The sequence below is a fragment of the Qipengyuania sp. NPDC077410 genome, from assembly GCF_044543405.1.
Lineage (GTDB): Bacteria > Pseudomonadota > Alphaproteobacteria > Sphingomonadales > Sphingomonadaceae > Qipengyuania > Qipengyuania pacifica.
On record NZ_JBITWB010000002.1, the window covers coordinates 832635 to 1063320 of the forward strand.

203 protein-coding genes, 7 tRNA genes, 1 pseudogene and 1 CRISPR repeat array (1 of these 212 running past the window's edge) are annotated in these 230686 nt (G+C 58.3%); of the genes and pseudogenes, 114 read left to right on the top strand and 97 right to left on the bottom strand.

Features of this window, described 5'->3' with window-relative positions; genetic code table 11:
- Window positions 1-110: 110 nt before the first annotated feature.
- Complete coding sequence (locus ACIGGE_RS12090; protein ID WP_397490529.1) at window positions 111-629, bottom strand: hypothetical protein; 519 nt, start codon at window positions 627-629, stop codon at window positions 111-113.
- 32 nt (window positions 630-661) lie between these two features.
- On the opposite strand from ACIGGE_RS12090, the gene ACIGGE_RS12095 reads away from it, so the two are divergent.
- Entirely contained in the window at window positions 662-1852 is a 1191-nt protein-coding gene (locus tag ACIGGE_RS12095; RefSeq protein WP_397490530.1) for a tyrosine-type recombinase/integrase, read from the top strand.
- Here the strand turns inward: ACIGGE_RS12095 and ACIGGE_RS12100 are convergent.
- Window positions 1849-2178, bottom strand: a complete 330-nt coding sequence (locus tag ACIGGE_RS12100; RefSeq protein WP_397490531.1) for a hypothetical protein — start codon at window positions 2176-2178, stop codon at window positions 1849-1851. The two genes, ACIGGE_RS12095 and ACIGGE_RS12100, sit on opposite strands and share 4 nt — an antisense overlap.
- 149 nt (window positions 2179-2327) lie before the next feature.
- Between ACIGGE_RS12100 and ACIGGE_RS12105 the strand changes: the two genes are divergently transcribed.
- Entirely contained in the window at window positions 2328-3167 is an 840-nt protein-coding gene (locus tag ACIGGE_RS12105; RefSeq protein WP_397490764.1) for a DNA adenine methylase, read from the top strand.
- Between the two features lie 168 nt (window positions 3168-3335).
- Here ACIGGE_RS12105 and ACIGGE_RS12110 read toward each other — a convergent pair whose 3' ends face one another.
- The 4 genes from ACIGGE_RS12110 to ACIGGE_RS12125 all read right to left on the bottom strand — a co-directional run bounded on the left by ACIGGE_RS12110 (window position 3336) and on the right by ACIGGE_RS12125 (window position 6537).
- Window positions 3336-4148: a hypothetical protein gene (locus ACIGGE_RS12110; protein ID WP_397490532.1), complete on the bottom strand. Its 813-nt coding sequence runs from the start codon at window positions 4146-4148 to the stop codon at window positions 3336-3338.
- Between the two features lie 19 nt (window positions 4149-4167).
- Window positions 4168-5424: a tyrosine-type recombinase/integrase gene (locus tag ACIGGE_RS12115; protein ID WP_397490533.1), complete on the bottom strand. Its 1257-nt coding sequence runs from the start codon at window positions 5422-5424 to the stop codon at window positions 4168-4170.
- Between the two features lie 158 nt (window positions 5425-5582).
- A tRNA-Asn gene (locus ACIGGE_RS12120) sits at window positions 5583-5657 on the bottom strand.
- Window positions 5658-5754: 97 nt separating this feature from the next.
- Window positions 5755-6537, bottom strand: a complete 783-nt coding sequence (locus tag ACIGGE_RS12125) for an NAD kinase (RefSeq protein ID WP_196846304.1) — start codon at window positions 6535-6537, stop codon at window positions 5755-5757.
- A gap of 131 nt (window positions 6538-6668) precedes the next feature.
- On the opposite strand from ACIGGE_RS12125, the gene ACIGGE_RS12130 reads away from it, so the two are divergent.
- Window positions 6669-7991, top strand: a complete 1323-nt coding sequence (locus tag ACIGGE_RS12130; protein WP_301642706.1) for a bifunctional diguanylate cyclase/phosphodiesterase — start codon at window positions 6669-6671, stop codon at window positions 7989-7991.
- Here the strand turns inward: ACIGGE_RS12130 and mfd are convergent.
- Together mfd and ACIGGE_RS12140 are read right to left on the bottom strand one after the other, a co-directional pair.
- Complete coding sequence (mfd, locus tag ACIGGE_RS12135; protein ID WP_397490534.1) at window positions 7988-11479, bottom strand: transcription-repair coupling factor; 3492 nt, start codon at window positions 11477-11479, stop codon at window positions 7988-7990. The genes ACIGGE_RS12130 and mfd overlap by 4 nt on opposite strands.
- A 121-nt stretch (window positions 11480-11600) precedes the next feature.
- A complete protein-coding gene (locus ACIGGE_RS12140; RefSeq protein WP_103023321.1) occupies window positions 11601-11879 on the bottom strand; it encodes a succinate dehydrogenase assembly factor 2 in 279 nt (92 codons plus the stop codon).
- A 54-nt stretch (window positions 11880-11933) separates the two neighbouring features.
- Here ACIGGE_RS12140 and recG point away from each other — a divergent pair, with 54 nt between their 5' ends.
- The gene (gene recG / locus ACIGGE_RS12145) at window positions 11934-13997 is read left to right on the top strand and encodes an ATP-dependent DNA helicase RecG (protein WP_397490535.1); all 2064 of its coding nucleotides are present in this window, start codon (window positions 11934-11936) and stop codon (window positions 13995-13997) included.
- On the opposite strand, the gene ACIGGE_RS12150 is transcribed toward recG, so the two are convergent.
- From ACIGGE_RS12150 to acs, 4 genes and pseudogenes are all read right to left on the bottom strand, one after another.
- Complete coding sequence (locus ACIGGE_RS12150) at window positions 13994-14800, bottom strand: fructosamine kinase family protein (RefSeq protein ID WP_397490536.1); 807 nt, start codon at window positions 14798-14800, stop codon at window positions 13994-13996. The two genes, recG and ACIGGE_RS12150, sit on opposite strands and share 4 nt — an antisense overlap.
- Complete coding sequence (locus tag ACIGGE_RS12155; protein ID WP_221597515.1) at window positions 14787-15260, bottom strand: low molecular weight protein-tyrosine-phosphatase; 474 nt, start codon at window positions 15258-15260, stop codon at window positions 14787-14789. The genes ACIGGE_RS12150 and ACIGGE_RS12155 overlap by 14 nt, the downstream gene beginning before the upstream one ends.
- A gap of 39 nt (window positions 15261-15299) precedes the next feature.
- Entirely contained in the window at window positions 15300-16535 is a 1236-nt protein-coding gene (locus ACIGGE_RS12160; RefSeq protein WP_397490537.1) for a diguanylate cyclase domain-containing protein, read from the bottom strand.
- Between the two features lie 28 nt (window positions 16536-16563).
- A pseudogene (gene acs / locus ACIGGE_RS12165) lies at window positions 16564-18511 on the bottom strand (acetate--CoA ligase).
- 103 nt (window positions 18512-18614) lie between these two features.
- On the opposite strand from acs, the gene ACIGGE_RS12170 reads away from it, so the two are divergent.
- Window positions 18615-20624, top strand: coding sequence for a TonB-dependent receptor plug domain-containing protein (locus ACIGGE_RS12170; RefSeq protein WP_397490538.1), 2010 nt, complete (start codon window positions 18615-18617; stop codon window positions 20622-20624).
- Window positions 20625-20628: 4 nt separating this feature from the next.
- Here ACIGGE_RS12170 and ACIGGE_RS12175 read toward each other — a convergent pair whose 3' ends face one another.
- A complete protein-coding gene (locus ACIGGE_RS12175; RefSeq protein ID WP_255407927.1) occupies window positions 20629-20751 on the bottom strand; it encodes a hypothetical protein in 123 nt (40 codons plus the stop codon).
- Between the two features lie 338 nt (window positions 20752-21089).
- On the opposite strand from ACIGGE_RS12175, the gene ACIGGE_RS12180 reads away from it, so the two are divergent.
- Window positions 21090-22085: an AI-2E family transporter gene (locus ACIGGE_RS12180; RefSeq protein ID WP_397490539.1), complete on the top strand. Its 996-nt coding sequence runs from the start codon at window positions 21090-21092 to the stop codon at window positions 22083-22085.
- A gap of 192 nt (window positions 22086-22277) precedes the next feature.
- Here the strand turns inward: ACIGGE_RS12180 and ACIGGE_RS12185 are convergent, their stop codons facing one another.
- Window positions 22278-23798, bottom strand: coding sequence for a diguanylate cyclase (locus tag ACIGGE_RS12185; protein WP_397490540.1), 1521 nt, complete (start codon window positions 23796-23798; stop codon window positions 22278-22280).
- 822 nt (window positions 23799-24620) lie between these two features.
- Between ACIGGE_RS12185 and ACIGGE_RS12190 the strand changes: the two genes are divergently transcribed.
- The 6 genes from ACIGGE_RS12190 (at window position 24621) to ACIGGE_RS12215 (ending at window position 30997) form a co-directional block, all read left to right on the top strand.
- Window positions 24621-24773, top strand: coding sequence for a hypothetical protein (locus ACIGGE_RS12190; RefSeq protein ID WP_397490541.1), 153 nt, complete (start codon window positions 24621-24623; stop codon window positions 24771-24773).
- 505 nt (window positions 24774-25278) lie between these two features.
- The gene (locus ACIGGE_RS12195; RefSeq protein WP_397490542.1) at window positions 25279-25887 is read left to right on the top strand and encodes a hypothetical protein; all 609 of its coding nucleotides are present in this window, start codon (window positions 25279-25281) and stop codon (window positions 25885-25887) included.
- Between the two features lie 149 nt (window positions 25888-26036).
- Complete coding sequence (locus ACIGGE_RS12200; protein ID WP_397490543.1) at window positions 26037-26657, top strand: hypothetical protein; 621 nt, start codon at window positions 26037-26039, stop codon at window positions 26655-26657.
- A gap of 68 nt (window positions 26658-26725) precedes the next feature.
- The gene (locus ACIGGE_RS12205) at window positions 26726-27502 is read left to right on the top strand and encodes a molecular chaperone (protein ID WP_397490544.1); all 777 of its coding nucleotides are present in this window, start codon (window positions 26726-26728) and stop codon (window positions 27500-27502) included.
- On the top strand, window positions 27495-30035 hold the full coding sequence (locus ACIGGE_RS12210; protein WP_397490545.1) for a fimbrial biogenesis outer membrane usher protein: 2541 nt from the start codon (window positions 27495-27497) through the stop codon (window positions 30033-30035). The genes ACIGGE_RS12205 and ACIGGE_RS12210 overlap by 8 nt, the downstream gene beginning before the upstream one ends.
- Complete coding sequence (locus ACIGGE_RS12215; protein WP_397490546.1) at window positions 30032-30997, top strand: hypothetical protein; 966 nt, start codon at window positions 30032-30034, stop codon at window positions 30995-30997. Before ACIGGE_RS12210 ends, ACIGGE_RS12215 begins: the two co-directional genes overlap by 4 nt.
- An 8-nt stretch (window positions 30998-31005) precedes the next feature.
- On the opposite strand, the gene ACIGGE_RS12220 is transcribed toward ACIGGE_RS12215, so the two are convergent.
- Window positions 31006-31431 carry a hypothetical protein gene (locus ACIGGE_RS12220; RefSeq protein WP_397490547.1) on the bottom strand — a complete coding sequence of 142 codons (426 nt, stop codon included), beginning with the start codon at window positions 31429-31431 and terminating at the stop codon, window positions 31006-31008.
- 450 nt (window positions 31432-31881) lie between these two features.
- Here ACIGGE_RS12220 and ACIGGE_RS12225 point away from each other — a divergent pair, with 450 nt between their 5' ends.
- The 4 genes from ACIGGE_RS12225 to ACIGGE_RS12240 all read left to right on the top strand — a co-directional run bounded on the left by ACIGGE_RS12225 (window position 31882) and on the right by ACIGGE_RS12240 (window position 37603).
- Window positions 31882-34767: a M16 family metallopeptidase gene (locus ACIGGE_RS12225; RefSeq protein WP_397490548.1), complete on the top strand. Its 2886-nt coding sequence runs from the start codon at window positions 31882-31884 to the stop codon at window positions 34765-34767.
- Window positions 34768-34883: 116 nt separating this feature from the next.
- Window positions 34884-35108 (top strand): hypothetical protein, encoded by a 225-nt coding sequence (locus ACIGGE_RS12230; protein ID WP_397490549.1) that lies wholly within the window; start codon window positions 34884-34886, stop codon window positions 35106-35108.
- Window positions 35109-35909: 801 nt separating this feature from the next.
- The gene (locus ACIGGE_RS12235) at window positions 35910-36599 is read left to right on the top strand and encodes a hypothetical protein (RefSeq protein ID WP_397490550.1); all 690 of its coding nucleotides are present in this window, start codon (window positions 35910-35912) and stop codon (window positions 36597-36599) included.
- Entirely contained in the window at window positions 36599-37603 is a 1005-nt protein-coding gene (locus ACIGGE_RS12240) for a hypothetical protein (RefSeq protein ID WP_397490551.1), read from the top strand. The genes ACIGGE_RS12235 and ACIGGE_RS12240 overlap by 1 nt, the downstream gene beginning before the upstream one ends.
- Before the next feature lie 138 nt (window positions 37604-37741).
- Here ACIGGE_RS12240 and ACIGGE_RS12245 read toward each other — a convergent pair whose 3' ends face one another.
- From ACIGGE_RS12245 to ACIGGE_RS12260, 4 genes are all read right to left on the bottom strand, one after another.
- Entirely contained in the window at window positions 37742-38782 is a 1041-nt protein-coding gene (locus ACIGGE_RS12245) for a hypothetical protein (protein ID WP_397490552.1), read from the bottom strand.
- A gap of 71 nt (window positions 38783-38853) precedes the next feature.
- Window positions 38854-40983 carry a GumC family protein gene (locus ACIGGE_RS12250; RefSeq protein WP_397490553.1) on the bottom strand — a complete coding sequence of 710 codons (2130 nt, stop codon included), beginning with the start codon at window positions 40981-40983 and terminating at the stop codon, window positions 38854-38856.
- Between the two features lie 57 nt (window positions 40984-41040).
- Window positions 41041-41745, bottom strand: a complete 705-nt coding sequence (locus ACIGGE_RS12255; RefSeq protein WP_397490554.1) for a polysaccharide biosynthesis/export family protein — start codon at window positions 41743-41745, stop codon at window positions 41041-41043.
- Between the two features lie 52 nt (window positions 41746-41797).
- Window positions 41798-43132, bottom strand: coding sequence for an O-antigen ligase family protein (locus tag ACIGGE_RS12260; RefSeq protein WP_397490555.1), 1335 nt, complete (start codon window positions 43130-43132; stop codon window positions 41798-41800).
- 474 nt (window positions 43133-43606) lie between these two features.
- On the opposite strand from ACIGGE_RS12260, the gene ACIGGE_RS12265 reads away from it, so the two are divergent.
- From ACIGGE_RS12265 to ACIGGE_RS12335, 15 genes are all read left to right on the top strand, one after another.
- Window positions 43607-44932, top strand: a complete 1326-nt coding sequence (locus tag ACIGGE_RS12265; RefSeq protein WP_397490556.1) for a sugar transferase — start codon at window positions 43607-43609, stop codon at window positions 44930-44932.
- 170 nt (window positions 44933-45102) lie between these two features.
- Entirely contained in the window at window positions 45103-45594 is a 492-nt protein-coding gene (locus tag ACIGGE_RS12270; RefSeq protein ID WP_397490557.1) for a transcription termination/antitermination protein NusG, read from the top strand.
- A 156-nt stretch (window positions 45595-45750) separates the two neighbouring features.
- Window positions 45751-46119 carry a MarR family EPS-associated transcriptional regulator gene (locus tag ACIGGE_RS12275; protein ID WP_397490559.1) on the top strand — a complete coding sequence of 123 codons (369 nt, stop codon included), beginning with the start codon at window positions 45751-45753 and terminating at the stop codon, window positions 46117-46119.
- Between the two features lie 258 nt (window positions 46120-46377).
- Entirely contained in the window at window positions 46378-47514 is a 1137-nt protein-coding gene (gene wecB / locus ACIGGE_RS12280) for a non-hydrolyzing UDP-N-acetylglucosamine 2-epimerase (RefSeq protein WP_397490560.1), read from the top strand.
- A gap of 12 nt (window positions 47515-47526) precedes the next feature.
- A complete protein-coding gene (wecC, locus tag ACIGGE_RS12285) occupies window positions 47527-48798 on the top strand; it encodes a UDP-N-acetyl-D-mannosamine dehydrogenase (RefSeq protein ID WP_397490561.1) in 1272 nt (423 codons plus the stop codon).
- 50 nt (window positions 48799-48848) lie between these two features.
- Window positions 48849-50114 (top strand): lipopolysaccharide biosynthesis protein, encoded by a 1266-nt coding sequence (locus tag ACIGGE_RS12290; RefSeq protein ID WP_397490562.1) that lies wholly within the window; start codon window positions 48849-48851, stop codon window positions 50112-50114.
- Entirely contained in the window at window positions 50111-51412 is a 1302-nt protein-coding gene (locus tag ACIGGE_RS12295) for a glycosyltransferase (RefSeq protein WP_397490563.1), read from the top strand. Before ACIGGE_RS12290 ends, ACIGGE_RS12295 begins: the two co-directional genes overlap by 4 nt.
- Window positions 51413-51495: 83 nt before the next feature.
- A complete protein-coding gene (locus ACIGGE_RS12300) occupies window positions 51496-52656 on the top strand; it encodes a hypothetical protein (RefSeq protein WP_397490564.1) in 1161 nt (386 codons plus the stop codon).
- Window positions 52657-52718: 62 nt separating this feature from the next.
- Entirely contained in the window at window positions 52719-53867 is a 1149-nt protein-coding gene (locus ACIGGE_RS12305) for a glycosyltransferase (RefSeq protein ID WP_397490565.1), read from the top strand.
- Window positions 53868-54133: 266 nt separating this feature from the next.
- Entirely contained in the window at window positions 54134-54340 is a 207-nt protein-coding gene (locus ACIGGE_RS12310; protein ID WP_397490566.1) for a DapH/DapD/GlmU-related protein, read from the top strand.
- Between the two features lie 178 nt (window positions 54341-54518).
- Window positions 54519-56651: a bi-domain-containing oxidoreductase gene (locus tag ACIGGE_RS12315; RefSeq protein ID WP_397490567.1), complete on the top strand. Its 2133-nt coding sequence runs from the start codon at window positions 54519-54521 to the stop codon at window positions 56649-56651.
- Window positions 56651-57493, top strand: coding sequence for a class I SAM-dependent methyltransferase (locus ACIGGE_RS12320; protein ID WP_397490568.1), 843 nt, complete (start codon window positions 56651-56653; stop codon window positions 57491-57493). The genes ACIGGE_RS12315 and ACIGGE_RS12320 overlap by 1 nt, the downstream gene beginning before the upstream one ends.
- Before the next feature lie 319 nt (window positions 57494-57812).
- On the top strand, window positions 57813-59324 hold the full coding sequence (locus ACIGGE_RS12325) for a heparinase II/III family protein (RefSeq protein ID WP_397490569.1): 1512 nt from the start codon (window positions 57813-57815) through the stop codon (window positions 59322-59324).
- A gap of 13 nt (window positions 59325-59337) precedes the next feature.
- Window positions 59338-60564: a glycosyltransferase family 4 protein gene (locus ACIGGE_RS12330; RefSeq protein WP_397490570.1), complete on the top strand. Its 1227-nt coding sequence runs from the start codon at window positions 59338-59340 to the stop codon at window positions 60562-60564.
- Window positions 60565-60758: 194 nt separating this feature from the next.
- Window positions 60759-60935: a hypothetical protein gene (locus tag ACIGGE_RS12335; RefSeq protein ID WP_397490571.1), complete on the top strand. Its 177-nt coding sequence runs from the start codon at window positions 60759-60761 to the stop codon at window positions 60933-60935.
- A 354-nt stretch (window positions 60936-61289) separates the two neighbouring features.
- On the opposite strand, the gene ACIGGE_RS12340 is transcribed toward ACIGGE_RS12335, so the two are convergent.
- Entirely contained in the window at window positions 61290-62255 is a 966-nt protein-coding gene (locus tag ACIGGE_RS12340) for a tyrosine-type recombinase/integrase (RefSeq protein WP_397490572.1), read from the bottom strand.
- A gap of 295 nt (window positions 62256-62550) precedes the next feature.
- Here ACIGGE_RS12340 and ACIGGE_RS12345 point away from each other — a divergent pair, with 295 nt between their 5' ends.
- The gene (locus ACIGGE_RS12345) at window positions 62551-62904 is read left to right on the top strand and encodes a VanZ family protein (protein WP_397490573.1); all 354 of its coding nucleotides are present in this window, start codon (window positions 62551-62553) and stop codon (window positions 62902-62904) included.
- A gap of 94 nt (window positions 62905-62998) precedes the next feature.
- Here the strand turns inward: ACIGGE_RS12345 and ACIGGE_RS12350 are convergent, their stop codons facing one another.
- A complete protein-coding gene (locus ACIGGE_RS12350; RefSeq protein WP_397490574.1) occupies window positions 62999-63235 on the bottom strand; it encodes an HGGxSTG domain-containing protein in 237 nt (78 codons plus the stop codon).
- Window positions 63236-63379: 144 nt separating this feature from the next.
- Window positions 63380-63871 (bottom strand): hypothetical protein, encoded by a 492-nt coding sequence (locus ACIGGE_RS12355; protein ID WP_397490575.1) that lies wholly within the window; start codon window positions 63869-63871, stop codon window positions 63380-63382.
- Window positions 63872-64399: 528 nt separating this feature from the next.
- Here ACIGGE_RS12355 and ACIGGE_RS12360 point away from each other — a divergent pair.
- The 11 genes from ACIGGE_RS12360 to ACIGGE_RS12410 all read left to right on the top strand — a co-directional run bounded on the left by ACIGGE_RS12360 (window position 64400) and on the right by ACIGGE_RS12410 (window position 74993).
- On the top strand, window positions 64400-64609 hold the full coding sequence (locus tag ACIGGE_RS12360; protein WP_397490576.1) for a hypothetical protein: 210 nt from the start codon (window positions 64400-64402) through the stop codon (window positions 64607-64609).
- Between the two features lie 828 nt (window positions 64610-65437).
- Window positions 65438-66283, top strand: a complete 846-nt coding sequence (locus ACIGGE_RS12365) for a hypothetical protein (protein WP_397490577.1) — start codon at window positions 65438-65440, stop codon at window positions 66281-66283.
- Window positions 66280-66426, top strand: a complete 147-nt coding sequence (locus ACIGGE_RS12370) for a hypothetical protein (protein ID WP_397490578.1) — start codon at window positions 66280-66282, stop codon at window positions 66424-66426. The genes ACIGGE_RS12365 and ACIGGE_RS12370 overlap by 4 nt, the downstream gene beginning before the upstream one ends.
- On the top strand, window positions 66423-66908 hold the full coding sequence (locus ACIGGE_RS12375) for a hypothetical protein (RefSeq protein ID WP_397490579.1): 486 nt from the start codon (window positions 66423-66425) through the stop codon (window positions 66906-66908). Before ACIGGE_RS12370 ends, ACIGGE_RS12375 begins: the two co-directional genes overlap by 4 nt.
- Complete coding sequence (locus ACIGGE_RS12380) at window positions 66905-69625, top strand: hypothetical protein (protein WP_397490580.1); 2721 nt, start codon at window positions 66905-66907, stop codon at window positions 69623-69625. Before ACIGGE_RS12375 ends, ACIGGE_RS12380 begins: the two co-directional genes overlap by 4 nt.
- A 312-nt stretch (window positions 69626-69937) precedes the next feature.
- Window positions 69938-70588 (top strand): hypothetical protein, encoded by a 651-nt coding sequence (locus ACIGGE_RS12385; protein WP_397490581.1) that lies wholly within the window; start codon window positions 69938-69940, stop codon window positions 70586-70588.
- A 212-nt stretch (window positions 70589-70800) separates the two neighbouring features.
- Complete coding sequence (locus ACIGGE_RS12390) at window positions 70801-71694, top strand: 3'-5' exonuclease (protein WP_397490582.1); 894 nt, start codon at window positions 70801-70803, stop codon at window positions 71692-71694.
- A gap of 97 nt (window positions 71695-71791) precedes the next feature.
- Window positions 71792-72700: a hypothetical protein gene (locus tag ACIGGE_RS12395; protein ID WP_397490583.1), complete on the top strand. Its 909-nt coding sequence runs from the start codon at window positions 71792-71794 to the stop codon at window positions 72698-72700.
- Entirely contained in the window at window positions 72697-73275 is a 579-nt protein-coding gene (locus tag ACIGGE_RS12400; protein WP_397490584.1) for a hypothetical protein, read from the top strand. The genes ACIGGE_RS12395 and ACIGGE_RS12400 overlap by 4 nt, the downstream gene beginning before the upstream one ends.
- A gap of 217 nt (window positions 73276-73492) precedes the next feature.
- Window positions 73493-74206, top strand: coding sequence for a hypothetical protein (locus ACIGGE_RS12405; protein ID WP_397490585.1), 714 nt, complete (start codon window positions 73493-73495; stop codon window positions 74204-74206).
- Complete coding sequence (locus ACIGGE_RS12410; RefSeq protein ID WP_397490586.1) at window positions 74193-74993, top strand: hypothetical protein; 801 nt, start codon at window positions 74193-74195, stop codon at window positions 74991-74993. The genes ACIGGE_RS12405 and ACIGGE_RS12410 overlap by 14 nt, the downstream gene beginning before the upstream one ends.
- A 59-nt stretch (window positions 74994-75052) precedes the next feature.
- Here the strand turns inward: ACIGGE_RS12410 and ACIGGE_RS12415 are convergent, their stop codons facing one another.
- Entirely contained in the window at window positions 75053-75760 is a 708-nt protein-coding gene (locus ACIGGE_RS12415; RefSeq protein WP_397490587.1) for a hypothetical protein, read from the bottom strand.
- A 393-nt stretch (window positions 75761-76153) separates the two neighbouring features.
- On the opposite strand from ACIGGE_RS12415, the gene ACIGGE_RS12420 reads away from it, so the two are divergent.
- From ACIGGE_RS12420 to ACIGGE_RS12430, 3 genes are all read left to right on the top strand, one after another.
- Window positions 76154-76987, top strand: a complete 834-nt coding sequence (locus ACIGGE_RS12420) for a hypothetical protein (RefSeq protein WP_397490588.1) — start codon at window positions 76154-76156, stop codon at window positions 76985-76987.
- Between the two features lie 242 nt (window positions 76988-77229).
- The gene (locus ACIGGE_RS12425) at window positions 77230-77577 is read left to right on the top strand and encodes a thermonuclease family protein (RefSeq protein ID WP_397490589.1); all 348 of its coding nucleotides are present in this window, start codon (window positions 77230-77232) and stop codon (window positions 77575-77577) included.
- Window positions 77578-77682: 105 nt separating this feature from the next.
- Entirely contained in the window at window positions 77683-77883 is a 201-nt protein-coding gene (locus tag ACIGGE_RS12430; protein ID WP_397490591.1) for a DUF6961 family protein, read from the top strand.
- A 206-nt stretch (window positions 77884-78089) separates the two neighbouring features.
- Here ACIGGE_RS12430 and ACIGGE_RS12435 read toward each other — a convergent pair whose 3' ends face one another.
- Together ACIGGE_RS12435 and ACIGGE_RS12440 are read right to left on the bottom strand one after the other, a co-directional pair.
- Window positions 78090-79610, bottom strand: a complete 1521-nt coding sequence (locus ACIGGE_RS12435; protein ID WP_397490592.1) for a GGDEF domain-containing protein — start codon at window positions 79608-79610, stop codon at window positions 78090-78092.
- A gap of 572 nt (window positions 79611-80182) precedes the next feature.
- Entirely contained in the window at window positions 80183-80401 is a 219-nt protein-coding gene (locus tag ACIGGE_RS12440) for a hypothetical protein (RefSeq protein WP_397490593.1), read from the bottom strand.
- 292 nt (window positions 80402-80693) lie between these two features.
- Between ACIGGE_RS12440 and ACIGGE_RS12445 the strand changes: the two genes are divergently transcribed.
- Window positions 80694-82793 carry a S8 family peptidase gene (locus ACIGGE_RS12445; RefSeq protein ID WP_397490594.1) on the top strand — a complete coding sequence of 700 codons (2100 nt, stop codon included), beginning with the start codon at window positions 80694-80696 and terminating at the stop codon, window positions 82791-82793.
- 707 nt (window positions 82794-83500) lie between these two features.
- Here the strand turns inward: ACIGGE_RS12445 and ACIGGE_RS12450 are convergent.
- Window positions 83501-83959, bottom strand: coding sequence for a MucR family transcriptional regulator (locus ACIGGE_RS12450; RefSeq protein ID WP_397490765.1), 459 nt, complete (start codon window positions 83957-83959; stop codon window positions 83501-83503).
- Between the two features lie 404 nt (window positions 83960-84363).
- On the opposite strand from ACIGGE_RS12450, the gene ACIGGE_RS12455 reads away from it, so the two are divergent.
- The 3 genes from ACIGGE_RS12455 (at window position 84364) to ACIGGE_RS12465 (ending at window position 92440) form a co-directional block, all read left to right on the top strand.
- Entirely contained in the window at window positions 84364-84984 is a 621-nt protein-coding gene (locus ACIGGE_RS12455) for a hypothetical protein (RefSeq protein ID WP_397490595.1), read from the top strand.
- 348 nt (window positions 84985-85332) lie between these two features.
- Window positions 85333-85857: a hypothetical protein gene (locus tag ACIGGE_RS12460; RefSeq protein WP_397490596.1), complete on the top strand. Its 525-nt coding sequence runs from the start codon at window positions 85333-85335 to the stop codon at window positions 85855-85857.
- A 643-nt stretch (window positions 85858-86500) separates the two neighbouring features.
- The gene (locus ACIGGE_RS12465; RefSeq protein ID WP_397490597.1) at window positions 86501-92440 is read left to right on the top strand and encodes an autotransporter domain-containing protein; all 5940 of its coding nucleotides are present in this window, start codon (window positions 86501-86503) and stop codon (window positions 92438-92440) included.
- Window positions 92441-92665: 225 nt separating this feature from the next.
- Here ACIGGE_RS12465 and ACIGGE_RS12470 read toward each other — a convergent pair whose 3' ends face one another.
- Window positions 92666-94306 carry a ShlB/FhaC/HecB family hemolysin secretion/activation protein gene (locus ACIGGE_RS12470; RefSeq protein WP_397490598.1) on the bottom strand — a complete coding sequence of 547 codons (1641 nt, stop codon included), beginning with the start codon at window positions 94304-94306 and terminating at the stop codon, window positions 92666-92668.
- A 232-nt stretch (window positions 94307-94538) separates the two neighbouring features.
- On the opposite strand from ACIGGE_RS12470, the gene ACIGGE_RS12475 reads away from it, so the two are divergent.
- Both ACIGGE_RS12475 and ACIGGE_RS12480 read left to right on the top strand, forming a co-directional pair.
- Window positions 94539-96023: a FecR domain-containing protein gene (locus ACIGGE_RS12475; RefSeq protein ID WP_397490766.1), complete on the top strand. Its 1485-nt coding sequence runs from the start codon at window positions 94539-94541 to the stop codon at window positions 96021-96023.
- 61 nt (window positions 96024-96084) lie between these two features.
- On the top strand, window positions 96085-98358 hold the full coding sequence (locus tag ACIGGE_RS12480) for a putative bifunctional diguanylate cyclase/phosphodiesterase (RefSeq protein ID WP_397490599.1): 2274 nt from the start codon (window positions 96085-96087) through the stop codon (window positions 98356-98358).
- Between the two features lie 342 nt (window positions 98359-98700).
- Here the strand turns inward: ACIGGE_RS12480 and ACIGGE_RS12485 are convergent, their stop codons facing one another.
- From ACIGGE_RS12485 to ACIGGE_RS12505, 5 genes are all read right to left on the bottom strand, one after another.
- Window positions 98701-99270 (bottom strand): TadE/TadG family type IV pilus assembly protein, encoded by a 570-nt coding sequence (locus ACIGGE_RS12485; RefSeq protein ID WP_397490600.1) that lies wholly within the window; start codon window positions 99268-99270, stop codon window positions 98701-98703.
- Between the two features lie 43 nt (window positions 99271-99313).
- Window positions 99314-99925, bottom strand: a complete 612-nt coding sequence (locus ACIGGE_RS12490; protein WP_397490601.1) for a TadE/TadG family type IV pilus assembly protein — start codon at window positions 99923-99925, stop codon at window positions 99314-99316.
- A 13-nt stretch (window positions 99926-99938) separates the two neighbouring features.
- Window positions 99939-101504, bottom strand: coding sequence for a pilus assembly protein TadG-related protein (locus ACIGGE_RS12495; RefSeq protein WP_397490602.1), 1566 nt, complete (start codon window positions 101502-101504; stop codon window positions 99939-99941).
- 669 nt (window positions 101505-102173) lie between these two features.
- On the bottom strand, window positions 102174-104240 hold the full coding sequence (locus tag ACIGGE_RS12500) for a hypothetical protein (RefSeq protein ID WP_397490603.1): 2067 nt from the start codon (window positions 104238-104240) through the stop codon (window positions 102174-102176).
- A 108-nt stretch (window positions 104241-104348) separates the two neighbouring features.
- A tRNA-Pro gene (locus ACIGGE_RS12505) sits at window positions 104349-104425 on the bottom strand.
- 131 nt (window positions 104426-104556) lie between these two features.
- On the opposite strand from ACIGGE_RS12505, the gene thyA reads away from it, so the two are divergent.
- The 5 genes from thyA to ACIGGE_RS12530 all read left to right on the top strand — a co-directional run bounded on the left by thyA (window position 104557) and on the right by ACIGGE_RS12530 (window position 109683).
- Complete coding sequence (gene thyA, locus ACIGGE_RS12510) at window positions 104557-105483, top strand: thymidylate synthase (protein WP_397490604.1); 927 nt, start codon at window positions 104557-104559, stop codon at window positions 105481-105483.
- Window positions 105484-105562: 79 nt separating this feature from the next.
- The gene (locus ACIGGE_RS12515; RefSeq protein WP_397490605.1) at window positions 105563-106864 is read left to right on the top strand and encodes a 3-methyl-2-oxobutanoate dehydrogenase (2-methylpropanoyl-transferring) subunit alpha; all 1302 of its coding nucleotides are present in this window, start codon (window positions 105563-105565) and stop codon (window positions 106862-106864) included.
- A 59-nt stretch (window positions 106865-106923) separates the two neighbouring features.
- Window positions 106924-107922 carry an alpha-ketoacid dehydrogenase subunit beta gene (locus ACIGGE_RS12520; RefSeq protein ID WP_397490606.1) on the top strand — a complete coding sequence of 333 codons (999 nt, stop codon included), beginning with the start codon at window positions 106924-106926 and terminating at the stop codon, window positions 107920-107922.
- Window positions 107923-107926: 4 nt separating this feature from the next.
- Window positions 107927-109234 (top strand): dihydrolipoamide acetyltransferase family protein, encoded by a 1308-nt coding sequence (locus tag ACIGGE_RS12525; RefSeq protein WP_397490607.1) that lies wholly within the window; start codon window positions 107927-107929, stop codon window positions 109232-109234.
- 372 nt (window positions 109235-109606) lie between these two features.
- A tRNA-Asp gene (locus ACIGGE_RS12530) sits at window positions 109607-109683 on the top strand.
- Window positions 109684-109801: 118 nt separating this feature from the next.
- On the opposite strand, the gene ACIGGE_RS12535 is transcribed toward ACIGGE_RS12530, so the two are convergent.
- From ACIGGE_RS12535 to ACIGGE_RS12550, 4 genes are all read right to left on the bottom strand, one after another.
- Window positions 109802-110017 carry a DUF2842 domain-containing protein gene (locus ACIGGE_RS12535; RefSeq protein WP_221597502.1) on the bottom strand — a complete coding sequence of 72 codons (216 nt, stop codon included), beginning with the start codon at window positions 110015-110017 and terminating at the stop codon, window positions 109802-109804.
- A complete protein-coding gene (locus ACIGGE_RS12540) occupies window positions 110014-110586 on the bottom strand; it encodes a 5-formyltetrahydrofolate cyclo-ligase (protein ID WP_397490608.1) in 573 nt (190 codons plus the stop codon). The genes ACIGGE_RS12535 and ACIGGE_RS12540 overlap by 4 nt, the downstream gene beginning before the upstream one ends.
- 246 nt (window positions 110587-110832) lie before the next feature.
- Window positions 110833-111156, bottom strand: a complete 324-nt coding sequence (locus ACIGGE_RS12545; RefSeq protein ID WP_397490609.1) for a cell division protein ZapA — start codon at window positions 111154-111156, stop codon at window positions 110833-110835.
- The gene (locus tag ACIGGE_RS12550; protein WP_234003115.1) at window positions 111153-111332 is read right to left on the bottom strand and encodes a hypothetical protein; all 180 of its coding nucleotides are present in this window, start codon (window positions 111330-111332) and stop codon (window positions 111153-111155) included. The genes ACIGGE_RS12545 and ACIGGE_RS12550 overlap by 4 nt, the downstream gene beginning before the upstream one ends.
- 205 nt (window positions 111333-111537) lie before the next feature.
- On the opposite strand from ACIGGE_RS12550, the gene tkt reads away from it, so the two are divergent.
- The 4 genes from tkt to ACIGGE_RS12570 are packed head-to-tail and all read left to right on the top strand — an operon-like array spanning window position 111538 to window position 116243.
- Window positions 111538-113529 (top strand): transketolase, encoded by a 1992-nt coding sequence (tkt, locus tag ACIGGE_RS12555; protein ID WP_397490610.1) that lies wholly within the window; start codon window positions 111538-111540, stop codon window positions 113527-113529.
- A gap of 16 nt (window positions 113530-113545) precedes the next feature.
- Window positions 113546-114553, top strand: coding sequence for a type I glyceraldehyde-3-phosphate dehydrogenase (gap, locus tag ACIGGE_RS12560; protein WP_103023337.1), 1008 nt, complete (start codon window positions 113546-113548; stop codon window positions 114551-114553).
- 10 nt (window positions 114554-114563) lie between these two features.
- Window positions 114564-115763, top strand: coding sequence for a phosphoglycerate kinase (locus ACIGGE_RS12565; protein WP_397490611.1), 1200 nt, complete (start codon window positions 114564-114566; stop codon window positions 115761-115763).
- A 12-nt stretch (window positions 115764-115775) separates the two neighbouring features.
- Complete coding sequence (locus ACIGGE_RS12570) at window positions 115776-116243, top strand: PaaI family thioesterase (RefSeq protein ID WP_397490612.1); 468 nt, start codon at window positions 115776-115778, stop codon at window positions 116241-116243.
- Here the strand turns inward: ACIGGE_RS12570 and ACIGGE_RS12575 are convergent, their stop codons facing one another.
- Window positions 116244-117002 carry a flavodoxin family protein gene (locus ACIGGE_RS12575; protein WP_397490613.1) on the bottom strand — a complete coding sequence of 253 codons (759 nt, stop codon included), beginning with the start codon at window positions 117000-117002 and terminating at the stop codon, window positions 116244-116246.
- A 135-nt stretch (window positions 117003-117137) separates the two neighbouring features.
- On the opposite strand from ACIGGE_RS12575, the gene ACIGGE_RS12580 reads away from it, so the two are divergent.
- Window positions 117138-118025, top strand: a complete 888-nt coding sequence (locus ACIGGE_RS12580) for a fructose bisphosphate aldolase (RefSeq protein WP_397490614.1) — start codon at window positions 117138-117140, stop codon at window positions 118023-118025.
- A 10-nt stretch (window positions 118026-118035) separates the two neighbouring features.
- Here ACIGGE_RS12580 and ACIGGE_RS12585 read toward each other — a convergent pair whose 3' ends face one another.
- Window positions 118036-118425, bottom strand: a complete 390-nt coding sequence (locus ACIGGE_RS12585) for a hypothetical protein (RefSeq protein ID WP_397490615.1) — start codon at window positions 118423-118425, stop codon at window positions 118036-118038.
- 81 nt (window positions 118426-118506) lie between these two features.
- On the opposite strand from ACIGGE_RS12585, the gene thiE reads away from it, so the two are divergent.
- The 3 genes from thiE to ACIGGE_RS12600 are packed head-to-tail and all read left to right on the top strand — an operon-like array spanning window position 118507 to window position 121067.
- The gene (thiE, locus tag ACIGGE_RS12590; protein ID WP_397490616.1) at window positions 118507-119130 is read left to right on the top strand and encodes a thiamine phosphate synthase; all 624 of its coding nucleotides are present in this window, start codon (window positions 118507-118509) and stop codon (window positions 119128-119130) included.
- Between the two features lie 60 nt (window positions 119131-119190).
- Window positions 119191-120393: a L,D-transpeptidase family protein gene (locus tag ACIGGE_RS12595; RefSeq protein ID WP_397490767.1), complete on the top strand. Its 1203-nt coding sequence runs from the start codon at window positions 119191-119193 to the stop codon at window positions 120391-120393.
- Between the two features lie 17 nt (window positions 120394-120410).
- On the top strand, window positions 120411-121067 hold the full coding sequence (locus ACIGGE_RS12600) for a M23 family metallopeptidase (protein WP_103023343.1): 657 nt from the start codon (window positions 120411-120413) through the stop codon (window positions 121065-121067).
- On the opposite strand, the gene ACIGGE_RS12605 is transcribed toward ACIGGE_RS12600, so the two are convergent.
- Complete coding sequence (locus ACIGGE_RS12605) at window positions 121068-121436, bottom strand: hypothetical protein (RefSeq protein ID WP_248284254.1); 369 nt, start codon at window positions 121434-121436, stop codon at window positions 121068-121070.
- Window positions 121437-121577: 141 nt separating this feature from the next.
- On the opposite strand from ACIGGE_RS12605, the gene efp reads away from it, so the two are divergent.
- From efp to ACIGGE_RS12630, 5 genes are all read left to right on the top strand, one after another.
- Window positions 121578-122141, top strand: a complete 564-nt coding sequence (gene efp / locus ACIGGE_RS12610; protein WP_103023344.1) for an elongation factor P — start codon at window positions 121578-121580, stop codon at window positions 122139-122141.
- Between the two features lie 120 nt (window positions 122142-122261).
- Window positions 122262-123083: an inositol monophosphatase family protein gene (locus ACIGGE_RS12615; RefSeq protein WP_397490617.1), complete on the top strand. Its 822-nt coding sequence runs from the start codon at window positions 122262-122264 to the stop codon at window positions 123081-123083.
- A gap of 478 nt (window positions 123084-123561) precedes the next feature.
- Window positions 123562-123646: transfer RNA gene (locus ACIGGE_RS12620), tRNA-Leu, on the top strand.
- Window positions 123647-123693: 47 nt separating this feature from the next.
- Entirely contained in the window at window positions 123694-125493 is a 1800-nt protein-coding gene (locus ACIGGE_RS12625) for an SLC13 family permease (RefSeq protein WP_397490618.1), read from the top strand.
- Between the two features lie 105 nt (window positions 125494-125598).
- Window positions 125599-126930, top strand: a complete 1332-nt coding sequence (locus ACIGGE_RS12630; protein ID WP_397490620.1) for an amidohydrolase — start codon at window positions 125599-125601, stop codon at window positions 126928-126930.
- A gap of 81 nt (window positions 126931-127011) precedes the next feature.
- On the opposite strand, the gene ACIGGE_RS12635 is transcribed toward ACIGGE_RS12630, so the two are convergent.
- Entirely contained in the window at window positions 127012-127203 is a 192-nt protein-coding gene (locus tag ACIGGE_RS12635; protein ID WP_369828415.1) for a hypothetical protein, read from the bottom strand.
- Between the two features lie 11 nt (window positions 127204-127214).
- On the bottom strand, window positions 127215-128813 hold the full coding sequence (locus ACIGGE_RS12640; protein ID WP_397490621.1) for an isocitrate lyase: 1599 nt from the start codon (window positions 128811-128813) through the stop codon (window positions 127215-127217).
- A gap of 148 nt (window positions 128814-128961) precedes the next feature.
- Here ACIGGE_RS12640 and ACIGGE_RS12645 point away from each other — a divergent pair, with 148 nt between their 5' ends.
- The 7 genes from ACIGGE_RS12645 (at window position 128962) to ACIGGE_RS12675 (ending at window position 138470) form a co-directional block, all read left to right on the top strand.
- Window positions 128962-130350 carry a short-chain fatty acyl-CoA regulator family protein gene (locus ACIGGE_RS12645; protein ID WP_397490622.1) on the top strand — a complete coding sequence of 463 codons (1389 nt, stop codon included), beginning with the start codon at window positions 128962-128964 and terminating at the stop codon, window positions 130348-130350.
- A gap of 75 nt (window positions 130351-130425) precedes the next feature.
- Window positions 130426-130719 (top strand): hypothetical protein, encoded by a 294-nt coding sequence (locus ACIGGE_RS12650; RefSeq protein WP_397490624.1) that lies wholly within the window; start codon window positions 130426-130428, stop codon window positions 130717-130719.
- Window positions 130720-130837: 118 nt separating this feature from the next.
- The gene (locus ACIGGE_RS12655) at window positions 130838-132223 is read left to right on the top strand and encodes a TIGR03013 family XrtA/PEP-CTERM system glycosyltransferase (RefSeq protein ID WP_397490625.1); all 1386 of its coding nucleotides are present in this window, start codon (window positions 130838-130840) and stop codon (window positions 132221-132223) included.
- A complete protein-coding gene (prsK, locus tag ACIGGE_RS12660) occupies window positions 132220-134325 on the top strand; it encodes an XrtA/PEP-CTERM system histidine kinase PrsK (protein ID WP_397490626.1) in 2106 nt (701 codons plus the stop codon). The genes ACIGGE_RS12655 and prsK overlap by 4 nt, the downstream gene beginning before the upstream one ends.
- Window positions 134325-135692, top strand: a complete 1368-nt coding sequence (prsR, locus tag ACIGGE_RS12665; RefSeq protein WP_397490768.1) for a PEP-CTERM-box response regulator transcription factor — start codon at window positions 134325-134327, stop codon at window positions 135690-135692. Before prsK ends, prsR begins: the two co-directional genes overlap by 1 nt.
- 100 nt (window positions 135693-135792) lie before the next feature.
- On the top strand, window positions 135793-137424 hold the full coding sequence (locus tag ACIGGE_RS12670) for a tetratricopeptide repeat protein (protein ID WP_397490627.1): 1632 nt from the start codon (window positions 135793-135795) through the stop codon (window positions 137422-137424).
- A gap of 41 nt (window positions 137425-137465) precedes the next feature.
- The gene (locus ACIGGE_RS12675) at window positions 137466-138470 is read left to right on the top strand and encodes a bile acid:sodium symporter family protein (protein WP_397490628.1); all 1005 of its coding nucleotides are present in this window, start codon (window positions 137466-137468) and stop codon (window positions 138468-138470) included.
- On the opposite strand, the gene ACIGGE_RS12680 is transcribed toward ACIGGE_RS12675, so the two are convergent.
- Both ACIGGE_RS12680 and panB read right to left on the bottom strand, forming a co-directional pair.
- Window positions 138400-139470, bottom strand: coding sequence for a DUF475 domain-containing protein (locus ACIGGE_RS12680; protein ID WP_103023353.1), 1071 nt, complete (start codon window positions 139468-139470; stop codon window positions 138400-138402). The two genes, ACIGGE_RS12675 and ACIGGE_RS12680, sit on opposite strands and share 71 nt — an antisense overlap.
- Before the next feature lie 17 nt (window positions 139471-139487).
- Window positions 139488-140360, bottom strand: coding sequence for a 3-methyl-2-oxobutanoate hydroxymethyltransferase (panB, locus tag ACIGGE_RS12685; protein ID WP_103023354.1), 873 nt, complete (start codon window positions 140358-140360; stop codon window positions 139488-139490).
- Window positions 140361-140488: 128 nt separating this feature from the next.
- On the opposite strand from panB, the gene ACIGGE_RS12690 reads away from it, so the two are divergent.
- Together ACIGGE_RS12690 and ACIGGE_RS12695 are read left to right on the top strand one after the other, a co-directional pair.
- Window positions 140489-141919: a sodium-dependent transporter gene (locus ACIGGE_RS12690; protein WP_397490629.1), complete on the top strand. Its 1431-nt coding sequence runs from the start codon at window positions 140489-140491 to the stop codon at window positions 141917-141919.
- Window positions 141920-142022: 103 nt separating this feature from the next.
- Window positions 142023-143603, top strand: a complete 1581-nt coding sequence (locus tag ACIGGE_RS12695) for an amino acid permease (protein ID WP_397490630.1) — start codon at window positions 142023-142025, stop codon at window positions 143601-143603.
- 54 nt (window positions 143604-143657) lie between these two features.
- Here the strand turns inward: ACIGGE_RS12695 and ACIGGE_RS12700 are convergent, their stop codons facing one another.
- A complete protein-coding gene (locus ACIGGE_RS12700) occupies window positions 143658-144143 on the bottom strand; it encodes a pyridoxamine 5'-phosphate oxidase family protein (protein ID WP_196846261.1) in 486 nt (161 codons plus the stop codon).
- A 144-nt stretch (window positions 144144-144287) separates the two neighbouring features.
- Here ACIGGE_RS12700 and ACIGGE_RS12705 point away from each other — a divergent pair, with 144 nt between their 5' ends.
- From ACIGGE_RS12705 to ACIGGE_RS12715, 3 genes are all read left to right on the top strand, one after another.
- On the top strand, window positions 144288-145532 hold the full coding sequence (locus ACIGGE_RS12705; protein WP_397490631.1) for a putative DNA modification/repair radical SAM protein: 1245 nt from the start codon (window positions 144288-144290) through the stop codon (window positions 145530-145532).
- Window positions 145529-146974, top strand: coding sequence for a UdgX family uracil-DNA binding protein (locus ACIGGE_RS12710; protein WP_397490632.1), 1446 nt, complete (start codon window positions 145529-145531; stop codon window positions 146972-146974). Before ACIGGE_RS12705 ends, ACIGGE_RS12710 begins: the two co-directional genes overlap by 4 nt.
- A gap of 127 nt (window positions 146975-147101) precedes the next feature.
- Window positions 147102-147830 (top strand): extensin family protein, encoded by a 729-nt coding sequence (locus ACIGGE_RS12715; protein ID WP_397490633.1) that lies wholly within the window; start codon window positions 147102-147104, stop codon window positions 147828-147830.
- A gap of 4 nt (window positions 147831-147834) precedes the next feature.
- Here ACIGGE_RS12715 and phoB read toward each other — a convergent pair whose 3' ends face one another.
- From phoB to recJ, 11 genes are all read right to left on the bottom strand, one after another.
- The gene (phoB, locus tag ACIGGE_RS12720; RefSeq protein WP_103023483.1) at window positions 147835-148521 is read right to left on the bottom strand and encodes a phosphate regulon transcriptional regulator PhoB; all 687 of its coding nucleotides are present in this window, start codon (window positions 148519-148521) and stop codon (window positions 147835-147837) included.
- A 70-nt stretch (window positions 148522-148591) separates the two neighbouring features.
- Window positions 148592-149263 carry a phosphate signaling complex protein PhoU gene (phoU, locus tag ACIGGE_RS12725; protein ID WP_103023361.1) on the bottom strand — a complete coding sequence of 224 codons (672 nt, stop codon included), beginning with the start codon at window positions 149261-149263 and terminating at the stop codon, window positions 148592-148594.
- A 13-nt stretch (window positions 149264-149276) separates the two neighbouring features.
- On the bottom strand, window positions 149277-150023 hold the full coding sequence (gene pstB, locus ACIGGE_RS12730; RefSeq protein ID WP_221598073.1) for a phosphate ABC transporter ATP-binding protein PstB: 747 nt from the start codon (window positions 150021-150023) through the stop codon (window positions 149277-149279).
- 38 nt (window positions 150024-150061) lie between these two features.
- The gene (pstA, locus tag ACIGGE_RS12735) at window positions 150062-151312 is read right to left on the bottom strand and encodes a phosphate ABC transporter permease PstA (protein ID WP_103023363.1); all 1251 of its coding nucleotides are present in this window, start codon (window positions 151310-151312) and stop codon (window positions 150062-150064) included.
- Entirely contained in the window at window positions 151305-152690 is a 1386-nt protein-coding gene (gene pstC, locus ACIGGE_RS12740; protein ID WP_301642740.1) for a phosphate ABC transporter permease subunit PstC, read from the bottom strand. The genes pstA and pstC overlap by 8 nt, the downstream gene beginning before the upstream one ends.
- Before the next feature lie 15 nt (window positions 152691-152705).
- Window positions 152706-153746, bottom strand: a complete 1041-nt coding sequence (locus ACIGGE_RS12745) for a substrate-binding domain-containing protein (protein WP_375245569.1) — start codon at window positions 153744-153746, stop codon at window positions 152706-152708.
- A 92-nt stretch (window positions 153747-153838) separates the two neighbouring features.
- Window positions 153839-155143 (bottom strand): OprO/OprP family phosphate-selective porin, encoded by a 1305-nt coding sequence (locus ACIGGE_RS12750; RefSeq protein WP_397490634.1) that lies wholly within the window; start codon window positions 155141-155143, stop codon window positions 153839-153841.
- A 122-nt stretch (window positions 155144-155265) separates the two neighbouring features.
- Window positions 155266-156453 (bottom strand): sensor histidine kinase, encoded by a 1188-nt coding sequence (locus tag ACIGGE_RS12755; protein ID WP_397490635.1) that lies wholly within the window; start codon window positions 156451-156453, stop codon window positions 155266-155268.
- A 65-nt stretch (window positions 156454-156518) separates the two neighbouring features.
- Window positions 156519-156593, bottom strand: a tRNA-Glu gene (locus ACIGGE_RS12760).
- A 46-nt stretch (window positions 156594-156639) separates the two neighbouring features.
- Window positions 156640-156714 (bottom strand) — tRNA-Glu (locus tag ACIGGE_RS12765).
- 81 nt (window positions 156715-156795) lie between these two features.
- Window positions 156796-158577: a single-stranded-DNA-specific exonuclease RecJ gene (gene recJ / locus ACIGGE_RS12770; RefSeq protein ID WP_397490636.1), complete on the bottom strand. Its 1782-nt coding sequence runs from the start codon at window positions 158575-158577 to the stop codon at window positions 156796-156798.
- Window positions 158578-158656: 79 nt separating this feature from the next.
- Here recJ and ACIGGE_RS12775 point away from each other — a divergent pair, with 79 nt between their 5' ends.
- Window positions 158657-159142: a flavodoxin family protein gene (locus ACIGGE_RS12775; RefSeq protein ID WP_397490637.1), complete on the top strand. Its 486-nt coding sequence runs from the start codon at window positions 158657-158659 to the stop codon at window positions 159140-159142.
- A 25-nt stretch (window positions 159143-159167) separates the two neighbouring features.
- Entirely contained in the window at window positions 159168-159965 is a 798-nt protein-coding gene (locus ACIGGE_RS12780) for a hypothetical protein (protein WP_397490638.1), read from the top strand.
- Here the strand turns inward: ACIGGE_RS12780 and ACIGGE_RS12785 are convergent.
- Window positions 159962-160930 (bottom strand): nitronate monooxygenase family protein, encoded by a 969-nt coding sequence (locus ACIGGE_RS12785; protein ID WP_196846250.1) that lies wholly within the window; start codon window positions 160928-160930, stop codon window positions 159962-159964. The genes ACIGGE_RS12780 and ACIGGE_RS12785 overlap by 4 nt on opposite strands.
- Window positions 160931-161010: 80 nt before the next feature.
- Complete coding sequence (locus ACIGGE_RS12790) at window positions 161011-162060, bottom strand: amidohydrolase family protein (protein WP_397490640.1); 1050 nt, start codon at window positions 162058-162060, stop codon at window positions 161011-161013.
- Between the two features lie 216 nt (window positions 162061-162276).
- On the opposite strand from ACIGGE_RS12790, the gene ACIGGE_RS12795 reads away from it, so the two are divergent.
- Window positions 162277-164091 (top strand): diguanylate cyclase, encoded by a 1815-nt coding sequence (locus ACIGGE_RS12795; RefSeq protein WP_397490641.1) that lies wholly within the window; start codon window positions 162277-162279, stop codon window positions 164089-164091.
- Here the strand turns inward: ACIGGE_RS12795 and leuA are convergent.
- On the bottom strand, window positions 164088-165770 hold the full coding sequence (gene leuA / locus ACIGGE_RS12800) for a 2-isopropylmalate synthase (RefSeq protein ID WP_397490642.1): 1683 nt from the start codon (window positions 165768-165770) through the stop codon (window positions 164088-164090). The two genes, ACIGGE_RS12795 and leuA, sit on opposite strands and share 4 nt — an antisense overlap.
- Before the next feature lie 228 nt (window positions 165771-165998).
- On the opposite strand from leuA, the gene ACIGGE_RS12805 reads away from it, so the two are divergent.
- Complete coding sequence (locus ACIGGE_RS12805; RefSeq protein WP_397490643.1) at window positions 165999-166421, top strand: PaaI family thioesterase; 423 nt, start codon at window positions 165999-166001, stop codon at window positions 166419-166421.
- Here ACIGGE_RS12805 and ACIGGE_RS12810 read toward each other — a convergent pair.
- The 7 genes from ACIGGE_RS12810 to miaA form a co-directional block, all read right to left on the bottom strand.
- On the bottom strand, window positions 166418-167566 hold the full coding sequence (locus ACIGGE_RS12810; RefSeq protein ID WP_397490644.1) for an alpha-hydroxy acid oxidase: 1149 nt from the start codon (window positions 167564-167566) through the stop codon (window positions 166418-166420). The genes ACIGGE_RS12805 and ACIGGE_RS12810 overlap by 4 nt on opposite strands.
- A gap of 76 nt (window positions 167567-167642) precedes the next feature.
- A complete protein-coding gene (locus ACIGGE_RS12815) occupies window positions 167643-168299 on the bottom strand; it encodes a YceI family protein (protein ID WP_301642753.1) in 657 nt (218 codons plus the stop codon).
- Window positions 168300-168408: 109 nt separating this feature from the next.
- Entirely contained in the window at window positions 168409-169443 is a 1035-nt protein-coding gene (gene ilvC / locus ACIGGE_RS12820) for a ketol-acid reductoisomerase (protein ID WP_103023378.1), read from the bottom strand.
- A 25-nt stretch (window positions 169444-169468) separates the two neighbouring features.
- Window positions 169469-169984 carry an acetolactate synthase small subunit gene (ilvN, locus tag ACIGGE_RS12825; RefSeq protein ID WP_103023379.1) on the bottom strand — a complete coding sequence of 172 codons (516 nt, stop codon included), beginning with the start codon at window positions 169982-169984 and terminating at the stop codon, window positions 169469-169471.
- Window positions 169981-170280, bottom strand: a complete 300-nt coding sequence (locus tag ACIGGE_RS12830; protein WP_103023380.1) for a hypothetical protein — start codon at window positions 170278-170280, stop codon at window positions 169981-169983. The genes ilvN and ACIGGE_RS12830 overlap by 4 nt, the downstream gene beginning before the upstream one ends.
- Window positions 170280-172031 (bottom strand): biosynthetic-type acetolactate synthase large subunit, encoded by a 1752-nt coding sequence (gene ilvB, locus ACIGGE_RS12835; RefSeq protein WP_397490646.1) that lies wholly within the window; start codon window positions 172029-172031, stop codon window positions 170280-170282. The genes ACIGGE_RS12830 and ilvB overlap by 1 nt, the downstream gene beginning before the upstream one ends.
- A 116-nt stretch (window positions 172032-172147) precedes the next feature.
- Window positions 172148-173092, bottom strand: coding sequence for a tRNA (adenosine(37)-N6)-dimethylallyltransferase MiaA (miaA, locus tag ACIGGE_RS12840; RefSeq protein WP_397490647.1), 945 nt, complete (start codon window positions 173090-173092; stop codon window positions 172148-172150).
- On the opposite strand from miaA, the gene serB reads away from it, so the two are divergent.
- Window positions 173085-173981, top strand: coding sequence for a phosphoserine phosphatase SerB (serB, locus tag ACIGGE_RS12845; protein ID WP_397490769.1), 897 nt, complete (start codon window positions 173085-173087; stop codon window positions 173979-173981). The two genes, miaA and serB, sit on opposite strands and share 8 nt — an antisense overlap.
- A gap of 68 nt (window positions 173982-174049) precedes the next feature.
- Window positions 174050-174883 carry a Coq4 family protein gene (locus tag ACIGGE_RS12850; RefSeq protein ID WP_397490648.1) on the top strand — a complete coding sequence of 278 codons (834 nt, stop codon included), beginning with the start codon at window positions 174050-174052 and terminating at the stop codon, window positions 174881-174883.
- Between the two features lie 39 nt (window positions 174884-174922).
- Here ACIGGE_RS12850 and ACIGGE_RS12855 read toward each other — a convergent pair whose 3' ends face one another.
- From ACIGGE_RS12855 to ACIGGE_RS12870, 4 genes are read right to left on the bottom strand one after another with little or no spacing between them, the layout of a single operon-like run.
- Window positions 174923-175672 carry a DUF72 domain-containing protein gene (locus tag ACIGGE_RS12855; RefSeq protein ID WP_397490649.1) on the bottom strand — a complete coding sequence of 250 codons (750 nt, stop codon included), beginning with the start codon at window positions 175670-175672 and terminating at the stop codon, window positions 174923-174925.
- On the bottom strand, window positions 175657-177903 hold the full coding sequence (gene purL, locus ACIGGE_RS12860; RefSeq protein WP_397490650.1) for a phosphoribosylformylglycinamidine synthase subunit PurL: 2247 nt from the start codon (window positions 177901-177903) through the stop codon (window positions 175657-175659). The genes ACIGGE_RS12855 and purL overlap by 16 nt, the downstream gene beginning before the upstream one ends.
- A 10-nt stretch (window positions 177904-177913) precedes the next feature.
- Window positions 177914-178594, bottom strand: a complete 681-nt coding sequence (locus tag ACIGGE_RS12865) for a hypothetical protein (RefSeq protein ID WP_196846238.1) — start codon at window positions 178592-178594, stop codon at window positions 177914-177916.
- A gap of 4 nt (window positions 178595-178598) precedes the next feature.
- A complete protein-coding gene (locus tag ACIGGE_RS12870; protein WP_397490651.1) occupies window positions 178599-178994 on the bottom strand; it encodes a DUF2177 family protein in 396 nt (131 codons plus the stop codon).
- A 64-nt stretch (window positions 178995-179058) separates the two neighbouring features.
- Between ACIGGE_RS12870 and ACIGGE_RS12875 the strand changes: the two genes are divergently transcribed.
- The 5 genes from ACIGGE_RS12875 (at window position 179059) to queA (ending at window position 182629) form a co-directional block, all read left to right on the top strand.
- Window positions 179059-179316 carry an exodeoxyribonuclease VII small subunit gene (locus tag ACIGGE_RS12875; RefSeq protein WP_103023388.1) on the top strand — a complete coding sequence of 86 codons (258 nt, stop codon included), beginning with the start codon at window positions 179059-179061 and terminating at the stop codon, window positions 179314-179316.
- Between the two features lie 14 nt (window positions 179317-179330).
- Complete coding sequence (locus ACIGGE_RS12880) at window positions 179331-180221, top strand: polyprenyl synthetase family protein (protein WP_196848095.1); 891 nt, start codon at window positions 179331-179333, stop codon at window positions 180219-180221.
- A complete protein-coding gene (gene coaD / locus ACIGGE_RS12885; RefSeq protein WP_103023389.1) occupies window positions 180218-180730 on the top strand; it encodes a pantetheine-phosphate adenylyltransferase in 513 nt (170 codons plus the stop codon). Before ACIGGE_RS12880 ends, coaD begins: the two co-directional genes overlap by 4 nt.
- A gap of 83 nt (window positions 180731-180813) precedes the next feature.
- A complete protein-coding gene (locus ACIGGE_RS12890) occupies window positions 180814-181563 on the top strand; it encodes a peptidylprolyl isomerase (RefSeq protein ID WP_397490652.1) in 750 nt (249 codons plus the stop codon).
- Window positions 181564-181600: 37 nt separating this feature from the next.
- Complete coding sequence (gene queA / locus ACIGGE_RS12895; protein ID WP_397490653.1) at window positions 181601-182629, top strand: tRNA preQ1(34) S-adenosylmethionine ribosyltransferase-isomerase QueA; 1029 nt, start codon at window positions 181601-181603, stop codon at window positions 182627-182629.
- On the opposite strand, the gene ACIGGE_RS12900 is transcribed toward queA, so the two are convergent.
- Complete coding sequence (locus ACIGGE_RS12900) at window positions 182599-183195, bottom strand: TetR/AcrR family transcriptional regulator (protein ID WP_397490654.1); 597 nt, start codon at window positions 183193-183195, stop codon at window positions 182599-182601. The genes queA and ACIGGE_RS12900 overlap by 31 nt on opposite strands.
- 45 nt (window positions 183196-183240) lie before the next feature.
- Here ACIGGE_RS12900 and ACIGGE_RS12905 point away from each other — a divergent pair, with 45 nt between their 5' ends.
- The 6 genes from ACIGGE_RS12905 to ACIGGE_RS12930 all read left to right on the top strand — a co-directional run bounded on the left by ACIGGE_RS12905 (window position 183241) and on the right by ACIGGE_RS12930 (window position 189317).
- The gene (locus ACIGGE_RS12905; protein WP_397490655.1) at window positions 183241-184671 is read left to right on the top strand and encodes a carotenoid oxygenase family protein; all 1431 of its coding nucleotides are present in this window, start codon (window positions 183241-183243) and stop codon (window positions 184669-184671) included.
- Between the two features lie 6 nt (window positions 184672-184677).
- Complete coding sequence (locus tag ACIGGE_RS12910; protein WP_397490656.1) at window positions 184678-185619, top strand: ABC transporter ATP-binding protein; 942 nt, start codon at window positions 184678-184680, stop codon at window positions 185617-185619.
- Window positions 185616-186380: an ABC transporter permease gene (locus ACIGGE_RS12915; RefSeq protein WP_397490658.1), complete on the top strand. Its 765-nt coding sequence runs from the start codon at window positions 185616-185618 to the stop codon at window positions 186378-186380. Before ACIGGE_RS12910 ends, ACIGGE_RS12915 begins: the two co-directional genes overlap by 4 nt.
- A gap of 155 nt (window positions 186381-186535) precedes the next feature.
- On the top strand, window positions 186536-187396 hold the full coding sequence (locus ACIGGE_RS12920) for a YdiY family protein (RefSeq protein ID WP_247714438.1): 861 nt from the start codon (window positions 186536-186538) through the stop codon (window positions 187394-187396).
- A 9-nt stretch (window positions 187397-187405) separates the two neighbouring features.
- Complete coding sequence (tgt, locus tag ACIGGE_RS12925) at window positions 187406-188530, top strand: tRNA guanosine(34) transglycosylase Tgt (RefSeq protein ID WP_397490660.1); 1125 nt, start codon at window positions 187406-187408, stop codon at window positions 188528-188530.
- 25 nt (window positions 188531-188555) lie between these two features.
- The gene (locus ACIGGE_RS12930; protein WP_397490661.1) at window positions 188556-189317 is read left to right on the top strand and encodes a M50 family metallopeptidase; all 762 of its coding nucleotides are present in this window, start codon (window positions 188556-188558) and stop codon (window positions 189315-189317) included.
- Window positions 189318-189321: 4 nt separating this feature from the next.
- Here the strand turns inward: ACIGGE_RS12930 and ACIGGE_RS12935 are convergent, their stop codons facing one another.
- On the bottom strand, window positions 189322-189516 hold the full coding sequence (locus tag ACIGGE_RS12935; protein ID WP_397490662.1) for a hypothetical protein: 195 nt from the start codon (window positions 189514-189516) through the stop codon (window positions 189322-189324).
- Window positions 189517-189612: 96 nt separating this feature from the next.
- Window positions 189613-190227 carry a 30S ribosomal protein S4 gene (gene rpsD / locus ACIGGE_RS12940; RefSeq protein WP_103023398.1) on the bottom strand — a complete coding sequence of 205 codons (615 nt, stop codon included), beginning with the start codon at window positions 190225-190227 and terminating at the stop codon, window positions 189613-189615.
- 206 nt (window positions 190228-190433) lie between these two features.
- Here rpsD and ACIGGE_RS12945 point away from each other — a divergent pair, with 206 nt between their 5' ends.
- Window positions 190434-190745, top strand: coding sequence for a chorismate mutase (locus ACIGGE_RS12945; RefSeq protein ID WP_397490663.1), 312 nt, complete (start codon window positions 190434-190436; stop codon window positions 190743-190745).
- Here the strand turns inward: ACIGGE_RS12945 and ACIGGE_RS12950 are convergent.
- The 11 genes from ACIGGE_RS12950 to ACIGGE_RS13000 form a co-directional block, all read right to left on the bottom strand.
- Window positions 190735-191463, bottom strand: a complete 729-nt coding sequence (locus ACIGGE_RS12950; protein ID WP_397490664.1) for an RNA methyltransferase — start codon at window positions 191461-191463, stop codon at window positions 190735-190737. The two genes, ACIGGE_RS12945 and ACIGGE_RS12950, sit on opposite strands and share 11 nt — an antisense overlap.
- Window positions 191450-191920 (bottom strand): transcriptional regulator NrdR, encoded by a 471-nt coding sequence (gene nrdR / locus ACIGGE_RS12955; RefSeq protein WP_103023401.1) that lies wholly within the window; start codon window positions 191918-191920, stop codon window positions 191450-191452. The genes ACIGGE_RS12950 and nrdR overlap by 14 nt, the downstream gene beginning before the upstream one ends.
- Window positions 191921-192145, bottom strand: a complete 225-nt coding sequence (locus tag ACIGGE_RS12960; RefSeq protein ID WP_196848094.1) for a hypothetical protein — start codon at window positions 192143-192145, stop codon at window positions 191921-191923. It abuts the gene before it with no gap.
- An 11-nt stretch (window positions 192146-192156) separates the two neighbouring features.
- A complete protein-coding gene (gene glyA / locus ACIGGE_RS12965) occupies window positions 192157-193434 on the bottom strand; it encodes a serine hydroxymethyltransferase (RefSeq protein WP_397490770.1) in 1278 nt (425 codons plus the stop codon).
- A gap of 37 nt (window positions 193435-193471) precedes the next feature.
- The gene (gene rpiB, locus ACIGGE_RS12970; protein ID WP_397490771.1) at window positions 193472-193909 is read right to left on the bottom strand and encodes a ribose 5-phosphate isomerase B; all 438 of its coding nucleotides are present in this window, start codon (window positions 193907-193909) and stop codon (window positions 193472-193474) included.
- Between the two features lie 99 nt (window positions 193910-194008).
- A complete protein-coding gene (locus tag ACIGGE_RS12975) occupies window positions 194009-194368 on the bottom strand; it encodes a response regulator (RefSeq protein ID WP_397490665.1) in 360 nt (119 codons plus the stop codon).
- A gap of 2 nt (window positions 194369-194370) precedes the next feature.
- Window positions 194371-195786 (bottom strand): sensor histidine kinase, encoded by a 1416-nt coding sequence (locus ACIGGE_RS12980; protein ID WP_397490666.1) that lies wholly within the window; start codon window positions 195784-195786, stop codon window positions 194371-194373.
- Between the two features lie 166 nt (window positions 195787-195952).
- A complete protein-coding gene (gene rpoD, locus ACIGGE_RS12985; RefSeq protein ID WP_196846222.1) occupies window positions 195953-197974 on the bottom strand; it encodes an RNA polymerase sigma factor RpoD in 2022 nt (673 codons plus the stop codon).
- Window positions 197975-198026: 52 nt separating this feature from the next.
- Window positions 198027-199883 carry a DNA primase gene (dnaG, locus tag ACIGGE_RS12990; protein ID WP_397490667.1) on the bottom strand — a complete coding sequence of 619 codons (1857 nt, stop codon included), beginning with the start codon at window positions 199881-199883 and terminating at the stop codon, window positions 198027-198029.
- A gap of 36 nt (window positions 199884-199919) precedes the next feature.
- Window positions 199920-200612, bottom strand: a complete 693-nt coding sequence (locus tag ACIGGE_RS12995) for a hypothetical protein (protein ID WP_397490668.1) — start codon at window positions 200610-200612, stop codon at window positions 199920-199922.
- A complete protein-coding gene (locus ACIGGE_RS13000) occupies window positions 200609-201061 on the bottom strand; it encodes a GatB/YqeY domain-containing protein (RefSeq protein ID WP_103023409.1) in 453 nt (150 codons plus the stop codon). Before ACIGGE_RS13000 ends, ACIGGE_RS12995 begins: the two co-directional genes overlap by 4 nt.
- Before the next feature lie 149 nt (window positions 201062-201210).
- On the opposite strand from ACIGGE_RS13000, the gene carA reads away from it, so the two are divergent.
- The 3 genes from carA to greA all read left to right on the top strand — a co-directional run bounded on the left by carA (window position 201211) and on the right by greA (window position 206387).
- Entirely contained in the window at window positions 201211-202389 is a 1179-nt protein-coding gene (carA, locus tag ACIGGE_RS13005) for a glutamine-hydrolyzing carbamoyl-phosphate synthase small subunit (RefSeq protein ID WP_397490669.1), read from the top strand.
- A 94-nt stretch (window positions 202390-202483) separates the two neighbouring features.
- Entirely contained in the window at window positions 202484-205807 is a 3324-nt protein-coding gene (gene carB / locus ACIGGE_RS13010; protein ID WP_103023411.1) for a carbamoyl-phosphate synthase large subunit, read from the top strand.
- A 112-nt stretch (window positions 205808-205919) separates the two neighbouring features.
- Complete coding sequence (greA, locus tag ACIGGE_RS13015) at window positions 205920-206387, top strand: transcription elongation factor GreA (RefSeq protein ID WP_103023412.1); 468 nt, start codon at window positions 205920-205922, stop codon at window positions 206385-206387.
- Between the two features lie 138 nt (window positions 206388-206525).
- Here the strand turns inward: greA and ACIGGE_RS13020 are convergent, their stop codons facing one another.
- The 5 genes from ACIGGE_RS13020 to ACIGGE_RS13040 all read right to left on the bottom strand — a co-directional run bounded on the left by ACIGGE_RS13020 (window position 206526) and on the right by ACIGGE_RS13040 (window position 208731).
- The gene (locus tag ACIGGE_RS13020) at window positions 206526-206756 is read right to left on the bottom strand and encodes a DUF4170 domain-containing protein (RefSeq protein WP_103023413.1); all 231 of its coding nucleotides are present in this window, start codon (window positions 206754-206756) and stop codon (window positions 206526-206528) included.
- Between the two features lie 112 nt (window positions 206757-206868).
- The gene (locus ACIGGE_RS13025; protein ID WP_397490670.1) at window positions 206869-207399 is read right to left on the bottom strand and encodes a hypothetical protein; all 531 of its coding nucleotides are present in this window, start codon (window positions 207397-207399) and stop codon (window positions 206869-206871) included.
- 48 nt (window positions 207400-207447) lie between these two features.
- Entirely contained in the window at window positions 207448-207771 is a 324-nt protein-coding gene (locus ACIGGE_RS13030; protein WP_222827411.1) for a hypothetical protein, read from the bottom strand.
- Entirely contained in the window at window positions 207768-208199 is a 432-nt protein-coding gene (locus tag ACIGGE_RS13035; protein ID WP_397490671.1) for a phage holin family protein, read from the bottom strand. The genes ACIGGE_RS13030 and ACIGGE_RS13035 overlap by 4 nt, the downstream gene beginning before the upstream one ends.
- A gap of 22 nt (window positions 208200-208221) precedes the next feature.
- Window positions 208222-208731 carry a hypothetical protein gene (locus ACIGGE_RS13040; RefSeq protein WP_397490672.1) on the bottom strand — a complete coding sequence of 170 codons (510 nt, stop codon included), beginning with the start codon at window positions 208729-208731 and terminating at the stop codon, window positions 208222-208224.
- 13 nt (window positions 208732-208744) lie between these two features.
- Between ACIGGE_RS13040 and ACIGGE_RS13045 the strand changes: the two genes are divergently transcribed.
- From ACIGGE_RS13045 to ACIGGE_RS13060, 4 genes are all read left to right on the top strand, one after another.
- Complete coding sequence (locus ACIGGE_RS13045) at window positions 208745-208963, top strand: hypothetical protein (RefSeq protein ID WP_397490673.1); 219 nt, start codon at window positions 208745-208747, stop codon at window positions 208961-208963.
- Between the two features lie 70 nt (window positions 208964-209033).
- Window positions 209034-210323 carry a phosphopyruvate hydratase gene (gene eno / locus ACIGGE_RS13050; protein WP_397490674.1) on the top strand — a complete coding sequence of 430 codons (1290 nt, stop codon included), beginning with the start codon at window positions 209034-209036 and terminating at the stop codon, window positions 210321-210323.
- Between the two features lie 134 nt (window positions 210324-210457).
- Window positions 210458-211507 (top strand): phosphotransferase family protein, encoded by a 1050-nt coding sequence (locus ACIGGE_RS13055; RefSeq protein ID WP_397490675.1) that lies wholly within the window; start codon window positions 210458-210460, stop codon window positions 211505-211507.
- Window positions 211507-212598 carry a hypothetical protein gene (locus ACIGGE_RS13060; protein ID WP_397490676.1) on the top strand — a complete coding sequence of 364 codons (1092 nt, stop codon included), beginning with the start codon at window positions 211507-211509 and terminating at the stop codon, window positions 212596-212598. The genes ACIGGE_RS13055 and ACIGGE_RS13060 overlap by 1 nt, the downstream gene beginning before the upstream one ends.
- Here ACIGGE_RS13060 and ribH read toward each other — a convergent pair.
- Both ribH and ribB read right to left on the bottom strand, forming a co-directional pair.
- Entirely contained in the window at window positions 212595-213017 is a 423-nt protein-coding gene (gene ribH / locus ACIGGE_RS13065; protein WP_196846212.1) for a 6,7-dimethyl-8-ribityllumazine synthase, read from the bottom strand. The genes ACIGGE_RS13060 and ribH overlap by 4 nt on opposite strands.
- A 5-nt stretch (window positions 213018-213022) precedes the next feature.
- A complete protein-coding gene (gene ribB / locus ACIGGE_RS13070; RefSeq protein ID WP_301642785.1) occupies window positions 213023-214264 on the bottom strand; it encodes a 3,4-dihydroxy-2-butanone-4-phosphate synthase in 1242 nt (413 codons plus the stop codon).
- A 305-nt stretch (window positions 214265-214569) separates the two neighbouring features.
- Here ribB and ACIGGE_RS13075 point away from each other — a divergent pair, with 305 nt between their 5' ends.
- Entirely contained in the window at window positions 214570-215790 is a 1221-nt protein-coding gene (locus tag ACIGGE_RS13075; protein WP_397490677.1) for a tyrosine-type recombinase/integrase, read from the top strand.
- A gap of 668 nt (window positions 215791-216458) precedes the next feature.
- Window positions 216459-216890: a CRISPR direct-repeat array (repeat unit 36 nt; unit sequence GTTGCAGCTGGACCGCGATTTCTGAACTGCTATCCT).
- Between the two features lie 321 nt (window positions 216891-217211).
- Window positions 217212-217409 carry a hypothetical protein gene (locus ACIGGE_RS13080; protein WP_397490678.1) on the top strand — a complete coding sequence of 66 codons (198 nt, stop codon included), beginning with the start codon at window positions 217212-217214 and terminating at the stop codon, window positions 217407-217409.
- Between the two features lie 181 nt (window positions 217410-217590).
- Here the strand turns inward: ACIGGE_RS13080 and cas9 are convergent, their stop codons facing one another.
- From cas9 to ACIGGE_RS13095, 3 genes are all read right to left on the bottom strand, one after another.
- Window positions 217591-220776 (bottom strand): type II CRISPR RNA-guided endonuclease Cas9, encoded by a 3186-nt coding sequence (cas9, locus tag ACIGGE_RS13085; protein ID WP_397490679.1) that lies wholly within the window; start codon window positions 220774-220776, stop codon window positions 217591-217593.
- Between the two features lie 337 nt (window positions 220777-221113).
- The gene (locus ACIGGE_RS13090; protein WP_397490680.1) at window positions 221114-221281 is read right to left on the bottom strand and encodes a hypothetical protein; all 168 of its coding nucleotides are present in this window, start codon (window positions 221279-221281) and stop codon (window positions 221114-221116) included.
- Window positions 221278-221532: a helix-turn-helix domain-containing protein gene (locus ACIGGE_RS13095; protein WP_397490681.1), complete on the bottom strand. Its 255-nt coding sequence runs from the start codon at window positions 221530-221532 to the stop codon at window positions 221278-221280. The genes ACIGGE_RS13090 and ACIGGE_RS13095 overlap by 4 nt, the downstream gene beginning before the upstream one ends.
- 497 nt (window positions 221533-222029) lie before the next feature.
- Between ACIGGE_RS13095 and tnpA the strand changes: the two genes are divergently transcribed.
- The 5 genes from tnpA (at window position 222030) to ACIGGE_RS13120 (ending at window position 226682) form a co-directional block, all read left to right on the top strand.
- Entirely contained in the window at window positions 222030-222788 is a 759-nt protein-coding gene (gene tnpA / locus ACIGGE_RS13100) for an IS66 family insertion sequence element accessory protein TnpA (RefSeq protein ID WP_202086592.1), read from the top strand.
- Window positions 222785-223138 carry an IS66 family insertion sequence element accessory protein TnpB gene (gene tnpB, locus ACIGGE_RS13105; protein ID WP_202086595.1) on the top strand — a complete coding sequence of 118 codons (354 nt, stop codon included), beginning with the start codon at window positions 222785-222787 and terminating at the stop codon, window positions 223136-223138. Before tnpA ends, tnpB begins: the two co-directional genes overlap by 4 nt.
- A gap of 72 nt (window positions 223139-223210) precedes the next feature.
- Window positions 223211-224746 carry an IS66 family transposase gene (tnpC, locus tag ACIGGE_RS13110; protein ID WP_202086598.1) on the top strand — a complete coding sequence of 512 codons (1536 nt, stop codon included), beginning with the start codon at window positions 223211-223213 and terminating at the stop codon, window positions 224744-224746.
- Between the two features lie 1046 nt (window positions 224747-225792).
- The gene (locus ACIGGE_RS13115) at window positions 225793-226056 is read left to right on the top strand and encodes a DUF5063 domain-containing protein (RefSeq protein ID WP_397490682.1); all 264 of its coding nucleotides are present in this window, start codon (window positions 225793-225795) and stop codon (window positions 226054-226056) included.
- 431 nt (window positions 226057-226487) lie between these two features.
- Complete coding sequence (locus ACIGGE_RS13120) at window positions 226488-226682, top strand: hypothetical protein (RefSeq protein WP_397490683.1); 195 nt, start codon at window positions 226488-226490, stop codon at window positions 226680-226682.
- 492 nt (window positions 226683-227174) lie between these two features.
- On the opposite strand, the gene ACIGGE_RS13125 is transcribed toward ACIGGE_RS13120, so the two are convergent.
- The 4 genes from ACIGGE_RS13125 to mrdA all read right to left on the bottom strand — a co-directional run.
- A complete protein-coding gene (locus ACIGGE_RS13125) occupies window positions 227175-228113 on the bottom strand; it encodes a nucleotidyltransferase and HEPN domain-containing protein (RefSeq protein ID WP_397490684.1) in 939 nt (312 codons plus the stop codon).
- A 398-nt stretch (window positions 228114-228511) separates the two neighbouring features.
- Window positions 228512-228587: transfer RNA gene (locus tag ACIGGE_RS13130), tRNA-Lys, on the bottom strand.
- 205 nt (window positions 228588-228792) lie between these two features.
- Window positions 228793-229911: a rod shape-determining protein RodA gene (gene rodA, locus ACIGGE_RS13135; RefSeq protein WP_196846204.1), complete on the bottom strand. Its 1119-nt coding sequence runs from the start codon at window positions 229909-229911 to the stop codon at window positions 228793-228795.
- Window positions 229908-230686, bottom strand: the final stretch of a protein-coding gene (gene mrdA, locus ACIGGE_RS13140) for a penicillin-binding protein 2 (protein WP_103025076.1). 1279 nt of this gene lie beyond the right edge of the window; 779 of the gene's 2058 nt are visible here — the last part of the coding sequence; the start codon falls outside the window, past its right edge; it ends in the stop codon at window positions 229908-229910. Before mrdA ends, rodA begins: the two co-directional genes overlap by 4 nt.

Below are 230686 nucleotides of genomic sequence, written 5' to 3' on the forward strand. Positions count from 1 at the left end.
TGGGGGTACAGGAGGGGGTATGATGGTGGAGAAAATTAGCTCTACCCCGCGGAATACCTAGACTTCAGCAGCTAAGCAGGGCGGAGGGATTATCCGCCGAGGTCAATAAGCTAAATCCCAAAAACATCCTTAGACGTTCGAATTACTGACAGTTTGGCCATCTCCTGCTGAATGCGATCATCGCCTGCAACATCTTCAAGCCACTCGCTAACGCCTGCAACAATGTCTCGGCAAAAAACGTCGACTTGCACCTGTAATTGAGAGTCGAATTGATTGAGGTGAAAAAAGCTGCCGTTTGTAGGTGGCTCGACGAATATGAAACGATTGAGGGTTTGATTGACCTTCTGTTTGGAAAGATCTTCCGAGCCGTTGTGAAGGTACGCGCATCTCAGCGCATAACAATCGTCCCCGCTCATGAAAACGTGCTCGATTTTTTTCGCACCTATTTGGGAGCGGTACGCCGAACCAACGTACTTATCCCACCAGTTCGCGTATTTCTGTCCGTTGGTTTTGCCGTTCTCGCTAGCAAGGCTCGCGCAGATATCCGGCATGGATAACGCCGTCGTAAGTCCAGCGATCCAAATCTGATCGTCGATCGCCCTTTCAGTTGCATCGATGAAGTTATGCATCTGATCATCCCATAACAATTTCGGACAGTTATATGCTCACCAACGCTGCGGCGAAAGCCGCTGGCGCGAAAAGTCGCGCCTACAAGATGCATGACCAGGGCGGGCTACACCTCCTCGTTCGTCCGACCGGAACGAAGAGCTGGCAGCAAAAGTATCGTTGGCGCGGCCGCGAGAAGCTGCTCACGCTTGGCCAGTACCCAGAGGTGCGCGTCGAGCGCGCGCGGATCCTCCAGGGGGAAGCCAAAGAGCTTCTCGAGGAGGGTATGGATCCTGCCCGCCAACGGGCTAAGGTCGATACGCTCGAACGGCTCGGCCGCGCCTGGTACCGGGCAAACCTGCCGGCATGGTCACCGGCGCACGCGGCCGACGTCCTCGGCAGTTTGGAGCGCGATATTTTCCCTGAACTGGGGGAGTGCGCGGCCGGCGATGTCCGATCGCGCGAGCTGCTCGATGCCATCCGCACGATCGAAGCACGCGGCTGCAGCACTACCGCGCATCGCGTGCGCCAACGGCTGACGGAAATCTTCGCATTCGGCAAAGCCGAAGGGCTTGTCGACGACAATCCGGCGACCGATCTGGGATCGGCCATGCTATCGCCGCCGCCCGCCAATCCTCATCCTGCGCTGACCTCGATCAACGACTGCCGGCAGCTACTTTCTGCATGCGAGGCCGATCAAGCACGATCGGCGACGATCATGGCATCGCGGTTCCTTGCGCTAACCGGCGTGCGTCTGGCTGCTGTGCGCTTGATGCGCTGGTCGGAGGTCGACCTCGCTGCCAAGCTCTGGACCGTGCCTGCCGCGCATATGAAGCTGAGCCGCGCGAAGAAGGGCGATGCGCGCTTCGATCACCTCGTACCCCTCAGCGATGCGGCCCTGTTCGTACTTCGCGGGATGCACCCAAAGAATGGTTATATGCATTCGGACGATGCAAATTTGCACGGCCTGGTCTTTCCCGGCCGAAGTGGTGGGTCGATCGGCGAGGGGGCAATTCGCGATCTCTATATTCGCGCCGGCTATGCACGTCGGCATGTACCGCATGGCTGGCGCGCCAGTTTCTCGACCATCCTCAACGAGGACATGGGTCCGGATTGGCGCTTCGACATCGACGCCGCGCTCGGACACGCTGGGAAAGGCAAAGTCGAGGCTGCTTACAACAGATCGGTCCAAATCGATCGACGTCGCGTGGTCATGGAGCGTTGGTCTTCGTTGCTTGCGAATTAGGCCGGGACCTTGGGCAGGCCTTTGCGCTCGTGGAAGCTCATTTTGTTGAATATGCGCTTCGCCTCTCGGCGGGCTTCAAGTCGTTCGCGAAGAGCTGCCTGTAGTTTCGCCGCAGATGGAAAGTCCGGCGCGTACCAGCGAGGGCCATCCATGAGTTCGCCTAGCGGTGGAGCTGGCTCGCTCTCGATATCGGAAAAGCACGTCGCTTCAGGAAAGCGCTCCATGCTTTCTGCGAACCGATACAATGTTCCCGCTAGCTTTGTAACTTCGAGATCCGCGTCAGCGATCCGTGTGAGAGCAGCGGCATAATCCAACGACAACGACATTGAATTCCCTCCCTTCCGTAGCGGGAGCGGGGGTTGCCTGGTTGCACCCAGGCGAACCGACGGAATAGAGCTCCGCCGCGACACAGTTGGCCGACTGGCCGCCCCGCACCCGCGCATACGGGCGGGGTTCTTGGAGCATTTTTAAAGACATGGAGTCAATTCAACACGTTAAGCCCGTACGCCCTGCAGCCGGTTATATCGGGGGAAAACGAAACCTTGCGCGCCGAATCTGCGCGCTTATCGATTCGATCGACCATGATGGCTATGCCGAGCCTTTCGTCGGCATGGGCGGGATCTTCCTGCGCCGATCCACGCGACCGCGCGCAGAAGTGATCAATGATATCAGCGGAGACGTCGTCACCTTCTTCCGCGTGCTGCAGGAGCATTACCCATATTTCATCGACATGTTGCGCTTTCGTTTGGCCAGCCGGCACGAGTTCGAGCGTCTGGTCGGCCTCGATCCGGAGCGGTTGACCGATCTTCAGCGCGCAGCGCGCTTCCTCTATCTCCAGAAGCTCGCCTTCGGAGGTAAGGTCGCTGGTCGTCATTTCGGAGTGGACAGTCGACAAGGTGCCCGATTCAATGTGACGAAGCTGGAGCCGGTCCTGGACGATCTGCATGATCGCCTTTCCGGCGTGACGATCGAGCAGCTTTCCTTCGCCGATTTCGTTCGCCGCTACGATCGGCCGGGCATGCTCTTCTATTGCGATCCACCATACTTCGGTTGCGAGGATGACTACGGCGCGGAGGTTTTCTCTCGTGCTGATTTCGCCGAGCTGGCCGCCGCGGCCAAATCCGCGCGCGGCAAGATGATTATCTCCATCAATGACACGCCGGAAGTTCGCGAGATTTTCGGAGACCTGGTGCAGCAGCCGGTGGAGACAACGTACTCTTTGGCGACGAAGGCAACTGGTAGCGGAAAACGTGTCGGCGAGCTGATCATCAGCAATTTCGCTCTCGACGAGGTTGCCTATCGGCAAGCCGCCTGAAGAGGGCGATTGGCACGCCCCTTGCGCTTGGCCCATCGCCAAGCATGAGGCGGCGCAGCCGCCGACCTCCGCCGGTGCGGAAGGTGGTCGCTTTATACTTTCGGTACCGTTGCGGGGGCGGTGACCGGGTCAGAACGCGTGGCCTGACCCTATGTCAGGCCACTCCTTCTATGGAATAGGAACTATTCCCCCGGTTTCTCCGCGTCTGTCGGATTCGCGTTCATGCTGTTCATCGACCAGTCGAGCGAGATCAGAAAGAAGCGGGCCCAGCAGGGGATCGCGGCTTCGGAAGTCGCGATCGAATTCCTTGGCAGAGAGGGTTGCGAGCATTGCGGCGAAGTCAGCCCGGTCGGCGGACTGACGATCGACCTCGCATGCCGGCGTAGGTCGCTTGTTGAACGTCCGGTCCCACCATCCCTGAAGCTTCTCTGGAATGAGAAGCGCATACGCGTTGGTTATCTGCTCCACCTGCGGCCCGAAGCCGGACGCATCTTCCCGCGGCCTGCTGCGCCGTATCCAGTCGATGAACCCTGCCGCCTGAAGGCGTCGAAGGGCAGAATGCACTGCGGAGTATGAGCGGCCGATCCGTTCGGCGATCGTAGCGATAGCAGGTTCGAGCCTGCCCTTCATGAAGTCCACCAGGTCGACCATGGTCTGCAGAACTTCCAACCCGATCACGCCCAGCTTACCGTTCTGGCAGCCCTTGTCCGTCTCACGACGCTTGGCGCGCGATTCCAACTCAACGCGACGAGCGGCGGCCATGAGTGCGCCGGTAAAGCGGCGGCCGTCACGTTTGGTGCCGTTGCCGATCCGCTTCCAGATGCGATGCTCGATCGTGCCTTCATAGTAGCTATTGCGCCATACGGGCTGGCCTGATCGCGGATTGTCGCCGCGTTCGAGAAGCGCGCGCGTCTGGCGGCTGAGTGTGTTGCCGGCAATGCCGGCCGCAATCGAACCGAATGCTTTTGCCGAGGTGCTCATGCTGCACCTCGCGCGAACGCTATCGCATTGGTTGATACTTGCGCAGTCCCCCGACCAGCGCTTCCGCATGGGGCAGGGATTCGCAGAGCAAGTCCGCCCATTCCTGGGCGAGTTCTCGACGTCGACGCATGTATGCGGCTCGATTGTAGATTCCGCGCACACCGGGGATTTTGTGCGCCAGCATCAGCTCGATCACTTCGCTGTCGCCTTGTCGATCGAGATCGATCGCACGCTCGTTCATGATCGTGCTGAATGCGCTCCGCCAACCATGCGGAACGTGTCTGCCTTCGAAGCCCGGGACGCGGCGATAATTCGTATTGAGACCGTTCTCGCTGATCGGACGATGTGAATGCCTGCTCGACGGGAATAGATATCTGCGACGACCAGCAAACTCGATCGCAGCCTGCACCGCTTCGTCCGCTTGACGCGATAAAGGAATGACGAAGTCGTATGCCTCCTGCTCGCTTGCTGCGAGCTCGAGCTTCATCTTTGCAGCCGGGATGCGCCATTGCGCGTCTGCGGTCCCAAGTCCCTCGAACTCGTCCCGCTGCGCAAGCCTGATCGGGCCCGGTCGAGCGGCCGTGAGAGCAAGCAACCGAGAGGCCAGCTTCGTTGCCGGCTGGCATGGCTGCTCTTCCATCGTACGCAAAAACGCGCGCGCCTGCCGTAAATCGATCAGAGCGGGGAAGGGCTTCGAGCGCTTCGGCTTCAGCGCCTTGCCAATCGAAGCGGCCGGATTTGTTTCGACCCAGTCCAGCGCGATCGCGCAATCGTAGATCGAACTGGCATAGTTGCGTAGACGGTGCGCCACCTCGATCGCGCCGCGCTCCTGGACTGCATCGAGCAGCTTCAGGATGTCCCGCGGCCGTATCGCGTCCAGCGCGATCGGCCCGAGTACCGGCAACAGATCCGCCTCGATGCGATCTTCGACCGTCGCCGCGTGTTTCGGCTTCCAGCCTTCCTTCTGCAGATCCAGCCACTTGGCAGTGGCATTTGCGAAGGTTCGCGCTGTTTCCGATTCGGCAATGGGCGAGGCGGGGTCCACCCCACGACGCAGTTGGGCCCTCGCTTCGAACATAAGATCCCGCGCGGCCCCCAATTTGACCTCCGGATAGGGGCCCAGGCTCAGCTTCCGTTCCTTGCCGCCGAAGCGATATTTCAACTTCCAGCTGCGATAGCCGCTCGGTTGCACTTGCAAGTACAGGCCGTGCTGATCGAAAAGCTTGTAGGGTTTGGCTGCCGCAGTAGCCGTGCGACACTTCGCGTCTGTCAGCATGCGGGGCCCCCATCGCTGAATAGCCGGGCCCCCGCGAGGCCCCCACCATGGGTGGGAACGCTTGGGAACAACCGGGCTTCGATGGGGTGGGTCTGTCGTCTAAAGGCTGCGGAAACAAGGCCTTTTGGGAACAACTAGGACCCCTTGAGAATGAATAGTGGCTCCCCGAGTTGGATTCGAACCAACGACCAAGTGATTAACAGTCACCTACTCTACCGCTGAGCTATCGGGGAGCAGCCCGCTGGGCAGGGGTGCGCCTATATGGGGGGCTTTGCGGTTTGGCAAGCGGGCAAATCGCAAAAATTCACACTGCTTACCTGCTTTTGCAATTTACACGACGAACTGCTCGGCGACGATGCGTTCGTCGAGCGCATGGCCGGGATCGAACAGCAGCGTCAGTTGGCTGTCGCGCGCGATTTCAAGGTCAACCTGGGCGACATCGCGGAGCTCCCGCTGGTCTGCGACGACCGAAACGGGACGCTTGTGTTCTTCGAGCACGCGCAGCGAGACTCTGCTTCGATCAGGGAGGATCGCCCCATGCCAGCGACGCGGACGGAACGGACTGATCGGCGTGAGTGCGAGCAGGTTCGAATCGAGTGGCAGGATCGGTCCATCGGCTGAAAGGTTGTAGGCAGTCGAACCCGCCGGCGTTGCGAGCAGGACACCGTCGCAAACCAACTCCGGGATGCGCACCTTGTCGTCGACCGTCACTTCGAGCTTCGCGGTCTGCCGCGTTTCGCGCAGCAGGCTGACCTCGTTGATCGCGCAGAAGGTGTGAGTTTCACCGTCCTGAGTCCGTGCCCGCATGCGCAGCGGTGCGATATGATGGAGTTTGGCCTTTCCGATGCGCTTGATGAGCGTCTCGGGGTTCCGGTTGCGATTCATCAGGAAGCCGACCGTGCCGAGATTAAGACCGTAGGCCGGGATTATCCGCTCGCTATCGAGCATCGCATGAAGCGTCTGCAGCATGAAACCATCGCCGCCGAGAACGACGACCGCCTCGGCTTCGGATAGCGGCACCCAATCGGCTATTTCGCGGAAACCCTTGTCGGCAGCTTCCTGCGCAAGCGGAGCATCGGAAACAAGCAGAGCCAAACGGCTGAAATCGGGCATTGCCCCAGCATCCTCCTGTCCGGGATAACCATTGCCCGGGATTGCAGCGTACCTATGGATGCACGTCCCATTTGGCAACATGGGTGAAAAAGTGGCATACGCTTCTGCGGGGCGCGCTAAGGACGGCCGATATGGCAAGCATGCCCCACGAAATTAACGGCGAAACGCGCGACACGCTCACTGGCCTCGCTGATCAGGCGCAGGCTCGTGGCACGATTACGCGCTGGCAGCGGGACTGGCCCGACAAGACCATTTCCTGTCCCATGCATGCAATGCTCATCACGCTGGGGCGTATCGATACGCTGAATGTCGCTTTCGGTGAGAGTGCAGGCGACGGCGCGCTGGTCGAAGTGGCGCAGCGTATCAAGCATTTCGCTTCGGACGAGCTGGAAAGCAGCAGTGCTTGGATCGCCGCGCGCATGGGAGGCGGTAGCTTCCTTCTCATCGCGCGTCAGGAATGTAGCCGCGAGCGGTGGCAATGGCTGGCCGAAGCGCTTGCCGACGCCATTGCTATGCCCATCGCCAATCCCGAAGGCGGGGCCAGCCTCAGGTTGTGGCCTCGACTCGCCCTCATGCGGGTCACCGACAATGACAATGCCGATAGCGTGCTTGACCGGCTGTCCGAAGTCGCTGCTCGCATGCGTGACAGCAATCGCCGCCGTATCGACTGGTCTGCGGGCGCTGTGGCGCGTTCAGGGCGTTCGAACCAGCAACTTGAGGCGGATTTACTCGCCGCAATTGACCGTGACGAAATCGAGATCCTGTTTCAGCCGCAATTCGCGCTGGACGACGACACGCTGATCGGGGCCGAGGCCCTGGCTCGCTGGGAACACCCCCTGATAGGGCGGATTGGCGCCGGGACGCTGTTCCAGATAGCCGAGCGTGCAGACCATGTTGCCCACCTTTCCCGGCACATCGCGAAACGTGCTCTCGAACAGGCGCTCGAATGGCCGGATCACTTGCGGCTATCACTGAACATTACGCCCGTTGATCTCGCTGCCGATAATTTCGCCATCGACTTTGCACGCATGGCGGAAAGGGTCGGCTTTTCGTTGGGGCGGATCACGCTCGAGATTATCGAGCAGGTACTGCTCGCAGATCTCGACAGGGTCAGCCGGGTACTCGATCAGTTGAAGCTGTTCGGAATACGCATCGCGCTGGACGATTTCGGCGCGGGTTTCTGCAATTTCCGATATCTGAAGGTCTTGCCGATCGACTGCCTGAAACTCGATCGCACGATGCTGGACGGGGTCCTCGACGACGAACGGGACCTGGCGGTGTTCAGGGCTATCCTCGCCATGGCCGAGGCGCTCGACCTGAAGGTGCTGGTCGAAGGTGTCGAAAACGCGGATCAGCGGGATCTGGCCCGCAAGGAAGGATGCCAGTCCTACCAAGGCTTCCTTCGTGCAGAACCGATGAGCGCGCCCGATTTCCTCAAACTGGCAGGATCCTAGGCGGCAACCTTCTCACCTTTTCGCGATTTCCGGGCGATGCCCGACAACCCCTTGGTGAGCTGGAAGAGACCGTTGAGCCTGCTTTCCGGTGAATTCCAGGCTCTGCTAATGACAAGCTTCATATCGGGCCTCAGCTTCGCTGTGCCCTTGAGCCGATCGACATAGCCGAGCAGACCCATCGGATCGGGGAAGTCGTCATTGTGGAAAGTGACCAGCGTTCCCTGAGCGCCCACATCGACCTTGGCAATGTTCGCTTCGATGGCCTGATGCTTGATTTCGATGAGTCGGACGAGATTGGCCGTGGCGGATGGCAACTCGCCGAATCTGTCGATCATTTCTGCGGCAAGTGCCTCTATCTCGGCCTTGTCGGCGGCATCGTTAAGGCGGCGGTATAGCGCCATGCGCACAGCAAGGTCGGGCACATAATCTTCCGGGATCATGATCGGTGCATCGACCGTGATCTGCGGACTGACACGTTCAGGCTTCGCCTCGAGCCCCAGTTCCCCCGCCTTGGCCGCGAGTATCGCATCCTCCAGCATCGACTGGTACAGTTCGAACCCGACTTCGCGGATATGACCGGACTGTTCGTCACCCAGCAGATTGCCTGCTCCCCGAATGTCGAGATCGTGACTGGCAAGCTGAAAGCCTGCGCCCAGGCTGTCGAGATCGCCGAGAACCTTCAGGCGCTTTTCAGCGACTTCCGAAAGCTGCGTGTCCTGCGCATAAGTCAGATAGGCGTAAGCGCGCAGCTTGGACCGGCCGACACGCCCTCGCAGCTGATAAAGCTGCGCCAGTCCGAAGATGTCGGCCCGGTGGATGATGATGGTGTTGGCGCTAGGGAGATCGAGCCCGCTTTCGACGATCGTTGTCGCAAGCAGGACTTCGTACTTGCCTTCGTAGAACGCGCTCATCCGCTCCTCGATTTCGCCGGCCGACATCTGGCCGTGGGCGGAGACGAATTTTATCTCTGGCACGTTTTCGTGAAGCCAGTCGGAAATCTGCTCCATGTCGGAGATACGCGGGACGACGATGAAGCTCTGCCCGCCGCGATGATGTTCGCGAAGCAAGGCTTCGCGCATCACCATGTCGTCCCACTCCATCACATAAGTGCGCACGGCAAGCCGATCGACAGGCGGGGTCTGGATGGTGGAAAGCTCTCGCAAGCCCGTCATGGCCATCTGCAACGTGCGGGGAATGGGAGTGGCCGTCAGCGTGAGCATGTGCACATCTGCACGGAGCTGCTTGAGTTTCTCTTTGTGCGTGACGCCGAAGCGCTGCTCTTCATCGACGATGACAAGGCCAAGGTTCTTGAATTTCGTCTGTTTCGACAGGATCGCATGCGTTCCGACGACGATATCGACCTGTCCGTTCTCGAGCTCTTCGCGCGTTTCCTTCAATTCGCGAGCCGGCACCAATCGGGACAATCGACCCACCTTGAGCGGGAAACCGTTGAAGCGCGCCGCGAAATTTTCGAAGTGCTGGCGGGCGAGGAGCGTGGTGGGAGCCACCACAGCGACCTGCTGGCCATTCATCGCCGCCACGAAAGCCGCTCGCAAGGCGACCTCGGTCTTGCCGAAGCCGACGTCGCCGCAGACAAGCCGGTCCATCGGCTTGCCGCTTTCCAAATCGCCCAGAACGTCCTCGATGGCGCGTTCTTGATCATCCGTTTCGTCATATTGGAAACGGTCAAGGAACTGATTGAAGGGACCTTCGTCGATTTCGAAGACCGGGGCTTTCCTGAGCGCGCGTTGCGCCGCGACCTGCATAAGCTCGCCCGCAATCTCGTTGATGCGTTCTTTCAGGCGTGCACGGCGCTTCTGCCACGCTTCGCCTCCGAGCCGGTCGAGCATGACCGCTTCCTCGCTGCTGCCATAGCGGCTGAGCACATCGATATTTTCGACCGGGATGAAGAGCTTGTCGCCGCCCTTGTATTCGAGCTGCACGCAATCGTGTTTGGATTTGCCGACAGCAATCGGTTCGAGGCCGAGATACTTGCCGATGCCATGTTCGGTATGAACAATCAGATCGCCCACGCTGAGCGCTTGCAACTCGGCGAGGAATGCGTCGGAATCCTTGCGCTTCTTTTTGCGGCGAACAAGCCTGTCGCCGAGGATGTCCTGCTCGGTGAGCAGTTCCATTTCGTCGTTGGCGAAACTTGCTTCCACAGGCAGGATCATGGCCGCAGGCTTGCCCTTGGCCGACAGACCCAGCGCTTCCTGCCAGGTTTCCGCCATCTGTACTGGCGTGCCAGCCTCTTCGAGGATGGACGCTATGCGTGAGCGGCTTCCCTTGGAATAGGCTGCGAGGAGCGGGCGTTTGCCAGCCTTGGCAAGTGATTTCAGATGATCTGCGAGAACGGGATAGACATTGTCCCCTCGCGCGCGCTCCGGTGCAAAGTCGCGGCCGGAGCGGAACCCGAAACCAACCACCTTGTCGCTTTCGGGTTCGTCGAAAGGCGTGGTCCGGTGCGCGGGCGCTGCCTGCAGCGCTTTCTTCAGTTCTTCGCCGGTCAGATAAAGCGCGTCTGGCTTCAGCGGCCGGTAATTACCCTTTGCCTGCCCCGTGATGGCCGTGCGCTGATCGTAATAGTCCGAGATGTCCTTGACCCGCTCGTCAGCGGCAGCGATCGAAGCCTGATCGATGACGATCAAATCGTCCTTGCCCAGATGATCGAACAGCGTCGCCAGCTTCTCCTCGAACAACGGCAGCCAGTGCTCCATCCCGGCGAGACGGCGACCATCGCTGACAGCTTCGTACAGTGGATCCTGCGTCGCATTGGCGCCGAACATTTCCCGGTAGCGGCTCCGGAAACGCTTGATGCTGTCCTCGTCGAGGAGCGCTTCACTGGCGGGGAGCAGCAGGTGCGAATCCAGTCGACCGGTGCTCATCTGGGTATTGGGATCGAAAGTGCGCAGCGATTCAAGTTCATCGCCGAAGAAGTCCAGCCGCAATGCTTCGTCCATGCCGCTGGGGAAGATATCGACAATCGACCCGCGCACGGCATATTCGCCCTTGTCGATGACCGTGTCGGTGCGGCCATACCCCTGTTTCTGCAGCAGCAGCCCCAGGCTTTCGCGGCCGATTTCCATGCCCGGTTTGAACTCTCGCACACTTTCGCGAATGCGGAAGGGGCTCAGCACGCGTTGCAATACTGCATTGGCTGTGGTGACGACGAGCTGCGCCTTGGCCTTGCCGGCCTGCAGGCGAAACAATGCCGACAGCCTTCTGGCGCTGATCGAGAGCGCGGGGCTGGCGCGGTCGTACGGCAACGAGTCCCAGGCGGGAAATTCGATGACCTCGAGCTCGGGCGCGAAAAACGCGGCAGCATCGACGATCGCGCGCATCGCCGAATCGTCCGGCGCAATGAAAACTGCGCGGCCCGTACTCGCTCGGGCGAGATCGGCCATGACAAGCGGCTGAGCACCGCGCGCGACCTGCGCCAGCGTGAGGGGAGTATCGGCTTTCAGGATGCGGGAAAGGTCGGGCATCGGGGTCCTGGCGTTTGGGGGCGCGGCGGGTCGCACACGCAAGACTGCCCCCTGCCCGGATTTGGGGAGGGGGCGCATGGGAAAATTCGTCAGTGGCGAGATAGTGCCCGAGGGCCGTCCGTCAACGCGGAATATCCACGTAGTCGAGCTGTTGCATCGCCTCGATCAGCTTGCCCTGGAAGCGGGGCGGCGTCGGCTGGGTTTTCAACGCCCAGGCCATGACATCGACGTCGTCTTCTTCCAGCAGCGCTTCGAACCAGGCCAGTTCTTCTTCGGCCCAGTCGGCATGGTACCGGTCGAAGAACCCCCCGATCATGAAATCCGCCTCGCGCGTGCCGCGGTGCCATGCGCGAAATTTGGCGCGCTGTTTGCGGCCTTCGAATGTGAGAAGATCGGGCATTCGTCGCGGGTAGGGCACTCGCCAAAGCCGCGCAAGCGGCTATAGCATTCCGCAATGCGTCCCGATATTCTCAATCCCCTCTTCGCCGAGACAGAAACTCTCGATGGCGTTGGACCCAAGCTGAAAAAACCACTGGACCGGCTTGGCCTTACGCGTGTGCGCGATCTCGATTACCACCTTCCCGAAAGGTTTGTGACGCGCCGCGCGGTGCAGAATGTCGACGATGCGGGCGAAGGCGAGCAGATCGTGGTGAAACTGTCGGTCACAGAGCATCGCAGCGGCCGTTCCCCGCGGGCCCCCTATCGCGTGCTGGCGCAGGATGGCATCGGCAACGTGATCGCGCTGACCTATTTCGGGCGCGCGTCCTATAATGCGAAAAAGCAGTTGCCGGTGGGCGAAACGCGGTGGGTCGCGGGCAAGCTGGAACGCTTCGGCGACATGCTGCAGATCGTTCATCCCGATCATGTGGTGGAGGAAGACGGCGAGACCCTGCAGCGGCTGTGCGAGCCGGTCTATCGCCTGTCGGAAGGGCTGACCCAGCCCAAGATTGCAGGGCTGGTCGACCAGTCGTTGTCCCGCACACCCAAGCTGCCCGAATGGATCGACAGTTCGCAGGTGAACAAGGAAGACTGGCCCACCTGGCGCGATGCGCTGGTCCTGGCCCACAAGGGCGAAAATGCCCCGGCGCGCGATCGACTGGCGTATGACGAACTGCTCGCCAACAGCCTGGCGCTGATGCTGGTTCGGGCCGACAATCGCAAGCGCAAGGGCCAGCCCCTGCAGGGCAACGGCACCTACCGCGGAAAGCTGGCCCTGCCGTTTCCGCTGACGGGGGCGCAGCGGCGCTCCATCGCCGAAATCGAAGGCGACATGGCGCAGGAAGCACCGATGCTGCGGCTTCTCCAGGGCGATGTCGGTGCAGGCAAGACCATCGTGGCTCTCGAAGCCATGCTAATCGCGGTGGAGGCGGGCGCCCAGGCAGCGCTGCTCGCCCCGACCGAAATCCTGGCCCGCCAGCATTACGAGAGCCTTCGTCGCATGGCGGAACCCGCCGGCGCGTGCGTCGCGCTGCTGACCGGGCGCGACAAGGGGAAGGCGCGCGAAGCTACGCTGATGGGGCTGCTGGATGGCAGCATCGACCTCGTCGTGGGTACCCACGCGATTTTCCAAGATGCGGTCAGCTATCGCAATCTCGCGATGGTTGTGATCGACGAACAACACCGTTTCGGGGTGGGCCAGCGCCTTATGCTGGCCAGCAAGGGCAGGCGCGCGCCGCATGTCCTCGCGATGACGGCGACGCCGATCCCCCGCACTCTGACATTGGCGCAATATGGCGAACTGGATGTCAGCAAGCTCGACGAATTGCCGCCCGGACGCCAAGCGATCGACACGGTTGTCATGGGGCAGGCCCGGATTGGTGCGCTGGTCGATCGGCTCGCCGCGCAGATCGCCGAAGGACGGCAGGCCTATTGGGTCTGCCCGATGGTTCGGGAAATGGACGGCCCGGAAGAAATCGCCGCTGCGGAAGCGCGCTATGCAGCGCTGAAAGAGCGTTTCGGCGACGACGTGGTGATGGTCCACGGGCAGCTCGGGGCAGAGCTCAAGGACGCGGCGATGGAACGCTTCGCCCGCGGCGACGCCAAATTACTCGTGGCAACGACAGTGATCGAGGTCGGTGTCGATGTGTCCAATGCCACTTTGATGGTCATCGAACAGGCCGAACGCTTCGGCCTTGCCCAGCTTCACCAGCTCCGGGGCCGGGTGGGGCGGGGCAGCGAGAAATCCTTCTGCGTTTTGCTCCATGGCGAAACACTGTCCGAATCCGCTCAGAAACGCCTGGCCCTGATGCGCGAATCCCAGGACGGTTTCTTCCTTGCAGAAGAAGATCTGCGTCTTCGCGGTGGTGGCGAACTGCTGGGCACTCGGCAATCGGGCGATACGCCGTTCGCCGTGGCCAGCCTCGAGCAGATCACGGAACTGTTGCCCAAGGCCTATGACGATGCGCGCCTGTTGATGGAACGCGACGGCGGTCTTGAAGGAAAACGGGGCGAGGCCGCACGCGTGCTGCTGTATCTTTTCGAACGCGATTTTGGCGTGAAGACCCTCCGCGGCGGCTAGAAGCCCAGCTGGTCGAGATCCCGTTCCGCAGCCGCCCGGTAACCGGAACCGAACAGTCGCACATGGATCAGCCACATCCACAACCGGTAAACCGGCAGTCGCTTCTGCCACCCCGGCGCCAGGTCCAGCTGTTCGAAGAATTGCGGAGGAGGTGTGTCGAAAACCGTCAGCGCGGCAACATCGACTTCGCGGTCGCCATGACAGGCGCAAGGATCGATCAGCCACGCAGTGGCCCCGTCCCACACGATATTGCCGCCCCACAGATCGCCATGGACGAGTGACACGGGGGGTCTTTCCGGGATTAGATCTTCCAGTCTTTCCGCCAGTGCAGTGACTCTTCGCCCCAGATCGGGATCGAGTTCGGGGACATGGCAAAGAAGGCGATTATCGCGCCAGAATTCCACCCAGCTTTCTCGCGGTTGGTTCTGAACGACGATATGGCGCAGGCCGTAATCTTCCTTCCAGCCGTATTTCCGACCTGCGGCCGCGCCGTGCAAAGGGGCCATCGTTTCGGCAAGCGCTGACCAGGTGGCTGATGAAAATGGTCGAGGTTGCCCAAGATCCTGGAGGAACAGCCAATCATCGACTGTTCCCACCACTGCGGCTGACGGCGCATCCAGTCGCTGAAAAGCTTCCAGCATTCGCGCCTCGCGATCGATCAATGGACCCTGCTTGGCAACGCAGGAAAAACCGTCGGCAAACGCGATCCTGCTGGCACCGGATATGTCCCCGCCAGCCAGAGTTTCTATCGCCGTCGGGCTGGCACCGAATATTGCTTTTGCCACATCTTCAAGCGCGGTCATCGGTCATTTTCGCGACCAGTACCTTGGCGGCCATCGACACATCGTCCCATGTCGCACGGAAATTGTCTTCGCCGCCATACCAGGGGTCGGCGACTTCGCGGCCTTCCTGTCCGGGCACGATATCCATGAGCATGAATACCTGTGCTTTGCCGTCGCCCGGATCTACATTGGAGATGTTCGTCATGTTCGATCGGTCCATACCCAGGATCCAGTCGAACTCATGGAAATCAGCCGGCTTCAGTTGTCGGCCGCGATAGCTGGAAATATCGATGCCATGGCGCTGCGCTTCCTCGATACTGCGGGGGTCGGGCATTTCATCGACATGATAATCCGCTGTGCCGGCGCTATCGACCTCGGCGTCCAGTCCGGCTTCGCTCGCAGCTTTGCGAAAAGCCGCTTCGGCGAGGGGAGAGCGGCAGATATTGCCGAGGCAGACGAAGAGCACGCGCTGTTTGGTCATCGCCACTGCCTACGCGGCTATCGCACCCGCGTGCAAGTGTCAGGCGGCCAGGCGAACCTGGTTCCTGCCGCCGACTTTCGCTTCGTAAAGGGCGGTGTCTGCCCGCACCATGATGTGGTCGATATCGTCGCCGGTGCGAAATTCCGCCACACCGAAACTGGCTGTGAACGGGATGATCCCATTGTCCCACGTAACCGGCCGCCCGGCGATGGCTGCGCGCATCCGCTCGCAAACCAGATGCGCCTTTTCCAGATCTGCACCGGGCAGTAGAACGGCAAATTCTTCGCCGCTGATCCGTCCGACGAAATCCTGCTCCCGCAGGGCCTGCATCGCCCGGCTGCCCACTTCCCTGATGACTTCATCACCGGCCTCATGGCCACAGCGGTCGTTGATGCGCTTGAAATGATCGACATCGAATCTCGCCAGGGCGAATTTTTGTTTGGGATTGGTTTCGGCCACCGAAATGGCGCGGGTGAGCGCATCGGTAAATTTCTGTCGATTGGGGAGGGAGGTGAGGGCGTCCGTCGCAGACACCCGCTCCAATTCGTTTTCCAGTCCGCGTCCCTTGGCAAGCGAGCGGCGCAGAAACAGGATCGTCACGGCTGTAAGTAGCAGGAACAGCACCCCGATGCTCGCCAGCACATACTGAAGGCGCTCGTTCGATACCGCTCGCAAGTCGGCGAGTTCGCCGCGCTCGAGCAGCAGCGCCCGTTCGGCATCCACGAGCGCGTCGATTTCCTGCAAGACCGCTTCGAGCGCATCCTTGTCGTTTCCGCGCTGAATGTAGAAGATTGCATCTTCGCGCCGTCCGCTTTTCTGCTGCGCGATCATGGCGTCGAGAACCGAGTTGAATGCGCCGAACTCGTTGCGCATATCCAGCAGCCTCTGCTGCTGTTCCGGATTGTCGGCTGTCAGTTCGATCAGGCGGGCAAAGCTCGTGCCCGCCGCATCGCGACCTTCGACAAAGGGATCGAGTAAACTTGCATCACCAGTAAGCAGAAACCCGCGTTCGCCGCGCACCTGCTGAAGTACCGCCATCCGCAGTTCGTCTGCCGCCAGCAGAACGTCGAACGAATGAACCTGTCGCTCGCGCACGGCGGACAGATCCTGTGATGAACGATGCGCGTTAAAGCTTGCACCGGTTAGCAGGACGGCCAGCAGAATGGCGCAGCCGAACAGAAAATAGCTGCGCCATTCGAACTGGCGGGAAGGGCGCGCCAGAAGTCTCGCTATCCACATCTGGCGGCGTTCCTGTGCATCCGCCTTCAATGCCATCGCGTGGTTAACTTAGAGCTAAGGTCTGCTAACGGTTCTTTCTTCCCTCGATAAGTTCATCGACTACGCCGGGATCAGCCAGTGTCGATGTGTCGCCGAGTGATGTGAAATCGTTTTCGGCAATCTTGCGAAGAATGCGCCGCATGATCTTCCCGCTCCGCGTCTTGGGAAGGGCTGGGGTGAAGTGGATGTGATCCGGGGTCGCAATTGGGCCGATTTCTTCGCGGACATGCGTGCGCAATTCTGCCGACAGTTCGTCAGCCGGCTCTTCTCCGGCGTTGAGCGTGACATAACAATAGATGCCCTGGCCTTTGATATCGTGCGGGAAGCCGACCACGGCTGCCTCGCTGACCTTCGGATGCAGAACCAGCGCGCTTTCAACTTCGGCCGTACCCATGCGATGGCCGGATACGTTGATGACATCGTCGACGCGGCCTGTGATCCAGTAATATCCGTCCTCGTCGCGGCGGCAGCCGTCACCCGTGAAATATTTGCCCTTGTAGGTGCTGAAATAGGTCTGGATGAAGCGTTCGTGATCGCCGTAGACCGTCCGCGCCTGACCGGGCCAGCTTCTGGTGATGCACAGATTCCCCTCTGTCGCACCGTCGAGAACATGGCCTTCATTGTCGACCAGCTGCGGGCAAACACCGAAGAAAGGCCTTCCCGCGCTGCCCGGTTTCATGTCGTGCGCGCCGGGCAGAGTAGTGATCATGCAGCCGCCGGTTTCGGTCTGCCACCAGGTGTCTACGATCGGCAGTTTCCCCCCGCCGACAGTCTCGTAATACCAGCGCCATGCCTCGGGATTGATCGGCTCGCCCACGCTGCCCAGCAAACGGAGCGATGACAGGTGGTGCTTCGTTACATGAGTGTCGCCCTCGCGCATCAGCGCGCGGATCGCGGTTGGAGCAGTGTAGAAGATGTTGACCTTGTGCTTTTCGCATACGGCCCAGAAGCGGTCGTGATCTGGATAGTTCGGAACGCCTTCGAATATCAGGGCGGTCGCCCCATTCAGCAGCGGACCGTAGACGATGTAGCTGTGCCCGGTGACCCACCCGATATCTGCAGTGCACCAGAAAACCTCACCTTCGCGATAATCGAAGATGTAACGGAAGGTGGTTTCGGTCCAGACGGCATATCCGCCGGTGGTATGCAGAACGCCCTTTGGTTTGCCTGTCGAACCTGACGTATAGAGAATGAACAGTGGATCTTCCGCATTCATCGGCTCGCATGGACATTCATCCGCCACATCGGCCGAAAGCTCGTGGTACCAGTGATCGCGGCCTTCCGTCATGCTCACCGAACCGCCCGTGTGTCTGATGACCAGAACACCCCTGTTCGGCACCTTTTCAAACGCTCGATCGACATTGCTTTTCAGTGGAATCCGCTTGCCGCCGCGCAGTCCTTCGTCTGCGGTGATCATCCAGTCGCTCGCACAATCCTCGACCCGGCCCGCGATCGCGTCGGGGGAAGCCGCCGAAAATCACCGAATGGATCGCCCCGATCCGCGCGCATGCCAGCATGGCAAAAGCGCCTTCGGGCACCATGGGCATATAGATGGTTACACGGTCGCCTTTGGAAACACCCATCTTTTTCAAGGTGTTGGCCATTCGAACAACCTCTGCCTGAAGTTCGGCGAAGGTAATCCGGCGCACCTCTCCATCGGGAGCATCGGGCTCGAAAATCAATGCGATGCGCTCGCCATTGCCCGCCTCGACATGCCGGTCGACGGCATTGTGACAGATGTTGAGAACACCGTCCTCGAACCACTTGATGGAAACCGGATCGAAGGACCAGTTGCCAATGACCTCGGGCTTGCTGAACCAATCGATCCGCTCCGCCTGCCCGCGCCAGAAAGCACCCGTATCCTCGATGCTTCGCGCATAGAGTGACTGGTATTCTTCCAGCGTACAATTCGCGCCTTCGGTGGCAGTAGCGGGGCGCTTGACCCATTCAGATTTCTTGCCAGCTTCCGTCATGCATCAGGTCTCCTCTTCGACATATCTCTAGGCATTCGTTTGCTCAGTGCAAACGCCTTGCAGACACTCGCAATTCCCAAGACCTGGCGTTAGGGCGAGCGCGATGGTCATTTTTCGATATTCGCTGGCTGCCAGCCTGATCGCGGTCGCCGCCGCGGCCCCCACATTCGCGCAGACCGATGAGCCTGTAATCATTGTGACCGGCACGGGGCTGGAAGCCACACCTGCTGCACCAGCTTACGACACGCAGGAAATCGATCGCGACCAGTTGCTTTCCGTGCCGTCGGGGCGGATCGAGGATGCCCTTTCGTCTGTTGCGGGGTTCCAGCAGTTCCGCCGTTCGGACAGTCGTTCCGCGAATGCGTCCGCCCAAGGCGCGACACTGCGTGCTCTGGGCGGCAATGCGACCAGTCGGGCGCTCGTCCTGCTCGACGGTGTGCCCATGAGCGATCCCTTTTTCGGCTATGTTCCTTTCAGCGCGCTTGCGCCGGAGCGTCTTGCGCAGATCCGCGTCACGCGGGGCGGGGGATCGGGGCCCTTCGGTGCAGGGGCGCTTGCGGGAACGATCGAACTGGAAAGCGCCGGGATCGTGGCACTGGACGGCGTCGCCGGTCAAATACTGGTCAATGATCGCGGGGAGACGGAAAGCTCTGCGAGCATCGGTTCGCGCTTGGGCGCTGGGTTTGCCGTGGTGTCGGGCCGCTGGGATCGTGGGAAGGGCTTCTTCACAACGCCCGCAGATGATCGTGTGCCGCAATCGGCGCGCGCTGCCTTCGATAGCTGGTCGACCCAATTGCGCGGCGTTGCGCCCCTCACAAACGATGTTGAGCTTCAATTTCGCGGGCTTGCTTACCGTGATGCTCGGACGTTGCGATTTGAAGGCGCCGACAGCACGATCGAAGGCCAGGATGCGAGCCTCCGGCTGATCGGTCGCGGCCGATGGCAATTCGATGCGCTGGCTTATGTCCAGGCACGCAATTTCACGAATGTCGTGATCAGCTCGAGCAGCGTCACTCCGGTACTGGATCAGCGAAATACTCCGTCGATCGGCCTCGGCGGAAAATTCGAACTGCGCCCGCCGACCGGAGAAGACCATGTGCTGCGGCTGGGTGTCGACTATCGTCGATCGGATGGCGAATTGTTCGAAACGGCGATCAGCGCGTTTTCCGGCGCGGTCACGGCGCGGCGTAATGCTGGCGGCACAAACAGCGATCTAGGCCTCTTCATCGAGAATGACTGGACGCTCGGTACCCTGACCCTGACTGGCGGCGCGAGGCTTGATCGCTGGTCGATCCGCGATGGTTTCTTCACCGAGCGCGACGCCAATGGACTGCCCGTCGCCGCCGAAACCTTCGCTGACAGGGCCGGATGGGATGCCTCTTTTCGAGGGGGTTTACTCCTCCGGCCATCCAACACACTAGCCCTCCGGGCCGCAGCATACTCCGGCCTGCGTCTGCCTACGCTTAATGAGCTTTACCGCCCGTTCGTCGTCTTCCCCGTCGTCACCCAGGCCAACGCCGGTTTGCGGAATGAGAGACTGGAAGGGTTCGAGGCCGGATTGGACGTCACGCCGACCGAAACCCTGTCGCTATCCCTCACTGCGTTCGACAACCGCGTAAAGAACGCGATAGCCAATGTGACGATTGATACTAACCTGCGCGAACGTCAGAATATTGATGCGATCCGTGCTCGCGGTATCGAGGCCGGAGCGAAGGCAGATCTGGGTAAGCTCAGTCTGAATACCTCTATCTCATGGACGGACGCCGAAACTCGCGGGTCGGGCTTTGCCGCAGCACTCGATGGTAACCGACCTGCCCAGACACCCCGCTTTGCGGGGCGCGCGACGCTTGCATACCACCCCGCGATCGACTGGATCCTGTCGGCAACCGTTGGTCACGTTAGCGCCCAGTTCGAAGACGATCTGGAAATGGATACATTACCTGCTGCAACGACGCTCGACGCCTTTGCGCAGGTGCCGATCATGGGCAAGCTAAGCCTGGTTCTCCGCGGAGAAAACCTTACGGGCGAAACAGTCGTGACTCGCAACCAGGGCGGTTCGATCGACCTGAGCGCCCCACGCACGATATGGGGCGGTCTCCGCTACGGCTTTTGAGCGATCAGGTGGCGTCGTCGACCGTGTTGGCGACCGATTTCAAATCATCGCCCACCCCGCGAACAGTGTTGCAGCCACCCAGAACGATGGTGGCCATGAAAAGAGCAGCAATGGTTGCGCGGCGCATTTAAGGAAATCCCGATATAGTTTTCAGACCGGTCGCAAAAGGCGACAACCTCCTATCGCGCAAGCAGGCTTGCTGCGCAATGAAGGGTTGGGATGAAGTGCTAGACTGGCCGCGGCCAAAGTCGAACAGCGGCAAATTGAATTGAAAGCGCTTCAACGGCCCTTCGTATTTCATCGAAGCGTCAATGCTGCGAAAGCCAGAGGGGGACAAGCGCCCTAGGAATAATCCATTTAGTAGGGACCTGGCGTTGCGCCTATTGGTTCATGCTTCCGGGCGGCCGATCGGAGCTCGTCCTGGGAGTTAATGAAAATGCCCTTCGACTGTCTCGTGAGCTTCCCGTGACCGGCAGCCTTGCGCAGTTTTCCCTCCGCGTCTTAATAGCCATAGCATCGGTAGTTTGCGCTCTGCTGATCTGGCAGTTGCAAAGTGTTCTTCTGCTAATCTTCGCAGCGGTAGTGGTTGCCGTTGTGCTCGACGCCTCTGGAAACGCGCTGCGGAAGCTGGCACCCGTGCCGGAAGGCGTTTCGCGTCTGCTGGCCGGTATTCTGATTGCGTCGATGCTTATTGGCGCGGCGTTGTTGTTCGGTCGCCAGATATCCGCCCAATTGTCCCAACTCGGCGACACGCTTCCCCCAGCTTGGGAGAATTTTGTCGACTGGGCAGGCCCCGAGCGGGTTGAAAGCGTCATCGACGATTTCGCGCCTGACGGCACAAGCCTGGCCTCAATGGTTCAAACCATGTTCGGGGCACTGACAGACGCGCTATCCGGTTTGGTGGTGGCGGTATTGGGCGGGGTCTATATCGCCATCAATCCCAAAACCTATCATAAAGGCGCCATCAGGCTCCTTCCGCAACGTGCGCGCGATCGTGTGGATGCAGCCAGCCGCAAAACGGGAAAGGCCTTACGCGACTGGTTGCTGGCCCAGCTCATTTCCATGCTTGCAACCTTCCTGGTCGTCTATCTCGGACTGACCCTGCTTGGCGTGCCGTCCGCACTGGCGCTGGCTATCTTGGCCGGGTTGTTCGAGTTCGTGCCGCTGCTGGGGCCGGTCTTGGGCGCGATACCCGCAGTGCTGATAGCCGGCACCGTTGGTATCGATACAGCGTTGTGGACCATCGGCTTCTTTATCGTTTGGCAGCAGATCGAGGGCAACGCTGTCGCTCCTCTGGCCATGAAATTTGCAGTCGAGATCCCGCCAGCGGTCACATTATTTTGCTTGCTGATTTTCGGGGTTTTGTTCGGTTTGCCTGGCCTCTTGCTGGGTGGCCCATTGACCGTGGTATTATGGATGACGATCAAGACGCTATGGGTCGAACCCCGAGCGTCCGGATAAGCGGAGTCTTTTTACAGTGAATGGTATCGACGATTCGACTGGTCAAAAGGGAGAAGGCTCCGCAGCGAATTAGAGCAACAAGTACGTCTGCAATGTAGTCAAAAGACCGGTTAGGAAATTTCCATTCTAACAGCACTCATTGCCGGGCAATTCTGACGGACTGGAAACCTTCTCCTGGTAAGTCCCCCTTAATCACATGCGGACGCGATCATGCCCGGACACCTTCAGGGCTACGATCTCCTGGAGTCTAGCAGAGCTGATATCAGCGATGATTACGCGGTTTCGGCCCGCGTGCTTGGCGGCATAGAGTGCGTCGTCGGCTTGTCTGTAAAGCGTGTCGAACGGCCCATCCGCTATGCCTTGCGCGATCCCAATGCTGGTGGTGATCCGGAGAGCGGGTGCAATTGCATCAAAATTGCATTGCGCCAATTCGGATTTTACCGCTTCGCCAAGCCGACAAAGGTCTTGGCCAGCAAGCCCACTCACGCCCACGACGAACTCTTCTCCGCCAAGCCTGCCAACATGGCAGGCATATCGCGCTTCAAACGTCTGCAATTTGCGACTTATAGCTATTAGGACCTCATCTCCTGTCTGATGCCCAAACTCATCATTGACCAACTTGAACCTATCCAGATCGATTACGAGCAAGCCGAACGGGACTTTCACGAGCCCGCCAAAATCTTCTGAGCATCGGGCAAGGAACCCCCTGCGGTTCAACAATCCCGTCATCGGATCCCGTTCGGCGAGTTCCACCATTCTCAAACCAGTTTCGATCGCGACGTCGCGCTCCACTCGCAGGGATCCTAAGCGTGCCGCTGCAAAGCCCGTCAAGCAGATAACCTGCAAGGCGGAAGCAAACAGCATCACAATCCTGTCGCCGCCGCCCCATAACACCCCGCCGAGATCGACTATCTGAGTAATGGCCAACGTTGCCATGGGAATGGCCCAGCTAATCGCAAGATAACGGCCTTCCACATGACGATCCTTCCAGGCTTTTGCGATGCAGGCCGTTGCTAGTGCCACGCAAGATAGGGTCCCGATCCCCAGTATTATGGCAAACCGTCCAATGTTGGCGCCGGGCAGGCCGCTTACCGTACCCAAGGCGAAAACTACGGCGCCGAGCGCGACGAGCAGGCGGCGCGCGCGTTTCGGCGTGGCTTGCCGTAGCGCCGCTGCCGTTGCGAGAGACGCCAACAGAATTGCAAGACAGGCCAGAATAGTCGCGAGGCGGTTCGATGTGGTGCCCGCCATCTCTGGAATTATCGTCAGTCCAATCTGAGACCAAACAAGGCCCCAGATCATGACTGTCGCCGCCCAGCCACCATGCCAAAGAAAAAAGCTTTGCCGTAAGCCCATAGCGAGACCGAAGTTGAACAACGCAGCTATACCTAGAAGAGCCAATGCGGCTCCGATCGCGAATGCGGTCAGCTGGAACTGGCGTTGTGCGGCCGGCTGAGAAACCATTCGCAGCTCAAGCAGATCATAACTCTGCAGGCCCTCTATTCGTAGCCATGCCGCGCTAGCTTGATTGTCAACATCGGTGTCGAGAGCGATCTGACCACCGACTTGCCAATTACTGCCGTAGGCGCCTCGGCCGACCGACCCCGCTTTTTGTATGCCGTTTCTATATTCGAAGTAGACATCGAGGCGTTCGAACCGGGTGGATTGAATGGCGAGCGATGCATCTTGCGAAAGCGCTGGCGCGATCGGCACACGCAGCCAAAGGACACGGCTGCTGTAACTGCGTGGTCTCCCCGAGCATTGCAGATCGGATCTATCGGGAGCGATAACAGAGCGCGAAACGGCAAAGCACGTGTCGGTAGGTGGGGCCGCGAACAGCCCAGGGCCGATGAGTCCAGCGCAGATTATCACAACCGTTTGAAGGAGCGACCGCCACGTGAACCACAGCAAACTCATGTTTGACTTCGAGACCCCTTAGCGAACTGCGCTTCGCTCGCGCTTATCCAATTAGCTATTTCGTTCTTTAACTTAGGTACATTTCATTAAATTCTCTTCAATGCCAGCAGTTAGCAGCAGGACAGACCTCCATACGCATGGCATTTCAACGCTGACTTGCGTCCGTGACAGTCGAACGTTCGCCTCTTACGTAGGTGTCACAAGTAATCAGAATAACGGAATCGCGCTTTCGGCACGTGCCAACACGAAAAGCATCGGGGCTGCTCTGGGAAGGTCGTTCAAGCGTTCGTTGCAGGCAGCACAAATTGCCGAACTCGAAGCTGCCTCTGGGAGGAAGACGACCTCGAAACGTCCCGACAGAATTGCAGCTCGCTTCGCGCAGCGCTCGGGTCAGCCGTCTGAAGCGCGAACAGTAGAGGCCGAGAGATAATATTTCGGACATGGATACGGCGCCGGACGACATATCTCGCGCCGCGACGCGTAAGATGAGCAATACAAATGCTCGGTCTGACCTTTCCGCATCTGTATCGCTTATTTGCTTCAACGGTGTGCGCAGCGGTGCGATGACCCATGTTAAAGGCTCAAAAGCATGCCACGACCGCCGCATAGGATACGTACATGGACCTTGCATCCTGGCGTGACGCGGCAGCGTGCCTCGCGGTTCCACAGATCGAAGTCGAAGCCTTTTTCTTTAGCTATCCGCTGAAGGTCGGCGAACCCTATTCTTACACGTATCGCAATGCCGGTGCACCTCGACGCCGCTGTCGATGAGAGTCCTGACGTCTTTCGTCCAGCCCCGTCGAATTGGAATGACTCTACCGATAGCCGCCGTATCCGCCCGCTTCCGGACCCAAGCAAGAACGTAAGTGGGGCGACGGGCGCGTCCATGATGCGCTGGGACTATTGAGACACAACACTCGATCAGCCGCCGTTCCGCGCGCCGCGCTATCTCTTTGCGACCCATTCAAGCTGGGTGCGCCTAATTTGCAAACAGGATGGAATCGTCATGCTGTATGATGGGCCCGGACAATTACGCCCTATACAAGGCTGTATGATGGGCCCGGACAATTACGCCCTATACAAGACTGCCAATTGCAAACGTGCCGAATTGGGACGCGCGCGGCATTCTCTTTCTCGCAGATCGGAAAACCATTTAGCGGGCGATTCGCCAATCGTTAGGAAATCGCTGTGGCGGTGTCCTCAGGTCCGCAAATGCCGCGATGAGTCGCTTACGATTTTTCATTTGCGAAGCTGGGTTTAAAAAGGGGGGGGCGCGATGATTGCAAGACTGCGATGCATGACGTGCGCGCCTGCGCTCAATGCGATTAAAGCGGCTCTCAAATTAACGTTCGCCAGTCTAATCTTGTCCGCGTCGCCGGCGTTCGGCCAAGCCGATGCAATAACTATTGACGTTAATGCCGATATAGCGCCTCGCTGCGGTTTTATCGGTGCTAGCCCACTTTCGGCTACGGCTCCAAGAGATCTTGAGAGCGCCGCACAGTTGAGCTTTCGGCTCAAGCTGGATTGCAACACGCCCTTTTCTTTCGGCGTCACGGCCGCGAACGGCGCTTTGTTAAACCAAGATGCTTTGAATGATGGCTCAGGCTTCGCCTTTGCGAAAACTTATTACCTGAGCGTCGGTATCGATACTGATCGCGGTGCCATAGCTTCCGAGCGCTGCGCCTCATCCGAATTAGTTACCGGAGGAACTTGTAGCTTCGCTTCGACTGTAACGGGAGAGGGGCTGAGCTCGCGTAACGGAATAGCGATTGATCGTGATGCCACGCTGCAAGTCGAATGGCCGGATCAACGCGAGTTGACGCGCAGACTCGCTCCGGGCCGGTATCGGGATACGTTAATTTTAATAGTGGGTCCGCGAACATGACCCGGCGCACCAAACCTTTTGAAATTTGCAGTCATTCGACCGCAAGTAATGATGGAGTGAATTGGAAATCCATCACTCCCTTCGGATCCGAGAAAAGGACCGGGGGATCTTACTTAATAATAATGCCGTCAATCTAATAGGAGTTGAGAATGAAAAAGTTAGTAAGTGCTGCAACAGCTGTCGCTCTCTCGATCGGTTTTGCAGGTGCGGCTTCGGCCCAGGTGGTCAACCAGCAGGTTGATATCAACGCGAACGTCGCTAGCAAGTGCGGCATTTCGGCTCAGCAGACCTCGATTACTCTTGGCGACCTGACCGATGCCAATGCGAAGGTTCGTAGCGCCGTGACCCAGGAAATCGCTACCGCCCTTAATAACGCTCGCATTATCGGTTTTTGCAACGCGCCGAATAGCCAGGTCGAGGTTGAGCGCGCTGTGCTCGCTCGCGTAGGTGCGACGGGCTCGGGCCTGACCGATGGCGGTTTCAGCCAGTTCGTCCGTTATAACCTTGACGCATCCATCGATGGTTTGGCTCTTGATTCGACCTCGACTGAAGGTCCGTCAACTGTTGCCAACCGTTTCGGCGGTCATATCAGTCTGAGCAGCACCGCGACCCACCTGCAGTTCGCCCAAGCGGCTTCGAACGGTCTAGCCGTTGCCAGCTCGAGTGGCTCGACACCGACCGCAACTAACTGGACGGCGCGGACGGATCGCCGTCTTGCTGCGGGTAACTACACGGGCTTCGTTAACGTCATTCTGACGCCGGGCGCGTAATCTAAGTGAGTTCATGGGCCGGGGCGTGAGAACGCCCCGGCCTTTTTGATAATTGGGACACCCCCCGCATGCCATCGTTGTTTAGGATTCCATTGGTTCGCTTTCTGGCGATTGCCGCATCCTTCCAATTCTTGCTCGCTTCGGTGCATGCTAGCGCGCTGAACGTCCAGCCCGTTATTATCGACTTGGAGTCCTCGGGTCGTCAGGCCTCCGCAGTTATCACGCTCCAAAATGCGTTTGCCGAAACTGCACCTGTCGAGGTCGTTGTTCATCCGGTGCGCATCGTAGACGGCGAACTGGTTGAGTTCGAGAACGAGGAAGCTGAGAATCTTCTCGTGTTTCCATCGCAGGCTACCGTCGATCCAGGTGCGACGCAGGCATTCCGCGTTCAGTGGATAGGCGACCCTGAGCCTCGGAACAGCGAACATTACTACGTGACTATCGCGCAGCTACCGGTGGCCTTTGCTCCCAACCAGAATGCTATTCAGGTTCTTCATCGTTTCCGTGTTCTTGTTAGTGTTGACCGTCCCGACGGCGATGCGAAGCTGAGCATCATTTCCAGCACTCTGCGCCAAGGCGAGAACGGAATTTCGCAACCGGTAATTCAGGTGCAAAACACTGGTGATAACTACGGCTACGTGGGCTCAAATCGGCTCACCGTTACTCAGCGCGATGGCACTGGCAGCGTGGTTTACCGAGAAGTGTTTCAACCGGAAGATATCCAACACAAAATGGGCTTAGGCCTCGTTCCCTCAGGGGCTACCCGCACCTTGCCAATCGGACTTGATCTGCCGAGCAGCGAAGGGCCGGTCAGTGTAGAAATGGCGAAACAGGAAAGTGATTAGCCTAGCCAGCGTTCTGCTTCCCGCTTCGAGTTCAATCATCGGTTTGCATGTCCTCGACCTCTCGGCGAACTCGCATGTAACAGATCGCTTCATCGCCCAAGAAATACAATCTCCTGCGGAAGAGCAATCGGCATCGTCGAATTTTGTCCGGGGTACCGACTTGTCTGGTTCGCTGGCGGATGAGCTCAAAGCGATAAATACTACCGGGCGGAATATCCCGCTCGGCGGTCCGTTGATCGACAATGGCTTTGTCCTAGGACAAATCGATTATCTGCTGCGCGCTGACGGGGAAATCGAATTTGAATCCGAACAGCTTCTTGGGCTGATCATTTCGCGTTTGAGACCTGATTTTGCCAGTCGTTTGGCCCAGAACTTGGCAAATAGGCCAACTGTTAGCGCGAGCGAACTGCGCGCTTTGGGGCTTCCGCTGTCCTACAACCCCCAGACATTCGCGATTGAACTAACCCTCTCGGTCGAGCAGCGTCCGCGACAGCAAATAAGCGTATCCGGCGCGCCTCCTCTCGCCATATCCGAGATCACGCCGCCGGCAGGCGTGTCGGGATACGTGACGATCCTTGGCAATCTCGATTACGTTCACAAAGGTTTCGATCCAGGCTTCCAAAACCCGAATGTGCTGATCGATAGCGCTGTGCGTTTCAATAACTTCGTTCTGGAGAACGAGGCGACACTTCAGGATGCCTTCACGCGCGAGAACACCAGACTGGTATACGACGAGTTAAGTCGTTCTATGCGGTTTGCCGGCGGGGATCTGCGTCCGGTTTCACGCGGGTTTTCGGGAGCGGCTCCGATTGCGGGAATTTCGGCCGAAAGGATCTACGCTGATTTGGATCCTCAACGGAATATTCAACCGCGCGGTCAGCGTAGCTTTACGATTACCCAGAGTTCCACGGTGGAAACTTTCGTAAATGGGGTATCCGTTCAACAAACTAGACTACAACCCGGCACTTACGACATCGGCGATTTTCCCTTTGCTCAAGGAGCGAACGATGTCCGTTTGGTAGTGCGAACCGACAGCGGGAGAGAAAGCGTTGTCAGTTTCTCAATTGCTTTTGATCGCAATCTTCTCGACAAAGGGTTGTCTGAATTCGGCGTTTACGCAGGCGTCGCCACTCCCTTCAGTGGACGTGGGAGGGATTATACCAGTTCTCCTGCCGCTTCTGGATTCTACCGTCGTGGGATCAGCGAGACCGTAACAGCTGGAGGAAACTTTCAGGTCGGCGAGCGAGGAGGCGTAGCCGGTGCCGAAGTGGTTTGGGCGTCTCCAATCGGCACTCTCGGATTTGATCTCGCTGCATCGCGTGTCGATTCAGTGGGCACAGGTTATGCGCTCAATCTGGGGTTCGAACGTGAATTTGGCACAGCAAATACGAGGCGCCGGTCACTAATAGCCACTTACCAATTTGTGAGCGAGAATTTCGCTACTGCCGATGCTCGGACTGCAGTTAATCTATATAGCCACGAGATCGGCGGCACTTTTTCGATGGGGATTGCTCGCGATCACTACGTTAGCGCAGATGGATTTTACTCAGTCGGTCGAGCGCGTCCTGACCAGTACACCGCACGAACCACATATGGCTGGAGAGTAAACGCGCGCATGCTTTTCACTGCAGAGGCCAGCTATCAAGATCGTGGTTCCAACCGAGAATACGGTGTCCGCGCAGCTCTGACCCTCCGGTTGGGTGCTCGGTCGACAGCTACGGCAGAACTGGATACAAGACGGGAGGGTGGACGCCTCTCGTATCAAACCTCTAGCGGCCGCGGTGTCGGATCGTTTAACGCACAGACAACGGTAGAATATTTCGACGAGCAGTTGGCAGCAAACGGAAATATCACCGCCTTGTTAAACCGCGCGGAGGTAGGAGCGGCTCATAGTACGTCATACTCGACCGATTCTCGGTCAATCGTCGATCAGCGAACGTCCTTACGGCTGGGCACCTCTATTGCATTTGCCGATGGTGAAATGGCTCTAAGCCGACCAATCTTTGATAGCTTTGCGATTTTTGCACCCCACCGCACTCTTGATGACGCGCCGGTGTATCTACAGCCCAATGACGACGAATATACTGCGCGTTCCGGGATGTTTGGAGGAGCAGTTGCGACAGATCTATCCGCTTACGCGCCTCAACTGCTGACCTATGATGTTCCTGATGCCCCCCTCGGTTACGACTTAGGTGCAGGCTTAGCAGCCATCCTGCCGCCGTATCGTTCGGGGTATATTGTTAACGTTGGGTCTGATTATTCCATTACTTTCACAGGCGCCCTGCTGAAGTCGAATGGCGAACCTCTCTCGTTGACCGCGGCCCTCGTTTACGAAGTGGATGCTCCGAACCGGCCGCCTGTCCAAGCTTTCACGAACCGATTTGGCAAATTTGTTGCTGCTGGTTTGCGGCCTGGGCGATGGCGAGCGGAGGCGGGGTTCGGAGATAAATTGCAAACCTATACTTTCGAGATACCAGCCGGTGCTGAAGGACTGGTACGGTCAGAACCACTCCAACCTGGAGACGAGCAATGAGGTCACTACTGGGGTTCCTTCTGGCGATTGCGTCACCGGTTTTTGCAACCTCTGCTCACGCACAAGGTCGGTGCGCAGAATTTTCTGCGACCGCGACCGACCTTCGGATCACCTACGATCCATTTCTTCCTGCGATGGTGGATCGTTTCTTCAATGTTCAAATTCGCCAGACTGATCCCAAGATTTCTGGGGTGCGTATTTTATTGGCGGATCCCGATCCGTCTGGCCCTGACCCGCTTCTCGGCGTCAATGGTGTGGCGCGCTACGACGTCGTATGGTCACGCGATCCTAGCAGAAATGTCTTCGCGATGGGTGCCGAGCAGCCAAACTCAACCAACGGGGCGCTGATTGAGTTTTCCGGCAGGGGCGTGCAGAAGGTAAGGAGTGAAAGCTTTCGCCTCCGCATTCCAGCGGGTCAGGATGTCAGTGCAGGCAATTACTATCAACCGTTAGAAGTTCGCTATCAATGTCTATCGGGCGAAGCAGATGTCGGGGTACCGGTAGTTCATTCTGGCGCGCAGTTGGCGATCGACCTCCGTGTCCCAGAGAAAATCAGCACCTTCATCGGATCTGCTGGCGTACAACGCGGCAGGCTTGATTTTGGAAAGGTTGACGCGAACGGTGGCGCGATATCGCGGAGCCTGTCGATTACCGCACAGTCCACAATGCCTTACGAAATCGACGTTCTGTCTGAGAACGGTGCGCTGAAAAGATTTGCCGGCGACGACCGTAAAATTGATTATTCTTTATGGCTGTCCGGCATTCCTTTGACATCGGGTTCGAGAGTTGCCTGTAACAGGGGCATCGCCCCAATGGGCAACACTCATCGGCTACGGGCCGAGATTGATGGGCGAGAAGCAAAAGCCGCAGCTGCTGGCAGCTATAAAGATACGATAACGCTAACCTTCTCGCCCCGCGCAGGGCTAACTGGCGGTACGGAGTGCACTCTCGTTAGTCGGTGATCGAGGAACTAGAATACCATTCCTTTTGGTTCTGCATACAAGACAAACGGAAATCGCTCGGAGATAGGCTCAGGTAGGTACAAGGCTAAATGTCTTTGTCTATAGGCCGGTTGAGTGGAATCGACGAGAACTGTCACGTCGCTTGACTTTTCAACATCGATAGGGATGCCATCGAGTAGCCAATACGCGCCCTGCGACATTTCGGAATGCTTTACCACAAGCCGATAACCTTCGACGCTGTTGCAAAGTTCTATCAGCTCTCCAACTCTGTTCAGCCCTTTTTCGAACATTGCAAACGGTGCAGCCGTTATTTCAGCGGTACAGACAGTTCTAACGCGGGCACTAATCGATATTGAACCGCCTTCTGCATGTGCCGCAGTGCTTGCTGTTAAAACAGTGGCCAAAATCATGGAGAGGCGCAACGTCCGCGTCATCTTACTGCTCCTTCGGGCCTCGATTTAATTCAAGTCACTAAATAATTTCCTAACGCACACCGCAGGCAACGTCCGTAACGGCGCTGCCATATCTCTTGGGCTCGAATAGAGTTTTGTGCTCTCTGAAAAGATGGACGCTCGGTACAATTACGGAATGTCACCGTTAGGGGATTGGCCTTAATCTGGCTGATCATATTGCCTGCGCACATTAAATGACTGCTGTGGAGGTTCTCACAAAGTACTGTAAATGCCGAAAATATCAGGCTGCGTTGGAGAAGGCGAATGGGCCGATTGCGCTAAGTCCACTCGTTGCCGCTTTGGAGAGGGAAGCAGCCATTCAAATCGCAACCTCGTTCCAGTTATTCCAAAGAGCAGATTTGCGTTTCGAGGTTTCTCGCGGCTAGAGAGGCATTTGAATTTTCGAAAAATTATCTTCGGGGGAGAACATAAATGGGTCGCGCATCGCAAACCGTATGGCGCACTGCGTCCGTGCTCGCGCTTGGTATCAGTCTCACGATCGGTCAGACTTCGATCGCTGCGGCGCAGGATGGGGCCAATGCACAAGCTGCGAGTGCAAATGCCGTAATGGGCGTTCCGGCATGGGACATCGCGAGCCCCGATATCGCGCCCGATCCTGACATCATTTTCGGCGTTCTGCCGAACGGAATGCGATATGCTCTTCAGCGTAACACCAATCCGGTTGGAGAGGCAGCGATACGCTTCACTGTCGAAGTCGGGAGCCGCGAGGAGACCGATGCCGAGAACGGTGCGGCCCACTTCGTCGAACACATGGCTTTCAACGGATCCACCAATATCGCGGAGGGCGAGTTGTTGCCGATGCTTGAGCGGCTCGGCCTCGCCTTCGGCGCCGATACGAACGCCGAAACATCGCTGGATTATACCACTTACAAGCTCGCTCTGCCGAATACCGAGGACGAGACGGTCGAGACGGCGCTGACGGTGATCCGCGAAATGGCGGGCGAGCTGACATTCGATTCCGAGGCCGTCGAGCGCGAACGCGGCGTACTGTTGAGCGAGGCACAGCTTCGCAATGATCCCAACCGTCGCCGGATCACCGATTATCTTCAGGCCGCGCTGCCGAATTCGCGTCTGGGCGAACGCGTGCGCGCCGATGTCGAGCGCATTCGCGGAATCTCCGCTGCCGATCTGCATTCGTTCTACGATGCTTATTATCGCCCCGAGCGTGCCACCTTGGCCATTGTGGGCGATTTCGACGTCGCCGAAATGGAGCAGCGCATCAAAGCGGAGTTTGGCGACTGGCAGGGCGAAGGCGACGCGCGCGAAATCTACCAGGGCCCTGTGCCACAGAACGACGCACCCGCGATCGCCAATTTCGTCGATCCGGCGATCCCCGAGATCATCGAGCTCCAGCGCATCACCGCGTGGGAACCGGCAGCGAACACAGTCGCGGATATGCGTGCGCAGTTTCTTCGCGCCATCGCCGGTATCGCGCTTTCGAACCGCATCTCGGCCCTTTCGCGCGCCGCCGATTCTCCAACACTCGGAGCGCAGGCACTTGAACAGCCGCTTTTTCGTAGTGTCGAATCCTACGGTCTTCTGATCGTATCGAAAGACGGCCAATGGCGCGACACGCTCGCTTTGGCGGAGCGCGAATTGCGCCGCGCGAACCAATACGGCTTTACAGCCGCTGAAATTGCCGAGGCGAAGGCTAACATCGAAACGGCGCTCGGCAATGCCGTTGCGCAGGCCGCGGGTCGCCCAAGCGCGGGTCTCGCTGATGCGCTTGTCGCGGCCAGCCTCGCCGACAGCGTGCCGACAGCCCCGGCTGCCGATCTCGCTTTGTATCAGGCGATCGAGCCGACGGTCACGGCCGAAACCGTCAGCGACGCATTCCGGGCGGCCTGGCAGGGCGGGCCGAGTATCGTCCACGTTTCGACCAAGCAGCCTATCGAAGGTGGCGACCAGGCCATCGCGGCTGCGCTGGGCGAGAGCGCAGAAATTGCCGTAACCGCTCCCGAAGAGGCGGCGGCGGTCGATTTCGCCTATTCCGATTGGGGCGCGCCGGGCACTGTCGTGTCCGACGAGACGATAGACGATCTGGGTATCCGCACAGTTCGTTTTGCGAACGGACTGCAGCTCAACCTCAAGACGACGGATTTCGAACCGGGCAAGGTCGCATTCTCTTTGCGCACCGGAACAGGCGCCAGTTCCTTCCCGAGCGATAAAGCCGGTCTCAAGGACTTGCTGCCGATTGCAATCAGCGTCGACGGGCTGGAAGCGCACGATCCTGACGAGCTGCGGCGTATCGTGGCGGGTCGGACAGTCAGCGACAGTCTCGCCGTGGCGAACGGCGCACTGGTTGCTTCGGGGAGCACCACGCAGGCCGATCTCGAACTCCAGCTTGACCTTCTTGCTGCGCGGCTGACTGCGACCGCCTGGCGGCCGGAAACGCAAGCTCAACTGGCGGGTATTGAGCCGATCGTGGCCAAGAACATCCGTTCCGCTCCGACGCAGGTCTTTGGGAGTGCTCTCAACGCCGTCCTGTCCGGCGGCGATGCGCGTTTAGGACTCGTTGACGCAAACACTCTTACCGAAGTGTCGTTGGACGAGCTGCGCGGGCTTGTCGCACCGCAACTCGCGCAAGGCTCTCTTGCGATCGGCTTGGTGGGTGATCTTGATCAGGATGCAGCGATCAAGGCTGTCGGCGCAACGCTCGGCGCTTTGCCCGAACGCGCGCTCCGCGATGAGCATGGTGCGGCACCCGCGCCGGTTTCGTTCGTGGCCGACAAAACGCCAAAAATCCTCACCCACACGGGACAGGCCGATCAGGGCGTCCTGTCGCTGAGCTGGCAGACCGACGACGGCGAGAATCTCCGCGACGATATCGCCCGCGACCTGCTTGCTGCAACCATCGGCCTGCGTCTGATAGAAACGCTCCGCGAAGAATTGGGTGCGAGTTATTCGCCGCAGGCTTTCAGCTTCTCGCAGCGGACCTTCGATGGGTTCGGCCATATCACAGCCTTCGCGACTGTCCCACCCGAAGCAATGGACGATACTTCGAATGTACTTCGCGAAATCGCGGCCGAGATGACCGACCAGGAGGTTGCCGCCGATCTTCTCGAAAGAGCACGCAATCCGATCCGCGCCAATTATGAACGTGCGGAGAGCCAGAACACCGCATGGCTCGACCTTGTCGCCATGGCGCAAAGCGATCCGGCTTTGCTCGATCGCAGGCGGGAGCGATTGGATATCCTCAATTCGATCACACCCGCCGACATTCGGCAAGCCGCTCGGACCTACCTGTCCGACGATCGAGCGGTCGAAATCCGCGTCGTTCCGGAAAGCGGCGAATAGTTTCGCGGTCTGTCGACAAATCCATCAACATAGTTCTGCCGATGAAAATCACCGTACCGGCAGAATCATGCATTCTGCAGCCATGCATTTGTCCGCGTGCGTATTAGGGGAAGCGCTTGCAAAACGATCGCAACGAAAGCGTCGCGCTCGAACTGCGCGATTTGAGCAAGACCTACGGGCGCGGCGCGAAGGCGAAGCGTGCGGTCAGTGATGTGTCGCTCAGGGATGCGGCACATGGATACGACCTTCCCGCATGTGCATCCGCTATGTGTGTCGGTTGTGTGTCCAACACGGTGCGGAAACGCATGCTAAAAGGCGGAAAACCCTCATTTTTACGATAAAGTGGTCGGGGAGAGAGGATTCGAACCCAGAACAGCTCTCAGCCGCAACCGCAGATTTCCGCGGGTTTCAAACAACTGTGTGCGTCTTGTGCAGTGCTTATGTGTATGTGTCCAGTACACATTTTGAGCGCTCTAAAACACAAGCTCTTCAAGGGCGCGCTGGCGATGCACGCAAGCCGAAAAGGTTCCTGTGAGGGGCGCTAGACCACGATGAAGAGGTCAAATGTGGTCCGACTGGGCCAAAATCTGAGTCACATCGAATTTGAGAGATGCGCCAAGCTGCTGAATGCACAGAATTTTACCGAGTTCGACTACCGTGCCTAGGCGCATGCCAACTCGCGCATTAGAGTTTCTGCTCGGAAAGAAAGCGAACTGTCTGATCGCACAGCAAAAAAGAGTCCCTCTTGCTCTTCGTCACCTTTCGCCTGGGCGAGCTCGCTTCAAAGGAAATTTTTAGCCACATGACCCGACGGACGTTGTTTCAACCAGTCTGTGCGATGCGGCATGCCGCATGTCTCGAAACACAAGCCGCCGGACTTCTAGATTGCCGTTATCGCCCCGGCATGAACGGCGATATCTCGTTAGGCCCTGAGCCTGACGCATTTCGCTTCGTTGCGAGTGGGATCCTAATACGGCCATCAAAACACATGGTGTCAGCACCCAGGCCAGAGCCTGTGTCAAGAGAGCGCGTTAGTCGTGTGCATGGAGTGAACAGTCTGAAATTTCTCGTCCCAATTCACGCCCTGCCTTGCCATTGCGATCAGCAGCAGAAAACTCCACCCGACCGACAAGTAGATTGTAATGAAAGCTAAGAAGCTGTTTGACCGTATTTTCTTCGGGCGAAAGTTCGAAATTTGGGCGGAGGAACAAACTTCAATTTCCGCTAGGGTTCTCAATCAGGCGGCAGCTGATATTCTGCGCATTGTGGATACCGAAATAGCGAAGGCCACCTGGCGGGACGGCTTCGATACTGCGCGTTTCCTTCGCAGCAAGGTCGTTCCCGTCACGCGGGAAGTCACCGAGCCACTGGCGGTCATGTTGATCGAGGATGCGAATACGTCACTAGCAGAGCTTGTGGATCTCAAACTGCAATGGTCCCGAACGATCGATCTCGAACCTGAAAATGGCAGTATTTTTGACGGTGTGGGAGATGTCGCCGCCGCTGCCGTGCCGATCGGTATCGGTGCCGCAACTGCGGCAGGCCTTCCATTCATGGCGGTTAGCACCACGGCGGTATTGTTCGGCTTTGTCACTGTCACGACAGTCAGCTGGCCGGTCGTCGCAGCTGGCTCTGCCGTGGCCGCACTTGGCGTTGCGACCGGAGCAATCCAAACGAGCAAGCTGTGGTCGCGAATGCAGGCGCGGATACGGAAAAAGTCCAAAGCCTTCGTCGTTGCTGTGTTGCTCAAGGGTAGGGGAGACCAGCCTTCGCTGCTGGAAAGCCTTACGAGCGAATTTGAAAACGCTGCGCAAACAGCCAAGGAAATATAATGATTGCTTCCAACATACTGCTTCGGAGCATTCCAGAGCATCTGCTTTCCGGAGTGTCTAGCGGCCAATTGGAAGTGCTCGGTTCGATTATCAGGTCGACATCGACAGGGAAGGTCGTAGCGCACCTGCAAGAAGCAGCGCCGCTGGCAAATCTACTAGCGCGGAGCCCACTAGATCTGGTCACGGCGCCCCTCGATCTCGCAGCGCAGGCCATCCAGATTGGGCAAAACGAGCAGATCAAAGCCGGCATTGCTGCTCTGCGTGAACTCCAGACAGCCGGCCTTGTTTTGAATGCTGCATCGATCGGTATTTCAGTGGCAGGCTTTGCCATGCTCAATCGCAAAATCGATGCACTGCAAGCGGATATCGGAGCAGTACACTCAGCACTGGACGGCATCGACACCAAGCTTGACGCGCTTTGTAAAGAGCCATGGGAGAGGGATCGTCAGAGCCTTATGACCTTGGCCGAGAAGCTGGACGAAAGCTGGTTTATGACCGATGGTCGAGGCGAGCTTGCAGATATCGCGAACGAAGCGCATTTCTTAGCTAATCAATTTCATCGGGATGCCGAGCAGGCGCTGGAGCGCGAGGCACTGTTCCTCGTGGCAGTTCCCACGATCGAAGCTTTTGCGTTGGCATCCTCGATCCGCGTTACAGCGCGTCTTGCAATGGACGAGAATAAGGCAGCGCTTGAGGCGTCATTTGCCAGCACCGAGAAATTGTCTGCCTTAGTTGGCAGTATGAAGCCAACAAAAGCGATAATGCTGGAGCTCCAATCTCAGTCCGGGTTGTTCGGAACGCCTGACTGGACTGCCATGCTCGAGGAGCAGAGAAGACGTTTGATCATGCCTGCTATGCGCCTTCGTTCTATCGAAACCTCACATGCAGCGTGCGGCGTGACAGTTGAGAGCTTAATCGAACACGGGATTTCTGGTCGAGCCTGGCTCGAAGCTGCAGGAACGGAAGAGAATGCGCCTCTTTTGATCTGGGAGGTAGGTGACTAGTCAAACTTCCTGACAGGCTATTCTAAGTTTAATCCTGCGCAATTATTCAACAATAATGCTATGCTTGCGTTGATTATGGGAGATCGTTCTAACTAAATTTGTCACTTGGCCGACCAACGTTCAAATGGCTGTTTTGTGTTATCGTTCGATCGGTCGAAAAGTTGGTTGCTTTATAATAGCCCGGAATGGCACCGAACTGTTCCAAGCTGAACCATTTAACACCACCCACCAAATAGGACAGGTAGTGGCGCCAACCTGCACCCGTACTGGCAAATCTTCCAGTGCAACAGTTTTTGAAGCCTGCGGCTCATCAGGTGCGGCACACTTCAAATCAAGCGAAAGATCTCCATCGCCCCGTTGCTCTTCTATGCTTGCTGCAATCTCATATGAGCCCGGCTCCAAGTTATGGAGTTGACGACCAAGCTCGCCGCCCGCACCGGGCTGAATATATGCGGCGATAGTCTTATCAAGGCGCATATCTGCCGAAACTTGCCCTCCGGTTTTAAGTTGCCATGCAAGAGATTGGACACCTTTCGATACCGATCGATTGGGTATTCGCTTTTGAAAAGCGAAGGCGTCTGGGAAGCGAGACTCAGCTATCAATGCGCGCAGCAAAGCGGTATCCGCTTCTTCGGTGGTTCGAGGCGAGCGCTCACGCATTCGTAGATTGTAGAATGCCGCCAACTGAGGCTCGGGAGGCACTTTTCGCCAAAACGCTTCTTCCCACACAGGATTTTGCGAGAGGGCATGTTCAATCACGGAGTAGGATACGGGATCGTTCAGGGTTGCCGACAAAGCACCGATGATATCATTTGTGGCTCTGGGATTGATGCGAGCAAACGTGTCGACGAGCTCGAGCATCTTCGGCGTGTCCTCGTTCTCCGCAGCGCGTTGAAGAAGAACAGCCGCGACCGCCTGGTTGCGCTTGTCCAACTCCCGCGACTTTTCAAGGATAGCATTTGATCTTTCTGCGCTCGCAATACCAAGAACGGCAATTGCATCGCTCGCCAAGGGTTCCCGCGAATAGGCGTCTGAAGCCTTCGTTCTTGCTTGTTGTGGAACGCGAAGAACAACCTCTCCATTTTGCTCAACCGCGGTGAGCGTGTCCAGGGTTTCTTCGGCAACACGAAATCCGTTCCAATCCGACGCCCATGATGGGACTTCACCGCCGCTCGCCAATTGGGCATGAACAGCGAGGCTCAGCCCACCAATCAGAGCTGCAGAGGCGCAAGCAAGGCGGATAGTTGCTTTCAGCTTTTACCGCCTTCCAAGGGTTCTGCATCCGACCCATAACTGTGGCCGTAGCCGTACCCATAGCCATAACCATAAGAGGTGTTGCGGTTGTCCAATTTCGTAACGACACCGCCGAAAATCTTGCCGCCGCCTGCTTCCAGTCGGTCAAGCGCCTGGCCAGTCATGCGAAGCTTGCCGGAGTTAGCCTCGATTACCATTACAACACCATCCACCGCTCCGGCAATCAGTGGAGCATCGGCCAGACCAAGAACGGGCGGCGCGTCGATCACGATGTGGTCGTAATGATCTTTGAGGTATTCAACAAGTTTAGCAAATCGATCGCCGGCGAGCAGTTCCCCGGCGTTCGGTGGCTTCCTGCCTGATGCCAGAAGATCGAAGGAGAAGGGGGCGGCAGGACGAACGAGACGTTGCCAGTCATCTTCACCACGAAGAACGTTGCTCAGACCTTCAGTCAATGGTGACTTCAAATATCTCGAAATTCCGGAGTTACGCATGTCGGCATCCACGATCAGGATGCGATCTCCGCGCTCAGCCAGAATTTTCGCAAGAGCAACACTGGAAAGGCTTTTACCCTCCGCCGGCCTGGTGCTGCACACCATAATCACTTTGGGAACGCCAGCTTCAGACAAGAACCCGAGATTGGTGACGAGAGCGAGATACGCTTCGTAGAGTTCGGAACTTTTGACCTGGAGATCTTCCGCTAGATCGGATTCTTCGCTTCGCGGAATGCTACCCAGAAGCGGAATGCCAAGGACTTCAGCAACCTGGCTGGGGTCGCGCACGCTTTGATCGAGTTTTTCGCGAAGCAGGATTATGCCCCCCGATACCGCACCCCCGAGCAACAGTGATAGCAGAAGGTTGCGGAACAGATTTGGCTCAACCGGGATTCTCGGGACCTCTGCTGTGTCAACAATGGCAATGTTGTTTTCGCCCACACCGGCGACGCCGATTTCGCGATATCGCTGCAGAAGCGAATTATAGAGCGCGCGGTTCGTATCAACTTCACGCTGCAGAATATTGTATTGAACGCTGTCCCGGCGTTGTCCGACGAACTCGTCGCGCAATGCGTCGACGCGCTCCCTGAGCTGGGCTTCGGTCGCGGCGGCTTCGCGATAGCGCGCTTGGATGGCGCCGCCGGATTCGCTGCGCGTCCGGCGAATTTCTGCATCGAGCTGCTCGATCTGCTCAGTCAATGCAACGACAGTTGGATATTGCTCACCTGCGGTAGCACGTAGACGCGCGCGTTCGGCCGCCAATTCGGCGCGTTGCTGCTGGAGAGGCTGTACAGCAGCGGCATCAGCCGGCTGCAGGGACGAGCCCGCAGCGTTCACAGCACTTTGAGCAGCGATGCGTGCGGTGGTGGCCTGCGCCAACGCCTCGTTTAGAGCTTGGAGATCGCGGGCGACGAGTGTCTGGGAAGCAGTTTCTTCACTGTCCCCATCGGGCGATGATTGAAGCGCAAAGAGATTGCGGTTTGCAGCATATGTAATGAGTTCGCGCTCTGCATCCTCCAGCCGTTCTCGCAACTGCGCAAGACGGGTTTCCAGAAATTGGCGCGCTTCGTTTGTCGCGCCGAAGCGCCTTGCAAGATTCGATGCGATGTAGGCGTTGGCCCATTCATTGGCGATCTTTGCCGAAAGAGCCGCGGCTGGGCTTTTGAACTGAATGTCGACGAGGTTGGACGTGCCGACCGGCGCTATGTTGACATTGGTCAGAAGGTTTTGGACGACCTGCTCTTCGAAATTGTCGTCATTTGGATCTAGATCGAATGCTTCTGCGAATTCAGGGGTGGTGAGAAGATTTGCATCGCGCGTAACCTGTTCCGCTAAAGATCGTGCTTGTAGCAGTTCGTATTGTGTTTCGTAGTACTGGGCGTCGAGAACCTGGTCCTGGGTTTCTACGCCTTCAACAGCGGTTACGTTGCTTTCGACGCGGCTAATCTCGATTCGCGTGGATGCGAGGTATTTTGGCGTTATTAATAGCGTGGCTAACACACCCAAGAGCAAGCTGGCTGCCAACACGCTAGCGATGAGTATCTTATTATTCTTGACGGTTTGCCAAACACGCTCGGCGGCAGGCACGGCCATGTCGCGAAGGGATGCACCTTCATCGTCCTCGTAATACATTTCGTAAGGAGCCGGCATAGTGGCGGGCGCAGATTGATGGCGTCTTATCGCAGTCATTTATCGCAAGGCCCGTTCGAGCAAAATAAGGGGGGTCGTTACCAAAGGAGCCACTGACGCTATCAATTGAATACGCCGAAGGGCCGGGGAGTCGCCGACTTGTACAATGTCGCCAGCATAAATGAGGGGATCCGAGTAGTTCCCCCGTTGGATAGCTTTTAGATCATAGACACCGATGTACTTTTCGTCGGCTACGGCCCGAAAGACCAGCACTTCAGTCAACTCGGCAGTGTCGCTCGTTCCACCAGCCGACGCAACGGCTTCTAACAGAGTAGTTGGACCCACGGCGTCAAACCGGCCCGGGGAGTTAACCTCCCCGCCTACGGTGAACAAGCGGCCAGGTTGCTCGACGACATCTATTATTACCTGTGGATCGACAACGTATCTACCGCGGAGACGATCACTGATGTCATTTGAAATCTCGTTTGGCGATCGACCAGCCGCATTAACGGTTCCGATGAGAGGGAACTGGAATTGACCCGACTGTCCTACAACAAGTTCTCGGCTAAGATCTGGGAAGCCGAGAACAGTCACAGTGATTTTATCGAGCGTCCGTATCTGCGATAAGGTGGCTCCGTCAGGGGGAGGCAACTCGGACAGGTTCGCAACCTGTATACTGGGTTCTGTACCAATGGGGCCCGGTGTGGAACAGCCAGTCACCATTACGCAGGCCAGCAGGGCCGCTAATTGAACGTGTCTTTTCATGTACGTATGTCGAACCCTGCTTGCGCCGAAAAGGTCGGTTTTGCTCCAGCACCTAGCCAGACAAAGCGGGAGCGTCTTCGCGGAAACCAGCAAAAAACGCAAGCGCCACGATTGCCAAAACCTCTATCGTGGGAACGCGAACGGGATAATCGACCAGGCTTGCAACCGATAAGATAAGAAGAATGGACGCGCCAAGCCATGGCAGCTTACTGGTGTTTCTGACGGTCTTTCGAGATCTTAACTGGAAGACACGACACGCGCCCAAACCTAGCGCTATCGTCATCAGAATGATCCCTGGCAGTCCGGCTTCTATCGGAAACTGTAGCCAATCGTTATGCGCCTCATTTACATAGGAAGGCATTAACAGATTGGTCGGTTCGAATAGCCTGTATGCGTGTTCATAAGATCCAAGACCCGACCCCCAAGGGAAAAATTCCTTAAGCATGCTCAGGGATATTGGATTTAATTCGCTTCGAAGGTCGGTCAGCGATGGATTTTCAAGAACCCGGGACAAGGCAGGCACGCGATTTGCAAAGATAAATAGCGCCAAGACACCGATGCCCACACCACCGATTACGAATAGCGGCATCCAGGCAGTCCGGCCCCGCATCTTCGTCGAAAATTGCAGGACAGTACAAATCACCGCAGCCATGCCAAGCGCAAGTAATCCAGCGCGCGAGGGATTTGTTAAAATGCAAAGGGCAAAAAAGGCCGCAAGATAAGGCAGCGCTGGTCTGATTTTCAGGTGAAGCTCACGGTATAGAAAGATCGCTATGACACTGCAGCAGGCAAGAAGCACCGCGGCGTGATTGCGATTGGCGAACAGTCCTACAGGGCCATTGCTCGTGATATCGTAGAAAAACAGGCCACTACGCGGATCGGCGAATAGCTGCAGCAATCCAAGAGAGGCAGAAATCACGCCAACCCCTACCAATGTCAGAAGGGCAGTCGTGCGACTTTGCGAGATGGCAAGCCACATCAACACTGCCGCGGGCACCAGCAGTGAACCAAGCGTATTCACCGTGGCGCTTGGGGAAAGAGTCATAGGGCGCCAGAAGAAGTTGCCGAGTAGTTGATCCATTTCACGGACCGTTTCGCGCGGGCCATTCTGTGGAAAAAAAGCGGGCGGAAGGGGAAGGAGTTGAATAAGGCACAGAGCGCCGATTGCCCCCAACAATGCCAAGGGCCATTTTATCGTCGCCAACTGCTTCTGCGTAATGATCAAGCAAGCAGCAGCAATCGCCAATGCGGCAGTTGCTCGCAGGTACGGAAGTGAAGCGATGTCTGCGCGCGATCCTCCTCCGATTAAGGCAGCGAGGCAGATTAGAAAGATGAGCACAAAAGAAGCATATTCTTGCAGCGCTTCCCGAAGGAAGGAGACGGACATCGCCTTTCGTAGAGGGCCAATCGAACCGCCTCGCGAATGCCGAGCACGTTTTTTTAGGTTGGAAGCCAAAACTGTTCCTCATACTTGGAGGGCGGGCATTAGATGCAGGTCGATTTTATATCAACGCGCCAGCTGTTCTTGAGAAGATCAACCTTACCGCGCTTATTGATGCTCGATCCGTACCTTCCTGCAAGTGACTGTATCGTCTGCGCAATCATTCCGTCCCGGAAGGGCACAGAATGTCCAGGAGATGTTCTGGCGCTTGATCGCTAGGTTGGAATTCGTTAACGACCTGTGTGCCTTCGGGCCACACATGCTCTTTGCATCAATGATTTGGTCGCTTAGTTTCTGAAACTGCCGACAACTCGTAAATGTGAAGGGCACCCGCCTTGGAGGGGTGCTCGCTATCATCCAATTTAATGGGTGAAATGCGTGCGGCCTGATCTGGCCTTTCGGGTGCATTGAGAGTCGCGCGTGTTACAGAAAAGAACGCCCACTAATATCGGCGAGGTGAGCTTTGTACATCGATTGAGGTTTGAGCTCCTCTTCGTTGTCACGCTTGGAGTGGTCCTTCCGGTGTTTATCGGTCTCCTTTGGCAACCCCAATTAGCTTGGACGTCGTTCGAACTAGATCGTGCGAATCTGTCTGGTCTGCGTGCCGAACCCGCCTTCAATTCTTTCCTAGGCGCGCTAATCGCAGCATTCGGTGCAACGATTGTTCTTAGGCGGTTTCGGGATTATCCAGGAACAGCGGTCGCAGAATCTGTTCTTCCCTTGATCACGTCGTTTTACGGCTCATTTGCCGCCGTCGTAATTTTCTTCCGGATCGAGTACTCGATCAAAATTTCTGCGCTTTGTTTTTTTGCCACGGTTCTCGCCAGGTTTGCGATCGAGACGCTACAGTTTCGGTTGCCGGGCAAAGTCTACTGCTTAGTGCCGGGTGGTAAGATACACCGCGCGCGCGCGTTGCAGCGCCCTCTACTCATTGATTTGCCAGAAGATCCTTCAGCAGTCATCGACGTGCCCAGAGGCGCTGTAATCGCGGACTTGCATGCAGATTTGAAGCCCGAATGGGAGAGGTTTTTAGCCGAAGCGGCGATTTCTGGACGGCCGGTATATCACTACAAGCAGGTCGTAGAAGCGGAGACGGGCCGGGTTCGAATGAACCATCTTAGCGAGAACGAATTCGGCTCTCTCGTGCCAAGTCTTGTATATCAAAAGCTCAAGCGTAGCGTAGATGTCCTCGCTTGCCTGATCCTTTTGCCGATTGTCGTACCGGTGATCGTCGGGACCGCCGTTCTGATTAGACTGGACAGCCCCGGGCCAATCTTTTTTCGCCAGCGTCGCATGGGCTTTCGCGGCAAGCCGTTCTGGATGATCAAGTTCCGAACGATGACAGTCACCAATGACGGTGGCGATCGAGAGAGCTCGATTACGCATGAATTGGATCTGCGGGTCACGCGCCTCGGTCGTTTTCTTCGTCCGACGAGGCTCGATGAACTTCCGCAGCTTATCAATATTCTTCGGGGAGAAATGAGCTGGATTGGACCTCGCCCAGAAGCGGTAAGTCTTTCCGAATGGTACGAGCAAGAAATCCCTTTTTACCGCTACCGCCATATCGTTCGTCCGGGCATAACCGGTTGGGCTCAAGTTAATCAGGGCCATGTCGCGTCGGTCGAAGAGGTAAACCATAAGCTGCAATATGACTTCTACTATATTAAGCATCTGTCGTACTGGCTTGATATCGTAATAGCCTTACGCACTTTGCGAGTGGTCCTTTCGGGCTTCGGTGCACGGTAATTTGCGATGAATACTCGTTTTCTCAAAAACATTTGGTTCGAGCCGCAATCGTTCGCTCTGTCGGCGGTGCTTTGCGCTTCAGCAATTGAGCAGCTTCCAACCGTCGAAATTGTCGCACATTCTTATTGTTCGCTGCTGTCGTGGTAGGCATCGAATTGAAGGAGGCTGTCATGCGCCGCTGGTATGTCGCGCAGGTAAAGCCCCGTCAGGAAAAGCTGGCGATCGCACATCTTGAGCGCCAGGGGTTCGAAACGCATTGCCCTTTAGTCGCGCGTTCTAAGATGGTGGCGAAACGGCCAGTAGTAGTGAGCGAAGCGCTATTTCCCGGATATGTTTTCGTTCAGTTTGCCGGTAAATCACGTTGGCGCTCAATTAACGGCACAGTCGGAGTTCTGCGCTTGGTAACTTTTGGTAATGATCCCGCGCCTGTACCGAATGGCTTCGTCGAGCGCCTACAAGAAACTGTAGACGAATTCGGCAATGTTATGTTCGAAGAAGATTTTCAGATTGGCGATGCTGTGCGCGTCATAGGCGGTCCTTTCGATGATCTGCGCGGCTCGCTTGCAAGTGCTCCAGGGTCTGAACGTGTGGTGGTTCTTCTTCGCCTGCTTTCGGGCGACACCAGAGTCACGCTTCCGCGCGCGCAACTCATAGCTGCCTGAGAATATAGTCGTCTAATTTTCCTCAAAAATTCATGCCGCCGATTGACCATCGAGATCTTCGGGCCTAGCCAGCCGTTCAAATTTGAACAGGGCTTTTGCCCCAGTTGCAAACCGAATTGGCACTGTGCAGGACGATTCCTGCGCAGTGCGGTAGCCGTGCAGACCGATCCTCACCCTTCTACGCAGCCTGTGCTCTCCGCGCGTGAGGCGCTCGACTGCGAAATCCTATATTTGCTCGAACACGAACCTGGGATTACGCAGCGCGAAATCGCCCAGCGCATGGGTGTAAGCTTGGGCCGCGCGAATTATTGTCTGCGAGCGCTTGCGGGCAAGGGCTGGCTAAAGCTTGACCGTTTCCGGCAGTCGGAAAACAAGGCGCGCTACGTGTATGTTTTAACGCCCGGCGGGCTTGCTGAGCGTGCGCGGCTGGCAGGTGGGTTTCTGGCACGCAAGCGCGCGGAGTACGATTATCTCCAAGCGCAGATTGCGCGGCTCGAGCGGCAGGTCGCTGGGGACGCCATATGACCTGGACTCACAGTCGGTGTTATCGCGCGAGAGCCTCCGTTGGAAGCACTGCGCCCTTCCTCTTTCGGAAAATTGAGGGTCAATTTGAGATCATGGGCCTGCCCTTGTCCGGCGGTTCGGTAAGTCCGGCCATGGTTACATTCGCGCCTATTTTGATCGACCGAAGCTCGCTGAGAAGTGTCTGGAGATCCTTCGAACCCCGCAGTCGTGGGGGCGCGCATTCATCCATGGTACTAAGACGGACAGGGAGTAGTTTCGTTGACCGATAAGTTGAAGGTGTTGTTTGTCTTTGGCACACGACCAGAGGCCATTAAGATGGCGCCCGTTGTAAAAGCGTTACAGGCTACGCCGGAGATTGATGTTCGTGTTTGCGTTACAGCGCAGCATCGAGAAATGCTCGATCAGGTCTTGAAACTGTTCGAAATTTTGCCCGATTATGACCTCGATCTGATGAAGCCTAGCCAAGGCCTCTTCGAGATTACGACCCGCGTTCTGACAGGTTTGAAAGATGTCCTGATCGCCGCCTCGCCCGATCTTGTGCTGGTCCACGGAGATACTACGACGACGCTAGCAGCCTCCCTCGCCGCCTATTACCAGCGCGTTCCAGTAGGCCATGTCGAGGCAGGGCTTCGCACAGGAGACATCTATTCGCCTTGGCCTGAGGAAATTAACCGAAAGATTGCCGGCACGATCAGCCAGCTGCACTTCGCGCCAACAGAAACATCGAAAAAAAATCTGATGGCCGAAAACGTGCCTGAAGAACAGATTTTCGTCACGGGCAACACGGTCATCGACGCCCTTTTTGACGTGGTCGGAAAACTCGATTGCGATTCCGAGACTACCTCTAAGTTCGATGAAGCCTTCGCCATCGATACGGATCGGCGCATCGTCCTCGTCACAGGGCACCGGCGCGAGAGTTTCGGGGACGGCTTTCACCGGATCTGCGATGCGCTGGCCCGTCTTGCCGAGCGCGACGACATCCAGATCGTCTATCCAGTTCATCTCAACCCGAACGTGAGGGGCCCAGTTGTAGAGCGGTTGGGCGCGCTGGATCGCGTCAGCCTCATTCCTCCGCAGGACTACCTCCCTTTCGTCCATCTGATGCGCCGGGCCGATCTCATTTTGACCGACTCAGGCGGAGTGCAGGAGGAAGCCCCTTCGCTCGGCAAGCCGGTGCTCGTCATGCGCGACACGACTGAACGTCCTGAGGCGATCGACGCGGGAACTGTCAAGCTCGTTGGTACCGACCCCGATTTGATGATTGCCGAAGTCTCCACCTTGCTGGACGACAAGGAAGCCTACGAAGACATGTCCCGTGCGCACAACCCTTATGGCGATGGTTTGGCCTCGAACCGGATCAGGACCGCAATTCTCGAATGGGCACGTTCAAAGTAATCGAGGGATAAATTGGAAAACAAATTCAAGCGAATCTCTGTGATTGGCCTCGGCTATATTGGTCTGCCGACAGCTGCGATGTTTGCTTCACGCAAAATTGAAGTTATCGGAGTAGACGTCAATGAGGCTGCCGTGGATACGATCAATCGCGGTGAAATCCACATAATCGAACCGGATCTCGACATGGTGGTACACGCGGCCGTTCACGAGGGCTATCTGCGCGCGGCGATTAAACCAGAGTCAGCTGATGCATTCTTGATTGCCGTGCCGACCCCATTCAAGGGAAACAATAATGAGCCGGACCTCTCGTATATTCAGGCCGCATCGGATGCCATCGCGCCCGTGCTTCAGAGGGGAAATTTGGTAATTCTGGAGTCGACGTCCCCAGTCGGAGCAACGGAGACAATGGCTAAATGGCTCGCTTCGGCGAGACCAGATCTCACCTTTCCGCAAGATGCCGGCGGAGGTTCAGATATCCGGATCGCTCATTGTCCTGAACGAGTTCTGCCTGGGAAGGTTATGCAAGAGCTGATTTCGAATGACCGAGTGATAGGAGGTATGACACCGCAATGCTCAGAGCTAGCAGCGTCTCTCTACAGGGTTTTTGTGACTGGCGAATGCGTTTTGGCATCCGGTCCACGTGTCGCAGAGATGGCCAAGTTGACCGAGAATAGCTTTCGAGACGTGAACATTGCTTTCGCTAATGAGCTTTCTTTGATTTGTGATGAGCTGGCAATGGATGTTTGGGAGCTAATTTCGCTGGCCAACCGTCACCCCCGCGTAAATATACTGCAGCCAGGCCCTGGAGTCGGTGGGCATTGCATCGCGGTAGATCCTTGGTTCATCGTGAACTCAGCTCCGCAGCACGCTCGCCTAATTCATATGGCGCGCCAAGTTAATGACAGCAAACCCGATTGGGTCGTCGCCAAAGTTAGGGAGGCGATAGGATCATACCTGTTGGATAACCCAAACAAGTCGGCGCGCGACGTGTCGATAGCAATATATGGTCTAACGTTTAAGCCCGACATCGACGATCTTCGCGAAAGCCCCGCTCTCACAATTGCTCGCAAACTGGTTGAGGGAGACTACGGAAATATTTCGATTGTCGAGCCCAATATCGATAGCATTAGCGGCCTCTTTGAGCGCAGTGACGTTTTGCTCAATCAAAGAGAAAAAGATAGGGTGGCCGACATTGGCGTAGTCTTGGTGGCGCATAGAAATCTAGATCTTGAGAAGAGTAAGCATTCATATTTGGTCGATGCATGCGGCGCAATAAAGGCATAAAGATTGTTGACCCCTTAAAGTCGGCGTAATAGCACAAGGCAGGCGTTGCATTGCGCAAGATTACAGTACTTCTAAGCTCAAACGCTGTAGCAGCTGCATTAATCGCAGTGGGTACACTGCTGTTAAGCAGAATTGTCGATCCAGCGACATTCGGCTCCTATTCGTATGCGGCACAAATTGCTGTCGCCATCTATCCAGTTCTTACCTTGAGGTTTGAGCAAGCGCTTCCCTTACTTGGCAAATGCCAGACGGCAATGCTTCAAATGCTTTTGGGCATTGTATGGCTTGCGCTCTTGGCATCACTTTTGTTCTATCTCGCAGGCATTGTTGCATTGTATTTCCTATCCACCCCTTTTTCCCTCAGCGCGGCTCAAGCCCAGCTCTTTCCGATTATAGTCCTAACTTCTCTAGCGCTGGCACTGGTGAGCATTTATCAATCAGCATCGTTGGCACTTGGCAACCTCAACGGAATGGCCATTGCCAGAGTTATGCGGGCGATAGCCCTTGTTGGCGGGCAACTGTCACTTGCGATGCTCATTGGGGGCGGAGCGGTTTGGCTTCTAGTTGCCGACCTCGGAGCAAGCCTTTTACAAGCTCTTTTGCTTGCGTACGGGGTGAGTGCGGCAGCCCTTTTGCAGGTTCTTCGACGCCCCATCCGCCGTCAACTAACGCACCTCTGGATACTCGCCCGGAGACATCGCGTGTTCCCACTCATAACACTCCCTCACCTTTTGGTTCACTCGGCTCTCGTTTTATTGATGACCACAACCATCGGCGCTTTCTACGGGGCGGCTATTTTGGGGCAGTACTTTTTGATGAGGAAACTGGTATTTGGAATATTGGCCCTTTTTGGAACTGCAGTTTATCAGCACGCAATTTCGGAAGCAGCTAGTGTGGGAAGGTCTGAAGTGTATTTGGTCGCAAAGCGCGCTCTTATCGTTATAGGTACCGTAACCGCAATAAGTTCTTTGGCTTTATTACTAGTTGGTGAACAATTATTTCTGCTTGCCGCTGGGGCAGAGTGGGCTTTGGCAGGACAGATGGCAATTGCGATTTTACCTGTAATCTTGATGGAGCCGATCACGAGTACTTTTGCTTTTGTCCCTGTCTTCCTCGGCCTTCAGAGAACTGCGTTCATCGCTGCGATCATTCAAGGAGCTGTTGGCGTAGGCGTTATGGCTCTCGCCGGAGCGGTGGGCTGGGGAGTGCTTGCGGCCCTTTTTGCTACTTCGCTTTCAATGTCATTCATCATGGCGGCGTATGTCGGTTGGCTTGTGCTGCAAGCGAGACGCGCCGCAAGGGGCCAGTTTTCTTGACCAATAGAACTGATGCCGAAATACTGTTGGTGACTAGCCATTATCCATTTGGACTTGTCCAGGAAAATTGGATCGCTCCAGAGCTTGAAGAGTTCTCGCGAAGCTTTTCCAAAGTGCACGTTTTGCCTGTTAAAGAGCTCGATGGCAGGCGCGAACTGCCAGAAGGAGTTGAGCTTTGGGATCCAATTGCGCGACTTAACCGAAAGGCGTTCTTTGCGCGGGAATGTATGAGGCCCTCAACTTGGAGGCACTTCTGGGGCTCAGCCAAAGAATGCCACGTCAAATCCAAACTCAACCTCAAACGTCTCATTCTATGCCTCAAATTTGCGTGTTATCGTTCTGCGTTCGAAAAGCTTCCTCGGCTGTCTGAATTCTTGGCGTCTCCAAACCCGAAAATAGTCTACGCCTATTGGGGGCACATTCCAGCGTTATCCATACCGATAGCCAAGGCGAGCGGTTCGGCAACATGCGTGCGCTACCATGCAGCAGACCTCTATTTGCATCGTCCAGAAACGGGAGGTTTTTACCCTTGGCGAGAGCTAGTTCACTCGGCTGCTGATCTTTTGGTCTTTATCTCTGACCATGGCTTAGAATACTTCAAGCGCCGTTATGGGCGACAGTCGAATCCGCGCGCAGAAGTGTTCCGATTGGGATGCCGTGATTTTGGCCCGGCAAGGCAACGAGCCGTCATGGATCCAGATAGGCCGGTAGTAATGGCAAGTGCGAGTTGGCTGGCTCCAGTTAAGCGAGTCGAGGAAATAGCAACATTGGCAGGCGAACTTGCCAACAGGCGGCCGATTGTTTGGCATCACTTCGGTGGTGGACATTCAGATCTCGTCCAAGAAGCCGCGGACAATGCAAGAACAAAGGGCGCAAAAGTTATATTCCATGGAATTGTACCGGTCGAGAAGTTGCAGCGCTTTTATCGTACGACTGATATAGATTTTTTTGTCAACTTGAGCCGTGACGAAGGGGTTCCAGTTTCAATTATGGAAGCGATGAACGCAGACATACCCATAGTTGCCACCAATGTCGGAGGGACATGCGAGGCGGTAATTGAAGGAAGGTCTGGCTTGCTTTTAGATCCGACGCTCCAGGGGCGCCATGCTGAAGTTTCAGAGGAGATTCTTGAGCATTTGTCTGCGGGTGGTATTCTTGGCGCCTCGACGCCGCGGCAAACATGGGAAGAGCTTTACAATGCCGAGCAATTGGCAAAAGTTTTTGTTGAGAGGCTCCTTAATGAAGCCACTCAGGCCTCATGCAAAAAACGCACGTTTGCCTTAAGAGCAAAAGATTGATGCGAGCCCACTCACAAGAGGGGACGCTATCAGCTAAGGCTAGTGGACTATCGCTCAAACCATCAGTTTGGGTGTTAACGGCCTTGTTTTTCCTGGCCGCAACTCCGTTTGAGCTAAATCAGAGCGGCTTTGTTTATCTAATAAAAGCGATCGCTCTAGGAGGGATCATCGTTTATGCGACTCTCATAAGGGATGCGAGAGCGAGTACATTTAGTCCCTTAATTGCTATAGCCTTCTTACTCTTTCTTGTTACTAATTTAACGGCGTGGTCAGATCGTGTGGCGATAGCATTACCGCTTATCCTGTTCGGCGCTGTGCTTGGCCAAGTTCGAGGGACAAAATGGGATAGGGATTTTTATTCTGTCGTTTTCCTCTTCATTGCGGTTCACGTGGCTGCACTCATTTTCGCGACTTTATTATACTATACGACGTCGACAGTTTTAGACATTCATGGATTAGTTTTCCCTGAAGCCTCTAGGGCTATGGCAATTGGAGATATTGGGCGCCTTTCCGGCTTTCATACTGAGCCAGGAACTTACAGCCAGTGGACCCTTGCCGCGTTACTCCTGCTTGCTTTGATCCGAGGCGTACTTTCTACACAATGGCATGCTGTGGTTATTGGCTCTGTGCTAATGACATTGTCGCTTTGGGGCGTATTAGCGTCCGGATTATTTGCGTTGGCGTTTTTGGTTGAAGCGGTGCTCGTGAGGGACCTCTCAAGCAAATCGAGGCGTCTCTTGATAGTGGCATCATTCGCATTGATCGGTATTGGATTAAGTTATCTAATCTCCCCTGAAATTCGGCAAGCTGCGATAGATTTCTTGAGTTTGAAGGCATCATTTTCAACTCAAAGCGGACTAGACAAATTGCGAGCCGCGCATTTTTTGAGCGAAAATTACACCAAAGCACTTTTATTGGGCTTGCCCATTGATCCTGGCTTTTGCCCAACATGCATTTCACCTCAAGATTCAGGTCTCGCATTGACTGGTAGTTTCTATTTGGGCTTCGCTTTTTCTGGGTTCTTGGCAGCCGTTATCGCAGTGCGATTGGGAACTCTCTGGAACTGGGGTTTTGTTTTTGCGATCTTGCCGCTTTTTGTATGGAAAGCTCATGTCTACGAGCCGCTGCTGTGGATCATCGTTGGCTATATCCTCGCTGGGCCCTCGCGAGCTTGCACCGATCCGACCAGATACGCTGGAAGAGCGCGAAGGCCCCGCTCCCGGATTGCGGGACATGCCCAATAATTTGCTAAAATCTTAGGAATTTAGCCCTGTGACTTGTCCAAGTTCAAACTGGTGAACTGTGAATGATAAAAGTAGCCGTTTCTTATCGCGTGATGCAATCTTGGCGGGTTCCTGTGTTCTCTAGACTGTCCAAATGCGATGGGATTGATCTCTGTGTATTTCATGGGGAAGACTTTGAGGGGTCCAAAGTGGTCAACTTTAGTGGCCCCTTGGATTTTAAGACGAAGGAATTTCGCTCATTAAAGTTTTCTTTCAGTACGTTAAATGGACCTGCTCATTTGCCATTTCATTTTGGGCTTTGGTCCGCTCTCAAAGCGTTTGATCCGGATGTGATCATCACAGAGGGCGCCTCAAACGCCCTGAACAATCTGATCTGCTTCGCCTTTGCTCGGAGAAACGGTCGAAAAATCGTACAATGGGGCTTGGGGAAGCTCAGGGGTAGAAAACCGTCAATTGCGCGCCGTGCATTAGACGCGGCTTTTTTTAGGAAAATTGAGAGCAATTCCGACGCTGCAATCGCATATAGTTCATTGGGCGCCAAATACTATTCAGAGGCAGGAATTTCGCCGCACCGAATATATACAGCCGTTAATACTGTTGATACTGTCGGTCGACAGGCGAAAGCCAAGATCTGCGCTCTCGGATCCGGCATGCCTTGGCCGTCCGAGCCGCCCGAAGAATTCAATATTCTTTTTGTTGGAGCCTTAACTTATAACAAAAATGTTGAGTTACTGTTAAAAGTCTTCGCTCGACTTGTTGAAGAGATTGACGACGCGTTTTTGACCATTGTGGGAGATGGGATTTTACGCGCTGATCTCGAGGCTATCGCTTCTGAATTAGGAATTGACAAGAAAGTTTGTTTTACCGGTCATTTAGGGGACGAAATCACCCCCTATTTTCTTAATGCCACAGTAATGGTTTTGCCGGGGCTTGGGGGATTGGCAGTATCAGATGCGCTATGTCACGGCGTCCCAGTGATTTGTGGCATAGGTGATGGCTCTGAGGCTGATTTAGTGACTACCGAGAATGGCGAAATTCTAGATCCCTTGACGGAAAATACACTGTTCGATGCGCTAAAAAGATTGCACCGCAGTCCTGTCAAACAACGAACATGGCGGGCAAACTCCATTAAGGTGATTGAGGAAAAATATAATATTGAATCCTATGTCTTTGAGTTGGAGCGTTGCGTGAGAGAGGTCGTCAAGTGCTGAAGCCCTTATTTTGGAGCTTACGCCTCGGGTGGTTGCGTATTGCAATGCGGTTTAGGCGCCCGGCACTTCTTCTCCCACGAAATGCTAAAATCGGCCCAAGCCCAAGATTTGGTAAGGGACGCCGAATTGTTATTGGAGAAGACTTTTTTTGCGGACCGAAGTGTCATTTTGCTGCGCATGCAGTAATAGGAAGACGCGTCATGTTCGGACCGTGTGTGGCTTTGGTTGGTGGCGACCACAAGATTGACGGCGTAGGGCCAATTCTCATGGATACCGGCCGTGACGAATTTCGTGTCATAGAGATCGGAGATGGAGCCTGGATAGGCTACGGTGCGATCTTATTGCACGGTGTTTCTATAGGCACAGGTGCTGTGATTGCCGCGGGCTCTGTGGTGACCAAAGATGTGCCGCCTTTTGCAATCTTTGGGGGTAATCCCGCTAAGCTCATTCGTTACCGCGAAGGCGTTAATTAAAACTAGATCTGCAGTTTCCAACGAGTGGGGCGAAAATCTTTCAAAATCTTCCATAAACCACACGTAGCAGTCTGGACCATCTCTTACTTCGCCTTCTTCTCGCAATTTGTCGAATTCTTATCGCATTCGGCAGCATCAATTTGAAGACCCACCAAGTCTGAGGACTTAGAAGCAGAATATGAAACAACTCCTTCAGTCGCTTAAAGATGGCGCCACGCACCTTGAAGAGGTGCCGATTCCGCGCGCCGCAAATGGGCAGCTACTGATTCGTACTGACACCACGTTGGTGTCTGCCGGGACCGAGCGGATGCTAGTGAAGTTCGGCAAGTCAAATTGGATTTCCAAAGCGCGCCAACAGCCCGACAAGGTCAAAATGGTACTCGACAAGGCCCGCTCAGACGGGATTGCGGCCACTTATGACGCGGTAAAGAGCAAGCTCGATCAGCCGCTGGCTTTAGGATATTGCAACGTCGGCCGAGTTGCCGAAATCGGCCACGAAGTAGATGGCTTCGCACCCGGCGATCGCGTTGTTTCGAACGGGAAGCACGCGGAATATGTTAATGTCCCGAAAAATCTCTGCGCGAAAATCCCGGATGGAGTTCCTGCGGAAGAGGCTAGCTTTACCGTCCTCGGTGCGATCGGTCTGCAAGGTATCCGACTCGCCAATCCAACACTTGGTGAATGTGTCGTTGTGACCGGGCTTGGTGTGATCGGATTGATGGCGGTGCAAATGCTTCGCGCACAAGGTTGCCGGGTGCTTGGGATCGACTTTGACGAAGAACGTCTGACGCTCGCTCGACAATTCGGTGCGGAAACAGTCAATCCGGGCGCGGGTGACGACGTGCTGTGTTCGGCCGCCGCGTTTTCGCGCGGAAACGGCGTTGACGCGGTGATCATCACTGCCGCGACCGACAGCGATGAGCCTATGCATCAAGCGGCGCAAATGAGCCGCAAGCGCGGGCGCATCGTGCTGGTCGGCGTGGTTGGTCTAAACCTGATGCGCGATGATTTTTATGAAAAAGAACTCACCTTTCAGGTCAGCTGCTCTTACGGTCCAGGCCGCTACGATCCAGAATATGAGGATAGCGGGCAGGATTACCCGATCGGCTTCGTGCGGTGGACCGAACAACGCAATTTTGAGGCTGTGCTAGACCTGATGGCGTCCGGCGCGCTTGACGTGAAGCCGCTCATCACGCACCGTTTCGATGTTGAGCGAGGCGCGGACGCGATGTCTCTGCTGACTTCGGGCGAGCCCTCGCTCGGTATCTTGCTCGACTACCCGCAGGCGCAGGCGGACAAGGCGCCCATCAGGAAGGTCCGCCTCGACGCTGTCGAGGGGAGGACCGCCCCGGCACTGGGAGCAGTCAGCGTGGGTTTCCTCGGGGCGGGCAATTATGCCAGCCGTGCGCTTATGCCGGCCTTCGCAGCATCGGGCGCGAAGCTGCACACCGTGGTGAGCAGCGGCGGTGTCAGCGCGGTGCATTTCGGAAAGAAGTTCGCGTTCGAACAGGCCGCCAGCGACGCGATTGAGGTCTACGATGACCCTGCGATCGACACAGTGGTGATCGCGACGCGGCATAATGCCCACGCCCAGCAGGTGATAACTTCGCTGCGGGCGGGAAAGCATGTCTTCTGCGAGAAGCCACTCTGCCTGAACCACGCAGAACTGATCGAGATCCAGCAGGAGATCGCAGGACGCCCCGAACAGCGACTGCTTGTCGGCTTCAACCGCCGTTTCGCGCCCCAAGTGATCAAGATGAAGGCACTGCTCGATGGCGTAAACCAGCCGAAACACATCCTCATTACCGTCAATGCCGGGGAAATTCCGCCGGACCACTGGACGCAGGATCGAGATGTCGGCGGCCGGCGGATCGTGGGCGAGGCCTGCCATTTCATCGATCTCGCACGGCATCTGGCCGGCCATCCGATTATCGGCCACGGCGCAACGATGTTAGGGCGCCATCCGGCCATCGCGATCCGTGACGATAAGGTGAGGCTGACGTTAGAATTCGCCGACGGTTCGTTGGCGACGATCCTCTATCTCGCCAACGGCCACAAGGCTTTTCCGAAAGAACGTGTTGAGGTGTTCGTCGCGGGGCGCGTGCTCCTGCTCGACAACTTCCTCAAGCTCAGGGCATGGGGCTGGCCGGGCTTCACAAAGATGAACCAGCTGAAGCAGGACAAGGGTGCCGATGCGATCGTAGCGCGATTCATCCGAAGCATTCGCGAAGGCACAGCCCAGCCGATCCCGAAGGAGGAGATTATTGAGGTGTCGCGGGTGGCGATCGATCTTGCCGAGGAGTGTTGCTGATGGGGCTCGTGCAGACGATCGACCGCCGCTTCTACCCACAGTTCGAACGGAACTGGGACGATGTCCTCTTCCGCGAGAAGCTACTTGCTTTCATTCATCCGAAAGCGACGGTGCTCGATCTGGGGGCAGGTGCCGGCATCGTCGAGGCGATGAATTTTCGCGGCCTGGCCGGGCGGGTGTGCGGCGTCGATCTCGACCCACGTGTGGCCCAAAACCCCTATCTCGACGAAGGCCTCGTCGCCGATGCAGGCAAGATTCCATACCCCGATGAAACCTTCGATCTCGTCTTCGCTGACAACGTAATGGAACACATCGACGAGCCCTCCCAAGTCTTTGCTGAAATTGCGAGGGTTTTGCGGCCCGGTGGGAAACTGCTGTTCAAGACTCCGAACAAAACTCACTACATGCCCCTAATCGCGCGGCTGACACCTCATCGTTTTCATCAATGGGTAAACAGAAAGCGTGGCCGCGACGAAACTGACACTTTCCCTACACGCTATAAGTGCAATTCTCCGGCGGATATCCGGGCTATTGCTGGCCAGGTGGGACTAGATGTGGAAGGGTTCGAGCTGATCGAGGGTCGGCCCGAATATCTCCGCGTCAGCGCGCCGAGCTACCTTATCGGGTGGGGTTACGAACGGCTGGTGAACGCTACCGAGTTGTTGGCGCGATTCCGAATCCTGATGATCGCGACCCTGTCTAAGCCCAAAGTGCCTGAGTCTATCGTTCGCGCCGAAGACCGGACGCTTGTGGCGGAGGGTTCGCCATCTGAAGTGGCAGAAGGTCACCGGCCACGCGAAATTTCGACTGCTACGCGAAACGATAGAACGCCCAGGAACTAACAAAACGAATGCCAACTAACTCACGAGCGTCGAACCGACTGCATTTGCCCTTAACCGCTAACCCCTTGGTCGCAATATATGGGAAAACCGGCTCCATCGCTCAGTTGTGGGACGGCAAAACCGCTCCCCGCATCATCAGCGCGCATGAGCAACTAGCGCGTCAATGAGCTCACGAGGTATTTCTGTGCTAGGCCGCTACTGGGAAACCGTGCGGCATCTAAGACCGCAACAGGTCTATGGTCGCATCGCGTTTCGGCTCGGGCGTCCCGCGCCTGACGCCCGCTCCGCCCCGCCGGTGCGCCCTCGATATGGTTCATGGATGATGCCGGCGCGGCGAAGAGCGTCGCTCACAGGCCCAGACAGTTTTTCGTTCCTGAACGAAGACGGATCTCTCGCAATCGATGGGTGGGACAATCCTAAGCGGGAGAAGCTCTGGCGTTACAATCAACACTATTTTGACGATTTGAATGCTATCGGCGCAGCCAGTCGTCGAGATTGGCACGCGACTCTGATTGCGGCATGGCTTACGGACAATCCCGCGGGGAGCGGCTCGGGCTTCGAGCCTTATCCGACATCGCTTCGCATCGTGAACTGGGTAAAATGGCTTCTGGGTGGCGGCAACCCGCCGAGGGGCATGCTGGATAGCCTGGCCCTGCAAACCCGCTGGCTTTGCAAACGACTTGAGTATCACCTGCTTGGCAATCATCTTTTCGCCAATGCCAAGGCGCTCATCTTTTCAGGCATGTTCTTTGATGGCGCGGAATCTGCGCACTGGCTTAAGCTTGGCCTCGCTATTTTGCAGCGCGAGTTTGATGAGCAGATACTTTCTGACGGCGGACATTTCGAACTCAGCCCGATGTATCATGCGCTCGGACTGGAAGACGTGCTCGACCTCATCAATCTGACTTGCGCAATGTCTGGGGCGCTTGAACCTGCTCAAAGCGATCAAGTAGCGCATTGGCGTCGACGCGTGCCTCAAATGGTTGCCTGGCTAAGAGCGATGTCGCATCCAGATGGCGAGATCGCATTCTTCAACGACGCAGCTCTCGCAATCGCCCCCGAAAACGACGAGTTGTTTGAATACGCTCGCCGCCTCGACCTTGAAGTGCCGCATAATTCAAATGCGATTCTTTGGCTCGAGCAGAGTGGGTATGTTCGACTCGAAAACGAGACTTCGGTGGTTATCGCGGACATGGCTCGCATCGGTCCAGATTACCTGCCGGGCCACGCGCACGCCGATACGCTGAGCTTTGAATGGTCGCTCTTCAGTGAGCGCGTCATCGTGAACTCCGGAACATCGCTTTATGGCCTCGGCGAAGAGCGTCTGCGCCAGCGTGGAACGCCCGCTCATAGCACGGTTACCATCGCTAGACAAAACTCGTCAGACGTTTGGAGCGGCTTTCGGGTCGGAGCACGGGCGCGGCCTATCGGGCCGAGCTCCAGCGTGGATGGCGAAACTCTGATCGCAGAGTGTTCACATGACGGTTATCGATCCCTTCCAGGTCGTCCGATACACCATCGCCGATGGGAGCTTCGTCCCGGCGCGCTGAAGATATTTGATACAGCCTGCCCAAGCGATCATTCGGCTGAAGCCAGATTTCACTTCCATCCTGATGTCTGCATCGAGCAACGCGGCCTCTATGAAGGAGAGCTCATTCTTGCAGGTGGCGGCCGCGTTTCTTGGCGTGCTGAAGGTGGCCCGCTCCGATCAGAGAGAAGTACTTGGCATCCGGAATTCGGGAGAAGTTTACGCAGTACCTGCTTGGTTCTTCGGCTACTCAATGGCTCATCAATTTTCGAGCTGACCTGGTCCGGAAGATTTCCAAAATAGGGCGTTTTCTTTAATGCACATATTGTTCATCACAGATAACTTCCCTCCGGAAGTAAACGCGCCGGCAAGCCGCACTTATGAGCACGCTCGTCAGTGGGTAGAGACCGGGTGTGAAGTCACAGTGATTACCTGCGCTCCTAATTTCCCTAAGGGCCAGGTCTATTCTGGCTACAGGAACAAGCTGATCCAGAGCGAGGTCATGAACGGGATCCGCGTCGTGCGGGTCTGGACCTACATCACGGCCAATGAAGGCTTTTACAAGCGCACACTCGACTACCTGAGTTTTGCGGTGGCCGCCACGATCGCATCCGCGGGCATGAGGCGCCCTGATGTCATAGTCGCGACCTCTCCGCAGTTTTTCTCCGCCTGCGCCGGCTTTTGTATCAGTCTCCTTAAGCGGCGTCCGTGGATCTTTGAATTGCGTGACATCTGGCCGGAATCGATCAAGAGCGTGGGGGCCATTAAGGAAGGCTTGGTTCTCAAATGCCTCGAAGCTCTGGAGGCCTTTCTCTACAAGCGAGCAAATCGAATTATCGCTGTTACTCACTCTTTCAAAAGGACGCTGGTCGAGCGTGGTGTTGATACTGGGAAGATCGACGTCGTGACCAATGGCGCCGATCTTTCCCGCTTCTCGCCGCGCGATCGGCCGGCCGAGCTAGCGAAGCGTCACGGTCTCAACGGTTTCTTCTTGGCAGGTTATGTCGGAACTCACGGCCTTGCACATGGACTCGACACAATCCTGGATGCGGCTCAGATTCTGGACCGCGATCCGCAAGCCGCCTCGATCCGTATATTGATGCTGGGACATGGTGCCCGTAAGGCGGCCTTGATGGAGCGGGCGGAGGGGATGAGGCTGTCCAACGTTGTATTTCTCGACAGCGTATCAAAGGATCAGGTAGCTGATTATTGGGCGCTGCTGGATGCCTCTATAATACATCTGAAGAAGGATCCGCTCTTCCAGACTGTAATTCCCTCGAAGTTATTCGAATGTATGGCGATGGGCCTGCCCGTGCTGCACGGTGTCGCGGGCGAGTCAGCGGAAATCGTTTTGCGGGAAAGCGTTGGAGAGACTTTCGAACCCGAGAACGGAACTGCGCTCGCCGACGCCATACTGCGCATGGCAAATGACAAGAAAGCTCTAGCGCGGTATAGAGAAAGATGCCTCACGGCGGCTCCTAAATATGATCGGAACAAACAGGCCGCGCTAATGCTCGAAGCCTTAAGAGCGGCTGCAGCATAATACCGGAGGCCCCGCCCTGGGAGACTCAGGAAGTTAGCCTCGCTACTGGAATTGGCGCAGCTGGTGGCCAAGGTTACTTGTTTAAGAGGCCAGATAGTTACCAATACCTCCAAGCCCGATCGAACTATGCGCAAGCTTATGAACGTCAGCAGGCATGATAACATGCGTTGGCGCGCCAGCATCGGACTGCGGCTGTGGCTCTCGAGCTAGATGATACCTACGACGAAGAAACAGTCCGGAAGGCAGCCGGCGACGGTTCTATCGAAGAGATGCTCGTTTGGCCCGATGCCAAGGCAGAGGATTTCTTCTACGTGCCGGCGGGCACGATTCACGCCATTGGTCCGGGATCGGTGCTCCTTGAGCTTCAATAAAATACTGATATTATGTTCCGTTTGTACGACTACGGCCGGCCGCGCGAACTACATCTCGATAGGCGATGCGGTTTGCGAAGCTTGAGCCTTACTCCGAAGTTCCGCGAAACGTTTTTGACCCATGTGCGATCGAGCCACTGCTCGAAGCCCAAGCGCTTCGGGTAGATGTTCTAAGCGACCAAAACGTCCTGACTGTCGAGGAGTCGACGTTGGTCATTCCTCTCGCGGGGGAGATCGAGGCGGGCTCGGAAATCTTAGTGAACGGAGGTTGCGGCCTCATAATGCTTGGCCAAACCCTTCGCTCCGAGATCGATTCTCGTATTGTCGTCGCTATATGCGGTAATCCAAATTTCGTTAGCAAGAATGCGGCATAGGCAGCCTCGACTTTGACATCTCTAAAAGCCGCTGCCATCTGCGTTGATGAAGCCTCGAGCTAGCAGCATTCTCAACGTACCGGGCTAGAACGTTTTTGCTCTTCCATCCGCCAGCCTGCATGATCCCGAGGGTATCGATGCCCACCACCATCATGTCCTGAGCTGCACCGATCCGCATTGAATGACCTGAGAGGGATTTTACCTCAACATCATTTAGACCTGCCCTCACGCCGGCTCGTTTCACAATCCTGCGTATGGACGGAGTTGTCAGAGCACGTTCACTGATCTTGCCTGTGTGTAATCCGCAAAAAAGCGGTCCCTCTTCAATTTTCGCTTGAGCTAACCAGTGCTCCAAATGCGCGGTCGTTTCTTTTGACAGATAGGCAATCCGTCCTTCACCGTGCGGATCTGACTTAGACCGAGGTACCAACACCGAGGATCGGCAAGAGCTCACGTGCTCCACGGTCAACAGGGCAAGTTCGCTGCTACGACAAAGCGTATCGTAGCCGACGCAGAGGAGGGCCGCATCACGCCGTCCTAACAGTGTATCCGGACACGCATCTAACATCTTTCCCAAGATATCGCTTGTAAGACCGAGGGCTTGTTTCTGGCGGACCGACTTTTTGCGCCTAGCGCGGCGCACCGCCAACCGAACCTCGCTGTGATCAGTGGGGCAGGGTAGGTCTGCCATCACGTGAGCGAAGCGTAAGGCATCGAGCCGATGCTTAATCGTCGCGATGGCCTTGGTCTCCACCTCATCATCGACATATGCTGCGATTGTGGCCGGTTCGGCCGGAAACCACTCATTCTCATTGGCTGCGCACCACTTTTGAAATTGAAGCAGATCATTGCGGTAGCCACGCAATGTGTTTTGTGAGTATGCCCCAGCGCAACGCACGAGTAGTTTCTCGATGCGATCACTGGATACGGATACAGGACGGTTCATATGAGCTATAATAGCTCACAAGAAGGGGGCTATCAACCCTCATCTTTGCAAATTCGAGCCGCTCGAGCGCTTTTAGGCATCACCTCGCAGGAGCTATCTGCGCTGTCCGGTGTGGGTTGGGCTACCATCCGCCGATTTGAAGAAGCAGAGGGAGTTCCTGCCAGCCGAAGCGGCACGCTTGATCGTGTGCGCAATGCCCTGGAGGAGGCTTCGATAGAATTCCTCGGGGATCCCGTCGCATCGCCGGGCGTCCGCCTTAAGCGCCGACCAGCCTCCTAAGACAATCGAACTGTAAATGAACCGGTTCTTTCTCTTCGCCCTTGGCGCGACCGCCTTCGCTGTGCTGCTTCTCGCCAATATCCCTGTCTTCGTCACCCCAGGCAATCCCGACGACAAGTTACTGCACTTTGCAGCCTTTGCCGTACTCGCGATATTCGCGGCTGGAGCGCTTCCAAAGGTGCCGATCCGCCGGCTTTGGCTCGGTCTGACTGCCTTTGCTGCTGCGATAGAGCTGGTCCAGTTTCTTCTGGCTCTGGGCCGCGAGGCGGACTGGATCGATTTCCTCGCTGGAGTAGCGGGCACTGCGGCCGCGCTATTGATCGCGTATCTGGTGCGCCGAGGTAAAAGCGCTTCTGACCATGCGCGATAACACCATCTGTCGCTCGCGCCGTCACCGTGGAGCGACAGCCCGGGGTAGGTGGAGGTACATTCAAAGGCCGGATAAGGCGACGGCCTTGGCGGGCTTACTTAAATTCGTCCAATGTTTCCCGGCACGCACTCAGCAGCTTGCGAAGATCACGGCGCTCATCGATTGCCTCACGCGTGAAGAAGCCATGCTTGATCGCATTTCGGTTGCTCTTCGGTGCGCCAGATCCCTTGGCACCGCCATGCATCCGGCACCGCATTTTTCCAGATACCGCAGGAGACCGGCATGGTGCGCCGGCGCGAGTCTTTGCTCCGCAACGGGCGCTTGTCAGCATCGGTCCCAACCTCCGTTGGTGAAGGCCTGACCTGGCCGTCACTCGTCCGCTTCCTTTGGTGCAGAGCTAATTCCATCTGACACCTGCATCTTGTCGATAGCGAGAGGGTCCGCTTCACCAGCGAAAGAGCCGTTGGAGACCGCGCTAGGCGTCGACTCTTCGATTGCCCTCTTCGATGGCTTTAGCGAGGGACCAGTTTTCTGTAGATTGGACCGTACTCTTACGGACCGCAGCGACCCGCTCACGTGCCTCCCTTCCCTTGGAGAGGGTCAACGTGGCCATATTCGCGAAGTTAAGGCTGAACTCCCGGTGCCGTTCCGAGTGATCGTCATCGAAGGCGCGCGAAAGCTGCTGATCGGTCGCATCGTCTAAGACTGCCATCCGGAGAACCACCTTGGCGTCGAGAGGCGAGCAAGCGGCTTCGTCGATCAACAGCCTTGTCACAAACCTGATCTGGCGATCGAGGCTGGCCGCCGACGGGGCTTTTCGGTTGAGGCGCGACAGCGCCGCCTCGGCGACGATCAAGAGCAAGACCTCTCGGGAGAACCCGTCGGGCAGTGCAGGAGAAAGCTCATCAAAAATAGCCTCGGTTCTCGCGTAGGCATCGTCGTACGAGAGGATTTCCTGGTCAGCCATGGTGCCCTCCTTCCAATGGTTCGGGAGCACGAAGCTAAACGAGCAGCAGGCGACTTCGAATTATTGGGTTAAGCCTTTGTAGGGGAAGGGGAATCCAAGGCCGGGGAGGCCCTAACATCCGCATTCATTTCGATGTCCAGGAAGGACTCGCCATCTCGCTGCCCACGTGGCCGGCTTGCCGGGAAAACCTACTGTGCATGGGGTTGATTTGCGCTTTGATCGTTTTGCTCGAAAATGGCCTCGCGCGATAACACCCATTATGAGTCCCCGTTGGCGTACCGCCTGCGGTCACCTGGCGCGGAGGGAGCTCCAGCAGCTGCTAAGAGTGCTGTTTGCCAGCAGACAAGCTAGCGGCGCATCAGGGCGGAAGGCGAGGATGAACGCGGAACCCTTATCGAGGTCATACGCTTGGCTAAGCAATACTTGTTTCACGATTTTACCCTATACATCTGGTTCGAAAGTCCAGATGGGCCCTTGATACCTTTAGGAAGCTTTGTTAGAAGCTTTGGAAATTACAGGAGTTTCTTAATGCGCAAATCGTCAATTTTCTCGCTGCTAGCAGCCTTTTCGCTCGTTCTCGGCGGCGTAGGTTACGCCGATTCGGCTAGAGCGCAGACTGGTGCGGAAGAAGCTGGTCCCTCGGTTTTTGCCATTGCTGCTATCGGAGCTGGCGCTCTTCTGGTCGGCATCCTGGCTGCTACCGGCGGCGACGACGACGACTCCCCGGTTAGCGCTTAAGCTTCTCGCTTTGTAAACGTTTCCGAAAAGGCCCGGTTTAGCCGGGCCTTTTTTGTGTCCTGTTCGATTATGCATTAAAGAGTTGCTGCTTTGCGCGGAAACCGTCCATGTCACTGATGCGCCATGACGGCCACTATTTAGCCCGACTTTGCCCTTAGGAACTGCAATGATACAAGCGGGGTTGGGCGATCTCGGGAACGATGGCCTCGCGTCGGCCACTCTCCTTTAAGATCGTCATTTCAGACGAAAACAGCGGACAATTTACGAAGGACTTCAGTGGCAACGTCTTTGCCTTTCGCATTGCCGTCCGCGGACTGGATTGGATCCTTCGCTTTTCCTGGGCTTGGCTCGCAAGGCGGCATACCAGTCCCAACCCTTCCGCATCGTGATGATTGATGGCTTTACAGGCTTCGTCAGCAGCGACCGGGGCGCAGTATTGAAAACCACCGCACTAGAGTTTTGAGATGGAAGGATCTCCGCTCTGTACATCGAACGAAATCCCGACAAGCTTCGGCACATCAACGCAATATTAGCCCAGGACCGTCTTGATACGAAAGCGAACTGAAGACGGATCGTCTGCTTTTGTCTGGTTGAGGCAATATGGCGGACGGTCAGGGTGCCGGCCCATATCCGTCACGGCATTGTATTTGCGATGAGGCCATAATCGACGAATGATCTTGCCGCAAGAGCGACAAAGTCGATCACATTCAATTACAGTTTGAGAAATCCAGTCGTCGTTTCTTGGAATACCTGTCACGAAGCAGACCAATTTGGCTATACGAGAAAAAATTCCTAAAACCCTTCGTATCATCAACGGAGGCATGAGAAATGGACAGAGTAGATAAGGGCCCTGATTACTTAGCAGAAGCTGAGCAGGAGGAAGACGAGACAGAGGGGGCTGAAGGTAAGCTCAAAACTCCCAAAAAAAGTCAAAAGACGCGCAAAGCGCTGCCCAAGGGCGAGCGCGAGCGTCGCCAAAAAATGCGGCTCGCCAACCAGTTTCCGAACGGGCCGGAAGCGAGGGAATTGAAGGACATGGCGAAACCCATGCCCACCAGCCTGCGTGAGAAGATCCGCAAAGGCGGCAAGTACGAACTGTGGTCGGAAGCGTTCGGCTGGTTGGCCGCCGACCTGCAGCGCAAGGCCCGCAACGGCACGCAGTTCTATCCAAAGCTAGTGGTCAAGAAGCTGCGGGCTGCCTACCCGGATCTCCACCTGCACGGTGACGAAGTCAGCTGGCTTGAAGGGTGGATCGACTATCTCGGTAAGTTCAGGACCAATCTACGGTCCGGCGGAAGCTATGGCCCTGGCATCGACCTTCTCGTCGCGCTCGATGTGGAGCGCGACGTCTATGGTGAAATCGACAGCCTAGATATCGTCCCAGATGGCGGAAAGAAGCAGAAGGCGCCGGCCCCCGAGTTAACGATGCCGTCCATCGACGATCTGCCGCCCATTCCTCGCGAGCCCCCTTTCAGATTTATGGAGCTCAAATCCGCGAAAGCGAAGACCTTCTGGCGCGCTTATTGGAAATCCAACGATATAGACGCCATCCGAGAGGCCGGCTTTGTACTCTCATCGGACCGGGAGGCCCGAAACGAAATGGAAAGGCTCGGCGAAAAGGCCGAGACCTTCTTCATTCAAACGATGGCGAAGCTCGGGATACCCCTTTCATGAGAACCTCCAGCGAAAGGGGTGTAGCTGTTAAGCAGGATGGGGGCGGTATGACCGCCCCGGCCAACATCGTGTCGCTGCGCTTCGTGACGTTGGTTTTTGGCGCCGCCCTCGGGCGCGCGGCCAGCGCGGAGCGCGTAGGATGAGCAAGAAGGAGAAGAAAGATAAGCGCGAACGCGCCATCTTGAGCGTGTGTTGCGAGAGTGAGGAGCAAAAGCGGAGAATCGAGCGCGCGGCGGGCGGAAACACATCGCGATATGTGCTCGAACGCGTTCTGTATGAGGACGGATATGCAGACCCTCGCCACGACATCGCGGCGCGAGTGATGCGTGTGGCCGACGAACTGTCAGACGAACTGCACCGGATTGGGGATCTAGTGCGCGCGACCACCGGTCTGCGGGAGGCACTAGGGCGCTCACCGGTGTCCACTCGAGATGCTAGCATTCGACACGCTGTCGAAAACAACAACTTCGTCATTTCTCAGCTTTTGGAGAGCCACGAACAAAGGGTGCATCTGTCCCATGAGCTGATCAGAGCGATCGCCGACTACACGAAGGCCTGCGCCGAGTGGGATCTGCGGCAGGAGCGAAAGGCAACCATTCAGCAGCGTCGAGCGCGCTCATCATGATCATCAAGATCTGGCGATACAAGGTCCGGCAGCAGAATGGGACCCGTCCCCGAACCTCGCAAAAGAACGCGTTCGACATCGCCTTTGGATGCGCAAGCTACATTGCCGGATTAAAGATCGAACCCGAGTGCGTGGAAGCGTTCGAGAATGCCCTGATTGTTACGGACGGTTCGTCAGATGCGCGACGGGCGGGTGATTACATCGTGCGCCAGGACGATCATGACGTCACGGGAACCAAGGGTTATGGGCTGGGCGACGGAGGCATCGTCGAACAGATCCAGATGATGGCCGTTGCTGCCGCATCGGCGGGTCTGGAGTATTTCTATCATTACACATGGTCACACCGTGACGGCGAAATGTTCGCACCTCACCAGCTGGCTAGGCAGAACAGGACCATTCGTCACGTACTTGAAGCGTCCGGTTGCCCTTCCTTGGAAGCGTATCATCGCGAGGAGCGTCGAGGAAAGCCTCAGATCCATGGCCACGGCAATCTGCTCTCGGTCGATCAAAGCGGCAAAGGCAAGCCGCTGGCGCATTCCTGGTACAGGGAGGCAGCGCATTTGGCTATCGCCGTGGTGGAACGGGACGATGGTCTGCGCCCCGAACCGATGCGACGCTACATCGCCACCAGCGAAGGCGTATTCGGGCTGTTTACAGGGATCCGGATAGCCGACCGCAGCGGACGGATCGTGCGCGCACGTGATCCGGCAAAGGTCGACCGCGAAGGCGAGCCGCTTCCCGATGGTGGACTGATGGCGCGCGCCCGCCAGCAGCATGATACGATGATCGAGGGGAACGAGGCCCCGGACGGTTACGAGCCTGGCGCCCAATGGCCTCTCGAACGATTTGCGAAAATCGTGATCGCTCCCCGGATCCAGGCCGCCCGCAATTGGCAGGAGGTGCATCGCAACCTCGCGCCGCTCGGAATACGATACGTTATGGTCGGTAATACGGGCCGCCTCCTTGTCATCGGCGAGAACGGGGAACCGAGCGGGGGATGGGTCGGTGCAGGCGCCGCCTACGCCAACGCGTCCCCGCATAGGCTGAGCAAGCGGTTCGGAGCCAAGAAATTCGAGCCCCCACAAGGTGAGCTTGATCTGCGTCCGCTTGTCATGCCGGTATTCAACCGGCCAGAGGATACGTCGGAAGAGCGTGCCGAGAAAAAAGAACTGGCCAAGCAAGAGGCCGTCCAACTCAAGCCGGAGATCGAAGCCATTGGACGGCATCTGGCCGACCAGGGCAGACGTCGACGCAAGGAGATACAGCAAGCCAAGCTCGGAAAGGACCATAACCGGGCCATTGCCGAGGAGGCTACCCTCCGACGCCAGGAGGAGGAGACCGTACGTGAGTTCGCAATCGCGAAAGGCGCGCGGCGATCACGCAGGACCGCGGCGACCAAGCCGAAGCTGACTCAGCGCATTGGCGGTTGGCGACCGATCAGCCTGATCATCTGGGGCGCACTCCGGAAGCGCAGGAAAAAGGCTCCGGCCAACCGGCGTTCCGATCTCGATCAGCGCTACGACATTAGATCCGAGGAAGGCCGTGTCGAATACTGGCTGCGCGGCCCTGCGGGCGACGCCACGCTCGCCTTCGTCGAATCCGAAAACCTCATTACGGTCAGGCATACCGCGCGCCGCGTTAATATCGACGCGCTCGAGATTGCCAGCGAGAAGTATGAACGCATCCGGATCGCAGGCACGCAGCGCGCGATAGCGGATAGCGTAAAGATCGCCGCCGAGCTCGACATGATGCTTGAGGACGACCAGGCCAACACCGGACAGGAGCATCGAACAGCCGTTGCAGCGCGCAGGACCGGCAGCATTCTCGAAGCGTCTCAGCGGTTCCACACAACAACCGACGTTCGTAAGCGCGCACGGAAGGCGGCCATACAGGATGGGAAAGATCGTGACCTTTTAAGGAATGCCGCACGCGGCAATGGCAATGGTTCGCTGAAGGCGATGATCGCCGCATATCTGAACGATAATCAGCGCACGCTAGCTCATGCCGACGATGCCGAGATCATCGAAGCACGGCGACGATTGGACCAAGATATCGAGCACGACCGCTTGTTCCTTGCGTCATCGCGCTATCACTTCCGTTACGAAGGGCTACCTTTCCGCTTCCTGGACGATGGCGCATTAAGAAAGGCGTTCAGCAAGGCGCCGGAGCTCCTCGTCGACCGCGAACTGCAAGACAGGCTGCAGGCTATTGAGGCCATTCAGTTGGACAAGCGACGCATCATCGCAGCAGCTATCGTCGCCGGTGTCGCTTCGATAAGCGATGGAGAGCTTCGCATGGACGGACCGCACGCCGCTTGGGCGCAAGGTTTTTGGAAGGCACAGCGGGCCGATCCGACGTTCCTGCGCCTCATCGCCGTGGCGCGGGCCCGACCGGATAGATTCGTGTACGATGAGAACGAGCGACCTGGCCATCTGGGCCGCACTCTGGCGCTCGCCCGGAAAGACAATCGACTCGCCAAGCTCATCGTGCGGCAAATGGCCGAATACGAGAGCGAAGATTCCATCGCCGTTGAAAGAGAACGAACACCACATACACGAGATGTCACGCCGTCGAATGATATCGTTCCGAAAAACCCAGCGGTTACGCATTCCGGGACGGCAACCTCGGTCCCCTGTCCGACCGACGGCAAGGATCGGAATACCCCCGAAGGATTGCGATATCCTGCTCATCCAAACCCGGATGGTTTCGAACGTTGACCGCGATCATTCTCCTCATCCTCGGAATCCACCTTGTCGTAAAATACTACGATCGAGTCCGCACGATTATCGCGCGTGCCCGCTTCGCTTCCTATTGCTACAGGCTCGCACCCATCCTCGTGACACCACATGATCGACGGTGCGCAATTCGCTGCTTTCGCTGCAAAACCAGCTCTCAAACGAGTGAGGAAACTGCCGATCTTTCCCGATAAGCGCTGGCCGGAGCGAGTTCTCGGCTGACCGACGATATCAATCAGCGAACCCAGCGACATTCGCTGCCATCGCTGGAGCGGACAGGAAAGATACAAAATCATGCGAAAGAAAGAAGACTGGAAGACCCAGGCCGATGTCGATGCGATCGCCAATCGTTTTTTGAAAGAGAACGGAGGCGATCTGGACCAGGTCCATGGCAACGCCGTGGCAACAGCACTTGGTATGCCGAAAGGCAATCAATCGATTTACGCAAAGGTAGACGATTGGAAGAAGCGCATGGAAGCGCACGGCTTACGGCACGTAAGGCACGCGCCAGCCAGCTTGCGAGAAGAACTTGAAAAGCGGTTGCAAGCCGGTGTCGAAGACATTGTCCAGATCGCTCTCGGGCTCACCGGAAAAACTATCGACCGGGAGCGTCAGCGCAGCGATCAGACCGAGACTGCGCTGTGCGACAAGATCGCTTCCCTCGAAAGCGAGCTCCGCCGCGAACGCGAGGCTCGTGTGATCGCGGACGCAAAGGCCGAGGCGTTAGCGCAGGACTTTGCTGAACTCGCGCGGGAGGCGGCAGCCGAAAAGGCGCGTGCGGATCTCGCCGAGGCACGGCTCGACGAAATTCGGAAACAGCACGATGTTCTGCTCGGCAGGTTGAACTTAGCGTCCGTTCAAACCGAGGTGATGACGGCAGCGCACACATCCGATGAGGCCGAAGAATTCTCCATCGACATGTCGCGGTACGACTACGAGGAGTAGCACATTCTTGCGGAAGACTGGCATTGGGGCGGCCGAGAGGCCGCCCTTTTTTGTTGCCGCAGGAGGAAAACATGACCGCCTGCACAGCGTCATTTGAACGATGAATAGCCTTGATGAAGACCTGCCGGGTGAACCGGCAAGGTGAGAGGAAAAGAGTGTGAAAGCTCGGCTCCCGCCTCGCCGGTTCGAATACGAACCGAAAGGCAGATTACATGAATACATATCATATCAATCCCGAGTTCGAGGAAGCCGCGCAGCGCCTCGAAACCGACCCGCAATTTCGCGTGCTGCGCGCAGTGCCAGAGCCGTTCAGCAGCATGCCAAACAATGGCGCTCCGCCTGATGGAAGTTGCGTTTGCATCATCGACCTCGAAACGTCCGGTCTGGACCCCGAACGCGATGCCATCATCGAGCTTGCATTGATGATGGTTTTTGTAAGCGAGGACGGCGCCGTGTTGGGCCACTTCGGTCCGCTGTCGTGGAAGGAGGATCCGGTCATTCCTTTGGAGCCGGAAATCACCATGCTGACAGGGCTCTGTAATCATCACCTGACCGGTCATACAATCGATGACGCTGCTGTCATGGGAATGCTCGATCGCGCAGACCTTCTCGTCGCGCATAATTGCGCCTTCGAAATCGATTGGCTGGAACGCCGCTATCCGGCGCTGGCTGGCAAGCCCTGGGCATGCTCGATGCGTGATGTGCCATGGCTGCAATTGGGCCTTGATGGCAAAGCGCAAACGGCGCTACTCAACCAGCATGGCTGGTTCTCTTCGGCACACCGTGCGGCAGCCGATGTCTGGTCGTTGTTCGTCCTTTTGCGCGAGAGCCGGAATGGATGGCTGAAAGGTCCGCCGCAAACCCATCTTCAGCGCCTGCTGACAGCAGCCGACCGGACCACTGCAATGATCGAAGCGCGGGGTGCTCCCTTCTCTGCAAAAGATCGCCTGAGGGCCCGCGGCTATCGCTGGCAGCCTTCGCCGCAGAAAGTCTGGGCGAAAGAGATCGAGCAGGTCGCGCTCGAGCATGAGCAGACCTGGTTCCAGATCGAGGGGCTTCCAACGCCACGCGTAAGACCGATCACCGCCTGCGAGCGTCACCGCTGATTGCAGCGGCAGCTCAGCACACGTCCAACCATTTTTCGAACACCGCCAAGGCCCGCCATCGAGCGGGCCTTGGCGCATTCAGCATATGAGAAAACCAATGACCGATAACACCACTGTGACTGCAGGTGATCTGCAGGCCCTTGAGCGTTCGCTCGAACGCCAGGCGCAGGCCATCATCGATGCCCGAACCAATGACCAAGCTAGAGGCCTTTCTGCCCGCACATTTATCGTGTGCGATTTCGAGTATCGTTTTCGCCGTTCGGCGCACGAGGCCTGGGCCTATGGCCGTGAGCCCGAATATGATGATCGCGGCAACGTCAAGCCGCCCAAACTTCGCTGGCCGTTTCACGATATCGCCGCCGCTTCCTGGATCGTCCTGCGGTTCACAAACGGAAGCGATGTTCCCGAGATCGAAGCACCGCAGGTCTGGAGTCTTGAAGAAAGCGATGAGACGCCGATCGTTCAAGCCTTCTTCGAGGCGATTGAAGACGCGGGGAGTACGGCGCAATTGGTAACCTGGGGCGGGGAGGTGAGGGACCTTGCCGTCCTTCGCTACCAGGCATGCCGGTTGGGGCTACGTCTGCCGCTCCAGTTGCGCAGCACTTCCCCGCATGCGCGCGAGCGGATCGATCTGTGTCGTAGCGTTGCAGTACAGGCAGATGCCGTTCACCTCGATGAGTATGCAGCAGGAGCCGGTATTCCTGCAAAGCCATCGCCGCCGCGCTCGATCGGCAAGCTGGTCGAACAAGGCCAGTGGGAGGCGGTTGCCGACCATGTCCTGGCCGACGTTCTGACGAGCGCGGTTATAGCCCTCCGCTGGCTGGCAGCGACAGGCGAAATAGAATGCAATGTGGAGGCAAGCGAGATGGCGATTGCAAGCGCTGCGCTGGCCGCCTTTCCACAAAGCCCTTTTCTCCAGCGCGACTTCACGATCTGGGCGCGGGATCGCCTGCGTGCAGCAGGTATGGGCGGGACGATCTACCGCATGGCGGAGACCGTATCATGAAGAGCGAAGCGATACGCCATCCCACAAGCCTTTGCGTCATTGCAATCCGGCGAAATCTGGCAGCGCAGAGACATGGTTCTTTCATCGAAGGCGCGGCCGTTTTCAGCGTGGTCAAATGCCGCGATTGGGGCGCGCGGTTTTCGCTGGAAGCGCGCTCCTTCGATGAGACTCATTCGCGCGCGCAGATTATCGACGGGATCGTGCAACGCATGGCACTGGGAGCGACGGTTCTTTCGTCGGCCCAATTACACCCCGATTACCCGGTTCACCGCGTTGACGGATCGAGCCCGCCAGCAGCCGCAAACGAACTGACGCTCATCGAGCGCGCACGGCCCGATATCGAGATGCTTTGGATGCCCTATTCACCGCGCGAGATGGCCTATGTCACAGCCGCCTACGACATCGGCTCGCCAATGGGCGCCCGCATAAGGCCGCCAGGGAGCCAGGCCGGCCTCGAGGCGCAGGCCTTGTGGCTCTACTTTCTTTGGACCCGGTGCCGACCGAAGGAGCGCAACTGGCTGGCCTCTGGCTGGGAGGCCTGGCGCGCCATCGAGCGCGCAAGGGCGCTGGTGTAACTTTGCCTGCGCGAAGGAGCGTCTTCGTCATACGGAAGATGAAGACATTAGGAAGGAGGAAAAGATGATCAGACCCTGACACAGGTGGGTAGGCGCTGGCACGCGTTACTCGCCCAATCCTTAGTGCCATCACGCTGCGTGTCACGCGCAGACCATTCTGCAAGCCGCTCGTCCACTCCGGATGGCGGCTTTTTTGATATCAGAAGGAATTTCGAACATGCCTCGTACGAAAACATCCGGCCGAGCGATCGTGCCGGTCGAACGCACCACCAATCTGCCGGTCTTGCCGGAACGTGTCGCCATCGGCGGCAAAGAAGTGCGCCCGCTGCAATTTTTCACCAACCCCCACCGTCATCCGGGCGGACCTGGGCCGTGGGAATACGAGCCTGACAAACTTGCATGGATTGACGCGCCGACAGGCAAGCACTGCATTCTCCTGCGCCAGATCGCTGGCGAGTGGGCCGGCTTTGTCGGCGTCGATCCCGATCACCCGCTTTGGGGCTTCCACGTCGATGCCATTCCCGCCGCGTGTAATCTGCGGGTGCACGGGGCCATCGACTACGCGCAAGACTGCCAGAACGACGAACGGCCCGAGATCAGCGTTTGCCATCTACCAAGTGAGGCTGATCGGCTGAGAGCCACGCGTCCGTCGCGCCGATCGTCGTTTTGCGATGAACGGCATGCCGATATGTGGTGGCTCGGCTTCACCGCAAACCAACTGGGCGATCTGCTTCCCAACAGGGTCCGCACGCTCGAGCCCGAGGAGGGCGGCGTCTACCGCGACATCGATTACATGTACGGCGAGGTTATACGGCTTGCCGCGCAACTCCATGCGCTGGAAAGTTCGTCCATAGGAGCACTCTGTGCCGGTCGACTTGCTGTGCCTTCTTCTACGGTCGCGAAGGAAGGAGTGGGCGATGTTCAAGGCTGAACCTTATGGCGACAATCGCAATCCCGAGCTGCACTGGGGATACTGGCTTGCCGTCAACGACGAAGAACGGCCGCCACTGCTGGACGAGCATGGGAACGGGTGGAGCAGCGTGCGCGAGTATCTCTGGGTCGATCGACTGGGGATGGCCAGCGGATCGCCCCACGACCAGGAATGCGCGCTCGAAGTGCTGCTGTCCGTTCTCGTCGCTCTCGATCGCCAGGTCATTTCCATCGAGGAAAAGGTCATCGACCTGTTTGCGGACTCCTGGCATCTGGCGCGCCAGTTTTTCGGGCTGTGGTTGGAGGGTCAGGGCCTCGTCGAAGATGGGCTGGCACGCGGCCTGACAAGCGAGGGAAGGGCTGTCCTTAAAATGCTCGCGAGCACGCGGTCGAGAGGTGCAGCGCCAATTCCGATCGGCCTTCCGGTGTTCAAGGCCTTGAATGGTCCCGACTTAAACGAAGATCCAGCCCTGCGCGAAGCGATCATGGAGCAGTACGATACCTTTGCCGCCATTCTTCCATGTCGCTTTGTGCGCAAAGATGTGGCGGGAAGGGTGGCGATTAGTCTTACCGGACCTCCGAGTGGAAACAACATCCCGTTGGCGCGCACGCTTTGGTCGCTGTCCTTCCCCCATGATTATGAGCGCGATCGGTTCTACCGGTGGCTGGTCGATCGGATGGATCGCTGGGAAGACTGGTCGGACCGCGCACGTCATTATGGCGCACAAGCGCTTAGCGAGCATCTTCTCCGTCTGCGCTTCGCAGACGAGGCTGACACTAGCGACTGACATCGGGGCGTCTCTCCGGAGGCGCCCCCTTATTTGTCACCACATTCGCCTCTGCTGAGTTAGCCGGGCCGGATCTGAGGGCTCGGGTGCTGTCGAATGTAGAGCACCTGCTTCCCGGTCTCGCGTTTGAAACCGCCAATTTCCGCAACGTAATCCAGAACCGGGTGAGTGAACCAGGCCAATGTTTGCTGGCCAAAATCTCGAACACCATCGTAGTGTTTTACTTCGACATGGCGTCCACCCTTGAAGTGTCCACGAGTAAGGCGCGAAAGTTGAGAATAGGAAATTCCGGTGTGATCGGAAAGCTCGCGCAGGGTTAGTTTCATTGTCCTACGTCCCGCCTCGAGGGCCTTGCCAAGCTCGTAAAAAACCTCAGGGTAATAAGGCAGGGGTGGCTTTGAGTTGCCACTTTTTGTGGCCACATCACTCAGTTCCATGCCGAGTAGATCGAGGTAGCGTTCGAGCGTACCAAGACTAGGCCAACTGCTGTCGTTATCGATCCGGCTCAAAGTTTCTCGGCTGACAACAAGTACACCTGCAAATTGCTTCGGCGGCATCGAACCGTACTCGCAAGAATTCTTTCGCGCCGTGCGAAGGTAGTCGCCCAGATCTTCGCGAAGCGCTGAAATTCCTTCCGGTAAACGGTAGCGAAGAGGTTTTCTCGGCGTGCGCCCGGTCGTTTTGTGACGTTGTTGCATATTGCCATTTATGATTTCCATAAGCTGGGGATGCAACAGAAAAACACATGCCCGCCCGAACTCGATCACACCGATTGGACCAAAAAAACTTCCAAGCGGTCCGGAGTGTGCGTTCGCCGACTTACCAAATCATCTTCACGGCGCGGCAAATCGAGCAAATCGTTTCACAAAGCTCGGACACGCGATCAGTTTTATACCCGCGACGACGTCGCTGCAATGCTCGTGGAACTGGCTCGCCAAGAATGCCCCAAGCACCATCCCTGGGGCTTGGACCACTTTCGAATAATCGAGCCTAGCGCCGGTACCGGAGCGTTTCTAGCGCATCTGCCGTCTCACACCTTGGCATACGACTTGGAGCCGAAGGGACCAGGGATCATACCAGCGGATTTTTTAAAGCTGCGGCTATTCGCGCGCACACCCACTGCCATTATTGGCAACCCGCCATTTGGGAGGAATGGCAGTTTGGCAGTAAAGTTCTTTAATCATGCAGCCCTCTTTGGCGATGTCATCGCTATGGTTTTTCCGCTGTCATTTCAAAAAGTATCGGTACAAAACAGGCTCGATCTAAATTTTCATCTCGTCGAAGAAATAATCCTTCCGAAGAACGCGTTCATTTTCGATGGCAAGCCGAAACACGTGCCGACCGTTTTTCAGATATGGGTGAAAAAAGATGTCCCTCGTGAAAAGATTAAACTTGCAACTTCGCATGATGATTTAGACTTCACGACCTGGGACCACGCCAATATCGCCATTTCGCGAGTGGGGAGCAAAGCTGGTTGCCTACATTGGGACTTTGACAAAAGTTCGCAGACCACCTTCTTCATTCGGGCCAGTCCGAAGGTCATCAAAATCCTCATGTCGCTCGATCTACGCACGCCTGCCATGAGGACCACTGGTCAGCGCAGCCTGGCGAAAACCGAGCTGATAGCTTTGTATGTCCAGCGCAAACGGGAACTGGCCAGACAGTCTTTGTGCGAGCTGGATGTCATTGGCACTTTGAACCAGGCGCATCGATGGGCAGCGGCCATCTGCCTAAAAAATTTCAGCTCCTCCTTTGGAGTGCGTTGGTTGTCTCCGTCCTGTTACCAACGAACCGTTGCCGCACCTGCGGCAGCACACGTCCAAACTTATCGGGCTGCTATGGATGATACTCCGGGGCCGCATCGAACGTCCTTCGAGCCACATTCAGAGCATCTCAGCCGCGTTTCGACGGAGGCGATTTGCCGCGACCATTGTTTACGATTGCAGAGCAGGACCAATTCGGTTGGATCCAGCACAGCGACCCTGCCGCATTGACGACAGTCAATCCGCAGATTGTAACCATGACGCCGAAAATCTCCGACGTCATCTAACCGTTTGCTGCTCACGGCTTGCGCCTCACTGACCAGATTACGGTCGAGCAGGCCGTAAGGAAGATCGCAGCGGCAGCAACGATGGGGGCGTCTAAAACGATCATAGCACTCTCCGAATCAAGTGCGGACATGTTCCACATTTGTTCCGGTGTAGGAAAATGATTTCGAACGAGCTATGATTTTGCCATGCTGATCCTTGCTGCTGCCCTTGCTATTTGCGCATCCGGACCTCGGGATCACTGCGTCCACGACGGCGACACGGTCTGGATCGAAGGGGAGAAGATCCGCCTCGCCGACATCGATACGCCAGAATTGAACGGTAAATGTGCATCGGAGCGGGCATTGGCGCTTCGTGCTCGCAGCCGCTTAGTTCGGATCCTGAATGCTGGGCCGTATGTAATCAACCGTTCGGGGACAGATCGCTATGGCAGAACGCTCGCAATTCTTCACAGATCAGGGCGATCGGTCGGTGACCAGCTTATCACCGAAGGGCTCGCCTGTACCTGGTCAAGCAGGCGCGAACCGTGGTGCTAGGTTTGCGAAGATGAAGCGCAGAAGGATCATCGTCGATATCGAGTTTGGGCTCCTGCTGTTACTTCACATTGCAATGCTGGCCTTAATGTTACGATGGCTTTGGTAATGGCTGTGACAAGAGAGCAGGAGCTTTGGGCAATGGCGTTGTGGGTTGATCGCGAACACGGGGACGATGGCGAGCGGTTCATCGCAGAGCGGGTGCTTCACTTCGAAGCTAAGGGGAACGCGGCAGGAAAGGGCCTCTGGATGGAAGTGGCCCGCCGGTATGTCGAGCTGAGAAAATCTATAGAAGATGCCCCGAATTGATAGACTTGGGTGCGAAGTGCGGACGATCTGCCGCTAGCTGCTTAGGTAGATAGAATGTTACGACAAAAGCAAAACATCCAACAGGCAACCATGTCGATTTGGTGGCCTTTGCTTCGCGCGATCCTATCGTGTGCCTGAGCGCGGTCTGCTTATCGAACTGCATTGACGTGAAGCAGCGAAACAAGTCATTAGAACGTATTTTCTGATTAGACGCCCAAGCGTTCAATCTCGGCCTCGTAACTCACTGTTGGATCGCGTCGTCCTGCAGATGCTCTGTCAAAACTGACCACGCTATTTCTGCCCGCATGTTTGGCAGCATAAAGCGCCTTGTCGGCTTGTGGGTATAGTTTTTCGAACGGGCCATCGGCGACGCCCTCTGCGATCCCTATACTGGCAGTGATGTGAAGGGCAGGCGCAATGGCGCTAAAGTCGCAGTCCGCCAGTTCAACTTTTAGCGCCTCTCCCAGTCCATACAGTTCAGCGCCGGCAAGCCCACTTACCCCTACGACAAACTCTTCGCCGCCCAGCCTACCCACGCGGCAGGGATATCGATGCTCGAGCGTCAGCAACTTGCGGGCCAATATAATCAGGCTGTCATCGCCCGCCTGGTGTCCGAATCGATCATTGACCAACTTGAACCTGTCCAAATCAATCAGCAGCAAACCAAAGGGGACGTTCACTAGCTCGCCATAATCTTCTGAGCATCGAGCAAGGAAGCCACGGCGGTTTAGCAACCCTGTCAGAGGATCACGTTCGGCTAGTTTGGCCAGTTTTGCTCCGGTTTCGATAGCGATGTCGCGTTCTATGCGTAGATATCCTAACCGTGCTGCTGCCAAGGCTGTCAGACCCACAACCTGAAGGGCGGATGCGGATAGCATTACGATCCTGTCGCCGCCGCCCCATAAGACCCCACTAAGATCAACGATTTGCGTTACGGCAAGCGTTGTCATGGGAATGGTCCAGCTAATGGCTAGGTCTCGGCCCTCGGGATGACCGCTCCTCCATGCCGAAACGATGCAAACCGACGCCCATGCCAAACATGCCAGAGTCCCAATGCCCAGTACGATGGCGAACCGACTAATGTTGGCCCCGGGCAAGCAGCTCAAAATGCCCAAAAAGAAAACAAGAATACCAAGTCCGATCAGCAGCTGGCGTGCCCATCTCGGCGATGCACGGCGCAGAGCAGCTGCCGTGGCAAGTGTTGCTAACAGTATGGCGAGACAAGCCAAACCGGTTGCTAGACGGTTCGAGGTCGTGCCTGCGAGCTCGGGAAAAACCGTGAGTCCGACCTGCGACCACACTATGCCCCAAACCATTATCGTGGCAGCCCAGCCACCATGCCAGAGAAAGAAACTTTGCCGCAACCCAATAGAAAGACCGAAGTTGAATAGGGCCGCAACTCCAAGAAGAGCCAATGCGGCACCGATAGCGAACGCGGTCAACTCGAACTGGTGTCGTGCCGCCGGCTGCGAGACTAGCCGCAGCTCAAGCAACTCGTAGCTGCTTAGTCCCTCTATCCTTAGCCATACCGCGCTGGCGTGGCTCTCCAGCGACGTACTGAATGCTATCTGGCCGCCAACACGCCAATTGCGGCCGAAGGAGCCTCGGGCAACCGAGCCCGCCTTTTGTAAACCGTTTGGATGTTCAAAATAGACGTCGAGCCGCTCGAAGCGAGTGGTTTGGATGGCGAGCAATGCACCTTGCGATAACGCCGGTGATATCGGCATTCGCAACCATAGTGCCGTTCGTCTGTAACCAGTTGGCCTTCCAGCGCAGCGTAGATCAAATTGATCGGGAGCGACAAAGGACGACGAAACGGCAAAACATGTATTGGCGGGAGGGGATGCGGACAGGTCCTGGCCGATCAGCCCGGCATAGATTATTACAATCGATTGGAGCAACGACCGCCACGTGAACCAATGCGAAAACATGTTTAGCGTCAAGACTCCTGAGCGAACTCCGCCTCGGTTGAGCGTGTCCGATTCCGTATTCCGTTCATTGGTTTAGCTACATTCCACTAAATTCCGTTCAAAGCCAGCAGCTAACCCGGGATTTGCTATGCTGGAAGTCGATTGCCCCTGGCGACGCAGAGCTTCTCTCAGCGCTGCAACTGAACATATTTCGCCTCCGAGACTCGTCGAAAGTCGCAAACTTTGACGCGGTGAGACCCGATAACAGCGTGGCATGTCATCATTGACGCCAAGTTTTGATGACAGTGGCCAAGATCAATGAAGTTCTATTTGTAACGTCTCTCTTCCCCTGCGACAGAACTGAAGACATGGGCCTCGCTGATCATCGATCAAAAAAGATTTTCGTGGAGATGCACCGGAAACACGTGTGCGCCTTTGATATTATCGTAATAATTACAAGGATAAGCAGCGTCCAGTTTATATCGCTGGGGGTCGTTAAGCTTGTCGTACACATCACGCAGAATACCGTTAAAGGCTTTTTTGTTGGGAGCAGCGACTTCCGCGCTAGCGGCTTGTGGAGGAGGAGGTAGCCAATTGTCACCACTCACCTCGGCTCCTCCTCCCTTGTCTGCGCCCGATCCAGCGCCGTCGCCGTCGCCAGCACCGGCACCTGCGCCAGCGCCAGCGCCAGCACCATCGCCAAACCCGACGCCTACTCCGGCTCCAACTCCGACACCGACGCCTGCTCCGGCTCCAACTCCGACACCGACGCCTGCTCCCACTCCGACACCGACGCCTACTCCGGCTCCCACTCCGACACCGGCGCCCACTCCGACACCGAAGCCGACACCTCCGTCATGCGAGCCGAACTGCACCCCGGTCCCTCCGCCCGCAGGCTATGTGATTACGCCCAGTGATCAGCAGCCGCAGCGCTCGGTCCAGGACGACGCAGAGTATCGTCGAAATTACACCGCAGCCGAATACATCAACGCGCTCTACGCGCTCGATAATGGCTGGACAGGCAAGGGCGTTCTCGTCGGCGTCATCGATGACGGCATCCATGAGATTCCGGAACTCGAAGGCCAAGTCGATCGTGCGCTGAGCCGCGACTTTGGGGGAACCGTGGTCAACGGCCAACTTCAGCCGCGCGAAGGCGGCTCGAACAGCGGCGACATCAACTCGACGCACGGCACACCGGTCGCCGCGATCATCGGTGCACGGAATAATGGCGTTGGCATTCAGGGCCTCGCTCCTGACGTGACACTGGTTTCGCTGCGCGTGGACGCCACGGTGAATGGAAACCATATCACCGGGTTCCGGTCGAACGAGGCCATCGAATACGCCATGGCGAACGACATCAAGCTGCTGAACATGTCGCTGTCGCGCCTGGATCCGACCACGGTATCGACCATCATGCAGGATGTGCTGACCGAGTATCGCGAGTTCGGCGGCTTGCTGGTCAACAGTGCCGGCAACAACGTGCAGGGTAACCCCGGCAACTATCTCGACGTGACCGAGGCGAACGCCGAAGCACTGCTGTTCGTCGTCGCTGTGTCACCATCGCCGACCGAATATACGATCGCAGGGTATTCCAATCACTGCGGTCAGGCCATGGATCGCTGCGTCGCCGCGGTCGGAAGCAATGTCACGCATGATGTGAACGGCGAAGCCATCGCCTTCGGCGGCACCAGCTCGGCTGCACCGCAGGTGACTGCGCTCGCCGCGATGATCCTGTCGAAATGGCCCCAGCTCTCAGGCGTTGACGCGGGCAACGTAATTCTCAACACGGCTCGCGACATCGGCGACGCGGGCGTTGATGAGATCTATGGACACGGCCTGATCGACGTCAAGGCTGCGCTTTCGCCCGTCGACCCAATGCTCTCCAACGGCAAGACCTCGAGCTCGATCGACAATTCTGTCATGGTCGTGGGCGGTGCTTTCGGTGGCGGATACGGTCCGTCCTCGATCGAATCCATCTACAGCGATGTGACCGTGCTCGATGCCTACGGACGCGACTACGACGGCGATATATCGGGCTTGGTCATCCGCCCGGGCAAGGCGAACGCCAACTGGTTGCAGCGACGGATGCAGGCACAGACGAACGCTGGCTCGACTGGCTTCGTGAGTCCGAAGGCTTCGGCCTCGATCGGCTACACGGCCTTCGAGACGCAGTTCCGGGACTCGAGCGGCGATCCGATCCTCCAGAACCACCTGTCGAATGCAGCGTTCGCATTCCGCATGAACGAGGACACCACCGTGACCGCGGGCTACAACAGCGGCGACAACGTCATGGATGACATAATGGGCCTCGCGCCCAGTTCGGATGCGATGTTCGCCTACTCGCCACTCGCGCAGACCAGCATGGGTGTGAGCCACAAGCTGGGCGAGGGTCGTCTCGCTGTCTCGGCATTTGTCGGACGCCAAGAAGACACCGCTACCAACGGCCTGACGGTCCAGTGGCAGCAGGGCCCGTCCTCGCTGAAGCTCGGACTGGTCAACGAGACTGGCACCGTCTTCGGCACTCCAGTGGGTGCGGGCGCGATGCGCTTCGGCGACGGCTCGAACACGCTCTTCGTCGAAGCCGCGAGCGGCTTCGATCTCGGTCGCTGGCAATTCGACGGCTACGCAAGCCTTGGTGCGACGCGCCTGAAGCTGGCCGATGACATGCTGCTGACCGATGTAGATACCATCACCAGCGGACGTTTTGGTTTCACGGCCAGCCGCGAGGCACTCGGCGGCCTCGTAAGCTTCGGGGTCGCACAGCGTCTGGTTGCGCTCTCGGGCAATGCAACCTTCACCGTGGGCAATGGTTACGATCTCGGCATCCGGGGTCTGACCTTCGCGGATCGCACTGTCGATTTGCGCGGACGGATGACGCCGCAGCTAACTTTCGGATTTGAGAAAACCGCTGAACGTTCAGCTCTTCGGTTTGGTATAGCTGGCGACGTGCAAGGCCGCGACCTGCGCGCGGTTGGTACATGGCATCTGACGCTTAATTAATTGAGGCTACCCGTAACGCCAAGGTCGTCATATTGTTCGCCAAGCTGAGCTGCGAAAGGCAGCGCGGTCTGCTTGGATCACGACTGTCCGAGCTACAATTCGCATAGAGAGCCCCTAGGCCATCAATGGCGGCTCGTCTGACAAAGCTGTTGTCCCTTCCGTATTTACAAGAGATTTAGGCTGTAACTGTTAGATGCAGTGAACCTGAAATTACAAGTGCCACAGTTATTTGATCGAATCGCATCGCTCCTGACCGTAGAACTAGGCTGATGCCATCGAAGCAAATTGGCCGGGACTTGCCATTAAAATACCCAAAAAGCATTTTGCAGGTGCATGTGCCGAGCGGAGTGGCACTCAGTATCCATCGCTAGGTTCTCACAGCGACAACGCGCGCGGGGTTCAGAGCCTGTTCGCTGGACGATTTAAATGCGAGGGGGCTCACATAACCCTCAACAGGGGGAGATCTGCGAGACCACACCAACAAAAACTAGGCGGATCGCTACGCGATCCGCCTGACGGTGAAATGTAACAGTCAGGTGAGGCGTTTACACAACTTGATCTGTTAAACCCTGCAAAATCTGGCGACACCCTTCCTGCTGACTATATGCAACGCAAGATGTGAAGAGCGCACGATTTTATTTCTCTGAGGATCATGGCCACCGTGTTTGGCCAACGAAGCGATCAGTGCAAAACCTGAAATCGTTGATTTACGCCTTTTTCTTGCGACCGCGTTTTATATGTGGCTGTCGCCCAAGACCGATTTTTTTTGCTAGATCGCGCCGGGTTTCCGCATACTCTGACGCTACCATGGGATAATCGGACGGCAAATTCCAACGTTCACGATACTCATCCGGTGTCAAATCATGCTCGGTGGTCAGATGGCGCTTGAGCATTTTCATGCGTTTGCCACATTCAAGGCAGGCAATTCGATCTTTCTTTACAGACGCCCTAACCGAAACGGCAGGTTCAGGCATTTCCTCTTTAGAATTTATTTTGTCGCTAGCATTAGATAATGATGAGTAAACATTGGAAATTAGTTCTGCGACTGATCCAACCTCGACGTCGTTATTACTCACATGCGCAGCAACGATGTCAGCCGTTAGAGTTATTAGCAAATCTCTTTGGATTGGCACTTCGACATTGGTTTGCGTATCACTATTTTGCATTAAAATTCTCGCAATAAACAGCATTTTTATGTTTAAGATCTGGCGGGGCACTAGATTTCTAGTGTTTTCATTTAGCATCGATATTTTCAGTTAGATTAATATATCTAAGTGAATAGGCATTCCATCAACAAGCCTGTACGTGCGTAAACTATAAAATGGCAGTGATGTCAAACTAACTTGGCATTATTTATCAGGTCAGGAATTAATGACGGGCCGCGCTAAATATATAAGATGAAGTTCGTTGCAGGCATTTTCCCAACCTTTACGCATCGTCGATGCCAGGGCTTCGCGGAGAGAGTATAGAACCTCATTTAAATAGTAATACATAATTAACATCGATGATAATGATTAAATTCAATGACCGCCCCTATCAATGCATCCGTAGTTCAAATGGGGAGTAAATTATGATTAAAAGGGTCGTATTGGTGGGAGTGGTGTTAGCTTCAGCGGTGACTTCGCCGGTCCACGCACAAAATAATGTGCGTTGGTCATCGCCATCAGCTTTCACGGGTGCAAAGTATTACATGCCATCGGGGACCGTTATACGGCTGCGCACTACTAGTCAGATAAACACGAAAGACAACAAAGCTGGGAACCGCGTCTATTTGGAGGTTGCTGAGCCCATCACCTTCCGAGGTCAGGTGATCGTGCCGGTAGGGGCTCCTGTGGTCGGAGAAGTCTCTCGGGTTCAGCGAAATGGCCATTTTGGAAAGAGGGGTGAAGTTGAGATACGCCTTCGCTATATGCAAACTCCTAGTGGACCCGTTCGGCTGAGCGGAACCGGCTATGACGAGGGCAAAAGCGGTACCGCCGCCTCCGTGGCTACAATTGCGCTCGTTTCAGGTTTGGGTTTTTTGATACGCGGAACAAGCGGATATCTTGAACCAGGTACTGTGGTTGAAGGCAGGCTGGCCGAGGCGCTGCGTTTTCAGTGGAATGGAGAGACTGAAACTCTAGCTGGGATTGAAGTGCAGCCCGATGGAGCTCCAGCGCCAACGCCAGGCTTTGTGAGCCTAGAACGGTAAGCCTCGAATGGCAAAGAGCCAAGCGGAAGATAGCGCTATAACGCGGCGGTTTCCGCTTGGCTGTTTGTCGAAGTTTCCAAATCATAGCTGCAGATAGCATGTTGCTCGCTAGCGAACCAAAGACTGCATTAGCCGGTTTTCAGAAAGAGAATGTCTATGGCTCGAAGTTGAATGCGCTGAAAATTATTTTTCGCTTTCCGAGTGTATTCGCTTAAATCGAGAATTTTTCTTCATCCGTCCCTGTATTCGTTTTTTATGAAATAAGAAAACCGATTATAAAAAAAGTAGGTCTGAGATTGTTATTTTTTAAGGTCGTTGAGCTCGCCCATAAGTCCAGGCAAAGCATTGGTGGCTGAAGTTTGGATAGGCTTGGACGTCTATGGCCCTCAATCGGAAATCGAGCGTTTCCGGAAGATATGTCTAGCTCCTGCCCGCTACGGGGCTAACGTCAAAGGTGTGTTAGATATCGTCCGGGTAGCTCGTGAGTACGCCCCCAATGAGCGAAGTTCCAGCGCAATTACGCTCTGCGGAGAGGCTTGGAATTTGAGGGAGGAAGCGCAAAAACATTCGGGTACGTTTGGATTTAAATTCGATATGGCCGAGTTCCACGAGGAACTGTTCGAAAGTCTTGTCCGAGCATTTCCTGCTCTTGCATTCTACTGTGGTTGCATCGGAAGCGGTGATGAGTTCATGGGTTATGGTTGGTTCAACGGGCCCGCGACCGGAAATGCATTCGGCTATTTTGATGTGCCGGAAGACTATTGGTCCTCGACCTCACAAGACCGAGATCCTCTAGATCGTCTACTTCATGAGCGTCGAGTAGCAGCGATACAAGGGAAGGCCCTGTTGGCATCGTTGGCGAAACTGCGGTAGATTCTCGAGGATCAGAAAAACAGAAACGCAAAGTCGTCCGCCGAACGCGCACGAAACTACGTGAGATAGGATTTCGTCATCCGACCGTTGCTCTGTGATTACGGATTTCGGATTTCGCAAATTTGATGGGTAGCGCTACTTTCCTTTTGCATCGTCGTTATGGCGCAAATGATCCATTGGCCAAACGGTCGCCGATATCGAATGGCCTACACCGTTCTACGCGGTGATCTCGGCTTGAAGTTAACCACTTCTCTAAGAATCCTGCAGTGACCTGTCCTAATTAAACCAACCCGTAAGCGAATAGATTGATCGGCGAGTAACGGCTTTGGATAATGAGGATCACCTCATTTTAAATGCGGGCACCCTCTCGTCATGGCGCTCACTTGTGGGTGCATCGGCATCAAACGTGGAAACTCTGCCGTGCATTCTCCCCCATGCGATACTGATACCAAAACTTTCGAACTCTGTGCACATGCGCAATTTATGGATTTCTAAACATCAGTTTAGAACCCCGGATAAGCCGTGCCTGTCTTTGAAACTACCCAAAATAATTTAGGATATTCGGCAGCGCGGCGCCTCCACTACGCCGGGAGAGAAACAGGGGCGCCCGCCGCACGCGGTCGCGTAAACTCAAGGGGGTTTCATGCAATTGTCCGTCAAGACCGGTCTTTTCGTTTCTACCGCAATCATCGCGACCGCTACGGCTTCGACCGCGTCGGCACAGGCTGTCTTTGGCATCCATATCGACACGCCGGAAAAGATGGTCGTTGTTGTGGGGGATGGCGAAACCATCGAAGGTGATGTGACCGGGATTTATGCCGACAATGGCGCGGTCGATCTGAGCGTCGAGGTAGGCGGCACCGTTCGGGGGAACGGCACCGATCCGGGCGGAACCGACCGGCGCCCCGACGCGGGTGTCGTGATCGCGCAGCCAAATTCCACAGTCTTGAACGCCGGAACCATCTCAGGAGCGGCGCATGGCTTGGCGACTAGCCTCTTCTTCACTGAAGATGACGCTGGGAATGCCCTCCCGCCCCAAACGCTGGCGACCAACACCCAGGTCACCAATCTGACGACGGGTCGCATTGAAGGCTCGCGCGGCCACGGCGTGGTGATGGTCGGCGGAGGCTCGCTCGCCAATGCCGGGATCATTGCGGGAAGTGGCTTACAATCAAGCGCCACGATCTTACCCGGCTCGGCAGGCGTGTTCATGGCCGGATTCGAAGGACAGGTTCCAGTAGATGGTGGGATCGGCAGCATCGTTAATGAAGCTGGTGGAACGATCCAAGGCCAGTCGTATGGCATCGTGCTGAATGGCGGTGGGCGCATTGAGAACGATGGAACGATCGACACCCTGCTGACGCCTCAGGGTGGACCCTCGGGGATCGGCGTGATCCTTAACGCCAATCAGGGTGAGGATGGTCGAATCGCAACCCTCAACAACACTGGCGGTATTTCGGGGTTCATTGGAGTTGTCGGCTCGGGCAATCTCTCGGAAGCCAACATCGAGAATTCGGGCAGCTTGATAGGATCGGCGTTTGGCATCTTTGGGAATTTGGCGACCGGAGGGAGGGTCACAGTTGAGAATCGGGAAGGGGGAACGATTTCTGGGCTGACTAGTGGCGTTCGATCGTCGCTCGGCACGCTGATCGTCAACAACGCCGAGGGCGGGACGATCACAAGCAATAATACTGCAATCGAAACATACACGCCCGGCACCATCGTCAACAATGCAGGGGTCATCGATGGGACATTTTACGGCATCAACTCTCGTCTGACGGTCAATCCAGAGACGGGAATTTCCGAAGCGCTGGCCGCTGGAGTCCAGATCAATAATTCAGGTAGGATTCAAGGCCGAAACAACGACGCTATAAGACTTGAAGGTGGCGGCAGCGTCGTCAATTCAGGGACAATCCAGGGCATGTTCGGCCAGAGCAGCCCACTCGGGAACCAGAGCGACGGGATATCCATGTTTCCCGGCCCTGTGCAGCCTAACCAGGCCTATACGGCTGAAGTATTTAACCAAGACGAAGGTTGGATCGAAGGCGACCGCTTCGGCGTGATCCTGAGCGGCGGCGGCACGGTTCAAAACGCAGGTGAAATCGCAGGCGGCGTGGGAGGCGTGTTGATACAGGGCATCGCGCTCAATAGCGATCAAGCCGAAGATCGTGCAGGATTGAACGGGATGATCGTTAATTCTGGCACGATCGAAGGCGGCGGAAACGAGGGGCCGTTTTCAGGGTATGGCGTGAGTTTCGGCAGCGATCTGGGCATAGCAACACTGGAAAACGGCGGGACGATCCGCAGCGTCTACGGCATCGGCGTCTATCAGGGGTCGTCGGCCGATCTGACTATCCGCAATCTTGAGGGCGCTCTCATCACGGGGGCGACGCAAGGCATCTTCGGCGCTACCGAAGGGACTATTACAATCGAGAACGCTGGTACTATCAGAGGGGACGGCGTGGGAGATCCGCTCGATTCTCCGTCCGGTGCTGCAGTTAACATCGCCACAGCCGCTTCCAGCGTGACCAATAGCGGAACGATTTCAGGCGCAGGCTTCGGCATCACCACCAATTATGCGAGCAGCGACCCGGTTACCGGCCAGCGGATCGGTATCGCGATCGGCACTGTCGTCACTAACAGCGGAATTATCAGCGGCGAAAGCAATGACGGCGTGCGGCTGATCGGGGGCGGCACGGTGACCAATAGCGGGGCGATCAGCGGTGTCGGAAGTACATTCGCAGATGGCATTTCCATGTTTCGCTTCGATAATCAGGAAGCTCAAGGTTACACCGCCCTGGTCATGAATGCGACCGGCGGGGAGGTCTCCGGCGAGCGTTTTGGCGCAATCCTGAGCGGCGGCGGAGTGATCGAAAATGCGGGATCTTTGACCGGGGGCCTCGGCGGCGTTCAGATCCAAAGCCAGGGTCCAGCAGAAGGGCAGGCGGGCTCACTTGCCAACAGTGGCTCGATCCTTGGGCAACAGGGTGACGGTGTGGTTTTCGCAGGGGATCTCGACAGCGTCGATGTGGAGAACTCCGGCTCCATTGAAGGTGCTCTGAACGGTATTATCGTTTCTGTTCGCGGCTCCGGAACGGTCATTAACAGCGGCTCCGTGGTCGGTCTGACAGCGCAAGGCATTGTGGTCGAAGCACCTGGCGTCATGGCGGTCCGGAACAAAGCAGAGGCCACAATTACGGGCGGGACGATCGGCTTCCTCGCATATGCGGGCGATCCGGCAACCAGCTCAGTTACGCTCGAAAATGCAGGTGTCATCCGCGGCGAAGGAACCGACGACCTCTTCGATGCGCCTACGGGGGCAGGGGTCAACCTCATCTCCGCCAATTCCACCGTGACCAACAGCGGCTCGATTTCCGGCGCAGGCTTCGGCATTACGACGAATTACGCCTACACGCCGGAACAAACCTTTTTCGTTATCGTCAACGGCCAATCGGTCGAGGTGACCGAACCTGAGCGTCGCGAGCTTCTGGCAATCGGTACCGCGGTCGCCAATAGCGGCGCCATCAGCGGCGAGGCGAATGACGGTGTCCGCTTGATCGGCGGCGGCTCGGTCGTCAACAACGGCACAATCAGTGGCACAGGGTCCACCTTCGCGGACGGTGTTTCGATGTTCCGCGGTGATGGACAGGACATGGTGGGATACGCCGCCAGTGTCGTGAACTCAGAAGGTGCCAGTATCTTGGGCGAACGCTTTGCCGTGATTCTGTCAGGTGGCGGATCCATCGAGAACGCCGGAGCGCTTACTGGCGGGCTGGGGGCGCTCATCCAAAGCCAGGAAGACGGAGAAGGCCAGATGGCCTCGCTGGTCAATACCGGAACTATCACGGCTACAGATGGCTATGCTTTCGGACTGGCGGGCACTCTCGATGGCGCGATCATCACGAATGCAGGTATAATCCAAGGCATTGATGGGGGTGTTTCAGGGGGAATTCGCGGCTTAACTAATCTGACAAACAGCGGAAGCATCCTCGGCGGGAGTAGCACCGCTGTTAACTTCGGCACCCAGGCTGTCCTTGTCAATTCGGGCATTCTGACGGGTGGCAGCGGCATTGCGGTCGTTATCAGTGACCAGGACGATACTGTCACGCTCCTGACCGGCAGCGCGATCACCGGAAGTATTGAGGCGGGTGAAGGTATCGATACGCTGACCCTCGACGGTAGCGTCCTCGAACTAACCGAAGCTCAGGTGATTGGCGAGGCCAACGGCTTCGAAAGTCTAACCGTCGCTCGCGGTTACTGGAATACGACGGGCGTCGTTGGCGATTTCACAGCCGTTACAATCGACGAAGGCGCCTCCTTGCAGGTTAACGAAATCAGTCTCGGCGCAAGTGAAGGCTTTTCATCGCCTATCGAAACGACAGCTGTTACCGCCAATGGCCTCCTCGTCTTGAACTTTAGCCAAGACGACGTGGTATCTGCGCTCGACGATGGGTTGACAATCGACGGCACGGGCGGGCTTCAATTGATCGGAGAAGCGGTGTTTACCGTCGATACCGATACCCTCACCTACACTGGAGGGACCACCGTGTCGAACGGTGGCCTGGTGCTCACGGGGACACTTGCTGGCGATGTTATCACCGAAGGCGATGGATTTTTCCAGCTTGGCTCGGGGGGAACGGAAGGCAGTTTCAGCGGCAATCTCGTCAACGATGGGCATTTCGTGTTCAATCGGTCCGACGATTACGATTTCGGCGGTGATTTTTCCGGTGTGGGAGTGCTCGACAAATACGGCGCCGGAGTGCTCACCTTTATGGGTGATTACAGCTTCCAGGGGGTCACAAACATCTTCGGCGGGCTCGTCAGAATAGGCGGCGCTATCAACCCGGAAACTGACTTCAGCCTGGGCGCAGGCGGTAGTCTCGACATAACTGGTGCCGATCAGACCATCGGTGGGCTTTCGGGCGAACAAGGTTCTCAGGTTGAACTGGGCGCTCAAACACTGACGATCGAGCAGGACGAGAACACCGAGTTTGCCGGCTCCATTACGGGAACTGGCGGGATCGTAAAAGACGGCTTTGGCATCCTAAACCTGTCAGGGAACAGCACGTATACCGGCCTAACCCAGATCAATGGCGGCACGCTCGCAGTAAACGGTTCGATCGTGTCGAGCGTATCAGTCAATGCCGGTGGAAGATTGGGTGGCAACGGAGCTGTGGGCTCCACCAACGTCGGAAGCGCCGGCACACTCGCTCCAGGTAACTCGATTGGCCGGCTGACGGTAAATGGCGATCTCATCTTCACTGGCGGGGCGATCTACGAAGTCGAGGCAAATGCTGCGGGCGAAGCAGACCGGGTCGATGCGACCGGAGCAGTATCGATCTCCAGCACGGCGACCGTCACAGTCCTTGCTGAAGATGGCATTTATGCCCCCCGCACCGATTATGTAATCCTAACCGGGGAAGGCGGTGTGGCAGGCGAGTTTGGGTCGGTCACGACTGACTTGGCATTCCTGGATCCACTGCTGCGGTACGATGCCAACGCAGTGACACTCTCGCTCTACAGAAACGATATCAATTTCGCCGACGTTGCCCGCAACGCCAACCAGGCGGGGGTCGCGGCTGCCGTGCAGGCTTTAGGTTTCGACAACCCTCTGTTCGAGGCGGTGCTCGTACAAAACGCTTCGGCTGCCCAGGCAACCTTCGGTGACCTATCGGGCGAAATCCTTGCGAGTACAATCACTGGCCTAACCGACGACAGCCATCATCTGCGCAATGCATTGATCGGCATGAAGCCCCCTCGTGATGCGGGCCTGTTCGTTTGGGGTTCGACTTTCGGTGGCTGGGGTAAATTCGATAGCACAGCTAGCAACTTCGGCATGACTACAGATCACACTGGTTTCGTCACAGGTCTTGGGTTCGGACGCTCGAATTTCAGTGCCGCAGTATCGTTCGGAATCGGTGGATCTGACTTCGACCTTAAAAACCGCAACGATACCGCGGACGTCGATAGCAAATATTTGGCGGCTCATGCCACCTTCGGTGGCGATGCTGGCCTAACGGGTGCGCTTGGTATCAGCTATGCGTGGCACGATATCGATACGACCCGTTCAATCTCAGGAGCCCCGCTCGCGCAAACGCTAGTGTCCCAGCGCGACGCAAACACCCTGCAGATATTCGGTAACATTAGCTACAAGCTGATGGCGGGAACCACTGCTGTGGCTCCCTTCGTGCGTGTGGCAACCGTGAATACCGAAAGTGATGCAGTCGCCGAACGCGGTGGAAGCGCTGCGCTGATTATCGGCAGAGCTGATCGAACAACGACCTATCTGAGTCTGGGTGCGAAGGCTGTGTTGAATGCGGCTGGCGATGGGCTCCAGCCCTTTGCCTCCGCTGCGTGGAACCGCGCAATCGGCGATCGCTCGACCCAGCTCCTATCGCGTTTCGATGCCGGGGGCCCGAGCTTTGCAGTAACAGGACAACGCATTCCCAGAGATTCTGCAGAGCTTGAAGCCGGCTTGAACTATACGTCGGGCGGGCTCACAATTGGCGCTGCATACTCAGGAACACTCGCGAGCGACCGGAGCAGTCATGGCGCTCGAGCCACCGCTAGGCTGACCTTCTAAGTCTCTTCAGATTAGGAACCCTGTTCAGTTCGGCTGAACGGGGTTTCCATACCGTCAAAATTCACTGCTGCGCCGTCAGGTGTATTTCACAGCTTTCGGGCTCAAATTTACATTTCTTAGAAATGGCTCAACGAGTATAAGGGTGCCCGGGCTAGGGGCACCTTGCGGATACGGAGCTGCGTCCATCTTACGCCGTTTTATGATAGCCTCGCTGTAATGCGCGGTTTAGAAGGCTTTCGTTAGCTGAAAGCGGATGCGCGCCGAGCTATCTCCCGTATCGTAGCGCTCGCCCGATAGTGGCACAGCAACTTCCAATCCGCCCGTGAGGCTTTTGCCGACGTCAGCTCTAAAGCCGCCCCCAGAAGAAAAGAGGCTTCCACCGCCGAAGCCCTCATCAAGATTATATGCCTTACCACCATCCACGAACCCGTAGAATTCCAGCTCAGCTAGTGGTCCCGGAAGACTGTCCCAGGAATAGTTGAGTTCCCCGTAGGCCAGAAGGGCCTGATCGCCTGTCCGTTCACTGTAGTCGTAACCGCGCACGAAGTTAGCACCCCCAAGTCCTGTCTCTTCGGAGATGAGCAACGGCTGCAAGGCCAACTGCGAGCGAACCGCGACATTAATTCCCAAGTCGGCGACCACATTCTTTCGCCAGCCGATATCGAACGTGGCTGTCGTGAAAGTTCCATCGGCATCCTGGCGGGAGGATAATGGATCTCCGAGCCGCGTTGCGTCGAAAAGATCCAGGCCCTGCTTAATCTGCGCATTGGCGCGCAACCATCCACCCGCGAGACGTGAATAGCCGTAGATGCCAGCTGATACGGTGGTCAGTCGATCCTGGCGTGCGAGGGCTCCGTCACGACTTTGCTCAATTTGGCGATGGGAAGCGTCCGCGCGTATCCAGATACTCGAATTTTGTCGCCGGAGCGCTGGATGCAAAAGCCCCAGCGATACTGTCCAACTCTCTCCACGAATATTGAACGGTTCGAGATATGCCCCGGGCGCACTGCGCGAAAAAGACCCGGTAGCCGAGATTTCAGTTCCTTCGCGACTAACCCGTTTGCCGTATCGTACCTGCCCAAAAACAAGCTCTTCGACCTCGAGCACAGTGTCGAGAATAAATAGCTGCAAGGTGTCGTCTTGGGCAAAGAGGCCATTAAATCTAACGTGTCCGTAGAGTTCGAGCGGCCCGAGCGGCTTCGATCCGTCATTGCCGAATGTCACGCTTCCACCGACACGCTCATAGGTGCCGTTTACCAAAAGGATATTTCTGTTCTCTTCGCGCATGACACGGACGTTGCCCAGGGTTACCCCGTCGATATCTCCGGCCACGAGAAGGCTTCGCTCGAGATCCGCTGCCGTAACCGGTTGTCCCGATGCCAATTCTGAGAGCGCCGCGACGACCGACCGGTTTTGCGCCCCCTCGATCCTAATCTCGTCGATTGCGCCTTCGTCGATGGTGACCTGAAGCACACCGGCAGTGATTTTTTGTGGCTCGACATAGACGCTTGCCAAGGGGAATTTCGCTTTCACCCGGTTTGCGAGCCGCTCGACTAGTTCGGTCAATTCGGATCCGCTCAGCGTGCGGCCGATGTAATTTTCGACAATATCCGAGAAATCGCCGCGCGCCATGACCTGCAGCCCATCAATAGCGATCGCGCCGACGAATATGTCATCCTGAGTTTGAAACGCAGTCGAAGTTTCTAAGACTTGTTGATCGTTTGATGTTGGAATTTCTTCACGTTCATTCGTCACGCGTTCTTCTGCGCGACCCGGATCGACACGGTCGAGCGCGACCTGTCCATAGCAGGGCACGGCAAGCAAACTGAATGTTAACGAGGCGATGGCGAGGTAATTGCGACCCACGAGATCCTCTAAATATCCGATTAAGTTCTCGCGGCACTGCACCTTAAAGATTTAGAAATCATAAAATTTGATCCCTGAGAAACCCTGTTCCTCAACCGTTGCCCCAAGCCTCTCCGTTATATCTGGCAAATTCAATGGAGTCGCACGCATGATCAAATCCCTCACCCGAAGTGTAACGGCTGCGCTGCTTATTTGCGCAAGCTCACAAGCGATTGCGCAGTCCTCTGGCTGGATGGTGAGCGAGGTCAGCGGGCCTGTATTCGTCGATCGGGATGGAAAGCGTGTCGCTGCACGGCGCGGTGCCGCCGTGGAGGTAGGCGACACGATTGCGACTGGGGCAAGAGCCCGAGCGGTCCTCGTGCATCAGAATGACTTTGTGACTGTGGCTTCGAATAGTCGGGTTCGCATTCCGGAAGAGTCCAAAAACTCTTCGATAACTCAATTCTTCCAAGAAATCGGGAACGCTATTTTTCGTGTCGAAAAGAAGGGAACCCCGCATTTCAAAGTTGATACGCCTTACCTCGCTGCTGTCGTGAAGGGCACAACCTTTTCGGTTACGGTGGGCGCAGAGGGCTCTTCGCTGCAAGTCACCGAAGGACTCGTCGAAGTATCTACGCTTGATGGCGGCGCGCGCGATCTTGTTCGGCCCGGCGACGTCGCGATGATTTCAGCTGGCGATAAGTTTCGCCTGTCGATTTCGGGCGATCAGTCAATCGTGATCGATTCCCCTGCACGTCCTGCGGCTCAAAACGAAGAGAAGGAGCAGGTTGAGGTAGAGCCCGTCACCATTCAGGCGCCAGCGTCTCGCGACGTCGAAAAACAGGATCAAGCAGACCTTCGCTCAACCAGCACACCTGTGAAGAGCGGCGGCGGTCCTACGGGGTCGGCGCTGCCTTTTATCGCTTCAGCGATTGTAAGTAAGCCTGCGGATATGGGTAAGGCGACTTCAGGAGTAGTATCTGGTCCGGCCCCTGTCGCACTCGTTGCGGAAGTGGCTGCAAGCTCCCGGTCCGTTTCGGTAGGCAAGGCTCCGCTCGACAAGAGCGCGAACGGTCCGGATCAACCGAGCCACGGCGAAAATCCCGGGAAGGATAACAAGCCTGGTCTGCCCGGCACGGATGATCGGCCCGACAAAGGCAAGGATGACAAGCCTGGCAAGGACGACAAGCCTGATAAGGACGACAAACCTGGCAAGGACGACAAGCCCGGCAAGGACGACAAGCCAGGCAAGGACGACAAGCCTGGTAAGGACGACAAGCCTGGCAAGGACGACAAACCTGGCAAGGACGACAAACCTGGCAAGGACGACAAACCTGGCAAGGACGACAAGCCCGGCAAGGACGACAAACCTGGCAAGGACGACAAACCTGGCAAGGACGACAAGCCTGGTAAGGACGACAAGCCCGGCAAGGACGACAAACCTGGCAAGGACGACAAACCTGGCAAGGACGACAAGCCTGGTAAGGACGACAAGCCTGGCAAGGACGACAAACCCGGCAAGGACGACAAGCCTGGCAAGGACGACAAACCTGGCAAGGATGACAAGCCTGGCAAGGACGACAAGCCTGGCAAGGACGACAAGCCTGGCAAGGACGACAAGCCTGGCAAGGACGACAAACCCGGCAAGGACGACAAGCCCGGCAAGGACGACAAGCCTGGCAAGGACGACAAGCCTGGCGGTCCGGGCAAGGACGGCGGCCCCGGCAAGGGTGACTAGTCGTGCTAATCGTTAACGCCTTGGATGCCTTTCGACATCTCGCAATGCGCGGTCGATTGTTATGAGCGCCACTATCGGCCGACTGCTGATCTGCGTACTATCGCTGGCAGCTGCGATGTTACTGTGGGGCTCGGGGTTTTTGCAGGGTGCTGAAGATGCCTTGCGCAATTCCCTGTTCGGCATCCATTCCCGGGAAGCCAGCGGCCAGCTTCACGTCGTCGAGATGGATGCGGCAAGCCTGGCAGAGATAGACCGGTGGCCCTGGGACCGGCGCCACTATGGTGCACTTGTCAATCGGCTGTCGGATGCGGGGGTGCGGAGCATTATCTTCGACGTCGATTTTTCCGCTCCATCTGATACAGAGCAGGATCTCGCTTTCGCCGCGGCGCTGGCCGAGGCCAAGCCAACGATCGTCCTGCCGACATTTGCGCAAAGAGCATCTCGGCACGACACGAGGATGCTAGACGCCCTGCCGATCCCGGCCTTGAGGGATCATGCGATCCTGGGATCGGTCTCCATCGCAGCAGACGGCGACGGATTTGTGCGGCGAATGCCATTGGGCACTCTAACGCAAGGCATTCCCCGCCCATCATTGTCCGCGCAGATTGCGGGCCGACCCGGGACGGTCGATCAGCCTTTTCCATTAGATCTGTCGATCGACCCTCTGACCATACCCCGCCACAGCTTCTCTGATATCGAGCACGGTAGGTTTGCCGAAGCCGATCTTCGTGGAAAAGATGTGCTGGTCGGGGCCACGGCAATAGAAATGGGCGACAGGTACGCTGTTCCTAAGCATGGCGTAATTCCCGGCGTCATTGTTCAAGCGATTGCAACTGAAACTCTCTTTGCGTCTTTGCCTGCCAGCGCAGGCCCGTTTGTCCTTATGGCAATAGCCTGCGCATGCTTCGCCTGGTTGCTACGGGCGACAACAATGCGCCAGGCCGCAACGCGCAGCGTAGTAGCGCTGGGCACAGTTGTGAGTGCCTACGGCGTTTCTTGGTTCGCATTTTACACGATGCTCGAAGCTGCACCCGCCGCAGTCGCGGTATTGTTTGCAGGCGCTGCACAGTTGCTGACAATTCTTAAAAAGGATTTGGAGCATAAGCGCATCCATGATGCCGACACAGGGCTTCCGAACCGACTGTCGATGGAACGAGAGATTGATCCGGAGTCGGCTGCATGCATTACGGCAATCATTGGTAATTTCGCAGCGCTCTCGAGTGTTTTGGGCGATCACAATGCGAAAGAACTGGTCAAGCGCGTTGCCGAGCGGCTCCTCGTAGGGAACTTCGGCACCACAGTTTATCGAATAGAGGAACGCACGCTCGCCTGGCATTCTTCTCTTGAAGCCGGAGAGATGGAGGCAATGCTTAAGGCGTTGCATGTACTGATGCGCCGTCCCATCGAGGTCGGAGGGCGAAGCGTTGATGTCCAGATCGCATTTGGCGTTGCCGCACCTCAAGCCCTAGCAGAGGCGGCGTTGTCCGCTGCAACGGCTCTGAGAAATGCCGAACCTTGGCACATTCATCTGGCGGATGAGCAAACCGAAGTGGAACGGCAGATCTCCCTCATGGGAGAGCTCGATGTGGCAATCGATTTGGGTGAGCTTGAGGTTGTCTATCAGCCGAAGCTTGATTTGAAGAGTGATCGTATCACCAGCGTCGAAGCGCTCGTACGTTGGAATCATCCGCAACGCGGTCCGTTACGACCCGACCTGTTCATTCCGATGGCCGAAGATGCGAACCGCATATGCGACCTTACCTTGTATGTCCTGCAAAAAACTATCGATGATCTGGCAACTTGGTGCCAACATGGTCTTGTCGTCAGCGCTGCTGTCAATATTTCCGCAAAGCTGGTCTACTCAAACGAATTCATCGACAAGGCGAAGCGGATCCTAACGGAGACAGGAATTCCGCGGAATCGTTTGATCTTCGAAGTGACTGAATCAGCAACAATCGATGATCCCGGCACCGCTGTCGCCGCGCTTCAGCACTTTCGCGATCTCGGCATCGCAATCTCGATGGATGATTATGGCACAGGCCAGTCGACATTGACTTATCTCAAGCAGCTGCCCTTGTCCGAACTTAAGATCGACCGGAGCTTTGTTCAGCACGCCCATGTGGACGCAAACGATGCGCTTCTTGTGCAATCGACCATCGACCTTGCGCATCGGCTTGGTCTGCGAGTTGTTGCAGAAGGAGTGGAGGATCGAAGCTGTCTCACCTTTCTTCGGGACGCGGGCTGCGATCTTGCTCAGGGCTATTACATTGGAAGACCGACCAGCCCAGAAAAAATAGTAGTCATGCTTTCATCGCCCGCGTCGCTTGCCGCCTGAAGGTGAATAACGAAAATATCTCCCGGCTGATGTGATCGGCTAGCAGTGCACTACCTGTCGGATCGCTTAGGAGAGGTGCTCCGTCGTCGCCAATCGCAGAGACATACAAGCCAATTCAATTGCTTGGCCCGACTTGCTAAGATTAAATATGGGTGAAGCCCCGCATCAAGGCTCGAATTTGGCTGTCACGAACTCAGCCCCTGCTCTTAGGAGCGCCAAAAATCAGAGCATAATTGCCAATGAAGGCCTTGGCGCCCCTGTTTTTTGAGAGTGGTCGTTGACCCCGACTAATTACTTTTTGCAAAAGACTTTGTCGTGTCGACCCCATGCGTCCCTTATCTATCAACATTTCAATATCGATTTGGAAGGAAGTTTGGTCACATTTCCAATGTCAAGATCATTGCGGTCACGCACAATAAAGGCGGTTTCATATTGGAACGTCCGTTCACCGAAATAGGCATCGGTGATTAGGGGCTTATGTTTGTAGCTTATTTCCGCGACCATAAGCGCCGTGCCTGGGGGGGGGCGCATGTTGGGATCATTGCGTAAGCCTTTCAAACTGGAATCATTCTTACCAGTGTCCTCCTTTCCGTAGTTTGAATTGTATTGCTGCTGTCCAATGCAGCGTTGCCATCTGATCCAGTCTCCCTTGTTTGTGGGATTTCTCTGGAAAGAAGAGATAATCAGACGTCCTCTGTCTTCAAATTCAAGATTTGCGCCATTCAGGCGCGCAGCTGTCATGATCTCGTGGATATCGGTTTCATCGATAGCGCCGCGAACCCTGGCGGCGTTATCAGCAGTGCTGGCGGCGATCTTCTGAATGCGCTGCCGGCTTATAGCTTCCCAAGCCAGCTCCATTCCGCCCATGACAGCGAATATGAATATCGGCAATGCTAGGGCAAACTCGATCATGGCCACGCCTGACTGACATCTGATCATTTTCCTGATCATGTGCTCAGCCCTCGCAAGTCACAGGATTGCCGGGGGCAGCAGAAACACAGCAAGTCTGCTGCTGTTGGTCGTTATTCCCAGTGAAGGGTTCGTTTCTAAGCGTGGTTTGCGCCGTGACACTCATTGATTTCTTCCCAGTGATGACATTCGTAACCAAAGGAAAAAGCGAATTGTAAGTGACTTCTACTTTATAATCGATAATGTCATCTCCGCTTCCAATACCGATACGGGAAGGGTCTTTGTCCCAGCGCTGATTACCGTTGATGTCCACAAAGCAATAAGGAGCCTCGGTAGCGTTGCTAAGGCGTTTCTCTGGTTGCCGAACTTGGCTAAACTGATCGTAATAGACTTTTGTAATGTCGACGTCCGTGCTTTTGGTGAAGCTCAATCGCTCTGTGACAAACGCATCGATCAGCTCACCTTTTTCGCCAGTTCTAGTTTTATCGCCCGTTACCGCCATACGGGCAGCGTCTCGTAAAACACTTTCGGCTGAAGCTTTGAAATAGACTTGGAGCCCGATTTCGAGCGATCCCATAATGAGGACAAACAAAGGGATGGAGAGTAGCGCGAATTCGACCGCCGCAATGCCGCGGTTATCGCGAATGAGTTCCTTCATTCCTATTCTCCGATTATCTCGACAGTCGCAGTGCACCGATATTTCGGCCAATCTCTGCAAACTTTGTGATCAGATCACTTGAATTGTCAGCGGTGAAGGCTTGATCCTCGTTGCTTGCGCAGCGGGTCAGGGAATCAACTTTTCCGGTGCCGAACGAAATCGTCCACACAGAAATGTTTTTTGCCTTCGCGGCATTGCAGGCCATCGAGAAGCGTTTCGTGTGACGTCCATTGTTATCATTAAGGTCATTTCCGCCAACTCGTTTGTCGTAATATTCGATGCCGTAGCCTGAGTAAGCACTGGAGTGATCTTCAGTAGAGGGTGAGCAGTAGATCCAGATTCTTCTTGCGCAGCTGTCGACGGGCGCGCTCATCTCGCCATCAGTCATGTAGATGATATGGCGATTGACTGGTCTACCGTTGTAGGTCGTCGGATTGTTTCCTCCGAATACGCCAGCTCCAGAGATTAGGCGCGTTCCCCAGATCATGCCGACATCATGATAAGTGGATCCCTGGGGATCGAGCGCACCAACAATCCGATCGATATCCGAGCTATTCAGTTCTGCAAGGAGAGTTACCTCGCTTGGGCAATATAGGTTCTGATTGCCATTAAGAGGATCAAAGACATAGGGCTGCCACTGTGTTTTCTTGTCCCAGCTTGGAAGCATATCGATATCGAGATCGTTTGCTCCAGTCGGAGCAGCATTTCGAGAGTCGTTTGCTGTGATGGTCGAAACGGTTGAGCGTTCTTCTACACAGCCTTTCCAGCGAACGTTGGAGTTCGTGTTATGCCCATTGGGACTGCCGAAAGTGCCATTGTTGACGTAGTTTGTTAGGTTGTAGGTCCGCTTTTCAAAATACCAGTTGTCGCGGTTGTTCTGCCGGCGATTATTCCAGTGATAGTATTCCGGGTCTTCCTTGCGAATGCTAAGCGGGTTGGCTGCATTGAGCTGCTTTCCAACATTGACCGTGCTCGAGTAGGGCACAACGCCGATGCGAAGTCGCAGGTTTTGAGCTTTCAACTGCGTCTGTGCCGGCTTCAACTCATTGTAGAGACCTTTGACCGCTTGTTGGAGGGCTTCAATTTTTCTCTGGCCGCCAAGGTTTTCATCCATTGAGCCGGTCGTGTCGAGGACAAGCATGATATCGACATTGTCGAGGTTTTGTGTCGCTTCGCCCTCTGCAACGATAGGAAGATCGGTAAGGCCGACCAGAGCCAACAGCGTAGTGTTGATCTTTGTTTCTGCACGCACCCGCACGACCCCGACGTCAGGCTTGCTCAAGATCAGCTTGAGATCTTCTGTACCGTAAGTCTGGTCCGGATAATTGAAGCGCATGAATGCTTCGACATGCGGTCTGGCAGTTTCAATGTTGTCCTGGCTCATCACCCGGCGACCGGCGAGCGCGGCACTGTCGACAGCCTCCTGCAGTTTTGCCTTGGCTAGACTTGCCCTGGCATAATCAACACCGCCGCCGATAACTACCAAAATGGGAATGAGAGCCGCTGCCAATAATGGCAATACATTTCCATCCTCGCTCCGCCTCAAGCGCGCAAGCAGACCCTTTATAAATTTCACCATTGTACTTTTTCATAGTCCGGACACCGTCGCTGGTGCCTCAACCATGGCTCCCCCATTTCTAGATATTTAAGATTATTTTTTCACCAAATGCCGTCTGGCCTCGCAGGGTTTTTCGATGGTCCATTTCCTCGAGGTGATCGATCGCTTTACGGTTCTCCCCGGCAAAACATGCTGCGGCATTAAGATCGAATATCATGCGCCCACCAATGGAGCGTCGGCTTGTGACCATGTCATCCTTCAAGCTACGGACGGGTGAGCCGATTTGATCAGTCCCCGCGTTTTTCGAACACGATCCCATGTCTGCTCTTATCGGAGACAAAGGATGCATTGTCGTTATCGTGCAGCTGAAAAAGCTACGCATTTCTACGTGTTATGCTTGCCGCTTTCGTAAGATCGGCACGGTTTGATGCTCGGGCAGCGTGCTGAGAGTTCTAGCTCAGCAACCGAGCTGCCTGAGATCCTCGCGGCTACTAGCGCGAACAGCCGGGTCGGATGTTGCGACGGGGTAATCAACGCGGGGACAAGGGCTTCGATTGTCTGCTTAAAACCCTGCCTGAAACACATTCGAGCAAGTAGTTGGGACAGCGGAGAACGCCCTGACTGTGCAATTAAAATCGTTGACGCGTCTGAGTGTTTAACTGCTCGTGCGCTGGTTTGACGGGTATGAACTCAGCTCGCGCTTTTCGGAATGCCAAAATCAGATCTAATGCGCCGATGACGGCCTGACCCGACCCTCGAACGTTCTTCAATCGGAAGCAGGCGAATGGGGGAAGGGGCGAGATGCGATGTGATCGTCGGGACATATCTTCCAATAAATTCCAGACGCTCGCGTAGCACGACCTCAAGTCCCTCAGTCTTGATCCTCTTTGAATAGTGCTTCGCATTGGTGCCCGACCGCGCATGTCCCATTATGTCGGCGCGCATGATTTCGTTGACCCCGTCGACTTCATAGAACGATGAGCCGAGGGCGCGAATGGAATGAATATCGGGCCCTTTCCCCTTTTCATTCACCTCGACGTCCATCCGGTCGGTAATCCACTGAACCATATACCGCCAGGCGCGATCATAGAATTGAGCGCCGCCGCGTTTGCTGTCGAACAGGTAAAGCTCGGGGAAGAGCGCGATGTGGCCTTCAGCTTTGATTGCGGCCACGTATTCAAGGAAACCGAGCCGAATGATCTCGCCGTGAAGAGGTAATTTGCGCCGACGCGCGGTCCGTTTTTCGCCGGCCTTCTCGCCATCCCTCCCGCGCGTGAAATTTTCGCGGATGACGATGTGGGGAACGGGGTGGTCAACAAAGACGTCGGCGACTTCGAGACCGCAAATCTCTTCCCGGCACGCATGGGTGTAATACCAGATCAGCGGAGCCCAGTAAGCCGCATCGTGCCACACTCGCGGAGTGACGCTGCCAGCCTTCAACCGGTTCTTGCCGGCTCCTCCCCCTTGATAGAGCGGAGAGCGAAACAGGCATTCCAACTCCTCCTTTTTCCATGGGGGGCGTAACTCGGTATTATTGTTTTCCTGTATTGCGACCGTCGCACCAGCGAAATCCATGATCAGGGTGTTATGGATACGCGGCTTCCACGAAGTAAGTGCCAGATGCTTGGCGACCGTGCTCATGGTGCTGAGGTCCCGATTGACCGTTTTCAGGTTTCTTGCGGTGGCCGGAGTTATGGGATCGATTTCGTCGATCACTTCCGCGAAGGGCCTGGACATGGCCCCCTTGACCGGATTTCCGAACCGAAATGTGGCAGGAAGGCGCTTCAGCCCGTTTTTGAAGTGGGCGACGTCGCGATGATCATAGGAGCCGAGCTCGCGGTCGCCGGTAATCCAGGCGAAGGACTGCATGATCCGGCGCTGCTGTTTAAGGTCGCCTTTCCAGATCCTGTCCTGCTTGAGCTCAACAAGGACGTCTTCGATGATCTCGCTGAACCGGCGATTGTCGTAGATCGCGAACGGGCATTCCTGTTGCGAGGCAGGCGAGGGCGGGTTTGTTTGTGCCCCCGGAAGATCGACGCAGTCGGCCTTGACCAACAGGGCCTTCACTTCAGGAGAAATGTCGCCAAGATCCGCCGTCATCGCCTGCATGGGATCGGCGGCATCGAGGACATCGTCGTCGAACACCCGACGCGCCCGGGCACATGCGGCGGCGCCAGCGCGGATCAGGTGTGTTCGCGCAGCAGCGATGTTGGCTTGGCTGGGCGCGGCGCCAGTGGCTTCGAGCGCCGAGGTTACGTACTCGTCGGTAAGTGCAGAACGAATTTGATCGACCAGCGGCTGCGCCCATTCCGGCGTCGCGTCATCTTCGGTCGACACCCGATGGGCGGCGTCGAGCTTGGCCAGCTCGAATTTGTCCATATCATGGCGCGGATCAGGCAGGCGTAGCTGACGGTAGGCGTCTTCGTGGCGCTTGGCCTCTTCTTTGACGCTCGACGACCAGGGGGCATTCTCATAGGCATCCGACAGCCAGGAGCCGAGCTGCTGTTCGAGCTCCCTGCGGAAGATTGCCTCTATTTCGGGCCCGGTCAGATTGCGCTGGCCTTCCAGCATGGTTTTTACATCCGCTTTCACAATTACGAACCGCGCCGACAGGATCGCTGCGCGCTGACGCGCTGCGCCCGGGTCGGCAGTCTGCAATGCCCAGCTTAGGGGCTTGGAGATAATATTTCGGAAATGAACCCGGCGGCGAAACGCATAGCGGCCTTTGATGCGGATCGTAAAAGGGATGCGGCACATGGATACGACCTTCCCGCATGTGCATCCGTTATGTGTGTCGGTTATGTGCCGAACACGGGGCGGAGGCGCATGCTAAAAGGCGGAAATCTGCGGCTTTTCGCGATAAAGTGGTCGGGGAGAGAGGATTCGAACCTCCGGCCCCTGCCTCCCGAAGACAGTGCTCTACCAGGCTGAGCTACTCCCCGACCGGATGCTTGCGGGGCGAACCCCGCGAGGCAGAGGCGGGCCTATAGGTGTGGATTGCCATGCGTGCAAGCGGGCAATTTGCACATTCTCGCGCTAGCGTTAAAGCCTTGCTCAAAACGAAGTCGGAACAATGTCGGACATCCATTACGAACAACAATATCTCGACCTGATGCGCCGCATATGGTCTGATGGTGATGAGCGCGAGGATCGCACTGGTGTTGGCACACGTTCCATATTCGGCGCGACTTTGAGGTTCGACCTCTCGGCAAATGCCATGCCGCTTATCACTACCAAGCGCATGTACTGGAAGACGGCCACGCGTGAGATGTTGTGGTTCCTCACCGGCGAAACCAATATTCGTCCGCTCGTACGGCAAGGGGTGAAGATCTGGAACGAGTGGCCCCACGCCCGATATGTGAAGGAAACGGGCGACAACATCACGTTGGACGATTTTGTCGAGTGCATCGCCGATGATGCGGCGTTTGCGGAACGCTGGGGTGATCTCGGTCCCGTGTACGGGAAGCAGTGGGTCGATTGGCCGACTTATCGCGAACGCGACGATGGGCTTTATGAGACCGGTCCGGGAATAAATCAGATTGCTGACCTGGTGGATTCGCTCAAGACGAACCCGGGCAGTCGCCGCCATATCATTGAGGGTTGGAACGTGGCCGAGATCGACGAGATGGCACTTCCGCCCTGTCACAAGACCTATCAGTTTCATGTCGCGGGTGGGCGGCTGAACTGCTGTCTTTACCAGCGTAGCTGCGATGTTGCGCTTGGCCTGCCGTTCAATCTCTGGTCCGCTGCTTTGCTCACCAGAATGCTGGGCCAGCAAGTAGATCTCGATCCGGGGGAACTGGTTTGGATGGGCGGCGATACGCATCTCTATCTCAATCACAACGATCTCATAGAAGAGCAATTGTCACGGGAACCGCAAGGGAACCCAACGCTTGAGATAGTGCGGCGTCCGGCTACGATATTCGATTACAGCATCGAAGATTTCGCAGTTCATGATTATACGCCGCACGGGCCCATCAACGCGCCCGTCGCGGTGTGATCCGGCGCTGACTTGACCGCATCCCGCTCGTGAAATAAAATAACGCGAAAGCGTAAGATTGCGTCTGGGAGACGATTCTATGGCCGAACGGCCCGAGGGTAGTGCAGCGGAGGGTGATAATCGCCCGAAACTTTCGTTGCATGTTCCCGAACCTAAATTCCGGCCCGGAGATGCGGTCGACTTCTCGCACATAAATGTACCCGAAGCGGGAAGCATGGCACGTCCCGACGAGACCTGCGACCCGAGCGAGATGCGCGATATGGCGTTTGGCCTGGTGCGCGTGCTCGGCGAAGACAATCAGGCACATGGGGCGTGGAACCCCAAACTCGATCCTGATACGCTGCGAAAGATGCTCGGTCACATGGCAATGACGCGCGCTTTTGACGAGCGCATGTTCCGAGGTCAGCGGCAGGGCAAAACCAGCTTCTACATGAAATGCACGGGTGAAGAGGCGACGAGCGTCTCGGCCAGCATGGCCTTGGCTGCGGACGATATGGTCTTTCCGAGCTATCGCCAGCAGGGAATCCTGATCCAGCGCGGCTACCCGATGATCGAGATGATCAACCAGATCTATTCGAACAAGGGCGACAAGCTGAAGGGCCGGCAGCTGCCGATCATGTATTCGAGCCGCGAGCACAGCTTCTTTACTATCAGCGGCAATCTGGCCACGCAGACGCCGCAGGCGGTAGGCTGGGCAATGGCAAGCGCAATGAAGGGTGACAGCCGGATTGCGGCCACCTGGGTGGGTGAGGGCAGTACCGCAGAAGGCGACTTCCATTCTGCCTGCACCTTTGCGACCGTGTATAATGCACCGGTTATCCTCAACATTATCAACAACCAGTGGGCCATCTCCAGCTTCAGCGGTTTTGCTGGTGCCGAACGGACCACCTTTGCTGCCCGTGCGCTCGGCTATGGCCTCGCCGGCTTGCGCGTCGACGGAAATGATGCGCTGGCGTGTTACGCGGCGGAGAGGTGGGCGGCCAACCGGGCGCGGGCGAACGCCGGGCCGACGCTGATCGAGTTCTTTACCTACCGTGCGGAGGGGCACTCCACCTCGGACGATCCGACCGGTTATCGCAGTGCGCAGGAGCGCACCGAATGGCCGCTGGGCGACCCCGTGACACGCCTCAAGGATCATTTGATCGCGATTGGCGAATGGGACGAGGATCGGCAGGAAAAGATGGATCTGGAGGCGGCGGAACACGTCAAGAAGGTCACCAAGGAAGCCGAAGCAAACGGCATCCTTGGGCATGGTCTCCACCACCCGTTCCGGACCATGTTCGAGGACGTGTTCGAAGAGCTTCCCTGGCATCTCAAGGAGCAGAGCAAGCAGGCGATCCGCGAGCGCGAGATCAAGTTTCCGGGAGGGCTCGACCAGTGAGCGCCGACGCGAACACATGTCAATCAAACGTTTCATCCGGCACCGAACGCCGGCTGAACATGATCGAAGCGATCAATGAAGCGCTCGATGTATCGATGCAACGCGATGACGACGTTGTCGTCATGGGCGAAGACGTCGGCTATTTCGGCGGGGTGTTTCGCTGCACCGCGGGTCTGCAGGAGAAATACGGCAAGACCCGTGTCTTCGACACGCCGATCAATGAATGCGGCATCATCGCGGTAGCGGTGGGGATGGGGGCCTATGGCCTGCGCCCGGTGCCTGAGATCCAGTTCGCCGATTACATTTATCCCGGTCTCGACCAGCTGATCAGCGAAGCGGCCCGGCTACGGTATCGCTCGGCCGCGGAATATATCGCTCCGATGACGGTGCGCAGCCCGTTCGGCGGCGGCATCTTTGGCGGACAGACGCACAGCCAGAGCCCTGAGGCGATCTTTACGCACGTGTCGGGCCTGAAGACGGTTATTCCGGCGACGCCTTACGATGCCAAGGGGCTGCTGATTTCCTGCATCGAGGATAACGATCCGGTGATCTTCTTCGAGCCGAAGCGGATCTACAACGGTCCGTTTTCCGGTTATTACGACAAGCCGGTGCAGCCCTGGAAGAAGTTCGACGCGAGCGTGGTGCCCGAAGGTTACTACAAGATCCCGCTGGGCAAGGCGCGTCAGGTTACCGAAGGCGAGCAGCTCACGGTTCTGGCTTACGGAACCATGGTCCACGTGGTCGAAGCCGTGTGCAAGGAGAAGGGCGTCGAAGCCGACATCCTCGATCTGCGCACGCTGGTGCCGCTGGACATCGAGGCGATCGAAGCATCGGTCGAGCGTACCGGCCGGTGCCTGATCGTCCATGAGGCGACCCGCACGAGCGGCTTTGGCGCCGAACTTTCCGCATTGGTGACGGAGCGCTGCTTCTATCACCTCGAAGCCCCGGTCGAACGCGTTACCGGCTTCGACACACCCTATCCCCACAGCCTCGAATGGGCCTATTTTCCCGGCCCGGTCCGCATCGGCGAGGCCATCGACAAGATCCTCAAGGACTGATCCCATGGCGAAATTCACCTTCAACATGCCCGATATCGGCGAAGGCATCGCCGAGGCCGAAATCGTGCAGTGGCACAAGCAGGTCGGCGATACGATCACTGAAGACGAGGAATTCGTCGACATGATGACCGACAAGGCCACCGTGCCCATGGAAAGCCCGGTGACCGGCAAGATTCTCGAAATCGCGGGCGGCGAGGGCGACATGGTGTCGATCGGCTCCATGCTCGTTGTAATCGAAGTCGAAGGCGAAGTGCCCGACGAGGTGATCGAGGAAAACGAGGCCGCGGCCGATGCAGCGCCAGCGCCGAAGGACGACGAGGTAGAAGAGCGGATCGAGGTCGAAAATCCCGATCCATCTGATGCCGACGATGCGATGGCTGCCGATCCGAGCCCGCCGCCAGCACCCTCCCCGACGCCTGCCCCTGCACCGGCGCAGAAAGCCGACACACCGGTTCTGGCAACGCCTGCCGTGCGCAAGCGGGCACGCGATCTCGGTGTCGATCTGGCACAGGTGAAGCCGGCCGAAGATGGCCGCGTTCGTCATGGCGATCTGGACCAGTTCCTGTCTTACACGTCGGGTTATGGCGCTGCTGCCAAGACCCGCGAGGACGAGGAGAAGAAGGTCATCGGCATGCGCCGCCGCATTGCCGAGAACATGGCCGCGTCGAAGCGCAACATCCCGCACTTTTCCTACGTGGAAGAATGCGATGTGACTGCGCTGGAAGAACTGCGTGGACAGCTCAATTCCAACCGCGGCGATAAGCCCAAGCTGACGCTGCTTCCGCTGCTGATCACCGCGATCTGCAAGACATTGCCCGATTTCCCGATGATCAACGCACGGTACGACGATGAAGCGGGCGTGGTGACGCGGTATGGCGCGGTGCATCTTGGCATGGCCGCACAGACCGATGCCGGTCTAATGGTGCCCGTCATCAAGAATGCTCAGGCCAAGAACCTGTGGCAGTTGGCCAATGAAATTACGCGTCTGGCCGAGGCAGCCCGAAATGGCACCGCCAAATCGGAAGAGCTGCAAGGCGGGACACTGACGGTGACATCGCTCGGACCGCTTGGCGGGGTAGCGACGACACCGGTCATCAATCGTCCGGAAGTTGCCATCATCGGTCCGAACCGCATCATCGAACGCCCGATGTATGTTACTGGCACGGATGGCGTTGAGCGCATCGAAAAGCGCAAGTTGATGAATATCTCGATCAGTTGCGATCATCGCGTTGTCGATGGTTGGGATGCGGCAAGCTTCATACAGCAGCTGAAGAATTTGCTCGAAAAGCCTGCTCTGATCCTGGTGGACTGACGCGATCCGCTGGCCTTACAGGCTGGCGAGCGCACAGTCGCAAACCGTCTGATAAAATATGCCCGGTGCGTGGGTTGCGATTTAGCAGCCCCGCACCGGGCGCCTGCGTTTGTCCAAAATAGTTTGTAAAATCCCGGCAGCCCCATTTATGTCGGGCAACCCTTTCGGAAATAACGATAAATTCCGGTCCGCGACGATGGGATGCATGATATCGGCATAGGACATTGGCTGAATTAGGCCGCGATCCAACGCGCCGAATTGTGGTAAAACTGGAGGTCGAAAAATGCCCGCACAAAAAGAGCAAAAAAGCGTCACATCGGCCATTGACAGGAATCGGACCCGCCCGTAGATGCGCGGCTCCCAAGTGGCTGCGCGGGTGTAGCTCAGTTGGTTAGAGTGTCGGCCTGTCACGCCGAAGGTCGCGGGTTCGAGTCCCGTCACTCGCGCCACTTGGGAATTTTCTCTACAATTCGACTATCGTCAAAGCGCCTTGTTTGAAGGTGTGCCGACGACCTATCGCGCGCTCTTCCCGAACGGCGTTACATGGCGCTCGACATGCGCCGGGGATCAACCCCAGCGGCCGGTTTCCATCCAGATGAGAAAGCGCCTGAGCGGCAGCAGCCAAATCAGGCCCAGAATGATGTAAATGAGCGTCTGGACCAGCGTAGGCCAATCGCCGATCACACCGGGGGCATAACGCGCGATGACAATCCCGTAGATCGCCAGCACCACCAGCAGGCCGAGAATGCCGACGGGAATGCGCCAGGTCGGTTCTTTCCTCATGCGAAAGGTCCGTACATGCGCGTGGGTGTTACGACCGCCCCGAGGGGTATGTCGTGCGGCTCCGTGGGCAGTGTGTCGACGAGCTGACAGTCCCAGGCGAGCCCGATCGTTGTCGTACCGGGATGCGCAGCAAGCCAGCGATCATAGTGGCCGCCACCCTGACCGACGCGACCGCCGGCTTCGGTAAAGCCGACCAACGGTACGAACAGGACGTCGGGGACGATTTCTTCCGTCGCAGTCGTCGGCTGCTTGATGCCGAAGGGCCCCGTTTCAAGATCGCTTTCATCGTGAGGATCCACGAAGCGGCGGAATTGCATCCGCGTATTCATGGCCGAAAAATGCGGCAACGAGATTTCGTGCCCCTGTTCGAAAAAATAGCGCGCGTAGGCCGCTGTCGGCGCTTCGGAAGAGCCGGCGTGATAAAGCCCGATGGTCGCATCGTTCGGTATCATTTCCATGAGGGGTGCAGGGGGGCGCATGAACACGAGCGTGCGCATGCTATCGGGAAGGGCGGCCACGTGTTCACGCCGTTTGGCGCGAAGCTGCTTTCTGAGATCGTTCTTGGTCACACACAGGTCCTTATCGGCAGATCACTCCGGCGTCCAAGGGATCAACGATGGGGAGGGATGGTGAGTGGCGGAACCACCATGGGTCGTTTCCGGCGAAATCCTCTGACGCGAAAACGTCAGGTGGGTACCGTTTGCCCCAATCCCACGGCCGAACCGGTGGACCAGGGCAGGGACAGCTCCCATGGATTGCTTATAGCCTCAGGGATATTCATGCGGCTCGTGCCGGGCAGTCCCGCCATGCCCTATTTAGGAGGTACTGCCGCTACCCTCAAGGGTGGAAGCGGCATTCTCGAGCGCGATGGCCATGCGTTCGAGCTGATTGCCCAGACGATCCGTGTCGAAACCAGGTTCTGTGGCCGGTAAAGGCCTGTCCCGTGCTTCTTCCACTTCGTCGGCAAGTATGAGCGCGGCGAACAGCAGGTTCTTGGCATCGTTACTGGACAGATTATTGCCCATCGCACTCAGTTTGCCATCGATCACGCCGGCAAGGTGCCGAACATGATCTTCCTGCCCATCGGCACAAGAGACGGTATAGTTGCGGCCACCGATCGAAAGGGTGACGTCGCTCATCGCTTCAGACCTTCGATGAGATCGTCGAGTTGCGAAATGCTGCCCGACACCCGTTTGCGCAGCGTTTCATAGCGTTCGGCCAGTTCGGCATCGCCCGCATCTGTCGCTGCAGTCGAATGGGAGGCCAAGGCGGCCTGCGTTTCGATCCGCGCAAGGGCGCGATCGATGCGGTCCATGGCATTTTTGATGCGGTCGGAACTCATAAGGCGTGCAGAATACCGATTTTGCCGCGGCGAGGCAAAGGTTTGCAGCCGCCTGTTGATAAGTGAAGTGAAGGGGGCGGTAGCTGTGAATGCCCACCTGCGCGGGTTGACCTTGCGCGCGCGCTCCGCGAAGGCTTCGCGCGCGTCGAATCGGCCCCTTTTTCCGGAGAAATTTCCCATGAGTCTCGCCACATCTCGCATGGTCCCGATGGCCAACGCCATCAGGGCGCTTTCGATGGATGCGGTACAGGCTGCAAACTCAGGGCATCCGGGAATGCCGATGGGTATGGCCGATGTGGCGACCGTGTTGTGGAGCGAGTATCTCAAGCATGATCCCAAGGCCCCCGGCTGGGCCGATCGGGACCGCTTCGTGCTGTCGGCCGGACACGGTTCGATGCTGATTTATTCGCTTCTTCATCTGTCGGGATACGAACGTCCGACGATGGAAGACATCCGCAATTTCCGCCAGATCGGCAGCCCTTGCGCGGGGCATCCGGAAAACTTCCTTCTCGACGGCGTGGAAAGCACGACCGGTCCGCTGGGCCAGGGCCTGGCGATGTCCGTCGGAATGGCCATGGCCGAACGTCATCTCAATGCGACGTTTGGTGACGAGATCGTCGATCATCGCACTTGGGTGATTGCCGGTGACGGTTGCCTGATGGAAGGCATCAATCACGAAGCGATCGGCCTTGCCGGACACCTCAAGCTGGGCCGTCTGACGGTGTTCTGGGACGACAACAACATCACTATCGACGGGACGACCGACCTTTCGACAAGCGAAAACATCAAGGCGCGTTACGAAGCGACCGGATGGCATGTTGTTAGCTGCGACGGCCACGATTTCGACGATATCCGGCGGGCGATCGACGAAGCGGTTGCCGACGAACGCCCGTCGCTCATCGCCTGCAAAACGGTGATCGGAAAGGGAGCGCCCAACAAGCAGGGAACCAGCGCAACGCACGGCGCACCACTGGGCGATGACGAAATAACCGCGGCGCGCGGTGTACTGGGCTGGGAAGCGGCACCGTTCGAAATTCCCGAAGAAGTGCTGTCGGACTGGCGCGGCACGGCGGACGACGGCGCGCGGGCGCACAGCGAATGGCAGATGCGCCTCGACGGGTATGCGCAGAAGGCGGAGTTCCAGCGCCGGATGGCGGGCGAGCTGCCCAAGGACTTCAGTCTCGACAAATATATCAAGGGGTTGATCGATCAACCTCAGAAGGTTGCGACGCGCAAGGCCAGCGAAATGGCCTTGGCGGAAATCAACACCGGCCTTCCCGAAACGATCGGCGGTAGCGCCGACCTTACCGGTTCGAACAACACCAAGGCGGGCGGTATCGGCCCGTTCACGGCCGATGATTACAGCGGCCGCTATGTCTATTACGGTATTCGCGAATTCGGCATGGCCGCAGCGATGAACGGCATGGCACTGCACGGCGGCGTCATTCCTTATGGCGGTACGTTCCTAGTGTTCACCGATTATTGCCGCGCGGCCATCCGGTTGTCGGCCCTGCAGCAGGCGCGGGTCGTTTATGTCATGACGCATGACAGCATCGGATTGGGGGAAGACGGCCCGACCCATCAGCCCATCGAGCATGTCCAGTCGCTGCGCATGATGCCCAATCTGCTGGTCATGCGCCCCGCCGATGCAGTCGAAACCGCGGAATGCTGGGACATCGCGCTGCGCCAGCCCGATCGTCCGACGGTGCTCGCGCTGAGCCGCCAGAACCTGCCGCAGATGCGGACGCACCAGCTTTCCGAAAACATGACCGGGCGCGGTGGTTACCGGCTCAAGGCGGCGCAGGCTGCGCGGCGTGTCATCCTGATTGCGACCGGATCAGAGCTGCATGTGGCGATGGAATGCGCAGAAAAGCTGGAAGCGGACGGTATCGGTGCCGATGTCGTATCGATGGTGTGCACGCAGCTTTTCGACGAGCAAGACGATGCCTATCGCGCCGACATTCTGCCCGACGTTTCGCCCGACGAAGTTTTGCGGGTGAGCATCGAAGCGGGCACCACCTTCGGGTGGGATCGCTATACGATGACCAATGGCTTGCGCATCGGGATCGATCGGTTCGGGGCAAGCGCGCCAGCCGAAGATCTGTTTGAAAAATTCGGCCTCACTGCGGACGCGATCGTTCCGCAAATCATGAATAAACTGAACGCTTAAGCAGGAGTTCTTTCCAATGGCGACCAAGGTTGCAATCAACGGTTTCGGACGTATCGGCCGCCTCGTGGCGCGCGCCATTCTCGAGCGCGACGACCATGATCTGGATCTCGTCAGCATCAACGATCTGGCGGATACGAAATCGAACGCGATCCTGTTTCAGTACGATTCGACGCACGGGCGCTTCCCCGGCACTGTCGAAGTGGGCGACAACGCGATCATCGTAAACGGCAAGTCGATCGCCGTGACCAGCGAGCGCGAGCCCGGCAAACTGCCGCATGGTGAGCAGGGCGTGGACATTGTGCTGGAATGCACCGGTTTCTTCCAGTCGGACGAGGCGTGCCGCCCGCATCTCGATGCAGGTGCCAAGCGTGTGCTGATCTCAGCCCCGGCAAAGGGTGTTTCCGCGACGATCGTCTTCGGCGTCAATGACGAGACCCTGACAGCGGAAGACGTGATCGTCTCCAACGCCAGCTGCACGACTAACTGCCTCTCGCCGATGGCCAAGGTGCTGCACGAAACCGTCGGTATCGAGCGTGGTTTCATGACCACGATCCACAGCTACACTAACGACCAGCGCATGCTCGATCAGATGCATGGCGACATGCGCCGCGCACGCGGCGGGGCGCAGAACATGATCCCGACAACGACCGGCGCTGCCCGCGCGGTCGGCCTCGTACTGCCCGAACTGGCAGGTAAGCTCGACGGGTCGAGCGTGCGTGTGCCGACGCCGAATGTCAGCCTTGTCGATCTCGTCTTCACCCCCGGCCGCGACACCAGCGCCGAGGAACTGAACGCGGCATTGAAGGCCGCGGCGGAAGGCAAGATGAAGGGTGTGCTCGATTACACCGACCAGCCACTCGTCTCTTCGGACTTCAATCACTATCCTGCCAGCTCGACGATCGACAGCCTCGAAACCAGCGTGATGGAGGGCAAGCTTGCCCGCGTCGTGAGCTGGTACGACAACGAATGGGGCTTCTCCAACCGCATGATCGACACCGCCGGCGTGATGGCGAAGTTCCTCTAAGGACATTGGCATGAGCAGCTTCAGGACCCTGGACGACCTTGGCGAGATCACCGGCAAGGTTGCGCTGGTGCGCGTCGATCTCAATCTTCCGATGCAGGAAGGCCGGGCATCGGACGTCACCCGTGTCGAGGTTGTCAAACCGACCATCCTCGAACTGGCCGATAAAGGCGCCAAGGTCTTGTTGCTTGCCCATTTCGGCCGACCGAAGGGTCAGCGCCATTCGACCATGAGCACCAGCATGGTTCAGGGCGACATCGAGCGCGTGCTCGACCGTGAAATCATGTTCATTCCCGAAGTCATGGGGCCGGTCGTCGAACAGTCGATCGGAATTCTGCGCGATGGTGATATCGGGCTGCTCGACAATGTCCGCTTCTGGCCCGGCGAAGAAGCCAACGATCCGGAGTTCGCCAAGGGTATCGCGGCGAACGGCGATTTCTATGTGAACGATGCGTTTTCTGCCGCGCATCGCGCGCATGCGTCGACCGAAGGGTTGGCGCGTCTTCTCCCGGCATATGCAGGCCGCGCCATGGAGGCCGAACTAAAAGCGCTGGATGCGGCGCTAGGCAATCCCGAGGCGCCGGTAGCGGCTGTCGTCGGGGGAGCAAAGGTTTCGACCAAGCTCGACGTGCTCCACAATCTGGTCGGTAAGGTCCAGCACCTCATCATCGGCGGGGGCATGGCCAACACCTTCCTGGCGGCGAAGGGAGTGGATGTTGGCAAATCGCTGTGCGAGCACGATCTGACCGACACTGCCAACCGCATAATGGACGAGGCGGACCATGCAGGATGCACTGTGCATCTGCCTTACGATGTGGTGGTTGCAAAAGAATTCGCCGCGAATCCGCCGAGCATGCGGACCTGCAATGTGCATGAAGTCGCCGCCGACGAAATGATCCTCGACGTAGGTCCGCTCGCGGTCGAAGCGCTTGCCGACGTGCTCAAGACATGCCGGACGCTGGTGTGGAACGGGCCGCTCGGCGCGTTCGAAACCCAGCCGTTTGATGCGGCGACGGTTGCGCTTGCCAAGACGGCTGCAGCGCTCACGCAGGATGGTTCGCTGACATCGGTTGCCGGCGGCGGCGATACGGTCGCAGCGCTGGCGCATGCCGGTGTGAAGGACGAATTCACTTTCGTTTCCACGGCCGGCGGGGCTTTCCTGGAGTGGATGGAAGGCAAGCCCTTGCCCGGCGTTGCCGCACTGTCGGCTTAGGAGCACGCGGATATGACCGAGATCGTCGAGCCCAGCCACGGTCCAATCGCGATCACCGAAGGCGAATGGTCGGGGTGGTCCACCTGGAAATCTGACGCGTTCGAGCAGACGGCGGGACCGTTCTACGAAAAGCAGGACACGAACGGCGACTGGATTTGTGCCTTCGTCGCCGAGCAACGTCACATGAATGGTGCAGGCTTCATGCACGGCGGTTGCCTGATGACCTTTGCAGATGCTGCGCTGTTCACCATCGCCCGCAACGAGATGCGTGACAGCTACGGCGTGACGATGAACCTTGCAGGCGATTTCCTGGCCGCGGGCAAGGCCGGACAGCGCATCGAGGGCAGGGGGGAAGTGACGCGCGGCGGCGGTAAAACCGTGTTCGTACGCGGCATAGTGACGGGCGATGGAACGCCGCTGCTCAGCTTTTCCGGCATTATCCGCAAAACCGGCAAGCGAGCCGACAGGATTGGCGACTGATCACCGATATTCGGGATTTGGCGCATCGAACCGGCGCCCATCGTTCCACAGACCGACCGAATTCCCGTGGGCAGGAATGCCCCCAGCATCCTTGAGCATGCGTGCCATGTGCATCAGGTTCCAGGTCATGAACGTGGTGTTGCGACGGGTGAAGTCGTTGTCGAAGCCGACATATCCCTCACCATCTTCCCTGGCATCGCCATAGCTCGGCCCCGGTCCGGCTTCGCCTACCCAGCCGGCATCAGCTTGTGGAGGAATGGTGTAACCGACATGCTGTAGCGAGTAGAGCACGCCCATACCCACGTGCTTGATGCCGTCTTCATTGCCGGTCACGATGCAGCCACCGACCTTGCCATAGAAAACGTACTGGCCCTTCTCGTTGGTCTGACCCGAGTGGGCGTAGAGCCGCTCGATCAAGCGCTGGCAGACGCTGGATTTCTCGCCAAGCCAGATGGGCGTACCGACCACGAGAATATCGGCGGCCTTTACCTTCTCCCAGATATTCGGCCAATCATCTTGGTCGGCGCCGTGTTCGGTCATGTCGGGGAACACGCCCGGGGCGATGTTGTGATCGACCAAGCGAACTTGTTCGATCGCTACGCCATTCCGCGCGAGAATGGCTTCGGCAATACCGAGTAGCTTGTCGGTGTGCGAGCCTTCAGGGCTGAGCTTGAGGGTACAGTTGATTGTCAGCGCTTTCAGATCAGAGAAATCGGTCTGATCGCTGCTGGTATGCGGATCGTTCTTGTCGTTCGGCATGTCGTCTCCTTCGCTCAATACGAAATACGATCGGCTTGGCGATAAGTTACCGATCGGCTGTTGCAGGTGCGAAAGCGCCTTTGTATGTGCGGCGCATACGAATGCATGAACACAATCGAGTGACGGGGTTCCGAGATGACTTTCGATGAAATGAAGGCGCGTATCGCACAGGGCCGAGGCTTTATTGCAGCACTTGACCAGTCCGGCGGGTCGACCCCCAAGGCACTCAAGGGTTACGGCGTCGAAGACGGTGCGTGGACGAGCGAAGAAGAGATGTTCGGCCTGATCCACGAAATGCGTCAGCGCATTATCGAAGCCCCTTGCTTCGGCAACGGCAAGGTCATCGGCGCAATCCTTTTCGAAAAAACCATGGAGGGCGAAAGCGCCGGCAAGAGCGTTCCGGAACGCCTGAAAGAGCGCGGCATCGTGCCGTTTCTCAAGGTCGACAAGGGTCTCGAGGACGAACGCGACGGCGCCCAACTGATGAAGCCCAACCCCGGCCTTGAAGACATGTGCAACCGCGCGCGAGAACTGGGGGTATTCGGCACCAAGATGCGTAGCGTCATCAAGTCGGCGGACCCGGTCGGAATCAAGGCAGCCGTTCGCCAGCAGTTTGCCGAAGGCGCAAGGATCTTGAGCTGCGGTCTGATCCCGATGCTGGAACCGGAGTATGACATCACTGCGGCCGACCGCGCCGAGGGTGAGACAATCATGCTGGAGGCGATCGAGGAGGGTCTTGAGGCACTGCCCGCAGGTCAGCAGGTCATGTTGAAACTCTCGATCCCCAAGGAAGCCGGATTATATGCAACGCTCGCAAAACACCCCAAGGTGTTGCGCGTCGTCGCACTTTCGGGTGGTTATTCGACAGAAGACGCTTGCCGCGAACTTGCAAAGAATCCGGGAATGATCGCAAGTTTCAGCCGAGGCCTCTTGCAGGACCTGCGAGCCTCGCAAAGCGACGAGGAATTCGACGGCGCCTTGTCGAGTGCCATCGACCAGATCCACGCTGCCAGCGTCGCCTGATTCTCTGGCGTCAGCGCTGCTCGAATACGAAGCGATATTCGCCGACCGGGATTTCCCGGTCGGTCGTCTTTTCAGGTGTAGCCGAAACAAGCACGTACGTCCGCCCGAGTATCTCGTAAGGTTCGCCCAGGGTCAGAGGGGCTGTCTGCTTCCAGTGCGTGGCGGCGATCCGCGTCGACACAGTGAGCTTTCCGGCCCAAACGCAGCGCGCATTCATAGGGCAGCGGCTGTCTTCCGCGACGGCCAGGGGCGTCAGGATCGTATCGCCGGTCCAGACAGGCTGATTGATCCCGACTGCAGTGCCTCGCGAGGCCGCATCTCCGTTCGACATGGGTGTGTCCGGGATAATTGCGCAGGCAGATAGCGGCGCGAGGATGGCGGCAGCGAATAGGGCTTTCATACGACCCGATAAACGATCGTCACGCTTTCGGAGTTCTGAACGCGTGACGAAATGAGAGGATCGCATTACAGAACGCGGTCTATGACAGATTGCCAGCTTTACCTCATTTCGCCGCTCGATGTTTCGGGTGATTTCCCCCAGCGACTGGAACGAGCGCTCGATGCGGGAACCGGGATTGCGACCGCGTTCCAGTTTCGCGTGAAGGGCATCGACCAGCACGAAGCCGCGAAGCTGGCGGAGCCCCTGCAGGCGATCTGCGCTGCACGTGACGTGGCCTTCATCGTGAACGACGATGTTGCTTTGGCAAAGCGGCTGAACGCGGATGGCGTGCATCTGGGGCAGGGCGACGGAGAACCGAAAGAGGCCAGGGAAGAACTTGGCCGCGACATCCAGATCGGGGTTACCTGTCACGCATCGAAGCATCTGGCGATGGAAGCCGGTGAGGCCGGCGCGGATTACGTCGCGTTCGGTGCATTCTTCGACAGCACGACGAAGGCGAGCGAGCACCGTCCTGATCTGGAAATTCTCGAATGGTGGAGCACGCTGTTCGAAATCCCGTGCGTCGCCATTGGTGGCATAACGCCCGAAAACTGCAAGCCGCTGATCGACGCAGGGGCCGATTTCCTCGCTATCTCAGGTTCGGTCTGGAACGGCGACGAAGTCGCGGCGATCAAAGCCTTTGCGGAGCAAATCGGGACGGCATGAGTTTGCTATCCTGAAGGGGCGGGCCACGTCCCGGTTCAGGAGACTTCCCCCGTGCGTTCAATGATTTTCGTCGCTGTGTCCTCACTCGCTCTGGCCGGGTGTGGCATGCAGGGGCAGGACAACGACAGCGAAACCGACACAGCTGTTGCTGCGAAAGGTAGCACAGATCTAGGTTACGACACCTATGGCGCTGACAATCTGGCCGACACGATGGCGTCGAACGACGATGCGCATCTCAACGGCTCCGATGCCGATCGTAACGCGGTTGCCGTTGCAGAAGAAGAACGCCCCATCATGCAGGCTCAGGTGGTTCTCGATCGGGTTGGCTTTGGTCCTGGCGTGATCGACGGAAAGATGGGCATGAGCACGGAGAATGCCTTGCGTGGTTTTCAGGAGGCCAATGACCTCGAAACCACCGGCGAGCTCGACGATCCGACCAGGGCTGCCCTCTCGAAATGGGAAAAGATTCCCGCGACACGCGTGGTGACCATTCCTTCCAACTGGTCGAGCGCGCAGTATTCCGAAATTCCCGACGATCCCGCCGATTTGGCGAAGCTGAAGAAGCTGGGATATACATCGCTGGATGAGCGATTGGCCGAGCGGTTCCATACCACTGTGGATGTTCTCAAGCAGTTGAACCCGAAGGTCGGCACCTCACGCACGCAAGGGGCGGCTCAACCACGTTCGGTCGCGTCCGGCTCGCCAGAGACGCCTCAGTCCCAGGACTATTTTACTGCGGGACAGGAAATCCGTGTGCCGAACATCGGGGCAGATCGAATCAAGCCCGGATCGGTAAACAATAGCGATTGGCAAAAGACGCTGGCCTCCCTGGGCGTAGGGTCAGAGCAGCCAGAAGTGGGCCGCATCGTAGTGAGCAAGGCGGGAAAGACGCTGAAGGCCTATCAAGGCGACAAGCTGGTCGCCTTGTTCACCGTCAGTTCCGGGTCGAGCCAGTACCCGCTGCCGCTGGGAGAATGGGACATCGTCGGCGAAGCCTACAACCCGACATATAGTTACGACCCCGAGGTGCTGGGCAAGAACGGGTCAGACGATGGTACACACGAATTTGCGCCGGGCCCGAATTCACCCGTGGGCGTGGTGTGGATCGATCTCAGCAAGGATCACTATGGCATCCATGGAACGCCCGACCCCGAAACTATCGGCCGTGCGCAGAGCAGTGGCTGTGTCCGCCTGACCAATTGGGACGCTGCGCGGCTTGCAGGTATGGTCTCGCAATCAACTCAAGTGATTTTCGAAGCGTAAGCCGCTAGTCTCGTCTGATGAAGATCGTCGACCGGATTTTGACCATTGTGATCACCGCCACACTGACCAGCGCAGTATGGATCGTGGCGGGTGGCAGCCTCATCGAAAATGCCAACAGTTCCAGCCAGATCAAGGTGACCCGGCCAGCGGCCGCTGCACCTAGCCCTTCGCCGAGTGAAACCGCGGGCGCCGAACCGCTGGATACTCCGGTGGCGGAATCGACTGTCACCGTACAGCCAAACCAGTTGCTGATTCCGGTGCAGAACATCCGCCCGAGCGATCTTAGCGATACCTATAGCGATTCGCGCGATGGCGGTTCGCGTCTTCACGAGGCGCTCGACATTATGGCCCCCAAGGGGACCAGCGTACTATCAGCGACGCCGGGCGTAATCGAACGGCTGTTTCAGTCCGATGCGGGCGGGAAGACGATTTATGTCCGCTCGGTCGATGGCGAGACGATCTATTACTATGCGCATCTCGATGATTATGCGCAGGGTCTGAAAGAAGGTCAGCGGGTCCGCCGTGGTCAGCGGATCGGAACGGTGGGAAGTTCTGGTAACGCCTCGGAAGATGCGCCGCATCTGCACTTCGCGATACTACAGACGACCAAAGACGCAGAATGGTGGGAACCGGCGACTGCGATCAATCCGTTTCCGCTACTAAGCAACAGGTGATCAGTTTTTCACCGGACCCGAACGATGGCAGCGCAGGCGCCCGAGTTTGCCATCGCTTCCGACCTCTTGAAGAATGCCGGAACCTAGCCGCATGAATTTCATGCCGCGCATGGGGCCCCGAGTGAAGGTCACTTGCTTACCTTCCATGAGATAGGTCCCGGCACTGTTGCCCGAGCGATAGCTTGAGCCGCCAATGATGGTAAAGTCGCGGGCATCCTGTTCGAGCCAGGCCGAACCGGCGGCATCGCCCGGCAAGGCGCAGATATATTCGCCTTGGTCTAGCAGAGCCAAGCGGCCTTGCGCGGAAGCCGGTGCAGTCGTTGCAGTTGCAAGCGCGGCGAGCAGGATGAATCTGTTGGTCTGTTTCATGTCCGGTATCCGAATAACGATATAGCGATGTTCGCCCCGTTTTTCCACTCGCTTGCCCGCACGGGTTTGCTCGGCTAAGGCGCGCGGCATAGTCCCGCCTGTGGGCGGACATGCTCTTTTATAAGTTGAAGGTAGCTTCCCATGAAGATCAGCGGCGTGGACATTCGTCCGGGCAATATCATCGAGTACGAAGGCGGCATCTGGAAAGTCGCCAAGATCCAGCACACGCAGCCTGGCAAGGGTGGCGCCTACATGCAGGTCGAAATGAAAAACCTGCAGGATGGCCGCAAGACCAATGTGCGCTTCCGCAGCGCCGACACGGTCGAAAAAGTCCGCCTCGATACCAAGGACTACCAGTTCCTCTATGAAGATGGCGACATGCTGGTCTTCATGGATCAGGAAAGCTACGAACAGATCAACCTGCCGAGCGACCTGTTGGGCGATGCGCGCCCCTTCCTGCAGGACGGCATGCAGGTGAAGCTCGAACTGTGGGAAGAAAAGCCCATCTCGGTCGAGCTGCCGGCGCAGATCGAAGCCGAGATCGTCGAGGCCGACGCCGTGGTGAAGGGGCAAACCGCTTCGTCGAGCTACAAGCCGGCCGTGTTGGATAATGGTGTACGCATCATGGTCCCGCCGCATATCGAAAGCGGAACGCGGATCATCGTCGACGTTTATGAACAAAGCTACGTCGGCAAAGCCGGATAGGCAATATTTCGCCGTCCAGTCCCTGAATACCGACGGCACAAAGTTCGACCGAAGTTGAGATCGGGCAAACCGATCTCGTAGCCGGTTCCACCGAAGTGCTGACCGAATAAGAGAGTTCCCATGGCCGTTTTATCGGGTGTCATCCGCGTAATGGAAAAGGCAGCGCGCAAGGCGGGTGGCCGCCTGCGTCGCGACTTCGGAGAGGTCGAGCACCTTCAGGTCAGCCATAAGGGGCCGGCAGACTTCGTATCGAAGGCGGATCGGATCGCCGAACGCACCATCTACGACGAACTTCTCGCCGCACGGCCGGATTGGGGATTCGTGCTGGAAGAAGCCGGTGTGATCGAAGGGGACGAGAACAAGCCCCGGTGGATTGTCGATCCGCTCGACGGCACCAGCAACTTCCTGCATGGCATTCCGCATTTCGCTATCAGCATCGCCGTCCAGGAACCGAAGCTCGGCGGTGGAGGCTGGGGCGATGTCACGGCTGCAGTCGTCTACAACCCCGTCACCGACGAAACCTTCTGGGCCGAAAAGAGCCGCGGCGCCTGGCTGCATGATGGACGGTTACGGGTGTCTGCGCGTCGCAGTCTTTCCGAAGCCCTGATCGCGACCGGCATCCCCTTTCAAGGTCATGGCAACTTCGGCGAATGGACCAAGATCTTCGGCGCGATCGGTCCTCAGGTTGCAGGTATCCGGCGCTACGGCGCGGCATCGCTTGACCTCGCATGGCTCGCGGCCGGCCGCTTCGACGGCTTCTGGGAAAGCGATCTCAACGACTGGGATACTGCCGCTGGTTGCCTTATCGTTCGTGAAGCAGGCGGCTTCGTTTCCGATTTTCGTGGCCGGTCGGAGCCCATCCATGCGGCTCAGGTTCTCGCCGCTAATGACACATTGCATTCCAAGCTGCACAAGCTCCTCGTAAACGCTCTCAAGGCTTAGAATCACAGGGCGAGCAAGGCGGGGAACCAACCCTGCTAGGCAACGTCTCTTGAGTAACGAAACTCAAGAGGTCGCACATGTTGAAAGTGTTGGGTGTTGCCATGGTTTTTGCAGTGTGTCCCGCACCTGCAATGGCGCAACCTGCCGCTTCGGGAATGCCACGCGGGCCTGCGTTGCATCCTCACGATTTCAATCTGGCCGACTTGGCATCACCCGCCTCGCTGAATCAAGTCAAAGTCACGCCGATGCAGCCCGTTCTGCCTCGCAATGTGGATCTACGCGATTTCAATCCGCCAGCGGTGCAAGTTGAGCTGGCAGACCGCGGGCCGGTACTTTCCGTCGGGGCAATCGGAGCCAGGTTCAAAGATGCCCCGCGACTTGCCCACATCGCCATCGGTATGGATTTCTGATCAGCAATTGTAACGCGGCGCTTGAACAGGCTGCAACTGCAAGCTATCCGCCGCGCTCCCGACCCAGTGCCCCTGTGGCGGAATTGGTAGACGCGCTCGACTCAAAATCGAGTTTCTTCTGAAGTGCCGGTTCGAGTCCGGCCAGGGGTACCAAACTATTCCTTGCTACTCAGAGGATAGTTTGGAAGGCAGGTTATTGGATGATCGGGGTTCCTTCCTACCACGCAATTGCTGCATTGGCCGTGACGACCGCGATGTTCGTGGCTTTCGCGCGTGGCCGGATGTCGGTCGAGATCATCTCTTTGCTCACGATCGCGGTAATCGCGGTTGGACTGTATTTCTTTCCTCTACCTGACACGCAACCTATCGATGGTCTCGGCTTGGCATTTTCCGGCTTCGGCCATTACGCCCTGATTACCATCTGTGCGCTCATGATCATGGGGAGAGGGTTGGTTGTTACCGGCGCTCTCGAACCTGCCGCCAGGTTTCTGGAGCGGCTGTTCAAGGTCAATCTACAACTCGGCCTGCTGTTCTCGCTCGTCGTCACATTCCTGCTGTCGATGGGCATCAATAACACTCCTGTGCTTGTGCTCCTGATGCCGATCTTTGTTCACCTCGCCATGCGGGGTGCGATGGCTGCGTCGAAAACGCTCATCCCACTCAATGCAGCATCGCTTATAGGCGGAATGGCGACGACGATCGGTACATCGACCAACATCCTGGTCGTATCGATCGCGGTGGATCTCGGCATGCCGGAAATGGGTGTCTTCCATTTCACCCCGATCGTGCTGATCGCCGCTGTGGTTGCGCTGCCATTCATATGGATTGTTATGCCGCGCATGCTGGGCGACAACCGTATCGAGACGGTTCATGCCCAGCGCCTGTTCGAAGCCAGACTTCGTGTGACTGAAAATTCCGTGCTCAATGGCCGCGAGCTATCCGAACTGAGTACTCGCTTGCCGGCGGGGATCGAGTTCCACGACGTTCCAGTGGGCCTGCTTCGCCCCCAGCACCGCCTCCGCATGACCGGCACGCACGAAGCGATCGAAGAAGCGATGGCAACCTTGCGCGGAGATGCTGCGCCAAGCTGGGTGATCGATCGTATCCGCCGCAGGTCGGATGAAACCGGGACCGACATCGCCGTGGGCGAAATGATCGTCACGGCGGATTCGCGGCTCATCGGTCGGACGCTTCCGAGCTCGGGTATTGCCGATCTCTATGGGGTCGCGGTCATCGGCACTCATCGCCCTGATCGTCTGGTGGGTGAAAAGGAGCAGTTCTCAGAAGGCGGCGATCTTCGTTTTGCCGAAGGGGACGTGCTGCTGGTCATGGGGCTGGCCGACGACATGCAGCATTTCGCGCGGTCGGACAGTCTGCTCCAGCTCGAGGGGATGCGAGAACTGCCGCGTCGTTCGAAGGCAGTGCTCGCCGCGGGGATAATGGGTGGGTCGATCACGCTGGCGTCGATCGGGCTTGTTCCAATTGCCATTGCATCGCTGGCGGGCGCGATACTCATGTTCGTTACCGGCTGCGTGAAGTTTGATCGGGTGGGGCGCGGGCTATCAGGTAGCGTAATCGTTCTAGTGGCGGCCAGTATTGCGTTGGGCAGGATCATTCTCGAGAGTGGTGCAGCCGACTGGATCGGCGGGGTCATGGCGGCGGGGCTCGATTACCTTTCCCCGGGGGCGGCGCTGGCCGCCATCATGCTGGCAATGACGTTCCTGACCAATTTTGCGTCGAATGCCACGGCGGCCACCGTGGGCACTCCAATAGCTTTTGCTATCGCCAGCAAGCTGGATCTTCCGCCCGAACCCTTGGTGCTGGCTGTGCTGTTCGGGTGCAATTTGTGTTATGCGACGCCTATCGCGTATCAGACCAATATGTTGATCATGGCCGAGGGATCTTATGAATTCAGAGATTACGTGCGCACGGGGGTGCCGCTAGTCCTCATCATGGTTACCGTATTGTCGCTCGCGCTTGTCGTGACCTACGGCCTGTAGAGCGCCCGCTGACCGTTGGTCTTCGGTAATCGTCACTGGACCGGATCAATTGCACTACAGCCCGCGAAACGCGCGCGAGCAAATCGATTGGGGAGAATAAAGGGTATGTCGAAATCAATTTCCACCGGCCTTGCTGCAATTGCAGTGATGCTCGCTTCGCCAGTGAGCGCAAATGATCTGAGAGCAGATCTTGAAGGCGACATGCCCGAACTGATGGAGCTTTACCGGGATCTTCACGCCAACCCGGAACTGAGTTTCGAAGAGCATGAAACAGCGGCCAAGCTGGCCAAGCGTATGCGCGCACTGGGTTTCGAGGTTACCGAGAACGTCGGGAAAACGGGTGTCGTATCGGTAATGAAGAACGGCGAAGGCCCGACTGTCCTCTTACGCGCGGACATGGATGGTCTTCCCGTGGTCGAACAGACGGGTCTGCCGTTTGCTTCCAAAGTAACGGCAACTCCAGCAAGCGGAGTGACCACAGGGGTCATGCATGCGTGTGGGCATGACACGCATATGGCGGGTTTTATCGGCGCTGCGCAGCTGCTGGTGAAGCATAAGGATGAGTGGCAGGGTACTCTCGTCATGGTGTTGCAGCCGGCAGAAGAGATCGGACTTGGCGCGCTCGCGATGATCGAAGACGGCCTGTACACGCGCTTTCCGAAACCTGATTATGCGCTGGCATTCCATGACGCCGCAGCACCTGCCCCTGCCGGCATGATCGGTTATACTCCCGGTTACGCCCTGGCCAATGTGGATAGTGTCGACATCGACGTGAAGGGCGTGGGGGGGCACGGCGCCTATCCGCATACAACGAAGGATCCGATTGTGCTGGCCAGCGCGATTGTCATGAAGTTGCAGACTGTGGTCAGCCGTGACTCTTCACCGCTGGACCCGGCCGTGATCACGGTCGGAAGCTTTCATTCGGGCGCAAAGCACAACATCATAAGTGACGAAGCCAAATTGCAACTGACCGTGCGTAGTTATTCCGATGAAAGCCGTCAGTTGTTGCTGGATGGCATCCGCCGGGTCGCGCGAGGGGAGGCCATTGCAGCCGGTGTGCCTGAGGAATTGATGCCGGAAGTGACCGTGGAAGATCCCTACACCCCCTCCACTTTCAATGATCCCGAGTTCACTGCCGTAGTGGCAAGCAAGTTCACACAAAGGTTCGGCGAAGACCGCGTCATGGAATGGCCCGCAGTCATGGGAGGCGAAGATTTCAGCCAGTTTCGGCGCGCTGCCCCGGAAGATGTCGATTCGATGATCTTCTGGATTAGCGGAACGACCCAGTCGATGCTCGATGCGCTGGAGAGCGAGGGAAAGCCGCTTCCTTCTTTACATTCGCCATTCTGGGCCCCTGACGCTGAGAAAGTGATCGAAACCGGGGCCGAGGCCTTGGCCAGCGCCGCGATCGAACTGATGCCGCGCGCAGGCGCCTGATTTACCCAAAAGTGTGGCCGCCGGAGCGTTGGGGCGCTCCGACGGCCGTATTCTCCTCCCCAGGAGAAAGCGTGTCAGTCTTTAGCCGTCTGAAGGAACATAGGTCCCCAGCCGGTGATGCAGGGCGTTGATCTTCGCCAATTCTTCCCGGTCTTCAGTCTGGCGGGCGTAATGCGTCAGGGCAGTACGCAGGAGGCGAAAATCTGCGGTGGAGAACAGCGCGCGGGCGCGGCCGGGCTCGGTCTTGGGAGTGTCGTCTGTCATGGTCGTCATCCTCTCTCTCCTTACGCTGCAGCGAACTGGTTCATTGTGTTGTCTTCGCCGCCAGCCTTGAGGGCTGCTTCACCGGCAAAGTACTCCTTGTGATCGTCCCCGATGTCGGAGCCGGCCATATTCTGGTGTTTCACACAAGCGATACCCTGGCGGATTTCCTCACGTTGCACGTTCTTGACGTAACCGAGCATCGCCTGTTCACCGAAGTATTCGCGAGCGAGGTTATCAGTGCTGAGAGCCGCTGTGTGATAGGTCGGCAGTGTGATGAGGTGGTGGAAAATACCTGCACGCTTCGCGGCATCTGCCTGGAAGGTGCGTATCTTCTCGTCTGCTTCAGCCGCGAGCTCGGTGCCGTCGTAATCTACACTCATCAGTTTGGCGCGATCGAACGCCGAAACGTCCTTTCCAGCTTCTGCCCACGCATCGTAGACCTGCTGACGGAAATTCAGTGTCCAATTGAAGCTGGGCGAATTGTTATAAACCAGCTTGGCGTTAGGAACGACCTCGCGGACACGATCCACCATACCAGCAATCTGCTCGACATGCGGCTTTTCCGTTTCGATCCATAACAGGTCGGCCCCGTTCTGAAGCGCCGTGATGCAATCGAGCACGCAGCGATCCTCACCCGTGCCCGACAGGAATCGGTACAGGTTCGAGGGCAGGCGTTTGGGCGCCAATAGCTTGCCGTCGCGGCTGATGAAGACCTGGCCATTGGTAATGCTTGCCGGATCGACCTCGTCGCAATCGAGAAAGCTGTTGTACTGATCGCCAATGTCGCCGGGTTCGGTCGAATAGGCGATTTGCTTGGTCAGACCGGCACCGAGGCTGTCCGTACGGGCGACAATGATGCCATCGGGAACGCCGAGTTCCAGAAATGCGTAGCGAATGGCGCGGATTTTCTGAAGGAAATCCTCGTGCGGCACAGTCACCTTGCCGTCCTGGTGGCCACACTGTTTTTCATCCGAAACCTGATTTTCGATCTGGAGAGCGCAGGCACCGGCCTCGATCATCTTCTTCGCAAGAAGGTAGGTTGCCTCGGCATTGCCGAACCCCGCGTCGATATCGGCGATGATCGGGACGACATGCGTCTGATGCTCGTCGATCGCTTTCAGAAGGCGATGGGTGTTGACCGCATCTCCTGCTTCCTTCGCCGCGTCGAGTTCGCGGAACAGACCGCCGAGTTCGCGTGCATCCGCCTGTTTCAAGAAGGTGTAGAGTTCTTCGATCAGCGCAGGGACGCTGGTCTTTTCGTGCATCGATTGATCTGGAAGCGGTCCGAATTCGCTACGCAGCGCGGCGACCATCCACCCGGACAGGTAGAGGTAACGGCGTTTAGTGCTGCCGAAGTGCTTCTTGATCGAAATCATCTTCTGCTGAGCGATGAAGCCGTGCCACGTGCCGAGCGACTGCGTGTAGTTCGCAGGATCCTGATCATACGCATCCATGTCTTCGCGCATGATCCGCGCAGTGTAGCGCGCAATGTCGAGCCCGGTGCGGAAACGGTTTTGAACGACCATGCGCGCAGCGCTTTGAGCATCGATCGCAGCCCATGGCGCACCGTTTGCTGCGATGGTTTCGTTCATTTCATTGATCCGGGCCGAGTAGGTCACGGGAGTGCTCCTTGTCGCTATAGGCTTGATCGCCTGTCGATGCTTCTGGCTGGCCGTAGCGGTGAACGATAGGGAAATTTACAGAATAACTTGTCATATCGCGCCGTGGATCGCTAGTCTGTATGTAAATATGTGAAGAAAGTTACAGATGGTTGAAGCAGCTCTTTTCGCCGGTCCCGCCCTTCGCAGGCTTCGCAAGCGGGAAAGCCTGACCCAAGCCGCAGCCGCCGCACGCCTGGGCATTTCCCCTAGCTACCTGAACTTGATCGAGCGCAACCAGCGCCCGATCAGCGCGCGCGTTATGGTGCAACTGGTCGAGCAATTCGACTTCGACCCAAGGTCACTTCGCGAAGATGAAGCTATTGGCGGAATCGAAGGACTGGCTCGCCGCCTTGCCGATGAACGTTTCGCCGATCTAGGAATAGACCGGGAAGAGGCGCATGAATTCCTCGCCTCGGCCCCTCAAGTCGCTGCCGCTTTCGCTCGCCTGTACGACAGCGCAGGACCGATCGGATCAGTCGCGAACGATCCTCTGGCAGCATCGCGACGCGAGGTGGAGCGGTGGCGCAATCATTTTTCAGACCTCGATACGGCGGCAGAGGAGCTGGCGGATGAACTGCGCTTGTCGCGGGGGGATATCGGTGTGGCTCTCACCGAACGTTTGCGCGAGCGCCATCAGCTTTCTGTCAGGATCCTACCCCGCGATGTGATGCCCGACAGCCTCCGCCGCCTCGATCTCCACGCACGGCAGGTTCAGCTGTCGGAAATGCTGAGTATTCCTTCCCGAAACTTTCAGCTCGCTCTGCAAATCGCCAATCTTGAATTTGCCGATTTGGTCGACTCCGTTGCCAAGGGTGCCAAGTTTGAAGAGGAAACCGCACGTGCGTTGTTCGCGCGCCATCTCAACGGGTACTTCGCCGCAGCTTTGCTGATGCCCTACAGTCGGTTCCTGCGCGCTTGCGAGGCGACCGGATATGACCTTACTCTTCTTGAAAGGCGCTTTGGCGTCAGCTTCGAGCAGCTCGCCCATCGGCTGACCACGCTTCAGCGGGTTGGGCAACGTGGCCTGCCTTTCTTCATGGTGCGGCTCGACCGTGCTGGGCAGTTTTCCAAGACCTTTGCGGGGGCCAGTACTGCGCGCTTCATCGATTCTGCCGTAAGCTGCCCCCTGTGGCATGCGCATCGGGCTTTCAATCGAGCGGGCGAATTGCAAGTCCAGCTGGTGGCCCCCGATAATACCGGTGACCGTGATGGTGGCTGGCTGACCATGGCCCGAACGGTTGAGGGAAGCGGAGCGCCCGGCGATGCACAATTTGTCGTTGCGATCGGGGTGGAGGCTGTACTGGCCGAAGACCTGGCGCAAGCTCGCGGAGTTTCGCTGCGGTCCGATAATGCACAGCCCATTGGCCCGGGTTGCGCTGCATGCCATCGCATCCGCTGCAGTCAGCGCTCGCTTCCTCCCGTTGGGCGCAAGCTTATCTTCGACAGATCGAGGCGAGGTATCACACCATTCGAGCTAGAAGACGTTAACCAATAATCGTTCGCCTCGGCGGAACTCAGGCCCGAGAGGGCGCGTTTTCGGTGCATAGATAGATCTGAGGGAAATATGGCTATGACCGAAGAACGCATTACGGAAACCACCGATTCAGCCGGCAATACCCATACCACGCATACGGTTGTATCCGACGGGGCCAATCGCAGCAGTGGCACGAATTGGGCCATTATCCTGTTAGTGCTAGTCGTGGCGATCGTCGGCATTTTCTTCCTGTCGCAAATGAATAACGCCGAGGTCGCAAAGGACAATGCGATTGCCGGTGCTGCCGATCAGGTCGGTAATGCCGCTGGGCAAGTGGGGGAAGCTGCGCAAAATGCCGGAAATGCGGTTGAGGACGCGGTGGCTAACTGAAGCCATTTCAGTGCGCTTGATAGCGCCACGCTTATTGCCAGTGTAAAATTTACCGACGGTTCACTCTATGTTTGCTAGTCAGGAATTCCGACACTAGCCAATTGCGAGCCGGCCCCGGATGATCCGCCTGTTCAAACACTACATTTCATACAATGTTGTGTTGCTATCAGTAATAGATCTGGTTTTGCTCTTCATAGCAGGCGAAGGTGCATGGCGGCTGCGCGTAACGCAGATATCTGTCGATGCCGGGCTGCTCGCAGAGCGCATTCCGGAACTGGTAGGCTTTGCCGGTGTGGTATGGCTGGCCATGATTGCGGTCGGGACCTACGGCCCGGAAGCGCTACGCTCCATACGCTTTGCCACTGCACGTTTGCTCGTCGCCGTCAGCCTTGGCGTGCTCGCGATCGCGTTGATGAACTTCGTTCTGCCAGGGTCGGCACTTTGGCGCTCGGTCCTGTTGTATGCCATGGGCATCGCTATACTGCTGCTTGTTGCCAATCGCATATTGGCTGGCCGCATGTTGGGTGCCGACGCTTTCCGTCGAACGATCCTCGTGCTGGGTTCGGGCAAGCGAGCGGAACGGCTGCTGCGCCTCTCGCAGAGGCAGGACAGCGGGTTTGCTGTTGGTGCATTCGTGGCAATGGGCGATAGCGCCAGCACGATCGAAACCGCGGTCCCGCGTGAATCCATATCCGATCTCGGAAAATTCATTCGTCGGGTCGGTGCGACCGAAGTAGTGCTCGCGCTGGAAGAGCGGCGCAATTCCCTGCCGCTCAAGGACTTGTTGCGGGTCAAGACCAACGGTGTCTACGTAAACGATTTCTCGAGCTTTCTCGAACGAGAACTGGGCCGCGTCGACCTGGACACGCTTAATCCAAGTTGGCTGATTTTCTCGGATGGATTCTCCGCTGGCCAGAGGCTTTCCAGCATTGGGAAGCGCTTTTTCGACATCGTCGTCAGCCTGATGATACTTACGATCGGCGTTCCCTTGATCGCTATCTTTTCCGTTCTGATAAAACTTGAAACGAAGGGGCCTGCGTTTTTTCGCCAGACCCGTGTCGGTCTTTACGGCCAGAATTTCACACTCGTTAAATTGCGTTCGATGCGTACCGATGCGGAAGCGGCAGGGGCGAAGTGGGCCGAGAAGGATGATTCACGCATAACCCGCATCGGACGTCTCATCCGCAAGGTTCGCATCGATGAACTGCCGCAGGTATGGAGTGTGCTCAAAGGGGAGATGAGCTTCGTCGGGCCTCGGCCCGAAGTGCCCGCATTCGTAAGCGATCTGGAACGTGAGCTTCCCTATTACGCCGAACGACATGTTGTAAAACCTGGGATAACCGGGTGGGCGCAGATCAATTATCCTTACGGTGCAAGCATCGAAGATGCGCGGCATAAGCTTGAATACGATCTCTACTACGCCAAGAACTACACGCCTTTTCTCGATCTCCTCATCCTCTTGCAGACAGCTCGTGTAATCCTGTGGCCGGATGGCGCCAGATGACCACCTGGATCGCAAGTCTGGCCTATGTCGGATATACGGTGGGCGCGATAAGCTGCGCTCTCTCGGCGCTGTGGATTGGCAGCAGGGGCGATGCACGCCGAACTGATCGCACACCCGCTGTCGTGGCCTTGGCGTTGACTGCCAACTGGTGCTTTGCAGCAGCAAGCTTTGGACCAACTCGGCCGATCGTGGAATTGAGCGAGGTCGCGCGTAATCTGGCGTGGCTGTTCATGTTATACCGGCTTTTCGCCAATGATGGCCGCGATGAAACGCTGCGATTGGTGCGCCCGACAGCAATCGCGCTCGTACTCGTCGAAATTTTGCAAATAGCATTGCTCTTGATCGCTCGACAGAATGTGCCCGGCACTGACCTTGTTGCGATCTTCGACACCGCGTCCCTGTTTCGCATTCTGGTTTGCGTTGGCGCGTTGGTATTGCTCCATAATCTCTATGTTGGCGCCGCAATATCCTCTCGGCAAATCCTGCGCTGGAATGTGGCGTCACTCGCGTGGTTTTGGGTTTTCGATCTCAACTATTTCACGATCGCTTATGTGACGGGCGCTGTGCCACTCGAACTGGATGCACTCCGCGGATTGGCCGCTGCAATTTGTGCAGTTCCCTTTGCGATGGGGTTCAATCGCAATGCATCCGGCTTGGAATTCCGACCATCACGGGCAGTCACCTTCCGGTTTCTCTCTCTCATGGTGATCGCTGCCTATCTGATCGTGATGGTCGCGCTTGCACGATCTTTCGATATTTTTACGGGCGATCTCGCCCGTATGACGCAAGTGGGGCTCATTATAGCAGCCGGCGCACTCGCACTGATCTGGCTGCCGTCTGCCCGGCTGCGTGGATGGTTGAGAGTGACCGCGGTCAAGCATCTGTTCAAGCATCGGTACGATTATCGCACAGAGTGGATCAGGTTCACGCATACGATTGGTGCGACCGGCGTCGATAATTCGACACTGCAAGAGCGTTTGATCAAGGCTCTTGCAGACATCACCGACAGTCAAGCCGGCATTCTGCTCACCCCGGATGATGACGGTACACTACAACTTGCCGCGAACTGGCAATGGTCCGAGATCAAGCTGCCGGTACAAGCTGCTCCTGCCGAGCTTGGTGAACTTCTCGAACGAAATGAGCTGATTGTCGCGCTGGATGAGCTGCGCGAAAATGTCGACCATTGTGGCGAACAGGTTCTGATACCGGAGTGGTTGCGCGAGGATAGGCAAGCTTGGGCAATCGTCCCACTGCTCCATTTCGATCGCCTCGTTGGACTCGCGATATTGTCCCGACCATTGGTAGAGCGAAAGCTCGACTGGGAGGATTTCGATCTGCTCAAGGTCGTGGGCCGGCAGCTTGCCAGCTATCTTGCCGAACAATCCGGTCAGGCTGCATTGCTGGAGGCGGGGAGGTTCGACGAATTCAACCGACGCATTGCTTTCGTCATGCACGACATCAAGAATTTATCGAGCCAGATGGCGCTGCTTTTGCGAAACGCCGAAAAACACGCCGAAAATCCTGAATTCCGAAAAGATATGCTCGTCACCTTGCGGAGTAGTGCGGACAAACTCAATGCGTTGCTCGCCAGGTTGGGGAAATACACCCGACCCGAAACCGGCGCGAGCGAGGTTCTGGAACTTTCCAAAACTGTAGAGCGGCTCGCCGATCAATTCGGGCAGATCCATCCCGTAACAGTACTTCGGTCGGAAACCGCTAGGGTCGAAGGTAATTCGAAGGCTCTGGAGCAGGCTCTCAACCACCTGATCCAGAATGCGATCGAGGCCAGTGATACCGATGCCCCGATCATGCTGGCTGCATACTCCGATGGAATCGCGGGCTTGATCCTTATTGCAGACAACGGTCACGGTATGTCGCCAAATTTTCTCCGCAGCGGCCTTTTCAAGCCGTTCGTTTCGTCAAAAGCCGGGGGCTTCGGAATTGGTGCCTTCGAAGCACGCGAACTTGTTCGTGCCATGGGAGGCCGATTGGATGTGGAATCCCGCGAGGGCCTAGGCACGCGCTTTACAATAAGTCTGCCGCTTCTTTCTGCGGCGAAATTATTCGATCGCGCCGATGTTCGCGAACGCGAGGTGGCATGATGGCGCAGTCCAAGCCCAAACTTCTGATCGTCGAGGACGATGAAGGACTTCAGGCCCAACTCAAATGGGCATACGAAGATTTCGATGTTGTCATTGTCGGTACGCGCGAAGCGGCGATCGACGCGCTGAGGACGGAAGAGCCAGCAGTAGTGACTCTCGATCTCGGGTTGCCGCCGGATGCAGACGGCACAAGCGAGGGCTTTGCCGTCCTCGAGGCGATCATGGCGTTGAAGCCGGACACTAAAGTCATCGTTGCGTCGGGGCATGGGGCGCGTGAAAGCGCTCTGCGCGCTGTCGATCGAGGGGCTTATGACTTCTATCAGAAGCCCGTAGACATCGACACGCTGGGGCTGATCGTCCAGCGCGCATACCGCTTGTATCAGCTTGAGACCGAGAACCGGCGACTGGCTCAACAGGTTGGCGAAGACCGGACGGTACTGGGGGCTATGGTTACTGCAGCCCCGGAGATGGCCAAAGTCGCACGGACGATAGAGCGGGTCGCACCCACCAATGTTTCGGTCATGCTCCTTGGCGCCAGTGGTACGGGCAAAGAGCTTCTGGCGAGGGGCGTGCATGATTGCAGCGAGCGCCGACATGGCGCGTTCGTCGCAATCAATTGCGCCGCCATCCCGGAAACCCTTTTGGAAAGCGAGTTGTTCGGCCATGAAAAGGGCGCGTTCACCGGGGCAGTCAAGACCACTGAAGGCAAGATCGAGCTTGCTCACGGTGGCACGCTGTTCCTCGACGAGGTCGGCGATATCCCGCTGCCTCTTCAGGTGAAGTTGTTACGGTTTCTGCAGGAGCGGAACATCGAACGTCTTGGTGGTCGAAAAACGATCCCCGTCGACACGAGGATCGTGTGTGCCACCCACCAGAACCTTGAAACCATGATTTCGGATGGAACATTCCGAGAAGACTTGTTCTACCGCCTTGCGGAGATGGTGATCAAGGTGCCCACGCTTGCAGAGCGGACGGGCGATGCCATCCTGCTGGCCAAATATTTCCTGGCCCGGTTTGCCGACGAGATGAACCTCAAGGTCAAGGGCTTTGCGCCGGATGCACTTGCGGCAATCGACAATTGGAGCTGGCCTGGAAACGTCCGCGAGCTCGAGAACCGCGTTAAGCGGGCGGTGATCATGGCCGATGCCAAATTGGTATCAGTCGAGGATCTGGATCTGGACCAGGCCGGTAATGATGGCGCAGACATCACCCTCAATATCAAAGCCGCGCGCGAGCAGGCGGATCGTCGGCTGATCCGGCAAGCGCTCGCGCGGAGCGAGGGGAATATTTCCAGCACCGCAAAGTTGCTCGGTATCAGCCGCCCGACGCTGTACGACCTGCTCAAGCAGTATGACCTGCAGACTTAGCCTCAGGGCTTTCTCGCTGTTAGCGTTGACCTGTCTTGAGCTGGGAGCTTGCGGGCAACCGCAGGATACCCAGTCAGAGGTCGATAAAGCGCGGGTGGAATTGGCCAACGGCAACCCTGGCATCGCCAGAATTCACCTCGACCATGCGCTCGCTGCCGGTGTTCCCCGGCGAGAGGTTTCGCTCGACTTTGCGGAAGCTGCATTGGGGGAAGGAGACTTCGCGGGCGCGCGAAACTGGCTTGAAGGGGAGGATTTTCCCGCAGGGGCCGCCGCAGAGCGCCATTTGCTGCTGGGACGCATCGAGATGGCCGAGGGCAATTTAGCCGCGGCAGCGCGAGCATTCGACAGTTCCTACGAGGCAGACCCGGCGAATGCTGAACTTTGGGTCGAAATCGGGCGGCTGCGCTATCGTCGCGGCGAGCAGGTGCAGGCTTCACAGGCGGTAGAGCGCGCATTGGAACTGGATCCCGAGAACGGCGGAGCGCTACGATTTCGTGGCCAGCTGATCCGCGATGCCCGAGGTATGCGATCGGGCGTTCGCTTCCTGCGCGATGCCGTCGAGCGGCAGCCTGACGACGTTACTTTGCGCGTCGAGCTTGCGGCTACTCTTGGGGATGTGGGGGAAGCGGCAGAGGCGCTTCGAGTTCTGCGCGGGGGCGACGGCAGCGCGGTTGGTACAGCGCAGGGGCTTTTCATCCAGGCAGTCATCGCGGCGCGGGGCGGAAATTTCCGATTGGCGCGCGACCTTCTTGGACGGTCCAGCCTCGTCGAAAGGAGGGTCCCGTCAGCGCAAATCCTATCGGCCATCATCGATTTGCAGGAGGAGAACTATGCGAGTGCGGTGAGGGCTCTGGATCGAATTTATGGCGGGGGGCAGGCGGATAACCGGAGGGTTCGGGATTTGCTGGCTTACGCGCTGTCGCGCAGTGGCGGGGAGCAGGAGCTGGTTTCGCGGTTTGCGGAGACTGCTGCGGGGAACGGCGGGTCTGCGTATCTGCGGACGCTGATCGGGCGGGCCTACGAAGCGCTGGGCGACCGGGATACGGCCGCCGAATTCCTTGATCTGGCGGCGGTATCGCAAGGCGGCATGGTGGTACTTCCTGCTGTAAATACAAACAGTTCGAACGAGGGAGGCGGGGTCGAGACGCGCAATTTCGTGCGGACGGCGATTGCTCGTGGAGACCCGGCGGCGGGTGTGGCGAAGGCGCGGGATTTCGCGCGCCGGTTTCCCGGTTCGGCCGATGCGTTTTCGATCCTGGGCGACGCGGAACTGGCATCGGGTAATCGGGCGGCTGCGCGCACGGCCTATGAGCGATCTGCCGAAATCAGACGCGGATGGGTGCTGATCATACGTTTGATCGGGGTACAGAACACCCCGGCAGATGCTCGGCGTATGATCGAGACATATGTGCAGGGTAACCCGATGAACGGTGAGGCCGCCGCCATGCTGGCCGATGCCCTGGCAGCGGAAGGGAAATGGGCGAGGGCGGTGCCGCTGCTGGATCATGCCATGCAATCCGGCATGGGGCGCGTGCCCTGGGTGCTGGCCGCGCGCAGTGTGGCGGCGCGGGAACTGGGCGATCAGGAAGAGGCACTGGCCTTCGCCCTGGCAGCGCACGAATTGCAGCCGATGAACCCCTATGCAATTTCCGCGCTCATCGCGGTTCTGCCAGAGAACGACCCGAAGCGAATTGAACTTGAAGCGAAGTTGAGGTCCGTGACAGCGATCTGAACCTCTCGACACCCGCCCCACGGCGCGGCAGAGGGCGGTCCATGAGTTTCAGAACAGTCCTGTCGGACCCCATGCTGCGCATGCTGGTCACCGCCATTGCGCTTGCCGCCCTGCTGCCTGCGACAGGCGACGCCCGGGGAGTAGCCCAGGCGGTGGCGAATGCCGCGATCTTCGTCCTGTTTCTGCTGAACGGAATGCGGATAGCACGCGGCGACATCGTGGCCGGTGTCGCCAACTGGCGGTTCCTGCTGCCCCTGATCTTGTGGGTCTTCGGCGCGATGGCGGTGATCGGACTGGCACTGTCTTCGCTAGCGAGTGCCTGGCTCGCGCCATCCGTGGCGCTGGGTTTCCTGTATCTGGGCGTACTGCCGTCCACCGTCCAGTCAGCGACATCCTATAGCTCGCTGGCAGGGGGCAATGTCGCGCTGTCGGTGGTGGCCGCGGCGCTGCTCAACATCCTTGGTGTGTTCGTGACGGTCCCTGTCTTTCTCGCGCTGGGCGGGAGCGGCAGCGGGGATGTGGGGATCGACGCTTTCGTCAAGATCATGCTGCTGCTGGTGCTGCCCTTCGCCATCGGGCAGTTACTGCAAAGCCGGACGGTCGCGTTCACCAACAGGCACAAGGGAAAGATCGTGTGGGTCGATCGCTTCGTGATTTCGGCAGCGATCTACGTGGCGTTTTCGGGTGCGGTAGAGCAGGGTATCTGGACGCGGGTAGATGCGCTCGACTGGCTGGGTATCGCAGGGCTGGTCGCAACGTTTCTGTTCGTCGCGAACATCGGGGCATGGCTGACGGGCAAAGCTCTTGGCCTTGCGCGCCCGGATAGCATTTCATTCCTGTTTGCCGGCGCGCAGAAGAGCGCTGCAGTGGGCGCGCCATTGGCCACCATTCTGTTCCCTGCCGACCAGGCGGGATTCATCGTGGTGGCGCTGCTGCTCTATCACCTGTTCCAGCTGGTGGTGGCAGCGCCGATCGCTAGTCGGCTGGCGGCGTCATCGCATCTTCGGGATGGCGGCGATTGTGCCGCACCGACCACGCGAAGCTGAGCCCGATAAGAACGGCGCCCAGCAGTCCGGTGATCGTTTCCGGAATATGGTAGCGGGCCGACAGCAGCATGATGATCCCGAGCACGATGATCGCCCAGAACGCGCCGTGTTCAAGGTAGCGATATTGGGCCAGCGTGCCGGTGCGCACCAGATGGATCGTCATCGAACGGACGAACATTGCCCCGACAGACAGGCCCAGAGCGATGATGATCATGTTGTTCGACAGTGCGAAGGCGCCGATCACGCCGTCGAAGCTGAAGCTGGCGTCGAGGACTTCCAGATAGAGGAAACCGCCGAGGCCTGATTTGACGATTTCGCCCGTGGCCTTCTTGGCCGCTTCGCGTTCCTCGATCAGGGCCGCGATGGCGTGCACGGCAATGAAGGTCACGAGACCGAGGATGGCAGCGGTGAGGAAGGTAATGGCATCGGCCGGCGCGAGCATGGTCGAGACCGTGTAGACCAGCACGAGCACGAGCCCGATTTCGATCGCGGGAACATTGGAGAATTTGTTGATCGTTTTTTCGACCGCCGCGATCCAGTGCACTTCCTTGTCGTTGTCGAAGAAGAAGGTCATCCCCACCATCGCCAGGAAGGCGCCGCCGAAACCGGCAATGCCGATGTGCGCATCGGACACGATGCGTTCGTATTCGGCGGGATTGTTGAGGGACAGGGAAACCGCCTCGAGAGGTCCGACCTTTGCCGCGATGGCGACGATCGCAATGGGAAAGACGATGCGCATGCCGAAGACCGCGATCAGGATCCCGATGGTCAGGAAGCGCTGCTGCCAGACCGGATCCATATCGCGCAGCACGGTGGCATTGACGACAGCATTATCGAAGCTGAGCGAAACTTCGAGGATCGAGAGGACAAGGACGATCCACAGAATGCCGAGGGTGGCGGTGATCGATCCGGTGCTCGCCCAGCCATACCATGCAGCCAGCGCAAAGCAGACCGCGGTAAAGGCGAAGGAGAACGCGTAGTATTTGCGCATGGTTTCCATGGGAGATGCTCGGTTGGTCAGCCTTTAGGCTGATAGGTTTGATCGGAGGTCGGGAAACTGCGCGCACGCACTTCTTCGGCGTATTTCACCACCGTGCGTTCGATGACGCCGGCGATGTCTTCATACTTCTTCACGAAGCGGGGGACGCGATCGAACATGCCCAGCATGTCTTCGGTCACGAGGACCTGCCCATCGCATTGGGCAGAAGCGCCGATGCCGATGGTAGGGCAGGAGACCGTCTTCGTCGCTTCTATCGCGATCGGTTCGAGCACGCCTTCCAGAACGATGGCGAAGGCCCCTGCCTTGTCGAGCGCCTGGGCATCGCCAACGATCTTCGTCGCTTCCGCATCGTCGCGGCCGCGCGCGCCGTAGCCACCGAGCACATTGACCGCCTGTGGGGTGAGGCCGACATGGCCCATGACGGGAATTCCCCGCTGATTGAGGAAGGCCACGGTTTCGGCCATCTGTTCGCCGCCTTCGAGCTTGACCGCGGCTGCGCCGGACTGCTTGAGCAGGAATGTGGCGCTTTCGAACGCCTGCTGGGGCGACTGTTCGTACGAGCCGAATGGCATGTCGACCACGACAACCGAATGATAGCTGCCCCGCACGACGGCCGCGGCATGATTGGCCATCATGTCGAGCGTGACGGGGATGGTGGTGGGCAGGCCGTAGATGACCTGCGCCAGAGAATCGCCCACCAGCAGGATATCGCAATGCGCATCAAGCAGTTGCGCCTGGCGCGCGGTGTAGGCCGTGAGCATCACCAGCGGTTCACGCGTTTCCCCGTCCGCCTTGTGCGCCCGGATCTTGGGCACGGTAAGCCGTTTCATCGGCTGCGGTGTGGGATTGGCACGGCTGGTGCTGGTATCGAGCTGGAAGGTTGTAGACATGGTCGCTCCAGTAGCAATCGCGTGGACGATGGCAAAGCGAAGCTTGGAATTCCACGGTATTCCGTGTCTAAGGGCGCAAATTTCATGCGCGCGGCAGCAATAGTCGCGATCCGGGAGGTGTAAAAACGATGGTCGCAACCACCACTTCGACAAGCGAAGGCTGGTCCTCGCGTTCGGCATTCATCCTTGCTGCGGTAGGGGCTGCAGTGGGGTTGGGGAACATCTGGCGCTTCCCCACACTTGCCGGGGAAAGTGGCGGCGGCGCCTTCGTAATCTTCTATATCGCCTGCGTGTTCCTGCTGGGTCTGCCGCTGGTCCTGTCCGAAGTCTTCATCGGCAAGGCGGGACAGACGGACGCCGTGGGATCGATCCGGCGCGTTGCCGCACAGTCCAAAGCATCGCCAAGCTGGGCGATTTTCGGCGGCGTGGGCGCGCTGGCGGCGTTCCTGATCGTTTCGTTTTATTCCGTGGTGGCGGGCTGGGTGCTCTATTACGCGGGCATCATGGGCGGCGATCTGGTCCAGGCCATTCTGGCCGGTGACCCCTTCAGAGGCGCGCTGGCCGGTGAAAGCCAGGATCAGATTCAGCAGCGGCTGAGCGACATGTTCGCCAGCCCCGGTCTGCTGCTGGGCGTCCACTTCGTCTTCATGGGACTGACGCTCTATATCGTCGCGCGCGGTGTGAGTTCGGGTATCGAGAAGGCGGCGACCTATCTGATGCCCATGTTCTTCGTCCTGCTGGTCGGGCTGGTGCTGTATGGCGCCATCGAAGGCGACATCGGCCAGGCCGCTGCATTCCTGTTCACGCCGGACTGGTCGAAGCTGACCCCGCAGGTCATGAATTCCGCCCTGGGGCAGGCCCTGTTCTCGCTGTCGCTGGGGGTTGCCGGGCTGATAACCTACGGATCTTATATCAAGGAAGGCAGTGGCCTTGGCCCGACATCGGCCCTGATCGCGGTTGCCGATACCTGCGTGGCTCTGCTGGCCGGCCTGATGATCTTCCCGATCGTGTTCGCTGTGGGCCTCGATCCCGCAGCGGGGCCGACGCTGGTGTTCCAGACTTTGCCCTTCGCATTCCAGACCATGCCGGGCGGCGCCCTGTTCGGTTTCCTGTTTTTCGTCCTCATCCTGGTGGCGGCGGTAACCAGTTCGATTTCGCTGCTGGAAGTGCCGACGGCCTGGGGCATCGGCGAGCGTGGCTGGAGCCGCCCGAAATCGGCGCTAATCTTCGGCGGCGGTGCCTTCCTGATGGGGATAGCCTGCCTGCTGGGTTACAATGTGTGGGCCGATGTGCGCCCGCTGGGCTTCTGGAGCCTGTTCGCGGATACCGATATCCTGGACACGGTCGATGGGTTTACCGGCAAGGTGATGCTGCCGGTCGGCGCGCTGCTGACATCGATCTTCATCGGGTGGAAAGCGGACAAGAACCTGCTGCTGACCACGACGGGACTGACCCCGCTGGCCTTCGGCATTTGGCGTTTCCTGATCGCGTGGCTGTGCCCGCTCGCGGTCGCCATCATCCTTGCAACCGGCCTGTTTCCCTCAATTCTGGGTACTTGATACGAATTCGGCTTTTCGGGCGAGGAATTAGCATTTAATTGCCGTAGTCCGGCTGGCGGAGCAGGGTAGTCCTGCGGCGGGCCTGTGGGGGGCCATAGGCCGCATGATTTTCGACAGAGTAAAACCGCTCGACGCCATTCTGGCCGCAGCGGAGAAGAAGTCGCTGAGCCGGTCGCTTGGCTGGTTCCAGCTCACCCTGATGGGCATCGGTTGCGTTATCGGCACAGGCATTTTCGTGCTGACCGCCGTCGGGGCACAAAAGGCCGGGCCCGGCCTGATGATCGCCTTCGCCATAGCCGGCGGCGTCTGCATCGTCGCCGCGCTCTGCTATGCCGAAATTGCCGCGATGATACCGGTCGCCGGATCGGCCTATACCTACAGTTACGCCACCATAGGTGAATTCTTCGCCTGGACGGTGGGCTGGGCGCTGATCATGGAATACGCCATCGCCGCATCGGCGGTGTCGGTAGGCTGGTCGGGCTATTTCTCGGGGACCGTGCTGGGCGGACTGGGGATTCATCTGCCCGCCTGGTTGAGCGCAGGGCCGCTGGCTCTGGGCGGGGCCGCAGGCGGGTTCATCAACCTTCCTGCGCTGGTGATCGCGCTGCTGGTGACGGGCCTGCTGGTCATCGGCACGAGCGAAAGCGCCAAGGTCAATGCCGTCCTCGTCATCGTGAAGGTTACGGCGCTGACCGCGTTCGTGGCGATAACGCTGACGAGTTCGGAATTCGAAGCGTCGCATTTCAACCCGTTCCTGCCGGCCGGAGTCTTCGGCGGTTGGGGCACCGGGGTGGGCGCAGTCGGTGCGGCGGCGACCATGTTCTTCGCCTATGTCGGTTTCGATGCGGTTTCGACCGCAGCGGAGGAAACCAAGAACCCGCAGCGCAACGTGCCCATCGGACTGGTCGGATCGCTGCTGTTCTGCACGATCTTCTACATCCTCGTCGCCGCAGGTGCCATCGGGACTATCGGCGGGCAGCCAATCATGGATGCGATGGGCATTCCGCTGGAAGCGGGATCGCCCGAACTGGCGCGCCAGTGTGCGATGCCGCAATATGCCGATGCGCTGGTCTGTTCGAACGAACCGCTGGCCCATGTGCTCAAGATGCTGGGCTTTTCCGGCTTCGGCAATGCGATCGGGCTGGCAGCCTTCCTGGCGCTGCCTTCGGTCATCCTGGTGCTGATTTTCGGGCAGACGCGCATCTTCTTCGTGATGAGCCGGGACGGACTGCTGCCCGAACGGCTGAGCCGGGTGCACCCACGGTTCAAGACGCCGCATGTCGTGACCATCATCACCGGTCTTGCCGTGGCCATCGGGGCGGCATTCTTCCCGGTCGGTCAGCTGGCGGATATCTCGAACGCGGGTACGCTCTATGCCTTCCTGATGGTGGCAGTGGCCGTGATGGTGCTGCGCGTGAGGGATCCGGGGCGCAAGCGGCACTTCAAGGTGCCCATGGTGTGGGTCATCGCGCCGCTGACGATCATCGGCTGCGTGCTGCTGTTCTTCAACCTGCCGAGTGCCGCCATGCTGTTCCTGCCGGGGTGGGGGATTATCGGCGTGGTGATCTATGTGCTCTATTCGCGCAGGCGCAGCCATCTGGGGCAGGGCATCGTCGAAGTGGTTGACGATGTTGCCGGAGACGAGACGATGGTGCCGATCGAGCCTGGCAGGAAGAACGACTGATACAGGAAGGGGCGCCCGATGAGGCGCCCCTTTTCGATTCGAGAGACGGTCGGATCAGATATCGACCGTGTCGACGTGGCGTTTTTCCGCTTCGTCGTGGACCGTCATGCCCAATGCCATCTTCGCGGTATTCAGGAGGCCGATGTCGCCGTCCCAGATTTCGGCATCGCCCAGATCCATGCGCAGGAACAGGATATCGGGATCGGTCTTGCCGCCATCGTACCAGGCTTCGATGAAATTATTCCAGAACTGGTCGAACCGCTCCTGACTGGTTTCCTTCACCAGCGTGCCGTTGAAGCGGGCAAACATGTCGTGGCCCTTTCCTTCGAAGGTCGCGGTGGCGGAACCCAGTTTCGCAAAGTCGCTCTTGGTGTGGGTGAAGAACCAGATCGAACTGTTGGCATCCTTGTCGAGCTGCGGGCTCATCGGCACCGCAGTGGAGCTGTCGTTCGTGAGCTGGAGGAACAGAAATGGGCTGTCTGCCAGCGACTTCCAGAACTTCTTCTTGAGGTCTTCCGGATTTCCTTCGGCGTGTTTCATTGATCGACTCCTCGTGAGATTTGTCTTCATGCAATGATCGACACGTCTGTTCGGTCCCGCGGGTGAATGCAGCGAAAACGGAGAGGGGGGCGAATTATATCAAACGATATTTGCAACGGGATGTGTTGAACATATATAGAACAAATGGCCTCTGCCTCCACCCTTCAGAAGCTCGAAATTCTCGCGGATGCGGCGAAATACGATGCATCCTGCGCATCTTCGGGAACGTCGAAACGCAATTCGGTCGGCGGGAAGGGGATCGGGTCGACGGAGGGGATGGGCATTTGTCACGCCTACGCGCCGGACGGCCGCTGCATCAGTCTGCTGAAAATCCTGCTGACCAATTACTGCGTGTTCGATTGCCATTACTGTATCAATCGCAAGAGTTCGAACGTCGCGCGCGCCCGGTTCACGCCGCAGGAAGTGGTGGATCTGACACTGGCGTTCTATCGGCGTAATTATATCGAGGGGCTGTTTCTTTCGTCAGGCATCGTCAAAAGCTCCAATCATACGATGGAGCAGCTGGTCGAAGTGGCGCGCATCCTTCGCGAAGAACATGATTTTCGCGGTTATATCCATCTCAAGACCATCCCCGAAGCAGATGCGGAAATCGTGCATCAGGCCGGGCTGTATGCCGATCGCGTCTCGATCAATGTGGAACTGCCGACCGATAGCGGCTTGACCCGCCTCGCGCCGGACAAGAATTCCGGACAGATCGAAGGGGCGATGGGCAAGGTGACCAGCGACATCGCCGAGCTGAAAGATGCGCGCAAGAAATTCAAACATGCGCCGCGTTTTGCCCCCGCGGGGCAATCCACGCAGATGATCGTTGGCGCGGACACGGCGACGGACAGCGATATCGTGGGTAAGGCGAGCCGACTCTACGACAGTTTCAAACTGCGTCGCGTATATTACAGTGCGTTTTCTCCCATTCCCGATGCGAGCGCGGTTCTCCCGTTGAAGCGGCCGCCATTGATCCGCGAACACAGGCTATATCAATCGGACTGGTTGATGCGGTTTTACGGCTACAAGCCGGCCGAGGTGATGCAGGCGACAGAAGCAGACGGAAACCTGCCGCTGGATATCGATCCCAAGCTTGCCTGGGCGCTCAAGTTTCGGGAGCAGTTCCCCGTAGATGTAAATCGCGCCACGAAGGAGCAATTGCTGCGCGTGCCTGGCCTGGGCGTAAAAGCGGTTCACAAGATCCTTGCCAGTCGCAGACACCGGACATTGCGGCTCGACGATGTGGCGCGGCTCACGCTGTCCATCACCAAGGTTCGACCGTTCATCTGCACCGTGGATTGGCGTCCTTTAATGCTGACGGACCGGGCAGACCTGCGCACGATGCTCGCGCCCAAGACCGAACAGCTGGAGCTGTTTTCGGCATGACCATGCTCCAGGCCGCGCACGCAGACAGTTTCCATGTGGTGCATCTGCCGGCAGCGGATGATTTCGATTTCTGGCGCGATTGTGCGCGAGCACTGATCCAGGCTCGGGTTCCGCCCGATCGTATTTCCTGGATCGAACCAGGAGGGAGCGGCGACCTTTTCGCGCAAGGTGAGCATGGTGTTCCTGCGCCGACTTCAGGTGCTCCGCCTGTACGCGCCAACCGTCGGTTCGTGAATCTGGCAAGAAATGCCGCGCTTCATTCCGATCCGGAGCGGTTCGCGCTGATGTACCGGCTGTTATGGCGGTTGCAGGCAAATCCCGGGATGATGGAGGACAAGGCTGACGACGATGTCCGCAAGGTCGAGGAGCTCGACAAGAATGTTCGGCGCGACAGTCACAAGATGCATGCATTTGTGCGGTTTCGCCTAGTCGAAGCGGGTGAGGCAGAAGGCGGTGATCGATACGTCGCCTGGTTCGAGCCTGACCATCATATTCTGCGCGCCAATGCGGGTTTCTTCATGCGCAGGTTTGCCAATATGCGCTGGTCCATCCTTACGCCTCGCGGAAGCCTTCACTGGGACGGCGAAACCATGACCGAGGGGCCGGCGGCAGAGCGCTCCGATGCTCCGCAAGGCGATCCCATGGAGGATTTATGGCGCACTTATTACGCGTCCATCTTCAATCCGGCGCGTCTCAAGATCGGCGCGATGCTGAAAGAAATGCCGAAGAAATACTGGAAGAACATGCCTGAAGCGGCGCTAATTCCCGAGCTCGTCGCAGGGGCCCAATCCCGTGAGGCGAAAATGGTCGAGAAGGGAGCGCTGGAATTCGACGAGCGGCCGGAGACTTTAGCCGCGATCGACAAGGCTATATCAGCCTGTCGCAAATGCCCGATCGGATTGCTGGATAATCACGCCGTCATGGGCGAAGGGCCGCAGGACGCTGCCTTGATGATTGTGGGCGAACAGCCGGGCGATCAGGAGGATATCAAAGGCCGACCTTTCGTCGGCCCAGCGGGACAATTGCTCGACGATCATCTGCAAACGGCGGGGATCGATCGCAACGCGGCTTACGTCACCAACGCCGTAAAGCATTTCAAATATGTTCAGCGCGGAAAACGGCGCATTCACCAGAGCCCGGCGGCAAAGGAAATCGATACGTGTCGGTGGTGGATGGAAAGCGAAAGAGCGATCGTTCAGCCGAAACTGGTGCTGGCGATGGGGGCCAGTGCAGCACGGGGCATGCTCGGTAAAACGGTCAGTATTTCCAAGGCTCGGGGCGCACCGATCCAGCTAGAGGACGGCAGTGAGTTGTGGGTGACAGCGCACCCATCCTATCTGCTGCGTCTTGATGGGGCCGCCAGGGATGAACAGGTGCGCTTGTTCGACAACGACCTGCGGGCGGTGCGACAACGTCTCGAGGAAATCGCTCAGCGAGCGTGACCCGCATCCACCACGCCGGTTCTGTGCAAGCATCGTTAGGTGAGGAACAATTTGCCGCGACCACAGCTACTTAGAAACATAGGTAGCAGCCGAGTACCATCGGGAAGGGCGACGTGTTGGAATATCGATGGTAAAGGCGCATTTTTCCAAACGCATCGGCAAGTTCACCGGTGACCGCCGGGTTCTGGTATTCCTGATCTTGGCCAGCCTGCTGATAGCTGGCCGCGTGTGGCTAGCCGAACATCCCGAGCATGACCCCTGGGCGCCACTGGACCTACGCGATCCTGTGGGGTGGGCGACGGAAGCCAAGTTGCAATCTCTGCGTGAGGATGTGGCCGAATGCCGGGGCGTTCTCGACCGAAGCGATGTGGTCCATGAAATACTCGAGCCGGCGGGCGAAGGTGCTTGCAGGCGGGAAGACCGTACCGTCCTTACCGGGCTCCCGTTGTCGCCGAATAGTCCGCCTGTGACATGTTCGGCATCGATTGCGCTGCTGTTGTGGGAACGCGAGGCAGTGGCACCGCTAGCCGAAGAAATCTTCGGTTCGGAAATTCAGCGTATAGAGCATCTTGGAGCGTATTCCTGCCGCCGTCTCTACGGGCGTGATTCCGGTCCTTGGAGTGAACACGCGACTGCCAACGCGATAGATATTGCGGGGTTCGTCCTTGCGGATGGCACGCGGATCAGCGTGCTGAACGACTGGTCGGGAGAAAGCGATAAAGCCCAATTCCTGCGAAGGGTGCGCGATGATGCCTGCGACAGTTTTTCGACTGTCCTGTCACCCGATTACAACGCGGCCCATGCCGATCATTTCCATCTCGACATGAGCCCTCGCTGGCGCAGCGTCTGCCGATAGGTCGCTACGCTTCCAGCGAGTAACCTGCGCTGCGGACGGTACGAACCGGATCCTTTGCGCCTTCGATCTCGATCGCCTTGCGCAAACGGCGAATATGTACGTCGACCGTTCGCAGTTCGATTTCGCTTTCGGTACCCCACACGCCGTCGAGCAATTGCCCACGGCTGAAGACCCGACCCGGGCTTTCCATGAAGAATTTCAGCAGCCGGTATTCGGTCGGTCCGAGTTGCAGCGTGCGGCCACGGCGGGTGACCTTGTGCGCTACGGGATCGAGCAGGATATCGCCGACTTCGATGCTTTCCCCCGCCAGGGCAGGGCGGATGCGCCGCATGACAGCGGCAACCCGCGCGAGAAGTTCGCGTGGCGAAAAGGGTTTGGTGAGGTAATCGTCCGCGCCGGTATCGAGACCGCGGATACGATCATCCTCTGCCTCGCGCGCGGTAAGCATGATGATCGGAACATGCGCGGTATCCTTGTCCCGCCGCAAGCGGCGGCAGACTTCGATCCCGCTGGTACCTTCGATCATCCAGTCCAGGATAACCAGGTCCGGCACGTCTTCCGATGCGAGAAGCAGGGCTTCATCGCCATCCGACGTCGTGCGTACGTTGTAGCCTTCATTGGTGAAGCGATATTCGAGCAGTTCGGAGAGGGCCGGATCGTCCTCTACCAGCAATAGTTTGGCCGCGTGCAAATCCTTGCCTTTCCGGGAGTTCTCTATCTCGGTCGGCATGGCTTTATGACCTTTGAACTACAGTTTTGTGTCAACTGTCCTCGTCGGGCGGATAGTTTCCGGTTGCGGCGAAATGCACCATTTCAGCAACATTCGTAGCATGATCGCCCACACGTTCGAGATTGCGCGCGATGAAGAGCATCTGCGCCGCGCTCGAGATCGTGGAAGGGTTTTCCACCATGTGACTGACGAGGTTGCGGAAAATCGAGTTGTAGAAAGCGTCGACCTTCTCATCCGTCGCGATGACTTCGCGGGCAAGTTCGGCATCGCGTGCGGCATAGGCGGTCAACACATCGTGAACCATTTCCGCGGCGACTTCGGCCATCGCGGGGAGCAGCGTGAGCGGTTCGAACTGCTTGCGGTTGGGGCCGATCTGCTTGCTCGCCTTGGCGATGTTCTTCGAATAATCGCCGATCCGTTCGACGACGCCGGCAATCTTGAGAGCGGCGATCACTTCGCGCAGATCGTCGGCCATTGGCGCGCGGAGGGCGATGATACGGACCGCGAGCTTGTCGATCTCGGTTTCGAGCGCGTCGATCTTCTTGTCGCCCTTGATGACCAGGTCGGCAAGTTCGTCGTCGCCCTTGACCAAGGCCTCGAGCGAACGCTCGACAGCCGCTTCGGCGAGCCCGCCCATTTCGGCGATAAGGCCGCGCAGCCGCGTAATATCTTCGTCGAAGGCCTTTACAGTGTGTTCTTGCATCGAATTCATGGCCTTATCCGTAGCGTCCAGTGATGTAATCCTGGGTGCGCTGTTCGTGCGGATTGGTAAATATGTCAGAAGTACGACCATATTCCACCATTTTTCCCAAGTGGAAGAAGGCGGTACGCTGACTGACACGTGCGGCTTGCTGCATGGAATGGGTAACGATCACGATGGCATAACGGCCATTGAGTTCGGCAATCAATTCCTCGATCTTGGCAGTCGCGATCGGATCGAGGGCCGAGCAGGGTTCGTCCATCAGGATCACTTCCGGATCAACCGCGATAGCGCGGGCGATACAAAGACGTTGTTGTTGCCCCCCTGACAGGGCGGTTCCGCTATCCTGAAGGCGATCCTTCACTTCTTCCCACAGGCCCGCGCGCCTGAGCGATTTTTCGACGATGGCATCGAGTTCGTCCTTGCCCTCGGCCAGGCCGTGGATCTTCGGGCCGTAGGCGATGTTTTCGTAGATCGATTTGGGGAATGGATTGGGTTTCTGGAAAACCATGCCCACCCGTGCGCGCAATTGCACCACATCCATGCCGGAGCGGTATATGTCCCGGCCATCCAGTTCGATCTCACCTTCGACGCGGGCCGAAGGGATCGTGTCGTTCATACGGTTGAGCGTGCGCAGGAAGGTCGACTTGCCGCAACCGGATGGACCGATGAACGCCGTCACATACTGGGTCGGAATATCGATCGAGACCTCGTCGATAGCCTTCTTGTCGCCATAGAAGACGGAAACCGCCTTGGCGCTCATCTTGGCTTCGGTCTTCTCGAGGTTGTCGTGGACTACGGTCACCAGGTTTTCTCGAATTTGTTACGCAGGTAGATGGCGAGCCCGTTCATGACGAGCAGGAACAACAATAATACGATGATTGCCGCACTCGTGCGTTCCACGAAGCCGCGGTCGATTTCGTCCGACCAGAGGAAAATCTGCATTGGCAAGACGGTTGCCGGCGATGTAAATCCATCGGGCGGGGTCGCGACGAAAGCGCGCATGCCGATCATCAGCAGTGGTGCCGTTTCGCCCAGAGCGCGGGCCATGCCGATAATGGTACCGGTAAGTATGCCGGGAAGGGCGAGCGGCAGGACATGGTGGAAGACCACCTGTACGGGCGATGCGCCGACGGCCAGCGCACCGTCGCGAATGCTGGGCGGTACGGCCTTGATCGCGTTGCGTCCGGCGATGACGATAACGGGCATCGTCATCAACGCCAGCGTCATGCCGCCGATGATCGGCGCGGATCGCAGGTTCGGAAATAGGGTCAGAAATACGGCAAGGCCAAGCAGACCGAAGATGATCGATGGAACCGCCGCCAGATTGTTGATCGACAGTTCGATCACGTCCGTCCACCGGTTTTTGGGTGCATACTCTTCCAAGTAGAGCGCAGCGAGGACACCGATCGGGAAGGCCAGCGCAAGGGTGATGAGCATGGTCAGGATCGAGCCCTTCAGCGCGCCCCAGATACCCACCTGCTGTGGGTTGGTGGCGTCCGAACGGGTCAGGAACCCGGCATCGAACCGTTTTGCGATCTGCCCGCGTTCGGAAAGCTGCGCGGCCAGCGCCCGCATTTCAGGCGAACCTTCGCCCTGATAACCAGAAGCGAGACTCGCAGATGCCGGTAGCCAGAAACTTGCCTGGGTCTGCAGGACGGAAGGATTGCCGATGATTTCGTCGGCAACATCGCGCCAGGCCTGACCGCCAAGCTGAGAAGCCGCTTCTTCGCCGAGATTTTCCTGCGCGAAATACTGAACGACGTCGCGCAGCCCTTGCGCTTCGAGGGTTTGGATTGCGCCCGGTTGATCCATGGTTGCGGGATCTGCCGCGATGCCGGCCTGTGTGAAGTCGATCGGAACTTCGAGCTCGACGCGCTGGAAACCGCCGATGCCGTTGAGCGTCATCGTCCCGAGCAGGAACAGCAACACGGCGACCGAGAACAGGATCGCGCCAAGGCCAAATGCCTTGAAGCGACGTTCCGCAGCGTAGCGTTTCTTCAGGCGAGCTTCGAAAGCGGCCTGGCGCGTGGGATCGAGACGCTCAGTCATAAGCTTCGCGGTACCTCTTGACGACGCGGAGTGCGATAAAGTTGAGGCCCAAGGTGACCATGAACAGGACAAACCCTAGCGCAAAGGCGCTCAGAGTGGCGGGATGATCGAAACTTCCTTCGCCTGTAAGCATGGCCACGATCTGCACAGTGACCGTGGTCATCGATTCGAGTGGGTTGGCAGTGAGATTGGCGGCAGTCGATGCGGCCATCACCACGATCATCGTTTCACCGATCGCACGGCTGACAGCGAGCATGATACCGGCAACGATGCCGGGCAGGGCCGCGGGTACGAGGACGCGGCGGATGGTTTCGTTCGTCGTCGCCCCCATGGCGAGACTTCCGTCACGCATGGATTGGGGCACCGCGGCAATGCTGTCGTCAGCCATGGACGAAACGAAGGGAATGATCATCACGCCCATCACCAGGCCTGCGGCAAGCGCACTTTCGCTGGACGGGTTCGTCGCGCCTAGAGAGATGGCGATGTTGCGGATGGCCGGAGCAATGGTCAGCGCGGCGAAATAACCGTAAACCACGGTCGGCACACCGGCGAGGATTTCAAGCGCAGGCTTGATCCATTTGCGCAGGGCCGGGTCGGCATATTGCGTCAGATAGATCGCGCTCATCAAGCCGAGGGGGATGGCCACGATCATTGCGATGATCGCGCCGATGAACAACGTCCCCCAGAAGAGGGGCACCGCGCCGTAGCGACTGCTGTCGGGGTTGGCGGCATTGGCCATGGGGTCTGGGCCCCAGTGCGTACCGAACAGAAAATCGATCGGCGAGACCATCCCGAAGAAGCGGATGGTTTCGAATATCAGGCTGGCGAGAATGCCGAGCGTGGTGAGGATCGCGACCAACGAAGCGCCCAACAGGATCGCCATCACGATTCTCTCGACCTTCGAACGGGCCGCAAAATCGGGCTTGAGGCGCAGGAATGCCCAGACGCCCCCCAGGAACGCGATCAGCAGTGTTACGACGACGCCGATCAGATTATAGTGGGACAAGGCATCGCGAAACGGTTCGACCAGACCGGCGGCCTGCGGATTGAACACGCCGGGTGCTGCACCGGTAGCCACGGCCCGCGCTTCGTTGAGGATCGTCTGGCGCTGGAACCCGAAGGAAGGAAGCTCCGCCGCTGCGGGGCTGGCGAGCACGGACTGGCTGACCAGACCGGGCGCGATCGCGCTCCACAAGGCAACGAATGCCAGAACCGGTAGAACCACCCACAGGGCGACATACCAGGCATGATAGTTCGGGAGGCTGGCAATGCGGCCATCGGCGCTGGACCGGCGGAAGGTCCACGCACGCGCACGGGCCGCCAGCCATCCGGCAAGCCCGAGCCCGAGGGCCAGGAGAAGCAGAATGGCGGGCGACATAAGTGTATTCAGACCTTACTTGAGCTGCGCGCCGTCGAGCGTGGTGAACTCTGTGGCTGCTTTCTGGTTGGCCGCCATAACGTCGTCAGGCGAGGCGACAAGACCAATCTTGGCCAGATCGCCATCCTTTGCCCACATCTTCGTCCACTCGGCGAGATATTGCTTCAGGCCAGGAATCGCATCGAGATGCGCTTTCTTGACGTAGACATACAGCGGGCGGGCGCCCGGATATTCGAAGCTCGAGATGTTTTCGTACGTCGGGGCTACGCCGTTCATGTGGAGGCCCTGAACCTTGTTCGAATTTTCTTCGAGGTAGCTGTAGCCGAAGATCCCGACGGCATTGGGATTGCCTTCGATCTTCTGGACGATCAGGTTGTCCTGCTCGCCCTGATCGACATATGCGCCGTCCGACCGGACTTCGGTGCAGAGCTGGCCGAAACGATCCTTGTCGGTTTCCTTCAGCGCTTCCATGTTCGGATCGGTTTCACAGCCTGCTTCCAAAACCAGTTCTTTCAGCGCGTCGCGTGTGCCGGAGGTGGAAGGCGGGCCGTACACCAGGATCGGCAGGTCCGGCAGCGAGGGATCCACATCGGACCAGGTCTTGGCGGTTTGCGGTTTGCCATAGGGCGACGCTGCCAGAGCTTCGTAAACGATTTTCGGTGTCAGGTTCATGGTGATGCCGTTCTTCGCCGAAGCGAAGGCGATGCCGTCGAGGCCCACCTGAACTTCGATGATGTCGGTCACACCATTGGCCTGACAACCTGCGAATTCGCTGGCTTTCATGCGGCGCGAAGCATGTGTCATGTCCGGGGTGCTGGCCCCCAGACCTGCGCAGAAGAGCTTCATGCCACCACCAGTCCCGGTCGCTTCGATAATCGGCGAACGGAAATCGGGGTGCGTACGAACGAAGGATTCCGATACCGCCTTGGCGAAGGGGAAGACCGTCGAAGAACCGACTGCACGAATGGAATCGCGCGAGCCGCCATCGGCGCCGCCACAGGCAGCAAGAGCAACGGCGGATACGGCAGCGAAGATGAAAGATTTTGTCTTGGTCATGGGATGCCCTCGGGGATTGATAGCTAGCTGCGCCAAAGCGCTTCTATATTACATGGTTGCGACAGATATTTGACTTGGACCGTGCCCTGCGATCAGAAATCGACCTGGGCACGCACGCCGAGGACGTCGACATCGTAATTGGTGTCACCGTCGACAGCGGGAATAGCGGCATCGGTGTAGTGGAGACGTCCGTAGTTCACGAGCAAAAGGGTATAGGCTGTCGGCTTCCAGATCAGCGATGCGAAATATCCGGCCTGCTTGCCGCCGAGTATGCCGGCATCGTTCAGATCCAGGTGGTCGTAGCGAACGTTGAACTGGACCGAGCCGATTCCGCCTTTGCCCAGCGGCGCATTGGGTTTGACGCGATCGAATTTGCCTTTTTTGTAGGTCCGCGAATCCTTCGTCAGGAACACACCCGCTTCGACGGAACCGCCGAAGAATCCGGGATCGTTCGCAGTGCTGGTGACATCGACAAATTGCCAGTAACCCTCTGCGGCGGCGTGAAAGCGTCCCCGGACCACCGCTGTCTCCACACCCAAACTGGTCTCGCTCTGTGCAGCGATCCTGCGCGTGTCGAGGAAGCGCTTTTCCGTAAAATGGACAAGTGGGCGCTGACGATATCTGACCGTCGCGTCGGGCTGGCCAAGATCGTTGTAATGAAACGATCCGCCGATATGCCATTGGGTCGCACCTGTCTTGGGCATGTAGACCGCGCGGATATCGACGCCGCGGTTATCGTCGGCCGTATCTTCGATGTTGTCGGTGAAGAACCCGCCTTGAATGAGCAGGGCATCCTTCGAATAGGTGGCCGAAACGCCAAGTTTGCGCCGCAGATCGAAGGCGTCGGTGAAGGCGGCCCGTTCGATAAAAGACGTGTGCAGGCTGCTGGTCAGTTCTTCGAGAGACTGGAAGCTGTTGTGTTGACCGACGATAATTTCCACCGGGCCGGTCGTGTAAGAAAGGTCGGCGTCGAAGACTTCGCCTATCTTGTTCACGAAGCCCAGTTCCACCTTATAGCCGAACCCGCCGGGGATATCCCCCGCTGCACCCAGACGTGCACGACGGACCTCGTGAGCGAACCCGTCGTCCACGCCAGTCGATGCGGGGGCATCTATGAAACCGCCATCGAGCATCAGCCGTCCATGCGGTTCGAAGCTCCAGCCGTTATCCTTGCTCTTGCCGGTAGGGGCCGGTGCGCCCTGCGTTTCATACGCCGCGTTCTGCGTCACCTTGATCTTGCCGACCGGCATTTTGGTCCGAGACTTCGTAATCGCAAGTTGAGGACGCGCAGCCGCGACCTTGACGGTCGAAACGGAATTGTTCTGCGCGTAAGCCGGGCTCGCCAGGAATAGGGCGAACAAGCTAGCCGGCAATATCACTCGGTTGAGAACAGCCATTGGTGCAGCTCTTTTTCGGACGGAAGATTACGATCTAGCGACGCCCCTATGACCGGGAAATTACACTTCTGTGACACATGCCAATCGAAATGAGTGTCCACTGAAAACGCGCGATCAATCGATCACTCGGCCGTGTCATCTTTCTCAAGCGGCAGAACTACCGTAACCCGCGTACCTTCGCCAAGCGTGCTGTCGATATCCAGCCGTCCGCGATGCCGTTCGACGATGTGCTTCACGATCGCGAGACCAAGCCCTGTTCCCCCGGACGCGCGGCTGCGGCCGGGATCGGTGCGATAGAACCGCCGGGTAAGGTGAGGGATATGTTCTGCAGCGATGCCTTCTCCGCGATCAGTGACCGTCAAGCGGACCCGATTTTCGCCCTGTGGATGCAGGCGGACGGCTAGAGGTTGATCCGATGCGCCGTATTTGAATCCATTATCGACGAGATTGCGAACAAGCTGTTCGAGTTGTTGCCGGTCGCCACGGACCGGGAACGCTCCGGTTGATTCGAAATCGAGCAGACCCGATCGTTCGCCATTGGCTGCATCGCTGGCCGCACGTTCCGCCAGTTTCGATAGTTCGAGCGTATCGCTGGGCAGGTCGTGCTTCTCAGCCTCGATTCGCGACAGGGACATAAGGTCGCTGACGAGATCCTGCAGACGCTTCGCCTCGCGCTGGATCGTACCGAGAAACTTGTCGGCCATTTTCGGTTCAAGGCTTTCGACGTCTTCGCGCAATGTTTCGACGTAACCGATAATCGAAGCCAATGGCGTCCGCAGCTCGTGGCTGGCATTGGCGACGAAATCCGTGTGCGCCCGCGAAATATCCGCTTCGGCCGTCTTGTTCACGAACTCGATAACGGCCAGCCCACCGGGCAGGGTCTTGCGATTGATCCGCCAGATATCGGTACGGCGATTGAGACCGCGGACAACTGCCCCGCCTTCGCTATCGCGCGCGAGCAATCGGATTGCTTCGGGCTGGCGCAGAGCCATTCGTACATCCTGCCCGACGATATGGCTGCCGAGCAGGGTGCGCGCCGAAAGGTTTGCAATGATGACCCGGTCTCGTTCGGTGATGACCACCGGCGTTTCGGAATGTTCGAAGAGGTCTGCCATGTTGTCGCGCGTAAAGGCCGGGCCGGCAGGGGCAGCCTTTGCTTCGGGGGGGCGGGCAGCCACGAGATAGAGAGAACCAACCCATACCAGCAGGACGAGCCCGACGTAGATCAGATCTACGCCGAGAGTCGCGAGAATGATGCAGGCGACGAACGCCAGCACAAATCCTGACCAGGGGAAGCTCGGCTCGCTCATCGCGGTCGCGGCTTAGCGGGCCGCGACGATGTGCGCCACCTGCTTTGTTTCCAAGATTGTGGAAGTGGTGACCCGTACGGGAATCGAACCCGTGTTTCAGCCGTGAAAGGGCCGCGTCCTAACCGCTAGACGAACGGGCCACAGGAGTGGCGCTTTTCGCGGATTGCAGAAGCAATACCACCACCGTGGTGACCCGTACGGGAATCGAACCCGTGTTTCAGCCGTGAAAGGGCCGCGTCCTAACCGCTAGACGAACGGGCCACGCCCGCTCGGCGGGTCGGTGGCGTGGCGGGGCAATTAGGCGCGGGGGTGCGGGTCGTCAACCCTGGAATGCACGCAATATTATCGATCCGCCCAAGCAGCGTCTTCAAGGTGAAGCTCCGCCTGGGGACGGCTGCCCCAATCGTCGATCTTCACACGCCCGGCGAGCCACAGTTTGCGCCCCTTCGATGCGTGCAGCAGGGCCTGGCCCATTTCGCTCTCTGCGGCACGGAAGGCGATTCCCTTGAAGCTCTTTCCATCGTCGCCAGCAGCGATCAGCCGGACGTGATCGGTGCCGACAATATCGCATTTGACCAGCCGCACCGGGCCTACGGCAATGCGCGGTCCGGGCCAGCCCACCCCGTAAGGGCCGGCTTCTTCGAGTGAATTGACCAGTTCCGGTGTCAGGCCGCCAGGCGCCACCGAAAGATCGAGCGCCATTTCGCGGCTCGCCGTGGCCCGCGCAACCTGTCCTTCCAGAGTGGAATCGAGCCAGTCTGCAAATCGTTCGATCTGGTCGCTATCGACAGTCAAGCCCGCCGCCATGGCATGCCCTCCGCCTGCAACGAGCATCCCTTCGCTTCGTGCGCGGATGATCGCTGCACCCAGATCCACTCCGGTAATCGAGCGTCCCGACCCTTTGCCGGTTTGCCCGTCGAGAGCGATCACAAGCGCTGGCTTGCCGGTCTTTTCCTTGATGCGACCAGCCACGATACCGATGACGCCCGGATGCCACCCTTCGCCCGCAACAAGATGGACGGCACGATTGTGCTGGGCGGCTAGCTGTTCTTCGGCAGCTTCCTGAACAGCCGCCTCGATCGCGCGGCGTTCATCGTTCAGGGCCGAAAGCTGAGCAGCAATTTCCCGCGCCTCGTCGGGATCGCGCGTCGTCAGCAGCCGAACGCCCAATGTCGATTCGCCGACCCGTCCGCCAGCATTGATTCTGGGACCAAGTGCGAAGCCGAGATCGGAACAGGCCGGGGCGCGCTTGAGCCGACTGGCATCGATCAACGCGGCCATGCCGATGTTGTCGCGCTTCGCCATGACTTTCAGGCCTTGCGCCACGAACGCGCGATTGAGGCCGTGCAGAGCCGCTACGTCAGCCACAGTGCCTAGCGCCACCACATCCAGGAGCGCCAGCAGGTCTGGCTCCTTGCGATTTTCGAAGTAGCTGCGGTTCCGCAATGTCCGCACTACGGCGATGGCGAGCAGGAACGCGACACCGACTGCGGCCAGATGGCCATGGGATGCAGCCTCGTCTTCCTCATCGAGCCGGTTCGGATTGACCAGCGCAACCGTTTTGGGGAGGTCGGGAGAGCATTTGTGATGATCGACGACGATTACATCGATGCCTGCATCATGCGCCATGCCCAGCGCCTCATGCGCCATCGCGCCGCAATCGACTGTGACGATCAGGCTCGAACCTTCCTCGCCCAGTTTGACCAGCGCCTCGCCCGATGGGCCGTATCCTTCGAGCAGTCGATCCGGAATATAATAGCCGGCCTCCACGCCGAGATCGCGCAACAGCCGGATCAGCAGCGCGGAACTGGTCGCGCCATCGACATCGTAATCGCCGTAGATAGTGATCTTTTCGCCGGAAAGGACAGCCTGTCCGATCCGGTCCGCCGCGGTGTCCATATCGCGAAAAAGCGATGGGTCGGGCAGGAAGTTGCGTAATGTGGGGGTCAGGTGGCGGTCGATATCCTGCGGTGCGACCCCGCGCGACAACAGGAGCTGTCGCACGATATTATCGCCGAGCGAAGGGGCGTTGCCGAGTTCCATATTGCCGCCTCGCCAGCACCAGGCGCGCCCCGTGAGGGAAGTGGATACACCGAATACGTTGGAAAGGGCCTGTGATGGCATGGCCCGGCAATACTCTGTCGGCCGACGATGCGAAAGGTGCATGCATTGACAATCTACAGGCGCTGGCGATGCTGTGCGAATGTCTACCGGATCCCTCCTCATCGTCTGGCACAGCCGGACCGGCACCAGCGAACAACTGGCCAGAGCGGCTGCCGACGGTGCGGGCGAGGGGGGCGTGCTGCTGCGCGCAGAAGATTGCGCCCCTGCAAACCTGCTGTCTGCCGGCGGATATCTGTTTTGTTGTCCTGAAAATCTCGCCAGCATGAGCGGCATGATGAAAGAGATGTTCGATCGCTGCTATTATCCCGTTTTGGGGCAGATCGAAGGGCGACCCTATGCAACCATCATCGCCGCCGGGTCGGATGGCGAAGGGGCGCAGCGCCAGATCGACCGTATCGCAACCGGATGGCGGCTGAAACGTGCGACCGAGGCCTGGATCGTAAATACCGACGCGCAGGAACCGGAGGAAATTCTGGCCGAAAAGACTGTTGTCCAAAGCGACATCCAGCAGGCGAGGCAATTGGGCGAAGCGATGGCGGAAGGCCTCGCCCAGGGTATTTTCTGACAATTTATCGAACGGGGATCGAGCGGTGAAAGAAGCGTCTTACGACGAAGCGGGACAATCGACCCTGCCGGGTCTCCTGCTGCTGCTCGATCCGGGCGGTCGGCCCGATCGTGACGCCCTGCATAGAATGATAGCGGATATACCGCGTGCCGATGTGAGCATTCCCCGCATATTGAATGCCTCGGGAATTGTGGAAGTCATCGTCGATGGCCTGACATTCGATATCCATGGCCTCGCATCGGATGCTCCGATTTCTCCTCCACGCATCCACTATGCATTCGATTGTCGCGTTGAAGATCTGTCGGGTTGTGATGCGATGAGCCTTTATCCAGCGCCGCATCTGGCAGGCGGCGCAAATGCCTTGCCCGTCATCCGCACGATGCTGAGTCTCGGCGTAAAGCTTGCGGAACGCATCGACGGGGTGCGCGCCGTGTGCTGGACGCCCGCCAGAACTGCGATTGCAGCATCGACGTTCATTGATGCGGTCAATGCTTGGCTGGCCGGCGGGCAAATTCCAGCGCCCGGCCTGTTCGGGCTTTACAGCGATGCGGACGGTACGTGGAGAACCGACGGACTGGCATTCCTGTTCGGCAGGGAGCTCGTCATCGACAAAGATCTTTGCAATGACGAAGCCGCTGCCATGCGTATGGCAGCGAGCATCGCCCACGATCTGGCAGGCTACGGCGCCCCCGATGTTGCGGAAGACCGCTGGCTGGAGGATGGCTGCCTAATCCGACTTGAACCGGATGATCGGACGGCAACCATTGGCGTCCGACCAGCACTCAAATCTGCCGAACTGGCAAATGCGGCGCGCGCCCGTTAGCCGATAGTTTTCGCCAGTTCCGTCTTGGCCGCCTGATACTCGCGTTCAAGCCGGGAGACGGTTTCTTCGACCGGCGCACTTTTCGTGACCGTTCCGATGCCCTGACCCGAACCCCATATGTCTTTCCAGGCCTTGGCCTTGGTATTGCCGCCGCTGCCGAAGTTCATCTTGCTCGGATCGCTGACCGGGAGATTTTCCGGATCGAGGCCGGCGCCTTCGATGCTCGAGCGCAGATAGTTTCCATGCACACCGGTAAACAGGTTCGTATAAACGATGCCGTCGGCGCGACCTTCGACAATCGCCTGCTTGTAGCGTTCGTCGGCATTGGCTTCGGTGGCGGCAATCCAGGGCGATCCGATATAAGCGAAGTTCGCGCCCAGCGCCTGGGCCGCTAGGATCGAGCGCCCATGCGCGATCGAGCCAGACAGGGCCACCAGCCCGTCGAACCATTCGCGGATTTCCTGCATCAGCGCGAACGGGCTGAGGACACCTGCATGGCCGCCTGCGCCCGCTGCCACGGGGATGAGGCCGCTGGCACCCTTTTCGATAGCCTTGCGCGCAAACCGGTCGTTGATGACGTCGTGCATGGAAATGCCGCCCCAGCCTTTGACGGCGCTGAACACCTCTTCGCGCGCGCCGAGCGAGGTGATGACCAAAGGTACCTGCCATTTCGCGCAAGTCGCCATGTCCGCTTCGAGCCGGTCGTTCGACTTGTGCACGATCTGGTTGACGGCATAGGGCGCCGCCGGACGATCGGGATTGTCGCGATTATGTGCGGCCAGTTCTTCGGTGATCTGATGCAGCCATTCGTCGACCTGGGTTTGCGGGCGCGCATTGAGCGCGGGGAAAGACCCGATGATCCCCGCCTTGCACTGCGCGATGACCAGTTCCGGACCCGATACGATGAAGAGCGGCGAGCCGATGACCGGCAGGCGCAGCTTGTCGAAGGGGGCGGGCAGGGTCATGGCGGTAGGTCCTCTCTCGTGTGATCGAGGAGGGGTTATGGCGGCTTCGTCCCGTTGTCGAGGGTGACGTTACGTAAACGTCAAGCGGCGGGAAGAATGTGCTCGATATCGTAAATGCGCGCGGCATTGCCTGCAAACAACGCACGCTTTTCCTCGGCGCTGTACCCTTGCGCAAGCCGTTTGAATGCATTCCACAATACCGGATAACTCGCGCCCCACCGGTCGACGGGATAATTCGATTCGAACATCGCCCGGTCTGTGCCGAAAGCGTCGATGCATGTCTCGATATAAGGCTGCCACATGGTGGCGAGTTTTTCTGACCCATCGCCTGCTGCAGGTCCGTCTTCGGGCATGCCGCAAAACGCCATGGCAAGACCGCCCAACTTTACCGCGACATTCGGGCATTCGCCAATCGCGTTGATCGATGCGCGCCACGTATCGAAGCGTTCGTCCAGCTTGCCGCGATAGCTGGCAATGTTGAGCGGCGTACCGCAATGGTCGAGAACGATCTGCTGATCGGGAAACGCTCTTGCCAGCTCCAGCACATCGCCGAGCTGCGGCTCGAGCAGCCAGGCATCGAAAGTCAGTCCGTGCTCGGCATAAGCGGCAAAGCCGGCGCGAAAGGCATCCGATCCGTAAAGACCTTCCGGAGCGTGAAACGGAGGTCCGAGGACCTCTGCATCGGCATCCCAGGCGCCTGCATGGCGGATCCCCTTGAACCTCCCGTTGCCGGCTGCAACCAGCGCTTCGATCACCGGATTGACAGCTTCGCCCAGTGTAAGGTCGGCATGTCCGATGATCGCGGCACAGGGCCGGTAATCGCCGTACAGCCCGCTCGCGCCCTGTGCCGCCACGCCGTTCACGAATTCGACTTCGCCCACGGGTTTCATCGCGTCGCCGCGACTTGCATCGTAAAAGGCACCGCATTCCATGAACACGGTGCCGATGATGTTATGGCCGCTATGCGTGTCCGAATGCAGTTCGTCGAAGGTGTAGTAAGCTGCCCCGGCGATGGCATCGATGAAATCGTGTCGCGGTTCGGGGAAGGCCGGGATCAGGGGCCGCAAATCCCATAAATGGTGATGCGGATCGATGATCGGCAGATCGGGTTCAAGAATGTCTTCGGTCATCGTCAGCCTCTTCCCTTTTGTTCTTTGCAGCGATGTAAACCTGAAGAGGCACGGCCCTGACAAGCGAAATTGGCGAGTCCGTCCAATTGGTTCGCCCATTGGTTCGACGCCGCAGTGAGGATCGCGGCCGACTACGTGATCTCACCAATATGCTTCCCTTCGCGCGATTAACTGCCGGACTGTATCCAGACGCTCATGGCGATTGCGGATCGAACTATGCGCGCCGCGATGCGTATCGTGGCCTACGGAACGCTCTTTCTTGCCGTTACCTGCTGCACGATTTTCTGGACCCGTTTCACGGGTGGCCTGGCCTTCGTGTGGCTGGGAACGGCAATCGCTTCGGCGCTGTTCCTGGCCCTGCCGCGCGCCCAACACTTCCGGGCCGCTGCCTTTCTCACCTTGATGAGCACAGTCGCGACCAGCCTCTTCGGGTTCGGACCTGTCTGGGCTTTTCCCCTCGCGCTGATCAATGTGTTCGAAGCCTGGTTCATTGCCTGGCTGCTCGTGCGGATCCGGCCGGAACGCGACTATATCGAAAGCGAGCGCGGGATTGTGTGGCTCGGCCTGCTGGCAGGTGTGGTGGGCCCGTTTGCGGCGGCCATTCCCGGTGGGCTGCTGGTCACGCAGATCGTAGGTGGAAGCGCGCAATTTCACACTTTCTCATGGCTGGTGGGCCATGGCCTCGGCACCCTGCTGGTAATGCCACTTGCCCTGCTGCTGACGTCATATCGCGAACCTTTGGTCATGCGAGTCAGAGAAGTCGGGAAGGTGTTCTCCTTCTTCGCCGTCGTCCTGCTAACCCTGGCAATTTCAGCCTGTGCGCTTCTCCAGTCGACATTGCCGTCGCTGTTTTTGCCGATCGTACCGCTGGTACTGGCAAGCTACCATTTCGGCCGCTTCGGTGCATCGATCACCGTCCTGATCATAACGGCATTTTCGGCCGTGACGCTCGGGCTGGATGTCGGTGTCTTTGCCGAACTCCACCTCGAACTGTGGCAGAAGGTCCTGTTCGTTCAGTTCTACCTCAGCGTACTGCTGCTGATATCGTTTCCCATGGCCGTGGCGCTCAAGCAGCGACAGCGGTTCATGCAGGAACTGGTCAACCGGGAAGCAATGCAACGGTTGATTGCCGATCATTCCGACGATGCTCTTCTCCATCTGGATGAAAGCGGAACGATCCGTTTCGCATCGCCGGCCTCGACACGTCTGAGCGGGCACGACGCGGTCGAAGGTCGGCATCTCGCGGCGTTCTTCGGTACGTTCGACCGCAAAATTGTCGTCGATGCGCTCGCTTTGGCTGCCAGATGTCCAGGCCAGACCGAAATCATCGAACGCTCGGTCGAGCGGGGTGGACAGACGCGCTGGCTCGAAGCGAAATTGCGGGCCATCGAACCTGCAAGGAAGCAGGCGCCGACCTTTGTCGTGACGATTCGCGACGTCACCGAGCGCAAGCTCGCTGAAATCCAGATATCTCGGGAAGCGCGAACCGATGTGCTGACAGGTCTGCCCAATCGCCGGGCCCTTCTCGGCGTGCTGGAAGAGCAGCTCGAATTTGCCGACGAAAGGCCGTTCGGGTTTGCCCTGATCGATCTCGATCACTTCAAGGCGATCAACGATTCCTATGGACATGCGGTGGGAGACAAAGTGCTGCAGCAGGTCGCAGGAATCATGCGTGACAGTGCGAGCGACGATTGCCTCTTTGCTCGCATAGGCGGCGAAGAATTCGGGCTCGTCGCCGTCGGCTCGGCTGTTGATAACATGGCCATCATTTGCGAGCGCCTGCGTCTTGCCATTCTGCGCAACGTGATGACCGACAATGACGGCGGACATTTCAACGTCACTGCCAGCATAGGTATCGCGCGGATATCAGAACGGTGCAGTTCGTCGATGGCCATGCAGGCGGCCGACGGCCCGCTCTATTCGGCAAAGGCTGCCGGCCGCAATTGTCTGCGCTTTGCCCAGCACATGGGGCATTTCGTGCCAGCGGGCACGAACGACATGCCCGCATCGCCTTTGCGCGCTATCCGCTAGGTCGGCACAACCGCCGAATTGGCCGCGCTGAGCACGGCTCGGACACTGGCCGTTGCGATGTCCTCGTCGATCCCGCAGCCCCAGATCGTACGTCCCTCGGCAGTACGGCATTCCAGATAGGCCGCCGCACGGCTGTCGCGTCCGGTCGTCAGCGCGTGTTCGGTATAATCGACGACTTCCAGGCTCAGTCCGAAAGCGTCCTCGATCGTGCTCACCACCGATGAAATAAGCCCGTTGCCGCGGCCCGACACCGTCTGTTCCTGCCCTTCCACAGCGATCGTGCCTGTGAAGAGGCGGGTTCCATCGCTTGCCCGACGCTCTTCGTATTCGACCAGCTGGAAATGCTTGGGGCGCGTTTGGACATGGTAGGCCGTCCTGAAGGCCTCCCAGATGTCGGCGGCATTGAGTTCGCGCCCCAGACGGTCCGCCATGCGTTGCACATGCGGGCTGAAATCGGCCTGCATCTTCTTGGGCAGCTTGAGACCCTGATCCTGTTCCAGGACCCAGGCAAACCCGCCTTTGCCGGATTGCGAATTTACGCGGATTACGGCTTCGTAGCTGCGGCCCAGATCGGCGGGATCTATCGGCAGGTATGGCACGCGCCAATGCGGATCGTTTTGCGTTTCGAGCGCTGCGAACCCTTTCTTGATGGCGTCCTGATGACTGCCGGAAAAGGCGGTATAGACCAGTTCCCCGCCATAGGGATGGCGCTGATGAACGGGCAGTTCGTTGCAATATTCGACGGTCTCGATAACGCCGTCGATGTCTGAAAAGTCGAGCTTGGGATCGACGCCCTGCGTGTACATGTTCAGCGCCATTGTCACGAGGCAGCAATTGCCGGTGCGTTCTCCGTTCCCGAACAGGCATCCTTCGACCCGGTCTGCGCCTGCCATCAGTGCCAGCTCGGCTGCCGCAACGCCGGTGCCGCGATCGTTATGCGTGTGAAGAGAGATCACCGCACTTTCGCGATTGGGCAGGTTGCGGATGAAATATTCGACCTGGTCGGCGTAGATGTTCGGGGTGGCCGCTTCGACTGTTGCAGGTAGGTTGAGGATGATGGGATGGTCCGGCGTCGGGGCCAGTACATCCATAACCGCTTCACAAACCTCGAGACTGAAATCGAGTTCGGCAGTCGAGAAGGTTTCCGGACTGTACTGAAAATGCCAATCCGTATTCGGTTGACGACCTGCCTCATCGCGCATCACCTTTGCGCCTTGAACCGCGATGTCCCGCACCTGATCGCGGGTCATGTTGAACACCACTTCGCGCCAAGCGGGGCTGACGGCATTGTACAGGTGGACAATCGCCGCCCGCGCGCCGGACAGGCTGGCAAAGCTGGTTCGGATCAGGTCTTCCCGGCTTTGCGTCAGTACCTGAACCATCACGTCGTCGGGGATCCGGCCCGACTTCACGAGGCCGGAAATGAAATCGAACTCGGTCGCGCCTGCGCTGGGGAACCCGACTTCGATTTCCTTCACGCCAACGTCGACGAGCAGATCGAAAAAGCGGGTTTTCTTGTGCGCGTCCATGGGGTCGACGATGGCCTGATTACCGTCGCGCAGATCGGTCGAAAGCCAACGGGGTGGGGCCGTTATGGTGCGCGTCGGCCATTGCCGGTCGGTCAGAGGGACCTGCGGAAAGGGCGAATATTTGGTGCTCGGGTCGCGGAGCATGGACATCTGGAAAATCTCGGATCTTGCGGAAACTTGCGGGTGAAACTTCGTCCCTTGGGCGCTCAGCGCACCCGGGCAGGCACGCAAGCTGTCACGCCCAAGGGCGTGTAAGTCGCAGAATAAGGCCGAGTGCGCCGTTCATGCGCATCGCTATGCGAAAGGATGTATGGGTTGTAAAGAAAAACAGTCTTGGGCATCCCGAGAAATTATATTTCCCATCCACAAGGAAAGACAATGGCCGAAGCGCATTCGCTATATGAAACGATGGGGCTGGTGCGCATCGTCGAAACCGATCCTGAAGGGCGGGCAACTCTCGAATACGAAGCGAAGCGGGAGCAATGCCATTCAGGCGGTGTAGTGCAGGGTGGCTTCATTAGCGGGTGGATCGATGCGGCCATGGCGCATGCTGCCATCGCGAAGAACGGGCCGGGGCTCGTGCCGATGACGCTCGAACTCAAGGTCAGCTTTTTCGCGCCGACGCGGCCTGGCCTGGTCATTGCCGAGGCCTGGGTCGAGCGCCACGGCAAGCGCACAAGTTTCTACGAAGGGCATTTGAAGCAAGCGGATGGGACCGTGTTGGCCAAGGCTACCAGCACGATCCTTCTGGCGGATATGACCCGCGTGGTGGCAGCATCGAAGAAAGCGACGGGAGGTTAGCGCCAGCGCAGCCTGTCCGGCGTCAGTTGCGAGAGCGACGTGACGCCCATCAGCTGCATCCCCCGCTCGATCTCTTCCTTGAGGATGTTCACCGCACGCTCCACACCAGCCTGACCCGCGGCCGCCAGTGCGTAGAGATAAAGCCGCCCGCCAGATGCGGCGGTTGCGCCAGCCGCCACGCTTTTGAGAACGTGCGTCCCGCGCCGGACCCCGCCATCGAGAATGATCTCGATCTCGCCGCCGACCGCGTCGACGATTTCGCGAAGCTGGTCGAACGGCGCGCGACTGCCGTCGAGCTGCCGACCGCCATGATTGGAAATTATGATCGCATCGGCGCCGATTTCAACCGCCCGCCGCGCGTCGGCAACGCTCATGATACCCTTGAGCGCGAAGGGGCCGCCCCAATCCTGCCGGATGCGCGCGGCGGTATCCCAGTCCATGTTCGTATCGAGCATGGTGTTGAAATAATCCTGGATGCTTACGGGCCTGCCTGTACCTTCCTGCACATAGCCGTCGAGATTGGGCAGGCGGAATTTCGGACCGAAGACGTAATCCATCGTCCAGCGCGGGCGCGTGGCGTAACTCCACAGCGCGCTCGGGGTGAAACGAGGCGGCGTGGTGAAGCCTGATCGCAGGCACCGCTCGCGTTTGCCGGACACGATGGTATCTACGGTCAGCGCCAGCGCATCGAACTTCGCCGCCTGGCAGCGCTCGATCATGCTGGCGTTCAGCCCCTTGTCCTTGTGAACGTAGAGCTGGAACAGCTTGGGCCCGCTCGTCAGCGCTGCGATCTCTTCGATGGAGTGTGTGGCAAGGCTGGATATCCCGAACCACACGCCGAATTTCTCCGCCGCCAATGCGACCGCGCGTTCTCCATCGCGGTGAAACGCGCGCTGCAGCGCGGTTGGGCTCAGCATGAGGGGAAGGGTACTCCTGCGCCCCATGATCGTGCAGGAGGTGTCGATTTCGCCCACGCCCGCCAGCACATCGGGCACCAGATCGACATCGCCGAAGGCGCTGGTGTTGCGCGCCTTGGTGATTTCATCGTCGGCCGCACCGTCGATATAATCGAACACCGGCCAGGGCAGACGCCGCTCGGCAAGCGCCCTGAAATCGCCGATATTATGACAATCGCGAAGCTTCATGACGATCGATCGGCTCGGCTAGTGCGGCGGGCAAGCGGGCGCGTCCATGACCCGGTGCCATGGACGCGCCTGTCTTTCATTGTTTTTCGAACGCGGCGCTGATCGTCAGTTCGACCTCGTCCGATACCATCGGCACGAAGGTCGACAGGCCGAACTCGCTGCGGTTGATCGTCGTGGTGCCCTCGAAGCCGATCGTTTCCTTCTTGCTCATGGGGTTGGCGCCTGCGCCGGTGAATTCGGCAGCGATCGTGACGGGCCGGGTGACGCCGTTCATGGTCAGGTCGCCGACGATGCTGGCGCCCGTTTCGCCAGAGCGTGTGACCGATGTCGAAACGAAGCGCGCGGCATCCGGGTTGGGGCCGAAGAAATCGGGTTCGCCGCCGTCCTTGCCCGCTCTGAGCAGGTGGTCCTTGAGGCCCGCGGATGCGACGGTCACGTCCGCGATCGGGATGGTCACGTCGAGGCTGGCGGCTTCAGGGTTCGCCGGGTCCAGCTGCAGCGTCCCCTCGATGTCGCCGAACAGGCCGAAATAGTCGTTGAAGCCAAAGTGGTTGAGCCGCCAGCTTACCAGCGTGTGTCCGGGATCGGTCGCATAGGTGCCGGCCGTGACGCGCGAGACATCGACCTGGCCGGGGATGGCGGGGGCATCGTCGGCAAAACCCGGTGCGGCCAGAACGAGGGCAAGGCCGCCGGCAAGCGGTAATGCGTGGCGCAGTTTGATGGGGAAAGTCATTGATGCAGTCTCCTGTTGCAGATCCGGGCCGGAGTGTGCGCATCGCGTGGGAAGGGCGCAAGAAGGCACACGGGGGTAACCCCGCAGCGCCCCGCTTGCGCCCGATCCCTCAGTTCTTGTCCTTGTCGACCAGCTTGTTCGCCCCGATCCACGGCATCATGGCGCGAAGCTGCGCCCCGGTCTGCTCGATCGGATGCGCTTCGGCGGCCTTGCGGCTTGCCTTGAGTTCGGGCTGCCCGGCCTGATTGTCGAGCACGAAATCCTTCACGAACCGGCCGGACTGGATATCCTTCAGCACCCGCTTCATCTCGGCCTTCGTTTCGTCCGTGATGATACGCGGACCGGTCTTGATGTCGCCGTATTCGGCCGTGTTGCTGATCGAATAGCGCATGTTGGCGATGCCGCCTTCGTACAGCAGATCGACGATCAGCTTGGTTTCGTGCAGGCATTCGAAATAGGCCATCTCGGGCGCATATCCCGCTTCCACCAGCGTTTCGAAACCCGCCTGGATCAGGTGCGTGATCCCGCCGCATAGTACCGCCTGTTCGCCGAACAGGTCGGTCTCGCATTCTTCCTTGAAGTCGGTTTCGATGATGCCCGAACGCCCGCCGCCCACGGCACTGGCATAGGACAGGGCGAGCTGCTTGGCATAACCCTGGCCGCCCGACTGTTCGCTTTCCTGATGCACCGCGATCAGGCAGGGCACGCCGCCGCCCTTGATGTATTCGCCGCGCACGGTGTGACCCGGGCCCTTGGGCGCGATCATGATCACGTCTACGTCGGCCGGGGGATCGATCAGGCCGAAATGGATGTTGAGCCCGTGGGCGAAGGCCAGCGCGCTGCCCGGCTTCATCTTGCCTGCGACCTCGTTGGCGTAGATTGCGGCCTGATGCTCGTCCGGGGCAAGGATCATCAGCACATCGGCCCATTCCGCAGCCTCGGATACCGTCTTCACCGTGAATCCTGCGCTCATCGCCTTTTTCGCCGTCGCGGATCCTTCGCGCAGCGCGATGACGACTTCGCCGACACCGCTGTCACGCAGGTTCTGCGCATGGGCATGCCCCTGGCTGCCATAGCCCACAATGGCGACCTTCTTGTCCTTGATCAGGTTCGTGTCGCAATCGGTATCGTAATAAACTTGCATTGGATTCCTCTTGAAAACTTTGGCGTCAGTCCTGTGCGGGACCGCGCATCATGCCCACGATCCCTGAACGGCCGACCTCGACGAGGCCGAGTTCGCGCATGAGAGCGATGAAGCTGTTGATCTTGTCGGGCGAACCCGTGAGTTCGAAGACGAAGCTGCTGGTCGTGGTATCCACCACATTGGCGCGGAACAGTTCGGCAATGCGCAGCGCTTCCACACGGTTGTCGCCTTTGCCCGCAACCTTCACCAGCGCCAGTTCGCGTTCCACATGGGCGCCGCTTTCCGTCAGGTCGATCACCTTGTGCACCGGCACCAGCCGTTCCAGCTGGGCGCGGATCTGGTCGATCACCGGCTCGGGACCGTTAGTGACGATGGTGATCCGGCTGATCGCATGGTCTTCCGAAATGTCGGCCACGGTCAGGCTGTCGATATTGTACCCGCGCGCGGTGAACATGCCCGTGATCTTGGCCAGGATACCCGGCTCGTTGTCGACGATGACATTGAGAACGTGCCGCTCGGCGGCCTGCATGGCGATCTTCATTGTTCGCGATCCTGCCACAGGGGTTCGAACATGCGCCCTTCGCCGTCGTAGTCGCGCAGGAAATCGCGGCCGCGCCGCACGGCTTCGAAATTATCCGTCTGGCGGCTGAGGTCGAGCGTGTCGGGCAGCAGGACCCAGGCTTCGTCGTCCTGCTTTTCCGCAACTTCCATGCCCAGGAAACGCTGGCCGTTATCCTCGATCCAGTTCAGCAACCGGTCGGCATCGTCACGGGTGAACCACACGCGCCGTTCTGCGCGATCCGCAAACTGCGGCGGTATTTTCTGCTGCATTCCCATCAGACCAGCGCCTTCGCTTCATCATCCATGGTGCCGCCCACTTCGTCTCCGTAAAGCAGCATGTCGGTATGCGCCGCCCCGCTGGGGATCATCGGGAAACAGTTGGCTTCCTTGGCCACCTGGCAATCGACCATCACCGGGCCATCATGCGCCAGCATGGCTTCGATGCCGGCATCCAGCTGGCTTTCATCCTCGATGCGGATGCCTTTCCAGTCATAGGCTTCCGCCAGTTTCACGAAATCGGGCAGGCTGTCGGAATAGCTGTTGGAATAGCGGCTCTCGTAGGTGAGCTCCTGCCATTGGCGGACCATGCCCATGTATTCGTTGTTGAGGATGAAGATCTTCACCGGCAGGCGATACTGGCTGGCCGTGCCCAGCTCCTGGATGTTCATCTGGATGCTGGCTTCACCGGCAATATCGATCACCAGGCTGTCGGGATTGCCCAGTTGCGCTCCGATCGCTGCGGGCAGGCCATATCCCATCGTGCCCAGACCGCCGCTGGTCAGCCACCTGTTCGGCTGCATGAAGTGGAAATACTGTGCCGCCCACATCTGGTGCTGGCCCACTTCGGTGGTGATGATCGGATCGCGGTCCTTCGTCAGCGCGAACAGGCGCTCGATGCTCTTCTGCGGCATGATCTGGTCGCTTCCGCGCTCCGGATACGCCAGGCAATCGCGCGCTTTCCAGCCCAGGATGCGCGCCTTCCATTCGGACAGGTCCCGCGGTTTGCGATTGCCCCAGGCTTCCACGATCTGTTCGAGCACATGGGCGCAGTCGCCGATGATGCCGAGATCGACGGGGACGATCTTGTTGATGCTCGCGCGGTCGATATCGATGTGAACCTTCTTCGCTTCGGGCGCGAAGGCATCCAGCCGGCCGGTCACGCGGTCGTCGAAGCGGGCCCCGATCGCAATGATCAGGTCGGCCCGGTTCATGGTCATGTTGGCTTCGTATGTTCCGTGCATGCCCAGCATGCCCAGCCAGTCCGGATGGTCGGCGGGGAACGCGCCCAGTCCCATCAGCGTGCTGGTAACCGGCGCGCCCGTCATGTCCTGCAGCTTGCGCAGCAAATGGGTCGCCCGCGGGCCGGCATTGATCACGCCGCCGCCGGTATAGAATACCGGGCGTTCTGCCCCGGCCAGCATCTCGACCGCTTCCGCGATTTCATCGGCCGCGCCCACCATGCGGGGCTGATAGCGGTGCGAGGGAAGGGGGCTTTCGTCCTGACCGTCCCAGCTCGCCAAGGCGATCTGCACGTCCTTCGGAATATCGACGACCACGGGGCCGGGGCGGCCGGATGTGGCGATGCGGAACGCTTCCTCGATGGTCGCGCCCAGCCGCTCGGGGTCTTTCACGAGGTAATTGTGCTTGGTGCAATGCCGCGTCAGACCGATCGTGTCCGCTTCCTGGAAGGCATCGGTCCCGATCAGCGCCGTGGGCACCTGTCCGGTGATCACCACCATGGGGATCGAATCCATATAGGCGTCGGCGATACCGGTTACGGCATTGGTCGCGCCCGGCCCGCTGGTTACCAGCACGACCCCGGGCTTGCCGGTGGAACGGGCATATCCTTCCGCAGCATGCGCGGCGCCCGCTTCGTGACGTACCAGAATATGCCGAATGCCGTCGTCCGCGAATAGCTCGTCGTAGATCGGCAGCACCGCGCCGCCGGGGTATCCGAAAACGAATTCCACACCTTGCCGCTTGAGACATTCGATCAGGATTGCTGCGCCGCTGCGCTCGATACTCACGTCAACCTCCGACCCGTTCGGGTCTTCATAAGATACAAATCGGCCCGACGCTGGGGTCTGAAGCGCCGGGCCGACAACGCCTCAGATAGGCGGGCCGTATTTCACGGTCAACCGCCTTATTGAAATAAAGAAACAAAAAAATCGTAGTCAGCGATAGTTTTGTTATCCGCCCTCGGCCACGCTGGGGGAAGCTGATTGCGGAACCATGTATATTGGCGCTTGGCATACTGGCGCGTGGCAAGCTGGCCAGCGGCGATAGCTTCAGCGCGCGATAGATCTCCTTCAAGCAATGCCTTGATCTCCGGAACGCCGATGGCGCGCATGACGGGCAGGGCGGGGTCGAGATCGCGCGCCAGCAGCGCCTCCACTTCCGCCAGCGCTCCCTTGTCGAGCATGCGTTCGAAACGCAGGTCGCAGCGGGCATTCAGCCACTCGCGCTCCGGCAGCAATACCAACGGGTGAAGCGCGATTTCTCCGGCGATGCCTCCAGACTGGCGGTCCTGCCAGTAGATCATCGGATGGCCGGTGGATCGCACCACCTCCAAGGCTCGGGCCATCCGCTGGCTGTCGCGCGGGCCAAGGCGTCCGGCGGCTTCCGGGTCCTCCTCGACCAGGCGAGCGCGCAGGTCCTCGGTCGAAAGCTCGCGCACCGCCTCTCGCACATGCGGATCGATCGCGGGGATCGGGGATATGCCATCCAGCAATGTGCGCATGTACAGCCCGGTCCCGCCGCACAGGATCGGCACACTGTCGGCGGCGTGCGCTTCCTCTATCGCGGCTTTGGCGGCTTCGGCCCAGTTGGCGGCAGAGCAGGGCTCGGCACCGTCCCATGTTCCGAACAGCCGATGTTCGACCCCGCCCATCTCGTCTTCGGTCGGCCGCGCCGACAGAATATGCAGGTCGCGATAGACCTGCTGGCTGTCGGCATTGATTATGACGCCATGGCGTCCCTCGCGGGCTAGACGCTGTGCCAGCTTCACCGCGAGATCGCTCTTGCCGCTGGCGGTCGGCCCTGCGATGAGCGCGACCGGTTTCAAATCGGGAGAAATATTGGTGCTCATTGCCCGGCTGATAGCAGACATGGACGGCGTGGAAACACGCCTCGACGCGGCAATGAAAGCCTGCGCAGCGGCGGACATGCCGGTGGCCATGGCGGGCATGCTCGATTTCTGCAGCGACGTGCTCCAGCTTTCGCTCCCGCATGGCGACGGCAGGCAGCTTGCGGAAATCCTGACCGAATATTTCGGCGATTGCGATCTGCTCATCTCCGATCACGAAATCGAAGTGCCCCGTCTCTTCGTATCCGACATGGATTCCACCATGATTGGGCAGGAATGTATCGACGAACTCGCAGACTTCGCCGGGCTGAAGGACAAGGTGGCCGCAATCACCGAACGGGCGATGCAGGGCGAACTCGATTTCGGCAGCGCTCTCAAGGAACGCGTCGGCTTGCTCGAAGGGCTGGAAGAAAGCGCGATCCACCGCTGTCTGGCCGAACGCATCCGGCCGGTCGATGGCGCGCGCACGCTTGTCGCCACGCTACGCAGCAAGGGATGCCGCACCGTTCTGGTCACCGGCGGTTTCCATCATTTCGCCGATCCCATTGCCGAAGATCTCGGTTTCGAACGGGTCGTGGGCAATCGTCTCGGTGTCGCGGGCGGCAAGCTGACCGGTCTGCTTGCAGGGCCCGTCAGCGATGCGTCGACCAAACTTGCAACGCTGGAAGAAGAACGCGCACAATTGGGCGAAGGCGCGCGGGTTCTGGCTACGGGCGATGGCGCCAACGACATTCCCATGATCGAGGCTGCGGATTACGGCATCGCCTATCGCGCCAAGCCCAGGGCCCGCGATGCGGCCAATGGACGGATCAACAGTGTACACCTCACCGCTATACTCCGGCTGTTCGGTATTCCGGAAAGCGAGTGGGTGGAGGATATCGCTGCCGGCTAGCCGGTACGCGCCTTCCCCCAGCAAAGGGGCTAGTTTCTTTTAAGGACCGATCGGCTATAACCGGCGGCATGACCGGAACGTCTCCCGCCGCAATCGATCTGGAAACTGCCTTTGACGGCACGCCCTTGCGCCATCCGACTCGCCCTCGGTCCCGCTATCGCCCGCTGGCAGCAGTGCGGCATTTTCGCGAGCTGCTGAAGGACAAGGAAAACACGGCGGAAGTCTTCAGGATTTACGATGCGCTGCCTTCCAGGCAGTTTGTCCCGCGTGTGCGCGCGCTGACGCTCAGCCCGCATGGCGATGCTCTACGGCGCAGCGAACCGTTCCTGCCTCCCATCCTCGACGATCACGACGCCCTGCGCAAAACTCCGGCCGGTTCGGTCGCGCACGCCTATTGCGATTTCATGGAAAGCGAAGGTCTCTCGGCCGCCGGTCTCGTCGCGGAATTCGAAAAGGCAGGGCGGCCGGTCTATGACGATCTGGTCCAGTGGTTCGGCTTCCGCCAGCGCGACACCCACGATCTCATGCACGTTCTGACCGGCTACGGCCGCGATGCCCTCGGCGAACAATGCGTGCTGCTGTTCACCCACGGCCAGAGCCCGAGCCAGGGCCATCTTCTGCTGGGCTATGCAGGCTCGTTGCATCTCAAGAAACTCGTGAAGAGCCGGGCGCCGGTAATGAAGGCCGTTCGCCAGGCTCATCGCACCGGCAAGGCCTGCCCGCCGCTCGTCGAACTTTCGATCCGGGAACTGCTGGTCAAGAATCTCGAGCAGGCTAGGGCCGAACTCAGCATTCCGGAACCGCATTGGTATCGCGAATGCCACCGCATCTGGCGCGAAGAAGGCATCGATCCCTACGATCTGCTCGCCCAGAAACAGGAACCGGAGCTCGTTTCTGCCTGATCGGCAGGGCATCACTCTGTATGGCCGGGTGTTCGGCCCTCAGATCATACGTTTGATCAGCATGCGTGCCGCTGTCGGATTGCGCACTTTTGCGCCGGCGATGAAGAACACATAGGCATCGCGCCCGCCCCTGGACCACCCGCGCGCCCTGTCGGCCCACGCGTCCAGAGCCTTGTCATCATAACCGGTTTCCACCGATTCTTCAGTACGTTGCAGCCGGGCATAGGAAAAATCCGCCGTCGCCTCGTCGATGCAAGGATATTCATCGCTATCGGCAAAAACCACCGCCATGTTCCGCGTGCGCGCAAGCTCGAAGAATGTTGAATCTTCGAAACTTTCATGCCGGATTTCAAGGGCATGACGCAGCGGAACGCCGTCTTGGCTATCGGGAATGAGGTCCAGAAACCGGGCGAAATCGTCTCGCTCGAATTGCTTTGTCGGCGCGAACTGCCACAGGATCGGCCCCAGCTTGTCGCCCAGTTCGGTAAACCCCTGATTGAGAAACTTCTCAATCGAATCAGCACCTTCTGCCAGAACCTTGCGCGCGGTCGAGTAGCGCGAGGCTTTGACGGTGAACTGGAAACCTTCCGGTACGACCTCGCCCCATTTGCGCCAGCTGGCCGGCTTCTGCCGGCCATAGAAGGTGGCATTTATCTCGATCGCAGTAAGATGCTGCGCGGCGTATTCCAACTCTCGCCGCTGGACCAAGCCGTCGGGATAGAAGACGCCGCGCCAGGGCGCGTAGGTCCAGCCCCCTATGCCGATGCGGACCGTCAGCCTTCCATCCACTCTGTAAAGAACGAGGCATGGGCCGCCTTCAGTTCGGCGATCGTCTTGTCAAACAGCGTATCGCCGCCCGTCTTCCCGATCCGCCTGAACCCGATCGAGGCCGTGTCCTCGTTCTCCGTTCCCTTGGCGAGCGCTTCATTCAGCGCCTGCGTATCCGGCACGGTAACGATGTAGCGGCCCTGATCTTCGCCGAACCACCACTGCGCCTGCGTATAATCGCGGTGCCATTCGACGTCGGCACCGATCCCGCCGGCCATGGCCATTTCCGCCAGAGCGACGGCGAGGCCGCCGTCGGAAATATCGTGCACCGCGCTGACGAGGCCATCGGCGATCAACTGAAGGACGATCTTGCCGGCGTTCTTTTCAACCGTGAGGTCCGTCGGCGGTGTGCGCCCTTCGTCGCGTCCGTGGATTTCGCTGAGCCAGAGCGACTTGCCCAGATGCGAACGCTCCGGATCGGGCGTTGCCCAATGTTCTGCGCGGATGAGATAGATGGCTTCGCCTTCGGCCTTGAAGGGCATGGTCATCATCTTGTCGTAGTCGTCGATCAGGCCGACCCCGCCGATAGCGGGCGTGGGCAGGATGGCGCTACCGCCACCGGTTGCCTTGCTCTCGTTATACAGGCTGACGTTGCCGGACACGATCGGGAAATCGAGTACGCGGCAGGCGCGGCCCATACCTTCGAGGGCATGGACGAACTGGCTCATGATTTCCGGGCGCTGCGGGTTGCCGAAGTTGAGGCAGTTCGTCACCGCCAATGGACGTGCCCCGACCGCGCAGAGGTTGCGATAGGCTTCCGCAATCGCCTGTTTACCGCCTTCATAGGGATCGGCGAAGACATAGCGCGGCGTGCAGTCGGTGCTGATGGCCAGCGCCTTTTTCGTGCCGTGGACCCGCACCACGCCCGCATCGCCGCCGGTCTGCAGCGTGTCCGCGCCAACCTGGCTGTCGTACTGTTCGGAAATCCACCGGCGCGACGAGAGGTTGGGCGATGCGAGCAGCTTGATCAGATCGCCGCCGACATCGTCGGTGTCGGGCCGCTCGGTCATCGGCTTGATGCCGGCCCAATCGGTGTATTCGTCCTTCGAGATATAGGGGCGGTCGTATTCCGGCGCATCCGCGGCGAGGGGGCCAAGCGGGATGTCGCACACGACTTCGCCGCCGAATTCGAGCACCATATGCCGTGTATCGGTCACTTCCCCGATGACGGCGAAATCCAGTTCCCACTTCTTGAAGATGGCCGCAGCCATTTCTTCCTTGCCGGGCTTCAGCACCATGAGCATGCGCTCCTGGCTTTCGCTCAGCATCATCTCATAGGGCGTCATGCCCTCTTCGCGGCAAGGAACCTTGTCCATGTCGAGCCGGATGCCGGCCTTGCCATTGGTCGCCATCTCCACGCTGGACGAGGTCAGACCTGCGGCGCCCATGTCCTGAATGGCGACGATGGCGTCGGTGGCCATCAGCTCCAGACAGGCTTCGATCAGCAGCTTCTCGGTGAAGGGATCGCCGACCTGGACGGTTGGGCGCTTGGCCTCCGCGTCCTCTTCGAAATCGGCGGAAGCCATGGTCGCGCCGTGAATGCCGTCGCGCCCGGTCTTGGAGCCGACATAGACGATCGGATTGCCTACGCCGGTCGCTGCGCTGTAGAAAATCTTGTCCGCATCCGCGACGCCCACCGTCATCGCATTGACGAGGATATTGCCGTCATAGGCCGGGTGGAAGTTGGTTTCGCCGGCAACGGTCGGAACACCGACGCAATTGCCATAGCCGCCGATCCCCGAGACCACGCCCTTGACCAGGTGCTTCATCTTGGGGTGATCGGGACGCCCGAAGCGCAATGCGTTGGCATTCGCCACCGGGCGAGCGCCCATGGTGAACACGTCGCGCAAGATGCCGCCGACACCGGTCGCCGCGCCCTGATAGGGTTCGATGTAACTAGGGTGGTTGTGGCTTTCCATCTTGAAGATGGCGGCCTGCCCGTCGCCGATATCGATCACGCCGGCATTTTCGCCGGGGCCGCAGATAACCCAAGGAGCCTCGGTCGGCAGCTTCTTCAGATGCAGCCGGCTGCTCTTGTAGGAACAATGTTCCGACCACATGACCGAGAAGATGCCCAGTTCCACGAGATTGGGCTCCCGGCCCAGGGCGTTCAGAACGCGTTCGTATTCTTCGGAGCTGAGGCCGTGCTGTTCGACGACTTCGGGGGTGATCGCGGATTCGACGTTTGCCATGCGCGCGCGCTTAGCGCCGCACGCCCGACACTGCCAGTCCCACGAGACTTTTATGCCATCTTGTCGACTGCACCCAGAAGGCGAGGGCGGTCAGAATGCCGAAGGATAGCAGGGCGGTCACATATATCCCTGTGCCTGCTTCCTGCGGCTGCGGGCCGAACCAGTTGATCGCCTGGAATACCAGCATCGTTCCCAGCAGAATGAGCGGCGGGACCACTGGGCCTTTCGTGCGCCTGATATAAAAGCAGAAGGCGGCCAGCGTTATCCCGATCTCCAGCGGCATTTCGATCCAGGGCGAATTCCACAGCCCCAGCCCGAATTTCTCTTCCCCGCCTGCAAGGGTAAGATCCGGCCCGTGCGCGAGCAGATCCAGCAGCCAGTGGCTCAATACCACGATGGCTCCCCATGTCGCGGCGATGGCGTTTCGCGAGACGAGCCAGATCACGATTGCGAAGCCCAACGCCCATGCCGCAGTGCCGGAAAGGCTGTGGGTGTACGGCATGTGATAGAGATCGAGCGGGTTCATCGCTGTCATTCCGGGCACGATCCGCAGTTTCTCGATCCCGACGATCGCGAAGGTGAAGAACGCCCAGTCGACCAGTTGCGCTGCGATGAACAGCGTGCCCAGCTTGGGCGCTTCTTCCGTTATGCCGCGAGCGAGGAAGGCGGGTGCGAAGTGACCGATGAACATCGGCTCAGCCGAACCTGTCGGCGGCGAAAGTAGCCGCACCGGCCGCCACGGCAGTCGCAAATGCGCCCCAGCAGATGTCGACCAATGTGACGATCGTCGACCAGTTGCGCATGGTCGTCTGGTTCGTCAGGTCGTAGGTTGCATAACAGATCGCGCCTAGCAGCGCGCCGTTGAGGGCAGCTGCGCCTATGCCGCCCGCCAATCCCGGACGGACGGCAAACCACACGATCGCGCAGATATAGGCACAGTAGAAAAGCAGCGCGGGGACCATGCGGAAGCTTTCCGCCAGCAGACCGCCAAGCTGGGGGCGGTAGAAGTTGGGGCCGGCCCAACCCAGCCACGCCGCATCGAGGATCCCGAAAACCAAAGCAGCTGTGACGGCGGCGACAATCCACGTCATATTCGCTCCCCCTCTTTTCGCCTTACTTGACCGCGCGCAGGTGGGCCGTCAATGCTTCCCGCCGATGGCAGAGGAACAGTTACAGATTTCGGATTTGAATTTCGAGCAGGCTCTACGCGAGCTCGAAAGCGTCGTGCGACGGCTCGAGAGCGGTGACGTGCCGCTCGACGAGAGCATCGACCTGTACGAACGCGGCGAGCAATTGCGCAAGGCGTGCCAATCGCGACTCGATTCGGCGCAGGCGCGGATCGAAAAGATCGTCGCCGGTGCCGATGGGAAGCCCACTGGGACCGAGCCTTTCGACGCGGACGGCGGTGCATGAGTGTGATGACGACCATGCCTCCTCGTCTGGGCGAGGCGTTCGAGCGGGTACAGAGCGACATAGACAGCGCCTTCGATGCCTTTCTTCCCGTTCCCGACGATAGCAGGGCCCGTCTCGTCGAAGCGATGCGCTATGCCGCGATCGGCGCGGGCAAGCGCATGCGACCCCTGCTTCTGGTGGCGACTTCGGAACTCTTCGGCGTAAACCGCAATGCTGCAATCAACGCAGGGTGCGCGGTGGAGGCGATCCACGCCTATTCGCTTATCCATGACGATCTTCCCTGCATGGACGACGATGCCATGCGGCACGGAAAACCTTCGGTGCACAAGGCGTTCGACGATGCAACGGCAGTCCTGGCAGGCGATTGCCTGCACGCGCTGGCCTTCGACATCCTGACGCAGCTCGACACCAGCGCGGATCCGTTCGTCCGCTCGGAACTTGTCGCTACCCTGGCCCGGGCCAGTGGCCACGATGGCATGGCTGGCGGGCAAATGATGGATATCGTCTCTCAGGAAGAGAATTACGATCTGCGCCAGATCACTAGGCTGCAACAACTCAAGACAGGGGCATTGCTTGCAGCCAGCGTCGAAATGGGCGCAGTGCTTGGCCGTGTGCCGCCCGAAGGGCGCGCGCATCTTCGCGCCTATGCCCGCGATATCGGCCTTGCCTTCCAGATCGCGGACGATCTGCTGGACGTGGAAGGTGACGAAGCGAAAGCCGGCAAGGCGCTGCGCAAGGATGAAGAGCAGGGCAAGCAGACCTTCGTGACGCTGATGGGTGTTGAACAGGCCCGCGCGCAGGCGACGATGCTGGTCGAACAGGCGGGTCGGCACCTCTCAAGCTACGGCGAAGACGCCCGGCTTCTTGTCGAACTCGCCGACTTCGTCGTGAAAAGAGATCATTGATGGCCAAACGTATCGGCATTTATCCCGGAACATTCGACCCCATCACGCTGGGGCACATGGACATCATCGAACGGGGCGCCAAGCTGGTCGACGAACTGATCATCGGGGTGACGACCAATATCGCTAAATCCCCCATGTTCGACGACGACGAGCGTATCGCCATGGTCGAACGCGAAGTTGCCGAAATCGCCTGCGACACCATTCGCGTGGTCGGGTTCAACTCGCTGTTGATGGACTTCGCCGAACAGATGAATGCAGGGATCGTCGTTCGCGGAATTCGCGGGGTGACGGACTTCGAATACGAATATCAGCTCACCGGCATGAACCGCCAGCTCAACGACCGGATCGAAACGGTCTTTCTCATGGCCGATGTCGAACTGCAGCCGATTGCCAGCAGGCTGGTGAAGGAAATCGCGTTTTACGGCGGCCCGATCGAAAAGTTCGTCACCCCTGCGGTGCGGGCCGATGTGGAAGCGCGGGTCCAGAAGATGGGGCCGCGCGGCGGCTGACGGATGATTTCCACCTATTCATTGAACGGACAGACGCCTCGCGCTAGTGGGTCGGCAATCCATGACATTGCTACGGAATGACGATGCTCAAGACTTCGCTAGCCATTGCTGCCGCGCTGACAATCGGTGCCGCGCCTCTAGCCGCACAGGTGGCGGAAGATCCTGCTCCGACCGAAAGTGAAGCGACTGCCCCTGCGGCTACGACTCCTGACGGTGATGCAGCGGACGCTGCGGCCTCGACCGAAGCTGAGGACACGCGGACATTCTCGCCGGTCAACTTCGACGTCAATGAAGATCTCGAGAACATTCTTCTGCTGGATCTGTCGAACGGCCAGCGGGTTGCCATCCGCCTCAAGCCTGACTGGGCACCGCACCACGTGGAGCGTATCAAGACCCTCACCCGGCAGGGCTTCTACGACGGGGTGATCTTCCACCGGGTTATCGATGGGTTCATGGCACAGACGGGCGATCCGACCGGTACGGGTACCGGTGGTTCGCAGCTTCCCGACATCGCCGAGGAATTCAACCGCATGCCGCATGTGCGCGGTACGGTTTCGATGGCTCGCGCGGCGAGTGAGGACAGTGCGAACAGTCAGTTCTTCATCGTCTTTTATCCGCGCCTGAACCTCGACAACAATTACACCAATTTCGGGCGGGTCATTTCCAACATGGCCGCGGTGGATGCGATCCAGCGCGGCGAACCGCCTGCCAATCCCACCCGCGTGCTTCAGGCGTCGATCGCAGCCGACAACAAGCCGGTTCCGGCGATGCCGGCGCCCCAGGTGCAGCAGGATATTTCGATCGACGATCTGAACGCCCCGATCGGCAACTGACTTTTCATTGCGCTGACCCCGCACTAGGGGCGGCGCAATGAAAGTTGACCTCTTCGATTTCGAATTGCCGGTAGAACGCATCGCGCTGCGCCCGGCGCGGCCGCGTGATGCTGCGCGCATGCTGATCGTGCGCGAAAGCGGCCCGTTCGAGGATCGCGGCGTGCGGGACCTGCCTCAGATGCTGCAGGCTGGCGATGTTCTCGTGTTCAACGATACGCGCGTTATTCCCGCACAGCTCGAAGGTCGGCGGGGCAATGCGAAAATCGGCGCCACGCTGCACAAGCGCATCGATCTTCGTCGCTGGCAGGCCTTCGTCCGGAACGCCAAGCGGCTCAGGCCGGGCGATGTTGCCGAATTTGGCGGCGGCGTCACCGCCGTGGCTGAAGAGCGTCTGGCCGATGGAAGCTTCGTGCTGTTCTTCGAAGGGGAAGAGCCGGTCGAGGTCCTGCTCGAACGCGCCGGGCGGATGCCCCTGCCTCCCTATATCGCAGGAAAGCGCGACACGGACGATCAGGATCGCCTGGATTACCAGACCATGTTCGCGGCAGAGGACGGCGCGGTAGCTGCCCCGACTGCGGCGCTTCATTTCACGTCGGAACTGATTGCCGCTCTGGATGCAGCCGGCATCGGGCGCGAAACGCTGACTCTTCACGTCGGGGCAGGCACGTTCCTGCCGGTCAAGGCCGATGATACCGCCGACCACGCGATGCATTCCGAATGGGGTAGGGTGGACCGCGACGTTGCAGACCGCCTGAATGCCGCGCGAAAGGCAGGCGGGCGATTGATCGCGGTCGGGACCACCAGCTTGCGGCTATTGGAAAGCGCAACCGGCGACGATGGAATGATCGGTGAATTTTCGGGCGATACCGACATCTTCATCACGCCCGGCTATCAGTTCCGGGCAATCGATGGATTGATGACCAACTTCCATCTTCCAAAATCGACCCTGGTCATGCTCGTCAGTGCGCTGATGGGGCGCGAACGGATGCTGTCGGCCTATCGGTACGCGATCGAAAACGAATATCGGTTCTACAGCTACGGCGATTCCTCGCTCTTGCTGCCCTGATCGGGGAACAGGCTTTTCGTATCGAGCAGCCTGTCGATAAGCGCGTCGTCGACGGGAATTCGACCGTCCAGCATGAGCATGGCGATCCCGTGAGCGATTGACCACGCCTGTAAGGCAAGCGTCTCGGCCCGCTCGGGGTTGCTGGCGAGCGCCCGTGTATTGGCGATCAGCAAGGCACGTGCCTCGTCTACCGGTTCCTCCTTGTCGACCGGTTTGCCCTGCGTGAACATCAGCCTGAAAAGCACGGGGTGGGCGAGGGCGAAGCGGACATAGGCCCGGCCCGTTTCGGCAAAACCGGCAGCACCTCCGCCGGCCTTTTGGGCGGCGGCGGCCTGTTCGCTGCCGAGCATTTTCAACCCTTCCCGGGCAAGCGCCTGGTCCAGAGCCTGTTTGTCGGGAAAATGCCGGTAGACGGCCGTCGGCGAAACCCCCACCTTGCGAGACAATTCGCGCAGCGAAGGCGCCTTCCCGTCGGGGCCTTCGAGAGCCCGCAGACCTTCGAGGACAAGCGCCTCGCGCAGATTGCCGTGATGATAGGCTTCACTCGAAGTTGACACTGTTACCATAGACCCTATGTTTACACCGTTCACTTTAACCAATGTGAGTCGGTCATGGCAAGCGTCATAGAAAAAACAATCCGTAAAGCTGTCATCCCCGCCATTCAGGCCCTGGCGGGTGTCAATCGTAACAGGTTACCAGACGCCCGGACCAACCCGTTCCTGAGCGGCGTCCACACCCCGCTGCGTGAAGAATTCACGCTGGACGATCTGCACGTCACGGGCAGCATTCCCACAGAGCTGGACGGTCGTTACGTTCGGATTGGCCCCAATCCGTATGGCAAGGGAGATAAGGGGCATCACTGGTTCCTGGGCGATGGCATGGTTCACGGGGTGCGCCTGAAGAACGGCGAAGCCATATGGTATCGCAATCGCTTCATCCGATCGCGCGATCTCGAAGGGAAGGGCGGGCCCAGGGCTGTCGATGGGCCGCGCCGCGGTTTCGGGGATACAGTGAACACCAATGTTCTGGCTATCGGCGACAAGATCATGGCGCTTGTCGAAGCCAGCAGCTTCCCCGTCCAGCTCGATGACGATCTCGAAAGCGTCGCTTACTCGGATTTCGGTGGGGGTCTGACGGGATCGTTCACCGCGCATCCCCATGAATGCCCGGCAACCGGCGAATTCCACGCAATCTGTTACGATGGCATGTCGGTCGATACCATCCGCCACGTCGTTCTGGCGCGGAATGGAACGGTCTTGCGCGAAACGGAGATTGCCGTCCGCCATGGCCCGTCGATCCACGACTGCGCGCTGACGGAGAATTTCGTGGTCGTGCTGGATCTGCCGGTCACCTTCTCGATGCCGGCGCTCATTTCAGGGCACAGGTTTCCCTACCGCTGGAACCGCGCTCACAAGGCCCGTGTCGGTCTCCTGCCGCGCGGCGGCACGGGCGATCAGATCGTGTGGCACGAAGTTGAGCCTTGCTACGCGTTTCACGTCGGCAACAGCTTCGAGGACGATAGGGGCCAGGTTGTCATCGACCTGTGCGCGTATGAAACCATCTTCGATGGGGACATGCCGGGACCGTATGGCAAGCCTCTCGGTCTCGAACGCTGGACAGTCGATGGCAAGGGCGGGCAGGTCCAGCGCGATGTCCTGGATTCGTCGCCGCAGGAATTTCCCCGCCCGGACGAGCGTTTCTTCACCACCGACTATCGCTACCTCTGGAGCATGGGGCTGCCGGATGATGGCGACCTCGAGTTCGTCGCGCCCATGCCGCTTTATCGCCACGACCTCGTCACCGGGGAGCGTATCCAGCACGACTTCGGCGATGGCCGCATACCGGGGGAATTCGTGTTCGTGCCGCGCGATGCTGGCGCGCCCGAAGGTGCCGGTTGGGTCATGGGATATGTCATCGATCGAAATCGCGGGACGAGCGCGCTGGAAATCCTCGATGCCCACAGCCTCGAGACCGTTGCGTCCGTACACATCCCGCATCTTATCCCGCCGGGCTTCCACGGGAATTGGATCGCAGCTAACTAGGAATCTGTGGATCCGATTCTCGAACTCAATGGCCTGTCCAAGGTCTACCGCGGCGGGCTGAAGGCGCTCGACAATGTCGATCTCAGCGTACGGAAGGGCGAGATATTCGCGCTGCTCGGGCCCAACGGCGCGGGCAAGACCACGCTTATCGGTGCGGTCTGCGGCCTCGTTCGCCCCAGTTCTGGTACAATCCACGCCTTCGGCCACGATCTGGCAACCGACTGGCGCAAGGCGCGCAGCCGCATAGGGCTGGTCCCGCAGGAACTGAGCACGGACATGTTCGAACCGGTCGAACATGCCGTCAGCTATTCACGCGGCCTGTTCGGTCTCGCACCCGACAGGCAGCGGATCGAAGAGATCTTGCGCAGCCTCAGCCTCTGGGAAAAGCGCGGCGAGCGGATCATGGCCCTGTCGGGCGGAATGAAGCGCCGCGTACTCATCGCCAAGGCTCTCGCACACGAACCCGACCTCCTCTTCCTCGACGAACCCACCGCCGGCGTCGACGTGGAACTGCGCAAGGGCATGTGGGCGATCATAGATAAGATGCGCGCGCGCGGCGTCACCATCATCCTGACCACGCATTACATCGAAGAGGCCGAGATGATGGCCGACCGCGTCGGTGTCATCAATCGCGGCAAGCTGCTCATGGTCGATGAGAAAGACGCCATGATGGCCCGTCTCGGCCGAACCGAGGCACATATTACGCTTGCACAACCCCTCGCTACACTGCCTCCGGAAATAGGCCGGTTCCCTGTCGAATTGGAAGCGGGTGGAACGGTGCTTCGCTACCGCGGGGGCGATGGGACAGGAAAGGGTAAGGCCGAAGTCGCCGAATTGACCAAGGCGCTCATCGGCGCGGGGATCGATTACGTCGGCATTGACACCCGTGAGAGCAGCCTCGAGGATATTTTCGTATCCCTGCTTGGCGACGGCGAGGTACCGCAATGATTTCCTGGCGCTCAACCTGGTCGATATACACCCGGGAGCTTATTCGCTTCCTTCGCACGGCATTCCAGTCGGTGCTGGCACCCGTTCTCACGACCTCGCTCTATTTCATCGTGTTCGGAGCGGCGATCGGCGGGCGCATGCCCGATCTGGATGGGGTGCAATATGGTGCGTTCATCATCCCGGGGCTGCTGATGCTCACCCTGCTGGGAGAGACCACCAGCAATTCGAGCTTCGGCATTTATATGCCTCGCTTTACCGGAACGATCTACGAATTGCTCAGCGCTCCTGTCGGCGTGACCGAAACGCTTATCGGGTTCGTAGGGGCGGCGATGACAAAAAGCCTTATCCTCGCGACGATCATATTGGTTACTGCCCGACTGTTCGTCGATTATTCGATCACTTATCCGGTGTTGGCGGTGTTCTACATCATGCTGGTCGCAGCCGCCTTCAGTCTCTTCGGATTCATCCTCGGCATCTGGGCCGATAACTTCGAAAAGCTCGGCATAATCCCGATGCTGTTCCTTACCCCGCTCACGTTTCTGGGAGGCACGTTCTATTCGATCGATATGCTGCCGAAGCCGTGGGATACCATCGCTCTAGCCAATCCGATCGTTTATCTTGTCAGTGGATTGCGCTGGACATTCTATGGGACGAGCGACGTCAATATCTGGGTCAGCTTCGGTATCACCTTGGGCTTTCTCGCCCTGTGCGTTTCGGTGATTGCCTACATTTTCAAGACAGGTTGGCGGCTACGCGCCTGAATACGAACGCGCTTTGTCGATCCAGGGTGGCGAGCGCCGGAGAGCCACGCTAGGCTTCTGGCATGTTTGTGAGAACCGCCCTATTTACGTTTGCGGCTAGCACAGCCGCATTTGCATCACCGGCACATGCCGAGCTCCCCGAAGCTGCCCGTCAGATGATCGACACAGCGCTGGCTAGTGGCGATAACGCCAAAATCGCGACCGTACTGGACTTAGCCCGCACGACATGGCCCGACGATGGGGAGGAAATCGCCGCGATCGAAGGCGCGTGGGCGAAAACTAAAGCCGAAAAAGCCGCTTTGGCCGCGAAGGAGAAAGAAGAGGCCATTCGGACTGCTGGCCTGCTCGACCGGTGGACAGGGCAAGGTGAATTGGGCGGATTCCATTCCACAGGGAATAGCGACACGACCGGCATTACCGCTGCGCTTCATCTCAAGCGACAGGGGATTGACTGGTCGCACCACTTGAGAGCGCGTTTCGATTACCAACGCCAGAATGGTGTCACCAGTCGTGAAAAATACTTCGCGTCCTATGAACCTCGGTGGGAATTCGATGAGGGCATCTTTGCTTATGGACTGGCGCAGTATGATCGCGATGCCTTTCAAGGAATCGACGGCCGGTATGCAGTTTCCGGTGGATTGGGATATCAGGTGATCGACGGCAACAGTCTCAGCCTGTCGTTAAAGGCAGGACCAGCTTACCGCGTTACCGATTACACCGATGGGCGCGTCGAAAACCGCGTGGCCGGCCTCGCAGGCCTCGATTTCGACTGGCGGATTCTCGACAGGGTGACCCTGACGCAGGATGCAAATGCTGTCGCCGAGACCGGCGGGCAGGCAGTCGTCATCGTGGACAGTTCGAATACTACGCTCAATCTGGTCACCGGCCTCGATTTCAAGGCTACCGAAAAACTTCGGGCGAGGATGAGCTATGCGATTGATTATGACAGCAACCCTGCAGTAGGCGCTGTTTCGACCGACACGGTAACCCGTGCATCGATCGTTTACGACTTCTGAGATTTGACATTGACTAATCGTTTTTCGTTTGCCGTTGAGGCGGTCGATGGTGCTGCGCGGACGGGTGCGATTTCCATGAATCGCGGCCAGATCCGTACGCCGGCTTTCATGCCGGTCGGCACCGCGGCAACCGTAAAGGCCATGAAGCCTGAAACGGTGCGCAAGACGGGCGCGGACATAATCCTTGGCAATACTTACCACCTGATGCTGCGCCCGGGAGCGGAGCGCGTGGCAAAGCTCGGCGGTCTTCACAAATTCATGAACTGGGACCGGCCGATCCTCACCGACAGCGGCGGTTATCAGGTTATGAGTCTGTCGGACCTACGGAAGCTGACTGAGAAGGGCGTGGAATTCCGCAGCCACATCGACGGGTCGAAGCATATGCTGACACCGGAACGCAGCATGGAAATCCAGCGGCTTCTGGGCAGCGACATCGTGATGGCTTTTGACGAATGCCCCCGCGCCGACCGTCCGCGTGACGAAATTGCCGCGAGCATGGAAATGAGCATGCGTTGGGCGAAGCGGAGTCGAGAGGGCTTCAACGCCGGCGGCGAACATGCGGAACGGTCTGCCTTGTTCGGTATTCAGCAAGGCGCGCTCGACGAAGATCTGCGCAAGATCAGTGCCGATAAGCTGGCCGATATCGGGTTCGATGGATATGCGATCGGCGGTCTGGCCGTGGGCGAGGGACAGGAGGCCATGTTCGCCACACTGGACTTTGCCCCCGCGCAGCTCCCACAGGATCGCCCTCGTTATCTCATGGGCGTGGGTAAGCCGGACGACCTGGTGGGTGCGGTAGAACGCGGTGTCGACATGTTCGACTGCGTGTTGCCAAGCCGATCCGGACGAAATGGACAAGCGTTTACCTGGAACGGCCCGATGAACCTTCGCAATGCGCGGTTCGCGGATGATACCGATCCTTTGGATAATCGCTGCACTTGCGACACGTGCAGCACCTACTCGCGCGCCTATCTCCACCACCTCGTGAAATCACAGGAAATTCTCGGTGCAATGCTGATGACCGAGCATAATATCGCTTTCTACCAGCAGTTGATGCAGGCAATGCGCGATGCGATCGGGGAGAGGAGATTTGCTACCTTTGCCAAGGATTTCCGCCGGGATTACTTGCGCTGAAGCGGGACTGGCCTAATTTGGAAAAATGGCCAAGCCTCCTCAAGCCCGCCCTACCTCTGCTCAATGGGGGCTTCCGTATGCGGATGGCGCGAGTGGTCCCGCCGTTAAACGCGAGCAGACGTATATCATCGCCTTTGCGGTCTTGACGATCGTTGCGTGGCAAACGGCTGTCGGTACGTTGGCGCTCATGCCGTTTACGCTGCTATCTACCTGGTGGCACGAGATGGCGCATGGTCTCATGGCGGCTGCGCTTGGAGCTGAATTCGAGCGATTGGTCATCTTTGCGAACGGGTCGGGATTTGCAGAAAGCTCTGGCGACCTTGGGCGTATCGGCCAGGCCATCGTTGCTGCCTCCGGGTTGCTCGGCCCCACCATCGCGGGCAGCGTCTTGATCATTGCTTCGCGCTCACCCCGAGCAACCAAGGTGATGTTGTTCGGCCTCGCTATAGCGTTGATCGCGAGCACCCTGATTTGGGTCCGATCTATTGCCGGCTGGATCGTGCTGCCGCTCTTTGCAGCAGGTGCATTCTCGATTGCATCCAGAGCGACGAGGAAATGGCAGAGGATCGCTATCGAGTTCCTTGGCGTGCAAGGAGCGGTCAGCGTTTACCAGGACATCGATTATCCGTTCAGTCCAGGCGCCGCGGTACATGGACAAGTTGCCCTATCCGATACGGGACGCATCGCGGAAGCGTTGTTCCTTCCGTACTGGTTCTGGGGCGGGGCTATCACCATCGCAATTGCGGCAATGGTCTGGAAGTCCTTGCAAATTGCAGGCCGGACGTAGCGGGCTACACCCGCTCTTTTTCGCGCATTTCCAGTATCGTCCCGCGATATGGAACGAACGTGCCGGCACTGTCCAGAAAGCCTGCACCAATAACATTCGCACGCGCCTGCGCATCGTTGAGGCTATCGTACCATTTGCCGCGACGATTGGGCGTGATGAAGCGGTATTGAGTCATAGTAAAAACTGAACCGCCAATCACCTTCCGCGTTCCTGCCAAGGCTTTGAAAATGCGGTGAATTGATACAAAAAAGGCGGCCCTGAGGCCGCCCTTTCCATATATCGATGTACCAAAGGATCAGCGCGAGTAGAACTCGACGACCAGGTTCGGTTCCATGGTCACCGGATAGGGCACTTCATCAAGCTTCGGTACGCGAGTGAAAGTCACCTTGTCGTTACCATCGGGCGCGACATAATCGGGAATTTCACGCTCGGGAAGGCTCTGTGCTTCGATGACCAAAGCCATTTCCTTGGCTTTGCTGCCGAGGCTGACCACGTCGCCAACCTTCACACGCGCCGAAGCGATGTTGGTCTTCACGCCGTTGAGGTAGATGTGGCCGTGGCTAACGATCTGGCGGGCGGCGAAGATGGTCGGTGCGAACTTGGCGCGGTAAACGACCATGTCGAGGCGCTGTTCGAGCAGGCCGATCAGGTTCTGACCGGTGTCACCCTTCATGGCCGACGCTTCCTTGTAGGTGCGCTTGAACTGCTTTTCCGTTACGTCGCCGTAGTAGCCCTTGAGCTTCTGCTTGGCGCGAAGCTGCAGACCGAAGTCGCTCATCTTGCTCTTGCGACGCTGGCCATGCTGGCCGGGGCCGTACGAACGCTTGTTGACCGGGGAATTCGGACGACCCCAGATGTTTTCACCCATCCGGCGGTCGAGTTTGTACTTGGCGCTTGTGCGCTTCGTCATAAATAGTTCCTTCAATTTGCTGGACCGCCCCAGTGGCGGCCATTTAACCCGGCATCACACCGTCAACCTCGAGGTTGACGCGGCTTCCGCTTCACCGGGGTGCAGAGCCAATTTGTGAAGGCGCGCTCGTAGCAAAATTGTGCAGCGCGTCAAGCAGCAAGATAGGCGCTCGACAATTCGGTTCAAGCGCGGCACTGCGCAGCACCATGAAGGACGATTTCAAACTGCCGGAAGATTGCACCGACATGGGCGAGGTGCGAATTGGAGTGGACACGACTGACCGCGAACTGATGGAACTGCTCGATCGCCGGTTTGGTTACATGCGAGCTGCTGCTCGGATCAAGACGGATCGCAATGTCGTTCGCGACGAAGGGCGTAAGGCCGAGGTGATCGAGAACGCCCGCGCTGATGCAGAAAACCGTGCGCTTCCGGCTGATGAGCTCGCGCGGATGTGGGACGATCTGGTCGAAACCTCCATTGCCTACGAAATGGAGGAATGGGACAGGATCAGGGCTTAGGTTCGCGTTGAAGCGACGACAGTACACCTCTCAGGGTACGGACTTCCAGGTGGTTCCAGGCAGGCTTCGTCAACACGCCACGTAATGTGCGCCGGGTAGCTTCGGCGCGGGCTTCCGGACGAAAATACCCTTTTGGCTCCAGCATGCTTTCCAAATGTGCGATCAGGCCATCAAGCTCTTCCTGTGGGGCAGGGGGCAACAGTTCTTCCTGGGTCGGCTGTACCAGGGTTTCATGCTTGGACCATTCGTAGGCACACAGGATCACCGCCTGCGCGAGGTTGAGCGACCCGAACTCCGGATTGATCGGCACCGTCAAGATAGCACGCGCGAGCGCTACATCCTCGGTTTCCAGCCCGGACCGCTCTGGTCCGAACAGGATTGCACTGCGGCCTTGCGCGACGGCAATTTCCTGACTGGCTTGCTCGGGCGTGACGACAGGTTTCGTAACGCCCCGTTTGCGAACGGTGGTGGCGTAGACATGCGCGCAATCCGCCACCGCATCGGCAGTCGATCCAAAGACCCTTGCACCTTCCAGCACGATGTCCGCGCCCGACGCGGACGGACCAGCCGACGGGTTGGGCCAGCCATCGCGCGGCTCGACCAAGCGCATTTCCGTGAGGCCGAAGTTGAGCATGGCACGCGCGGCCTTGCCGATATTCTCGCCGAGTTGCGGGCGCACGAGGACGATGATCGGCTTTCTGGCGTCAGCCCCGTTCATTGGCTGCCGCTTCCTGCACGGTACTTGCGAATTCTTCAAAATCCCGGGCTTCGCTGAAATCGCGATAGACCGAGGCGAACCGGATATATGCGACACTGTCCAGTCCGCGCAGTCCATCCATAACCATCTCGCCAATACGTTTGGATGGGATTTCTGGTTCGCCGGCAGTTTCGACCTGCCGCTGGATACCGCTGACGAGCTGGTCGATCCGTTCTTGCGGAACATCGCGCTTGCGGCAGGCCAGCGAAATCGATTGTTCTAGCTTGCTGCGGTCGAAGGGCTGGCGACGGTCGCCGCTTTTGACCACCGTCACTTCGCGTAATTGCACGCGTTCGAAAGTGGTAAACCGCGCGCCGCAGCTGGAGCACTGGCGACGCCGCCGGATCGAGGTCGAATCCTCGGTCGGACGACTGTCCTTTACCTGGCTGTCGTCATGCGCACAAAATGGACAACGCATTTACGGTCGGAGGCGTTTGTAGAGCATAAAGCCCGCGCCCGCGACCAGACCGAGGGGCCAGGTCACCACCGGCAATATGCCGGCCGCGATCGCGCCGACTGCCGCGCCGGTCAGCACTGGCTTGGTCGACGGATGGTTCAGCCCCTGCTTCGCCATTCCCTTGATCTCTGCGCTGGCATCCGAAACAAGATCGTGGTCTTGATGCTGCGGTTCTTTGTTATCCATCATTCGTCTCCTTAGCGGCCGGGGTAGACGGGGAAGGCAGCGCAGAGTTCGGCAACCTTGCCACGCACCTGCTCTTCAACCTGCCCGTCGCCTTCCGGACCATTGCGCGAGAGCCCTTCGACTACCTGACAGATAAGAGCACCAATCTGGCGGAACTCGTCGGGGCCAAATCCGCGCGTCGTGCCCGCCGGAGTGCCGAGGCGGATGCCGCTCGTAACAAAAGGGCTGCGCGTATCGTATGGAATGCCGTTCTTGTTGCAGGTCAACCATGCTCGATCGAGGCCGGCTTCTGCGGATTTGCCGGTCACGTCCATGGCCGTGAGGTCAACAAGCATGGAGTGATTGTCCGTACCCCCGGAAACGACGCGCAGGCCGTTGGCTTCGATCCCTTCGGCCAAGGCGCGGGCGTTCTCCACAACGCGCTTGGCGTAGTCCTTGAAATCCGGGCGCAGAGCTTCGCCGAACGCGACGGCCTTCGCCGCAACCACATGCATTAGCGGCCCACCTTGCATCCCGGGGAAGACCGCCATGTTGAATGGCTTGGTGAGGTCTTCGTCGTCCCAAAGGATCACGCCGGAGCGCGGACCACGCAAACTCTTGTGAGTGGTTGTCGTGACGACGTGGGCATGGGGGAAGGGGGAGGGATGCGCGCCGCCAGCGACCAGTCCGGAAATGTGGCTCATATCTACCATGAGATAGGCGCCGACCTCGTCCGCGACCTTGCGGAAAGCCTTCCAGTCCCAGACGCGGGAATAGGCCGTTCCGCCTGCAATGATGAGCTTCGGCTTGTTGGCTTTGGCAATCGCCATAACCTCATCCATGTCGATCAGTTCATCGTCTTTCCGAACACCGTAGCTGACAGGATTGAACCATTTGCCGCTCATGTTGACCGGAGAACCATGGGTCAGATGGCCGCCCGAATTGAGGTCGAGCCCCATGAACGTATCGCCAGGCTGGAGCAGTGCGAGGAATACCGCCTGGTTCATCTGACTGCCTGAATTGGGCTGAACATTGGCGAAACCACAGCCGAACAGCTTCTTGGCGCGCTCGATAGCGAGTGTTTCGATTACATCGGCATAATCGCAGCCGCCATAATAGCGCTTGCCGGGATAGCCTTCCGCATATTTGTTCGTGAATACTGATCCAGTTGCTTCGAGAACGGCGCTCGAGGCAATGTTTTCGGACGCGATAAGCTCGATCTTGTCCTGCTGACGCGCCAGTTCATTGCGGATTGCATCATGAATTTCTGGATCTGCCTCGGCAAGGGTGTCGTGCCAGAAACGATCCATAGGGTCGCGGTCGGTATTGGCGGGCTTGGTAGCCAAATCAGATCTCCGGTTTGGAAAGCTTGTCGACGCGGCGCTGGTGGCGACCGCCGACGAATTCGGTTTCGAGAAATGCAGTAAGGCAAGCCTTTGCCATGTCGCTTCCGGTCAGGCGGGCGCCCATCGCAATACAGTTTGCGTCATTGTGTTCGCGCGAAAGTGCAGCCGAGAGCGGTTCCGAGACAAGCGCACAGCGAACCGATGGATTGCGATTGACGCTCATGGAAATACCAATGCCGGAGCCGCAAAGCGCCACGCCGCGTTCCGCAGTACCGTCAGCGAGCACATTAGCAAGCTTGTAGCCGAAATCGGGGTAATCGACGCTGTCGCCGGTGTCTGGCCCGAGATCCGCCACCTCGTGACCTTGTTCGATCAACCATTCGCGCAATTCTGTCTTCAGGTCGATTGCGGCGTGATCGGAGGCAATGGCTATATGCATGGGGAGCACATAGGCACTGCCTTCGATTCGCGCGACCCCCTTGATCCCATTATCGATCGAGCGGATGCGTAGGGATGGCTTTGGCATGCAACCGAAAAATTACCGCTCGCTTGCGCTTTCCAGGCTTTCGATTGCCGCTCTTATTTGGACGATCGAATATGGCTTTGTGATCGTCACGGAATTCGCAAGCTCCTTTGGGTGCTCTGCATCTCCGTATCCCGTCGCAAATGCGAAAGGAATGTCGTCAGCCTTAAGCTCGTAAGCCAGCGGATAACTTTTTGAGCCATGCAGGTTCACATCGAGGATTGCGTAATCGAACGTTTCGTTCGCTCGGCCCTCGCGCGCCTGCTCGATCGAACTGAAAACCGAAACCGTAGCGCCTTCCTCGATCAGCATGTCTTCAAGAGCGAATGCGATGATCGGCTCGTCTTCGAGCACCAGGATATGTTTGCCGTTCAAGCTCATACTTCGCCCTCAATCCGGCAATAGAGGCCGCTGGCTCGATATTCCAAGGTCGTGCGACTGTCCGGGCTTCCGAGACCTCGCTTGACCAGTCGTGATCCAAAACCGCCGGTTTGAGGCTCCACTACGACCGGTCCGTCATGTTCGCTCCATTCGAATATGAGCAAGGTGCCTTCTGTTTCGGCAGGTTGCGTTTGCCAAGTGATCTCGACGATGCCGGTTGGCTCGCTTAACGCTCCGTATTTCAAGGCGTTCGTGCATAGTTCGTGCACTACCATCGAAAGCGTAACCGCAGTTTGAGGAGCCAGAACAACTTTCGGTCCTGTGAGCGAGTATCGCGACGAATCTGAGCCTGCGGTGGCTGCCAGCGATCCTGTGACGATCGATTCCAGATCGGCAGCTTCCCAACTTCGCTCGGTGAGAAGATTATGCGCACTGGCCAAAGCTGCGAGACGATTGGAAAATGCTTCTATTCCGGTAGAACCCGGCTCCGAGCGAAAGGACTGTTTTGCGAGTCCTTGGACGACCGCAAGGGTGTTCTTGACCCTGTGGTTGAGCTCATTGATCAAAATGCGCTGGTGTTCTTCAAAGGCCACTTCTTCTGTTACATCATGGCCTTGAACCAGAATGCCTTCGAAGTCGTCTCCACCGTGGATCGGTTGGTAGATGAACTCGAGAAAACGGGCCTCAAGTTCTCCGTCCTCGCCCGAATTCAGGAGGATCCTTTCTTTCTTGCCGAAGTATGGCTCGTTCTTGTCGAGCACGTCGTCGAGCAACTGGATAAACCCCTGATCGACAACTTCCGGCAATGCTTCCGGCACCGTTCTGCCAACCAGCTTGCGCTGACCGACAAGCTGACGATACGCAGCATTCGCCATTACAAATCGATGATCTCGCCCACTCAGCACCGCTACGAACCCGGGTGCTTGTTCGAGCAGGGAACGGAATCGATCCAGTTCCTTGCTGGCCCCCCGATAACGTTCCTCCACCGCTTCGGCGCGCCGGGCGACGCTGGCAGCGTCGCGCTCCGAGCCCGAGTGCTCCAACCCCGTGATGCGAACCGTATGCTGGAGAATATATTCGACATCGCCATTCTCATCGAGAAAAGGCGTGTGAGTGGCGCTCCATATATGGGTGTCAAAGCCGCCTTGGGCGTTTGGAATATTATAAGGGATTCGAGCGATTTCGTCAGCTTCGCCGGTCTCGAGGACTCGATCGAAAGACGACTTCAACTGGCGATAACTTTCACCTTCGCTCGGGAAGGCTTCAAAAATTCCGCGCTGCTTGATCTCGTCCCATCGGCTTTCCGTGGCGCTCAGATAGGCTGCATTTGCCCACTGAATGACCAGAGATGCATCGAGAATAACATAAGGGTTGGGAGAGCGCGCAAGCACACTCTCGAAATCTAAATTCATGCGTGCCCCGGAATACCAGCTTTTCTAACTGGATCGGGAACCTGGATTTGGCTCACCTATCCAACTGAGTAAGGAAAAGCTTGGAAAGAAAGTCCGTTCCGGGGGACAGGCAGCGGATTTCGCCGTGTGACATTTCGGTCACTCCGCTGCCTGACGCGGATATGTATTACTGGTCGAGGAAAGACCGCATCTTTCTGCTCCGGCTGGGATGCTTGAGCTTGCGGAGCGCCTTGGCTTCGATCTGACGAATACGTTCACGCGTGACAGAGAATTGCTGGCCCACTTCCTCGAGCGTGTGGTCCGTATTCATACCGATCCCGAAGCGCATGCGCAGGACGCGCTCTTCACGCGGCGTAAGGCTGGCAAGAACGCGGGTGACCGTTTCCTTGAGGTTCGCCTGGATCGCCGCATCGACCGGAATAATCGCGTTTTTGTCCTCGATGAAATCGCCGAGATGCGAATCTTCCTCGTCACCGATCGGTGTCTCGAGACTGATCGGCTCTTTCGCGATCTTCATGACCTTGCGCACCTTTTCAAGTGGCATGGAAAGCTTCTCGGCCATCTCTTCAGGTGTCGGCTCGCGTCCCTGATCGTGCAGGAACTGACGGCTGCAACGGACCAGCTTGTTGATCGTCTCGATCATGTGGACCGGGATACGGATGGTCCGCGCCTGATCGGCAATCGAACGCGTGATTGCCTGGCGAATCCACCAGGTAGCATAGGTGCTGAACTTGTATCCACGGCGGTATTCGAACTTGTCGACCGCCTTCATCAGGCCGATGTTGCCTTCCTGGATAAGGTCGAGGAATTGCAGACCGCGATTGGTGTATTTCTTGGCAATGGAGATCACGAGGCGAAGATTTGCCTCAACCATTTCCTTCTTGGCGATACGCGCCTCGCGCTCGCCTTTCTGGACCATGTTAACGATCCGGCGGAATTCCTCGAGTGCCATGCCAGTCTGGCCCGCAATGTCGGAAATCTCGGCCCGGATCCGCTCGACCGCATCGGCTTCCTTCTCGGCGAAGGCCGCCCATTTCTTGTCCTTCTTAGCGCGATCGGTGAGCCAGTTATCGTCCAGTTCATTGCCGATGTAGGCATCGAGAAAATCGATACGCTTCACTTTGTGGCGTTCGGCAAGACGAAGCATCTGCCCACCCAAAGCGGTCAGGCGGCGATTGAAGGCGTAAAGATTATCGACCAGAAATTCGATCTTGGTCGCGTGGAACTGAACGCTCTCGACTTCAGCCGTAAGCTGCTCGGAAAGCGCCTCGTATTTTTTTTCCTTGGCAGGCGTGAACGCCTCGCCGCGGGCCATCACGTCGACGCGTTCCTTCTGGAGCTTCTCGAACTTTCCGAACAGATCGGTGATCCGAGCAAAGCGCTCGATGGCGTCCGGCTTGAGCGCGGCTTCCATCTGAGCAAGGGACATGGTGTTGTCCTCTTCCTCGTCATCGTCGCTCTTGGACGAACCTTCTTCGCCATCTTCGTCGTCGGAATTGGAATCGTCGTCCTCATCCTCGTCATCATCACGGATGGTCGGACCGGCGGTCTCTTCGGAGATTTCACCGTCATCGTCATCGTCTTCGGCGTCGTCGTTCAGCTTGTCGGCCGGGGGTTCCTTCGACAGCATGGCATCGAGATCGAGAATCTCGCGTAGCTGCATTTCCTCGGCATTCAGGGCTTCCGACCATTGGATGATTGCGTGGAAGGTGATCGGAGACTGGCACAAGCCCATGATCATCATGTCGCGTCCGGCTTCGATCCGCTTGGCGATGGCGATTTCACCTTCGCGGCTGAGCAGTTCGACCGCACCCATTTCGCGCAGATACATGCGCACCGGATCGTCCGTGCGTTCTCCGGTTGCGGTCTTTTTGGCAGCAGGCTTGGCCGTAGCCTTGCTGTCCTTTTTGGTGTCGGTCGTGATTTCCTCGACCTCGTCCGCTTCTTCAGCGGCAGCCTCGGCATCTTCGTCGCTTTCGACGATCTGCACACCCATGTCTGACAGAGCGGACTGGATGTCTTCGATCTGATCGGAGCTCATCTCACCCTGCGGCAAAGCGTCGTTGAGCTCGTCATAAGTGACGTAGCCCTTCTTCTTCGCCTTCGCGATGAGCTTCTTCACCGATGCCTCATTGAGGTCGATCAGGGGAGCATCGCCATCGTCCTTGGTCTTCGACTTGGTGGCCATAAGGTAATTCAGTCCAGTCTTCTCTTGCCCGCGGGTCGCGTAACCGCGGGGATCATGAATCCGATTCGCCGTCTGCAGCTGCCTTCTTGCGACCGAAACGCTTCAACCGCTCGTTAAGGGCCAGTAATCGCTCACGCAATCGGGCCTGTTCGGCGATGGAGCCTTCCGGGTCACGTTCGAAACGCGCAGTGGCTGCGGAAAGCGCAGCCTCAAGCGCAGGTCTTTCGACCAGCAAAGACACGGCCTCGGCCAGATCCTCGCGCGCATCAACCGGGTCGGTGCCTTCATGAAGGAAGGCGAATGATGTTTTTTCCGGTGGGGCGGGAAGGCCTCGTTCCAGCGATATGGTCGATCGTGCGGACAAATCAAGCGTTTCGGCGGCTTCTACCAATGAATCGAGCGCGGGACCGACATTTTGATCACGTCTGGCCAGATCGGACAAGGCTTCCTCGTGTCGCAGTATCTGATCCGGGAACTTCACCAGGCCGGCAATCACCGCCCGGGTCAAGGCATCGCGGGCACCTCCGGTCATCGCTCGGGTAAGGCGATCGCGGGCATTCGGCGAAAGCGTTGGAGCGGGCTGTTTGAACTGCCCCTTCTTCCAGTCGCTGCGTGGACGAAATTCGCGCTGCGGGCGAGGGGGGAAGGCAAATGTAGAGAAGCGTTCGAGCAGTTCGCGCTTGTAGAGTGCACGAATGTCGGGGTGTTGGATGTTCTCAACGTGCTCAAGGAGGCGCGCCTTGAAGCCCGCCTTGTCTTCCGGTGAATTGAGCGGCGAAGCGGCTTTTTCGAAGTCCCAGAGGGTATCGAGCAGACTGGAAGGCTGACCCAGAAGCTCCTCGAGCGCCGCGACGCCTTTCTCCCGTATCAGATCGTCGGGATCCAAACCGGCAGGCATGCGAACGATGGAAAGGGAGTGGGCGGGGCGAAGCATGGGAAGAGCCCGTGCCACTGCTCGCATGGCGGCGCGTTGTCCGGCATTATCCCCATCGAAACACAGGATCGGCTGCTCCACCTGTCGCCAGAGCAGTTCGATCTGGTTCTCGGTCAGTGCGGTGCCCAGCGGGGCAACCGCCTCCTGAATTCCTGCATTGGCTAACGCAATCGCATCCATATAACCCTCGACTACGATAAGGCGGCCGCTTTGGCGTGCGGCAGGCGCTGCGCGGTGAAGGTTGTAGAGCGTGCGACCCTTGTCGAAGAGCGGCGTGTCGGGACTGTTCAGATATTTCGGAGCATTCGGATTGGCTTCGCTGTCGAGAATGCGTCCCCCGAAGGCAATCACTCGTCCACGCGTATCGTGAATCGGCAGCATCAAACGACCGCGAAACCGGTCGTAAGGTTCCTTGCCCTCGACGGTGATCCGCATTCCGGCCTCTATGAGCATAGGCTCGTCGAACCGGGCGAGAGCACGCTTTAGGGCCTGCCGATCTTCCGGAGCGTAACCGAAACCGAACTCCCGGATGATGGCATCTGTAAATCCTCGGCGTCCAAGATAGCTGCGCGCCTGCATCCCGTCGCTACCGCGCAACTCGTCTTCGAACCATTCTTGAGCGGCGCCGGTCACATCGTGGAGGCTGGCGCGCTTCTCCGCTTGCTGGGCTGCTCGGGGGTCGGGGGCGGGGACTTCCATGCCCGCTTCGGCCGCCAGCTCTTTCACTGCGTCCATGAAGGGCATGCCCCTCTGATCGGTCATCCAGCGAATGGCATCGCCATGCGCCTCGCAGCCGAAGCAGTGGTAGAAGCCCTTCTCGTCATTGACGTAGAAGCTGGGCGTTTTCTCGTTGTGGAATGGGCAGCACGCCTTGAACTCACGCCCAGCCTTGGTCAGCCGAAGGGTACGACCGATCACTGCGGACAGCGTGGTCCGCATGCGCAATTCGTCAAGCCATTGGGGAGACAGGGCCATGAGGTCTCCGACCTTACCCGCGCCCTGCCGAGACCGCTAGCGCGGGCGGGCGCCCTCCACAGGCTTTTCTTCTGCCGGGAAGGGGCCGGTAGCAATGGCCTGATTGCCATCGACCTCAAGGAGATACGTTTCGGCGGGGCCTTGAGGTGGCGTAGTGGACTGCCACCAGAACGTCATTGTGCCGCCCGGTTTCCAACCTGAACCGCGCGATACTCGCCAGATCAGGCTGCCGCTATCGTTGGTAATCGAGATGGCGTCAGGATCGCCAAGCGTCGCTTCCGCTTCCGCAGTGGAATAACCGACCGATTGGTTGAACCCTGAAACTTTGCGGATCGTGCGGAACAAGGTCGGAGCGCTTTCCATCACCTCAGGACCGTCCGTTTCGGCCATCTCCGTCCCATCGTCTGCATCGGTAAGGGTCACGCTGTGCACGTATGTGTACACTGTCCCCTCAGGCATTTCGCCTGGTTTGCATTCAGCCGTATCGGCGGGGCACGCAACATAGCTGACGAGGCGACCGATCTCGCGATTACCTGCGCTAAGCACGGTGCGAACCTCAGGGCCTTGCGGGCCGACGATTTTCGCTCCGAGTGTCGACAGATCGAGATCGGCTCCGACGAGGGTGCGCGGTGCGGCAACGGTTGGTGTGGGGGTAGGCGCAGGCTCTGGTTCAGAAGACCCGCAGGCTGCCAGCATGCCAATCGATAGGAGGGCGAGGGCGTTCTTCATGAAAGTGCTTCCTTCACCAGACTGCTTGCCTTGCTCATATCCAGCGTTGCGCCGTGACGGCTTTTGAGTTCTGCCATAACCCGGCCCATATCTTTCATGCCTTCGGCCGAAAGATCGGTTTTGATCTCGGCGATAGCAGCGCGGGTTTCTTCCTCGCTCATCTGCTTGGGGAGAAACTCCTCGATCACTGCGAGTTCGCTTTTCTCCTTGTCGGCGAGCTCCTGCCGTCCTCCGTCCTCATACATCTCGATCGATTCGCGACGCTGCTTGGCCATTTTCAGCAGGACGTCCGTGACGAGTTCGTCATCCTCGGGCTTCTTGTCGGCCGTACGCAATTCGATATCGCGATCCTTGATCTTTGCCCCGATCAGGCGGAGCGCAGCGGTGCGATCCTTGTCCTTTGCCTTCATGGCGGTGACGGTTTCGGCCTGGATATTTTCGCGCAGCATGGGAATTCCCGGTGTTTGGAGGTGGTTTTGGCCACTCATTTAGAACAGTGCACCGATATGCCAAGTGTTCCGCTTGACGGGAATCGTCCCGGTCCCTAGCGGCTGGGACTTAGCACACATCGCTGGAAACCTTTTTACCCGGAGCGCCCATGGCCCTGTCCGCATCTTCGCACGCGCAACCCAAAGGCGCGACCGGAGTCCTCGTCCTTGGCGACGGCACCGTAATCTGGGGCAAGGGCTTCGGCGCCAGCGGTCACTCAGTGGGCGAAGTATGCTTCAACACCGCGATGACCGGGTATCAGGAAGTGATGACCGATCCTTCCTACGACAGCCAGATCGTGACGTTCACCTTCCCGCATATCGGCAATGTCGGCGCGAACGAGGAAGATCACGAGAGCCGTGGGCTGGGCGCGGTGGGGCTGGTGGTGCGGCAGGAGATCACGCCGCATTCGAGCTTCCGCGCGCAGAACGAGTTTTTGGAATGGTGCGTAACCCACGGAAAGATCGGACTTTCCGGCGTCGATACGCGCGCTTTGACGCGGCGGATCCGGATGAGCGGGGCGCCGAATGCGGTTATCGCACATAATCCGCACGGAGAATTCGACCTCAAAGCCTTGAAAAAGCAGGCGGAAGAGTGGGGCGGGCTGGAGGGGCTCGACCTTGTTCCGGGTGTGACGCGGGAAGGGCAGGAAAACTGGACCGGCGGGCACTGGCAGCTTGGTTTCGGCTATGGCGAAGGCAATGCCGACAGGCCCCACGTGGTCGCGATCGATTACGGCGCCAAGGATAACATCTTCAGAAACCTCGTGAAAGCGGGCGCCAAAGTGACCGTCGTGCCCGCAAAGACCTCGTTCGACGAGATCATGGCGCTGGAACCCGATGGCGTTTTTCTGTCGAACGGGCCGGGCGATCCGGCGGCCACCGGACAGTACGCAGTCCCGTCAATCATACGTATGATCGAGGCCGATATACCGTTGTTCGGTATCTGTTTGGGGCATCAGATGCTCGGCATTGCGGCTGGCGCGAAGACGGCAAAGATGTTCCAGGGCCATCGCGGCGCCAACCACCCCGTCCAGCGGGTCGGGAGCGAATGGGGCGAGAGCGAAGGCCTCGTCGAGATCACCAGCATGAACCACGGCTTCGCCATCGACGGTGAAACCCTGCCGGACAATGTCGAGCAGACCCATGTCTCGCTGTTCGATGGCACCAATTGCGGGATCAGCATCAAGGGCAAGAAGGCCTTCGGTGTCCAGTACCATCCCGAGGCCAGCCCCGGCCCGCAGGACAGTTTCTATCTCTTCGAGAAGTTCGTGGGAATGTTGGGATGAGGCGCCGATACGAATTCGTCATCCCCGGATCTGCTCCTGAAACAGCAGGAGCAATCACTGCGCATGTCTCCTTTTACGATATGGCCAAAATCTAATGCCCAAACGCACTGACATCTCCTCGATCCTCGTCATTGGCGCAGGTCCCATTATTATCGGCCAGGCGTGCGAGTTCGACTATTCGGGCACGCAGGCGATCAAGGCGCTTAAGGAAGAGGGCTACCGGGTCATCCTGGTGAACTCCAATCCCGCGACGATCATGACCGATCCGGAAATGGCCGACGCGACCTATGTCGAGCCGATCACGCCGGAAATCGTCGCGAAGATCATCGAGAAGGAGCGGCCCGACGCGGTGCTGCCGACGATGGGTGGGCAGACGGCGCTCAATTGTGCGCTCGACCTTGCGAACCAGGGCGTTCTTGAGAAATTCGGCGTTACCATGATCGGCGCCAATGCCGATGCCATCGACAAGGCCGAGAACCGCCAGCGCTTCCGCGAGGCGATGGACAAGATCGGTCTGGAAAGCGCGCGCAGCGGCGTCGCCAATACGGTCGACGAGGCGTTCGCGGTGCTGGAAACCACCGGTCTTCCCGCCATCATCCGCCCCAGCTTCACACTTGGCGGGACGGGCGGCGGCATCGCCTACAACAAGGCGGAATTCGACCGTATCGTTCGCGAAGGTCTGGATGCGTCGCCCACCACCGAAGTCCTGATCGAGGAATCGCTCCTTGGCTGGAAAGAGTACGAAATGGAGGTGGTGCGCGACCGCAAGGACAATTGCATCATCATCTGTTCGATCGAGAATGTCGATCCGATGGGCGTGCATACGGGCGATTCCATCACTGTCGCACCGGCGCTGACGCTGACCGACAAGGAATACCAGATCATGCGCACCGCCAGCATCGAAGTGCTGCGCGAAATCGGTGTGGAAACAGGCGGTTCGAACGTACAGTTCGCAGTCAATCCGCAGGATGGCCGCCTGATCGTGATCGAGATGAACCCGCGCGTATCGCGCAGTTCAGCGCTGGCTTCGAAGGCCACCGGCTTTCCGATCGCGCGCGTCGCGGCGAAACTGGCTGTCGGTTACACGCTGGACGAGATCCAGAACGAGATCACCGGCGCAACGCCGGCAAGCTTTGAACCGACCATCGACTACGTCGTGACGAAGATTCCGCGCTTTGCCTTCGAAAAGTTCAAGGGCTCGAAGAACGAGCTGTCGACCGCGATGAAGTCGGTCGGCGAAGTCATGGCGATCGGGCGGTGCTTTGCCGAAAGCATGCAGAAGGCGCTGCGTGGTCTGGAAACCGGGCTGGACGGGTTCAACCGGATCACCGAGTTCGAAGGGCTGAGCCGCGAGATCGTGATCGCATCGCTTTCCAAACGCACGCCGGACCGCATTCTCAAGATCGCCCAGGCTTTCCGTGAGGACTTCACGGTCGAGGAGATCGCCAAGATCACCGGTTTCGATCCATGGTTCCTGCGCCAGATCGAGGCAATCATCTATGAAGAGAAGATGATAGGCCACAATGGCTTGCCCAATGATGCGGCCGAAATGCGCCGCCTGAAGGCGATGGGCTTTTCCGACAAGCGGCTTGCCACGCTGGCTGTGCGGTCGGTGGGCGTCGCAGGCGGGCTCGGCGAAACACAGGCGAAGCGTTCCGGCCTGCTGCATGACGCGCTGCGCGCCATGGCGGGCGCGACGAGCGAGGAAGAAGTCCGCAAGCTGCGTCGCAAGCTGGGCGTCTATCCCGTGTTCAAGCGGATCGACAGCTGTGCTGCCGAATTCGAGGCGATCACGCCCTATATGTATTCGACCTACGAAGCCCCGAGCTTTGGCGAGGCGGAGGACGAGGCCGATCCGAGCGACCGCAAGAAGATCGTTATCCTGGGCGGCGGGCCGAACCGCATCGGGCAGGGTATCGAATTCGATTACTGCTGCGTCCACGCGTGTTTCGCGCTGGCAGAAGCCGGGTTCGAGACGATCATGGTCAACTGCAACCCGGAAACGGTTTCGACCGATTACGATACGTCCGACCGGCTTTATTTCGAGCCGCTGACCGAAGAAGACGTGCTGGAGATCATGCGCGTCGAAATGTCCAAGGGTGAAGTCGTGGGCGTGATCGTCCAGTTCGGCGGTCAGACCCCGCTGAAACTAGCCGCTGCGCTGGAACGCGAAGGCATCCCGATCCTGGGCACGTCGCCTGACGCGATCGATCTTGCCGAAGACCGCGAGCGCTTTGCCAAGCTGGTCAACAATCTGAAGCTGAAGCAGCCGATGAACGGCATCGCCAAGAGCCGCGACGAGGCGGCAGCCGTGGCCGCGCGCATCGGCTATCCGGTGCTGCTGCGCCCCAGTTACGTGCTGGGGGGAAGGGCGATGGAAATCGTCGACAGCGAGGCCCAGCTCGACGATTACATCAACACCGCGGTGAATGTGTCGGGCGACAGCCCCGTGCTGGTCGACCAGTATCTGCGCGATGCCATCGAATGCGATGTCGACGTGGTGTCGGACGGCGAAGAGGTCCGCATTGCGGGCGTGATGCAGCATATCGAGGAAGCAGGCGTGCATTCGGGCGACAGCGCCTGCACCCTGCCGCCCTACAGCCTTTCCGGCGACATCATCGCCGAGATGGAGCGCCAGGCGATCGACCTAGCCAGGGCGTTGCAAGTCCGCGGTCTGATGAACGTGCAGTTCGCGGTAAAGGAAGGCGAGGTCTATCTGATCGAAGTGAACCCGCGCGCCAGCCGTACCGTGCCATTCGTGGCCAAGGCCATCGGTCGTCCAATCGCCAAAGTGGCGGCACTGGTCATGGCAGGCCAGCCGCTGACCAGTTTCGAGCCGTTCGACCTCAACCCCAATCACATGGCTGTTAAAGAAGCCGTGTTCCCCTTCGCTCGCTTCCCCGGTGCCGATCCGGTGCTTTCACCGGAAATGAAGTCGACCGGCGAAGTAATGGGTATCGACCGCAGTTTCGCGGCCGCCTTCCTCAAATCCCAATTGGGCGCGGGAATGAAACCGCCGCAGTCGGGAACGCTGTTTGTATCGGTGAAGGACAGCGACAAAGCGTTGATCGTGCCGGCGGTGCAGACCTTGCTGGACAAGGGTTTCCGCGTCATCGCAACCGGCGGGACCGAGCGCTACCTCGCCGACCAGGGGCTTAAGGTCGAGCTGGTCAACAAGGTGGCCGAGGGACGCCCCCACATCGTGGATGCGATCATCGATGGCGAAGTCCAGTTGATCTTCAACACGACCGAAGGCTGGCAGTCGTTGCTCGACAGCAAATCCATCCGCGAGGCGGCGCTGGAAAAGAAGCTGCCATACTATACGACGGCCGCTGCCTCGCTCGCCGTTGCGCAGGCGATAGCAGAGGTTTCGCCGGACCAGCTTGAAGTGCGTTCATTGCAAGACTATTATAGCTGACGAAGAATACGCCTGCTCCTCCATACATTCGAACCGCCTGGGTTCCGCAAATCGGCGGACCGGGTTTGAATTGTCCCGAGGGTGAGCATGAACAGGAAGGGCAAGGGGTCCTATGGAAAAAGTGCCGATGCTGGCCGAGGGTTATGAAAAGCTCACGGCAGATCTCAAAGCCCTGCGGGCGGAACGACCACTGATCGTCGATGCGATCGAGGAAGCTCGGGCGCACGGCGACCTGTCGGAAAACGCCGAATACCACGCTGCCAAGGAGCGCCAGGGCCAGGTCGAGGCCATGATCGGCGACCTGGAAGACAAGATCAGCCGCGCGCAGATCATCGATCCGACAACGCTGTCGGGCGACAAGGTTATCTTCGGGGCAACCGTTACCCTGCTGGACGAGAACGACAAGCCAGTGCGGTACCAGATCGTCGGCCAGACAGAAGCCGACGCCGCAAAGGGCCGGATCAGTTACAATTCACCGATCGGCCGTGCGCTGATCGGCAAGCAGCTCGAGGAAGAGGTCGAAGTGACCGTACCTTCCGGCGACAAGTTCTACCTGATCGACAAGATCGAATTCATCTGACGAGATTTTCCGTCGCCCAACTGCAAATCGGGGAAGCCCGATGCAGGTGGGCGATGGCGAACTCTCGATATTCGACTGTAACCGTCCCGCCCGCTCGCAAGCTGGGCGGGATTGGGTTCTTACGGCCCGTCTGCCTAATCAGGCTTCCGGATCGAGCAGTTTGTGAAGGTGGACGATGACGTATTTCATTTCCGCATCATCGACCGTGCGCTGGGCATTCGAGCGCCACGCTTCCACGGCATTTTCATAGCTGCTGAACACGCCGGCAACGTGAATGCTTTCCGGATCGCTGAAGGTTACGTTGCGGGGATCGGTGACCCGGCCGCCCATGACCAGATAGAGCGCCTGTTTGCTCTCTTTTTCTTCCATGTTCTGACTTTCTCGATGGGGAGGGAGGATGGTTGCGCCACATAGCGAAAGCGGCGCCACAGGCAAGTCTGTCGCGCCGCTCAGTTATCCTGCGATGCAAGATCGCTGTTGTTCAGTATTTCAGACGCGTGCGTAGCGAACGATAGGCGCGGCTGCCCTTGCGGCCTGCCTTGCGGCGCGAACTGCGCAGCGCATCGCCTGCAACGTCCAGCTTGTAGGAGGTGTCACGGCGAAGACCGCGAGCCGCAGTGGCTGCATTATCGCCGAAATCTTCGAAGCGATCGCCAGCATATTGTGCGCCGCTGGCCACGCTGTCCATCATGCGGGCGCCGTAGGCCATGACTGCATCGGCAGCCAGGCCGGCAAACATACCGCCACGGCGGCCGAGATTGCGGCCGCGCCGCGTCATTGCACCGATGGCAAGACCTGCGACAAGCACACCGCCAACGACGGCGAACGGGTGGCGCTTGGTGAATTCAAGCGCACTGTCGGCAGCATCGTGCGCCTGATCGGCAAGCGAGCGTTCCTGGATGCGCTGTTCGCCAGCATCGATGCGCGCACGAAGCTCTTCACGCTTCTGTTCGTCGCTCAGATTGCTGTCGGCGCTGATGGGGGTGACATTGTTCTTGGCTGCTTTGGCCATGATTAATCTCCGGATTTCGCGTTCGTCAGACCAACGGCCCTGGAAGGGTTAATGTTCCGACCTGGGGTAATATCCGTCATCTTCATCATCGGCGTCGGTATCGATGCCGAACAATTCCAGGATGGGGTGACGGGCGAACCAGACCACTATCGCAGCGATCAGCGCGGCGAGCGCGCCCTTGTTGTCTTCGGCGACATCGAGGGCTTCGTCGTAGAGGTCCGTCGCGCCTTCGCGCACGCGGTCGAGCGCGCGTTCACCCAAGCCTTTGTGCGCAAAGTTGGATTTGAGCGTCTTGATATCGGCATCGATCAACGCGCGCGCGGAATCGCGCAGATGCTTGTCTTCCAGCATTCGCATTCGGCGAGAAGTCATTCATCGTCCCCTTCGAAAGCGTCGCGGATATCGTCGATCCGGCCTTTGAGAAGGCGCAGCATGATCAAGCCGATTACGACAAGGCTGATAGTGACGATCAGCGTGGCACCCAGCGGCCCGGTAATGGGTATGAGAGCCAGAACGAGACCAACCGTCGCCGCGATCAGGGCGAGATGAAACATGCCGAATGCGGCAAAGATGTAGATCAGCGCGCTCTTGACGCGATTGCCCACAAACCCCGCGCGGCTTTTCTGAAAGCGCAATTCGGCTTCGGCATAGGTCTTGCCGTCTTCGAACAGTGCCAGCACATCGTCCGTCAGTGAGAACTGGCGCGCCTCCGGTTCATCCGTATCAGGAGCGCTGTGTCCGTCAGGTAAATCGAGCGGGCCGGGATAACCCTCGGCCCGCTCGTTATCATCGTCCCGCATTTCTGCCCCCGACGCCACTCGCTTAGCGCGAGCCGCGGAAGAGGCGCGAAAGCATGAAGCCGACGACCGCCGCAATTCCCAGCGCCTTGCCGGGGCTCTTGCGAACGAATTCGCGACCGTCTTCTACCAGGTCGTCGACGCTCTTTTCGTCGAGCTTGCTGGCGTAACCGTCGATCGATTTGGACGCGCTGCGGGCATAATCGCCGTATTTGGCGCCGAGCCGTTCATCGACCTGATGCGCGTTTTCGTTGACCAGCTTGCTGAGCGAACGCAGGCCTTCGCCAGCCTTCACCTTACCTTCGGTAGCGAGTTCGCGGCCCTTGACCTTAGCGTCTTCACCATAGGCCTTGGCTTCGCTCACCCAGTCATCGCCCTTGTGGCGAGCCTGGTCGCGATAGGCTGCTGCGCGGTCCTTGCCCTCAGCCTTGAGCGCTGCGGCGCCGGCCTTGGCTTCTTCCAGCGCGGCGTTGAAGCGCGACTTGGCTTCGGCGCGGTTGCTCAAGGCGGTGGTGTTGGTAGCGGTATTGGTCACGGGAGCAGTCTCCTTGGCTACGCCTTTCTTCGCCACGGTCTTGCGCGGCTTGCTGGCGGTTGTTGTTTTGCTTGATGCTGGTTTCTTTGCGGCAGAGGCTTTGCGCTTGGTTGGTATGCCGTCTGGTGTGGTTTCAGCCATAGTACTCGTCCTTGCCCTCAATTCGTATTCGTTCGGCGAATTCGCCTTCGATGGTGCAACGCAACTTGCGCGCCAATGTTCCGGCGAATAGAGCGCTGCCGACTCCCCATCTGGGGGTGTTATAGCCCATTACAACACCTTTGCCCGGAGCGCTTTGACCCATGACCGCGATTATCGACATCCATGCCCGCGAAATTCTCGATTCGAGGGGCAATCCAACCGTCGAAGTCGATGTGCTGCTGGACGACGGCAGTTTCGGCCGCGCCGCCGTTCCCAGCGGAGCGTCCACCGGCGCCCACGAAGCGGTCGAACTGCGTGACGGGGACAAGGATCGCTATCTCGGCAAGGGCGTGACCCAGGCCGTCGGCGCCGTGAACACCGAACTCAGGGATTTGCTGGTCGGTGCATTCGATGCCGAAGACCAGCGCGACATCGATCTGTCCATGATCGCCCTTGATGGAACGCCGAACAAGGGCCGCATCGGAGCGAACGCCATCCTCGGCACGAGCATGGCCGTGGCGAAGGCTGCAGCGAATGCCCGCGGTCTTCCGCTCTATAGCTATATCGGCGGCGTATCGGCACATGTTCTTCCCGTGCCGATGATGAACATCATCAATGGCGGCGAGCACGCCGACAACCCGATCGATATCCAGGAATTCATGGTAATGCCGATCGGTGCGGACAGCCTGACCGAAGCCGTGCGCTGGGGCGCCGAGGTGTTCCACACCCTGAAGAAGAAGCTGCATGAAAAGGGCTTGGCCACAGCCGTCGGCGACGAAGGTGGTTTCGCCCCCGATCTGGCCAGCACGCGCGATGCGCTCGACTTCATCATGGCGTCTATCGAGCAGGCCGGGTTCAAACCAGGCGAGGATATCGCACTGGCGCTCGACTGCGCGTCGACCGAATTCTTCAAGGACGGCAAGTACGAAATTTCCGGCGAGAGCCTGTCGCTCGACGGTCATGAGCTGGCCGAATATCTCGACAAGCTGTGCCGGGATTATCCCATCCGTTCGATAGAAGACGGTATGGCGGAAGACGATTTCGAGGGCTGGAAGGCCTTGACCGACCGGATCGGCAACACCGTGCAACTGGTCGGCGACGATCTGTTCGTCACGAACCCCCAGCGCCTTCGCGAAGGGATCGATCAGGGCCTTGCGAATTCTCTGCTGGTGAAGGTCAACCAGATCGGCACGCTCTCGGAAACGCTCGATGCAGTCAGCATTGCAAACCGTGCCGGTTATACAGCTGTCATGTCGCACCGGTCGGGTGAAACCGAAGATGCGACGATCGCCGATCTGGCGGTTGCGACGAACTGCGGTCAGATCAAGACCGGCTCGCTCGCACGCTCTGACCGGCTTGCGAAATACAATCAGTTGATCCGCATCGAGGAAGAACTGGGCGACAGCGCATTTTACGCCGGGCGTGGATGTTTCGGCCGTATTGGCAGCTAGCTTTTGGCGGCCACCCGGATCTGAGGGCAGAAGAGCTACTCCCATTCGCGTGAGCAGACGGGCATGTTCTGATTAATTGTCAGGACGCTCAACGCTCGCTAGCGTTGCGCCATTGCTCGTTGTGGGAGAGGGGCGTGGCAGGATTTCCGGTGCATCCGGATGGGGTGACGGCCGATTGGCTCGGCAATGTACTGGGCGTGCCGGTGGATGCCGTCCGCTGGGAACCCATCGGCACGGGTCAGGTGGGTGACAGCGTCCGCTTTCATTTCGCGAGTGAAGGGGCCGAGAGGACCCTTGCGGGGAAGTTTCCTGCTGCAGACACTGCCAGCAGAAATACCGCTGCGATGCTGGGCCTTTATCGCAAGGAGGTCGAATTCTACCGATCTGCGGCAGCTCTACTCGAAGTCCGTGTCCCCCAGATATTCTTCGCCGACGTCGATGAGACTGGCAGCGATTTCTTCCTGTTATTTGAAGACGTCGGCCCGGCAAGGCAGGGCGACCAGATCAGCAGTTGCAGCATAGCTGATGCTCGCGCTGCCATGATCCAGGCAGCCGCAATTCACGGGTCTAGCTGGGGCCGACAGGATCTGCTCGAGGCATCGTGGGTCGCGCCGCTACCCGATCTCCGTGCGAAGTTGAAGGTGATGTATCCCCAGGCGCAGGCAGTATTCCGTGATCGTTACGCCGAAACCCTAGAACCCGAATACATGAGAATCTGCGACGATCTGGCAGATGCGAGTACGGAATGGTTCGAGCGGGAGGCACCAACGCAATGTCTGGTTCACGGCGACTTCCGTCTTGATAACATGCTCTTCGACATCAAGGGTGGACGGGAACGTATCGCTATCCTCGACTGGCAGACCGTCACTGCCGGCAGACCGATGACGGACGTGGGTTACCTCCTGGGGTGCGGACTGGGGCAGGCTGTTTGGCAGGAACACGAGTGGGACTTGCTGGATCTCTGGCGCGCAGAAATGCACCAGCGGGGAATGGTGTTTAGCCACGACGACATGGAAATGGATTACCGGCTCGGCATCCTGCACGGTGTGTCGACAGCCGTGTTCAGTGCAGCATTCGTCGAACGGACCGCGCGCGGCGACGCGAATTTTCTGTCTATGGCGCGCGGCGCGTGTTCGTTGGCACTTGCCCGCGAAAGTATGGCTGCGTTGAAGGAGGCGTTGTAATGGTTCTAAGCCGCGGTGACGATTACCCCATCCACCAGACGCCCGAACCCGTCGCCTACGCCGGCACGGACCGGAATTTTTACGATCGGTATTTTTTCAACGGCTACGCGCCGGATGGCAGCGGGTTCTTTGCCGTTGCGCTCGGTGTATATCCGCATCTCGATGTGATCGATGCGCATTTCAACGTGGTGCACGAAGGAATACAACACTGCGTCCACGCAAGCGCTGAGCTAAGCATGGAACGTATGGTCATGGCGGCGGGCCCGATTTCCATCGAAATTATTGAGCCGCTGCACATGCTTCGCATCCGGCTCGAGCCCTTCGATGGGATTTCCGCAGACATTACCTTTACTGGCCGCGCCTTCCCCATTGAGGAGCCACGGTTCACTCACCGTATCGGTCCGCGCGCCTTCATGGATTACACGCGTCTCACCCAGAACGGTCGTTACACCGGATGGATCGAAGTGGACGGGACAAAGCGCGACCTTGCCGCAGGCACGATGGGCACCCGTGATCGCAGCTGGGGCGTGAGGCCCATCGGTGCGCGCGATGCGCAGCCGATTCCCGGATCACCGGGCCCGGCGTTTTTTTGGCAATGGACGCCGATCAACTTTCCAGATGGCAGCCTGTTCTTTCACGTAAATAATGATCAGCACGGCAATGCGTGGAACACCCGTGCTGCGTGGGCAGGAGAGGGCGCTTCGGTAGCCGAAATAGAGGAGGGGCACGGCGGCATGCGAACGCGCCTTCGCTCCGGAACGCGCTGGCCATCCGGAGGGACGCTATCCCTGGCACTACGCGGAGCGCCTGAACAGGTCACGTTCGAACCGCTAGGGCGCTTTCAGATGCGCGGCCTTGGCTATACCCATCCAGAATGGGGACACGGCCTCTATCACGGCAAACTGAAGGTCGAGCGGGAGGGTATCGATCTCTCCGATATCGAGCCTCTTGCGCCTGAGAACCTGCATGTCCAATTGCCCGTCCACGTCGTTGCCAGTGACGGGGCGGAGGGCATCGGGGTGTTCGAGCAGCTGATCATTGGGCCTTTTTCCCCTTTGGGCCTCGATCAATTGCTCGACGGCGCCGCTTAGGCCGCGAACCTTCCTTGCAGATCGTAAAGCGCCAAGGCCGCCTTGGCAGCTTCGCCGCCCTTGTCCTTTTGTTGCGGATCGGCGCGGACCAGCGCCTGTTCCTCATTCTCGACCGTGAGGATCCCGTTGCCGATGGCCATACCGTCCATCGTCAAAGCCATGATCCCTCGCGCGCTTTCGCCTGCGACGATTTCAAAATGATAGGTTTCGCCGCGAATGACCACGCCAATCCCGACATAGCCGTCGTAGTGGCCGCTCTCCGAAGCTAGCGCGATTGCGCCCGGAACTTCGAGCGCGCCGGGAACGGTCAGCACTTCACACGCGTGTCCAGCGGCTTCGATAGCCGACCGAGCGCCGGAAATGAGCATGTCGTTGAGGTGGTCGTAGAAACGGGCTTCGACGATCAGGAAACGGGCCATAAATGTTACTCCGGGATTGGCATGTGATCGACGATATCGAGGCCGTAGCCCTCGATCGCCACGACGTTCGGTTGCGAGTTGCTGAGCAGAATCATTTGTTCGATACCCAGATCCGCAAGTATTTGTGATCCGATGCCGACATTGCGCTGTTCGTCGCGCCCCTGATCGCCCCAATCGGCGCGCCGGCCTGTCAGCAGGACGATGACGCCAGAACCATGATCGCCGACAACCTGCATTGCGCGCTGAAGAGTGCGCTTGCGCGGCCCGGGCTTGCCCAGCAGATCATCGAAAATCGAAATGGGATGCACGCGGGCCAAAGTTGGCTCACCTTCGACGACCTGGCCTTTCTGCAGCACGTAACTCTCGCTTCCGTCGATGGTGTTGCGATAGGTCATCAGTTTCCAGTCGCCGCCATAGTCGGATTGAAACTGGCTCTCGGATATACGCTCGACGAGATGATCGTACCGCATCCGATATTCGATGAGATCGCGGATGGTACCGATCTTCATATCATGCTTGCGCGCGAAGCTGATCAAATCGTCGAGGCGGGCCATGGTCCCGTCTTCGTTCATGATCTCGCAGATCACGCCCGAGGGATTGAGGCCGGCGAGGCGGGAGATGTCCACTGCGGCTTCGGTGTGTCCTGCGCGGACAAGCACGCCGCCATCGCGGGCAGCGAGCGGAAATACGTGGCCCGGGGTGACGATATCGTCCGGGCCCTTGCTGGAATCGATCGCAACGGTAACCGTGCGTGCCCGGTCGGCAGCGCTGATACCGGTGGTGACGCCTTCCTTTGCCTCGATCGAGGTCGTGAAAGCGGTCTGCATGCTTTCACGATTGTCGCGGCTCATTGGCTGCAAGCCGAGCGCTTCCACCCGTTTGCGGTCCAACGACAAACAGATCAGTCCGCGCCCGTGGGTGGCCATGAAATTGATGGCGCTGGGCGTTGCCATCTGGGCCGGAATGATGAGATCGCCTTCATTCTCGCGATCCTCGTCGTCCACGAGGATGTACATCCTGCCGTTGCGGGCTTCGTTGATGATTTCCTCGGCTCCGACGATCACCGGCGTCTCGTCGTTGGCTTCCAGAAAGGCTTCGAGCTTGGCAAGCGTTTCTGTGGTTGGGTTCCAGCTATCGTCGCCGCAATCGCGTAGCGTATTGGCGTGGAGGCCGGCGGCTCGGGCGAGACCAGCGCGGGTCATCAGGCCCTGCGACACCAGCGTACGAACTTTTTCGATCGTGTTCATGCGATGACTGGTATCACATTTCGATGTGATGTCCAGCACCTCGGTCACATTGAATGTGATGCGACAATACTCTCGGGCGATGAGAAATGCACTGAAGGGGGGGTGGTGGACGCACTAGGGCTCGAACCTAGGACCCGCTGATTAAGAGCGGCGTCTTGTACCCTTTTCGTTTCTTTCTGTTTGCTCGCCAAACTACGCTCAAAGTCTTGAAACGATTGAGGAATTTAAATCGCGGATTAGTCTAACCTACGCCACGACTTTATTACATCTGATTACGTGGCGATTACGTGGGAGAGCGTCTCACAATGGCGAATCAGTCTATCACGGTCCGCTCCGTGCGATCCGTAAAGCCGAACCCCAAAGGCGACATTTATATCTGGGATACGATATTAAAGGGGTTCGGGCTACGCACTACACCGAGTGGTGCTCAATCCTTCGTATTCCAGTATCGAGTCGACGGAGGACCGGCACGGCGCAAAACTATCGGCCCAGTCGGCAGCCCCTGGACACCAGCCACGGCAAGAGAAGAGGTGAAGCGTCTTCTCATCCAGGTCTATCAGGGTATCGATCCAGTTGAAGCGAAACGCGAAGCCAAGCGAAAAAAGGAAGCGCTCAATTTCAAAGCGTACAGCGAGAAGTTCGTAGAGCTTTACCTTAAAGAGAATTGGAAGGGGACGTGGAAGGCTGCGCAACAAACCTTGCAGAACGTAGCAATCCCTCGCTGGGCCAACATGGCGGTTAACGAAATATCGCGTGCCGACATTGTGAAGGTCATGGATGAGTATTCCGATAGACCCGCTCGGCGAAAGGATATTCACTCGGTTCTGCGCAAGCTGTTTAATTGGGCAACTGATCGCGAGGATATCGAAGTGTCCCCGCTTGCCGGAATGAAGGCGCCCAAGGCTGTTCCGGCTCGTCGCCGGGTTCTTGATGACAAGGAAATGGTGGCTCTATGGAAAGCCAGCGAAAAGGCCGGTTGGCCATGGGGTGCATTCGTCAGGATGCTGATCCTCACGATGCAGCGTCGTCAGGAAGTTGCTGAAATGGATTGGTCTGAGATCGATATAGACGCGTGCCGGTGGGTTCTGCCTGCGGCTCGAGCTAAGAATGACGAAGAGCACATCATTCCTCTTTCCAAGCTCGCCATGAAGGAACTCAACCGGCTCTCACCAAAACCCAGTGGGCTGGTGTTTACGACGACTGGGACAACTCCCGTCTCAGGTTTCTTCAAAGGCAAAAAAGCGCTCACAGAAGACATGCTTGAGTATCTTCAAGCCTGTCAGATTGAGTTGGGTGGCGATCCCGAGAACGTAAACCTGCCTAACTGGCGACTGCATGACATCCGCAGGACTGGTGCGACCAATCTCCAGTCGCTCGGGATTCCTGTCGAGGTCACTGAATCTGTCCTCAACCACATAAGTGGGACGAGGGCAGGGGTTGCAGGCATCTACAACCGCTACAAATACGACAATGAAAAACGGGCTGCACTTGATGCCTGGTGCGCAAAGATCGAGGCGATGATCTAGAGACATAGCCCTTTGGCATCGCAGAAGGTGGACTGTCGCTGACAAAGGTATCCAGCTGGCGTGCATGGCTAAGCCATGCCGCCTGCCTTCCGGCGAGGATGGGAGGGGGAGGGAACACCGCAAATCGATGCCCTGGCGCGGGCCAGCGGGCGTCAGCCCGCCACCCGGGGGCGTTTATTTGCGGTTTCGGGAACGAGAGGGCGAAGCCGTTGGTGTTCCCGCGCAAGGATCGCGCCAGCGATCCGCACAAACAACGGCACCCTTGCGACGGCGCGAAGTAGCCGGATGCGCTGCGCGCGCGACCAGCGCGCCAGCGAGCTTTCGGTAAAGAGAGAGGCAAGAGTGCCTGCGGGTTAGCTCAAAGACGCCGCGCCCTTAGGAGCGCGAAGCGCGGGAGAGATCGCGTCCTCCATAAATTCCCGCTCAACTTCCAACTGCTCCCAATCCTCAAATGAATGGGCCGGGACTACAGGCCCGGTCCGCACAATTGATAGAGCAGGTCGCCGTCAAGGGCAGCCAACATCAAACAAGCGATTAGCGCCGTTCCGAATGACAAAAACTGGGGCGAAAGCTGACTGTCTCGTCCTAGCCAATACGTATGCATAGCCGGCATTCATGCTGTGGCTCGCAGATGTCTCCAGCCGATGCGTTGACGCAACAGTATGGCCGTTGCAGCTGGACCGCGACTTCTGAACTGCTATCCTGCACGGACCCGCAAAAGCAACACTGGATGAGTTGCGGCTGGACCGCGATTTCTGAACTGCTATCCTGCCCCGCCACCCCCGACCACACAGCCGAAAGTTGCAGCTGGACCGCGATTTCTGAACTGCTATCCTAATGGCCCCCTCCAAGATCGAACGCGCCGAGTTGCAGCTGGACCGCGATTTCTGAACTGCTATCCTGCTCTCACCAGCCAACCCGCTCTGTTCGATGTTGCAACTGGACCGCGATTTCTGAACTGCTATCCTTCACACTAGCACCGCAAGCCGATGCGTTGCGTTGCAGCTGGACCGCGATTTCTGAACTGCTATCCTGGACGAAGGACTGCATCCCGCAGATCTGTCGTTGCAGCTGGACCGCGATTTCTGAACTGCTATCCTCGATGTACTCTCAAACCGTTGAACAAAAACGCATTTGAGAGGCATCGGGTATAGCAAAACTCTCCTGCCGGAACGTCAGAACAGCGCAAGCTGGCCGGGATTTTTGCGTTGGCGGCGGCGTGACTGGCCGTTAAAGCGGATGATGTTCTCATATTGCCGGTCGACGTGCAGCCCGAGCCTCCGCATTGGCGGTGTCCCCCGACTTTACCCGTTCGGCCATCAAGAGGAGTGCCTGTCCTTCCTCCCGGCCAAGTGCGGCGAGCAGTCTTCCCTGATTGCGGATCTTCGTCTGCACGACAGCTTGCCAGGCTCGTTTGCGAAATGGAAGGCCTGCATCCCATTGCGCACGAAATGGGCATTCTGAGCGTGGTGTCCCTCGACCGGAACCATCATGGCGACTGGTGCGTGATTGGCGGCGCACAGCACCATTATTGTGCAGCGCTCCGCCAGCTTGACGACCAGATTGGCGGTCCAGGTTACGCCGTGGCCATGGACGATGACGGCGGCGATATCGTCTAGTCCCACGCGTCCCGTCTCGCCATCATCCAGAGTGACGAGCAGCAAGCCGCGATGAGCAGACAAATGCACATTGTCGGTTGAATTGTCGACGATCCGGTCCGTCAGCGATGTAAGCCCCTGTTTTTCCTTCAGGAAACGTCTAACCGGTCAAGGTAGGGGCGAGGTTAACTCTATCGCCCCATCAATCACGCGGACCGGGATCATGAATATGACCGAGTTCGTCGATACGGACTTGCCGTGCGCTTGCTGACTTCAGGCCAGATGCTGATGAGGTGAAATAACGGAACGGGTCATCACCAACTTCATGGCGCGCCTTCAATGCCCCTGCTTCATTATGGGCGGCGAAGGTAATCTCTCCTCGCGAGGCAAACTTCACCACCCGCATGATCTCCCGCGCACCGCCATCGCGCTCCACGGCAATCAAATCATTTTGCCGCAGACTGAGCACCTTCTTCGCCGCCGGATGCGGGCGCGCCTCGGCAAAATCCCGCTGGTGCGCATCGAACATCGAAATGATGCTGGATTGTTCGTTGCCTTCGCGATCCTTCCACCTTGTCACCCATTTGCCATCCGGCAGGCGCCAGACATCAAAGCGGGCATTAGCATCGCCCTTCACTGCCTTGTAGGCGCGCCCATCCTTGTCACGGATCGGGATGACGTTGAGCGGTTCGGTCAGGCGGACGCGACGAATGCCTTTGAAGGAGCCATCGAGCTTGGCGAATTCGCGCAAAGCCCTCTCGAATTGCTTGCCGCTGGTGCCGCGCGTTGCCTTGAACAGGGCTCCCTGCAAATCGTGATCGGGCATCCGCTCCGGGTCGGTCAGGTCGGCGGGCTTGAGGCTCAGGAGCGGTTTGCGCGTGACGACGATCGGCACGCCCTTGGCATTGGTGCGCCCGGTCAGGCCATAGGCGGTGTCATTGTGCAACCGGCCCGAGGTGATGTCGCGATCCTTATCGGGTTTACCTTTGCGCCCGTGATCGGGTTTGAAACTGACGGTGGTGGCGCAGAGTTTTTCGCGCAGATCCTCGCGGAACCCCTCCCACGGCTTTGGCAAATCGACAAACTGACGGTCCAGATGTTGGTCCTCCGCGCGCCCTGCAGCATTGGCAATCCTCTGGATCATGCCCGCATCGGTCGCCCCCACAACCGCCGCGTCAATCGCATGGTGACGATGATCGAGCCGGTTCTTGGGCGCATTGGAATGCTCATTCTCCACCCAGTTATGGTCCGGCAGAATATCGTTGAGGCTCCACAAGCGACGCAGCATGGCGGTCATCCGCCCGGTGACGGCGTAGACCCGGCGCCCTTCGTCCGGCGTATAGAGGCTGGCGAGATACTTCCCAGCAATGCGTGAGAGATATTGCGTATCGGTCAGTTGCCGGGCGATAAAACCGCCATCACGTTCCACGCGTTCCATCGCGTCGGGGCCAAAACGCCACTGCTTCGATTTGTGCAGACGTGCGACCTGATCCTGAATGATCGGCCAGCGGTCGGTTTCGCCCCACCGTTCCCACGGGGTCTTGTTCCCCTTCTGCTTGTTGCAATGGCCGTGTGAAGCAACCTTGTTGGCCACGCTATCGTCAAGACAGCGCGAATAGGGGATGATGTGGTCAATGTCAGCTGACCCGTTCATCAGCATCTCGATGGAGATCATCTCGCCGCAATAGGGGCATCTGCGGTCGAGCGGATTGGCAGGGTTCAATTGTTCCCAGATCCGCAGCAACATCCGGTTGCCGCCTGTATCGCGCTGTCCAATTTCCGCGAGCTTCTTGCTGCGCTCAGCCGCTGCATCGGTGGTCTGCTTAATGCGCCGGTTATGCACGGCCTTCTGTTCTTCGTTGAGCTTCAATTCACGCGCCAGCTCGACATAGATATAGTCCGGACGTCCGTATCGCCGAACAATCGCGTTTACCAGTTTGCGCAGCTGGTTCAGCCCGATATGGACGGTGGGGTTGGTGATCTTGCCCCATTGGCGTTCGAGTTCGTCGGCATAATCCTCCTTGCCAGGCGCAATTTCGCGGGCGAGGATCTCCCCGTAATAGGGCAGCATTTCATGCGCCTCGCCTGTGCGATGATCGCTGTGGTGATAACCTGCGTTTTCCGCCGCCTGCGCATAGGTAACGACATCAGCCTTAAGCTGTTCGAGAAGCGCCGTGGTGGCAGTAATACCGAACCGGCCATGCCCCTCGGGCAGGCGGGCATTGGCGATATTCTCCGCCGTTTCCCGGTCGACGCTGTGTTCCGATTGCAGCCAGGCGAGCAGTTTTCTGGTATCTTCTTCGTTCAGCAAACGCTCGATGATCGCCCACTGTTTTTCGGTAGAAAATGTCATCCAGTCCGGGCCGAAGCGTTCCTTGTGCATCAACTCGGCGCGGACCTCGTCGCCGATCAGATCCTTGCGGTTTTCGCTCTCCTTGTTGAACCGCTCCCCTTCCTGCAGCTTCATGATCCCGCTCAGAGTTTTGAAGGTGACCTTCTTCTTGTCCTGCAATTTCAGGATCAGCTTGTCGCGCTCGTCCAGGGTCAGCTTGCGCGAAGGCGCACCGGCGGAGACCACCTCTAGCTGATTGACCTCTTCATAGAGGCGGCGCTGCTGGAACAGCGGATGCGCCTTAGGCAAGCGCCTTTCGTCTTCGGGAATGCCATACCATCCGGCAAAGCTGCATTTGCCCACCACTTGCGCCTTCAGCGGACGCTGGAAGAAGATCACGCGGTGGATCCCGTCTTTCGCCTCGTTAGTCAGCAGCGAAGGGTGATGTGGTGCCTGCGCAGCCCAGATTTGCTCAAACTCATATTCGTAGTGCCTGCGGTCGGGGTAGAAGTAATAACCATCGGCCTCGGGGCGCATCCTCACGCGTTTCACATCCTGCCGATGTAGGTACTCGCCCAGCGAGCGCGCACCGGATTCTGCGATGGTCTGATCCAGCGCCTTGGTACCACTGGCGATCTTACCATCCTCATTGTCCTTCAAAACACGATCCGCCTTGCGGTTCGATTTGAACCCGCGCCGCTGGTTGAGGTGGAACAGCGCCCGCCCGATCTGGTGCGGGGCCAGCTTTTCATCGAGCGCGCCGACACGCAGCGCATAGGGATCCTCGCTGTGCAACGCATTGCCCGCCCGCTTCTCCGCAGGAAGCAGTCCATGCTTGATCAGGACATCGACCAGTGCCGAGCGCCGTCCCAGATATCGGTCACGCCGCCGCCGCATGGCCCGCGCATCGCGCCGGTCCACAGCCAGGCTGGCCCCGGACTTGGGATCACGGCCATCGGAGAAGATGCGCACGCCGATATCGCGGATCGTATCGCCATCATACAGGCACCATCCGATCGAATTAGTGCCGATATCCAGACCAAGACGTGTGGCCATCCAATACTTCCCTCAAATCAACGTGCTCGAGAAAGAATTGCATCCAGCTGAACGATGGTCTATAGGTTTTTCTTCAGAAATCGCAGGTCTGGTTGTGAACAAGCAGCTTGACTGCACCAAATAAGGCGGGGGCTACGGCCCCCGTTTGCTTTTCGCGAATGCAGCAGTGAACTCTGCGCGCGTAAGAGTTCGATCCTGTCGGCACCACAGGCCTGGCCAGGTTCGCGCAGACCCTGCCGAAACAAGCACCTCACCTAACCAATCTCGACTTTTGGAATTTTCAACCGATTGCCGGAATGTCCGATATTAGGGCGCGAAGCCGCCGTCCGCGAAGAAACTAAGAGCGCTGCGAAAGTGCGATCACGATTTTGGCAGCTAAAGCATTCTCCGCCTTCTCACGCCGCCCCTGCATTTTCGAGACGAGCTGGCGTTTGGAGTGATCCGGCGTGCTGACGATGGCAGCAAGCACGACCGCTCTCAGGAGGTCAGGGTGCGCGGTCATCATAATGCACCACTTACCTGCTGTGCTTCGGGACTTCGCAGCCGTTCCACCAGCGAACGTAGGCTGGATGTGAGGACGAGAGTGGCGGCTCCCATTTTGATAACTTCGATCTCGCCTTTGCCGATAAGCACATAGAGTGTGCTGCGCCCGATCCCGAGATAGTGACAGGCGTCTGGTACACGCATGACGATCGGTTCGATAGCCGGGCTCCCACGCTGCTCGCGAAGATGCTCTGTCGTGCCTGCAGTTGGCATACCGGTCGATCCTTTCATCTGTCGGGTGATGACGGACCGACCTGGGGAGCAGGGGAGGGGACAGACCGGCCCGCCATCGACACCGAGTATCGACTGAACGGGCTGTCCAGCGCCACATGACGTTCCTACGCTGTCGTTGCCTTTCTTACGCTTCAGCGCCGAAGTCTGAGAGCGAGCTCGCCATTCGCATGCACTACAGTTCGAGCGAACGGCGAGGGACTTCCGAATTTAGGCGGATTGTCCAGCAAACATAACACCCCGAATTAAGGGCCGTCGCTAATATGTCTGAGAACAAACGCCTTTTCGAACAAAGCGCCGCGGTGCCAGTTCGAGTGCCGTCGCATATTGCTCAACGAAACCAACCACCTGCAGCATGGCCGACGGCGCTGCTTTTATCTCGCCATCCAAAATCACTAAGGTAAGCGTCCGGTATCGGCACCTGATTTCCGGGGTGCAATTTTCGTCCAGCGGGTGTTCTCGTGGTGGCTGGAGGTTGCATGGCTGCTCGTTCCCATTTTGATAATCCGGCGCGGCGTGAGTGGTGGTCGGTGCATGTCGAGGCGTGGCAGCGCAGCGGACTGTCGCGGCGCAAATACTGCCGGGCTCACAAGCTGACCGAGACGACTTTCGCGCGCTGGATCGATGTGCTGACCGACGCAAAAACGGCTAGAATCCGTGTCGAACGCGCAGCTGCCGAGCGGCGGGCGAAGCGCAGCCGCAAGGGCGGCAAGCTGACGAGAGACCGCCGCAATCAGGCAGCGCAGGCGTACTGGGCGATGCATGTCGAGGCGCTCGAATGGAGCGGGATGACGGTGCGCGAGTATGCCGCCGCGTTGTCGATCTCGCAGCACAGCCTGCGCAGATGGCGCGATCTGCTGGCCGATCAGGAGGTGCCGGTCGACTGGCGCGCGCGGCTGCATCCGAGCGCCAGGCCGCAAATAGGCAGCGCTGCTAGTCCTAGGACTAAGGGCGAGCTTAGTCCTAATAATCTGCATGCAGATGCAGTTCCGGGGTTGACCGAAGGCGCTTTGCGTGGGTCCGAACAGGCAGACCGGGTGCAGCGGCGCAGCTTCAGTGAGAACGAGAAGCGCGCGATCGCGATGCAGACGCTCGAGCCTCATGTGACCGTCTCGCAGGTCGCGCGGCGGCACGGGATCGCGACCTCGCTGCTGTTCCGCTGGCGCGCGCAGCTGGGGCTTGGCGCAGGCGAGCAGGTGCGTCTGGTGACGGTGCGGGTTGAGGAGAACGTGCGATGATGCTGCTTCCGGCAGGTACGAAGGTGCATCTGGCGCTGGGCCATACCGACATGCGCAAGGGGATCGATGGTCTTGCGACCATGGTCCAGGAGGTGCTGAGGCAAGACAGCTTCTCGGGTCACCTGTTCGCGTTCCGAGGGCGCAATGCGCGGATCATCAAGATCCTCTACTGGGACGGCAGCGGGCTGTGCCTGTTCACCAAAAGGATGGAGCATGGCGGCTTCGTTTGGCCGAGCGTGCACCAGGTGGGCGAGAGCGTGACGCTCTCCCATGCGCAGCTGGCGATGCTGATCGAGGGGATCGACTGGCGGCGTCCCGAGCAGCAGTGGAGGCCGCGAAAGGCGGGCTGAAAAACTGCCTGAAACCGGCGCGAAACCGGCAGAAAAGCTTGAGAAAATGCTGCTCTTATGGTAGCAGAATCCATGCGGCTCGAGCTCGACAATCTGCCGTCCGATGTCGGTCTTCTGCACCAGTTGGTGCGCGACATGGCGTCGCTGGTCGAGACCCGCAATGACGAGATCGAACGCCTTCAGGCGATCATCACCAAGCTCCAAAGGATGCAGTTCGGGCGCCGCTCCGAGCGGCTCGATCCCGACCAGTTGGCGCTCGGTCTGGAAGACCTCGATGCCGATATCGCGCGCATCGAGGAGAACGGTCCGGTCATCGCTGGCGATGCCGATGCGGTCGGACGGCGTCCACACCGCGCGCCGCTGCCCGATCATCTGGAGCGCGAAGAGGTGGTGATCGACGCGCAGCACGAGGCCTGTCCGTGCTGCGGCGGTGCGCTTCATAGTATGGGCGAGAGCGTCTCCGAAATGCTCGACTGGGTGCCGGCAAAGCTGCGCGTGATCCGCACGACGCGTCCCAAATATGCCTGCCGTACATGCGGCAGCCTGGTTCAGGCTCCGGCTCCCGAGCGCGTGATCGCGGGCGGGCTGGCGACACCGGCGCTGCTCACTCAGGTGCTGGTGAGCAAGTACTGCGACCATACCCCGCTCTACCGCCAGTCGCGCATCTTCGCCCGGCACGGGATGGAGCTCTCGCGTTCGACGCTGGGCGGATGGGTCGGTGGTGCATGCTGGTGGCTCGAAGCTCTGCATGAGCGCCTCTGCGCCGATGTGTTCGCTTCCGACCATCTGTTCGCCGACGACACGCCGGTTCCGGTGCTCGATCCGGGACGCGGGCGGACCAAGACCGGGCGCTTGTGGGTCTATGCGCGCGAGCAGCGCGGATGGGGCGGGCCTGCACCGCCCGCGGCGGTTTACCTGTTCGCGCCCGACCGCAAGGCGGAGCGACCGATGACGCATCTGCGCGGATACAAGGGTGTGCTGCACGTCGACGGCTATGCCGGGTTCGAGCGTCTGACCGCGCGCGGAGACATCGTGCTTGCCGCGTGCTGGGCACATACCCGGCGCAAGTTTTACGACGTTCACCAGCAGACCGGCTCGCCGGTGGCCGAAGAAGCGCTGCGGCGTATCGCCGATCTCTACGCGATCGAAGCGAAGGCGCGCGGACGCTCGCCCGACGACCGCCTCGCATGGCGCCGCTCGCTCAGCGCGCCGCATCTGGCAGTGTTCAAGCCCTGGCTCGAAGCGCAACTGGCGCAGCTCGCGCGCAGCAGCACCCTTGCCGATGCGGTCCGCTATGCGCTGGCGCGCTGGGCGGGCCTCACCCGGTTCCTCGACGATGGTTGCATCGAGCTCGACACCAATCCGGTCGAGCGCGCGATCCGTCCGGTCGCGCTCGGACGCAAGAACCACCTGTTCGCAGGCTCCGATGGCGGCGGGCATCGCTGGGCCATCATCTGCTCGCTGATCGAGACCGCAAAGCTCAACAAGGTCGAGCCCCATGCCTGGCTCAGCGATGTCCTGACCCGCATGGCCGACGGTCATCCTGCCAGCCGACTCGACGAACTCCTGCCGTGGAACTGGACGCTCACTCATCAGCCCAGAACCTGACGTGCAAGAACCGGACGCTAACTCACTAAGCATGTCAGACGACTATGGACAACTCTTGCTAGAGCATAAGAAGAATATACCAGATGCGCTAACCCTGCAATTTGATTGCACAGCAGCGGAGCAGTGCGTGAGCAGCGCACCAGACGGAGGCGATGCTGATGCTTCGCACGCGCCAAGATCTGAGCGACAGCAAACGAAAGGCTATCTCGATTGCTTTCGGGAGTGCACCAAGGCTGCTCGAATGTCGCAAATGGCGGGATTGAGCTGCCGGTTGAAACCGCACATGAAGCGACAGCTTTGCGCCCTCATTCTGGACGTTCAGGCGTTTCCAGCGGATGCTTGAAAGCGGAACGGCAGCTTTGCTCCGGTTTTGAGCACCTCGAATGTCTGATTATGGGGTGGTAAGCGGACATTGGAGGTGTAAGTTCAGCGTATGTCGGCTCGTCCCAAGTTCAAGCTTTCGAGGCTTCGCGAAATCGGCTGGGCGAAGTGGGACCCTATAGGATTGCATGGGACCGATAGCCAACCTGACGATGAATATGACAGCTATCTAATTCAAGCTGCCGGGCGCCTTTGGAACGGTGCAACCGAGGAAGAAGTAGCGGACTACTTGGTCAGTATCGAGAGCGAATACATGGGCCTGGGCGAGGCAGCGGGTGCTCACCAAAGAGCATGTGAAGTCGCTGACGCTCTGAGCAGATATGTTGCCGAGCTACGCGCCTAGTGACGGCAATGGGGTCGTTACCGGCTGGTCCGCTGCCAGCAGATCGCTAGGTCGGTCAGCGCGTTACGAAAGGGCTGGAAAGCGGACATTGCGTCCGGCGCGCCGGTACTCGAAAAGGCTGTCTATGACATCGCCTCCAACAGCATCGATGGTCAACGCGATCAATGGCTACCTTGCGTTGCTCAAAAGTCAGCCTGACGATGAATAGACGAGGCTCGCCAAACTGTGCGAGGCGCTCGATTGTCTCGTAATCGAATATCATCGTGCGCCAGATGTCGAACCTGACACCAATGATTTATCGCCGTCAGTTCCTTACGAGTCATTGGCCGAGCGAGCCGCCGCGTCTTTTCCAGAACTTGGATATTATGCTGATGTCGAGCCGCAAGACGGCTTGGAACAAGAGGTCACACTTGGAGGCGCGGTTGATGACCTTGCCGATATTGCGAGAAACCTATCAGGCGTTCTTTGGCACATCGACCGTGGCGCTGCCAACGATGCCTATTGGGAGTTTCGCTTCGGCTATCAAACCCACTGGGGAATGCATCTTCATCGACTCCGGCGTTACCTGCATTCGATCATGCACTAGCGACGAAGGAATATCCGCAATGGGGTCGTTAGCAATCGGCCCGCTTTTATCGTGCGTCTACGATTAGCGGACGGTGACTTTCAGGCGCTCCCGTAACACGCGGGAGGGTCTGCAATTAGGTTGGAAGCTGACAAAAAGAATTCTTGATGATAACACCTCAATAATGAGAGTCACCTTTCTGTGTTTTGCCTTAGGTGCGATCCTGATTTGGGGTTCCGCAGTATTGATGATGGGCTGGCACGCCGTTATCGCAGTCCTGAGTTTTCATTCACCCCTGTATTCTGCGATCATGCTCTTAATCGCCACAGGGCCGTGGCTGTATCTGTATTATGCGAAGAACAAGCGAAGGTAACGTTCGCAATGGGCTGGTTAGCAGCCCGACCGCTTTTATTATGCGTGCCCGATTATCGGACGGTCGGCATTCGGGCGCAATGTCGAAAGCCGTGAAGGTCTGCAAAGGGGTGGGAAGCGGAAATTACCCGGTCCAGCAGGCTTCAGTCGGGAATGACGCGATTGAAGAACGTCTCGTGGTCTTTCACCAAACGTGCATTTATGGTGCGTCTGGCGCCATTTTTGAGGTGCAGCAAAACGTCTTTGGACCGGACCTCAATCCGCTCGACTTCTGAGATCGGTATGCGCCTAAATGGAACTACATACTCCTTTAGAACTCTACCGTCGTAGCTGATAGCAGGCCAACCGAGCCAAGCGCGGATCGCTGAAAGCAATACGATCAGACTGCCCACACAAAATATCGAGAAAACCATGACGCCTAAAATCGTGAACCCGTCTTCTGTCCGAACCGCTCGGCTCATTCTTCCGTAGGGGGAAGCGGGTAGAACATAGAATCCGACTGTTGCGGCAACCAACAAAAAGGCAAGAGTGGATACAAGCCCGGTCCGAAACCTCGCTTCTCGTCTGTCCATAGAACCTGTGTGGCATGACAACCAACTGTCAGCAATGGGGTCGTTTGCCGAACGGCGGCTTAGTGCGGATCGTTATTCATAAGCGGACAGTCCGGAAGCGGCCCCAAAACTGCCGGTAGGTTAGGGCTGCTTCGAAGGGGTGAAATGGGTTCACAGCAGGATGCTTTAAGCATGCCCGCCGCTGAATTTGCGGCGCTACTGCTTGTCTGGTCTCGCGCGCGCTTCCGCCCTCAGCTTCTCGAGCCGCTGCGAACACACTTCGTGCACGACGCAACCAAGCTCCTCAACCTGCTCGCCAAGCCATTCGAGCTCTTCCTTGGTGATGCGGTAGTGTTTCGAGTAGCGCGCTTTGACGTAAGCTTCCCTGAGCTTCTCGAACCGCGCGCGATCCTTGCGGTTGTCACGTGGCCAGACGAACGTCAGGCGATAATCGATCCGCTCAGCCTGCGTGCGCAGGAAGCCCAGATTGTGCACGTGAGGGGTGTAGAAGGTGCAGACCAGCAAGACCGAGTGGTACAGACTCTCGGTCGATTGATGCATCAGGAAGGCAGCTTCCTTGTAGAACTCCTGCTCGATTGCGTCGTTCGCCAGCTTGAACTTCCGCATTGATGCAGGAAACCACTCGTCAAAATACTCCTGCGCCATAGCGAGCGCTTGAGTGGGCGTCTTCGGCTTGGGCGTATGCAGTTCGGTGTCGTCGAACTGGTAGAGCGCTACGCCATCGTCCTTCACATCCATGAAGAAGTAGCGGCCATGGGCCAGCCCATCGTTCACTTCCTGCAGTGTGTGGACGATGAAGTTGACCGGTGTCTTGAGCGTTCCGGTTACACCGTACTCGCGCATGAGCCGGTCATCGAGCCTGGACCAGTATTTGACCCTGTCCGCCAGCCTCTTGTCGTTGACGATGATGAGCAGATCGTAGTCCGACTGATAGCCCTTCGCGGTATGCGGCTCGTCGACCCAAGTGCCGCGCGCATAGCTGCCGTAGAGGATGACCTTGAGTATCCGGCCAGCCTTTTTCCATTCGTGCTTGGCGAGAGCAAAGGCATCGTCAAACTCTTCGAAGATGAGCTGCACCACGCGTTCGATCTCGCGCTGCTTTTGCGGTGGGAGATGATCGAGGTCGGTCTTCATCGATTAAGGTCTAGCAAGTTGCTCGGATGGTTGCACGCCCACATCCCCAATCATTTGGATTCCGTATTCAGGTTCGTGATTGAGTCAGCATCTGTGGGCCGCGTCTATACCAAGAACTAGGGATGGGCCTTCGAACGCCTTCGCTAGCCCTGTTGGCGATCTGCGTTGGACAAGCGGACATAACGGTCAGAAAATAACGAACAGGAACGATGGAATGTTCGCGTGTATGAGTTCGGCCAAGAGTTCCTGACAAACCTGCTCCAGTTTGAGGAAAGCTACCCAAACGTAGCCGTAGGTTTCCCGCCACAGCACGACCCTGTTTGATTACGTGGTGATTAAACGAGGCTCGACACCCCCGTTAGAGGGGCGTATAATCTCGCGTAAGTCTTTGAGAAGTTTGGTGGACGCACTAGGGCTCGAACCTAGGACCCGCTGATTAAGAGTCAGCTGCTCTACCAACTGAGCTATGCGTCCACACTGCGGCGTACCGCTGCCTCGTGGAGTGAGGCGTTCCCGACTCGGGAGGCGCCCGTATAGCGGGGTTTTGCGGGAAGAAAAGCCCCTAAAGGCAATCTCTGCTGGCGCATGCGAAAAACCTGCTATTCGGTCAGGTGAACCCTTCATTTGGCAAGCCTGTCGACACCAAAATCTAGCCATGCGCGCCCAGGCAGGCGTGCGGCTATCGCATGATTCCGGCGCGGGGTGCTTTCCGGTTCCACCGGTCGACCATCATGATCGATCCAAGACAAATCATGTTGGTGAGCATCGAACTACCGCCATGACTCATGAAGGGCAGGGGGATGCCCACAACGGGAGCAAGGCCCATGACCATCATGAGATTGATCGCGACATAGAAGAAGACGGTTGCCGTCATTCCCAGGGCGATCAGCTTACCGAAACGGTCGTTACTCGCGCGCGCGACGGACAGGCCCCAGCTGAAAATCAGCGCGAAGGCCCCGATGACCACAAGTCCGCCAAGGAAACCCCATTCTTCGGCCATGGTAGCGAAAATGAAGTCGGTATGCGGTTCCGGCAGGTAGTGCAGGTGGCTCTGCGACCCTTCGTTGAAGCCTTTACCGGAGAACCCACCAGACCCGATGGCGATCTTGGACTGGGTGATGTGATAGCCGTCACCCAGCGGATCGCTTTCGGGATCTAGGAACGTGAAGACGCGCTTCTGCTGGTAAGGTTGCAAACCGACAAAAAAGGCTATCGGTGCAAGAACTGCCGCAGCCAATCCAGCGCCCATGAACCAGCGAATGGGGAGGCCTGCGGAGAACATGACGAGGGCTCCGCCGAAGACGATGGCGAGCGACGTCCCCAGATCGGGTTGCAACAGAACGAGCGCGACGGGGGTAAGGATCAAGCCGCCCGCCGGGATCAGCGCACGCCAGGTCGGGATCATACCCACAGGGAGCGACGAGTAGAACCGCGCAAGCACCAGGACGATGGCCGGCTTCATCAATTCCGATGGCTGCAACTGCATGAACCCGAGGTCCAGCCAGCGTTGGCTACCTCCGCCGACGAAGCCGATCGCTTCCACCGCAACCAGCATCAGCAGAATGATGCCGTATATGGGAAATGCCAGAAACATGGCCCATTCTCGAGTGAAGCGGGCCAGAATGAAGGCCATCACGAGAAAAATACCAAATCGCAGGATGTGCGAGGCGGCATAGGGTTGCCAGCTTCCGGCTGCGGCGGAGAAAAGCACCAGCGCGCCGAACCCGATCAGGACGAAAAGCGGGAAAAGCATTCGCCATGGCTGGCGCGCGATGGGCGCCGGAACGATCCCGCTCATTCGCTGGCCTGTCCGGATGAAAGGGAGGTGTCGAGACGCGGATCAACCTTTTCGTCGGCGAGGCTTTCCTGCCGGCGCACGGCGAGACGGGCTTCGGCCTCGACCTGATCGAATATCTCTTCGTCGCGGGCCGGAACGGGTTTGACGTCCTCTCCGGCTGCTGCCGCATAGGCGCGGTATTTCGCATCGAGCCGTTGCTGCGCGGTGCCGCCCCATTGTTCCTCGAAGCCGCGAAGCATTTCCATGCCCTTCTCGGGATCGAACAAAAAGGTCATCACATCGCGCGCGATCGGATAAGCGGAACCGGAGCCACCGCCATGCTCGATCACGACGGCCCCCGCATATTTCGGTTTGTCAAAGGGCGCGAAGAAGATGAAAAGTCCGTGGTCGCGGTATTTCCATGGCCCCGATTTACCGTCCGACAAATTCAGGCCCACGACCTGTGCCGTTCCTGTCTTGCCCGCCATCTTGATGTCGTCGAAGGGCAGACGGGCACGACCGGCGGTTCCGGGGCCGTTGACGACATCGCTCATCGCCTGGCGAACATAAGCCACGTGCTCGGGGGCAAAATCGACTTCGTCGAAACCTTTGACCGGTGTGGAGGTTACCAACCGGGGCTGAACGTGCCGCCCCGTCGCGAGGCGCGCCGACATCACTGCCAGTTGAAGCGGATTGGCCAGCATGTAGCCTTGCCCGATGGTCGCATTGACGGTGTCGAATGCCTGCCAGGGGCGCCCGTATTTCTCTTCCTTCCAGGCGGGATACGGCACGGTGC

Excerpts from the sequence above, each read along its gene's own strand:
- ACIGGE_RS12945 (WP_397490663.1), top strand. The coding sequence starts at position 190,434 with ATGAAGGACGATTTCAAACTGCCGGAAGATTGCACCGACATGGGCGAG.
- ACIGGE_RS12890 (WP_397490652.1), top strand. The coding sequence starts at position 180,814 with ATGCTCAAGACTTCGCTAGCCATTGCTGCCGCGCTGACAATCGGTGCC.
- ACIGGE_RS12455 (WP_397490595.1), top strand. The coding sequence starts at position 84,364 with ATGATTAAAAGGGTCGTATTGGTGGGAGTGGTGTTAGCTTCAGCGGTG.
- ACIGGE_RS13125 (WP_397490684.1), bottom strand. The coding sequence starts at position 228,113 with ATGAAGACCGACCTCGATCATCTCCCACCGCAAAAGCAGCGCGAGATC.
- ACIGGE_RS12545 (WP_397490609.1), bottom strand. The coding sequence starts at position 111,156 with ATGAGCGACGTCACCCTTTCGATCGGTGGCCGCAACTATACCGTCTCT.
- ACIGGE_RS12365 (WP_397490577.1), top strand. The coding sequence starts at position 65,438 with ATGGACAGAGTAGATAAGGGCCCTGATTACTTAGCAGAAGCTGAGCAG.
- ACIGGE_RS12105 (WP_397490764.1), top strand. The coding sequence starts at position 2,328 with ATGGAGTCAATTCAACACGTTAAGCCCGTACGCCCTGCAGCCGGTTAT.
- phoU (WP_103023361.1), bottom strand. The coding sequence starts at position 149,263 with ATGCAAGAACACACTGTAAAGGCCTTCGACGAAGATATTACGCGGCTG.
- eno (WP_397490674.1), top strand. The coding sequence starts at position 209,034 with ATGACCGCGATTATCGACATCCATGCCCGCGAAATTCTCGATTCGAGG.
- ACIGGE_RS12880 (WP_196848095.1), top strand. The coding sequence starts at position 179,331 with ATGCCTCCTCGTCTGGGCGAGGCGTTCGAGCGGGTACAGAGCGACATA.
- ACIGGE_RS12605 (WP_248284254.1), bottom strand. The coding sequence starts at position 121,436 with ATGAAACAGACCAACAGATTCATCCTGCTCGCCGCGCTTGCAACTGCA.
- ACIGGE_RS12350 (WP_397490574.1), bottom strand. The coding sequence starts at position 63,235 with ATGCTGACAAGCGCCCGTTGCGGAGCAAAGACTCGCGCCGGCGCACCA.
- ACIGGE_RS12515 (WP_397490605.1), top strand. The coding sequence starts at position 105,563 with ATGGCCGAACGGCCCGAGGGTAGTGCAGCGGAGGGTGATAATCGCCCG.
- ACIGGE_RS13120 (WP_397490683.1), top strand. The coding sequence starts at position 226,488 with ATGTCGAAAGCCGTGAAGGTCTGCAAAGGGGTGGGAAGCGGAAATTAC.
- ACIGGE_RS12255 (WP_397490554.1), bottom strand. The coding sequence starts at position 41,745 with ATGAAAAGACACGTTCAATTAGCGGCCCTGCTGGCCTGCGTAATGGTG.
- pstB (WP_221598073.1), bottom strand. The coding sequence starts at position 150,023 with ATGAGCGCCAAGGCGGTTTCCGTCTTCTATGGCGACAAGAAGGCTATC.
- ACIGGE_RS12240 (WP_397490551.1), top strand. The coding sequence starts at position 36,599 with ATGATTGCTTCCAACATACTGCTTCGGAGCATTCCAGAGCATCTGCTT.
- thyA (WP_397490604.1), top strand. The coding sequence starts at position 104,557 with ATGTCGGACATCCATTACGAACAACAATATCTCGACCTGATGCGCCGC.
- ACIGGE_RS12995 (WP_397490668.1), bottom strand. The coding sequence starts at position 200,612 with ATGAAGAACGCCCTCGCCCTCCTATCGATTGGCATGCTGGCAGCCTGC.
- ACIGGE_RS12615 (WP_397490617.1), top strand. The coding sequence starts at position 122,262 with ATGGCCGTTTTATCGGGTGTCATCCGCGTAATGGAAAAGGCAGCGCGC.
- recJ (WP_397490636.1), bottom strand. The coding sequence starts at position 158,577 with ATGCCATCACAGGCCCTTTCCAACGTATTCGGTGTATCCACTTCCCTC.
- leuA (WP_397490642.1), bottom strand. The coding sequence starts at position 165,770 with ATGTCCATGCTCCGCGACCCGAGCACCAAATATTCGCCCTTTCCGCAG.
- ACIGGE_RS12435 (WP_397490592.1), bottom strand. The coding sequence starts at position 79,610 with ATGCCGATATCACCGGCGTTATCGCAAGGTGCATTGCTCGCCATCCAA.
- cas9 (WP_397490679.1), bottom strand. The coding sequence starts at position 220,776 with ATGGCCACACGTCTTGGTCTGGATATCGGCACTAATTCGATCGGATGG.
- ACIGGE_RS12635 (WP_369828415.1), bottom strand. The coding sequence starts at position 127,203 with ATGACGACCATGACAGACGACACTCCCAAGACCGAGCCCGGCCGCGCC.
- ACIGGE_RS13000 (WP_103023409.1), bottom strand. The coding sequence starts at position 201,061 with ATGCTGCGCGAAAATATCCAGGCCGAAACCGTCACCGCCATGAAGGCA.
- ACIGGE_RS12680 (WP_103023353.1), bottom strand. The coding sequence starts at position 139,470 with ATGGAAACCATGCGCAAATACTACGCGTTCTCCTTCGCCTTTACCGCG.
- nrdR (WP_103023401.1), bottom strand. The coding sequence starts at position 191,920 with ATGCGTTGTCCATTTTGTGCGCATGACGACAGCCAGGTAAAGGACAGT.
- recG (WP_397490535.1), top strand. The coding sequence starts at position 11,934 with ATGCGTCCCGATATTCTCAATCCCCTCTTCGCCGAGACAGAAACTCTC.
- ACIGGE_RS12710 (WP_397490632.1), top strand. The coding sequence starts at position 145,529 with ATGACCATGCTCCAGGCCGCGCACGCAGACAGTTTCCATGTGGTGCAT.
- ACIGGE_RS12655 (WP_397490625.1), top strand. The coding sequence starts at position 130,838 with ATGATCCGCCTGTTCAAACACTACATTTCATACAATGTTGTGTTGCTA.
- queA (WP_397490653.1), top strand. The coding sequence starts at position 181,601 with ATGAAAGTTGACCTCTTCGATTTCGAATTGCCGGTAGAACGCATCGCG.
- ACIGGE_RS12745 (WP_375245569.1), bottom strand. The coding sequence starts at position 153,746 with ATGACCAAGACAAAATCTTTCATCTTCGCTGCCGTATCCGCCGTTGCT.
- ACIGGE_RS12650 (WP_397490624.1), top strand. The coding sequence starts at position 130,426 with ATGACCGAAGAACGCATTACGGAAACCACCGATTCAGCCGGCAATACC.
- gap (WP_103023337.1), top strand. The coding sequence starts at position 113,546 with ATGGCGACCAAGGTTGCAATCAACGGTTTCGGACGTATCGGCCGCCTC.
- purL (WP_397490650.1), bottom strand. The coding sequence starts at position 177,903 with ATGGCAAACGTCGAATCCGCGATCACCCCCGAAGTCGTCGAACAGCAC.
- ACIGGE_RS12850 (WP_397490648.1), top strand. The coding sequence starts at position 174,050 with ATGACCGGAACGTCTCCCGCCGCAATCGATCTGGAAACTGCCTTTGAC.
- ACIGGE_RS13030 (WP_222827411.1), bottom strand. The coding sequence starts at position 207,771 with ATGACTTCTCGCCGAATGCGAATGCTGGAAGACAAGCATCTGCGCGAT.
- tkt (WP_397490610.1), top strand. The coding sequence starts at position 111,538 with ATGAGTCTCGCCACATCTCGCATGGTCCCGATGGCCAACGCCATCAGG.
- mfd (WP_397490534.1), bottom strand. The coding sequence starts at position 11,479 with ATGCCCGACCTTTCCCGCATCCTGAAAGCCGATACTCCCCTCACGCTG.
- greA (WP_103023412.1), top strand. The coding sequence starts at position 205,920 with ATGGAAAAAGTGCCGATGCTGGCCGAGGGTTATGAAAAGCTCACGGCA.
- ACIGGE_RS12235 (WP_397490550.1), top strand. The coding sequence starts at position 35,910 with ATGAAAGCTAAGAAGCTGTTTGACCGTATTTTCTTCGGGCGAAAGTTC.
- ACIGGE_RS12690 (WP_397490629.1), top strand. The coding sequence starts at position 140,489 with ATGGTCGCAACCACCACTTCGACAAGCGAAGGCTGGTCCTCGCGTTCG.
- ACIGGE_RS12900 (WP_397490654.1), bottom strand. The coding sequence starts at position 183,195 with ATGGTAACAGTGTCAACTTCGAGTGAAGCCTATCATCACGGCAATCTG.
- ACIGGE_RS12525 (WP_397490607.1), top strand. The coding sequence starts at position 107,927 with ATGGCGAAATTCACCTTCAACATGCCCGATATCGGCGAAGGCATCGCC.
- prsR (WP_397490768.1), top strand. The coding sequence starts at position 134,325 with ATGGCGCAGTCCAAGCCCAAACTTCTGATCGTCGAGGACGATGAAGGA.
- glyA (WP_397490770.1), bottom strand. The coding sequence starts at position 193,434 with ATGGATCGTTTCTGGCACGACACCCTTGCCGAGGCAGATCCAGAAATT.
- ACIGGE_RS12385 (WP_397490581.1), top strand. The coding sequence starts at position 69,938 with ATGCGAAAGAAAGAAGACTGGAAGACCCAGGCCGATGTCGATGCGATC.
- ACIGGE_RS12980 (WP_397490666.1), bottom strand. The coding sequence starts at position 195,786 with ATGAATTTAGATTTCGAGAGTGTGCTTGCGCGCTCTCCCAACCCTTAT.
- ACIGGE_RS12125 (WP_196846304.1), bottom strand. The coding sequence starts at position 6,537 with ATGCCCGATTTCAGCCGTTTGGCTCTGCTTGTTTCCGATGCTCCGCTT.
- ACIGGE_RS12330 (WP_397490570.1), top strand. The coding sequence starts at position 59,338 with ATGCACATATTGTTCATCACAGATAACTTCCCTCCGGAAGTAAACGCG.
- ACIGGE_RS12375 (WP_397490579.1), top strand. The coding sequence starts at position 66,423 with ATGAGCAAGAAGGAGAAGAAAGATAAGCGCGAACGCGCCATCTTGAGC.
- ACIGGE_RS12950 (WP_397490664.1), bottom strand. The coding sequence starts at position 191,463 with ATGAACGGGGCTGACGCCAGAAAGCCGATCATCGTCCTCGTGCGCCCG.
- ACIGGE_RS12465 (WP_397490597.1), top strand. The coding sequence starts at position 86,501 with ATGCAATTGTCCGTCAAGACCGGTCTTTTCGTTTCTACCGCAATCATC.
- ilvN (WP_103023379.1), bottom strand. The coding sequence starts at position 169,984 with ATGAAGATCGCCATGCAGGCCGCCGAGCGGCACGTTCTCAATGTCATC.
- ACIGGE_RS12130 (WP_301642706.1), top strand. The coding sequence starts at position 6,669 with ATGGCAAGCATGCCCCACGAAATTAACGGCGAAACGCGCGACACGCTC.
- ACIGGE_RS12645 (WP_397490622.1), top strand. The coding sequence starts at position 128,962 with ATGGTTGAAGCAGCTCTTTTCGCCGGTCCCGCCCTTCGCAGGCTTCGC.
- ACIGGE_RS12205 (WP_397490544.1), top strand. The coding sequence starts at position 26,726 with ATGCCATCGTTGTTTAGGATTCCATTGGTTCGCTTTCTGGCGATTGCC.
- ACIGGE_RS12140 (WP_103023321.1), bottom strand. The coding sequence starts at position 11,879 with ATGCCCGATCTTCTCACATTCGAAGGCCGCAAACAGCGCGCCAAATTT.
- ACIGGE_RS12380 (WP_397490580.1), top strand. The coding sequence starts at position 66,905 with ATGATCATCAAGATCTGGCGATACAAGGTCCGGCAGCAGAATGGGACC.
- tnpB (WP_202086595.1), top strand. The coding sequence starts at position 222,785 with ATGATGCTGCTTCCGGCAGGTACGAAGGTGCATCTGGCGCTGGGCCAT.
- ribB (WP_301642785.1), bottom strand. The coding sequence starts at position 214,264 with ATGAACACGATCGAAAAAGTTCGTACGCTGGTGTCGCAGGGCCTGATG.
- ACIGGE_RS13075 (WP_397490677.1), top strand. The coding sequence starts at position 214,570 with ATGGCGAATCAGTCTATCACGGTCCGCTCCGTGCGATCCGTAAAGCCG.
- ACIGGE_RS12920 (WP_247714438.1), top strand. The coding sequence starts at position 186,536 with ATGATCGACACAGCGCTGGCTAGTGGCGATAACGCCAAAATCGCGACC.
- ACIGGE_RS12675 (WP_397490628.1), top strand. The coding sequence starts at position 137,466 with ATGAGTTTCAGAACAGTCCTGTCGGACCCCATGCTGCGCATGCTGGTC.
- rpoD (WP_196846222.1), bottom strand. The coding sequence starts at position 197,974 with ATGGCCACCAAGTCGAAGACCAAGGACGATGGCGATGCTCCCCTGATC.
- ACIGGE_RS12200 (WP_397490543.1), top strand. The coding sequence starts at position 26,037 with ATGAAAAAGTTAGTAAGTGCTGCAACAGCTGTCGCTCTCTCGATCGGT.
- ACIGGE_RS12215 (WP_397490546.1), top strand. The coding sequence starts at position 30,032 with ATGAGGTCACTACTGGGGTTCCTTCTGGCGATTGCGTCACCGGTTTTT.
- ACIGGE_RS12915 (WP_397490658.1), top strand. The coding sequence starts at position 185,616 with ATGATTTCCTGGCGCTCAACCTGGTCGATATACACCCGGGAGCTTATT.
- ACIGGE_RS12450 (WP_397490765.1), bottom strand. The coding sequence starts at position 83,959 with ATGCAAAATAGTGATACGCAAACCAATGTCGAAGTGCCAATCCAAAGA.
- ACIGGE_RS12115 (WP_397490533.1), bottom strand. The coding sequence starts at position 5,424 with ATGCTGACAGACGCGAAGTGTCGCACGGCTACTGCGGCAGCCAAACCC.
- rodA (WP_196846204.1), bottom strand. The coding sequence starts at position 229,911 with ATGAGCGGGATCGTTCCGGCGCCCATCGCGCGCCAGCCATGGCGAATG.
- ACIGGE_RS12425 (WP_397490589.1), top strand. The coding sequence starts at position 77,230 with ATGCTGATCCTTGCTGCTGCCCTTGCTATTTGCGCATCCGGACCTCGG.
- ACIGGE_RS13035 (WP_397490671.1), bottom strand. The coding sequence starts at position 208,199 with ATGCGGGACGATGATAACGAGCGGGCCGAGGGTTATCCCGGCCCGCTC.
- ACIGGE_RS12625 (WP_397490618.1), top strand. The coding sequence starts at position 123,694 with ATGATCGGGGTTCCTTCCTACCACGCAATTGCTGCATTGGCCGTGACG.
- ACIGGE_RS12495 (WP_397490602.1), bottom strand. The coding sequence starts at position 101,504 with ATGGTGAAATTTATAAAGGGTCTGCTTGCGCGCTTGAGGCGGAGCGAG.
- ACIGGE_RS12485 (WP_397490600.1), bottom strand. The coding sequence starts at position 99,270 with ATGATCGAGTTTGCCCTAGCATTGCCGATATTCATATTCGCTGTCATG.
- ACIGGE_RS12795 (WP_397490641.1), top strand. The coding sequence starts at position 162,277 with ATGCGCGCCGCGATGCGTATCGTGGCCTACGGAACGCTCTTTCTTGCC.
- ACIGGE_RS12775 (WP_397490637.1), top strand. The coding sequence starts at position 158,657 with ATGTCTACCGGATCCCTCCTCATCGTCTGGCACAGCCGGACCGGCACC.
- ACIGGE_RS12150 (WP_397490536.1), bottom strand. The coding sequence starts at position 14,800 with ATGACCGCGCTTGAAGATGTGGCAAAAGCAATATTCGGTGCCAGCCCG.
- ACIGGE_RS12520 (WP_397490606.1), top strand. The coding sequence starts at position 106,924 with ATGATCGAAGCGATCAATGAAGCGCTCGATGTATCGATGCAACGCGAT.
- ACIGGE_RS12500 (WP_397490603.1), bottom strand. The coding sequence starts at position 104,240 with ATGTGCCGCATCCCTTTTACGATCCGCATCAAAGGCCGCTATGCGTTT.
- ACIGGE_RS12750 (WP_397490634.1), bottom strand. The coding sequence starts at position 155,143 with ATGGCTGTTCTCAACCGAGTGATATTGCCGGCTAGCTTGTTCGCCCTA.
- ACIGGE_RS12930 (WP_397490661.1), top strand. The coding sequence starts at position 188,556 with ATGGCCAAGCCTCCTCAAGCCCGCCCTACCTCTGCTCAATGGGGGCTT.
- ACIGGE_RS13090 (WP_397490680.1), bottom strand. The coding sequence starts at position 221,281 with ATGATGACCGCGCACCCTGACCTCCTGAGAGCGGTCGTGCTTGCTGCC.
- ribH (WP_196846212.1), bottom strand. The coding sequence starts at position 213,017 with ATGGCCCGTTTCCTGATCGTCGAAGCCCGTTTCTACGACCACCTCAAC.
- ACIGGE_RS13025 (WP_397490670.1), bottom strand. The coding sequence starts at position 207,399 with ATGGCCAAAGCAGCCAAGAACAATGTCACCCCCATCAGCGCCGACAGC.
- ACIGGE_RS12585 (WP_397490615.1), bottom strand. The coding sequence starts at position 118,425 with ATGAAAGCCCTATTCGCTGCCGCCATCCTCGCGCCGCTATCTGCCTGC.
- ACIGGE_RS12695 (WP_397490630.1), top strand. The coding sequence starts at position 142,023 with ATGATTTTCGACAGAGTAAAACCGCTCGACGCCATTCTGGCCGCAGCG.
- ACIGGE_RS12870 (WP_397490651.1), bottom strand. The coding sequence starts at position 178,994 with ATGACGTGGATTGTCGCCGCCGTCACAGCTGCTTTGGTTTTCGGGATC.
- ACIGGE_RS12575 (WP_397490613.1), bottom strand. The coding sequence starts at position 117,002 with ATGCCGAACGACAAGAACGATCCGCATACCAGCAGCGATCAGACCGAT.
- ACIGGE_RS12805 (WP_397490643.1), top strand. The coding sequence starts at position 165,999 with ATGGCCGAAGCGCATTCGCTATATGAAACGATGGGGCTGGTGCGCATC.
- ACIGGE_RS12250 (WP_397490553.1), bottom strand. The coding sequence starts at position 40,983 with ATGTATTACGAGGACGATGAAGGTGCATCCCTTCGCGACATGGCCGTG.
- ACIGGE_RS12220 (WP_397490547.1), bottom strand. The coding sequence starts at position 31,431 with ATGACGCGGACGTTGCGCCTCTCCATGATTTTGGCCACTGTTTTAACA.
- ACIGGE_RS12195 (WP_397490542.1), top strand. The coding sequence starts at position 25,279 with ATGATTGCAAGACTGCGATGCATGACGTGCGCGCCTGCGCTCAATGCG.
- ACIGGE_RS12360 (WP_397490576.1), top strand. The coding sequence starts at position 64,400 with ATGCGCAAATCGTCAATTTTCTCGCTGCTAGCAGCCTTTTCGCTCGTT.
- ACIGGE_RS12815 (WP_301642753.1), bottom strand. The coding sequence starts at position 168,299 with ATGACTTTCCCCATCAAACTGCGCCACGCATTACCGCTTGCCGGCGGC.
- ACIGGE_RS12550 (WP_234003115.1), bottom strand. The coding sequence starts at position 111,332 with ATGGACCGCATCGATCGCGCCCTTGCGCGGATCGAAACGCAGGCCGCC.
- ACIGGE_RS12225 (WP_397490548.1), top strand. The coding sequence starts at position 31,882 with ATGGGTCGCGCATCGCAAACCGTATGGCGCACTGCGTCCGTGCTCGCG.
- ACIGGE_RS12175 (WP_255407927.1), bottom strand. The coding sequence starts at position 20,751 with ATGCGCCGCGCAACCATTGCTGCTCTTTTCATGGCCACCATCGTTCTG.
- ACIGGE_RS12480 (WP_397490599.1), top strand. The coding sequence starts at position 96,085 with ATGAGCGCCACTATCGGCCGACTGCTGATCTGCGTACTATCGCTGGCA.
- carB (WP_103023411.1), top strand. The coding sequence starts at position 202,484 with ATGCCCAAACGCACTGACATCTCCTCGATCCTCGTCATTGGCGCAGGT.
- ACIGGE_RS12755 (WP_397490635.1), bottom strand. The coding sequence starts at position 156,453 with ATGAGCGAGCCGAGCTTCCCCTGGTCAGGATTTGTGCTGGCGTTCGTC.
- ACIGGE_RS12790 (WP_397490640.1), bottom strand. The coding sequence starts at position 162,060 with ATGACCGAAGACATTCTTGAACCCGATCTGCCGATCATCGATCCGCAT.
- carA (WP_397490669.1), top strand. The coding sequence starts at position 201,211 with ATGGCCCTGTCCGCATCTTCGCACGCGCAACCCAAAGGCGCGACCGGA.
- ACIGGE_RS12155 (WP_221597515.1), bottom strand. The coding sequence starts at position 15,260 with ATGACCAAACAGCGCGTGCTCTTCGTCTGCCTCGGCAATATCTGCCGC.
- ACIGGE_RS12595 (WP_397490767.1), top strand. The coding sequence starts at position 119,191 with ATGATTTTCGTCGCTGTGTCCTCACTCGCTCTGGCCGGGTGTGGCATG.
- ACIGGE_RS12405 (WP_397490585.1), top strand. The coding sequence starts at position 73,493 with ATGCCTCGTACGAAAACATCCGGCCGAGCGATCGTGCCGGTCGAACGC.
- ACIGGE_RS12490 (WP_397490601.1), bottom strand. The coding sequence starts at position 99,925 with ATGAAGGAACTCATTCGCGATAACCGCGGCATTGCGGCGGTCGAATTC.
- ACIGGE_RS12095 (WP_397490530.1), top strand. The coding sequence starts at position 662 with ATGCTCACCAACGCTGCGGCGAAAGCCGCTGGCGCGAAAAGTCGCGCC.
- thiE (WP_397490616.1), top strand. The coding sequence starts at position 118,507 with ATGACAGATTGCCAGCTTTACCTCATTTCGCCGCTCGATGTTTCGGGT.
- ACIGGE_RS12810 (WP_397490644.1), bottom strand. The coding sequence starts at position 167,566 with ATGAAGCTTCGCGATTGTCATAATATCGGCGATTTCAGGGCGCTTGCC.
- pstC (WP_301642740.1), bottom strand. The coding sequence starts at position 152,690 with ATGTCGCCCGCCATTCTGCTTCTCCTGGCCCTCGGGCTCGGGCTTGCC.
- panB (WP_103023354.1), bottom strand. The coding sequence starts at position 140,360 with ATGTCTACAACCTTCCAGCTCGATACCAGCACCAGCCGTGCCAATCCC.
- rpiB (WP_397490771.1), bottom strand. The coding sequence starts at position 193,909 with ATGCATATAGCCATTGCCTCCGATCACGCCGCAATCGACCTGAAGACA.
- ACIGGE_RS12340 (WP_397490572.1), bottom strand. The coding sequence starts at position 62,255 with ATGAACCGTCCTGTATCCGTATCCAGTGATCGCATCGAGAAACTACTC.
- tnpC (WP_202086598.1), top strand. The coding sequence starts at position 223,211 with ATGCGGCTCGAGCTCGACAATCTGCCGTCCGATGTCGGTCTTCTGCAC.
- efp (WP_103023344.1), top strand. The coding sequence starts at position 121,578 with ATGAAGATCAGCGGCGTGGACATTCGTCCGGGCAATATCATCGAGTAC.
- ACIGGE_RS12600 (WP_103023343.1), top strand. The coding sequence starts at position 120,411 with ATGAAGATCGTCGACCGGATTTTGACCATTGTGATCACCGCCACACTG.
- ACIGGE_RS12320 (WP_397490568.1), top strand. The coding sequence starts at position 56,651 with ATGGGGCTCGTGCAGACGATCGACCGCCGCTTCTACCCACAGTTCGAA.
- ACIGGE_RS12170 (WP_397490538.1), top strand. The coding sequence starts at position 18,615 with ATGGTCATTTTTCGATATTCGCTGGCTGCCAGCCTGATCGCGGTCGCC.
- ACIGGE_RS12960 (WP_196848094.1), bottom strand. The coding sequence starts at position 192,145 with ATGGATAACAAAGAACCGCAGCATCAAGACCACGATCTTGTTTCGGAT.
- ACIGGE_RS12110 (WP_397490532.1), bottom strand. The coding sequence starts at position 4,148 with ATGAGCACCTCGGCAAAAGCATTCGGTTCGATTGCGGCCGGCATTGCC.
- ACIGGE_RS12865 (WP_196846238.1), bottom strand. The coding sequence starts at position 178,594 with ATGTTCATCGGTCACTTCGCACCCGCCTTCCTCGCTCGCGGCATAACG.
- ACIGGE_RS12325 (WP_397490569.1), top strand. The coding sequence starts at position 57,813 with ATGATGCCGGCGCGGCGAAGAGCGTCGCTCACAGGCCCAGACAGTTTT.
- ACIGGE_RS13020 (WP_103023413.1), bottom strand. The coding sequence starts at position 206,756 with ATGGAAGAAAAAGAGAGCAAACAGGCGCTCTATCTGGTCATGGGCGGC.
- ACIGGE_RS12315 (WP_397490567.1), top strand. The coding sequence starts at position 54,519 with ATGAAACAACTCCTTCAGTCGCTTAAAGATGGCGCCACGCACCTTGAA.
- ACIGGE_RS12705 (WP_397490631.1), top strand. The coding sequence starts at position 144,288 with ATGGCCTCTGCCTCCACCCTTCAGAAGCTCGAAATTCTCGCGGATGCG.
- ACIGGE_RS12310 (WP_397490566.1), top strand. The coding sequence starts at position 54,134 with ATGGATACCGGCCGTGACGAATTTCGTGTCATAGAGATCGGAGATGGA.
- ACIGGE_RS12260 (WP_397490555.1), bottom strand. The coding sequence starts at position 43,132 with ATGTCCGTCTCCTTCCTTCGGGAAGCGCTGCAAGAATATGCTTCTTTT.
- ACIGGE_RS12535 (WP_221597502.1), bottom strand. The coding sequence starts at position 110,017 with ATGAGGAAAGAACCGACCTGGCGCATTCCCGTCGGCATTCTCGGCCTG.
- tnpA (WP_202086592.1), top strand. The coding sequence starts at position 222,030 with ATGGCTGCTCGTTCCCATTTTGATAATCCGGCGCGGCGTGAGTGGTGG.
- ACIGGE_RS13095 (WP_397490681.1), bottom strand. The coding sequence starts at position 221,532 with ATGCCAACTGCAGGCACGACAGAGCATCTTCGCGAGCAGCGTGGGAGC.
- ACIGGE_RS12830 (WP_103023380.1), bottom strand. The coding sequence starts at position 170,280 with ATGGGAATGCAGCAGAAAATACCGCCGCAGTTTGCGGATCGCGCAGAA.
- ACIGGE_RS12715 (WP_397490633.1), top strand. The coding sequence starts at position 147,102 with ATGGTAAAGGCGCATTTTTCCAAACGCATCGGCAAGTTCACCGGTGAC.
- dnaG (WP_397490667.1), bottom strand. The coding sequence starts at position 199,883 with ATGGCCCTGTCTCCCCAATGGCTTGACGAATTGCGCATGCGGACCACG.
- ACIGGE_RS13060 (WP_397490676.1), top strand. The coding sequence starts at position 211,507 with ATGGTTCTAAGCCGCGGTGACGATTACCCCATCCACCAGACGCCCGAA.
- ACIGGE_RS12785 (WP_196846250.1), bottom strand. The coding sequence starts at position 160,930 with ATGACCCTGCCCGCCCCCTTCGACAAGCTGCGCCTGCCGGTCATCGGC.
- ilvC (WP_103023378.1), bottom strand. The coding sequence starts at position 169,443 with ATGCAAGTTTATTACGATACCGATTGCGACACGAACCTGATCAAGGAC.
- ACIGGE_RS12875 (WP_103023388.1), top strand. The coding sequence starts at position 179,059 with ATGGCAGAGGAACAGTTACAGATTTCGGATTTGAATTTCGAGCAGGCT.
- ACIGGE_RS12190 (WP_397490541.1), top strand. The coding sequence starts at position 24,621 with ATGGACCTTGCATCCTGGCGTGACGCGGCAGCGTGCCTCGCGGTTCCA.
- ACIGGE_RS12905 (WP_397490655.1), top strand. The coding sequence starts at position 183,241 with ATGGCAAGCGTCATAGAAAAAACAATCCGTAAAGCTGTCATCCCCGCC.
- ACIGGE_RS12570 (WP_397490612.1), top strand. The coding sequence starts at position 115,776 with ATGACCGAGATCGTCGAGCCCAGCCACGGTCCAATCGCGATCACCGAA.
- ACIGGE_RS13080 (WP_397490678.1), top strand. The coding sequence starts at position 217,212 with ATGGAAGGCCTGCATCCCATTGCGCACGAAATGGGCATTCTGAGCGTG.
- ACIGGE_RS12430 (WP_397490591.1), top strand. The coding sequence starts at position 77,683 with ATGGCTGTGACAAGAGAGCAGGAGCTTTGGGCAATGGCGTTGTGGGTT.
- ACIGGE_RS12345 (WP_397490573.1), top strand. The coding sequence starts at position 62,551 with ATGAACCGGTTCTTTCTCTTCGCCCTTGGCGCGACCGCCTTCGCTGTG.
- ACIGGE_RS12355 (WP_397490575.1), bottom strand. The coding sequence starts at position 63,871 with ATGGCTGACCAGGAAATCCTCTCGTACGACGATGCCTACGCGAGAACC.
- ACIGGE_RS12630 (WP_397490620.1), top strand. The coding sequence starts at position 125,599 with ATGTCGAAATCAATTTCCACCGGCCTTGCTGCAATTGCAGTGATGCTC.
- ACIGGE_RS12270 (WP_397490557.1), top strand. The coding sequence starts at position 45,103 with ATGCGCCGCTGGTATGTCGCGCAGGTAAAGCCCCGTCAGGAAAAGCTG.
- ACIGGE_RS12100 (WP_397490531.1), bottom strand. The coding sequence starts at position 2,178 with ATGTCGTTGTCGTTGGATTATGCCGCTGCTCTCACACGGATCGCTGAC.
- ACIGGE_RS12565 (WP_397490611.1), top strand. The coding sequence starts at position 114,564 with ATGAGCAGCTTCAGGACCCTGGACGACCTTGGCGAGATCACCGGCAAG.
- ACIGGE_RS12160 (WP_397490537.1), bottom strand. The coding sequence starts at position 16,535 with ATGGCATTGAAGGCGGATGCACAGGAACGCCGCCAGATGTGGATAGCG.
- prsK (WP_397490626.1), top strand. The coding sequence starts at position 132,220 with ATGACCACCTGGATCGCAAGTCTGGCCTATGTCGGATATACGGTGGGC.
- ACIGGE_RS12390 (WP_397490582.1), top strand. The coding sequence starts at position 70,801 with ATGAATACATATCATATCAATCCCGAGTTCGAGGAAGCCGCGCAGCGC.
- ACIGGE_RS12395 (WP_397490583.1), top strand. The coding sequence starts at position 71,792 with ATGACCGATAACACCACTGTGACTGCAGGTGATCTGCAGGCCCTTGAG.
- ACIGGE_RS12410 (WP_397490586.1), top strand. The coding sequence starts at position 74,193 with ATGTTCAAGGCTGAACCTTATGGCGACAATCGCAATCCCGAGCTGCAC.
- ACIGGE_RS12305 (WP_397490565.1), top strand. The coding sequence starts at position 52,719 with ATGATAAAAGTAGCCGTTTCTTATCGCGTGATGCAATCTTGGCGGGTT.
- ACIGGE_RS12090 (WP_397490529.1), bottom strand. The coding sequence starts at position 629 with ATGCATAACTTCATCGATGCAACTGAAAGGGCGATCGACGATCAGATT.
- ACIGGE_RS12475 (WP_397490766.1), top strand. The coding sequence starts at position 94,539 with ATGGTGAGCGAGGTCAGCGGGCCTGTATTCGTCGATCGGGATGGAAAG.
- ACIGGE_RS12370 (WP_397490578.1), top strand. The coding sequence starts at position 66,280 with ATGAGAACCTCCAGCGAAAGGGGTGTAGCTGTTAAGCAGGATGGGGGC.
- ACIGGE_RS12700 (WP_196846261.1), bottom strand. The coding sequence starts at position 144,143 with ATGAAACACGCCGAAGGAAATCCGGAAGACCTCAAGAAGAAGTTCTGG.
- pstA (WP_103023363.1), bottom strand. The coding sequence starts at position 151,312 with ATGACTGAGCGTCTCGATCCCACGCGCCAGGCCGCTTTCGAAGCTCGC.
- ACIGGE_RS12580 (WP_397490614.1), top strand. The coding sequence starts at position 117,138 with ATGACTTTCGATGAAATGAAGGCGCGTATCGCACAGGGCCGAGGCTTT.
- rpsD (WP_103023398.1), bottom strand. The coding sequence starts at position 190,227 with ATGACGAAGCGCACAAGCGCCAAGTACAAACTCGACCGCCGGATGGGT.
- miaA (WP_397490647.1), bottom strand. The coding sequence starts at position 173,092 with ATGAGCACCAATATTTCTCCCGATTTGAAACCGGTCGCGCTCATCGCA.
- ACIGGE_RS12400 (WP_397490584.1), top strand. The coding sequence starts at position 72,697 with ATGAAGAGCGAAGCGATACGCCATCCCACAAGCCTTTGCGTCATTGCA.